Annotated in this window: 203 protein-coding genes, 2 tRNA genes, 3 pseudogenes and 1 riboswitch; of the genes and pseudogenes, 87 read left to right on the forward strand and 121 right to left on the reverse strand. The window is 70.3% G+C overall.

Translation table 11 applies throughout. The features are described 5' to 3' along the window. The 3 genes from AB0B29_RS32205 to glgB form a co-directional block, all read left to right on the forward strand. A partial coding sequence (locus AB0B29_RS32205) for an alpha-glucosidase C-terminal domain-containing protein (RefSeq protein WP_362245344.1) occupies positions 1 to 335 on the forward strand: 335 nt, incomplete at its 5' end. A 192-nt stretch (positions 336 to 527) separates the two neighbouring features. Further along, positions 528 to 1,970 (forward strand): maltokinase N-terminal cap-like domain-containing protein, encoded by a 1,443-nt coding sequence (locus AB0B29_RS32210; protein ID WP_362245346.1) that lies wholly within the window; start codon positions 528 to 530, stop codon positions 1,968 to 1,970. Between the two features lie 28 nt (positions 1,971 to 1,998). Further along, positions 1,999 to 4,863, forward strand: coding sequence for a 1,4-alpha-glucan branching enzyme (gene glgB, locus AB0B29_RS32215; protein ID WP_362245348.1), 2,865 nt, complete (start codon positions 1,999 to 2,001; stop codon positions 4,861 to 4,863). 49 nt (positions 4,864 to 4,912) lie between these two features. Here the strand turns inward: glgB and AB0B29_RS32220 are convergent, their stop codons facing one another. Further along, positions 4,913 to 5,905: an alpha/beta fold hydrolase gene (locus AB0B29_RS32220; RefSeq protein ID WP_362245350.1), complete on the reverse strand. Its 993-nt coding sequence runs from the start codon at positions 5,903 to 5,905 to the stop codon at positions 4,913 to 4,915. A 173-nt stretch (positions 5,906 to 6,078) separates the two neighbouring features. Here AB0B29_RS32220 and AB0B29_RS32225 point away from each other — a divergent pair, with 173 nt between their 5' ends. Beyond that, positions 6,079 to 7,050 (forward strand): LysR family transcriptional regulator, encoded by a 972-nt coding sequence (locus AB0B29_RS32225; protein WP_362245352.1) that lies wholly within the window; start codon positions 6,079 to 6,081, stop codon positions 7,048 to 7,050. Positions 7,051 to 7,239: 189 nt separating this feature from the next. After that, positions 7,240 to 7,650 carry a hypothetical protein gene (locus AB0B29_RS32230; RefSeq protein ID WP_362245354.1) on the forward strand — a complete coding sequence of 137 codons (411 nt, stop codon included), beginning with the start codon at positions 7,240 to 7,242 and terminating at the stop codon, positions 7,648 to 7,650. 38 nt (positions 7,651 to 7,688) lie between these two features. Here the strand turns inward: AB0B29_RS32230 and AB0B29_RS32235 are convergent, their stop codons facing one another. From AB0B29_RS32235 to AB0B29_RS32250, 4 genes are all read right to left on the reverse strand, one after another. Beyond that, positions 7,689 to 9,920, reverse strand: coding sequence for a HelD family protein (locus tag AB0B29_RS32235; RefSeq protein WP_362245356.1), 2,232 nt, complete (start codon positions 9,918 to 9,920; stop codon positions 7,689 to 7,691). Positions 9,921 to 10,092: 172 nt separating this feature from the next. Next, positions 10,093 to 10,407: a thioredoxin family protein gene (locus AB0B29_RS32240; protein ID WP_362245358.1), complete on the reverse strand. Its 315-nt coding sequence runs from the start codon at positions 10,405 to 10,407 to the stop codon at positions 10,093 to 10,095. 23 nt (positions 10,408 to 10,430) lie between these two features. Beyond that, a complete protein-coding gene (locus AB0B29_RS32245; protein ID WP_362245360.1) occupies positions 10,431 to 10,859 on the reverse strand; it encodes a MerR family transcriptional regulator in 429 nt (142 codons plus the stop codon). A gap of 320 nt (positions 10,860 to 11,179) precedes the next feature. Further along, positions 11,180 to 12,862: a DHA2 family efflux MFS transporter permease subunit gene (locus tag AB0B29_RS32250; RefSeq protein ID WP_362245362.1), complete on the reverse strand. Its 1,683-nt coding sequence runs from the start codon at positions 12,860 to 12,862 to the stop codon at positions 11,180 to 11,182. A 111-nt stretch (positions 12,863 to 12,973) separates the two neighbouring features. Here AB0B29_RS32250 and AB0B29_RS32255 point away from each other — a divergent pair, with 111 nt between their 5' ends. Continuing rightward, positions 12,974 to 13,588: a TetR/AcrR family transcriptional regulator gene (locus tag AB0B29_RS32255; RefSeq protein WP_362245364.1), complete on the forward strand. Its 615-nt coding sequence runs from the start codon at positions 12,974 to 12,976 to the stop codon at positions 13,586 to 13,588. A gap of 120 nt (positions 13,589 to 13,708) precedes the next feature. Here AB0B29_RS32255 and AB0B29_RS32260 read toward each other — a convergent pair whose 3' ends face one another. Next, positions 13,709 to 15,115, reverse strand: coding sequence for a cation:dicarboxylate symporter family transporter (locus AB0B29_RS32260; RefSeq protein ID WP_362245366.1), 1,407 nt, complete (start codon positions 15,113 to 15,115; stop codon positions 13,709 to 13,711). Between the two features lie 198 nt (positions 15,116 to 15,313). Here AB0B29_RS32260 and AB0B29_RS32265 point away from each other — a divergent pair, with 198 nt between their 5' ends. After that, positions 15,314 to 16,987 (forward strand): sensor histidine kinase, encoded by a 1,674-nt coding sequence (locus AB0B29_RS32265; RefSeq protein ID WP_362245368.1) that lies wholly within the window; start codon positions 15,314 to 15,316, stop codon positions 16,985 to 16,987. Further along, positions 16,984 to 17,673: a response regulator gene (locus AB0B29_RS32270; RefSeq protein ID WP_362245370.1), complete on the forward strand. Its 690-nt coding sequence runs from the start codon at positions 16,984 to 16,986 to the stop codon at positions 17,671 to 17,673. Before AB0B29_RS32265 ends, AB0B29_RS32270 begins: the two co-directional genes overlap by 4 nt. A gap of 20 nt (positions 17,674 to 17,693) precedes the next feature. Here AB0B29_RS32270 and gudD read toward each other — a convergent pair. The 3 genes and pseudogenes from gudD to AB0B29_RS32285 form a co-directional block, all read right to left on the reverse strand. Further along, positions 17,694 to 17,843 (reverse strand): annotated as a pseudogene (gene gudD / locus AB0B29_RS32275) (glucarate dehydratase); the annotation flags it as partial. A 73-nt stretch (positions 17,844 to 17,916) separates the two neighbouring features. Next, entirely contained in the window at positions 17,917 to 19,254 is a 1,338-nt protein-coding gene (locus AB0B29_RS32280) for a gluconate:H+ symporter (protein WP_362245372.1), read from the reverse strand. 240 nt (positions 19,255 to 19,494) lie between these two features. Further along, positions 19,495 to 19,944, reverse strand: coding sequence for a PPOX class F420-dependent oxidoreductase (locus tag AB0B29_RS32285; RefSeq protein ID WP_362245374.1), 450 nt, complete (start codon positions 19,942 to 19,944; stop codon positions 19,495 to 19,497). A gap of 186 nt (positions 19,945 to 20,130) precedes the next feature. Between AB0B29_RS32285 and AB0B29_RS32290 the strand changes: the two genes are divergently transcribed. Then, complete coding sequence (locus tag AB0B29_RS32290) at positions 20,131 to 20,883, forward strand: helix-turn-helix domain-containing protein (protein ID WP_362245376.1); 753 nt, start codon at positions 20,131 to 20,133, stop codon at positions 20,881 to 20,883. Positions 20,884 to 20,923: 40 nt separating this feature from the next. On the opposite strand, the gene AB0B29_RS32295 is transcribed toward AB0B29_RS32290, so the two are convergent. Further along, positions 20,924 to 21,949, reverse strand: a complete 1,026-nt coding sequence (locus tag AB0B29_RS32295) for an ATP-dependent 6-phosphofructokinase (protein ID WP_053670536.1) — start codon at positions 21,947 to 21,949, stop codon at positions 20,924 to 20,926. A 221-nt stretch (positions 21,950 to 22,170) separates the two neighbouring features. Here AB0B29_RS32295 and pta point away from each other — a divergent pair, with 221 nt between their 5' ends. The 3 genes from pta to pyk all read left to right on the forward strand — a co-directional run bounded on the left by pta (position 22,171) and on the right by pyk (position 26,986). Next, on the forward strand, positions 22,171 to 24,273 hold the full coding sequence (gene pta / locus AB0B29_RS32300; protein ID WP_362245378.1) for a phosphate acetyltransferase: 2,103 nt from the start codon (positions 22,171 to 22,173) through the stop codon (positions 24,271 to 24,273). Next, positions 24,270 to 25,484 carry an acetate kinase gene (locus AB0B29_RS32305; protein WP_362245380.1) on the forward strand — a complete coding sequence of 405 codons (1,215 nt, stop codon included), beginning with the start codon at positions 24,270 to 24,272 and terminating at the stop codon, positions 25,482 to 25,484. The genes pta and AB0B29_RS32305 overlap by 4 nt, the downstream gene beginning before the upstream one ends. 74 nt (positions 25,485 to 25,558) lie before the next feature. After that, a complete protein-coding gene (pyk, locus tag AB0B29_RS32310; RefSeq protein WP_362245382.1) occupies positions 25,559 to 26,986 on the forward strand; it encodes a pyruvate kinase in 1,428 nt (475 codons plus the stop codon). A gap of 107 nt (positions 26,987 to 27,093) precedes the next feature. Here the strand turns inward: pyk and AB0B29_RS32315 are convergent, their stop codons facing one another. The 4 genes from AB0B29_RS32315 to AB0B29_RS32330 form a co-directional block, all read right to left on the reverse strand. After that, positions 27,094 to 28,485, reverse strand: coding sequence for a hypothetical protein (locus tag AB0B29_RS32315; protein ID WP_362245384.1), 1,392 nt, complete (start codon positions 28,483 to 28,485; stop codon positions 27,094 to 27,096). Next, positions 28,475 to 29,038, reverse strand: a complete 564-nt coding sequence (locus AB0B29_RS32320) for a DUF6114 domain-containing protein (protein WP_362245386.1) — start codon at positions 29,036 to 29,038, stop codon at positions 28,475 to 28,477. The genes AB0B29_RS32315 and AB0B29_RS32320 overlap by 11 nt, the downstream gene beginning before the upstream one ends. A gap of 118 nt (positions 29,039 to 29,156) precedes the next feature. Beyond that, positions 29,157 to 29,789, reverse strand: coding sequence for a DUF6230 family protein (locus tag AB0B29_RS32325; protein ID WP_362245388.1), 633 nt, complete (start codon positions 29,787 to 29,789; stop codon positions 29,157 to 29,159). Between the two features lie 621 nt (positions 29,790 to 30,410). Continuing rightward, positions 30,411 to 31,385 (reverse strand): tetratricopeptide repeat protein, encoded by a 975-nt coding sequence (locus tag AB0B29_RS32330; RefSeq protein ID WP_362245390.1) that lies wholly within the window; start codon positions 31,383 to 31,385, stop codon positions 30,411 to 30,413. 236 nt (positions 31,386 to 31,621) lie between these two features. On the opposite strand from AB0B29_RS32330, the gene AB0B29_RS32335 reads away from it, so the two are divergent. Further along, on the forward strand, positions 31,622 to 32,233 hold the full coding sequence (locus tag AB0B29_RS32335) for a TetR/AcrR family transcriptional regulator (RefSeq protein ID WP_362245392.1): 612 nt from the start codon (positions 31,622 to 31,624) through the stop codon (positions 32,231 to 32,233). Positions 32,234 to 32,261: 28 nt separating this feature from the next. On the opposite strand, the gene AB0B29_RS32340 is transcribed toward AB0B29_RS32335, so the two are convergent. The 5 genes from AB0B29_RS32340 to AB0B29_RS32360 form a co-directional block, all read right to left on the reverse strand. Continuing rightward, positions 32,262 to 33,962 (reverse strand): acyl-CoA mutase large subunit family protein, encoded by a 1,701-nt coding sequence (locus AB0B29_RS32340; RefSeq protein ID WP_362245394.1) that lies wholly within the window; start codon positions 33,960 to 33,962, stop codon positions 32,262 to 32,264. 115 nt (positions 33,963 to 34,077) lie between these two features. Beyond that, positions 34,078 to 34,416: a DUF3817 domain-containing protein gene (locus tag AB0B29_RS32345; RefSeq protein WP_362245396.1), complete on the reverse strand. Its 339-nt coding sequence runs from the start codon at positions 34,414 to 34,416 to the stop codon at positions 34,078 to 34,080. A gap of 43 nt (positions 34,417 to 34,459) precedes the next feature. Beyond that, complete coding sequence (locus AB0B29_RS32350; protein WP_362245398.1) at positions 34,460 to 34,969, reverse strand: MarR family winged helix-turn-helix transcriptional regulator; 510 nt, start codon at positions 34,967 to 34,969, stop codon at positions 34,460 to 34,462. A 152-nt stretch (positions 34,970 to 35,121) separates the two neighbouring features. Then, positions 35,122 to 35,415 carry an MTH1187 family thiamine-binding protein gene (locus AB0B29_RS32355; protein ID WP_030854324.1) on the reverse strand — a complete coding sequence of 98 codons (294 nt, stop codon included), beginning with the start codon at positions 35,413 to 35,415 and terminating at the stop codon, positions 35,122 to 35,124. After that, entirely contained in the window at positions 35,412 to 35,756 is a 345-nt protein-coding gene (locus AB0B29_RS32360) for a DUF3817 domain-containing protein (RefSeq protein ID WP_362245400.1), read from the reverse strand. Before AB0B29_RS32360 ends, AB0B29_RS32355 begins: the two co-directional genes overlap by 4 nt. A gap of 244 nt (positions 35,757 to 36,000) precedes the next feature. Between AB0B29_RS32360 and AB0B29_RS32365 the strand changes: the two genes are divergently transcribed. The 4 genes from AB0B29_RS32365 to AB0B29_RS32380 all read left to right on the forward strand — a co-directional run bounded on the left by AB0B29_RS32365 (position 36,001) and on the right by AB0B29_RS32380 (position 38,675). Then, positions 36,001 to 36,633 carry an AIM24 family protein gene (locus AB0B29_RS32365; RefSeq protein WP_102911820.1) on the forward strand — a complete coding sequence of 211 codons (633 nt, stop codon included), beginning with the start codon at positions 36,001 to 36,003 and terminating at the stop codon, positions 36,631 to 36,633. A gap of 1 nt (position 36,634) precedes the next feature. Further along, positions 36,635 to 37,285, forward strand: a complete 651-nt coding sequence (locus tag AB0B29_RS32370; protein WP_362245402.1) for an AIM24 family protein — start codon at positions 36,635 to 36,637, stop codon at positions 37,283 to 37,285. Next, positions 37,282 to 38,082, forward strand: a complete 801-nt coding sequence (locus AB0B29_RS32375) for an AIM24 family protein (RefSeq protein ID WP_362245404.1) — start codon at positions 37,282 to 37,284, stop codon at positions 38,080 to 38,082. Before AB0B29_RS32370 ends, AB0B29_RS32375 begins: the two co-directional genes overlap by 4 nt. Before the next feature lie 116 nt (positions 38,083 to 38,198). After that, positions 38,199 to 38,675, forward strand: a complete 477-nt coding sequence (locus tag AB0B29_RS32380) for a MarR family winged helix-turn-helix transcriptional regulator (protein WP_362245406.1) — start codon at positions 38,199 to 38,201, stop codon at positions 38,673 to 38,675. Positions 38,676 to 38,687: 12 nt separating this feature from the next. Here the strand turns inward: AB0B29_RS32380 and AB0B29_RS32385 are convergent, their stop codons facing one another. Both AB0B29_RS32385 and AB0B29_RS32390 read right to left on the reverse strand, forming a co-directional pair. Beyond that, positions 38,688 to 40,097, reverse strand: a complete 1,410-nt coding sequence (locus tag AB0B29_RS32385; protein ID WP_362245407.1) for a sensor histidine kinase — start codon at positions 40,095 to 40,097, stop codon at positions 38,688 to 38,690. Further along, positions 40,094 to 40,762: a response regulator transcription factor gene (locus AB0B29_RS32390; RefSeq protein WP_362245409.1), complete on the reverse strand. Its 669-nt coding sequence runs from the start codon at positions 40,760 to 40,762 to the stop codon at positions 40,094 to 40,096. The genes AB0B29_RS32385 and AB0B29_RS32390 overlap by 4 nt, the downstream gene beginning before the upstream one ends. 116 nt (positions 40,763 to 40,878) lie before the next feature. Here AB0B29_RS32390 and AB0B29_RS32395 point away from each other — a divergent pair, with 116 nt between their 5' ends. After that, positions 40,879 to 41,559, forward strand: coding sequence for a PepSY domain-containing protein (locus tag AB0B29_RS32395; RefSeq protein ID WP_362245411.1), 681 nt, complete (start codon positions 40,879 to 40,881; stop codon positions 41,557 to 41,559). Between the two features lie 151 nt (positions 41,560 to 41,710). Here AB0B29_RS32395 and AB0B29_RS32400 read toward each other — a convergent pair whose 3' ends face one another. After that, positions 41,711 to 42,868 carry an FAD-dependent monooxygenase gene (locus AB0B29_RS32400; RefSeq protein WP_362245413.1) on the reverse strand — a complete coding sequence of 386 codons (1,158 nt, stop codon included), beginning with the start codon at positions 42,866 to 42,868 and terminating at the stop codon, positions 41,711 to 41,713. A gap of 69 nt (positions 42,869 to 42,937) precedes the next feature. Between AB0B29_RS32400 and AB0B29_RS32405 the strand changes: the two genes are divergently transcribed. Further along, positions 42,938 to 43,495 carry a TetR/AcrR family transcriptional regulator gene (locus AB0B29_RS32405; RefSeq protein WP_362245415.1) on the forward strand — a complete coding sequence of 186 codons (558 nt, stop codon included), beginning with the start codon at positions 42,938 to 42,940 and terminating at the stop codon, positions 43,493 to 43,495. Positions 43,496 to 43,823: 328 nt separating this feature from the next. Here the strand turns inward: AB0B29_RS32405 and meaB are convergent, their stop codons facing one another. Together meaB and AB0B29_RS32415 are read right to left on the reverse strand one after the other, a co-directional pair. Next, the gene (meaB, locus tag AB0B29_RS32410) at positions 43,824 to 44,780 is read right to left on the reverse strand and encodes a methylmalonyl Co-A mutase-associated GTPase MeaB (protein WP_362245417.1); all 957 of its coding nucleotides are present in this window, start codon (positions 44,778 to 44,780) and stop codon (positions 43,824 to 43,826) included. Between the two features lie 105 nt (positions 44,781 to 44,885). After that, positions 44,886 to 46,094, reverse strand: a complete 1,209-nt coding sequence (locus AB0B29_RS32415; RefSeq protein ID WP_362245419.1) for an acetyl-CoA C-acetyltransferase — start codon at positions 46,092 to 46,094, stop codon at positions 44,886 to 44,888. Between the two features lie 148 nt (positions 46,095 to 46,242). On the opposite strand from AB0B29_RS32415, the gene mce reads away from it, so the two are divergent. The 7 genes from mce (at position 46,243) to AB0B29_RS32450 (ending at position 56,394) form a co-directional block, all read left to right on the forward strand. Beyond that, positions 46,243 to 46,683, forward strand: coding sequence for a methylmalonyl-CoA epimerase (gene mce, locus AB0B29_RS32420; protein WP_031107947.1), 441 nt, complete (start codon positions 46,243 to 46,245; stop codon positions 46,681 to 46,683). Between the two features lie 233 nt (positions 46,684 to 46,916). After that, entirely contained in the window at positions 46,917 to 50,897 is a 3,981-nt protein-coding gene (scy, locus tag AB0B29_RS32425) for a polarized growth protein Scy (protein WP_362245421.1), read from the forward strand. A 197-nt stretch (positions 50,898 to 51,094) separates the two neighbouring features. After that, a complete protein-coding gene (locus tag AB0B29_RS32430; RefSeq protein WP_184850054.1) occupies positions 51,095 to 52,030 on the forward strand; it encodes a cellulose-binding protein in 936 nt (311 codons plus the stop codon). 85 nt (positions 52,031 to 52,115) lie between these two features. Next, on the forward strand, positions 52,116 to 53,084 hold the full coding sequence (locus AB0B29_RS32435) for an ABC transporter ATP-binding protein (protein WP_362245423.1): 969 nt from the start codon (positions 52,116 to 52,118) through the stop codon (positions 53,082 to 53,084). Positions 53,085 to 53,087: 3 nt separating this feature from the next. Then, entirely contained in the window at positions 53,088 to 53,858 is a 771-nt protein-coding gene (locus AB0B29_RS32440; RefSeq protein WP_362245425.1) for an ABC transporter permease, read from the forward strand. 308 nt (positions 53,859 to 54,166) lie between these two features. Next, on the forward strand, positions 54,167 to 55,516 hold the full coding sequence (locus tag AB0B29_RS32445) for an ABC transporter ATP-binding protein (RefSeq protein WP_362245427.1): 1,350 nt from the start codon (positions 54,167 to 54,169) through the stop codon (positions 55,514 to 55,516). Further along, positions 55,513 to 56,394 carry an ABC transporter permease subunit gene (locus AB0B29_RS32450; protein WP_362245429.1) on the forward strand — a complete coding sequence of 294 codons (882 nt, stop codon included), beginning with the start codon at positions 55,513 to 55,515 and terminating at the stop codon, positions 56,392 to 56,394. Before AB0B29_RS32445 ends, AB0B29_RS32450 begins: the two co-directional genes overlap by 4 nt. 6 nt (positions 56,395 to 56,400) lie before the next feature. On the opposite strand, the gene AB0B29_RS32455 is transcribed toward AB0B29_RS32450, so the two are convergent. Continuing rightward, a complete protein-coding gene (locus tag AB0B29_RS32455) occupies positions 56,401 to 56,733 on the reverse strand; it encodes an ATP/GTP-binding protein (RefSeq protein WP_362245431.1) in 333 nt (110 codons plus the stop codon). A gap of 264 nt (positions 56,734 to 56,997) precedes the next feature. On the opposite strand from AB0B29_RS32455, the gene AB0B29_RS32460 reads away from it, so the two are divergent. Next, entirely contained in the window at positions 56,998 to 58,026 is a 1,029-nt protein-coding gene (locus AB0B29_RS32460) for an LLM class flavin-dependent oxidoreductase (protein ID WP_362245433.1), read from the forward strand. 84 nt (positions 58,027 to 58,110) lie between these two features. On the opposite strand, the gene AB0B29_RS32465 is transcribed toward AB0B29_RS32460, so the two are convergent. Next, on the reverse strand, positions 58,111 to 58,503 hold the full coding sequence (locus AB0B29_RS32465; protein ID WP_053670566.1) for an SCO5389 family protein: 393 nt from the start codon (positions 58,501 to 58,503) through the stop codon (positions 58,111 to 58,113). Between the two features lie 256 nt (positions 58,504 to 58,759). On the opposite strand from AB0B29_RS32465, the gene nucS reads away from it, so the two are divergent. After that, positions 58,760 to 59,431, forward strand: a complete 672-nt coding sequence (nucS, locus tag AB0B29_RS32470) for an endonuclease NucS (RefSeq protein WP_030854272.1) — start codon at positions 58,760 to 58,762, stop codon at positions 59,429 to 59,431. A gap of 69 nt (positions 59,432 to 59,500) precedes the next feature. On the opposite strand, the gene AB0B29_RS32475 is transcribed toward nucS, so the two are convergent. The 4 genes from AB0B29_RS32475 to AB0B29_RS32490 form a co-directional block, all read right to left on the reverse strand. After that, a complete protein-coding gene (locus tag AB0B29_RS32475) occupies positions 59,501 to 62,005 on the reverse strand; it encodes an ATP-binding protein (RefSeq protein WP_362245435.1) in 2,505 nt (834 codons plus the stop codon). Between the two features lie 263 nt (positions 62,006 to 62,268). Further along, complete coding sequence (locus AB0B29_RS32480) at positions 62,269 to 62,592, reverse strand: STAS domain-containing protein (protein ID WP_053670569.1); 324 nt, start codon at positions 62,590 to 62,592, stop codon at positions 62,269 to 62,271. Positions 62,593 to 62,742: 150 nt separating this feature from the next. Further along, complete coding sequence (locus AB0B29_RS32485; protein ID WP_053670570.1) at positions 62,743 to 63,591, reverse strand: 3-hydroxyacyl-CoA dehydrogenase family protein; 849 nt, start codon at positions 63,589 to 63,591, stop codon at positions 62,743 to 62,745. 126 nt (positions 63,592 to 63,717) lie between these two features. Further along, positions 63,718 to 64,359 carry a TetR/AcrR family transcriptional regulator gene (locus tag AB0B29_RS32490; protein WP_362245437.1) on the reverse strand — a complete coding sequence of 214 codons (642 nt, stop codon included), beginning with the start codon at positions 64,357 to 64,359 and terminating at the stop codon, positions 63,718 to 63,720. Between the two features lie 79 nt (positions 64,360 to 64,438). Between AB0B29_RS32490 and AB0B29_RS32495 the strand changes: the two genes are divergently transcribed. The 3 genes from AB0B29_RS32495 to AB0B29_RS32505 are packed head-to-tail and all read left to right on the forward strand — an operon-like array spanning position 64,439 to position 66,589. Next, positions 64,439 to 65,221: an ABC transporter ATP-binding protein gene (locus AB0B29_RS32495; RefSeq protein WP_362245439.1), complete on the forward strand. Its 783-nt coding sequence runs from the start codon at positions 64,439 to 64,441 to the stop codon at positions 65,219 to 65,221. A 32-nt stretch (positions 65,222 to 65,253) separates the two neighbouring features. Then, complete coding sequence (locus AB0B29_RS32500; RefSeq protein ID WP_362245658.1) at positions 65,254 to 65,997, forward strand: ABC transporter permease; 744 nt, start codon at positions 65,254 to 65,256, stop codon at positions 65,995 to 65,997. Between the two features lie 19 nt (positions 65,998 to 66,016). Further along, positions 66,017 to 66,589 (forward strand): cob(I)yrinic acid a,c-diamide adenosyltransferase, encoded by a 573-nt coding sequence (locus AB0B29_RS32505; RefSeq protein WP_362245441.1) that lies wholly within the window; start codon positions 66,017 to 66,019, stop codon positions 66,587 to 66,589. Between the two features lie 68 nt (positions 66,590 to 66,657). Here AB0B29_RS32505 and AB0B29_RS32510 read toward each other — a convergent pair whose 3' ends face one another. After that, positions 66,658 to 67,236, reverse strand: a complete 579-nt coding sequence (locus AB0B29_RS32510; protein WP_362245443.1) for a hypothetical protein — start codon at positions 67,234 to 67,236, stop codon at positions 66,658 to 66,660. 153 nt (positions 67,237 to 67,389) lie between these two features. On the opposite strand from AB0B29_RS32510, the gene AB0B29_RS32515 reads away from it, so the two are divergent. From AB0B29_RS32515 to AB0B29_RS32525, 3 genes are all read left to right on the forward strand, one after another. Continuing rightward, the gene (locus AB0B29_RS32515) at positions 67,390 to 68,583 is read left to right on the forward strand and encodes a sensor histidine kinase (protein ID WP_362245445.1); all 1,194 of its coding nucleotides are present in this window, start codon (positions 67,390 to 67,392) and stop codon (positions 68,581 to 68,583) included. After that, a complete protein-coding gene (locus tag AB0B29_RS32520; RefSeq protein ID WP_362245447.1) occupies positions 68,580 to 69,230 on the forward strand; it encodes a response regulator transcription factor in 651 nt (216 codons plus the stop codon). The genes AB0B29_RS32515 and AB0B29_RS32520 overlap by 4 nt, the downstream gene beginning before the upstream one ends. 143 nt (positions 69,231 to 69,373) lie before the next feature. Continuing rightward, positions 69,374 to 71,200 carry a glycoside hydrolase family 18 chitinase gene (locus tag AB0B29_RS32525; RefSeq protein ID WP_362245449.1) on the forward strand — a complete coding sequence of 609 codons (1,827 nt, stop codon included), beginning with the start codon at positions 69,374 to 69,376 and terminating at the stop codon, positions 71,198 to 71,200. 35 nt (positions 71,201 to 71,235) lie between these two features. On the opposite strand, the gene AB0B29_RS32530 is transcribed toward AB0B29_RS32525, so the two are convergent. The 26 genes from AB0B29_RS32530 to AB0B29_RS32655 all read right to left on the reverse strand — a co-directional run bounded on the left by AB0B29_RS32530 (position 71,236) and on the right by AB0B29_RS32655 (position 99,649). Continuing rightward, positions 71,236 to 71,682, reverse strand: coding sequence for a DUF2550 domain-containing protein (locus AB0B29_RS32530; protein ID WP_053670580.1), 447 nt, complete (start codon positions 71,680 to 71,682; stop codon positions 71,236 to 71,238). 131 nt (positions 71,683 to 71,813) lie between these two features. After that, positions 71,814 to 72,191 carry a F0F1 ATP synthase subunit epsilon gene (locus AB0B29_RS32535; RefSeq protein ID WP_033312984.1) on the reverse strand — a complete coding sequence of 126 codons (378 nt, stop codon included), beginning with the start codon at positions 72,189 to 72,191 and terminating at the stop codon, positions 71,814 to 71,816. A gap of 117 nt (positions 72,192 to 72,308) precedes the next feature. Then, on the reverse strand, positions 72,309 to 73,757 hold the full coding sequence (gene atpD, locus AB0B29_RS32540; RefSeq protein ID WP_362245451.1) for a F0F1 ATP synthase subunit beta: 1,449 nt from the start codon (positions 73,755 to 73,757) through the stop codon (positions 72,309 to 72,311). Beyond that, entirely contained in the window at positions 73,758 to 74,675 is a 918-nt protein-coding gene (locus AB0B29_RS32545; protein WP_344458800.1) for a F0F1 ATP synthase subunit gamma, read from the reverse strand. A gap of 20 nt (positions 74,676 to 74,695) precedes the next feature. Next, complete coding sequence (atpA, locus tag AB0B29_RS32550; RefSeq protein WP_362245453.1) at positions 74,696 to 76,285, reverse strand: F0F1 ATP synthase subunit alpha; 1,590 nt, start codon at positions 76,283 to 76,285, stop codon at positions 74,696 to 74,698. A 126-nt stretch (positions 76,286 to 76,411) separates the two neighbouring features. After that, on the reverse strand, positions 76,412 to 77,227 hold the full coding sequence (locus tag AB0B29_RS32555; protein ID WP_362245455.1) for a F0F1 ATP synthase subunit delta: 816 nt from the start codon (positions 77,225 to 77,227) through the stop codon (positions 76,412 to 76,414). Continuing rightward, positions 77,224 to 77,772, reverse strand: a complete 549-nt coding sequence (locus AB0B29_RS32560) for a F0F1 ATP synthase subunit B (protein ID WP_221756783.1) — start codon at positions 77,770 to 77,772, stop codon at positions 77,224 to 77,226. Before AB0B29_RS32560 ends, AB0B29_RS32555 begins: the two co-directional genes overlap by 4 nt. 39 nt (positions 77,773 to 77,811) lie before the next feature. Then, entirely contained in the window at positions 77,812 to 78,048 is a 237-nt protein-coding gene (locus AB0B29_RS32565; protein WP_351098992.1) for a F0F1 ATP synthase subunit C, read from the reverse strand. 78 nt (positions 78,049 to 78,126) lie between these two features. Continuing rightward, a complete protein-coding gene (gene atpB / locus AB0B29_RS32570; protein ID WP_362245660.1) occupies positions 78,127 to 78,894 on the reverse strand; it encodes a F0F1 ATP synthase subunit A in 768 nt (255 codons plus the stop codon). 273 nt (positions 78,895 to 79,167) lie between these two features. After that, positions 79,168 to 79,605, reverse strand: a complete 438-nt coding sequence (locus tag AB0B29_RS32575; RefSeq protein ID WP_362245457.1) for a hypothetical protein — start codon at positions 79,603 to 79,605, stop codon at positions 79,168 to 79,170. Positions 79,606 to 79,902: 297 nt separating this feature from the next. Next, positions 79,903 to 81,249 carry an MraY family glycosyltransferase gene (locus AB0B29_RS32580; RefSeq protein ID WP_362245459.1) on the reverse strand — a complete coding sequence of 449 codons (1,347 nt, stop codon included), beginning with the start codon at positions 81,247 to 81,249 and terminating at the stop codon, positions 79,903 to 79,905. A gap of 129 nt (positions 81,250 to 81,378) precedes the next feature. Further along, positions 81,379 to 82,617, reverse strand: a complete 1,239-nt coding sequence (gene glyA / locus AB0B29_RS32585; protein ID WP_362245461.1) for a serine hydroxymethyltransferase — start codon at positions 82,615 to 82,617, stop codon at positions 81,379 to 81,381. 120 nt (positions 82,618 to 82,737) lie between these two features. Continuing rightward, positions 82,738 to 83,418 (reverse strand): protein-tyrosine-phosphatase, encoded by a 681-nt coding sequence (locus AB0B29_RS32590; protein ID WP_362245463.1) that lies wholly within the window; start codon positions 83,416 to 83,418, stop codon positions 82,738 to 82,740. Then, positions 83,415 to 84,062, reverse strand: a complete 648-nt coding sequence (locus AB0B29_RS32595; protein ID WP_283972404.1) for an L-threonylcarbamoyladenylate synthase — start codon at positions 84,060 to 84,062, stop codon at positions 83,415 to 83,417. The genes AB0B29_RS32590 and AB0B29_RS32595 overlap by 4 nt, the downstream gene beginning before the upstream one ends. Positions 84,063 to 84,150: 88 nt before the next feature. Next, entirely contained in the window at positions 84,151 to 84,990 is an 840-nt protein-coding gene (gene prmC / locus AB0B29_RS32600; protein WP_362245465.1) for a peptide chain release factor N(5)-glutamine methyltransferase, read from the reverse strand. 95 nt (positions 84,991 to 85,085) lie between these two features. Further along, positions 85,086 to 86,162, reverse strand: coding sequence for a peptide chain release factor 1 (gene prfA / locus AB0B29_RS32605; RefSeq protein ID WP_362245467.1), 1,077 nt, complete (start codon positions 86,160 to 86,162; stop codon positions 85,086 to 85,088). A 291-nt stretch (positions 86,163 to 86,453) separates the two neighbouring features. Further along, on the reverse strand, positions 86,454 to 86,675 hold the full coding sequence (gene rpmE, locus AB0B29_RS32610) for a 50S ribosomal protein L31 (protein ID WP_003992975.1): 222 nt from the start codon (positions 86,673 to 86,675) through the stop codon (positions 86,454 to 86,456). Positions 86,676 to 86,846: 171 nt separating this feature from the next. Further along, positions 86,847 to 87,983 carry an LCP family protein gene (locus AB0B29_RS32615; RefSeq protein WP_362245469.1) on the reverse strand — a complete coding sequence of 379 codons (1,137 nt, stop codon included), beginning with the start codon at positions 87,981 to 87,983 and terminating at the stop codon, positions 86,847 to 86,849. Between the two features lie 208 nt (positions 87,984 to 88,191). Next, positions 88,192 to 89,979, reverse strand: a complete 1,788-nt coding sequence (locus AB0B29_RS32620) for a trypsin-like serine protease (protein WP_362245662.1) — start codon at positions 89,977 to 89,979, stop codon at positions 88,192 to 88,194. A 150-nt stretch (positions 89,980 to 90,129) separates the two neighbouring features. Then, positions 90,130 to 92,223 carry a transcription termination factor Rho gene (gene rho, locus AB0B29_RS32625; protein WP_362245471.1) on the reverse strand — a complete coding sequence of 698 codons (2,094 nt, stop codon included), beginning with the start codon at positions 92,221 to 92,223 and terminating at the stop codon, positions 90,130 to 90,132. 402 nt (positions 92,224 to 92,625) lie between these two features. Further along, positions 92,626 to 93,555 carry a homoserine kinase gene (gene thrB / locus AB0B29_RS32630; protein WP_362245473.1) on the reverse strand — a complete coding sequence of 310 codons (930 nt, stop codon included), beginning with the start codon at positions 93,553 to 93,555 and terminating at the stop codon, positions 92,626 to 92,628. 340 nt (positions 93,556 to 93,895) lie between these two features. Then, on the reverse strand, positions 93,896 to 94,954 hold the full coding sequence (gene thrC / locus AB0B29_RS32635) for a threonine synthase (protein ID WP_362245475.1): 1,059 nt from the start codon (positions 94,952 to 94,954) through the stop codon (positions 93,896 to 93,898). Between the two features lie 6 nt (positions 94,955 to 94,960). Then, positions 94,961 to 96,253 (reverse strand): homoserine dehydrogenase, encoded by a 1,293-nt coding sequence (locus AB0B29_RS32640; RefSeq protein ID WP_362245477.1) that lies wholly within the window; start codon positions 96,251 to 96,253, stop codon positions 94,961 to 94,963. A gap of 180 nt (positions 96,254 to 96,433) precedes the next feature. Then, positions 96,434 to 97,825 carry a diaminopimelate decarboxylase gene (gene lysA, locus AB0B29_RS32645; protein WP_362245479.1) on the reverse strand — a complete coding sequence of 464 codons (1,392 nt, stop codon included), beginning with the start codon at positions 97,823 to 97,825 and terminating at the stop codon, positions 96,434 to 96,436. A gap of 16 nt (positions 97,826 to 97,841) precedes the next feature. After that, the gene (gene nrtL / locus AB0B29_RS32650; protein ID WP_362245481.1) at positions 97,842 to 98,888 is read right to left on the reverse strand and encodes an ArgS-related anticodon-binding protein NrtL; all 1,047 of its coding nucleotides are present in this window, start codon (positions 98,886 to 98,888) and stop codon (positions 97,842 to 97,844) included. 224 nt (positions 98,889 to 99,112) lie between these two features. After that, positions 99,113 to 99,649: a response regulator gene (locus AB0B29_RS32655; RefSeq protein ID WP_362245483.1), complete on the reverse strand. Its 537-nt coding sequence runs from the start codon at positions 99,647 to 99,649 to the stop codon at positions 99,113 to 99,115. A gap of 115 nt (positions 99,650 to 99,764) precedes the next feature. On the opposite strand from AB0B29_RS32655, the gene AB0B29_RS32660 reads away from it, so the two are divergent. Beyond that, positions 99,765 to 99,836 (forward strand) — tRNA-Arg (locus AB0B29_RS32660). A gap of 233 nt (positions 99,837 to 100,069) precedes the next feature. On the opposite strand, the gene AB0B29_RS32665 is transcribed toward AB0B29_RS32660, so the two are convergent. From AB0B29_RS32665 to AB0B29_RS32710, 10 genes are all read right to left on the reverse strand, one after another. Continuing rightward, positions 100,070 to 101,476, reverse strand: a complete 1,407-nt coding sequence (locus tag AB0B29_RS32665; RefSeq protein ID WP_362245485.1) for a tyrosine-type recombinase/integrase — start codon at positions 101,474 to 101,476, stop codon at positions 100,070 to 100,072. Beyond that, on the reverse strand, positions 101,473 to 101,667 hold the full coding sequence (locus AB0B29_RS32670; protein WP_033314625.1) for a helix-turn-helix transcriptional regulator: 195 nt from the start codon (positions 101,665 to 101,667) through the stop codon (positions 101,473 to 101,475). The genes AB0B29_RS32665 and AB0B29_RS32670 overlap by 4 nt, the downstream gene beginning before the upstream one ends. Next, positions 101,643 to 102,959, reverse strand: coding sequence for a replication initiator (locus tag AB0B29_RS32675; protein ID WP_362245664.1), 1,317 nt, complete (start codon positions 102,957 to 102,959; stop codon positions 101,643 to 101,645). The genes AB0B29_RS32670 and AB0B29_RS32675 overlap by 25 nt, the downstream gene beginning before the upstream one ends. 139 nt (positions 102,960 to 103,098) lie before the next feature. After that, on the reverse strand, positions 103,099 to 103,338 hold the full coding sequence (locus AB0B29_RS32680) for a SpdD protein (RefSeq protein ID WP_362245487.1): 240 nt from the start codon (positions 103,336 to 103,338) through the stop codon (positions 103,099 to 103,101). A 25-nt stretch (positions 103,339 to 103,363) separates the two neighbouring features. Then, positions 103,364 to 103,558, reverse strand: coding sequence for a hypothetical protein (locus AB0B29_RS32685; RefSeq protein ID WP_102910781.1), 195 nt, complete (start codon positions 103,556 to 103,558; stop codon positions 103,364 to 103,366). Positions 103,559 to 103,572: 14 nt separating this feature from the next. After that, positions 103,573 to 103,764 carry a mobile element transfer protein gene (locus AB0B29_RS32690; RefSeq protein WP_362245489.1) on the reverse strand — a complete coding sequence of 64 codons (192 nt, stop codon included), beginning with the start codon at positions 103,762 to 103,764 and terminating at the stop codon, positions 103,573 to 103,575. Positions 103,765 to 103,774: 10 nt separating this feature from the next. Next, positions 103,775 to 104,443 carry a DUF2637 domain-containing protein gene (locus tag AB0B29_RS32695; protein ID WP_362245491.1) on the reverse strand — a complete coding sequence of 223 codons (669 nt, stop codon included), beginning with the start codon at positions 104,441 to 104,443 and terminating at the stop codon, positions 103,775 to 103,777. 83 nt (positions 104,444 to 104,526) lie between these two features. Continuing rightward, positions 104,527 to 105,903, reverse strand: coding sequence for an FtsK/SpoIIIE domain-containing protein (locus AB0B29_RS32700; protein WP_362245493.1), 1,377 nt, complete (start codon positions 105,901 to 105,903; stop codon positions 104,527 to 104,529). Next, positions 105,903 to 106,259, reverse strand: a complete 357-nt coding sequence (locus AB0B29_RS32705; RefSeq protein WP_362245495.1) for an SCO3933 family regulatory protein — start codon at positions 106,257 to 106,259, stop codon at positions 105,903 to 105,905. Before AB0B29_RS32705 ends, AB0B29_RS32700 begins: the two co-directional genes overlap by 1 nt. Positions 106,260 to 106,424: 165 nt before the next feature. After that, positions 106,425 to 107,213, reverse strand: a complete 789-nt coding sequence (locus AB0B29_RS32710) for a GntR family transcriptional regulator (protein WP_020274970.1) — start codon at positions 107,211 to 107,213, stop codon at positions 106,425 to 106,427. Between the two features lie 107 nt (positions 107,214 to 107,320). On the opposite strand from AB0B29_RS32710, the gene AB0B29_RS32715 reads away from it, so the two are divergent. From AB0B29_RS32715 to AB0B29_RS32725, 3 genes are read left to right on the forward strand one after another with little or no spacing between them, the layout of a single operon-like run. After that, positions 107,321 to 107,728, forward strand: coding sequence for an NUDIX hydrolase (locus tag AB0B29_RS32715; protein WP_362245666.1), 408 nt, complete (start codon positions 107,321 to 107,323; stop codon positions 107,726 to 107,728). A gap of 46 nt (positions 107,729 to 107,774) precedes the next feature. Further along, positions 107,775 to 108,200, forward strand: coding sequence for an ATP-binding protein (locus AB0B29_RS32720; protein ID WP_362245497.1), 426 nt, complete (start codon positions 107,775 to 107,777; stop codon positions 108,198 to 108,200). After that, the gene (locus tag AB0B29_RS32725) at positions 108,200 to 108,580 is read left to right on the forward strand and encodes a hypothetical protein (protein ID WP_362245668.1); all 381 of its coding nucleotides are present in this window, start codon (positions 108,200 to 108,202) and stop codon (positions 108,578 to 108,580) included. Before AB0B29_RS32720 ends, AB0B29_RS32725 begins: the two co-directional genes overlap by 1 nt. A 1,556-nt stretch (positions 108,581 to 110,136) precedes the next feature. On the opposite strand, the gene AB0B29_RS32730 is transcribed toward AB0B29_RS32725, so the two are convergent. From AB0B29_RS32730 to AB0B29_RS32745, 4 genes are all read right to left on the reverse strand, one after another. Next, complete coding sequence (locus AB0B29_RS32730) at positions 110,137 to 113,259, reverse strand: type I restriction endonuclease subunit R (protein ID WP_362245499.1); 3,123 nt, start codon at positions 113,257 to 113,259, stop codon at positions 110,137 to 110,139. Positions 113,260 to 113,406: 147 nt separating this feature from the next. Then, on the reverse strand, positions 113,407 to 114,729 hold the full coding sequence (locus AB0B29_RS32735; RefSeq protein WP_362245501.1) for a restriction endonuclease subunit S: 1,323 nt from the start codon (positions 114,727 to 114,729) through the stop codon (positions 113,407 to 113,409). Next, entirely contained in the window at positions 114,726 to 116,699 is a 1,974-nt protein-coding gene (locus tag AB0B29_RS32740) for a type I restriction-modification system subunit M (RefSeq protein ID WP_362245503.1), read from the reverse strand. Before AB0B29_RS32740 ends, AB0B29_RS32735 begins: the two co-directional genes overlap by 4 nt. Before the next feature lie 364 nt (positions 116,700 to 117,063). Then, positions 117,064 to 117,426: a hypothetical protein gene (locus tag AB0B29_RS32745; protein WP_362245505.1), complete on the reverse strand. Its 363-nt coding sequence runs from the start codon at positions 117,424 to 117,426 to the stop codon at positions 117,064 to 117,066. 197 nt (positions 117,427 to 117,623) lie between these two features. On the opposite strand from AB0B29_RS32745, the gene AB0B29_RS32750 reads away from it, so the two are divergent. Then, a tRNA-Ser gene (locus AB0B29_RS32750) sits at positions 117,624 to 117,701 on the forward strand. A 238-nt stretch (positions 117,702 to 117,939) separates the two neighbouring features. After that, positions 117,940 to 118,605, forward strand: a complete 666-nt coding sequence (locus AB0B29_RS32755; protein WP_362245670.1) for a hypothetical protein — start codon at positions 117,940 to 117,942, stop codon at positions 118,603 to 118,605. Between the two features lie 191 nt (positions 118,606 to 118,796). Here the strand turns inward: AB0B29_RS32755 and AB0B29_RS32760 are convergent, their stop codons facing one another. Next, on the reverse strand, positions 118,797 to 119,240 hold the full coding sequence (locus tag AB0B29_RS32760) for a DUF7144 family membrane protein (protein WP_362245507.1): 444 nt from the start codon (positions 119,238 to 119,240) through the stop codon (positions 118,797 to 118,799). A 4-nt stretch (positions 119,241 to 119,244) separates the two neighbouring features. Next, positions 119,245 to 119,700 carry an SHOCT domain-containing protein gene (locus AB0B29_RS32765; protein ID WP_362245509.1) on the reverse strand — a complete coding sequence of 152 codons (456 nt, stop codon included), beginning with the start codon at positions 119,698 to 119,700 and terminating at the stop codon, positions 119,245 to 119,247. 215 nt (positions 119,701 to 119,915) lie between these two features. On the opposite strand from AB0B29_RS32765, the gene AB0B29_RS32770 reads away from it, so the two are divergent. Then, complete coding sequence (locus AB0B29_RS32770; RefSeq protein WP_362245510.1) at positions 119,916 to 120,395, forward strand: Asp23/Gls24 family envelope stress response protein; 480 nt, start codon at positions 119,916 to 119,918, stop codon at positions 120,393 to 120,395. 117 nt (positions 120,396 to 120,512) lie between these two features. Here the strand turns inward: AB0B29_RS32770 and AB0B29_RS32775 are convergent, their stop codons facing one another. Together AB0B29_RS32775 and AB0B29_RS32780 are read right to left on the reverse strand one after the other, a co-directional pair. Then, complete coding sequence (locus AB0B29_RS32775; protein WP_362245512.1) at positions 120,513 to 121,373, reverse strand: MBL fold metallo-hydrolase; 861 nt, start codon at positions 121,371 to 121,373, stop codon at positions 120,513 to 120,515. Between the two features lie 163 nt (positions 121,374 to 121,536). Next, positions 121,537 to 122,577: a Ku protein gene (locus tag AB0B29_RS32780; protein ID WP_362245671.1), complete on the reverse strand. Its 1,041-nt coding sequence runs from the start codon at positions 122,575 to 122,577 to the stop codon at positions 121,537 to 121,539. A 54-nt stretch (positions 122,578 to 122,631) separates the two neighbouring features. Here AB0B29_RS32780 and ligD point away from each other — a divergent pair, with 54 nt between their 5' ends. Continuing rightward, positions 122,632 to 123,513: a non-homologous end-joining DNA ligase gene (gene ligD / locus AB0B29_RS32785; protein ID WP_362245514.1), complete on the forward strand. Its 882-nt coding sequence runs from the start codon at positions 122,632 to 122,634 to the stop codon at positions 123,511 to 123,513. A gap of 78 nt (positions 123,514 to 123,591) precedes the next feature. Here ligD and AB0B29_RS32790 read toward each other — a convergent pair whose 3' ends face one another. Beyond that, the gene (locus AB0B29_RS32790) at positions 123,592 to 124,395 is read right to left on the reverse strand and encodes a nuclease-related domain-containing protein (RefSeq protein ID WP_362245516.1); all 804 of its coding nucleotides are present in this window, start codon (positions 124,393 to 124,395) and stop codon (positions 123,592 to 123,594) included. Between the two features lie 120 nt (positions 124,396 to 124,515). Between AB0B29_RS32790 and AB0B29_RS32795 the strand changes: the two genes are divergently transcribed. The 11 genes from AB0B29_RS32795 (at position 124,516) to AB0B29_RS32845 (ending at position 135,196) form a co-directional block, all read left to right on the forward strand. After that, positions 124,516 to 125,019, forward strand: a complete 504-nt coding sequence (locus AB0B29_RS32795; protein WP_362245518.1) for a protein-tyrosine phosphatase family protein — start codon at positions 124,516 to 124,518, stop codon at positions 125,017 to 125,019. 254 nt (positions 125,020 to 125,273) lie between these two features. After that, positions 125,274 to 126,182, forward strand: coding sequence for a hypothetical protein (locus tag AB0B29_RS32800; RefSeq protein WP_362245520.1), 909 nt, complete (start codon positions 125,274 to 125,276; stop codon positions 126,180 to 126,182). Further along, positions 126,179 to 127,510 carry a HAMP domain-containing sensor histidine kinase gene (locus AB0B29_RS32805; protein ID WP_362245522.1) on the forward strand — a complete coding sequence of 444 codons (1,332 nt, stop codon included), beginning with the start codon at positions 126,179 to 126,181 and terminating at the stop codon, positions 127,508 to 127,510. The genes AB0B29_RS32800 and AB0B29_RS32805 overlap by 4 nt, the downstream gene beginning before the upstream one ends. Positions 127,511 to 127,624: 114 nt before the next feature. Beyond that, a complete protein-coding gene (locus AB0B29_RS32810) occupies positions 127,625 to 128,113 on the forward strand; it encodes an SH3 domain-containing protein (RefSeq protein WP_362245524.1) in 489 nt (162 codons plus the stop codon). 50 nt (positions 128,114 to 128,163) lie between these two features. Next, positions 128,164 to 129,528 (forward strand): FtsW/RodA/SpoVE family cell cycle protein, encoded by a 1,365-nt coding sequence (locus tag AB0B29_RS32815; protein WP_362245526.1) that lies wholly within the window; start codon positions 128,164 to 128,166, stop codon positions 129,526 to 129,528. Then, on the forward strand, positions 129,525 to 130,985 hold the full coding sequence (locus AB0B29_RS32820; protein ID WP_362245528.1) for a penicillin-binding transpeptidase domain-containing protein: 1,461 nt from the start codon (positions 129,525 to 129,527) through the stop codon (positions 130,983 to 130,985). The genes AB0B29_RS32815 and AB0B29_RS32820 overlap by 4 nt, the downstream gene beginning before the upstream one ends. Before the next feature lie 63 nt (positions 130,986 to 131,048). Continuing rightward, the gene (locus tag AB0B29_RS32825; protein WP_362245530.1) at positions 131,049 to 131,558 is read left to right on the forward strand and encodes a DUF3291 domain-containing protein; all 510 of its coding nucleotides are present in this window, start codon (positions 131,049 to 131,051) and stop codon (positions 131,556 to 131,558) included. A gap of 102 nt (positions 131,559 to 131,660) precedes the next feature. Beyond that, positions 131,661 to 132,599, forward strand: coding sequence for an AurF N-oxygenase family protein (locus AB0B29_RS32830; protein ID WP_362245532.1), 939 nt, complete (start codon positions 131,661 to 131,663; stop codon positions 132,597 to 132,599). 287 nt (positions 132,600 to 132,886) lie between these two features. Continuing rightward, positions 132,887 to 133,540, forward strand: a complete 654-nt coding sequence (locus tag AB0B29_RS32835; RefSeq protein WP_362245534.1) for a TetR/AcrR family transcriptional regulator — start codon at positions 132,887 to 132,889, stop codon at positions 133,538 to 133,540. 10 nt (positions 133,541 to 133,550) lie between these two features. Beyond that, positions 133,551 to 133,850, forward strand: a complete 300-nt coding sequence (locus AB0B29_RS32840; RefSeq protein WP_362245536.1) for a hypothetical protein — start codon at positions 133,551 to 133,553, stop codon at positions 133,848 to 133,850. 104 nt (positions 133,851 to 133,954) lie between these two features. Continuing rightward, complete coding sequence (locus AB0B29_RS32845; protein WP_362245538.1) at positions 133,955 to 135,196, forward strand: NlpC/P60 family protein; 1,242 nt, start codon at positions 133,955 to 133,957, stop codon at positions 135,194 to 135,196. Here the strand turns inward: AB0B29_RS32845 and AB0B29_RS32850 are convergent. The 5 genes from AB0B29_RS32850 to AB0B29_RS32870 are packed head-to-tail and all read right to left on the reverse strand — an operon-like array spanning position 135,160 to position 141,000. Then, entirely contained in the window at positions 135,160 to 136,422 is a 1,263-nt protein-coding gene (locus AB0B29_RS32850) for a styrene monooxygenase/indole monooxygenase family protein (RefSeq protein ID WP_362245540.1), read from the reverse strand. The two genes, AB0B29_RS32845 and AB0B29_RS32850, sit on opposite strands and share 37 nt — an antisense overlap. 13 nt (positions 136,423 to 136,435) lie before the next feature. Next, positions 136,436 to 137,083, reverse strand: coding sequence for a GTP-binding protein (locus AB0B29_RS32855; RefSeq protein WP_362245542.1), 648 nt, complete (start codon positions 137,081 to 137,083; stop codon positions 136,436 to 136,438). After that, a complete protein-coding gene (locus AB0B29_RS32860; RefSeq protein WP_086565350.1) occupies positions 137,064 to 137,486 on the reverse strand; it encodes a DUF742 domain-containing protein in 423 nt (140 codons plus the stop codon). The genes AB0B29_RS32855 and AB0B29_RS32860 overlap by 20 nt, the downstream gene beginning before the upstream one ends. Continuing rightward, positions 137,483 to 138,007, reverse strand: coding sequence for a roadblock/LC7 domain-containing protein (locus tag AB0B29_RS32865; protein WP_104784845.1), 525 nt, complete (start codon positions 138,005 to 138,007; stop codon positions 137,483 to 137,485). The genes AB0B29_RS32860 and AB0B29_RS32865 overlap by 4 nt, the downstream gene beginning before the upstream one ends. Then, on the reverse strand, positions 138,004 to 141,000 hold the full coding sequence (locus tag AB0B29_RS32870) for a nitrate- and nitrite sensing domain-containing protein (protein ID WP_362245544.1): 2,997 nt from the start codon (positions 140,998 to 141,000) through the stop codon (positions 138,004 to 138,006). Before AB0B29_RS32870 ends, AB0B29_RS32865 begins: the two co-directional genes overlap by 4 nt. Before the next feature lie 368 nt (positions 141,001 to 141,368). Between AB0B29_RS32870 and AB0B29_RS32875 the strand changes: the two genes are divergently transcribed. Beyond that, entirely contained in the window at positions 141,369 to 142,151 is a 783-nt protein-coding gene (locus AB0B29_RS32875) for a protein phosphatase 2C domain-containing protein (RefSeq protein WP_362245546.1), read from the forward strand. A gap of 37 nt (positions 142,152 to 142,188) precedes the next feature. Here the strand turns inward: AB0B29_RS32875 and AB0B29_RS32880 are convergent, their stop codons facing one another. Beyond that, a complete protein-coding gene (locus tag AB0B29_RS32880; protein WP_436845933.1) occupies positions 142,189 to 142,683 on the reverse strand; it encodes a MarR family winged helix-turn-helix transcriptional regulator in 495 nt (164 codons plus the stop codon). 269 nt (positions 142,684 to 142,952) lie between these two features. After that, positions 142,953 to 145,367, reverse strand: a complete 2,415-nt coding sequence (gene lon / locus AB0B29_RS32885) for an endopeptidase La (protein ID WP_362245548.1) — start codon at positions 145,365 to 145,367, stop codon at positions 142,953 to 142,955. A 174-nt stretch (positions 145,368 to 145,541) separates the two neighbouring features. Between lon and AB0B29_RS32890 the strand changes: the two genes are divergently transcribed. Beyond that, positions 145,542 to 146,201 (forward strand): GNAT family N-acetyltransferase, encoded by a 660-nt coding sequence (locus tag AB0B29_RS32890; RefSeq protein ID WP_362245550.1) that lies wholly within the window; start codon positions 145,542 to 145,544, stop codon positions 146,199 to 146,201. A 102-nt stretch (positions 146,202 to 146,303) separates the two neighbouring features. Here the strand turns inward: AB0B29_RS32890 and AB0B29_RS32895 are convergent, their stop codons facing one another. Then, positions 146,304 to 147,209, reverse strand: a complete 906-nt coding sequence (locus AB0B29_RS32895) for a rhomboid-like protein (protein WP_362245675.1) — start codon at positions 147,207 to 147,209, stop codon at positions 146,304 to 146,306. Positions 147,210 to 147,388: 179 nt separating this feature from the next. Here AB0B29_RS32895 and AB0B29_RS32900 point away from each other — a divergent pair, with 179 nt between their 5' ends. From AB0B29_RS32900 to AB0B29_RS32920, 5 genes are all read left to right on the forward strand, one after another. Beyond that, the gene (locus tag AB0B29_RS32900) at positions 147,389 to 148,066 is read left to right on the forward strand and encodes a spermidine synthase (protein WP_362245552.1); all 678 of its coding nucleotides are present in this window, start codon (positions 147,389 to 147,391) and stop codon (positions 148,064 to 148,066) included. A gap of 135 nt (positions 148,067 to 148,201) precedes the next feature. Continuing rightward, positions 148,202 to 148,942 carry a response regulator transcription factor gene (locus AB0B29_RS32905; protein WP_362245554.1) on the forward strand — a complete coding sequence of 247 codons (741 nt, stop codon included), beginning with the start codon at positions 148,202 to 148,204 and terminating at the stop codon, positions 148,940 to 148,942. Continuing rightward, positions 148,939 to 150,048, forward strand: coding sequence for a HAMP domain-containing sensor histidine kinase (locus AB0B29_RS32910; protein ID WP_352098397.1), 1,110 nt, complete (start codon positions 148,939 to 148,941; stop codon positions 150,046 to 150,048). The genes AB0B29_RS32905 and AB0B29_RS32910 overlap by 4 nt, the downstream gene beginning before the upstream one ends. Positions 150,049 to 150,329: 281 nt before the next feature. After that, on the forward strand, positions 150,330 to 154,229 hold the full coding sequence (locus AB0B29_RS32915) for a multifunctional oxoglutarate decarboxylase/oxoglutarate dehydrogenase thiamine pyrophosphate-binding subunit/dihydrolipoyllysine-residue succinyltransferase subunit (protein WP_362245556.1): 3,900 nt from the start codon (positions 150,330 to 150,332) through the stop codon (positions 154,227 to 154,229). An 84-nt stretch (positions 154,230 to 154,313) separates the two neighbouring features. Continuing rightward, complete coding sequence (locus tag AB0B29_RS32920) at positions 154,314 to 154,493, forward strand: DUF6104 family protein (RefSeq protein WP_023586593.1); 180 nt, start codon at positions 154,314 to 154,316, stop codon at positions 154,491 to 154,493. 164 nt (positions 154,494 to 154,657) lie between these two features. On the opposite strand, the gene AB0B29_RS32925 is transcribed toward AB0B29_RS32920, so the two are convergent. Continuing rightward, positions 154,658 to 155,494 carry a hypothetical protein gene (locus tag AB0B29_RS32925; protein WP_362245558.1) on the reverse strand — a complete coding sequence of 279 codons (837 nt, stop codon included), beginning with the start codon at positions 155,492 to 155,494 and terminating at the stop codon, positions 154,658 to 154,660. Between the two features lie 147 nt (positions 155,495 to 155,641). On the opposite strand from AB0B29_RS32925, the gene AB0B29_RS32930 reads away from it, so the two are divergent. Together AB0B29_RS32930 and AB0B29_RS32935 are read left to right on the forward strand one after the other, a co-directional pair. Then, positions 155,642 to 156,616, forward strand: a complete 975-nt coding sequence (locus tag AB0B29_RS32930; protein ID WP_362245560.1) for a DUF4097 family beta strand repeat-containing protein — start codon at positions 155,642 to 155,644, stop codon at positions 156,614 to 156,616. Between the two features lies 1 nt (position 156,617). After that, positions 156,618 to 157,685, forward strand: a complete 1,068-nt coding sequence (locus AB0B29_RS32935; RefSeq protein ID WP_362245562.1) for a PadR family transcriptional regulator — start codon at positions 156,618 to 156,620, stop codon at positions 157,683 to 157,685. Between the two features lie 19 nt (positions 157,686 to 157,704). Here the strand turns inward: AB0B29_RS32935 and AB0B29_RS32940 are convergent, their stop codons facing one another. From AB0B29_RS32940 to AB0B29_RS32955, 4 genes are all read right to left on the reverse strand, one after another. Then, positions 157,705 to 158,277, reverse strand: a complete 573-nt coding sequence (locus AB0B29_RS32940; protein WP_362245564.1) for a Clp protease N-terminal domain-containing protein — start codon at positions 158,275 to 158,277, stop codon at positions 157,705 to 157,707. Further along, complete coding sequence (locus tag AB0B29_RS32945; protein WP_024884443.1) at positions 158,277 to 158,486, reverse strand: HTH domain-containing protein; 210 nt, start codon at positions 158,484 to 158,486, stop codon at positions 158,277 to 158,279. The genes AB0B29_RS32940 and AB0B29_RS32945 overlap by 1 nt, the downstream gene beginning before the upstream one ends. Positions 158,487 to 158,586: 100 nt before the next feature. Then, the gene (locus AB0B29_RS32950) at positions 158,587 to 159,552 is read right to left on the reverse strand and encodes a zinc-binding dehydrogenase (RefSeq protein WP_362245566.1); all 966 of its coding nucleotides are present in this window, start codon (positions 159,550 to 159,552) and stop codon (positions 158,587 to 158,589) included. Between the two features lie 384 nt (positions 159,553 to 159,936). Next, entirely contained in the window at positions 159,937 to 161,169 is a 1,233-nt protein-coding gene (locus AB0B29_RS32955) for an NAD(P)-dependent malic enzyme (protein WP_362245568.1), read from the reverse strand. 625 nt (positions 161,170 to 161,794) lie between these two features. Between AB0B29_RS32955 and AB0B29_RS32960 the strand changes: the two genes are divergently transcribed. Genes AB0B29_RS32960 through AB0B29_RS32970 form a run of 3 tightly spaced genes read left to right on the forward strand, consistent with a single transcriptional unit; the run spans position 161,795 to position 164,477 of the window. Beyond that, the gene (locus AB0B29_RS32960) at positions 161,795 to 162,745 is read left to right on the forward strand and encodes an ABC transporter substrate-binding protein (RefSeq protein WP_362245570.1); all 951 of its coding nucleotides are present in this window, start codon (positions 161,795 to 161,797) and stop codon (positions 162,743 to 162,745) included. A 32-nt stretch (positions 162,746 to 162,777) separates the two neighbouring features. Continuing rightward, positions 162,778 to 163,719 carry an amino acid ABC transporter permease gene (locus tag AB0B29_RS32965; protein ID WP_362245572.1) on the forward strand — a complete coding sequence of 314 codons (942 nt, stop codon included), beginning with the start codon at positions 162,778 to 162,780 and terminating at the stop codon, positions 163,717 to 163,719. Continuing rightward, positions 163,716 to 164,477, forward strand: coding sequence for an amino acid ABC transporter ATP-binding protein (locus tag AB0B29_RS32970; RefSeq protein WP_031103312.1), 762 nt, complete (start codon positions 163,716 to 163,718; stop codon positions 164,475 to 164,477). Before AB0B29_RS32965 ends, AB0B29_RS32970 begins: the two co-directional genes overlap by 4 nt. Before the next feature lie 73 nt (positions 164,478 to 164,550). On the opposite strand, the pseudogene AB0B29_RS32975 reads toward AB0B29_RS32970, so the two are convergent. Beyond that, positions 164,551 to 164,909, reverse strand: a pseudogene (locus AB0B29_RS32975) (SAM-dependent methyltransferase); the annotation flags it as partial. Positions 164,910 to 165,100: 191 nt separating this feature from the next. Between AB0B29_RS32975 and AB0B29_RS32980 the strand changes: the two are divergent. Further along, positions 165,101 to 165,760, forward strand: coding sequence for a CGNR zinc finger domain-containing protein (locus tag AB0B29_RS32980; RefSeq protein ID WP_362245574.1), 660 nt, complete (start codon positions 165,101 to 165,103; stop codon positions 165,758 to 165,760). A gap of 65 nt (positions 165,761 to 165,825) precedes the next feature. Here the strand turns inward: AB0B29_RS32980 and sodX are convergent. Continuing rightward, positions 165,826 to 166,311, reverse strand: a pseudogene (gene sodX, locus AB0B29_RS32985) (nickel-type superoxide dismutase maturation protease); the annotation flags it as partial. Here sodX and sodN point away from each other — a divergent pair. Then, entirely contained in the window at positions 166,223 to 166,618 is a 396-nt protein-coding gene (gene sodN, locus AB0B29_RS32990) for a superoxide dismutase, Ni (protein ID WP_215207465.1), read from the forward strand. The pseudogene sodX and the gene sodN sit on opposite strands and share 89 nt — an antisense overlap. A 180-nt stretch (positions 166,619 to 166,798) precedes the next feature. On the opposite strand, the gene AB0B29_RS32995 is transcribed toward sodN, so the two are convergent. Beyond that, complete coding sequence (locus AB0B29_RS32995; RefSeq protein WP_362245576.1) at positions 166,799 to 167,953, reverse strand: inorganic phosphate transporter; 1,155 nt, start codon at positions 167,951 to 167,953, stop codon at positions 166,799 to 166,801. Between the two features lie 103 nt (positions 167,954 to 168,056). Here AB0B29_RS32995 and AB0B29_RS33000 point away from each other — a divergent pair, with 103 nt between their 5' ends. Further along, a complete protein-coding gene (locus AB0B29_RS33000) occupies positions 168,057 to 168,806 on the forward strand; it encodes a VOC family protein (protein WP_362245578.1) in 750 nt (249 codons plus the stop codon). Here the strand turns inward: AB0B29_RS33000 and AB0B29_RS33005 are convergent. The 7 genes from AB0B29_RS33005 to AB0B29_RS33035 all read right to left on the reverse strand — a co-directional run bounded on the left by AB0B29_RS33005 (position 168,788) and on the right by AB0B29_RS33035 (position 175,066). Further along, positions 168,788 to 169,018 carry a hypothetical protein gene (locus AB0B29_RS33005; protein ID WP_362245580.1) on the reverse strand — a complete coding sequence of 77 codons (231 nt, stop codon included), beginning with the start codon at positions 169,016 to 169,018 and terminating at the stop codon, positions 168,788 to 168,790. The two genes, AB0B29_RS33000 and AB0B29_RS33005, sit on opposite strands and share 19 nt — an antisense overlap. Positions 169,019 to 169,086: 68 nt before the next feature. Continuing rightward, entirely contained in the window at positions 169,087 to 170,307 is a 1,221-nt protein-coding gene (locus AB0B29_RS33010; RefSeq protein ID WP_362245582.1) for an RNA polymerase sigma factor, read from the reverse strand. Between the two features lie 28 nt (positions 170,308 to 170,335). Next, positions 170,336 to 170,749 (reverse strand): YciI family protein, encoded by a 414-nt coding sequence (locus AB0B29_RS33015; protein ID WP_362245584.1) that lies wholly within the window; start codon positions 170,747 to 170,749, stop codon positions 170,336 to 170,338. An 85-nt stretch (positions 170,750 to 170,834) separates the two neighbouring features. Continuing rightward, positions 170,835 to 171,197, reverse strand: a complete 363-nt coding sequence (locus tag AB0B29_RS33020; protein WP_362245681.1) for a hypothetical protein — start codon at positions 171,195 to 171,197, stop codon at positions 170,835 to 170,837. A gap of 201 nt (positions 171,198 to 171,398) precedes the next feature. Further along, entirely contained in the window at positions 171,399 to 172,034 is a 636-nt protein-coding gene (locus AB0B29_RS33025; protein ID WP_362245586.1) for a GNAT family N-acetyltransferase, read from the reverse strand. A gap of 344 nt (positions 172,035 to 172,378) precedes the next feature. Next, positions 172,379 to 173,548 carry a family 2 encapsulin nanocompartment cargo protein polyprenyl transferase gene (locus tag AB0B29_RS33030; protein WP_362245588.1) on the reverse strand — a complete coding sequence of 390 codons (1,170 nt, stop codon included), beginning with the start codon at positions 173,546 to 173,548 and terminating at the stop codon, positions 172,379 to 172,381. Between the two features lie 111 nt (positions 173,549 to 173,659). After that, a complete protein-coding gene (locus tag AB0B29_RS33035; protein ID WP_362245590.1) occupies positions 173,660 to 175,066 on the reverse strand; it encodes a family 2B encapsulin nanocompartment shell protein in 1,407 nt (468 codons plus the stop codon). Positions 175,067 to 175,320: 254 nt separating this feature from the next. On the opposite strand from AB0B29_RS33035, the gene AB0B29_RS33040 reads away from it, so the two are divergent. Further along, on the forward strand, positions 175,321 to 176,229 hold the full coding sequence (locus tag AB0B29_RS33040) for a 1-aminocyclopropane-1-carboxylate deaminase/D-cysteine desulfhydrase (RefSeq protein ID WP_362245592.1): 909 nt from the start codon (positions 175,321 to 175,323) through the stop codon (positions 176,227 to 176,229). A gap of 188 nt (positions 176,230 to 176,417) precedes the next feature. Here the strand turns inward: AB0B29_RS33040 and AB0B29_RS33045 are convergent, their stop codons facing one another. Then, complete coding sequence (locus AB0B29_RS33045) at positions 176,418 to 178,016, reverse strand: Na+/H+ antiporter (RefSeq protein WP_362245594.1); 1,599 nt, start codon at positions 178,014 to 178,016, stop codon at positions 176,418 to 176,420. Between the two features lie 62 nt (positions 178,017 to 178,078). Here AB0B29_RS33045 and AB0B29_RS33050 point away from each other — a divergent pair, with 62 nt between their 5' ends. From AB0B29_RS33050 to AB0B29_RS33060, 3 genes are all read left to right on the forward strand, one after another. Then, the gene (locus AB0B29_RS33050; RefSeq protein ID WP_053672413.1) at positions 178,079 to 178,339 is read left to right on the forward strand and encodes a UBP-type zinc finger domain-containing protein; all 261 of its coding nucleotides are present in this window, start codon (positions 178,079 to 178,081) and stop codon (positions 178,337 to 178,339) included. A 260-nt stretch (positions 178,340 to 178,599) separates the two neighbouring features. Beyond that, positions 178,600 to 179,013, forward strand: a complete 414-nt coding sequence (locus AB0B29_RS33055) for a hypothetical protein (protein WP_003992877.1) — start codon at positions 178,600 to 178,602, stop codon at positions 179,011 to 179,013. A gap of 17 nt (positions 179,014 to 179,030) precedes the next feature. Then, entirely contained in the window at positions 179,031 to 180,167 is a 1,137-nt protein-coding gene (locus AB0B29_RS33060) for an RNA polymerase sigma factor SigF (protein ID WP_362245596.1), read from the forward strand. Positions 180,168 to 180,170: 3 nt separating this feature from the next. On the opposite strand, the gene AB0B29_RS33065 is transcribed toward AB0B29_RS33060, so the two are convergent. Next, the gene (locus AB0B29_RS33065; RefSeq protein WP_362245598.1) at positions 180,171 to 180,620 is read right to left on the reverse strand and encodes a hypothetical protein; all 450 of its coding nucleotides are present in this window, start codon (positions 180,618 to 180,620) and stop codon (positions 180,171 to 180,173) included. A gap of 116 nt (positions 180,621 to 180,736) precedes the next feature. Between AB0B29_RS33065 and AB0B29_RS33070 the strand changes: the two genes are divergently transcribed. Continuing rightward, a complete protein-coding gene (locus tag AB0B29_RS33070; protein ID WP_362245600.1) occupies positions 180,737 to 181,705 on the forward strand; it encodes a diacylglycerol/lipid kinase family protein in 969 nt (322 codons plus the stop codon). Between the two features lie 319 nt (positions 181,706 to 182,024). Continuing rightward, positions 182,025 to 182,282: a WhiB family transcriptional regulator gene (locus AB0B29_RS33075; protein ID WP_016639615.1), complete on the forward strand. Its 258-nt coding sequence runs from the start codon at positions 182,025 to 182,027 to the stop codon at positions 182,280 to 182,282. A 317-nt stretch (positions 182,283 to 182,599) separates the two neighbouring features. On the opposite strand, the gene AB0B29_RS33080 is transcribed toward AB0B29_RS33075, so the two are convergent. After that, positions 182,600 to 184,066, reverse strand: a complete 1,467-nt coding sequence (locus tag AB0B29_RS33080; RefSeq protein WP_362245677.1) for a sensor histidine kinase — start codon at positions 184,064 to 184,066, stop codon at positions 182,600 to 182,602. A gap of 352 nt (positions 184,067 to 184,418) precedes the next feature. Further along, positions 184,419 to 185,108, reverse strand: a complete 690-nt coding sequence (locus AB0B29_RS33085) for a TetR/AcrR family transcriptional regulator (RefSeq protein ID WP_362245602.1) — start codon at positions 185,106 to 185,108, stop codon at positions 184,419 to 184,421. Positions 185,109 to 185,205: 97 nt separating this feature from the next. On the opposite strand from AB0B29_RS33085, the gene AB0B29_RS33090 reads away from it, so the two are divergent. Beyond that, positions 185,206 to 185,958 carry an SDR family oxidoreductase gene (locus tag AB0B29_RS33090; RefSeq protein WP_362245604.1) on the forward strand — a complete coding sequence of 251 codons (753 nt, stop codon included), beginning with the start codon at positions 185,206 to 185,208 and terminating at the stop codon, positions 185,956 to 185,958. A gap of 33 nt (positions 185,959 to 185,991) precedes the next feature. Here the strand turns inward: AB0B29_RS33090 and AB0B29_RS33095 are convergent, their stop codons facing one another. After that, the gene (locus AB0B29_RS33095; RefSeq protein WP_362245606.1) at positions 185,992 to 187,065 is read right to left on the reverse strand and encodes an SIS domain-containing protein; all 1,074 of its coding nucleotides are present in this window, start codon (positions 187,063 to 187,065) and stop codon (positions 185,992 to 185,994) included. A 275-nt stretch (positions 187,066 to 187,340) separates the two neighbouring features. Between AB0B29_RS33095 and nagB the strand changes: the two genes are divergently transcribed. Continuing rightward, a complete protein-coding gene (gene nagB / locus AB0B29_RS33100) occupies positions 187,341 to 188,126 on the forward strand; it encodes a glucosamine-6-phosphate deaminase (protein ID WP_362245608.1) in 786 nt (261 codons plus the stop codon). A gap of 96 nt (positions 188,127 to 188,222) precedes the next feature. On the opposite strand, the gene AB0B29_RS33105 is transcribed toward nagB, so the two are convergent. The 4 genes from AB0B29_RS33105 to AB0B29_RS33120 all read right to left on the reverse strand — a co-directional run bounded on the left by AB0B29_RS33105 (position 188,223) and on the right by AB0B29_RS33120 (position 192,953). After that, entirely contained in the window at positions 188,223 to 189,761 is a 1,539-nt protein-coding gene (locus tag AB0B29_RS33105) for a glycoside hydrolase family 3 protein (protein ID WP_362245610.1), read from the reverse strand. 9 nt (positions 189,762 to 189,770) lie between these two features. Further along, entirely contained in the window at positions 189,771 to 190,613 is an 843-nt protein-coding gene (locus AB0B29_RS33110) for a carbohydrate ABC transporter permease (protein WP_362245612.1), read from the reverse strand. Continuing rightward, positions 190,610 to 191,599, reverse strand: a complete 990-nt coding sequence (locus AB0B29_RS33115) for a carbohydrate ABC transporter permease (RefSeq protein ID WP_362245614.1) — start codon at positions 191,597 to 191,599, stop codon at positions 190,610 to 190,612. The genes AB0B29_RS33110 and AB0B29_RS33115 overlap by 4 nt, the downstream gene beginning before the upstream one ends. A 73-nt stretch (positions 191,600 to 191,672) precedes the next feature. Beyond that, positions 191,673 to 192,953, reverse strand: a complete 1,281-nt coding sequence (locus AB0B29_RS33120; RefSeq protein ID WP_362245616.1) for an extracellular solute-binding protein — start codon at positions 192,951 to 192,953, stop codon at positions 191,673 to 191,675. 313 nt (positions 192,954 to 193,266) lie between these two features. On the opposite strand from AB0B29_RS33120, the gene AB0B29_RS33125 reads away from it, so the two are divergent. The 6 genes from AB0B29_RS33125 to AB0B29_RS33150 all read left to right on the forward strand — a co-directional run bounded on the left by AB0B29_RS33125 (position 193,267) and on the right by AB0B29_RS33150 (position 200,374). Further along, complete coding sequence (locus tag AB0B29_RS33125; protein WP_362245618.1) at positions 193,267 to 194,031, forward strand: GntR family transcriptional regulator; 765 nt, start codon at positions 193,267 to 193,269, stop codon at positions 194,029 to 194,031. A 146-nt stretch (positions 194,032 to 194,177) separates the two neighbouring features. Next, positions 194,178 to 194,444, forward strand: a complete 267-nt coding sequence (locus tag AB0B29_RS33130) for a DUF3311 domain-containing protein (protein WP_362245620.1) — start codon at positions 194,178 to 194,180, stop codon at positions 194,442 to 194,444. Further along, complete coding sequence (gene mctP / locus AB0B29_RS33135; protein ID WP_362245622.1) at positions 194,441 to 196,069, forward strand: monocarboxylate uptake permease MctP; 1,629 nt, start codon at positions 194,441 to 194,443, stop codon at positions 196,067 to 196,069. The genes AB0B29_RS33130 and mctP overlap by 4 nt, the downstream gene beginning before the upstream one ends. Before the next feature lie 106 nt (positions 196,070 to 196,175). After that, positions 196,176 to 196,682, forward strand: coding sequence for a GNAT family N-acetyltransferase (locus AB0B29_RS33140; protein WP_362245624.1), 507 nt, complete (start codon positions 196,176 to 196,178; stop codon positions 196,680 to 196,682). A 52-nt stretch (positions 196,683 to 196,734) separates the two neighbouring features. Next, positions 196,735 to 196,890: riboswitch (cobalamin riboswitch) on the forward strand. A 125-nt stretch (positions 196,891 to 197,015) separates the two neighbouring features. Further along, positions 197,016 to 199,367, forward strand: a complete 2,352-nt coding sequence (locus AB0B29_RS33145) for a ribonucleoside-diphosphate reductase subunit alpha (protein ID WP_362245626.1) — start codon at positions 197,016 to 197,018, stop codon at positions 199,365 to 199,367. Further along, complete coding sequence (locus tag AB0B29_RS33150) at positions 199,367 to 200,374, forward strand: ribonucleotide-diphosphate reductase subunit beta (protein WP_361117981.1); 1,008 nt, start codon at positions 199,367 to 199,369, stop codon at positions 200,372 to 200,374. Before AB0B29_RS33145 ends, AB0B29_RS33150 begins: the two co-directional genes overlap by 1 nt. Here the strand turns inward: AB0B29_RS33150 and AB0B29_RS33155 are convergent. Then, positions 200,287 to 200,529, reverse strand: a complete 243-nt coding sequence (locus tag AB0B29_RS33155; protein WP_362245628.1) for a hypothetical protein — start codon at positions 200,527 to 200,529, stop codon at positions 200,287 to 200,289. The two genes, AB0B29_RS33150 and AB0B29_RS33155, sit on opposite strands and share 88 nt — an antisense overlap. A gap of 93 nt (positions 200,530 to 200,622) precedes the next feature. On the opposite strand from AB0B29_RS33155, the gene AB0B29_RS33160 reads away from it, so the two are divergent. After that, complete coding sequence (locus AB0B29_RS33160) at positions 200,623 to 201,585, forward strand: GlxA family transcriptional regulator (RefSeq protein WP_362245630.1); 963 nt, start codon at positions 200,623 to 200,625, stop codon at positions 201,583 to 201,585. Positions 201,586 to 201,597: 12 nt separating this feature from the next. On the opposite strand, the gene AB0B29_RS33165 is transcribed toward AB0B29_RS33160, so the two are convergent. From AB0B29_RS33165 to AB0B29_RS33210, 10 genes are all read right to left on the reverse strand, one after another. Then, positions 201,598 to 202,968, reverse strand: coding sequence for a bifunctional albaflavenone monooxygenase/terpene synthase (locus AB0B29_RS33165; RefSeq protein ID WP_362245632.1), 1,371 nt, complete (start codon positions 202,966 to 202,968; stop codon positions 201,598 to 201,600). Next, positions 202,965 to 204,050: an epi-isozizaene synthase gene (cyc1, locus tag AB0B29_RS33170; protein WP_362245634.1), complete on the reverse strand. Its 1,086-nt coding sequence runs from the start codon at positions 204,048 to 204,050 to the stop codon at positions 202,965 to 202,967. The genes AB0B29_RS33165 and cyc1 overlap by 4 nt, the downstream gene beginning before the upstream one ends. A 295-nt stretch (positions 204,051 to 204,345) precedes the next feature. Continuing rightward, positions 204,346 to 204,996: a peptide deformylase gene (gene def / locus AB0B29_RS33175; RefSeq protein ID WP_053672393.1), complete on the reverse strand. Its 651-nt coding sequence runs from the start codon at positions 204,994 to 204,996 to the stop codon at positions 204,346 to 204,348. Positions 204,997 to 205,122: 126 nt separating this feature from the next. Further along, the gene (locus AB0B29_RS33180; RefSeq protein ID WP_362245636.1) at positions 205,123 to 206,103 is read right to left on the reverse strand and encodes a tetratricopeptide repeat protein; all 981 of its coding nucleotides are present in this window, start codon (positions 206,101 to 206,103) and stop codon (positions 205,123 to 205,125) included. Positions 206,104 to 206,220: 117 nt separating this feature from the next. Continuing rightward, entirely contained in the window at positions 206,221 to 207,501 is a 1,281-nt protein-coding gene (locus AB0B29_RS33185; RefSeq protein WP_362245638.1) for an HD-GYP domain-containing protein, read from the reverse strand. Further along, positions 207,498 to 208,889 (reverse strand): HD-GYP domain-containing protein, encoded by a 1,392-nt coding sequence (locus AB0B29_RS33190; RefSeq protein ID WP_362245640.1) that lies wholly within the window; start codon positions 208,887 to 208,889, stop codon positions 207,498 to 207,500. Before AB0B29_RS33190 ends, AB0B29_RS33185 begins: the two co-directional genes overlap by 4 nt. Before the next feature lie 154 nt (positions 208,890 to 209,043). After that, complete coding sequence (rsrA, locus tag AB0B29_RS33195) at positions 209,044 to 209,355, reverse strand: mycothiol system anti-sigma-R factor (RefSeq protein ID WP_362245642.1); 312 nt, start codon at positions 209,353 to 209,355, stop codon at positions 209,044 to 209,046. Beyond that, complete coding sequence (gene sigR, locus AB0B29_RS33200) at positions 209,352 to 210,038, reverse strand: RNA polymerase sigma factor SigR (protein WP_189723136.1); 687 nt, start codon at positions 210,036 to 210,038, stop codon at positions 209,352 to 209,354. The genes rsrA and sigR overlap by 4 nt, the downstream gene beginning before the upstream one ends. A 310-nt stretch (positions 210,039 to 210,348) precedes the next feature. Further along, complete coding sequence (locus AB0B29_RS33205; RefSeq protein ID WP_362245644.1) at positions 210,349 to 211,023, reverse strand: alpha/beta hydrolase family protein; 675 nt, start codon at positions 211,021 to 211,023, stop codon at positions 210,349 to 210,351. A gap of 28 nt (positions 211,024 to 211,051) precedes the next feature. Further along, on the reverse strand, positions 211,052 to 211,867 hold the full coding sequence (locus tag AB0B29_RS33210; protein ID WP_362245646.1) for an SOS response-associated peptidase: 816 nt from the start codon (positions 211,865 to 211,867) through the stop codon (positions 211,052 to 211,054). 98 nt (positions 211,868 to 211,965) lie between these two features. Between AB0B29_RS33210 and AB0B29_RS33215 the strand changes: the two genes are divergently transcribed. The 4 genes from AB0B29_RS33215 (at position 211,966) to AB0B29_RS33230 (ending at position 215,602) form a co-directional block, all read left to right on the forward strand. Then, entirely contained in the window at positions 211,966 to 212,688 is a 723-nt protein-coding gene (locus AB0B29_RS33215) for a M50 family metallopeptidase (protein ID WP_362245648.1), read from the forward strand. A 107-nt stretch (positions 212,689 to 212,795) separates the two neighbouring features. Continuing rightward, positions 212,796 to 214,112 carry a 3-phosphoshikimate 1-carboxyvinyltransferase gene (gene aroA / locus AB0B29_RS33220; protein WP_362245650.1) on the forward strand — a complete coding sequence of 439 codons (1,317 nt, stop codon included), beginning with the start codon at positions 212,796 to 212,798 and terminating at the stop codon, positions 214,110 to 214,112. Between the two features lie 17 nt (positions 214,113 to 214,129). Beyond that, positions 214,130 to 215,140: a ribosome small subunit-dependent GTPase A gene (rsgA, locus tag AB0B29_RS33225; protein ID WP_362245652.1), complete on the forward strand. Its 1,011-nt coding sequence runs from the start codon at positions 214,130 to 214,132 to the stop codon at positions 215,138 to 215,140. A 138-nt stretch (positions 215,141 to 215,278) separates the two neighbouring features. Then, entirely contained in the window at positions 215,279 to 215,602 is a 324-nt protein-coding gene (locus AB0B29_RS33230) for a DMT family transporter (RefSeq protein WP_362245654.1), read from the forward strand. A 7-nt stretch (positions 215,603 to 215,609) separates the two neighbouring features. Here the strand turns inward: AB0B29_RS33230 and AB0B29_RS33235 are convergent, their stop codons facing one another. After that, complete coding sequence (locus AB0B29_RS33235) at positions 215,610 to 216,215, reverse strand: TetR/AcrR family transcriptional regulator (RefSeq protein ID WP_362245656.1); 606 nt, start codon at positions 216,213 to 216,215, stop codon at positions 215,610 to 215,612. Between the two features lie 236 nt (positions 216,216 to 216,451). Next, positions 216,452 to 217,243 (reverse strand): ABC transporter permease, encoded by a 792-nt coding sequence (locus AB0B29_RS33240; RefSeq protein WP_362245679.1) that lies wholly within the window; start codon positions 217,241 to 217,243, stop codon positions 216,452 to 216,454. Between the last annotated feature and the right edge of the window lie 8 nt (positions 217,244 to 217,251).

The following is a 217,251-nucleotide window of genomic DNA, read 5'->3' on the forward strand; positions in this document are numbered from 1 at the left end:
CGTCGCCGTCGTCGCTGCTGCACTGGACCCGCCGCATGATCGAGATCCGCAAGCAGAACCCGGCCTTCGGGCTCGGCTCCTACACCGAGCTGCCCAGCTCCAACCCCGCCGTGCTGGCGTTCCTGCGCGAGTACGAGGACGACCTGGTGCTGTGCGTGAACAACTTCTCCCGTTTCGCACAGCCCACCGAGCTTGACCTGAGCGCCTTCGAGGGGCGGCACCCGGTGGAGCTGTTCGGCGGGGTCCGCTTCCCGGCGATCGGCGAGCTGCCGTACCTGCTGACGCTCGGGGGCCACGGGTTCTACTGGTTCCGGCTCCGCAAGGAGACCATGTGAGGCCTGCAAAGGCCTGTTGAGGCCCGATCCGCGGGACGGGCCGCAAACCCCGGCGGCGGGGCGTTTCCTCCGCCCCGCCCGGGGCACGCATCAGTAACACCCCGCCCACCCGCGTGAGCCGGAGGGGCGCCGTCCGGGGCCGGCTGCAGGCACCCGGAGGCGCACCATGAATGGGTGAAAGGACGCGACGCCATGTCGGAAGCCGTCACACGCACCGTCACCACCCCGCCCGGCCTCCTTGCCTCCCTCGACCCGTTGCTGCGGGAGTGGCTGCCGCGGCAGCGCTGGTTCGCGGGCAAGGGACGGCCGGTCACCGGGTTCACGCTGGTCGAGGCCACCGAGCTGCTCCCGGCCACGTCCAAGCTGGGCCTGTTCCACCTGCTCGTCCGCGCCCATCAGCCCGTCGTGCCGTCCCACGGGGCGCCCGGGCACCCCGGTGACTGCTACCAGCTGCTGATAGGCGTGCGCGAGGCGCTGCCGCCTCGGCTGGCGCCCGCGCTCATCGGACATGTGCCGACGGGGCCGCTGGCCGGGCGGACCGTCTACGACGCCCTGCACGACACCCGGCCCGCCGAGCTGCTCCTGGAGGCGCTGCGCGCACAGGCCCGGGTCGGACGGCTCCGCTTCGAGCGGGACCCCGGCCAGGACATCCGCTCCGGGCTGGTGCCTCGCGTGGTGACCGCCGAGCAGTCCAACTCGTCGATCGTCTACGGAGATACGTTCATCCTCAAGCTGCTCCGCCGGATCGTGCCGGGGGTCAACCCCGATCTGGAGCTGCCGCTCGCGCTGGCCCGGGAGAACTGCCCCCGGGTGCCCGCGCCGACGGCCTGGATGGTCGCGGACATCGACCCCGCGGCGGACCCGGTCGTCGCGGCGGGCCCGGCGGACCCCGCCGGCCGGCCCTACGTCCTGGGCGTTCTCCAGCCGTTCCTGCAGGGCGCCTCCGACGGCTGGGAGCTGGCGCTGCGCGAGCTGGCCAAGGGCGAGGACTTCGGCGCCGAGGCGCGGGCACTGGGGCGGGCCACCGCCGAGGTGCACACCGCGCTGGCCCGGGCGTTGCCGACCGTCACGCTCGGTCACTCACAGCTCGAGCTCATGGTCGGCGGCATGGTCGAGCGGCTGGACGCGGCCGTCCAGGCGGTGCCCGCGCTGCGGCCCTACGCCCGCGGGCTGCGGTCGGCGTTCACGGCGCTGGGCGATCTGGCCGCCGAGGGCCGCACGTGGACCGCGCAGCGGGTGCACGGCGATCTGCATCTCGGGCAGTGCCTGCGCTCGCCGTCCGGCGAGTGGCGGCTGATCGACTTCGAGGGGGAGCCGGCCCGGCCGCTGGCCGAGCGCCGCATGCCGCAGCCCGCGGTGCGTGACGTCGCCGGCATGCTGCGGTCCTTCGACTACGCGGCGCGTTCGATCGACCCGCCCCAGCCGGACTGGGCCGAAACCTGCCGCTCCGCGTACTGCTCCGGCTACGCGGAGGCCTCCGGCCGCGATCCGCGCACCGACCCGGTGCTGCTGCGGGCCTACGAGACGGACAAGGCGATCTACGAGGTGGTGTACGAGGCCCGGCACCGCCCCGACTGGCTGCCGGTGCCCCTGGCCGCCATAGACCGGCTCGCCTCGACCGGCCACCTGACCTGACCGACCCCTCGCCCTGGAGGCTCCGCCCGTGACCCCCCGCCCTGAGTCCAGCGGTTCGCGTCCCAAGGGGACCGCCGGGGAGAAGATCCCCGAGCAGCCCACGGCCGCCCAGCAGAAGAGCGCCGCGAAGAAGACGGCGGTGCCCAAACAGGCAGCGGCGAAGAAGGCGACGGCGGCCGCGAAGAAGGCCGCCGCCAAGAAGACGCCCGCCGCACAGTCACCCGCGGCGAAGGCCACCGCCAAGAAGGCGGCCCCTGCGAAGACGACCGCTGCGAAGAAGGCGGTCGCGAAGAAGGCCGTCGCGAAGAAGTCGCCTCCCGCGAAGGCGCCCGTGGCGAAGTCCACCGCCAAGAAGGTGGCCGCGACCAAGGCGGCCGCCGAGCCGGCAACCGTCGAGAAGACGGCGGCGAGCAAGACGGCCGCCAAGAAGGCGACCACGAAGAAGACGGTCGCGAAGAAGACGGTCGCGAAGAAGACGGCGGTCACGAAGACCGCCGCCGAGAAGGCCGTCACGGCGAAGGCGGCGGCCACCAAGACCGCCGCGAAGGCCACTACGAGGGCCACCACGAAGGCCGCTGCAGCCAAGTCCGCCGCGAAGAAGGCTCCGTCGAAGAAGGCGACCGCCGAACAGGCCGCCCCCCGTGGGACCACCACCGAGAAGGCCACCGCTCCCGCCCAGGTCGTGCCCCCGGAGACGGAGGTCGCCGTCTCGCCCGCCGTCGCCGCGGCGGACCGGGAGCGGCTGCTCGGCGGCACGCACCACGACCCGCACTCCGTGCTCGGCGCCCACCCCGTGCCGGGCGGGGTCGCCTTCCGGGCATTCCGCCCGTACGCCCTGGCGGTGACCGTCGACGCCGGTGAGCTGCGAGCCGAACTGCACGACGACGGGGAGGGGTTCTTCTCGGGGCTGCTGCCGCTGCGGGAGGTCCCGGCCTACCGGCTGATCGTGGAGTACGAGGGCACGGTCCTTCAGACCGAGGACGCCTACCGCTTCCTGCCCACGCTGGGCGACCTCGACCTGCACCTGATCGGCGAGGGCCGGCACGAGGAGCTGTGGACGGCGCTCGGCGCGCACCCGATGACCCACCAGGGCGTGACCGGAACCCGGTTCGCGGTCTGGGCGCCGAACGCGCGCGGTGTGCGGGTGGCCGGCACCTTCAACTTCTGGGACGGCACCGGGCACGTCATGCGGTCGCTGGGCTCGTCCGGGGTGTGGGAGCTGTTCCTGCCGGACGTCGGCGAGGGCGAGCTGTACAAGTTCGAGATCACCCGCCCCGACGGTTCGAAGACGCTGCGCGCCGACCCGCTGGCCCGCCGCACGGAGGTACCGCCCGCCACCTCGTCGGTGATCACGTCCTCGGAGTACGAGTGGGGCGACGCGGACTGGGTGGCCCGGCGCGCCGAGGTTCCCGCGCACGAGGCGCCGTTCTCGGTGTACGAGGTCCATCTGCCGTCCTGGCGACCGGGCCTGACGTACCGCCAGCTCGCCGAGCAGCTGCCCGGGTACGTGAAGAACCTGGGCTTCACGCACGTCGAGTTGATGCCGGTCGCGGAGCATCCGTTCGGCGGGTCCTGGGGCTACCAGGTGACGGGCTTCTACGCGCCGACGGCCCGGCTGGGCACGCCGGACGACTTCCGGTACCTGGTCGACAAGCTGCACCAGGCCGGCATCGGCGTCCTCATGGACTGGGTGCCGGCGCACTTCCCGCGGGACGCCTGGGCGCTGGCCGAGTTCGACGGCAGGCCCCTGTACGAGCACGAGGATCCGCTGCGGGCCGCTCACCCCGACTGGGGCACGCTGGAGTTCGACTTCGGCCGCAACGAGGTGCGCAACTTCCTCGTGGCGAACGCCGTGTACTGGTGCGAGGAGTTCCACATCGACGGCCTGCGCGTGGACGCCGTCGCCTCGATGCTCTACCTGGACTACTCGCGCGAGCCGGGTCAGTGGACGCCCAACGAGCACGGCGGGCGGGAGAACCTGGACGCGGTGGCGTTCCTGCAGGAGATGAACGCGACGGTGTACCGCAGGGTGCCCGGCGTGGTCACGATCGCCGAGGAGTCCACCGCCTGGGACGGTGTCACCCGCGCCACCCACCACAAGGGCCCGAGCGGCTTCAGCGGGCTCGGTTTCGGGCTGAAGTGGAACATGGGCTGGATGCACGATTCGTTGCAGTACATGAGTCACGAGCCGGTGCACCGCAAGTACCACCACGGCGAGCTGACGTTCTCGATGGTGTACGCGTACAGCGAGAACTACGTGCTGCCGATCTCCCATGACGAGGTCGTGCACGGCAAGCGGTCCCTGGTGTCGAAGATGCCGGGCGACTGGTGGCAGCAGCGTGCCGGGGTGCGGTCCTACCTCGGCTACATGTGGGCCCATCCGGGCAAGCAACTGCTGTTCATGGGCCAGGAGTTCGCGCAGGGTGCCGAGTGGTCGGAGGCGCACGGACCGGACTGGTGGCTGCTGGACCCGGGGTACGGGGCGGAGCCCGACCACCGGGGTGTGCGGGACCTGGTCCGCGACCTGAACACCGTCTACCGGGCGACCCCGGCGCTGTGGCGGCTGGACACGGACCCGGCCGGTTTCGAGTGGATCGTCGGGGATGCCGCCGACGACAACGTCCTCGCGTTCCTGCGGCTTGACCCGGAGGGCGTCCCGGTGCTGGCGGTGTCCAACTTCGCGCCGGTCACCCGGCAGGACTACCGCCTGGGCGTCCCCGACGACATCCCCGCCTGGCACGAGGCCGTCAACACCGACGCGGCCCGCTACGGCGGCAGCGACGTCCACAACCCCGACCCGGTCAAACCCGAACCCCTGGCCTGGCACGGCCGCCCGGCCAGCATCCGCCTGACCCTGCCGCCCCTGGCGACGGTGTGGCTGCGGCCGGCTTAGGAGGCCGGGGAAGCGACGGGGAGGCCGGGGAGCGTCTTCGGGGGGCGGCTCATCCGGCCGCTCCCGTCAGCGCGTGTGCGATGTGGTCGGCGAGCGGGAACAGCCAGTCGCCTCGCGCGTTGCCGAGCAGGTGGTCGCCGTGCGGCACCGACACGTGGGTGCCGTGCGGTGCCAGGCGGGCGAGCGGCTCGCCGTTCGTCACGCCGGGGATGACGTCCCGGCCGCCGTCCACGACCAGCAGGGGTGCCGTGATGCGCGGTGCCAGGTCGGCGAGGTCCACCCGGCGGGCGAAGGCGCGGGCCGCGTCGGCCCCTCCGGCCCGCTCGGTCATGATGTCCCGTACGGGCCGGGGCAGTTCGCTCCAGTCGAGGCGGAAGGGACCGCTGACGGTGGCGACGGCCGCCACGCGTGGCTCCAGTGCCGCCGTCCGCGCCGCGTAGTAGCCGCCCAGGCTGAGGCCGACGAGCCCGGCGCGAGCGACGCCGAGGGCGTCGAGGACCCGGCCGACGACCTGCTCGTAGTCCGGCGTGAGGGTGGTCGTGGCCCTGAGCGCGCCCTGCCCGGGGCCGTCCATCGCGTACACCGCGAGGCCCCTGGCCAGCAGCGCGGAGGCCAGGCCGAGGAACTCCTCCTTGGCCGAGTCCAGGCCGGGCACGAGGACGACCGTGCCGCGGGCGTCCGCGGGGCCGCGCAACCAGCCGGTGAAGCCTTCACCGTCGACGCGCCGTGCATCGGGTTCCAGTTCGGTCAGCGCCCGGCTCAGGGCCCGGTCCGCGAGGGCGGCGGCACGGCCCGCCTCCCCGTACGGCGCGAGAGTGGCGAGGTGGTACCACCGGGCCGCCATCAGGAGGTGCTCACCCGTGGAGACGGACGACCCGGCCCGCTCGGCGCGCTCGACACAGGCGTCTCCGGCACGGGAGAGGGCCGGTCCCCAGTCGGCGACGGAGGTGAGGCCCGCGGTGACGCGCCGGTACTCGTGAGGGTCGACGCCCGCGCCGGTGGCGCGGGTCCACTGGGCGGCGGCGAACTCGGGGGCGTTCATCGGGTTCCTCCGGTCAGCAGGACGGCCGCGGCATCGGCGACCGGGCGGGCCGCCTCCCCCGCGGGAATCGGTCTTCGCATGACGGCCATGCAACCCCGACGGCCACCCGGTGATCCAACAACGAACCAGCTGGGCCGACAACTTCCGGTTGTCGTCCCCTAGGGTGGGGAGCCATGGATCTCGACATGGCGCAGGTACGGGCCTTCGTACGCGCCGCCGAGGAACTGCACTTCGGGCGGGCCGCCGGCACGCTCGGTCTGTCCCAGCAGGCGTTGTCGAAGCGCATCGCGCGGCTCGAATCGCTGCTCGGCACCGCGTTGTTGCAGCGCGGAGGCGGGACGGTCGCCCTCACGGAGGCGGGGCGGCGTTTCCTCGGTCCGGCCCGGCAGGCCCTGGCCTCGGCCGAGTCGGCGGTCGCGGCTGCCGCCGGATCCAACCGCCCCCTGCGGCTGGACGTCTGGGGGCACCTCTACGCGCCGATGCGGACCCTGGCCCACGTCGCCGGACAGGCCGGGGAGCTGACACTGGGGCACGGACGGGACCTGCCGTCGGTGACGGCGGCCCTGCTGCGCGGCGACATCGACGCGGCCTTCGGCCGGGTCCACCCCCCGCTGCACCCGGGGCTGGCCCACCGCCTGGTCCGGCTGGAGCCGGTGGACGCGGTGCTCGGCGCGGACCATCCCCTCGCATCCGAACCGGCGCTCCGGCCCGACCGGTTGGGCGGCAGCGTGCTGTGGGCGCCCGGTGCTCCGGACCGGCTCGACTTCCTGCACCGGTTCGCCCACCGCTTCGGCATCCCCACCACGGCCACGACCCTCAACCTGGGCCTCGCCCACTTCCTCGCCGAGGTGGTGGAGGACCCGCGACGGTTCTCGCTGTTGCCCGCCGACGTGCCCCTGCCGGACGTGCCGGGCCTGCGCAGCGTCCCGCTGGTCGACCCCACACCGCTGTACGCCTGGTCGTTGCTGTGGCGCACGGGCAGCGGGCACCCGGGTCTGAACACCCTCACCACCGCCTTCGCCGCGCAGGCAGGGTGGAGAAGATGGCTGGAGTACGACCCGGCGCGCGACTGGCTGCCCGCACCACCCGGTGACCCGACCGCGGACGAGCCGGATCGAGCCCTTCCTCCTGTGACACGGCTGTGACCGGAGGAGTGGCTTCCGCCACAGCCCGCGCGGTGGGGTCCTGGTGGGGTGGCGGCATGGATGCCCTGGTGCTCACCCCGCGGGTCCCGTCGTGCTGACGAGTCCGGTGTCGGTGGCCTGTGCCGTCGGCGCGCTCATCGGCGCGGGCTACGCGCCCGGACTGCGCGCCCGCAGGGGGGCCGTGGCGTCGTGACGCTGCTCCCCGTCTTCGCCGGGCTGGTCGTCGGCTGGGTCGCGCTGCGCGGCCTGCTGGCGCATCCGCTGCTGCCGCTGTGGGGGAAGATGTCGGTCTTCTGGGCGGTGCCGCTCGCCGCGGCCACCTGGTTGTTCATCATGGCGGCGGACGATCCCGTGCTGTTCCCGGAGACCGCCCCCTGCCCCGGGGAGCCGTACCAGGAGGGCGTCATCGGAAGCGGGAAGGTGACGGGGGTCTCCACCCCGTTTCCGCCGCGGGCCTACTGCCTGTGGGAGGACGGCACCGTCTACGAACTGGCGCCCGGGGCCGAGTTCCTGTTCTGGGTCTTCTTCGCCCTGACGGTCGTACCGCTCGGGGCCGGGCTGTGGCACGCGCTGCGGGATCCGAGGTCGCTCCTGATGTAGAGACGGGCCCCGTACCCGGGCGGTACGGGGCCGCTCCGCTACCCGAACGCCTCCGCCAGGGGCTTCGGCAGTTCCCCGGTGTGCAGCACGCCCAGCCGCTGGGTGGCCCGGGTCAGGGCCACGTACAGGTCGCTGGTGCCGTACCGGCCGGGCTCGACCACGAGGACCGAGTCGAACTCCAGGCCCTTGGCCTGGCGCGGGTCGAGCAGGACGACCGACCGGGTGAGATCGGGCTCGGCGCCGGCCGTGACGCCGTCCAGCCGGGCCGCGAGGGAGCGGTGGAGGTCGCGCGGCGCGATCACCGCGAGCCTGCCCTCGGCCGGGGTGAGCTCCCCGACCGCCTTGGCGACGGCGCCCGGAAGGTCGTCGGTGGCGCGCGCCCAGGGCCGCACGCCGGTCGAGCGGACCGAGCTGGGCGGCTCGAAGTCCGGGTGCTCGGCGCGCACGACGGCCGCGGCGACGTCCATGATCTCGGCCGGTGTGCGGTAGTTGACGCCCAGACGGGTGTGCTCCCAGCGGTCCTCGACGTACGGCGAGAGGATGCCCGACCAGGAGCCGACCCCGGCCGCCTCCGCCGTCTGGGCCGGGTCGCCGACCAGGGTCATCGAGCGGGTCGGGCTGCGCCGCATCAGCAGCCGCCACGCCATCGGCGACAGTTCCTGCGCCTCGTCGACGATGATGTGCCCGAACGCCCAGGTGCGGTCGGCCGCCGCGCGCTCGGCGGCGCTGCGGTGGTCGTCCTCCTCGTGCCGCTCGGCGAACCGCTCGGCGTCGATGATGTCGTGCGCGGACAGCACCTCGGAGCTCTCGGGGTCGTCCTCCTCCTTGTCCTCGAACTCGTAGGTCCGGGACGCGTAGGACACGTCGAGCACGCCCTGGGCGTAGGCGATCTGCCGCTGCCGCTCACGCTCGGCACGGTCGCGGGCGAGCCGGTCGTCGTCGCCGAGGAGTTCGGCGGCCTCGTCGAGCAGCGGCACGTCCGCGACCGTCCAGCGCCGGGTGACCGGACGGCGTACGGCGTCGGCGTCCTCGGCGGGCAGGAACTCCTCCGGCGCGGCGAGGAAGTCCGCGACGAGCCGCTGCGGGGTCAGCAGCGGCCACAGCTGGTCGACGGCGGCCCAGACCTCGGGGTTCTCGGCGAGGTCGTCGCGGATCTGGGTGACGTCGCTGGGGTCGAGCAGGCTGGACCCGTCGAAGGGGTCGGTGCCGATCCGCTCGGCGTACAGGTCGGTGAGGGCGTTGAGGATGTGGCCCTCGAAGTGCTCGCGGGCGGCGTTGTGCGGCAGCTTGGCGGCGCGGGTGCGCTCGCGGGCCATGTTGACCAGCCCGTCGTCGAGCATCAGGACCTCGCGGTCGTGCTCGATGGCGATCACCGGGTCGGGCAGCGCCTGCCGGCTGCGCACGACCTCGGCGAGGACGTCGGCCATGCCGGCGCTGCCCTTCACGGCGGCCGCCTCGGGCGTGTCGGTCGCGGTCGCCTTCACCCCGGGGAACAGCTCGCCCACGGTCGCGAGCAGCACCCCGGTCTCACCGAGGGAGGGCAGTACCTCGCCGATGTAGCCGAGGAACGCCGGGTTGGGCCCGACGATCAGCACGGCCCGCTTGGCGAGCAGCTCCCGGTGCTCGTACAGCAGGTAGGCGGCGCGGTGCAGGGCGACGGCCGTCTTGCCGGTGCCGGGGCCGCCCTCCACCACCATGACGCCGCGGTGCGGGGCACGGATGATGCGGTCCTGGTCGGCCTGGATGGTCTGCACGATGTCGCCCATGCGGCCGGTGCGCGCCGAGTCGAGGGCGGCGAGCAGCACGGCGTCGCCCGTCGGGTCCTCGTGGCCGGTGCGGGTCTCGTCGCCGAGGTCGAGGATCTCGTCGTGCAGGTGGGTGACCCGGCGGCCGTCGGTGGCGATGTGCCGGCGGCGCCTGAGGCCCATCGGGGTGTGCCCGGTGGCCAGGTAGAAGGGGCGGGCGACATCGGCTCGCCAGTCGATCAGGACCGGGGTGCGTTCGGCGTCGTCGGTGCGCAGGCCGATGCGGCCGATGTGGTGGGTAACGCCCGAGGTGAGGTCGATCCGGCCGAAGCACAGGGAGCCGTCCACCGCGTTCAGCGCGGCGAGCAGCCCGGAGCGCTCGGCGACCAGGATGTCCCGCTCGAGTCTGGCCTGCATGGGGGTGTTGCCCTGCGCGAGCGCGTCCGTGACGGAGGTCTCGGCGTCGCCGCGCAGCGCGTCCACGCGCGCGTACAACCCGTCGATGAATTCCTGTTCCTGTCGCAATTCATCGTCCGGAAATTCGGTGTTTGACAATTCCGCTCCCGCCCGGATATACTGTGCTCACTGAACTTCACTGTGACTGCAATCGAGTTGAAGTCACGAACAGACAAATATACGCAAGGAAATCCCCCGAGCGCAATTGCTCGGGGGATTTTCTGTTCGGCGGGCGGGTCGGCTAGACCACGTCGGCAAGCTCCTCCAGCAGCCTCCGCTTGGCTCGCGCCCCCACCATCGACTTCACGGGCTCGCCGCCGCGGAACACCATGAACGTCGGCATGGACAGCACCTTGTAGGCGTTGGTCGTCGCCGGGTTGGAGTCCACGTCGAGCTGCACCACCTTGAGCCGGTCGCCCTCCTCGGCGGCGAGGGCCTCGAGCACCGGACCCATCTGCCGGCAGGGCGGGCACCAGTCGGCGGTGAACTCCACCAGCACCGGCAGTTCCGCGCCGATCACCTCCGTCTCGAAGTTCGCGTCGGTCACATCGATCACTCCGGTAACGCCAGTCACTCCGGTCACCACGGGTCCCCTCCCAGTTCGCACACAGGCTCCGGACCGCCCGGAACCTCCGCCTCGGCGGCCAGCTCGGCCCGCGCCTGTTCGGCCCGCTGAAGCTGCCGCGCGACGGTGTCCCGCACGCCGGCCAGCTGTCCGATCAATGCGTCGAGTTCGCCCAGCTTGCGCCGGTAGACCGCGAGCGACGCCGGGCACGAGTCGCCCTCGGGATGCCCGGCGCGCAGGCACTCCACGAAGGGCCGCGTCTCCTCCAGGTCGAAGCCGAAGTCCTGGAGCGTCCTGATCTGCCGCAGCAGGCGCAGGTCGCTCTCGTCGTAGGTCCGGTATCCGTTGCCGGTGCGCCGCGCGGGCAGCAGCCCGCGCGACTCGTAGTACCGCAGCGTCCGCGTCGTGGTCCCGGCCCGCGCGGCCAGCTCGCCGATTCGCATGCGGTCGAACGTAATCCTTGACCCCGGCGTCAAGGCAACGGACGCCGGAGGAACGGACGCGGCTGGACGAGGCGGCCGGGCCGGCGTAGTGCCGGTCGCGAAGCCCCGACCGCCCCGGGACGGCGACGCCACACCCGCGAGGTGCTCACGTGCGTCCGCGGAGCCCGTCCCGCATCGCAACGCCTGGCACGCTCCCCCGGCGCTTCGAGCAGGGGGAGCGTGCCACTCGCCGCACCGGGCGAAGCCCCAGGGGACCCCATGACGCCGCGTCGCCCGCCCCCCTTCCGGGCGGGCGGGCGACGGGACTGTGCGGACAGGACCTAGCGGGCCCCTGCGGACTCCGGTTCCCTGCTCTCCTCGTTTCCTTCGGCAGGTTCGGCCACCGTCTTGTCCTTGCCGGGCAGCAGCAGCGCCACCACCACCGTGCCGACGCCCAGGATCACGGCACCGATCAGGCTGGTGTGGGCGACCGCGTCGGAGAAGGAGGAGCCGACCGCCTCGGCCATCTGCCTGGCCCCGCCGCCGAGTTGCTCGGCCTGCGCCCGGAGTCGCTCCGCCTGCTGGGGGTCGCTCGTGTGCGCGGCCTGCTCGGCGAGCTGCCGGGCCTTGTCACCGATGCCCTGGGCGACGGCGTACCCGGCCCCGACGGAGTCCTGGGCCGTGGAGAGGGAGGACGCGGGGAGCTTGCTGCCGGCCGTGGCATCCGAGAGGTGGCCGGAGTACGACGTCGCCAGCAGCGAGCCGAGGATGGCGATGCCCAGCGAACCGCCGAGCTCCAGCGACGTGTCGTTCACCGCGCCGCCGACGCCCAGCTTCGACTCCGGGAACGCCCCCATGATCGCGTCCGTGCAGGGCGAGAGCGCGAGCCCGATCGACAGACCGAGGACGATCAGCGGCGCGACGAAGTCGCCGTACGAGGCGCCGGCGTCGACCTGGGTGAGCAGGGCCAGGGCCGCCGTACCGCCGACCATGCCGGCCGTGACGGTCCACTTCATGCCGACCCGGGGCGTGAGGAGGCCGGTGAGGGCGGCGCCCACGAACACGGCGCCGGCCAGCGGCAGCATGCGCAGGCCCGTGTCCAGGGCGTCGTAGCCGAGGACGAACTGAAGGTGCTGCGTCAGGTAGTAGAAGGCGCCGAAGACCGCCAGGAAGAACAGGGCGACGGCGAGGTTGGAGCCGGCGAAACCGCGGTTCGTGAAGCGGCGGACGTCGAGCAGCGGACGCGGGTGGCGCAGCTCCCACAGGACGAAGGCGACGAGCCCGGCTCCGGCGACGACCGCCGCCGTGACGGCCTTGACGCCCCAGCCGAAGTGCGGGCCCTCGATGATCATGTAGACCAGCGAGGCGATCCACACCACCGACAGCAGCCCTCCGCCGTAGTCGATGCGCCCGCGGTCCGCGGCCCTGGACGGCGGCACGAGCACGAAGGCCCCGGCGAGGGCCAGGACGGCGACGGGGACGTTGATGAGGAACGTCGACGACCAGCCGTGGTCCTCCAGCAGGGCCCCGGCGACCAGCGGTCCGGCCGCGATGGCGAGTCCGGCCGTGGCGGTCCACAGGGTGATGGCCTTGGCGCGTTCACCCCTGGGGAAGGTCGCGGCGAGCAGGGACAGCGTGGCGGGCATGATCATCGCCGCGCCCGCGCCCATCACGGCCCGGGCGGCGATGACCGTCGTGGAGCTGTCGGCGAGGTAGCCGAAGACGGAGCCGCCCGCGAACACCACCAGGCCGAGGACGAGCGCGCCCCGGCGGCTGTACTTGTCGCCGATCGCGCCGAGCAGCAGCATCAGCGCGGCGTACGGGACGGTGTAGCCGTCGATCACCCACTGCAGGTCGGCGCTGGACAGGCCGAGGTCCTCGGTCATGGCGGGCGCGGCGACGGTGAGGGCGGTGTTGGCCATCACGATGATCAGCAGGCTGAGGCAGAGCACGAGGAGCGCCCACCAGCGGCGCGGGTAGGGGCGGTCCATCCTCTCGGCCGGTTCGTTCATGACGAGTCGCATGGCAGGGGTCGCCTTCCCAGCTCATAGTTGCACATGGATGTGCATTTACACAACGCTGTGCAATCTACGCCGTTGCACAGCACTGTGCAAGTCGGTGGGGGAAGAGGCACAATGACGTCCATGACCACGGGAACCAGCCGCGCCGACGCCAACCGCCGCCGCATCCTCGATGTCGCCCTCGCAGAGCTGCTGCGCGACCCCGACGCGTCCATGGACCAGATCGCGAAGGCCGCGGGCGTCGTACGGCGGACGGTGTACGGGCACTTCCCGAGCCGCGAGGCGCTGATCAGCACGCTGGTCGACGAGGCCGTGCAGGCACTGTCGGCCGCGCACGCGGCGGGCCGCGCGGACGTGCGGGAACCGGCGGAGGCGGTGGCGCGCTCGGTGCTGTCGGTGTGGGAGATCGCCGACCGCTACCGGCTGCTGGTCGCCCTCGCCCAGCGCACGGTCACCATGCAGGGCATCCGGGAGCGGCTCGCCCCGGTCCGGGACGCGAGCATCGGGCTGCTGCAGCAAGGGCTGGACGAGAACGTCTTCAGTTCGCCGCTGCCGGCTCCGGCCCTGGCGTATGTGCACGAGCAGATGCTGTTCGCCGTGATGGAGGCCGTGAACGACGGACTGCTGGCAGCGCGAGAGGCGGGCCGCTGCGCCGCGGTCACCGTACTGACCGCGGCGGGCGTGCCCGCCTCGAAGGCCACCGACCTGGTGGCGAAGCTGAACGCGTGAACTGCTCGGGGTATCGCTTGAGCTGCTCGATGCAGCTCTTCGACTTCTCGGTGTGTGGACCGGGCGGCTGAGCGACGGGGGGACACCCAGCCGCCCGGGTTATGGGGGGCGGCGCGGCCGTCAGGCCTTCGCCAGCTCCTTCTCGCCGCCCTGCTCGGGCACCTCGGTCTCGACGTGGTCGTCGGCCGGGCCGCCGTGGCCGCCGTGGCCGTCGTCCAGCAGCGTCTTCTCGTCGAAGGGCAGCTGACCGGCGAGGACCTGGTTCACACGGTCCCTGTCGATCTCCTTGGTCCAGGTGCCGATCAGCACCGTGGCCACGGCGTTGCCCGCGAAGTTCGTCAGGGCGCGGGCCTCGCTCATGAAGCGGTCGATGCCGACGATGAGGCCGATGCCGTCCACCAGGGCGGGCTTGTGCGACTGCAGACCGCCGGCCAGCGTGGCCAGGCCCGCGCCGGTGACACCGGCGGCGCCCTTGGAGGCGACCAGCAGGAAGAGCAGCAGCGGGATCTGCTCACCGAGCGACATCGGCGTGCCCATGGCGTCGGCGATGAACAGCGAGGCCATGGTCATGTAGATCATGGTGCCGTCGAGGTTGAACGAGTAGCCGGTCGGGACGGTGATGCCGACCACCGGCTTGCTGACGCCCAGGTGCTCCATCTTCGCGATGAGCCGCGGCAGCGCGGACTCGGACGAGGACGTGGACAGGATCAGCAGGAACTCCCGGCCCAGGTACTTGAACAGCGTGAAGACGTTCAGGCCTGCGACCACGCGCAGCAGGGTGCCGAGCACGATGAAGACGAACAGGAAACAGGTCACGTAGAAGCCGAGCATCAGCACGGCGAGGCTCTTGAGCGCTTCCACGCCCGCGGAGCCGGTGACTGCGGCGATGGCGCCGAAGGCACCGATCGGCGCGGCCCACATGACCATCGCCAGGATGCGGAAGACGAGCCGCTGGATGTGCTCGATGCCGCGCAGGATCGGCTGGCCGGCCGATCCCATGCCCTGCAGCGCGAAGCCCGCGAGGAGGGCGATCAGCAGGGTCTGGAGCACCGACTCGTTGGTGAACGCCGACACGATGGTGGTCGGGATGATGCCGAGCAGGAACTCCGTGGTGTTCTTGGCCTCGGCGTCGATCTGCGCGTGACCGGCGTCCTTGACCGCGTCGGTCACCGCGAGGCCCGTGCCCGGCTCCAGGATGTTGCCGACGACCAGGCCGATGCCCAGCGCGACGAGCGACATCACCATGAAGTAGCCCAGGGCGATACCGCCGACGGCACCGACCTTGGCGGCCTTCCGTACCGAGCCGATGCCCAGCACGATCGTGCAGAAGATGATCGGCGAGATCATCATCTTGATCAGGGCCACGAACCCCGTGCCGATCGGCTTCAGCTCTTGCGCGAAGTCCGGAGCGGCCAGACCCACCGCGATACCGGCGGCGACCGCGATGATCACCGCGATGTAGAGGTAGTGCGTGCGGTCCCGCTTGGGTTTGCGTGCGGCAGGTGCCGTATCGGCTGCGCTGGTCACGGCGGCCCTCCTTGACGACGTCGTCGGCATCACCGGCGTGCGGCTCACGTCCGGGGAGACTCCGGGAAACTCGGGAGAAGACCGAGCGGGGCTCCCGGAGATGCGTTATGGGGAATGCCGTGACTATGTCCTGCTCTGTGAGCGCGGTCACCCTTCCGTTCATTTAGTTCACAATCAGCCACGAGGCAGACTGACGACATGCGCTTCACCGTCCCCGGCCCCCGCAGTCTGGCGGGCCAGCTCTTCGCCATGCAGGCCGTGCTGATAGCGGTCGTCGTGGCCGGATACGCGCTGTTCTCCTACGTCAGCGACCGCGGCCAGGCGGAAGAGGCCGCGACCCGCCAGGCCACTGCGGTGGCGCGGTCCGTCGCGGACTCCCCGTCGGTGCTGGCGGCGACCCGCACCCCCGACCCGACGGCCGAGCTCCAGCCGTACGCGCTGAAGGTGATGCGGGACACCGAGGTCGACTTCATCACGATCATGGATCCGCGGGGCATCCGCTGGACGCACCCCGACCCGAAGCAGATCGGCCAGACCTTCCAGGGGCACACCGAGCGGGCCCTGAAGGGCGAGACCTTCACCGAGACCTACACGGGCACGCTCGGCCCGTCGGTGCGCGCGGTGACCCCGATCAAGGACGGCGGCAGGGTGGTCGGCCTGGTCAGCGCGGGGATCCGGGTCGAGCAGATCACCCAGCGGGTCCAGGACCAGCTGACGGCCCTGCTCGGCGTCGCGGCCGGCGCGCTGGTGCTGGGCGCGGTCGGCACCTACGTCGTCAACGCCCGGCTGCGCCGCCACACCCACGGTATGAACGCGACCGAGCTGAGCCGGATGCACGACTACCATCAGGCCGCCCTGCACGCCGTGCGGGAGGGGCTGCTGATGCTGGACGGGCAGTACCGTGTGGCGCTGATCAACGACGGAGGTCGGGAGTTGCTCGGCGTGGCCGGGGACGTGGTGGGCAGGTCGGTGGCGGAGCTGGGGCTGCCGGCCCCGCTGACGGGTGCCCTGCTGGCGTCGGAGCCGCGGGTGGACGAGGTGCATCTCACGGCCTCCCGGGTCCTGGTGATCAACACCTCGCCGGTGTCGGGCGGTGAGCGGCGCGGTACCGTCGTCACCCTGCGCGATGTCACCGAACTGCAGTCGTTGATGGGCGAGTTGGACTCCGAGCGGGGCTTCACACAGGCGCTGCGCTCACAGGCGCACGAGGCGGCGAACCGGCTGCACACGGTGGTCTCGCTGATCGAACTGGGCCGGGCGGAGGAAGCGGTGGAGTTCGCGACGGCCGAGCTGGAGCTGGCACAGGCACTGACCGACCAGGTCGTGGCGGCGGTGAGCGAGCCGGTGCTGGCGGCGCTCCTGCTGGGCAAGACGGCCCAGGCGAACGAGCGGGGCGTGGAGCTGATGGTCTCGGAGGACAGCAGCCTGGACGACGGCCTGCTGCCCGAGTCCCTGCCGGCGCGGGACCTGGTGACCATTCTCGGCAACCTCATCGACAACGCCGTGGACGCGGCGCAGGGCAGTGCGCGGGCCCGGGTGACGGTGGCGGCGTACACCCGCGGCTCCGGTGACGTCGAGGAGCTGGTGCTGCGGGTCTCGGACACGGGGCCGGGCGTGGACCCCGAGCACGCGGAGGCGGTCTTCCAGCGTGGCTTCTCGACGAAGCCGGCGGGCCCCGGCGGGCGGGGCCTCGGGCTGGCGCTCGTCCGTCAGGCGGCCCAGCGGCACGAGGGCTCCCTGACGGTCGCGGAGGCCGACGGGGGTGGCGCGGAGTTCGAGGTACGGCTGCCGCTGCGGGAGCCGGGGACCCCGGCGGACGCCGTGCCCTCCGGGGCCGCCCCGGTGACCAGAGGCGCTGGAGGCGACGCATGACGAGCAGCGAGAAGGCCATCCGCGTCCTCGTGGTGGAGGACGATCCGGTCGCCGCCGACGCGCACGTCCTGTACGTCGGGCGGGTGCCCGGGTTCGTGGCCGTGGGCAAGGCCCACTCGGGCGCGGAGGCCCGCCGGGCTCTGGAGCGCACCCCGGTGGACCTGCTCCTGCTCGACCTGCACCTGCCGGACGGGCACGGACTGCACCTGGCCCGGTCCCTCAGGGCGGCCGGTCATCACGCCGACGTGATAGCGGTGACGTCGGCCCGCGACCTGGCCGTCGTGCGTGAGGGCGTCTCGCTCGGGGTCGTGCAGTACGTCCTGAAGCCGTTCACGTTTGCGACCCTGCGCGACCGCCTCGTGCGCTACGCCGAGTTCCACGCGGCGGTCGGCGAGGCGAGCGGCCAGGACGAGGTGGACCGGGCGCTCGCGGCCCTGCGGGCGCCGGGCCCGGCCGCGCTGCCCAAGGGGCTGAGCGCGCCGACGCTGGAGCGGGTGACGGTGGCCCTGCGCGACAGCGCGGAGGGCCTGACGGCCGCCGGGGTCGCCGAAACCGTGGGCATCTCCCGCATCACGGCCCGCCGCTACCTGGAGCACCTGGTCGACGCGGGCCGCGCCGCGCGCCGCCCGCAGTACGGCACGGTGGGACGCCCGGAGCTGCAGTACCGCTGGGTCACGAACCAGTGACGGTTGTTCAGCCACCGATTCCCTGATCCTCCCTCGGAGTCGGTGAGCACGACGACGTTGCGGGTGAAGTACGGCCCGTGCGCGCCGGACAGGTTCAGCTCCATGCTGTCCCGTCCGGCGACGGGATGGACGGCGAACGACGTGACGACCGGCTGCCGGCCGATGCTCATGAATCGCCCTTTCACGAAGACCCGGTTCACGGACTCAGAAGTCACGAACTCAGAACGTCACGAACTCAGAACGTCACGGACTCAGCACGTCGAGCACCCACTCGACCGCCAGCACCCCGCCCAACCCGAGCACGGCGAGCACCGTCGTGTAGGACGTGCGGACCTTGATCGCCTCGACGACCGACAGGTTGAAGTACTCCTTGAACAGCCAGAACCCGGGGTCGTTCACGTGCGAGAACGCGATGGAGCCACAGGCGACGGCCAGCACCATCACCTCCGGGTGGACGCCGCTCCCCGCGAGCAGCGGCAGGGCCACCCCGGAGGCCGTGACGACGGCGACCGTGGCCGAGCCGAGCGCGATGCGCAGGATGACGGCGACGAGCCAGGCGAGGACGATCGGGGAGACGGACCAGCCGTGCGTGGTGTCCTTGATGTAGTCGGAGATCCCGCCCTCGACGAGGACGTTCTTGAACGCTCCGCCGGCGCCGATCACCAGCAGGATCATCGCCATCGCCTGGGCCGCCGACGCACAGGACGCCCCGACGTCGCTCAGGCTGCGCCCGATGCGCGGCCCGAACGCCCACACGGCCAGGCACAGCGTCAGCAGCAGCGCTATCGGCGCCGACCCGATGAACGCGACGACGTGCAGCAGGGGGCCCTCCCCCGACGTGGCCATCTCGGTCACCGCGGCGGCCACGATCAGCACCACCGGGAACAGCGCCACGAACAGCGACCAGCCGAGTCCGGGCATCTCCTCGTCGGTGAACTCGCGGTCGCTGACCAGGCCGTCGGGGATGGACGGCGTCAGCCGCGCGACGAACGGCAGCCGCGGCCAGGTGAGGGCGACGAGCGCGCCGGCGGGGACGGCGACGAACAGACCGTAGAACAGGGTCAGCCCGGCCGAGGCGTGGAAGGTCGCGGCGACCGCGGTGGGCCCGGGGTGCGGAGGCAGGAAGCTGTGCATGGTGGACAGCGCGATGGACATCGGCAGGCCCACCCACAGCAGCTTCGCCCCGGTGACCCTGACCAGGGTGAACGCGATGGGCACGATGATGATGAACGCGACCTCGTAGAACATGGTCACGCCGATGAGCATGGCCGTGACCACCATGGCCACCTGGACCCAGCGCGGCCCGAAGGCGTCGAGGAGACGGCCCGCGATGCGCTGGGCAGCGCCCGAGTCCCCCATCACACGCCCGACCATGGCGCCGAGCCCGATGGTGAGCATGGTGTCGCCGACCTGGTCACCGATGCCCTCGGAGAGCACGTCCGGGATGGTCGCCACGGGGATGCCCCGCACCAGCGCCACTCCCACCGCCACGAGCAGCAGGGCGGCGAAGCCGTTCAGTCTCAGCCTGGTCATGAGCAGGAGCAGGATCACGACGCTGAGCCCGACGACGAGCAGAGGCAAGGCAGTTCCCCTTTGAACCGGTGTCCCATCCCTGGTGAGGCATCCCTACGCGACGTCTCCGTATGCGGATGGCGTCCACGTATGAAGATGGAGGCTAAGTGGGTGAACGGGCGGGGTCAATGGGTCGGACGATCACCTCTCGACGGGTTTCGCCACACGCAGGAGCGCCCGGCGAGACCTGCCCGCCGGGCGCTCCGCTGACCATCCGCCCTCAGGGGCCGACCGTGCTCGGTGGACGGTTCAGCCCGCCGCCCCCTCCGGCAGCACGCCCGCCCGGAACGGCTCGACACCGTCCAGCCTCCGCACCCGTGTCGGTTCGATCAGCAGCATCACCCGGCGCTCGCCCGGCAGCAGCCACGGGTACCGGTCCTCCCCGAGATACTTCCGCGCCAGCCGGTCCATCGCCCGCTCCGCCTCCTCGCCCTCCACGAACCGGACGACCCTGCCCCGGATCTCCGCCCGGTCGTAGGGGTTGGCGGGGTCGTGGTGCGACAGCGAAACGTACGGATTGCGCCGCAGGTTCTCCTCCTTCACCCGCCCCACCGAGGTGTTGACCATGACGTACTCCCCTTCGATGTCCACCCACATGGGCGACACCTGGGGCGCACCGTCCGCCCCCACTGTTGCGAGGTGCCAGAAGTTCGGCGCGAGAAGACGCTCGCGAATATGCCCGTTGAGCTTGCCGTTCACGTGGGCCACCACCTTTCCGGGCCCGTGATCATCGGGCCCGGCGCCATCCTCGCCGCGTGCGTGCCCCCGCCGACAGGCGATCTTCAGCCCCGGTCGAACCGGCCGGTAGCCGTAGGTTCCTACAATCCGTGATCCTGGCCGAACAGACCGTAGTCAGCCCCCTCTTGCCGCCCTAGCTTGTGGGCCGTGCGCCGACCTTCAGCCCGACCGAACCGCCCGTCTCCCTCTCCCCCGACGCAGACCGCCCCCGCCACCCGGCCGTTCAACGCCCCCGCCGCCCGCCGGCTGCGCGCGGCCCTCGGCATGACACCCGAGCACGTCGCCCACGGCATGCGCGTCTCGTACGGACATCCCCACATCACCCCGGACCACGTGATGGCCTGGGAACGCGGGGCCGCCGCCCCGACCGACTCCGAACTCACCGCGCTCGCGGGCGTACTGTGGTGCTCGCCCGCCGAACTGATCGGCACCCCGCGCACCCTGCGCGAGCACCGCATCGCCCGCTGCCTCGCGCCGGAGGACGTGGCGCGGGCCGTGGGGCACGAGGTACACGCGTACCTGCGCATGGAGGAGACCGACGGCTGGCGCGGCACGGAACGCCAGGCCACCGCCCTCGCCGATCTGCTCGGGCTGGGGCTGCCCGACTTCGTGACCGTCACGGGCCGCGACGCCAGACTGGGCGACCTGCTGCGCAGCGCCGCGACGACGCGCTGGCAGGCCTACGTCCGGCCGGTGGCCAAACTCGTGCCCCTGGACCGGCGGTTCCTGGAGCGCGCTCTGCGCAGTCTGCACGAGGACTACCAGGGACACATGGCCACCACCCTGAGCTGGGGCGGCGGCAGCGGCGACGCGGGCGGCGCCGGCCAGGACTTCCTCGACCGGATCGTGGAGCACTTCTGGACGAAACTCCAGGAACACACCGACCCGGAGCCCGGCTAGGGGAAAAACAGCCGGAGGCCCCGCGCCCCGGACCCCGCTGCTAGAAGACCGACTCGGCCTCGTCCATCCGGTCCTTCGGTACCGTCTTCAGCTCGGTGACGGCCTCGGCGAGCGGGACCATCACGATGTCCGTCCCGCGCAGGGCGGTCATCCGGCCGAACCGGCCCTGGTGCGCCGCCTCCACCGCGTGCCAGCCGAAGCGCGTCGCGAGCACCCGGTCGTAGGCGGTCGGCACACCACCGCGCTGGACGTGGCCGAGGATGACCGGCTTGGCCTCCTTGCCCAGGCGCCGCTCCAGCTCGTGCGCGAGGGCGGTGCCGATGCCCTGGAAGCGCTCGTGGCCGAACTTGTCTATGGCGCCCTTGTTGTAGTCCATGGAGCCCTCGGCGGGGTGGGCGCCCTCGGCGACGCAGACCACCGCGAACTTCTTGCCGCGGGAGAAGCGCTCCTCGACCATCTTCACGAGGTCGGCCGGGTCGAACGGCCGCTCCGGCAGGCAGATCCCGTGCGCGCCGGCCGCCATGCCGGACTCCAGGGCGATCCAGCCGGCGTGCCGGCCCATGACCTCCACCACCATGACCCGCTGGTGGGACTCGGCGGTGGTCTTCAGCCGGTCCATCGCCTCGGTGGCGACGCCCACCGCGGTGTCGAAGCCGAAGGTGCGGTCCGTGGAGGAGATGTCGTTGTCGATCGTCTTCGGGACGCCCACGACGGGCAGGCCCGCGTCGCTCAGCATGCGGGCGGCCGTCAGCGTGCCCTCGCCGCCGATCGGGATCAGCGCGTCGATGCCGAACTGGTGGATCATGTCGGAGGCGTTCTCGCAGGCCTCGCGCAGCCGGTCGCGCTCCAGGCGGGAGGAGCCGAGGATGGTGCCGCCGCGGGCCAGGATGCCGCTGACGGACTCCAGGTCGAGGGAGCGGTAGCGGCCGTCGAGCAGGCCCGCGTACCCGTCCTCGAAGCCGATGACCTCGTCGCCGTAGTTGTCGACCGCCCGGTGCACGACCGACCGGATCACGGCGTTCAGGCCGGGGCAGTCGCCGCCTGCGGTGAGAACTCCGATACGCATCGTGCTGTGTCTCCTGCTCGCTGTTGACACCGGTGAGCCACTGCCGATTGTTTCACGCTCCACAGCCCCCTGTGGAACCCCTACGCTGACGGGCGCCTTATCCAGCGGCAGAGGTATTGTCAAGAGGGTTCTGCTCACCTCGGTGGGCGATTTTTGTGCCCGTGGCTGGATAGCAGTGGGGCGAGAGGCGTATCCCCATCCGAGACGAACGGAGAGCGCGCGTGACCCGCAGCGTGTACGTGACCGGCATCGACCGCGGCGACGGACGCCAGGTCGTCGAACTGGGGGTCATGGAGCTCCTCACCCGGCAGGTCGACCGGGTCGGCGTGTTCCGCCCCCTGGTCCACGACGGGCCCGACCGCCTCTTCGAGCTGCTGCGCGCCCGCTACCGGCTCACCCAGGACCCGGCGACCGTCTACGGCATGGACTACCACGAGGCGTCCGCCCTCCAGGCCGAGGCCGGCACCGACGAGCTGGTGTCCACCCTCGTCGACCGTTTCCACCTGGTCGCCCGGGACTACGACGTGGTCCTGGTCCTCGGCACCGACTACGCCGGCACCCAGCTGCCGGACGAGCTGTCGCTCAACGCCCGGCTGGCGAACGAGTTCGGTGCGTCCGTGATCCCGGTCGTCGGGGGCCGCAAGCAGACCGTCGAGGCCGTGCTCGCCGAGACGCGCAACGCCTACCGCGCCTACGACACCCTGGGCTGCGACGTGCTGGCCATGGTCACCAACCGGGTGGCCCGCGAGGACCGCGACGAGATCGCCGGCCAGCTCGACTCCCGGCTGCCCGTGCCCTGTTACGTGCTGCCCGACGAGCCCGCGCTGTCCGCGCCGACCGTCTCGCAGATCGGCCACGCCCTGGGCGCCAAGGTGGTGCTGGGCGACGACTCCGGGCTCGCCCGGGACGTGCTCGGCTTCGTCTTCGGCGGCGCGATGCTGCCGAACTTCCTGAGCGCCCTCACGCCGGGCTGCCTCGTCGTCACCCCGGGCGACCGCTCCGACCTGGTCGTCGGCTCGCTCGCCGCGCACAGCGCCGGCACCCCGCCGATAGCGGGCATGCTCCTCACCCTGGACGAGGTGCCCGGCGACCACATCCTCACCCTCGCCGACCGCCTCGCCCCCGGCACCCCGGTGCTGTCGGTGGCGGGCACCAGCTTCCCCACCGCCGAGCAGCTGTTCTCCCTGGAGGGCAAGCTGAACGCGGCCACGCCGCGCAAGGCGGAGCGGGCCCTCGGCCTGTTCGAGCGGTACGCCGACACCGCCGACCTCGCCCACCGGGTCTCCGCGCCGAGCAGCGACCGCGTCACGCCGATGATGTTCGAGCACAAGCTGCTGGAGCAGGCCCGCTCGGACCTGCGCCGGGTCGTGCTGCCCGAGGGCACCGAGGAGCGGGTGCTGCACGCCGCCGAAGTGCTGCTGCGCCGGGGCGTGTGCGAGCTGACGCTGCTCGGGCCGGTCGACCAGATCCGCAAGAAGGCCGCCGACCTCGGCATCGACCTCGGCGAGTCCCAGCTGATCGACCCGGCGACCTCCGAGCTGCGGGACACCTTCGCCGAGCAGTACGCGGCCCTGCGCGCGCACCGCGGCGTCACCGTGGAGCTGGCCTACGACGTCGTCTCCGACGTGAACTACTTCGGCACGCTGATGGTCCAGGAGGGCCTCGCCGACGGCATGGTGTCGGGCTCGGTGCACTCCACGGCCGCGACCATCCGCCCGGCGTTCGAGATCATCAAGACCAAGCCGGACGCCGACATCGTCTCGTCGGTGTTCTTCATGTGCCTGGCCGACAAGGTCCTCGTCTACGGCGACTGCGCGGTCAACCCGGACCCGAACGCCCAGCAGCTCGCCGACATCGCCATCCAGTCGGCGGCCACGGCCGAGCAGTTCGGCGTGGAGCCGCGCATCGCGATGCTGTCGTACTCCACCGGCACCTCGGGCTCCGGCGCCGACGTCGACAAGGTCCGCGAGGCCACCGAGCTGGTCCGCTCCCGCCGCCCCGACCTGAAGATCGAGGGCCCGATCCAGTACGACGCCGCAGTGGAGCCGTCGGTCGCGGCGACCAAGCTGCCCGGCTCCGAGGTCGCCGGGCAGGCGAGCGTGCTGATCTTCCCCGACCTGAACACCGGCAACAACACCTACAAGGCCGTGCAGCGCTCGGCCGGCGCGATCGCCGTCGGCCCGGTGCTCCAGGGTCTGCGCAAGCCGGTCAACGACCTGTCCCGGGGCGCCCTCGTCCAGGACATCGTCAACACGGTCGCCATCACGGCGATCCAGGCCCAGTCCCCCGCCCCGTCCCCGAGCGAGAAGGCAACCGCCCAGTGAGCCCCACCCGCGTCCTCGTCCTCAACTCCGGTTCCTCGTCGGTGAAGTACCAGCTGCTCGACATGCGCGACAGCAGCCGGCTGGCGGTGGGCCTGGTGGAGCGCATCGGCGAGCAGACCTCCCGGCTGAAACACACCCCGGCGGGCGGTGAGAGCCGGGAGCGCGGCGGGGCGATCGCCGACCACGACGCCGCCCTCAAGGCCGTGGCCGAGGAGCTGGCGAAGGACGGTCTCGGCCTGGACTCGCCCGAACTGGCCGCGATCGGGCACCGGGTGGTGCACGGCGGGAAGCACTTCACCGAGCCGACCGTCGTCGACGACGCCGTTCTCGCCGAGATCGAGCGGCTCATCCCGGTGGCGCCGCTGCACAACCCGGCCAACCTCACCGGCATCCGCACGGCCCAGGCGCTGCGCCCGGACCTGCCGCAGGTGGCCGTCTTCGACACCGCGTTCCACACCACGATGCCGGAGTCGGCCGCCCGCTACGCGATCGACGTGAAGACCGCCGACGAACACCGCATCCGCCGCTACGGCTTCCACGGCACCTCCCACGCCTACGTCTCCCGGGCCACCGCCGAGTTGCTGGGCCAGGACCCCGCCGAGACGAACGTGATCGTGCTGCACCTGGGCAACGGGGCGTCCGCCTCTGCCGTGCGGGGCGGCCGCTGCGTGGACACCTCCATGGGTCTTACGCCTTTGGAGGGGCTCGTGATGGGTACGCGTTCCGGAGACATGGACCCGGCCGTCATCTTCCATTTGATGCGTGTTGGCGGAATGTCCGCCGACGAGATCGACACTCTTCTCAACAAGAAGAGCGGTCTGATCGGTCTGTGCGGCGACAACGACATGCGGGAGATCCGCCGTCGCGTCGACGAGGGCGACGAGCAGGCGGAGCTGGCGTTCGACATCTACATTCACCGCCTGAAGAAGTACATCGGCGCCTATTACGCCGTCCTCGGACGGGTGGACGCGGTCGCCTTCACGGCCGGTGTGGGCGAGAACGCGGCTCCCGTACGGGCGGCCGCCCTGGCGGGTCTGGAGGAGCTGGGGCTGGCCGTGGACGGCGAACGCAACGCCGTGCGCGGCGACGAGGCGCGGCTGATCTCGCCCGAGGGGGCCCGGGTCGCGGTGGCGGTGGTACCTACTGACGAGGAATTGGAGATCGCGACACAGACCTACGCGCTGGTAATTGGTTCGGGGAATCACACCTGAGCGGCATCCCGCCCTTTTGTATTTTCCGCCAGACGGAATATTCCCTTGCGAAACAAACCGATAGGATCGCCCCCATGCGCCGTTCGAAAATCGTCTGTACTCTCGGCCCCGCGGTCGACTCCCACGATCAGCTTGTCGCGTTGATCGAAGCCGGCATGAACGTGGCCCGCTTCAACTTCAGCCACGGCTCGCACGCCGAGCACCAGGGCCGGTACGACCGGGTCCGTGCCGCCGCCAAGGAGACCGGCCGGGCCATCGGTGTCCTCGCCGACCTCCAGGGCCCGAAGATCCGTCTGGAGACCTTCGCCGAGGGTCCCGTGGAGCTGGTGCGCGGTGACGAGTTCACCATCACCACCGAGGACGTCCCGGGCGACAAGACGATCTGCGGGACGACCTACAAGGGTCTGCCCGGCGACGTCACCAAGGGAGACCAGGTCCTCATCAACGACGGCAACGTCGAGCTGAAGGTCACCGAGGTCGAGGGCCCCAAGGTCAAGACGATCGTCATCGAGGGCGGCGTCATCTCCGACCACAAGGGCATCAACCTGCCCGGCACGGCAGTCAATGTGCCCGCGCTGTCCGAGAAGGACGTCGAGGACCTCCGCTTCGCCCTTCGCATGGGCTGCGACCTGGTCGCGCTGTCGTTCGTCCGGGACGCCAAGGACGTCGCCGACGTGCACCGCGTCATGGACGAGGAGGGCCGCCGGGTCCCCGTCATCGCCAAGGTGGAGAAGCCGCAGGCGGTGCAGAACATGGAGGACGTCGTGATGGCGTTCGACGGTGTGATGGTCGCCCGCGGTGACCTGGCCGTCGAGTACCCGCTCGAGAAGGTCCCCATGGTGCAGAAGCGCCTGATCGAGCTGTGCCGGCGCAACGCCAAGCCGGTGATCGTGGCGACCCAGATGATGGAGTCGATGATCACCAACTCCCGTCCGACCCGCGCCGAGGCCTCCGACGTGGCCAACGCGATCCTGGACGGCGCCGACGCGGTCATGCTGTCCGCCGAGTCGAGCGTGGGCGCGTACCCGATCGAGACCGTGAAGACGATGTCGAAGATCGTCGCCGCGGCCGAGCAGGAGCTGCTCTCCAAGGGCCTGCAGCCGCTCGTCCCGGGCAAGAAGCCGCGCACGCAGGGCGGTTCGGTGGCCCGCGCCGCGTGCGAGATCGCCGACTTCCTCGGCGGCCGGGGCCTGGTGGCCTTCACCCAGTCCGGCGACACGGCCCGCCGCCTGTCCCGCTACCGGGCGCAGCAGCCGATCATCGCCTTCACCACCGACGAGGGCACCCGCAACCAGATGGCGCTGAGCTGGGGCGTGGAGCCGTACGTGGTGCCGTTCGTGAACAGCACCGACGAGATGGTCGACCTGGTGGAGCAGGAGCTGGTCAAGCTCAACCGCTTCAACGACGGCGACATCGTGGTCATCACGGCCGGTTCGCCCCCCGGCGTGCCCGGCACCACCAACATGGTGCGGGTCCACCACCTGGGCGAGGCCAAGGGCTGATCAGCGAAGGGCCGTGAAGGCCCGTACACGGCACCGAGGGCCGCCCCCTGGGATTCCAGGGGGCGGCCCTCGGTGTGTGCGGCTCCCGAAAGGGCTCTGAGGGACGCTCAGCCGGTGACGAAGTTGTGCAGCCCCGGCACGTGCAGGGTCCCGCCGAACTGGCCGGCCTGCTGCACCTTCACGTTGGTGAAGTAGATCAGCGGGATGTTCAGCGGCGGCGGGTGCTCCGGGTCGAACGTGATCGGTATCAGCCCGAGCAGGTTGCCCGAGATGCTCTCGGTGTACATCACGGTGTCGCCGTCGCGGATCGTGGACGTCGAGCCCTTGGCCGCCTGCACGTGGTAGGTCTTGCCGGACTGCTTGTCCTGGACGGTCTGGTGCAGGTCGCCGATGTCGGTGCCGCCGGAGATGACGTACTTCAGCACCTTCTTGACGGTGCCGTTGGCGGTCCGCACCTCGACGACGCCCTTGTAGTCGGCGCCCTTGAGCGTCAGCGAGCTGGCGTTGAGGAACCACGGGTCGTCGGGCAGCGGCACCTTGTTGTCGACGCCGCCCTCGGCGTCGGTGGCGGCCGGGCAGTCGTCGGCGTCCGTGCCGGCGCTCGGGGAGGGGCTGGGTGAGGCGGTGGCCTCCTTCGCCTTCTCCGCCGCGTCCTCGGCCGCCTTCTCGACGGCCTTGGTGGTGTCCTCGACCGTCTTGCCGGTGTCCTTCACCGTGTCGGACGCCTCGCCGGCGGTGTCCTTGACGGTGTCCTCGACCGTGCCCGTGGCCTTCTCGGCGGTGTCCTCGGCGCCGGAGGCTTCCTCGGACGGCTTCTCGGTGCTCTGCGACGCAGAGGCGGACGGGGCCGGGCTGGGGCTCGCCCCGTCCGTGCTGTCGTCCTTCCCGCCGTTGAAGATGCCGCCGATCGCGTCGCCGATGTCCTCCAGGATGTTGCCGCCGCTCTTCGACGGCGAGGGGGACGGGGTGGCCGCCGCGTCGTCGCCGCCCGTGGCGGGCGCGCTCGTGGACGGGCTCGGCTTCGGCTCGGCCTTGTCGTCGGAACCTGAATCCGACGAAGAGGAACCGCCGTTGTTCGCCTCCGTGCCGCCCGAGGGGGACGGCTTCGGGGCGGTGTCGCCCTGCTCGTCCTTCTGGTCCTTCTCGTCCGTCGCGCCGTCGCTCGCCGAGGGGGACGGCGTGGGCGAGGCGGACTCGCCGCCCTTGGAGTCCCCGGCCTTGTCGGCGTCCTCGAGGGCCGCCACGCAGTCCTTGTACTCGTCGGCCGTCAGGCTCTTGGAGGTCGGCGCCGCCGGGGTGTCGCTGTCGGCTATGGCGAGCGTCGACGTGAAGCCCATGCCCATGAGCACCGCCGTCGGCATCGCCGCCATGGCTATCGCCTTGCCGGCCGGCCTGTTGAACCTGGTGAACAGCGGCTTCTTGGGTGCCGCGTGGCGCGGCCCGGTTCTCACACGGGACGCCTCCACATCAGCCCCGTGGGTCACCTCGTCAGCCGGCACTGTGCCTCCCGTTCGCCCCGTTGGCCGGGTTCGTTCCTGAAAGATCGTTCGGCTCGTCCACCCCGCCCACGGGCCGCAGCACCGTGGTGTCGTCGTCCGTGGCCCCGGGAGCCCCGTCCACGCCCGTGCTGGCCATGGCGGCGGGTTGTCCCGCGGGCGGTGCGCCCGGCGCCCACGCCACGGCCATCGCCCCGCCCACGAGGGCGAGGAGGAAGCCGATGAGGAAGCCGCCGAGGTTGGACACGGGGATGGACACCAGCGCCAGCAGGATCGCCGCGACTCCCGCGAAGACGCGGACGTGCTTCTGGAACCAGAGGCTGACGCCCAGTACGACGAGCAGCACGCCGATGATCAGGGACCCGGCACCCGCGGTGGTCGCCATCGCCAGCGTCAGGTGACCGATCTGGAGGTTCGCGTACGGGAAGTAGGCGATGGGCAGTCCACTGAGGAGGACCAACAGCCCGGCCCAGAACGGCCGCTCACCCCGCCAGGCGCGGAACTGCTGCCTTCGGACGGTGAACTGGCCGGTGGCGGCAGGAGTCTCGGCGCTCATGGAAAAACAGCTCCCTGGTACAGCGTTGCTGTGGTGGTGATGTGGGCCCCGCGTGAAGGCGCGGCCGGAAGGTGGACGGGCGGGGGCGCCACCGGCTCCCCCGCCCGTCATCGAGTGCTTAGTAGCACTCCTTGACACCCGTCGACAGCGACATCTTCAGGCCGCTGAGCTTGAAGGTTCCGGCGGTGGTCGCCCACGCCGTCTGCTTCACGTCGGTCAGGGTCGCCCTGTCCGCCTGCTGGGCGAAGCCGTACGGGTTGGCGCTCTCGCCCTTCCGCATGGCCGGACCCTTGTTGGCGTCCTTGGCGGCCACACCGATGTCGATGTTCTCGAACGTCGCGTCGGCGCTCAGGTCGGCGACATCGATGTAGAGGTTCTGCGCCTCGACCGGCTTGGCACCCTGACCCGCACGCAGGATCAGGCTGACGTTCCCGAGCACCGGAATGTTCGGGGTGACGACCGACTGGCACAGGTTCTTGATCGTCGCCGACTTGAACGACGAGACCGCAACCGGGTGGACGGCCTTCTTGCCGTCCATCGTGTAACCCTCGTCGAGGGCGCCGTACTGCGAGAAGCCCTCCCCGACGAGCTGGTCGGTCGTGACCTTGAACGACTGGCCGGAGACGCTGAACGACGCGGCGAGAGCGCCCTGCGCGAGGGCGACACCTATCGCAGCCGTGGCGGCGACGCTGGGCACCATGACCACAGCGAACCGCTTCCATCTGGTCCCGCCACGCACCTGGGACTCCATATTTCCTCCTTCTCGGACGTACATCTCCTGCCCCGGCTCGCCCCGATTGGCGGCTCAGCCGGGCAGGGATGGGAGAAGTGCTACGTCCTCGGGAAGGAGAGCGCCTGCACTCGGCGGCGCAACTGCGCCCGAATCACCGGCGATCACCCCCGAGCGACAACCACTGGTCGCGCCTGACACGCATCACGCACAACCCTGCTGGACAGGCTTCGCCGGAAGGGCGAAGACCCCCCTGTCCAAGAGCCGGCGCCACTGCCGCCGGCTCTGCTCGGTGGGGACCCAGGTAGTCCCGCGACCCAACCGGCTGCCGGGGTACGGGAATGGACCGAGCGTGGCCGATCGTGGTGCATTCTCGCCGCCCGCACAAGGGGGATCGTTACTCGCTAGTAACGGCCGGATAACCGAACAACGACCCATCGGTCTCGGACGACGACTCAGGGTGGCGCCGGACGGCGGTACAAAGCTGTTGATCGATGGACAGAATCCGACAGATCAACGCCCGTGACTTACTCCTAGTAACAGCGGCCGCGATTACCAAGTTTTGGTAAAACGCGGCCGCAGTGGCCTGCCGACGGCAGATTTTTCACGCGGGCACCACATGCCCGCGCGTTTAACGACTGGTCAGAACAGGGCGCGCGCCAGCGCCCTGCGGGCCGCGATCACCCGTGGGTCGTCGGGCCCGACGACCTCGAACAGCTCCAGCAGCCGCATCCGCACGGTGTCCCGGTCGTCACCCACCGTGCGCTGCACGGTCTCGATGAGCCGGCCGAACGCGTCCTCGACATGACCGCCCACCAGGTCCAGATCGGCGGCGGCGATCTGGGCCTGCACGTCGGCCGGCTTGTCGGCCGCGTCCCGGCGCACCTGCTGCGGGTCGACGCCCTGCACCCGCTGGAGCAACTCGGCCTGCGCGAGACCCAGTTTGGCCTCCTGGTTGCCCGGGTCCTCGTTCAGCACGTTCTTGTACGCCTGGACGGCACCGGACAGATCGCCCGAGTCCAGCGCCTGCACGGCGGCTTCGAGGAGCCCGTCGTGCGGACCGGCCGGCTGCTCGGGAGCCGCCGGGGCACCGCCCGGCACGGCCTCCGGGTCGACGGTGAGACCGGTCAGGCCGAAGCGCTGCTCGCCGACCTGCACCAACTGGTCGAGGGTCTGCCGGATCTGGGCCTCGCCCGCCGCGCCCTGGAAGAGGGGCAGCGCCTGCCCCGCGACGACCGCGAACACCGCGGGGATTCCCTGGATGCCGAACTGCTGCATCAGCATCTGGTTGGCGTCGACGTCGACCTTGGCGAGCAGGAAGCGGCCGTTGTACTCGACGGCCAGCCGCTCCAGGACCGGGCTGAGCTGCTTGCAGGGCTCGCACCACTCGGCCCAGAAGTCGATGACGACGGGGACCTCGGCGGAACGCTGCAGGACGTCCCTCTCGAACCCCGCCTCGTCGACGTCGATGACGAGGTCGGCCGGGGAGATCGCCCCCGTCCCGCCCTCCCGGGCTGCTTGCGCGCGCGCCTGCTCCGCCTTCGCCTTGGCCTCCTGGGCCGCCTTCACCGCGGCGAGGTCGACGACTCCGCTCATGGACATGTTCCGTGGCTGCATGCGTCTATCCTCCCCCGTACTGCGCGCGTGTGTGAAAAACGGTGTGAGAGCAAGGCTGGTCCGTGCCGTTCGGCGCCGGGTCCCCACCCCACGCCGGGTGTACCGAGGCCCGTGTACGTCCCTCACGGGCTTTCGCTACGAGTCGTAGCGTAATGCCACACCGCGCCGCCGGGACACCACCCCCCGGTGATCTCCCTCACGAGGCCCCGCGGGAAGGGCCGGTTTATGGTCGGGAGATGCAGAGCCGCAGCCCAGCACCCCGCGCCGGGCGCCCGCGCAGCGCCACGGTGGACGCCGCGATCCTGGCCGCGACGCGCGAGGCGCTCGTGGAACTGGGCTGGTCCAAGCTCACCCTGGGAGACGTCGCGACGCGGGCCGGGGTTGCGAAAACCACGCTCTACCGTCGCTGGGCGGGCAAGAACGAACTGGTCGTCGACGCCGTCGCGGAACTCTTCGACCAGCTGGAACTCCCCGACCGCGGCTCCCTGGCCGCCGACATCGAGGGCGTGGTCCTGCAGTTCGCCACGATCCTGGCCCTTCCGGAGGCGAAGAGCGGCCTGATGGCGGTGGTGGCGGAAGCCACCCGCGACGAGGCACTGCGCGAACGCATCCGGGCCTCGGTGGTCGACCGCCAGAAGCGCCTGGTCGTGGAGGGCCGGGCCCGGGCCCAGGCCCGGGGCGAACTCCCGCTGGAAGCGGACCCCGGCTCGGCCGACCGCACGGTGGACCTGATCTTCGACATGGTGGCGGGAGCGGTGGTCCACCGCACCCTGGTGAGCGCGGAACCGGCGGACGAGGAATGGGTCCGCAGCTTCACCAGGGTGCTGCTGCACGGGCTGGGCAGCTAGTGCCGTTCGGACGGCACACCCCCAGGGGTCAGAACCCGGCCGGCTCGGTGTACACGCCCCACTCGTCGCGCAGCACGCCGCAGATCTCCCCGAGGGTGGCCTCCGCGCGTACCGCGTCCAGCATCGGCTCGATCATGTTGGCGCCGCTGCGGGCGGCGGCCAGCATCGCGTCGAGCGCGGTGCGTACCGCGGCGTCGTCACGGGCCGCCTTGCGCCCGCCCAGCGCCCGGACCTGCTCGCGCTCCACCTCGTGGCTGACCCGCAGGATCTCCAGGTCCCCGGTGACCGACCCGTCGTGACAGTTCACGCCGACGACCCTCTTGTCACCCTTCTCCAGCGCCTGCTGGTACCGGAACGCCGACTCGGCGATCTCCCCGGTGAACCAGCCGTCCTCGATGCCGCGCAGGATGCCGGAGGTGATCGGGCCGATGGGGTGCTGCCCGTCGGGGTGCGCCCGCAGACCGCGCTCCTTGATCTGGTCGAAGATCTTCTCCGCGTCCGCCTCGATGCGGTCGGTCAGCTGCTCGACGTACCAGGAACCGCCCAGTGGGTCGGCCACGTTGGCGACGCCGGTCTCCTCCATCAGCACCTGCTGCGTGCGCAGCGCGATCTCCGCTGCCTGCTCGCTCGGCAGGGCGAGGGTCTCGTCGAGCGCGTTGGTGTGCAGCGAGTTGGTCCCGCCGAGCACGGCCGCCAGCGCCTCCACGGCCGTGCGCACGACGTTGTTGTACGGCTGCTGCGCGGTGAGGGAGACGCCCGCGGTCTGGGTGTGGAACCGCAGCCACTGGGCCTTCTCGGACTTCGCGCCGTAGACGTCGCGCATCCAGCGGGCCCAGATCCGGCGCGCCGCGCGGAACTTGGCGATTTCTTCGAAGAAGTCGACGTGCGCGTCGAAGAAGAAGGACAGGCCGGGGGCGAAGACGTCCACGTCCAGCCCACGCGACAGGCCCAGCTCGACATACCCGAAACCGTCAGCCAGCGTGTACGCCAGCTCCTGCGCGGCCGTCGATCCGGCCTCGCGGATGTGGTAACCGGAGACGGACAGCGGCTTGTAGGCGGGGATGCCGGCCGCGCAGTGCTCCATGAGGTCGCCGATGAGCCGCAGATGCGGCTCGGGCTGGAAGAGCCACTCCTTCTGGGCGATGTACTCCTTGAAGATGTCCGTCTGCAGCGTGCCGTTGAGGACGGACGGGTCGACGCCCTGCCGTTCGGCGGCGACCAGGTACATGCAGAAGACGGGGACGGCCGGGCCGCTGATGGTCATCGACGTCGTGACGTCACCCAGCGGGATGTCCTTGAACAGGACCTCCATGTCGGCCGCCGAGTCGATGGCGACCCCGCAGTGCCCGACCTCGCCGAGCGAGCGCGGGTCGTCGGAGTCGCGGCCCATGAGCGTCGGCATGTCGAAGGCGACCGAGAGCCCGCCCCCGCCGTTGCGGAGGATCATCTTGTAGCGCTCGTTGGTCTGCTCGGCGTTGCCGAACCCGGCGAACTGCCGGATGGTCCACGTCCGCCCCCGGTAGCCGGTCGCGTACAGGCCGCGGGTGAAGGGGTACTCCCCCGGCCAGCCGATCCGGTCGAACCCGTCGTAGGTGTCACCGGGCCGGGGCCCGTACACCGGCTCCACGGGGTCGCCGGAGAGCGTGGTGAAGTCGGCCTCGCGCTTGCGCGCGGCGTCGTACCTGGCCTGCCAGCGGCGGCGGCCCTCGTCGATGGCGTCAGCGTCCATACCCTCGAATTTACTTGGACGTCCTAGTAAATGTCGATGGCTGACGGGAGTGACCTGGCGAACGGGTGAGAACGACCGCCGCACGCGCGCGTGCGGCGGTGGCGCCGACGCGCGGCTACGCCTTGGCGGGCGTGGGCGCGTCCTGCGCGATCCGGGCCTCCAGCTCGTGGCTGATCCGGCGCTCCACGAAGAACGCGGCCGTCGGAACGGTCCCGGCGAGCAGCACCCACAGCTGCTTGCCGACCGGCCACTTCGCCTTGGAGCCCAGGTCGAAGGCGAAGATCAGGTACAGGACGTACAGCCAGCCGTGCGCGATGCCGACGACGCGCGTGAAGTCATCGGCGCCGTCCATCTTCAGCAGGTACTTGGCGATGACGCCGATGGTCAGCAGGACCAGCAGGACGCCGGTGACGTAGGCCATCACGCGGTAGCGGGTCAGCACGCTCTTCTTCATGCCGTCGAGCGTAACGACCCGTTCCGGGAGATCTTGCCCCGGGTCACTCCTCCTCGAAGTCGCCCGCCGAGACGCGCAGCGGCCGCAGCATCGCGAAGATCTCCGCGCATTCCTCGGCGTCGTAGACCCCGAGCCCGAAGTCCATGGCCATCAGGTCGCGGGTGGCCGACTCGACGACCTCGCGGCCCTTGCCGGTGATGCTGGCGAGAGTGCCCCGCCCGTCGTTCGGGTTGGGCCGTTTGGCGACCAGACCCGACTTCACCAGCCGGTCCACGGTGTTCGTCACGGAGGTGGGGTGCACCATGAGCCGCTCGCCGATCTTGGACATCGGCAGCTCGCCGGACTTGGAGAAGGTGAGCAGCACCAGCGCCTCGTAGCGCGCGAACGTCAGCCCGTACGGCCTGACCACCGCGTCGACCTCGCCGAGGAGGATCTGCTGGGCGCGCATGATCGAGGTGATCGCGGCCATGGACGGCACGTTCCCCCAGCGCTGCTTCCAGCGTTCGTCGGCACGCGCGATCGGATCGAAGGAGAGACTGAGCGGCTTCGGCACGAACCCGACCTTACCGGCCGGTCACATGATGGTCAGCTCCGTCTCGCCCTTCGGGCGCGGGCATCGGTGCCGGTGCCCGCGCCCGAAGGGCGAGACGACGAGAACCCCGGCCCTGATGGGCCGGGGTTCTCGGGACAGATGGGGCGGAACCGCTACTCGGCGAGGTGCCGCTCCACCGTCTCCACCTTGGACGTGAGGCCGTCCGTCACACCGGGGCGGATGTCCGCCTTGAGGACGAGGGAGACCCGGGGCGCGCGGCGCTCGACCGCGGCGACCGCGCGCCGGACGACGTCCATGACCTCGTCCCACTCCCCTTCGACGGAGGTGAACATCGCATCGGTGCGGTTCGGCAGCCCCGACTCACGCACCACGCGCACGGCGTCGGCGACGTACTCCCCCACGTCCTCACCGACCCCGAGCGGCGTCACGGAGAAGGCGACGATCATGCGCCCACCACTCCCTGCTTGCGCGCGCGGGAGGCGATGACCGCGTCCTCGGTCTCACGCCGGAGCCTGCGCTCGGCGAAGAACCCGCCGGTGGGGAGGACCGAGAGGACGAAGTACAGCGCGGCGGTCTTCAGCGACCACTTCGCGCGGTTCCACGCGTCGGCCCAGAAGATCACGTACAGGACGAACAGCACGCCGTGCACCATGCCCATCACCGGCACGGCGTTGAAGTCCGTGGTCCGCTTCAGCACCGAGCAGACCAGCAGGAGGAGGAAGGAGATCGCCTCGGGGGCCGAGACCAGGCGGAGGCGGCGGATGGCGGTGGCGGTCTTGAGGTCCACGGGTCACCTTCGGTGGGAGTTACGCGTGGGAGTTACGCGACGGCGGTCTGGTCGATCGATATCGGCTGGCGCGGTCCCACGGTTTGTGAACGCGCGCACAAGCGTCCCGCCCATTGTGGCAAACCCCCGCGGGCCCTCCGGCCGGGGGTCCGCCCCCGACCCCCTAGGGGTGCGATCAGGGTCGTTCTCCACCCGCGGGCCCTGTCCGTGGGGCCCGGCCTGCCGATACCTTCCATTCGTGGCGATGTTCCGACTTCAGAGCAGCAAGGTGCTCGCCGTCGACATGACCGGAGACGCCGTCAAGGCGAAGAACGGCTCGATGGTCGCGTACGACGGGGAGATGGCCTTCAAGAAGCTCAGCGGCGGCGGCGAGGGGATCCGGGGAATGGTGACCCGGCGGCTGACCGGTGAGCAGATGACGTTGATGGAGGTGAAGGGGCGCGGGACCTGCTGGTTCGCGGACCGCGCCTCCGAGATCAACCTGGTCAGCGTCCAGGGCGACAAGCTCTACGTCGAGTCGAGCAACCTGCTCGCGACCGACGGCGGGCTGCGCACGGGCACGGAGTTCACCGGCCTGCGCGGCGCCTCGCAGGGCAACGGGCTGTTCACGACGACCGTCGAGGGCCACGGCCAGGCGGCGATCATGTCGGACGGCCCGGCGGTGGTGCTGCGGGTGAGCGCGCAGTACCCGCTGACCGTCGACCCGGGGGCGTACGTGGCGCATCAGGGGAATCTGCGGCAGTCCTTCCAGTCCGGTGTGACGTTCCGCACGCTGCTCGGGGAGGGCGGCGGCGAGGCGTTCCAGATGCGGTTCGAGGGGGACGGGCTGGTGTACGTGCAGCCGAGCGAGCGGAACACGATCGCGGGGGACGTGTGACATGGCCTTCCGGGAGATCAACGGAAAGATGGTCGAGGCGACGGTCGCTCCCGGGCAGCGGCTGTTCAGTCAGCGCGGGGCGATGCTCGCGTACAAGGGCGAGGTGTCGTTCACACCCAACATGGCCGGCGGCCAGGGCGGGATCATGTCGATGATCGGCCGCCGGGTGGCGAACGAGGACACCCCCCTGATGTCCGTCGAGGGCAGCGGCACGGTCCTGTTCGGGCACGGCGGGCACCACGTCCAGGTGATCCGGCTCTCGGGCGACACGCTGTACGTGGAGGCGGACCGCCTCCTGGCCTTCGAGGGCACGCTGCAGCAGGGCACGATGTTCCTGGGCTCGCAGGGCGGCGTCATGGGCATGGTGCGCGGCCAGGTCAGCGGCCAGGGCCTGTTCACGACGACGCTGAAGGGGCACGGGGCCGTCGCGGTCATGGCCCACGGCGGCGTCATCGAGATCCCGATCAGCCCCCAGCGGCCGGTCCATGTGGACCCGCAGGCCTACGTCGCCCACCACGGCGACGTGCGCAACAAGCTGTCCACGGCGCTGGGCTGGCGGGACATGGTGGGCCGCGGCTCGGGCGAGGCCTTCCAACTGGAGCTCAGCGGCAGCGGTGCGGTGTACGTCCAGGCGTCGGAGGAGAAGCTGTGAGCACGTACGGAACCCCGGGCGCCGGCCCCGTGGTCCTCGACCCGGCGACGCTGCCCGCGGACGACAACGTCAATCCCTACACCTTCTGCGTGGAGCTCAAGGGGAGCCAGTGGTTCCTGCAGAAGGGGAAGATGATCGCCTACTACGGCTCGATCGACTTCAACGGCGTGGGACACGGCCGGCTGGACCGTCTCGTGCGCACCTCGTTCCATTCGCCACTGCACGCGAGCGACTGGGTCGTGGCGGAGGGCTCGGGCAAGATGCTCCTCGCCGACCGGGCCTTCGACGTCAATTCGTACGACCTCGAGGACGGCAATCTGACCATTCGCTCGGGCAACCTGCTCGCTTTTCAGCCAACTCTGGCACTGAAGCAATCAATCGTGCCGGGTTTTCTGACCCTCATCGGAACCGGAAAGTTCGTGGCCGCGTCCAACGGACCGGTGGTGTTCATGGAACCCCCGATCCGGGTCGACCCACAGGCCCTGGTCGGCTGGGCCGACTGCCCCTCCCCGTGCCACCACTACGACCACGGGTACATGACCGGCGTCATGGGCGGTCTACGTGCGCTGACGGGCCTCGGAGGCGCCTCCGGCGAGGAGCACCAGTTCGAGTTCGTCGGCGCCGGGACGGTGCTGCTCCAGTCGTCCGAGACCCTGATGGCCGAGCAGGCCACGGGGGTCGTTCCGCACCAGGCCGGAGTCCCCGGCGGCGGGGCCCACAGCCCCCAGGCGGGGCAGTCGGGCGTACCGCGTCTTCCCGGACAGCTGGGTGACCTCCAGCGTCGCTTCGGGCTGTGAGCGGTAGTCTGCGGAGTGTGACATCGAACGCCTACGCACCCGTGTTCGGCAGGCGTGCGCTGTCACACGAAAACCCTCACTAGTTCGCCTTTCAACATTTTAGGTAGACTTCATTCATGGAGACCGAGACGGCCACCCGCTGGCTGACCGATGCGGAGCAGTGCGCCTGGCGCACCCACCTGGAGGTCAACAGGCTGTTGACGTACCAGCTCGAGAAGGACCTGCAGCCGTTCGGCCTGACAATGAACGACTACGAGATCCTGGTGAATCTCTCCGAGTCCCCGGACCAGAGGATGCGGATGAGCGACCTCGCGTCCGCCACGCTCCAGTCCAAGAGCCGCCTCTCGCACCAGATCACGCGCATGGAGAACGCGAACCTGGTCCGGCGGGAGAACTGCGAGTCGGACCGCCGGGGCCTCTACGCGGTCCTGACCGACCACGGCATGGCGACGATGCAGAAGGTCGCGCCCCACCACGTGGCGTCCGTGCGCAGGCACTTCATCGACCTGCTGGCCCCCGAGGCCCTGACCGAGCTCGACAAGGGCCTCAAGCCCATCGCGGAGCACCTGCGCGGCCAGCGAGGGCGCCCGTAACCGCCCTTCACGCTAGGCGAGCGGCAGGCGGAGTTCGAACAGGGCTCCGCCTGCGGGTCCCCGCCCGGCCGTGAGGGTGCCGCCGTGCCGGACGGCGACATCGCGGGCGATGGCGAGCCCCAGCCCGGCCCCGCCGTCGTCGCGGCTGCGGGCGGCGTCCAGCCGGACGAACCGTTCGAAGATCCGCTCCCGGTCGCCCTCGGGCACCCCGTCGCCGTCGTCCGCCACCCCGACCACGGCCCGGTCACCCTCGTGCCGCACGGTCACGGTGACCGCCGACCGGGCGTGCCGCTGGGCGTTGTCGAGCAGATTGGCCAGCACCCGCCCCAGCTGCCCCCGCGATCCGGCCACCTCCACCGGCTCCGCGTCCACGGTGACACCCGCCCGCGCATCGGCCTGCTCCCGGGCGAGTCCGGCGAGGTCGACCTTCGCGTCGCTGGGCCGCTCCCCCGCGTCCAGCCGGGCGAGCAGCAGCAGATCGGCCGCCAGCCGCTGCAGCCGGACGGTGTCCTCCACGGCCCCTTCGAGGTCCAGCAGTTCGGGGTGCGCGGCGGCCACCTCCAGCTGCGTCCGCAGCGAGGCGATCGGACTGCGCAGCTCGTGGGAGGCGTCGGCGACGAACCGCCGCTGCCGCTCCACGGACGTCTCCAGCGCCGCGAGGGTCTCGTTGGTGGTGCTGGCCAGCCGGGCGATCTCGTCGTGCGTGTCCGGCTCCGGAACGCGCCGTGCGAGGTCCTCGGAGTGGGTGATCGCGGCCATCTCGCGCCGGATCCCCTCGACGGGCCGCAGGGCCCGCCGGGTGACCAGCCAGGTCACGGCCGCGACGACACCGAGCAGCAGCGGGAAACCGATCAGCATCACCGTCAGCGCGGTCCGCACGGCCCCGTGTTCGGCGGCCAGCGGGGAACCGGCGTAGACCTTGAGGTGCCCGCGGTCGTGGGTCTCCACCTCGACGGCGGCGAAGCGGTAGTCCTCCGCGTCGCCGTCGATCGTCGCGGACCCGTTGATGAAGACGGTCTCCCCGGAGATCTCACCGGGTTCGAGGGCCTCGCCCGCGTCCTCGGCGTCGTCATCGTCGTCCCCGGTGGGCTTCACCGACGGCTGCGGCTTCACCTGCCCGCTGTCGGTCCCGCTGATCTTCTCGAGGTCCTCGCTGGCCGCGACCAGCCGCCCGTGCTCGTCCAGGACCTGCACGGGGCCGTCGTCGCCGTCCAGCCCCGAGAGCTTGCCGTACGGCGTCCCCGCCGCGAGCTCGGAGGCGACCGCCCGCGCGGAGCGCTCCGCCTGCGTACCGGCCTCGCCGATCAGGTTGGACCGCAGGGACAGCAGCACGGCGGCCCCGGCGGCGACGAGCGCCACCGCGACCACGAGGGTCGCTCCCAGCGTGGCCCGCGCCCGGACGGACCCGAACAACCGCCTCACGGGGACGTCTCCAGCCGGTAGCCGGCCCCGCGCACGGTCCGGATCAGCCCCGCCCGCAGCTTCCGCCGCAGCGTGCTGACGTACACCTCGACGATGTTCGGATCACCCTCGTACGCGAAGTCCCAGACGTGCTCCAGGATCTCGGACTTGGACACCACTTCGCCGGCCCGCAGCACGAGCTGCTCCAGCACGGAGAACTCCTTGGCGGTGAGGGCGATCTCGTCGTCACCGAGGAACACCCGGCGCGCCGCGGTGTCCACCTTCAGGTCCCCGTGCACATGCACGGGTGACGCCCCGGCCCCCTGCCCGCGCCGCCGCAGCAGCGCCTTGACCCGGGCGACGAGCACGACGTAGGAGAACGGCTTGGTCAGATAGTCGTCGGCACCGGTGTCGAGCCCCTCGGCCTCGTCGTACTCGCCGTCCTTGGCGGTCAGCATCAGGATCGGCACGTCGTGCCCGGCGGCGCGCAGGGCCGCGCAGACCCGGTAGCCGTTGAGGCCGGGCAGCATGATGTCGAGGATGACCAGGTCGTACGTCCCCTCCGAGGCCTGGTGAAGCCCCTCCTGCCCGTCGTGGACGACGTCCACGGCGTACCCCTCGGCCGTCAGGCCCCTGGCGAGCGACAGGGCCAGCCGCTTCTCGTCTTCCACGATCAACAGGCGCATGCGTAAAGAGTGGCAAAAGCAAGCTGAAGATCCCTTCAGGGGGCTTCAGGTTCCTCTCAGCCTCCGTCGGCCAGAGTCGAAGACGTCGAAAACGAAGCGACTCGGGAGGAACCCGCATGAAGCGCAACATCGTCATCGCGACCGTGACCGCCGCCGCGCTGATCGGAGGCGGGACGGCGACGGCCCTCGCGACCACGGGCGACGACGGGGGCTCGGCGCGGCAGGCGGCCAATACTCAGCTGTCCGACGACGACGCCCGGGACGACAAGGACGACAAGGACGGCCCCGACGCTCAGGACGACCGCGATGACCGCGACGACGACGCGGCCCGGGCCGCCTCCGCGGACGTCACGGCCTCCGAAGCCATCGCCTCGGCGCTGAAGCACACCTCGGGCACGGTGGTCTCCGCCGAGCTGGACGACGAGGACGACAGCGACAAGGTGATCTGGAAGGTCGACGTCCTGTCCGGCGACAACACCTGGCACAGCGTGAGCGTCGACCCGTCCAACGGCAGGGTCCTGGGCTCGCAGACCGACGACGAGGACGACACGGCGCAGGTGCGGGCGGCCCTGAAGGGCTCGTCGGTGACCGCCGGGCAGGCGGCGAAGGCTGCCGCCGGCAAGGGTGTCGTGACGTCGGTCGACCTCGACGAGGACGGCAAGAACAAGTCCTGGGAGGCCGAGACCCGCACGTCCGGCGGCGCCGAGCAGGACTGGAAGATCGACCTCGAGTCGGGCAAGGTCACGCCGGACCGCTCCGATGCCCAGGACGACGACGACACGGACGACCAGGACTGACAACCCCTGCCCGATCCCATCCCGCCCCGGCGTCCGTGCGGACGCCGGGGCGTCGCGGGGTGAGGCACAGGCCGGCTCGAGCAGGCCCTGGTGGAGGTCGGCGCGTCGCTCGCAGCGAAGGCCGGGCGCGAGTCGGGTCAGCTCACGTGTGTCACCTCAAGCTTGGTGGGACCCAGCCGTGGTGCCGGAGGATCATGCGCACGGCGGCGCGGGAGGGTGTCAGCCGCATCGCCGTGTTGCGCAGGGCGACGGCCAGCGGGTGGGAGAGCTGCTGTCCCATCCGCCCGGCCTGCCGGGCGGCCCGGGCGACAGCCTGACTGCGCGGGCGGCGCTCGGCGTCGTACCGGGCCAGCGCGGCCTCGACGGTGGGCTCGGCCGCGAGCGCCGCGGCCAGGGCGACCGCGTCCTCCAGCGCCTGGCAGGCGCCCTGTCCGAGGTTGGGGGTCATCGCGTGCGCCGCGTCACCGAGCAGCGCGATCCGGCCGACCGTGTACGAAGGGAGCGGCGCGCGGAGTTCGTTGACGTCGTGGTGCAGCACGTCGCCGGGCCGGGTCGCGTCGAGCAGCGCGGGGATCGGGTCGTGCCAGGTGCGGAATCGTCGGCTCAGTTCGGCGAGGGGGTCCTCGAACCGCGTCCCTGCGGGAAGGTTGAGGACGGCGTGCCACTCCGCCCGCCCGTCGTTGAAGGCGATGTGCCCGAACTCGGCCCCGTGCCCCCAGGTCAACTCGAAGTCGGTGCGCAGTTCGACCGGTTGCCCGGTGATGGCGCGCAGCACCGTCGAGCCGCTGTAGACCGGACCGGGGTGGACCGGGAAGAGACGGTCGCGAACCTTGCTGCCGATGCCGTCGGCTGCCACCACCAGATCGGCGTCCAGGACCGTGTCGCCGCAGCCGACTCGAACCGTTTTGGGGCTGATCTGCCGGACCGAGCCGGCCTCGGCGCCGACCAGCAGTGTCCCGGCGGGCAGGGACTCGCGCAGCAGCCGGTGCAAGGTGGCGCGTGGGATGCCCATGATCGGCGTGCCGACCGCCTTCTCCAGCACCGCGCCGTCCATCCTGGCCAGCCAACCGCCCTCCGGTGTGCGGGTGCCGCCGCTGTACTGACCCCGCGAGGCGGCCCGCACCGCCTCGCCGACGCCGAGTTCGTCCAGGGCCCGAAGGCCGTTGGCGGCCAGCGAGATGCCCGCCCCCGCGTCGTCGAGCACGGGCGCCCGCTCGACCACCGTCACCTGCCAGCCGACGCGACGGAGACCGATCGCGGCGGCCAGCCCACCGATGCCCCCTCCGACGACCACAGCCGTGTTGCCCATAGCCCCCACCTTCTACATCCGTAGAAGCACGACCTTACACCTGAGCCTCTACAGGTGTAGAAAGGAACCATGGCTTCGGATCGGCGCACCCTCCTCGCAGACGCAGCTCTGGCCGTACTCGCCGACGAGGGGATCCGCGGCCTGACCCACCGCGCAGTCGACCGTGAGGCGGCCATGCCGCCCGGCACCACGTCGGCGTACTTCCGCACCCGGGCCGCGCTGCTCACCGGGCTCGTCACCCGCCTGGTCCAACTCGACCAGGCGGAACTGCACAGGACGGCCGAGCAGCTTCCGCCCCTGCGCACCGCCGAGGAACTGGTGGACGGCATGGCGCTGCTCGTCCGACAGCGGCTCACCGGCGAGGGCCGCCGCCGTTCACTCGCCCGCTACGCCTGCGCCGTCGAGAGCGTGCGCGACCCGGAGCTGCGCGCGATTCTCGTCCCCCGCGAGAACGCCGGCCGCGAAGCCGTCCGCCTGTTCCTCGCCGAGCGCGGCGTGCCGGACGTCGAAAGCCGCGCCCACACCCTGCTGACCTGCATCGACGGCCTGGTGTTCGACCGACTGGTCAGCGGCGGCGAAGTCCCACGCGAAGCCCTCGAAGGCCTGGTCGCAGCGGCCCTGCGCTAGGGCCTGTCGTTTGGATCAGCCCGGACAAGCACCCCACCGGCCCGCACCCGCGCACATCGAGGCAGCCGAACAAAGCACCCCACCGACCCGCACCCGCGCACATCGAGGCAGCCGAACAAAGCACCCCACCGACCCGCACCCGCGCACGGCGCGAAGGGGACGCGTCGGGGGGGTGTCCGCCCGCAGCGGCTGGCGCGTCAACGAACAGTCAGTCGGCGTCCGAGCCCATCGCGCCGTTCCGAGGACGGACACCCACCGGCGCGGCCCCGACCCCCCACCAGCGGAGGACGGAAGCACGCGCACCCCCAGGCGAGAAGCCGAAGCCGTCTCAGCCCTCCGTCAACCCCGCGACCAGCTCATCAGCCGCCCGGTAAGGATCCAGCTCACCCGAGATGATCCGCTCCGCCAGCGCCCCGAGCCGCCGGTCACCGTGCAGGTCCCCGATCCGCTCTCGCAGCGCCGTCACCGCGATCGTCTCGACCTCCCGCGACGCCCGCGACAGCCGCCGCTCCGCGAGCACGCCCCGCTCCTCCATCCAGGCCCGGTGCTTCTCCAGGGCCTCGACGACCTCGTCGACGCCCTCCGCCCGCGCGGCGACGGTCTTCACGATCGGCGGCCGCCAGTCCCCCGGCCCCCGGGACTCCCCCAGCCCCAGCATGTGGTTCAGCTCGCGGGCCGTCGCGTCCGCCCCGTCCCGGTCGGCCTTGTTCACGACGTACACGTCACCGATCTCCAGGATCCCGGCCTTGGCCGCCTGGATGCCGTCCCCCATCCCCGGCGCGAGCAGCACCACGGACGTGTCCGCCTGGGAGGCGATCTCCACCTCCGACTGCCCGACCCCCACCGTCTCGACGAGGATCACGTCGCACCCCGCCGCGTCCAGCACCCGGATCGCCTGGGGCGCGGCCCACGCGAGCCCGCCCAGATGCCCCCGCGTCGCCATCGACCGGATGTACACGCCCGGGTCGGACGCGTGGTCGGACATCCGCACCCGGTCACCGAGCAGCGCACCCCCGGAGAACGGGGACGACGGGTCGACGGCCAGCACGCCGACCCGCTTGCCCTGCTTGCGGTAGGCCGTCACCAGCGCCGATGTCGACGTGGACTTGCCGACCCCGGGCGACCCGGTCAGACCCACCACGTACGCCCCGCCCGTCAGCGGCGCGAGCGCCGCCATGACCTCCCGCAGCTGCGGGGACGCCCCCTCCACCAGGGAGATCAGCCGGGCCACGGCCCGCGGCCGGCCCTCCCTGGCCTGGGCCACCAGCGTGGAGACGTCCTGCATCACAGCTCCGTTCAGATCAGGGACGTACCGCCAAGGAACGTACCGACGAGGAACGTGCCACCGACGGACGTCCCGACGAGGGACATACCGAACTCAGGCCCTGACTCAGGCCTTGGGCACGCGCACGATCAGCGCGTCGCCCTGCCCGCCGCCACCGCACAGCGCGGCCGCGCCCACGCCACCACCACGCCGCTTCAGCTCCAGCGCGAGATGCAGCACCAGACGCGCGCCGGACATCCCGATCGGGTGACCCAGGGCAATCGCGCCACCGTTGACATTCACCTTTTCGGTGGACACTCCGAGGTCCTTCATGGACTGCACGGCGACCGCAGCGAACGCCTCGTTGATCTCGATGAGGTCGAGGTCCTCGACGCCCAGTCCCTCCTTCTTCAGCGCGTGCTGGATCGCGTTGGACGGCTGGGACTGGAGCGAGTTGTCCGGCCCGGCCACGTTCCCGTGGGCCCCGATCTCGGCGATCCACTCCAGGCCGAGCTCCTGCGCCTTGGCCTTGCTCATCACCACGACGGCGGCGGCGCCGTCGGAGATCTGCGAGGACGAGCCGGCCGTGATCGTGCCGTCCTTGGCGAAGGCCGGACGCAGCTTGCCGAGCGACTCGGCGGTCGTGTCACCGCGAATGCCCTCGTCCTTGCTGAACAGCACCGGGTCGCCCTTGCGCTGCGGGATCTCGACGGGAGTGATCTCGGCCTCGAACAGGCCGTTCTTCTGCGCGGCGGCGGCCCGCTGGTGCGACAGCGCGGCGATCTCGTCCTGCTCGGGCCGCGCGATGCCCAGGCGGGTGTTGTGCCTCTCCGTCGACTCGCCCATGGCGACGCCCTCGAAGGAGTCGGTCAGACCGTCGTGGGCCATGGAGTCGAGCATCTGGACGGCGCCGTACTTGTAGCCCTCGCGGGTCTTCGGCAGCAGGTGCGGGGCGTTGGTCATGGACTCCTGGCCACCGGCGACGACCACGTCGAACTCACCCGCACGGATGAGCTGGTCGGCGAGCGCGATGGCGTCGAGGCCGGACAGACACACCTTGTTGATGGTCAGCGCGGGCACGTTCATCGGGATGCCGGCCTTGACCGCGGCCTGACGGGCCGGGATCTGCCCCGCACCGGCCTGGAGCACCTGCCCCATGATCACGTACTGCACCTGGTCGCCACCGATCCCCGCACGGTCGAGGGCGGCCTTGATCGCGAAGCCGCCGAGGTCGGCTCCGGAGAAGGACTTGAGCGAACCGAGCAACCGCCCCATGGGCGTACGCGCGCCCGCGACGATCACCGAGCTGTTCGCCTCAGAAGTTCCAGAAGACATGAGCTGCGATCCCCTTACCGGCTGCACAGCCGAGGAGTGAACGAGGGTTTACTTCGAATGTACTGAGTGGCACTCCGTGCCGTCATCGGGCCGTCGGTGTGATCGCGCGCACGTTGCGTAACCACCTCGGGGGCGCTGCACTGAATCCATGCTGACGCGAATCGACCACATCGGAATCGCCTGTTTCGACCTCGACAAGACCGTCGAGTTCTACCGTGCCACCTACGGCTTCGAGGTGTTCCACTCCGAGGTCAACGAGGAGCAGGGCGTGCGCGAGGCCATGCTCAAGATCAACGAGACGTCCGACGGCGGCGCCTCCTACCTGCAGCTCCTGGAGCCGACCCGCGAGGACTCCACCGTCGCGAAGTGGCTCGCCAAGAACGGGGAGGGCGTCCACCACATCGCTTTCGGTACGGCAGACGTCGACGGTGACGCCGAGGAGATCAAGGGCAAGGGCGTACGCGTGCTGTACGAAGAGCCGCGAGTCGGTTCCATGGGGTCACGGATCACCTTCCTGCACCCGAAGGACTGTCATGGCGTACTGACAGAACTGGTCACTTCGGCGCCTGTTGAGTCACCTGAGCACTGACCCTCGTACATAGGGGCCGGTAGGGTTGGGGGCGGTCGCCGCTCAGTCCAGGGTGACCGCGGTCCCGCCGTGCGACGGCAGGACCACCGGGGTCCGGGTTTCGGGGGACGAGCGTCGGGGCAGCAGCCTCTGCTCCGCCGATGATCTGACACCATTCCCCGGGGGCCCCGTTCGGCGTATGGACGGAGCTCGTTCGGTAAGAGTTGCGACCAGGGGACGGATGGGACCGCGCAGTGCGGGGCTACGAGAGCCAGGAGCGAGAGCCGGCGGCTGACGTCGACCACCTCTCTCGGTTCGAAGCCGAGATGAAGCGGCTGAAGACCGAGCGGGAAAAGGCGATCCAGCACGCCGAGGACCTCGGCTACCAGGTCGAGGTGCTGCGCGCCAAGCTGCACGAGGCGCGGCGCACCATCATGACCCGGCCCTCTTTCGACGGGGGCGACATCGGCTGGCAGGCCGAGCAGTTGCTCCGCAACGCGCAGATGCAGGCCGACCAGATCCGTGCGGACGCCGACCGCGAGCTGAGCGAGGCCCGGGCCCAGACCCAGCGGATCCTCCAGGAGCACGCCGAGCAGGCGGCCCGGCTCCAGGCGGAGCTGCACCAGGAGGCGGTGACCCGCCGCCAGCAACTGGACCAGGAGCTGTCCGAGCGCCGCCAGACGGTCGAGTCGCACGTCAACGAGAACGTGGCGTGGGCCGAGCAGCTGCGGGCGCGTACCGAGCAGCAGGCCCGCCGGCTGCTGGAGGAGTCCCGGGCCGAGGCCGAGCAGTCGCTGGCCACCGCCCGCGCCGAGGCCGAGCGGCTGGCGACGGAGGCCCGGCAGCGGCTGACGAGCGCGGCCGAGGAGGCCCGGGCCGAGGCCGAGCAGATCCTGCGCCGCGCCCGCACGGACGCCGAGCGCCTGCTCAACGCCGCCTCCACGCAGGCCCAGGAGGCCACGGACCACGCCGAGCAGCTGCGGACGTCGACCGTCACCGAGTCGGAGTCCGCGCGCCGCGAGGCCCAGGAGCTGAGCAAGGCCGCCGAACAGCGGATGGCCGAGGCCGAGGAGGCGCTGCGCAAGGCGCAGACCGAGTCGGAGAAGCTGGTCACGGAGGCCAAGGAGGCCGCCGCCAAGGCCCTGGCGAGCGCCGAGGCGGCGAACGAGACGCGCACGCGCACCGCCAAGGAGCAGGTCGCCCGGCTGGTCGAGGAGGCCACGAAGGAGGCCGAGAACACCAAGTCCGAGGCCGAGCAGATCGTCGCCGACGCCAAGGCCGAGGCAGAGAAGATCGTCGCGGAGGCCTCCGAGAAGGCCCGCACGCTCACCGCCGAGGAGACCGCGACCCAGCTGTCCAAGGCGGCCAGGACCGCCGAGGAGGTCCTCAACAAGGCGTCGGAGGACGCCAAGAAGACCACCAAGGCCGCGGCCGAGGAGGCCGAGCGGATCCGCTCCGAGGCCGAGGCCGAGGCGGACCGGCTGCGGGCCGAGGCGCACGACATCGCCGAGCAGCTCAAGGGCGCGGCGAAGGACGACACCAAGGAGTACCGCGCCAAGACGGTCGAGTTGCAGGAGGAGGCCCGCCGGCTGCGCGGCGAGGCCGAGCAGCTGCGGGCGGACGCGGTCGACGAGGGCGAGAAGATCCGCGCCGAGGCCCGCAAGGAGGCCGTGGCGCAGATCGAGGAGGCGGCGAAGTCCGCCGAGGAGCTGCTCGCCAAGGCCAAGGCGGACGCGGACGAGCTGCGCACGACGGCCCAGGCGGACAGCGAGAAGGTCCGCACCGAGGCCATCGAGCGGGCGACGACCCTGCGCCGGCAGGCCGAGGAGACCCTGCAGCGCACCCGGCAGGAGGCCGAGCGGCACCGTGAGGAGGTCCTCGAGCAGGCCGAGGCGCTCAAGGAGGACGCCGAGCGCGCGGCGCGGGAGCTGCACGAGGAGACCGAGCGGGCCATAGAGGCCCGTCGGGCGGAGGCCGCCGAGGAGCTGACCCGGCTCCAGACGGAGGCGGAGGAGCGGCTGACGGCCGCCGAGCAGGCGCTGTCGGACGCCCGCGAGGAGGCCGCGCGGATCCGCCGCGAGGCCTCCGAGGAGAACGAGCGGCTGCGTGCCGAGGCCGCCGAGCGGATCCGTGCGCTCCAGCAGCAGGCCGAGGCGGAGGCCGAGCGGCTGCGCGACGAGGCGGTGTCGGACGCGTCCGCGGCGCGTGCCGAGGGCGAGGCCGTCGCCGTACGGCTGCGCTCGGAGGCGGCGAACGAGGCCGAGCGGCTGAAGTCGGAGGCGCAGGAGAGCGCCGACCGGATGCGCGCGGAGGCGCAGGCCGCGGCCGAGCGGCTGGCCACGGAGGCGTCGGAGACGCTGGTCGCCGCCCAGGAGGAGGCCAACCGGCGTCGCCGCGAGGCCGAGGAAGTCCTCGGCAGCGCCCGGCAGGAGGCCGACCAGGAGCGCGAGCGGGCCCGCGAGCAGAGCGAGGAGCTGCTGGCCTCGGCGCGCAAGCGCGTGGAGGAGGCGCAGACCGAGGCCGTACGGCTGGTCGAGGAGGCCGACCGTCGTGCCACGGAGATGGTGTCGGCGGCCGAGCAGCACGCCCAGCAGGTCCGGGACTCCGTCGCGGGGCTGCACGAGCAGGCCCAGGAGGAGATCACCGGCCTGCGCTCCGCCGCCGAGCACGCGGCGGACCGTACCCGCCGGGAGGCCCAGGAGGAGGCGGACCGGGTCCGCTCCGACGCCTATGCCGAGCGGGAGCGGGCGAGCGAGGACGCGGGCCGGCTGCGGCGCGAGGCGCACGAGGAGTCCGAGGCCGCCAAGGCGCTCGCCGAGCGGACGATGACCGAGGCGATCGCGGAGGCGGAGCGGATCCGCGCGGAGGTCTCCGAGCACGCCCAGCGGGTGCGCACGGAGGCGTCGGACGCGATCGCCGAGGCGGAGCAGAGCGCCTCACGCACCCGGGCGGACGCCCGGGAGGACGCCAACCGCATCCGGTCGGACGCGGCGACGCAGGCGGACACCCTCATCACCGAGGCACGCACCGAGGCGGAGCGGCTCACCACCGAGACGGTCCAGGAGACCGACCGGCTGCGGATGGAGACGGTCAACGAGGCCGAGCGGGTCCGCACGGAGGCACTGTCCGAGGCCGAGCGGGTCCGCACGGAAGCGCAGTCCGAGGCCGAGCGTGTCCGGTCCGAAGCGGCCACGGCGGCGGACCGGGTGCGGGCCGAGTCCGTCGCCAAGGCCGACCAGCTGGTCGCGGAGGCCACCGGCGAGGCGGAGCGGCTGCGGGCCGAGGCCGCCGAGACGGTCGGCTCGGCTCAGCAGCACGCCGAGCGGATCCGCCGCGAGGCCGAGCGCGTCAAGACCGACGCCGAGGCGGAGGCGGAGCGGCTCGTCGGCAGCGCGCGCGAGGAGGCCGACCGCACGCTGGACGCGGCCCGCAAGGACGCCAACAAGCGGCGCTCCGAGGCGGCCGAGCAGGTCGACAAGCTCATCACGGAGACCACGGCCGAGGCGGACAAGCTGCTGACCGAGGCGCAGCAGCAGGCGCACAAGACCACCGCGGAGGCCGAGTCGCGGGCCGACACGATGGTGGGCGCGGCCCGCAAGGAGGCCGACCGGCTCGTCTCCGAGGCGACGGTCGAGGGCAACTCCCGGGTGGAGAAGGCCCGTACGGACGCCGACGAGCTGCTGGTCGGCGCGCGCCGGGACGCAACGCAGATAAGGGAGCGTGCCGAAGAGCTGCGCGACCGCATCACCTCCGAGATCGAGGAGCTGCACGAGCGGGCCCGTCGCGAGTCGGCCGAGACGATGAAGTCGGCGGGCGACCGCTGCGACGCGCTCGTCAAGGCGGCCGAGGAGCAGCTGGCGAAGGCGCAGGCGAAGGCCAAGGAGATCGTCTCGGAGGCCAACTCCGAGGCGGGCAAGGTGCGTATCGCCGCGGTGAAGAAGGCGGAGGGGCTTCTCAAGGAGGCCGAGCAGAAGAAGACCACGCTGGTCCGGGAGGCCGAGGAGCTCAAGGCCGAGGCGATCCGCGAGGCCAAGCGCACGGTCGAGGAGGGCAAGCGCGAGCTGGAGGTCCTGGTCCGCCGCCGGGAGGACATCAACGCCGAGATCTCCCGTGTCCAGGACGTCCTGGAGGCGTTGGAATCCTTCGAGGCACCCGCCGGCTCCAAGGACAACGGAGTCAAGGCGGGCGCGACGGTCGGCGCGCCCCGATCGGGTGGCAAGTCCTCGGACGGCTAGCGGTCCGAGGACGGCCGAGGGAGCCCGATTCCGGGGCCATCCGGGGGCTTTGACCAAGTTTTGGCAAGCGATCCGCCGCTTAGCCACTCAAAAGGGGTCTCATTTTCCAGATCAAACGCGCATCCGCTCGATGACACACCGTTTCGGCCCCTAGGATTCCACCTATCACCTCACCGGTCTCATTCGACAGGAACCCCATGAGCGACACTTCCCCCTACGGCTTCGAGCTTGTGCGGCGTGGGTACGACCGCGCTCAGGTGGACGAACGTATCTCCAAGCTCGTCTCCGACCGTGACAGCGCTCTCGCCCGCATCACCGCTCTGGAAAAGCGCATCGAAGAGCTCCACCTCGAGACGCAGAACGCCCAGGCCCAGATCACCGACGCCGAGCCGTCGTACGCGGGTCTCGGCGCGCGCGTGGAGAAGATCCTCCGCCTCGCCGAGGAAGAGGCGAAGGACCTGCGCGAGGAGGCCCGGCGCGCCGCCGAGCAGCACCGCGAGCTCGCCGAGTCGGCCGCCCAGCAGGTGCGCAACGACGCCGAGTCGTACTCCGCGGAGCGCAAGGCGAAGGCCGAGGACGAGGGCCTGCGGATCGTCGAGAAGGCCAAGAGTGACGCCGCTCAGCTGCGTTCCGAGGCGCAGAAGGACGCGCAGTCCAAGCGTGAGGAGGCGGACGCCCTCTTCGAGGAGACCCGCGCCAAGGCCGCTCAGGCCGCCGCCGACTTCGAGACGAACCTGGCCAAGCGCCGCGAGCAGTCCGAGCGCGACCTGGCCTCCCGTCAGGCCAAGGCCGAGAAGCGCCTCGCCGAGATCGAGCACCGCGCCGAGCAGCTGCGCCTGGAGGCCGAGAAGCTGCGCACGGACGCCGAGCGCCGCGCCCGCCAGACGGTCGAGACGGCCCAGCGGCAGGCCGAGGACATCGTGGCCGACGCCAACGCCAAGGCCGACCGCATCCGTTCGGAATCCGAGCGCGAGCTGGCCGCCCTCACCAACCGCCGCGACAGCATCAACGCCCAGCTGACGAACGTCCGCGAGATGCTCGCGACGCTCACGGGCGCCGCGGTGGCCGCCGCCGGCACGCCGGCCGAGGACGAGCCGATCTCCCGTGGGGTCCCGGCCCAGCAGTCCCGGTAACACCGGGGTATACGGAGTCTGAACCTCCGCAAAGCCCTCTGCCGCTCGGGTGGCAGAGGGCTTTGCCACGCTCTAGCGTGGCGGCATGATTGAGCTCGAGGGGCTGACGAAGCGGTACGGCGAGAAGGTGGCGGTCAACAACCTGTCCTTCACCGTCAGACCGGGCATCGTCACCGGCTTCCTCGGGCCGAACGGCGCGGGCAAGTCGACGACCATGCGGATGATCCTCGGTCTCGACCATCCGACCGCCGGTGACGTCCGTATCGACGGCAAGCACTACCAGCAGCTCAAGGACCCGCTGACGTACATCGGCGCCCTGCTGGAGGCCAAGGCCTGGCACGGCGGGCGCACCGCCTACAACCATCTGCTGTGCCTCGCCCAGAGCAACGGCATTCCGCGCAGCCGGGTGCGTGAGGTGCTGGAGACGGTCGGGCTGACGGCGGTCGCGAAGAAGAAGACCAAGGGCTTCTCGATGGGCATGGGGCAGCGGCTCGGCATCGCGGCCGCGCTGCTCGGCGATCCGCGGATCCTGATGTTCGACGAGCCGGTCAACGGCCTCGACCCCGAGGGCATCCACTGGATCCGCACCCTGATGAAGTCGCTCGCCGCGCAGGGCCGGACCGTGTTCGTCTCCTCCCACCTGATGAGCGAGATGGCCCTGACGGCCGAACACCTCGTCGTCATCGGACAGGGGCGGCTCCTCGCGGACACCTCCATGGCGGACTTCATCGACCGCAACTCACGTTCGTACGTCCGGGTCCGCAGCCCGCAGCGGGAGCGGCTCCTCGACGTGCTGCACCAGGCCGGGATCGTGGCCGTGGAGAGCGGTGACGGGGTGCTGGAGGTGGACGGCGGCAAGGCCGAGCACATCGGTGAGCTGGCGGCACAGCACCGGATCACGCTGCACGAGCTGAGCCCGCAACAGGCCTCGCTGGAGGAGGCTTTCATGCAGCTGACCGCGGGGGCGGTGGAGTACCACGCACACAGCGGGACGAGCGCGACGAGCCCCGAGCCACCGCGGCAGCAGTGGGGCGACGGCTGGAAGAGGGGCTGAGGCATGGCGGTGACACAGGTCGTACGGTCGGAGTGGACCAAGATCCGGTCGGTGGCATCCACGGTGTGGACACTCTCGCTGGTGGTGGTCGTGACGGTCGCCCTCGGCATGCTGATCTCGGCGCTGTCGAAGAACGAGTTCGACTCGATGAGCGCGCAGGACCGGGCGGAGTTCGACCCGACGTTCATCAGCTTCGCCGGGATGAGCCTCGGTCAGCTCGCGATGATCGTGTTCGGTGTGCTCGTCGTGTCGAACGAGTACAGCACCGGCATGATCCGCACCTCGCTGGCCGCGGTGCCGCAGCGCGGCTCCTTCCTGTTCAGCAAGATCGCCGTCGCCAGTGGGCTCGCCCTGCTCGTCGGCCTGGTCACCAGCTTCGCCGCCTTCTTCCTGGGACAGGCGATGCTGGGCTCGCACCGGGCGGAGATCGGCGACCCGGGTGTACTGCGGGCCGTGCTAGGCGGGGGCCTCTACATGGCGCTGATCGCGATGTTCTCCATGGGTGTCGCCGCGATGTTGCGCTCGCCGATGCTGTCGCTGGGCATCCTGATGCCGTTCTTCTTCCTGATCTCCAACATTCTGGGCAATGTCGACGCGACGAAGAAGGTCGGCCGTTTTCTTCCCGACCAGGCCGGCAGCAAGATCATGCAGGTGGTCACGCCGATCGACGACGACACCCCGTACGGACCGTGGGGCGGTCTGGGGATCATGGGGCTGTGGGTGCTGGCGGCGCTGATCGGCGGCTATGTGCTGCTGAAGAAGCGCGACGCCTAGGGCCTGTCGTTTGGATCAGGGTGCAGGACATCGGCGGTTCTTGTCAGTGCCGGTGAGCGGGGCCTGGTGCGTGCGGCTGCAAGGCAGAGGAGGGCGTCGACGCGGAGCGTCGGCAACCGACGACAACGCGGCAGATGCGCGTACCAGGCCCCGCGTCTGCGGGCTGATCCAAACGACAGGCCCTAGGGGACCACTGACGCGCCGGACCTTTACCTCCTCTTGGAAGGAACCGTCAGCGCCTCGATATCCTCCTAACCCTTACGGGGGCGTGTGCCCCGCTGTCCTGAACCTTGCGATGGGTGCGGAGCATGATCGAAGCAGTCGGCCTGACGAAGCGCTACGGCGACAAGACCGCTGTGTACAACCTTTCCTTCCAGGTGCGGCCCGGGGCCGTCACCGGCTTCCTCGGGCCGAACGGCTCGGGCAAGTCGACGACGATGCGCATGATCCTCGGCCTGGACAATCCGACGGCCGGGCAGGTGACGATCGGCGGCTATCCGTACCGCAGGCTGCCCAACGCCGCCCGCCAGGTCGGTGCCCTGCTGGACGCGAAGGCGGTGCACGGCGGCCGCTCCGCCCGCAACCATCTGCTGTCCCTGGCCCAGCTCTCGGGCATCCCGTCCCGGCGGGTGGACGAGGTGCTCGGGGTCGTCGGTCTGCAGGACGTGGCCAAGAAGCGGTCCAAGGGCTTCTCCCTCGGCATGGGGCAGCGGCTCGGCATCGCCGCCGCGCTGCTCGGCGACCCGCAGGTGCTGCTGTTCGACGAGCCGGTCAACGGCCTCGACCCCGAGGGCATCCTCTGGGTGCGCAACCTGATGAAGGCGCTGGCCGCCGAGGGCCGTACGGTCTTCGTCTCCTCCCATCTGATGAGCGAGATGGCGCTGACCGCCGACCACCTCATCGTCATCGGACGCGGGCAGCTGCTCGCGGACATGAGCGTCACCGACTTCATCTCGGCGAACTCGGCGGACTTCGCGCGCGTGCGCACGCCCGACACCGAGCCGCAGCAGCGCGAGAAGCTGTCGGCCGCGCTCACCGAGGCGGGCGGTCATGTACTGCCCGAGCAGGACGGCGCGCTGCGCGTGACCGGGCTGGCGCTGCCCCGCATCAGTGACATCGCGCACGGCACCGACGTACGGCTGTGGGAGCTGTCGCCGCACCAGGCCTCGCTGGAGGAGGCGTACATGCGGATGACGCAGGGCGCCGTCGACTACCGCTCGACCATCGACCAGAAGGAAGGGCTCCAGCAGCCGCTGCCGCCCGGGGCGCAGCCGCCGATGCCGGTGCCCGGGCAGGGCCAGCCGGGCTGGTACGCCCCGCCGCCGCCCCAGCAGGGCGGCGCACCGGGCCAGGTTCCTGCGGGCCCGTACGGCGCCCCGGGAGCTCACAGCGCCGCCCCGAGCGCCCCTGGCGCCCCCGTCCCGGGCGCGCCCAACCCGTACGCCCAGCCCACGCCCCAGGCGCCCCAGAACGCCCCTCAGCCGGCGTCGCAGGGCGAGGCGGGCGGTTCGGCCGACGCGTCCGCCACGCCGGCCCCCCAGAGCGCTCCCCAGCCCGCGCCCCAGCCGGCCGCCGCGCCCGCGCAGTCCGCCGCCGCGCCGGCCGCGCCCGCCGCCGCCCCGAACTCCGACCTGACCAAGCCCGAGGACGCCCGATGAGCAGCCCCCAGCCCCAGACGCCGCAGGCCGCGCCCGCCTGGCAGGCGGCTCCCGGTTCCGCCCCCTACCCCGGTGGTCCCGGCTACACCTCGCCGATCCCGGTCGTGCGCACGCATCTCGGGCACGCCATCGCGTCCGAGTGGACGAAGATCAGGTCGGTGCGCTCCACCCTGTGGACGCTCGGCGTGTTCGTCCTGCTCGTCATCGGCATCGGCACGCTCACCGGCGTGGTGGTGGCCGGGTCCGACCCGGCCCTGGACGGCGAAAGCCCCCTCGGCCTCGGCTTCTTCGGCCTGCTGCTGGGCAGCATGTGCATCATCACGCTGGGCGTGCTGACCACGGCCTCGGAGTACGGCACCGGCATGATCCGCACCACGATGGTCGCGTGCCCGAGCCGGGGCAGGGTGCTGGCGGCGAAGGCCGTGGTGTTCTTCCTGACCGCGTTCGTCGTGACGCTGGTGTCCGCGGCCCTCGTCGCCTTCCTGCACGTGGCGATGCTGGAGGGCGACGGCGCCAGGTCCCCCTCCGGCGGTGAGTGGCTGAAGGGCACGGTCGGCATCTCGCTCTACATCGCGCTGCTCGGCCTGCTCTCGCTCCTCGTCGGCTCGATCATCCGCCACTCGGCGGGCGCCATCACCATCATGATCGGCGCCGTGCTGGCCCCGCTGGTGATCGCGCTGTTCATGTTCTCGGAGTCCCTGCAGGGTGTGCGCGACGCACTGTTCGAGTACTCGATCCCCAACCAGCTCAGCGTCTTCTACGCCAACTCCCTCAGCCAGTCCGGCCCGTCCGGCTGGGACCCGCTGTGGATCATCCTCGGCGTCACGGCCGTGGCGTTCGCCGGCGCCTTCGTGCTCCAGGAGAAGCGGGACGTCTGAGCCCGGTCAGAACCTCGGCGCGTTACGGGACCGCTGCACCCCCGGGGTGCGGCGGTCCCGCGCGTTCCAGCAGGCCTTGTGCCAGTGTCTGCGGTCGTCGACGCCCGTGTGCTCCGCCCAGGCCACCACATGGGGCACCCCGTCCGGGATCATCTGGTCGCAGCCGGGGCAGCGGTACGACTTGCCCTGCGCGCTCGCGCCGGCCACGTGCCGTACGTTCCAGTTCTCGCCCTGCCAGTTCTCCGAGGACTGCCAGCCGCCGTAGCGGCCGGGGCGGTCGTCCTCGGCGCTCCGGCCGGAAGAACCGGCGTCCTTGGGTCGGTTGCGACGCGGGGACACGGGACACCTCTCGGGGCTATACAGGAAGCACGGGCCGTATTCAGCCTACGCGGCGCGCAGCCGGGTACGCGTACGGCACCAATCGCCACAAGTGCCTCGCGGGCCCGGCGGACTCACCCCGGGTGCCCTCCCCGGGCTCCCGGCGGAACCGCGCATTCTGCAGACAATCCGCAAAATACTCCGCCCGGCCGTGTCCTCGGCACGTGTCAGACGTTTATGCGCTGTGGGGGAGCTCCGTGTCGGAGCCAAGGAAGCAGGAAAGCGATGCGCGTTGGAAGTTTCGTGTTGGCGGCCCGGTTCCCCGGTCAGGGCGAGGGAGAGGCGCTGCACCGTGCGGTCCGCTCGGCCGAGGTGGCCGAGGAGGCCGGGCTCGACGCGGTCTGGCTGGCCGAGCACCACTTCGTGCCGTACGGCACGTGCCCGTCGGCCATCACCCTGGCCGCCCTGCTGCTGGGCCGCACCCGGCGCATCCGGGTCGGTACGGCGGTCAGCGTGCTGCCCACCGTGCACCCCGTGGCCCTCGGCGAGCAGGCGGCGCTGCTGCACCACACGAGCGACGGCCGTTTCACGCTCGGTGTCGGACGCGGCGGTCCCTGGGTCGACCTGGAGGTGTTCGGCGCGGGTCTGGAGGCGTACGAGCGAGGGTTCCCGGAGTCCCTGGAGCTTTTGGTGCGGTGGCTGCGCGAGTCGTCCGTGGCGGCCGACGGGGAGCGCTTCCGCTTCCGTGAAGTCCCGGTGGTGCCGCGGCCGTCGGAGGCCCTGACGGAGGGTTCGGGGCCCGAGCTGGTCGTCGCCTGCACCTCGCCGTCGAGTGTGCGGCTGGCAGCCGAGCGGGGCCTGTCGATGCTGCTCGGGATGCACGTGGGTGACGAGGAGAAAGCCGAGATGGTCGCGCTGTGGCGGCAGCACGCGCGGGCCTGCGGCCGGTCGCCCGAGGAGATCCTGGGCGCGTCACATGTGTCGGCCGGCGTCTGCCAGATCGCCGACCGGCGGGTCGACGCGGCGGAGACGCTGATGAAGGCGATGCCGGGCTGGCTGAAGCAGGGCCTGGAGGCGCATGTCACGGTCGACGGGCGCACGCGCCGGATGCGCGACCCGCTGGCCTACACCGAACTGCTCTGCGGGCTCCACCCGGTGGGCACCCCGCGACTGTGCGCGGACCGGCTGGCGGCGACCAGCGAGCGGACGGGCATCTCCCGCTTCGCGCTGCTCGTCGAGGGCTCCGGGGACCTGGCGGCGACCGAGGAGAACGTGCGGCGGCTGGGCGCCGAGGTGCTCCCCCAACTCGTCTGAGAGCACGGTGACGTCCTGGGGGCTTGCCGCTCCGGTACAGAACCGCACCTCCCGCGTACGGAGCGGCAAGCAAATGGCGCCGCGTCAGCAGTCCCGGAACTCGGGAGACTGGTTCAGCACCTGACTGCGGACCGAGGTGAAACGGTCCAGCTTCTCGTCGACCGAGGAGTCGAGCGGGAACACGGCCACCCGGTGGCAGTTCTGAAAGGCCAGGCGGACACCGAAGTGCCGTTGCAGCGCGCCGCGTATCGCGTCACTCGCAAGTGCACGCAGCAGCTGACCGCGTGCCTGCTCGTCCGGCGGGGGCGTCTGGTTGTCGGCGAACGCGCCGCCGTCCACCTTCAGCTGGGCCACCAGTGAGCTGATCATCTCCCACGCATAGGGCAGGGAGATCCGGACGCAGTCGACGAATTCCGCTTCGTCGACCTCGCCTCGCTCGGCCTGTTCGAGTAGGGCCGGTGAGACGTCGAGCGACATGAGTTCTCCTCTCGCACCCCCGCCCGGCGGGCAGGGGTTGCCGGACAGAAAAAGGAGTTCGCGACACCGGACACGCTGCGTACACGCACCGCGACCTCCCGTTCATACGGTAAGCAACGCGCGGTGACGGCACCAGGAAAATGCGCAGATGAGACACTCCCAATGCGCACACCATGCACACAATCGGCCATTACCGAACACGTGTTTTCCAGGGCGAATCGCGTCGACAGGTGCCCGTCGAGTAGCGTTGCCGACCATGCGTCTCGTCATTGCCCGCTGTTCCGTGGACTACGCCGGGCGGCTCACCGCCCACCTTCCCTCGGCCCCGCGCCTGATCCTGGTGAAGGCGGACGGCAGCGTCTCGATCCACGCCGACGACCGGGCCTACAAGCCCCTGAACTGGATGTCGCCGCCCTGCACCCTGAAGGAGGGCACCGGCGAGGAGGAAGGCGTCTGGACCGTCGTCAACAAGGCGGGCGAGAAGCTCATCATCACGATGGAGGAAGTCCTCCACGACTCCTCGCACGAACTGGGCGTCGATCCGGGCCTGATCAAGGACGGCGTGGAAGCGCACCTCCAGGAGCTGCTCGCCGACCGTATCGAGACACTCGGCGACGGCTACACGCTCATCCGCCGCGAGTACCCGACGGCCATCGGACCGGTCGACATCCTGTGCCGGGACGCCGACGGCAAGACCGTCGCGGTGGAGATCAAGCGGCGCGGTGAGATCGACGGCGTGGAACAGCTCACGCGTTACCTGGAGCTGCTCAACCGCGACCCCCATCTCGCCCCGGTGCGCGGCGTCTTCGCGGCCCAGGAGATCAAGCCCCAGGCCCGCGTCCTCGCGACCGACCGGGGCATCGGCTGCCAGGTGCTCGACTACGACGCGCTGCGGGGCATCGAGGACGACAAGCTGCGGCTGTTCTGACAGGCCGCACGACGACGAACAGGGCCGGGTCCGTGGAACGGACCCGGCCCTGCTGTCGGTGCGGTTGTGTCAGATCACCGTGTCCGGGCTGCTCGGCGCGCCCGTGGTGCTCTGCGGCGCACTCGCCGTGGTGCTCGTGGGAGCACTCGGGGCCGGTCCACTGGCCGAGTCGGAGGTGGACGGGCTGGTCGTCGGCGGCTGCGAGGTGGGCGGCTCTGACGTCGGCGGCTGCGAGGTCGGCGGCTCGGACGTGGGCGGCTTGGACGTCGGCGGCTTCGACGTCACGGGCGGCTTGGACGTCGCCGGCGGCTTGGACGTGGACGGCGGCTTCGAGGACGACGGCGGCTTCGACGGCGACGCTGAGTCGCTCGGGTCCTGCGAACCGCTCGGGGAGGCCGTCGGCGTCGGGTCGTCCGACGTGCCGAGCGTGCCGTCCGGGCCCGGGTCCGTCGGGCGGGCGGGCACTTCCCCGGTGTCGCCGCCGCCGTCGTTCTCCGGCCGGTCGGCGCCGAGGTCGTCGTCTTCGACCCCCTGGCTGGCGGACGGGTTGACGCCGACCTGGCCGGAGGGCGGGTTCTTGCCGTTGTCGGAGGTGGCGCCGAGCGTCACCACCGTGCCCAGGACGGCGACGAGCAGGGCCCCGGCTCCGGCGGCCACGAGGTTGCGCCGGGCCAAGCCCTTGAGGCCGCCCCGGGCCGCCCGTGAGGGCGCGGGCGAGCTGCGGTGGGTGACCAGGGCCGGGGAGGGCGGCTGCTGGAGGGTGGGGAAGGGCGCCGGAACACCGCCGGGCGGGGACGCCGACTCCTCGTCACGGGCGTCGGGCACCTCCTCCCCCGCGGTCGGCCCGAGCCCGATCGGTGTGCCCGAGCGGTCGGCGACCAGGGCGAGGGCACGGCGGCCGGCGACGGTGCCGCGCTTGTCGGCGAGGGCGCCGCGCAGGCCGATGGAGGCCTCCAGTTCGGCGCGGGCCCGGTCGAGCTGCCCCGCGCACAGGGCGAGGACGCCGAGCTCGTGGTGGAAGTAGGCCTCTTCGGCCACGTCCCCGGCGAGCCGGGCGGCCTCGGCGCCGGAGCGCAGGGCCCGCTCCCAGGCGCTCCAGTGCAGTCCGGCGGCGAACGCCGGGGCGGCGGTGCGGGCCAGGTGCACGGCCGCGCTCTCCTCGCCCTCGGCGGGCGGCCGGGTGGCGGGTCCGAGGAGGGCCAGGGCGGCGAGGAGCGCGTCGGCCTCGGCGCACACGCGCTCCGGGGTGACCGAGGGGTGCCCGGCCCACCAGGAGTAGTGCTGGGCGGCGCTGCGGGCCCGGGCCTCGGCCTCGTCGGCGTACCCGGCGGCCTCCAGCTGGGCCGGCACGCCGGCGGCGAGACGGTAGCGGGAGCCGACCGGGGAGACCAGACCGCAGGCGGCCAGCTCGCCGAGAGCGGCGTCCGCGTGGGTGTCGCCGACCAGGGCGGGCAGATGCGCCTGGTGCGGGACCTCGCCGCCGAGGGCGAGCGCGAACCGCAGGGTGGCGCGGGCGGAGGCGCTCAGCCGGGAGGCGAGCAGCGGCGCGGGCGCGGCGGCCTCGCCGAGCGCGGGCAGGGGCACGTCGTCGCCGAGGTCGTAGATCTCGGCACTGTCGGCCGGGGGCGCGTCCTCGAAGACGCCGAACTCGTCGACGGCGCTGGTGCCGGCGCGCAGCCGGTCGCGCTGCCGCAGCAGGGCGCCGGCCTGGACGAAGCGCAGCGGCAGCCCCTCGGACTCGAACCAGAGGTCGCCGGCCCAGGTGGACTCGTCCTCGGTGAGGGCCCGGCCGACGGCGTGTTCCAGCAGGTCGAGCCCGGCAGCGCGCTCCAGTCCGCCGAGGACGACCTCCTCGACGGCGGCGTCGGCGGAGGGGGCCGGCACGTCCGGGGTGGCGCCGAGCAGGAAGGCGCACTCGGGGGTCGCCTCCAGCAGCTCGTCCAGCGCGGCGCCGCCGAACTCCAGGTCGTCGAGGACGACGACCGCGCCGATCTCACGGACGTGACCGAGGAGTTCGTCCCGGTCAGGACGGTGCAGCGGGGCGCTGTACACCGCGTGGAACAGGTCGTACAGCAGGTCGTCGCAGGTGCGTCCGAAGCCGTTGAGACGGACGACGCCGTCCGGGGCGAGGTCGGAGCAGTCCTCGGCGACGAGGTCGAGGAGGCGGGTGCGGCCCGAGCCTGCCGGGCCGGTCAGGCGCGTGGAGCGGCCGCGGGCGAGCAGGCGCACCAGGCGCTCGCGTTCGTCCTGGCGGGCCAGCAGCGGCAGGGCGGGCTGCGGGGGGCCCGGCGGGACGGGCGGACGGGCCGCGCGCTCGGCCTCGGCGCGCTCGGCCGCGGTGAGCTTCACGGGCCGTGCGGGCCGTTCGGTGGGCGGGCAGGCCTCTATCTCGCTGCCGTCGACGGGGTTGACCGTCAGCAGGAAATCACCGGTGACCAGCTGGACCGTGCGGGCGAGTGCCGGCGCGTGCTGGGCGAAGTCCGGGGTGAGGGATTCCCGCGGAGGGCGCTGGCGCGGCGCGGGGCCGTCGCCGTCGTGGCCGTACTCCTCGGGTCCCTGGTTGTCAGGATCCATAGGTCAAGCCCCCAAAAGCGTGCGTGCTTGGAAAAGCCCCTCCCGGCCTTGCTGCACACCGCGCTGTCGCCTCTGGTCCGGTCCCGCCGAAGGGTGTCAAGGCAGCGGGCAGCCGAACCCTAAACCTTCGCACAGTATCTACGACAGTCCGGGGTACCGCTCCGTCCGTAACGTCACGGTCTCGTGAGGATTGTGCGCGTCACACGATGGGGCGACGCGCGTCCGGGTCTCCCCGGTCGCCCGGCTCACACCCGTACGAGCCGTCACACGCGGGGAAGCGTCTCCACCCCGATGCCTCCCTCGATCGCCAGGATCCGGTGCAGTCGGGTGGCCACCAGCAGGCGCTGCATCTGCGGCGGTACGTCGCGCAGCACCAGGCGCCGGCCGCAACGGCCGGCCCGTCGGTGGGCCCCCATGATCACACCCAGTCCGGTGGCGTCCCAGGAGTCCAGTTCGGACAGGTCCAGCACGAGGTCCCCGACTCCGTCGTCGACGGCCGAGTGCAGGACCGTACGGGCGTCCGCCGCGCTCCGGACGTCGAGGCGGCCCCCGACGACCAGCCCGGCGTGGTCGCCCCTGATGTACATATGCGCTCCCCGTGCGTGCGAATCGTGCTCCGCGTTCTGGATGTGGGTGATGCAACCTCTGACTGTGTGGAGGAGTCAGAGGTTGCTTCCTGTAAGCGAACCGATACCGAATTCACCCTGGGGTGTGATGGGCCCGGGGCATGTGCGGTTTCAGTGCTTGTAGAAGCCCTGCCCGCTCTTGCGTCCGATGTCACCGGCGTCAACCATCCGGCGCATCGACTCGGGAGCCGCGAACTTCTCGTCCTGGGACTCGGTGTAGATGTTGTTCGTGGCGTGCAGCAGGATGTCGACGCCGGTCAGGTCCGCCGTCGCCAGCGGGCCCATGGCGTGGCCGAAGCCCAGCTTGCAGGCCAAGTCGATGTCCTCGGCGCTCGCCACGCCCGACTCCTGCAGCTTCGCGGCCTCGACGACCAGGGCGCAGATGAGACGGGTCGTCACGAAGCCGGCGACGTCGCGGTTGACGACGATGCAGGTCTTGCCGACCGACTCGGCGAACTCCCGGGCAGTGGCGAGGGTTTCGTCACTGGTCTTGTAGCCGCGCACCAGTTCGCACAGCTGCATCATCGGCACCGGCGAGAAGAAGTGCGTGCCGACGACCCGTTCCGGGCGTTCCGTCGCCGCCGCGATCTTGGTGATCGGGATGGCGGAGGTGTTGGAGGCGAGGACCGCCTCGTCCTTCACGATCTTGTCGAGCGCGCGGAAGATCTCGTGCTTGATCTCGAGCTTCTCGAACACGGCCTCGACGACCACGTCCGCGTCCGCCACGGCGTCCAGGTCGGTGGTCGCGGTGATGCGGGCCAGGGCGGCGTCGGCGTCGTGCGCCTCCAGCTTGCCCTTGGCGACGAACTTGTCGTACGACGCCTTGATGCCGTCGGTGCCCCGCGTCAGTGCCTCGTCGGTGACGTCGCGCAGGACCACCTCCCAGCCCGCCTGTGCGGAGACCTGGGCGATGCCGGATCCCATGAGGCCGGCTCCGATGACGGCGAGCTTCCGTGCCACTGTGCGACTCCCCTGACGCGCTGCTTATGTCTGCCTCTCGGGCGGACACTAGCGCTCGTGAGTGGCTGTGTGACCAGTAAGTAATGCGCGTCACGTCTCACATGACGGACATCACACCGGCAGGGGTCACCGAGCGCCCCGGACGGCGTAGTTGAGCACCTTCTCGCTCAACAGCTCCTCGACGTCGTCGAGAACGACGAGCATCTCCCGTGACACTTCGTCCGGGTTGCGCCGCTTGACCATCTCGCGGCCGATCGCCACGAAAAGGGTGCCGTGGACCCAGCAGATCTGACCGGCGATCAGCCCGGGCAGCGGGTCGCCGACGGTGGCGCCGGTCTCCTCGCGGAGGGTCGCCTCCAGATTGTCCTGGAGTTCTTGCTGGATGCTCCACAGCCGGGAGCGCAGCGGTGGCGCCTCTTCGATGCAGCGCATGAAACGGTCGTAGCCCTCGATGAGGCCCACACGGGGCGAGACGGCCTCGATCTCGGCGCGCAGCTCGCGCAGTACCGCCCGGGCGGCCGACTCCCCCGCGTCCCGGCCGCGCACCCAGCGGGAGAGCCGGTCGACGACACCCTGGGAGCGGTCGAAGAAGAGGTCTTCCTTGGCCGGGAAGTAGTTGTAGACGGTGTTCACGGAGACGTCGGCGGCCTCCGCCACCTCCGCGATCGTCACCGTCACGAACCCGTGCTCCAGGAACAGCCCGGTGGCGATGTCCGAGATGCGCTGTCTGGTCTCGCGCTTCTTCCGTTCCCTGAGCCCCTCAGCCATGTCCGAATCCTAGCTTCCATGGAGACCCCCAAAACTTGGGGTCATTGCAAACTTTAAGAGACTCTGTTTTTCTGGGGCCATGGCAATCATCAGTACGGCCGGGCTGGCCCGTACCTTCCTGACCAAGAACGGCCCCGTGGAGGCCGTGCGCTCCATCGACCTGTCCGTCCGCGAGGGCGAGATCCTCGGCTTCCTCGGCCCGAACGGCGCCGGCAAGACGACGACCCTGCGGATGCTCACGACCCTGCTGGCACCGACCGGCGGCGCCGCCACCGTCGCGGGCCACGACCTGGCGACCGACCCGGCCGGGGTACGGCGGGTCAGCGGCTACGTGGCACAGTCCGGCGGCGTCGACCCGCAGATCAGCGTCCGCGAGGAGCTGGTCACCCAGGGGCGGCTGTACCGGCTGCCGAAGGTGCAGGCGGCCGAGCGCGCCGAGGAGCTGGCTCGCGACCTGGACCTCACCGAACTCCTCGACCGCACGTGCGGTGCGCTCTCCGGCGGTCAGCGGCGGCGGCTCGACATCGCGATGGCACTCACCCACCGCCCGAAGGTGCTGTTCCTGGACGAGCCGACGACCGGCCTCGACCCCGGCAGCCGCGCCGACCTGTGGGACCTGGTGCGCCGGCTGCGCGACGAGTACGGCACGACGGTGTTCCTGACCACGCACTACCTCGACGAGGCCGACGCCCTCTCCGACCGGCTGGTCGTCGTCGACCACGGCGTGGTCGTCGCCGAGGGCACCCCGAGCGCACTGAAACTGCGGTACGGCGGATCGCTCGACGCCTCGCTGCAGGACACGTTCCTGGCCATCACCGGCCGCAATGCCGCCCCGGCCGAGCAGACCCCCGTCGCCGTATGAGGAAACCCCTTATGAGAGGCAGAGGAACCCCGATGCTGCTGCACGACACCGCGCTCGTCTACGGGCGCTACCTCCGTCAGTCCCTGCGCTCCCGCTTCGCGCTGCTCTTCGGCGTGCTCATGCCGCTGCTGTACCTGCTGTTCTTCGGCCCCCTGCTCACGGACCTGCCGCTCGGCGCGGGAGGCAGCTCCTGGCAGGTGCTCGTCCCCGGGCTGCTCCTCCAACTCGGCCTGTTCGGGGCGTCCTTCGCGGGCTTCTCGATCATCATCGAAAAGGGCCACGGCGTGGTCGAGCGCATGCGCGTCACTCCCGTGAGCCGACTGGCCCTGCTGCTCGGCCGGGTGCTGCGGGACGCCACGGTCTTCGTCTTCCAGGCCGCGCTGCTGGTGCTCGCGGCGGTGGCGATGGGCCTGCGGGCGCCGCTGGCGGGTGTTCTGATCGGCTTCGCCTTCGTCGCCCTGCTCACGCTCTCGCTGGCCGCCCTGTCGTACGCGCTGGCGATGAGGGTGGACACCCCGCAGAGCTTCGGTCCGGCGATCAACGCGCTGACCATGCCGTCCATGCTGCTGTCCGGCCTGATGCTCCCGATGACCCTGGGCCCGGCCTGGCTGAACGCCCTGTCGCACCTCATGCCGTTCCGCTACCTGGTGGACGCGGTGCGCGACGCCTACGTCGGCAGCTACACGACACCCCACATGCTCTACGGCGCGCTGGTGGCCGTCGCCCTCACGGCGCTGTCCGTGACGGTGGGCACACGTGTGTTCCGAACCGCCTGAGCGTAACTACGCTGGCCACATGGTCAATCTGACGCGCATCTACACCAGGACCGGCGACCAGGGCACCACCGCCCTCGGCGACATGAGCAGGGTCGCCAAGACCGACCTGCGGATCTCCGCGTACGCCGATGCCAACGAGGCGAACGCGGCGATCGGCACGGCCATCGCCCTGGGCGGCCTGGACGAGGAGATCGTCACGGTCCTCACCCGCGTCCAGAACGACCTGTTCGACGTGGGGGCGGACCTGTCGACGCCGGTGGTGGAGAACCCGGAGTTCCCGCCCCTGCGGGTCGAGCAGTTCTACATCGACAAGCTGGAGGCGGACTGCGACCGCTTCAACGAGCAGCTCGAGAAACTCCGCTCCTTCATCCTCCCCGGCGGCACACCCGGCGCGGCCCTGCTCCACCAGGCCTGCACGGTGGTCCGCAGGGCGGAGCGTTCCACCTGGGCGGCGCTGGAGGCACACGGCGAGGTGATGAACCCCCTGACGGCGACCTACCTCAACCGCCTCTCCGACCTCCTGTTCATCCTCGCGAGGACGGCGAACAAGGAGGTCGGAGACGTGCTGTGGGTCCCGGGCGGGGAGCGCTGAAGCGCCCCTGAAAGGGGCGCGGGGAACTGCGCGGCAAGCCACGACGCACGGGCAGCCGAGGAACCGGGCTACCGTCGCACCCTCTCCTTGTCGATCTGCCTCTCGGCTTCCCCCGCGGGAGCCTTCCGCGGCCAGATCAGATAGCTCAGCGCGATCAGTCCGTGGATCCCAGCCGCACGCCAGGCCACATGGCGCCAGCTCTCCAGGGAGGTGACGCGGCTCGGGTCGTCGACGTACCAGATGGCCAGCTGGAGGAGCCCGGTCGCGACGACGGCGCCCACCAGGGTGCCCAGCCAGACCCTCCCCTCGTAGCGCGCCCGGGCCATGCCGTAGCGCGGTGGCCCGATCGGCTTCGGGGCGCCGCCCAGCCGGTGGGCGGCGTGGCCGTCGAGCCACTTCACCGTGCGGTGGCCGTGCCCGACCGTGTAGCCGATGTACAGCGCGGCCAGGCCGTGCGTCCAGTTCGGCTCGGCACCGTTCTTCAGGTCCACCGCGGTGGCGACCAGCAGGACGACCTCCAGCAGCGGCTCGCACAACAGCAGCGCCAGCCCCGTACGCGGCATGCGCAGCAGGTAACGGACGGACAGGCCGGCCGCCAGCAGCACCCAGAAGCCGATCTCGCAGGCGGCGATCAAGGCGACGATCACTTCTCGCTCCTCTCGGTCACCTCTCCAGGCTCCCGGGCAGGGCGGCGGGAATCGTCGTCGCGACTGACGAACCCCGGGTACATCGAAAGATGCAGCCGGAGCCCCTACGCGCGGATCATGCGCGGGGTGCGACCGGCCGTGTTGGATGGTGCCATGGCCGCCGGACTCCCCCGCCCCCGACGTTTCGACGTGTACGTCGCGCTCGGCAGCCTGCTCGGCGGGCTGCTGTTGTGGGGTGTCGGCCTGGCCACGAGACCGAGCACCGAGGTGCACGTGCTCCTGCCCGGGCGCTGGCCGGTCCTGCTGCCGCTGTTCGTGCTCGCCGGCTGCGAGTTGCTGCGCACAGCCGCCCCGCGCACCGGCCTGCTGATCGGTACGGCCGCGATCGTCCTGGACGTCGTCACCCAGGGCAACCTGGTCTCGATCCTGATGTACACCGACCTGATGTACGCGGCCGTCCTGTACGGCCCGCCCGCCTCGGCGCACCGCATTCCTCGGATCACCGGGCTGCTCACCGTGGCCGGAGCCGTCGTGCCGTTCGCGGTCTGGCGCGAGCCCGAGGCGCTGCTGATCGGCGTGGTCACCGGCCTGGTCACCTTCGGGCCCGCCTCGACCGGGCTGATCGTGCGCAACCACCGCGAGGCCGCCGACGCGGCCCGGCTGCGCGCCCAACAGACCGCACTGCTCGCCGAGATGGACCGCACCCAGGCCGTCACCGCCGAACGCGCACGGATGGCGCGCGAGCTGCACGACATGGTCGCCAACCACCTGTCCGCGATCGCCATCCACTCCACTGCCGCGCTGTCCCTCGACGATCCGAAGACCTCGCGGGAGGCGCTCGTGGTCATCCGCGAGAACAGCGTGGAGGGGCTCGCCGAGATGCGGAGGCTGATCGGCATCCTGCGCGACAGCAGCGGCGACGTGGAGCCGTCCGCCGCACCCACGCTCGACGGCCTGGGCTCGCTGGTGGACGGCGCACGTGCCAACGGCCTCGACGTCACCCTCGACGCCGAACGGAGTGAGGTGCCCGCCCCCGTCGAGCTCGCCGCCTACCGCATCGTGCAGGAGTCGCTGACCAACGCGCTCAAGCACGCGGCACCGGGCCGGGTCACCGTGTCCCTGACACAGCGGGACGGCTCACTCGTCGTCAGCGTGACCAGCCCCTACGGGGACCGGGACGCCCCGCGCGTCCCCGGATCGGGCGCGGGTCTGATCGGCATGAGAGAACGCGTGGCCCTGCTGGACGGCACGTTCGACGCCGCCCCCGAGGACTCGCCCGAGGGCAGGATCTGGGCCGTACACGCCACCATCCCCGTCAGCCACCGTGCCGAAGGAGACACCGCATGAGCTCGCCTGTCCGGGTCGTGGTCGCCGAGGACCAGTCCGCCGTCCGCGCGGGTCTGGTCCTCATCCTGCGCAGCGCGCCCGACATCGAGGTGGTCGGCGAGGCGGCGGACGGTGAGCAGGCGGTGGCGCTGGCCCGTGAGCTGCGGCCGGACCTGGTGCTGATGGACGTTCAGATGCCGCGTCTGGACGGGGTGTCGGCGACCCGGCAGGTCGTCGCGGAACGACTCGCCGACGTGCTGGTGCTGACCACCTTCGACCTCGACGAGTACGTCTTCGGGGCGCTGCGGGCGGGCGCCTCCGGGTTCCTGCTGAAGAACACCGAGGCGAGTGAACTGCTGGAGGCCGTGCGGACGGTGGCGCGCGGGGAGGGTCTGATCGCCCCGGCCGTGACGCGGCGGCTGATCGCGGAGTTCGCCGCGAAGCCCGCCCGGGAGACCACGGCCGATCCGGCGGTGCTCGAACAGCTGACCCGGCGGGAGCGCGAGGTGCTGTCCTGCCTCGGCCGGGGGTTGTCCAACGCGGACATCGCGGAGCGGCTCGACATGGCAGAGGCGACCGTGAAGACGCACGTCAGCAGGCTGCTCGGGAAGCTGGGGCTGCGGAGCCGGGTGCAAGCCGCCGTGCTGGCACAGGAGTTGGGCGTCTGAAGCGGGCCGGGGCCGACGCTGGTTGCACAAAGTGTGGTGGTCCAGACCTATTGACCGGTGGTCCAGACCTTTCTATTCTCGCCGCACCATGAGTGGGCGTGAGGCTCAGTCACGCCCCCACAACTCCATCAAGGAGGCGCACCATGCGCTTCAGACACAGAGCCGCAGCAGGGTTCGCGACGCTGTTGCTCCCGCTGGCCGGCCTCGTCGGCCTGGCGAGCCCGGCCCAGGCAGCCACGTCCGCCACCGCGACCTACGCCAAGACCCAGGACTGGGGCTCCGGCTTCGAGGGCAAGTGGACGGTGAAGAACACCGGCACCACGACCCTCAGCTCCTGGACCGTCGAGTGGGACTTCCCCTCCGGCACGTCCGTCACCTCCTCCTGGGACGCCGACGTCACCTCCTCCGGCACCCACTGGACCGCGAAGAACAAGTCCTGGAACGGCACCCTCGCCCCCGGCGCCTCCGTCTCGTTCGGCTTCAACGGCAGCGGCACCGGCTCCCCCGCGAACTGCAGGCTCAACGGCGGCAGTTGCGACGGCGGCACCACCGAGCCCGGCGACAACGCGCCCACCGCCCCCGGCACCCCCACCGCCTCCGGCATCACCGACACCTCGGTGAAGCTGTCCTGGTCCGCGGCCACCGACGACAAGGGCGTCAAGAACTACGACGTCCTGCGCGACGGCACGAAGGTCGCCACCGTGGCGACGACCTCGTACACGGACACCGGCCTGACCAAGGGCACGGACTACTCCTACTCGGTCCAGGCCCGTGACACCGCCGACCAGACCGGCCCGGTCAGCGGCGCCGTCCGGGTCCGCACCACCGGCGGCACCACCGAGCCGCCCCCCACCGGCGACAAGGTCAAGCTCGGCTACTTCACCGAGTGGGGCGTCTACGGCCGCAACTACCACGTCAAGAACCTGGTGACCTCGGGCACGGCCGCGAAGATCACGCACATCAACTACGCGTTCGGCAACGTCAAGAACGGCCAGTGCACCGTCGACGACACCTACGCCGCCTACGACAAGGCCTACACCGCCGACCAGTCCGTCAGCGGCACCGCCGACACCTGGGACCAGCCGCTGCGCGGCAACTTCAACCAGCTCCGGCAGCTGAAGGCCAAGTACCCGCACATCAAGGTGCTGTACTCCTTCGGCGGCTGGACCTACTCCGGCGGCTTCGGCCAGGCAGCGGCCAACGCCGCCGCGTTCGCCAAGTCCTGCAAGGCCGTCGTGGAGGACCCGCGCTGGGCCGACGTCTTCGACGGCATCGACATCGACTGGGAGTACCCGAACGCCTGCGGCCTGAGCTGTGACACGTCCGGTCCGGCGGCCTTCAAGAACCTCTCCCAGGCCCTGCGCAACGAGTTCGGCGCGAACTACCTGATCACCGCGGCCATCACCGCCGACGGCTCCTCCGGCGGCAAGATCGACGCGGCCGACTACGGCGGCGCCGCCCAGTACCTCGACTGGTACAACGTGATGACGTACGACTACTTCGGCGCCTGGGACAAGACCGGCCCGACGGCCCCGCACTCCCCGCTGACCTCGTACAACGGCATCCCGAAGGACGGCTTCAACTCCGCGGCCGCCATCGCCAAGCTCAAGGCCAAGGGCGTCCCGGCGAGCAAGCTCCTGCTCGGCATCGGCTTCTACGGCCGCGGCTGGACCGGTGTCACCCAGGCCACCCCCGGCGGCACCGCGACCGGGCCCGCGCCGGGCACCTACGAGGCGGGTATCGAGGACTACAAGATCCTCAAGAACTCCTGCCCCGCCACCGGCACCATCGGCGGCACCGCGTACGCCCACTGCGGCAGCAACTGGTGGTCGTACGACACCCCGGCGACCATCGCGGGCAAGATGAGCTGGGCCAAGAACCAGGGCCTGGGCGGCGCGTTCTTCTGGGAGTTCAGCGGAGACACGGCCAACGGCGAGCTGGCGGCGGCCATCGACAGCGGCCTGAAGTAGGCCGGACGGAAGAAAAGTTCGAAGGGTCTTGGGCCCTAGGCCACATTGACGCGCTGACCGGGCGGGGCTGCCTCCAGCCACGCGAGAAAGCCGGTCAGCGCGTCTTCGCTCATGGCGAGTTCGAGGCGTGTGCCCCGGTGCAGACAGGCGAGGATCACATGGTCGGAGAGCAGCGCCAGCTCCTCCTCGCCCTCCGGGACCCGGCGGCCGGCCACCTCGATCGCGGAACGCTCCAGGGTGCGGCGCGGACGCGGTGAGTAGGAGAAGACGCGGTACCACTCGACGCGGTCACCGTTGTACCGGGCCACCCCGTACGCCCAGCCCTTGCCGTTGGTGTCGCCCTCGGCCGGGGCGTCCCAGCGCATGCTGGCGTCGAAGGTGCCGCCCGACCGCTGGATCAGTCGGCGGCGCAGGCCGAAGACGAAAAGGCCCACCACCACGAGGGCCACCACGATTCCGCACACAGTCAGAGCGAGGACCATCGACACCGACCTCCTCGTCTCCTAGGTAACGGAACGTAAAAATCACCCACATCCGCCTCAGCCGCGGCCGGGCCCGGATCTCTCCGGTACCCAGCCGCGGCTGAGTGACGTCATCACACGGCGGACTTCGGTCAGCGTGCCGCCGTCGCAGCCCGCAGACGGACGTCCGCGCGGCGCTGGGCCTCCGCGTCGTCCTCCGCCTTCGCGCGCTCGAGCTCCTGCTCCGCGCGCTGGACATCGATCTCGTCCGACAGCTCGGCGACTTCGGCGAGCAGCGAGAGCTTGTCGTCCGCGAACGAGATGAATCCGCCGTGCACGGCGGCGACGACCGTCCCGCCCTCACTCGTACGGATGGTCACCGGGCCCGACTCCAGCACACCGAGCAGCGGCTGGTGACCGGGCATGACGCCGATGTCGCCGGACGTGGTGCGCGCGACGACCAGGGTGGCCTGGCCGGACCAGACCTCACGGTCGGCCGCGACCAGCGCGACGTGCAGCTCAGCAGCCAAGGGTGGCTCCTCGGGTCACCACCCGGCGGGAGTGCCGGGTGTTGGTTACAAGTCTAGTAGGCGTGAATGAGGGGGCGGGACGAACCCCGCCCCCTCATGACTCGAGCGCTGCCCGGGTCAGGAGACGCCCAGCTCCTTCGCGTTGTTCTTCAGGTCCTCGAGACCACCGCACATGAAGAACGCCTGCTCCGGGAAGTGGTCGTACTCGCCGTCGCAGATCGCGTTGAACGCGGCGATCGACTCGTCCAGCGGCACGTCCGAACCGTCCACACCGGTGAACTGCTTGGCGGCGTGGGTGTTCTGGGACAGGAAGCGCTCCACGCGACGGGCACGGTGGACGACGAGCTTGTCCTCCTCGCCGAGCTCGTCGATACCGAGGATCGCGATGATGTCCTGCAGGTCCTTGTACTTCTGCAGGATGTTCTTCACGCGCATCGCGGCGTTGTAGTGGTCCGCCGAGATGTACCGCGGGTCGAGGATGCGGGACGTCGAGTCCAGCGGGTCCACGGCCGGGTAGATGCCCTTCTCGGAGATCGGACGGGACAGCACCGTCGTCGCGTCGAGGTGGGCGAAGGTGGTGGCCGGGGCCGGGTCGGTCAGGTCGTCCGCGGGGACGTAGATCGCCTGCATCGAGGTGATCGAGTGACCACGGGTCGAGGTGATGCGCTCCTGGAGGGTGCCCATCTCGTCGGCCAGGTTCGGCTGGTAGCCCACCGCGGAGGGCATACGGCCGAGCAGGGTCGACACCTCGGAACCGGCCTGGGTGAAGCGGAAGATGTTGTCGATGAAGAACAGCACGTCCTGCTTCTGGACGTCACGGAAGTACTCCGCCATCGTCAGGCCGGCCAGGGCCACGCGCAGACGGGTGCCCGGGGGCTCGTCCATCTGGCCGAAGACCAGGGCGGTCTTGTCCAGAACGCCGGACTCTTCCATCTCCGCGATGAGGTCGTTGCCCTCACGGGTGCGCTCGCCGACGCCCGCGAAGACGGAGACGCCCTCGTGGAGGTTGGCGACACGCATGATCATTTCCTGGATCAGCACGGTCTTGCCGACACCGGCACCACCGAACAGACCGATCTTGCCGCCCTTGACGTACGGGGTAAGGAGGTCGACGACCTTCAGGCCCGTCTCGAACATCTCGGTCTTCGACTCGAGCTGGTCGAACGCGGGGGCCTTGCGGTGGATGGACCAGCGCTCGCCCGTGTGGACCTCGTCCGTGTTCAGCACCTCACCGAGGGTGTTGAACACCTTGCCCTTGGTGAAGTCGCCGACCGGGACGGTGATGCCCGCGCCCGTGTCGGTCACCGGGGCCTGGCGGACCAGGCCGTCGGTGGGCTGCATCGAGATGGCGCGGACCAGGCCGTCACCCAGGTGCTGGGCGACCTCCAGGGTCAGCGTCTTCTTCTGGCCCGCCAGCGCCGGGTCGGCGACCTCGACGTGAAGGGCGTTGTAGATCTCCGGCATCGCGTCGACGGGGAACTCCACGTCGACGACCGGGCCGATGACCCGCGCGACGCGGCCAGTGGCCACGCCAGCAGGAGCGGTCGGCTCAACAGTGGTGGTCATTTATCGGTCACTCCCCGCGGTCGCGTCGGCCAGGGCGCTCGCGCCACCGACGATCTCGCTGATTTCCTGGGTGATTTCGGCCTGGCGGGCCTGGTTGGCAAGCCGGGTGAGCGTCTCGATGAGCTCTCCGGCGTTGTCGGTGGCCGACTTCATCGCGCGCCGCGTGGCGGCGTGCTTGGAAGCGGCCGACTGGAGCAGCGCGTTGTAGATGCGGCTCTCGACGTAGCGCGGCAGCAGGGCGTCGAGGACGTCCTCCGCCGAGGGCTCGAAGTCGAACAGCGGAAGGATCTCGCCCTTGGGCGCGGCCTCCGCAGCCACCTCGTCGAGGCTGAGCGGCAGCAGCCGCGCCTCGATCGCCGTCTGCGTCATCATCGACACGAACTCGGTGTAGACGATGTGGAGCTCGTCCACGCCGCCCTCGGCCGTCTCCGTCTCGATGGCCTCGATCAGCGGGGCCGCGACCTTCTTGGCGTCCGCGTACGTCGGGTCGTCGGTGAAGCCCGTGAACGACTCCGCGATCTTGCGCTCGCGGAAGTTGTAGTGGGCGACACCACGGCGGCCGACGATGAAGTTGACGACCTCCTTGCCCTCGGCCTCGAGCTTCGCCGTGAGCTTCTCCGCGGCCTTGATGGCGTTGGAGTTGAAGGCGCCGGCCAGACCGCGGTCGCTCGTGAGGAGCAGGACCGCGGCGCGGGTCGGGTTCTCGGCCTCCGTCGTCAGCGGGTGCTTGGTGTTAGAGCCGGTGGCGACCGCCGTGACCGCGCGGGTGAGCTCGGTCGCGTACGGGGTGGAGGCCGCCACCTTGCGCTGCGCCTTGACGACGCGCGAGGCAGCGATCATCTCCATCGCCTTGGTGATCTTCTTGGTCGCGGAGACGGATCGGATGCGACGCTTGTAGACCCGGAGCTGGGCTCCCATGAGTCAGGTCCCTTCCGTCGTCACTTACCGGCAGCCGGGGTGTCCTCGCCGAGCAGCTTGCCGTCGGAGGTCTCGAACTGCTTCTTGAACTCCGCGATGGCCTCGGCGACGGCCTGCAGGGTGTCGTCGGACATCTTGCCGCCCTCGCGGATGGAGGTCATCAGACCCTGCTCCTTGCGGTGCAGGTAGTCCAGCAGCTCCTTCTCGAAGCGGCGGATGTCGGCGACGGGGACGTCGTCCATCTTGCCGGTGGTGCCGGCCCAGACGGAGACGACCTGGTCCTCGGTGGCCATCGGCTGGTACTGCGGCTGCTTCAGCAGCTCGACCATGCGCTGACCGCGCTCCAGCTGCGCCTTGGACGCGGCGTCCAGGTCCGAACCGAAGGCGGCGAACGCCTCCAGCTCACGGAACTGGGCGAGGTCCACACGCAGACGGCCGGAGACCTGCTTCATCGCCTTGTGCTGCGCGGAACCACCGACTCGGGAGACGGAGATACCGACGTTCAGCGCGGGGCGCTGACCGGCGTTGAACAGGTCCGACTCCAGGAAGCACTGGCCGTCGGTGATGGAGATGACGTTGGTCGGGATGAACGCCGAGACGTCGTTGGCCTTGGTCTCGACGATCGGCAGACCGGTCATCGAGCCGGCACCCATCTCGTCGGAGAGCTTCGCGCAGCGCTCCAGCAGACGGGAGTGCAGGTAGAAGACGTCACCCGGGTAGGCCTCACGGCCCGGCGGGCGGCGCAGCAGCAGCGACACGGCGCGGTAGGCGTCGGCCTGCTTCGACAGGTCGTCGAAGATGATCAGGACGTGCTTGCCCTGGTACATCCAGTGCTGACCGATGGCCGAACCGGTGTACGGCGCCAGGTACTTGAAGCCGGCCGGGTCGGACGCCGGGGCGGCGACGATGGTCGTGTACTCCAGCGCGCCGGCCTCCTCCAGAGCGCCGCGCACACCGGCGATCGTGGAGCCCTTCTGGCCGATGGCGACGTAGATGCAGCGGACCTGCTTCTTCGGGTCGCCCGAGCGCCAGTTGTCGCGCTGGTTGATGATCGTGTCGACGGCCAGGGCGGTCTTGCCGGTCTGGCGGTCACCGATGATCAGCTGACGCTGACCACGGCCGACGGGGGTCATCGCGTCGACGGCCTTGTAGCCCGTCTCCATCGGCTCGTGCACCGACTTGCGGACCATGACGCCCGGGGCCTGCAGCTCCAGGGCGCGACGGTCCTCGGTCTCGATCTCGCCGAGACCGTCGATCGGGTTGCCGAGGGGGTCCACCACGCGGCCGAGGTAGCCCTCGCCCACCGCAACGGAGAGAACCTCACCGGTACGGGAGACCGGCTGGCCCTCCTCGACGCCGCTGAACTCGCCGAGGACGATGGCACCGATCTCGCGCTCCTCGAGGTTGAGGGCGAGGCCGAGGGTGCCGTCCTCGAACTTCAGCAGCTCGTTGGCCATGGTCGAGGGCAGGCCCTCGACCTTCGCGATGCCGTCACCGGCGAAGGTGACCGTACCGACCTCCTCGCGCGAGGCCGCGTCCGGCTTGTACGCCTGGACGAAGTTCTCCAGCGCGTCCCGGATCTCCTCCGGCCGGATCGTGAGCTCCGCCATCTGGGTTCCCTGCTCTCCTTGTTGGGCCCGAAGTTTCACTTTGGGGGTCTGGGGGCGACCCCCAGGATTCTTCTGCACGGCCCAACCAGGGCCGTCGTAAGTACGTACTGCCTATTGAGTTGCTGCTCAGCCGGCGAGCCGGCGGCTGGCGTCCTCGATGCGGTCCGCGAGGGAGCCGTTGATGACCTCGTCGCCGACCTGCACCCGGATTCCGCCGAGGACCTCGGGGTCCACGTCCAGGTTGAGGTGCATCGTGCGGCCGTAGAGCTTCGCGAGGGCGGCGCCCAGGCGCTGCTTCTGCGGGTCGCTCAACGGCACCGCCGAGGTGACGATCGCCACCATGCGGTCCCGGCGTTCGGCGGCCAGCTTGGACAGGGACTCGAGTCCCGCCTCCAGGCTACGTCCCCGCGGCGCGGTCACAAGGCGCGTGACCAGACGCTCGGTGGCCGACTGGGCCCGGCCGCCGAGGAGGCTGCGCAGCAGCTCGCCCTTGGCCGAGGTGGTGGCCTTGCGGTCGGTCAGCGCGGCCCGCAGCTCGGTGCTGCCGGAGACGATCCGGCCGAACCGGAACAGCTCGTCCTCGACGTCGTCGAGCTTGCCGGCCTGCTGGGCGGCCGTGAGGTCGGCGGTGTCGGCCAGCTCCTCCAGGGCGTCCACCAGGTCGCGGGACTGCGACCAGCGGGAGCGCACCATACCGGCCACCAGGTCGGCGGCGGGGCCGCTGACCTGGGTGCCGAGCAGACGCTGGGCCAGCTCGGCCTTCGCCTCCGCGGCCTGCGCCGGGTCGGTGAGGACCCGACGCAGCGACACCTCACGGTCGAGCAGCGCGGTGACGGCGGCCAGCTCGTCGGCGAGCGAAGCCGCGTTCACGGACGTCGAGTCCGTCAGCGCGTCGAGACGCTCACGTGCGGCTGCCAGGGCCTCGCGGCTCGCTCCGTTCATCGCCCGGCCTCGGCCTTCTCCTCGAGCTCGTCGAGGAACCGGTCGATCACGCGGCTCTGGCGGGCGTGGTCCTCGAGGGACTCCCCGACGAGCTTGCCGGCCAGGTCGGTGGCGAGCTTGCCGACGTCCTGGCGCAGCGCGGAAGCGGCGGCCTTGCGGTCGGCCTCGATCTGGGCGTGGCCGGCGGCGACGATCTCCTCGCGCTGACGCTGGCCCTCGGCCCGCATCTCGGCGATGAGCGTGGCACCCTGCTCCTGCGCCTCCTGGCGCAGGCGCGCGGCCTCGTGCCGGGCCTCGGCGAGCTGTGCCTTGTACTGCTCAAGGACGCTCTGGGCCTCGACCTTCATGGTCTCGGCCTCTTCGATACCGCCTTCGATCGCCGCGCGGCGCTCCTCCAGAACCTTGTTGATGTTCGGAAGCAGCTTCTTCCAGAAGAAGAAGAACACGATGGCGAAGGCGATGGTGCCGATGAGCAGCTCGGGGCCCGGAGGAATAAGCGGGTTCTGCTTCTCCTCGGCCGCCAGCTGCACCAGGTTGGCGATCACATCAGTGCCTTTCGTCGAAACGTGTCGGTGAGCAGGTAATTACTGACCGAACACGAACGGCATAACGATGCCGATGAGGGCGAGCGCCTCACAGAAGGCGAAGCCCAGGATCTGGTTGGCACGGATCAGGCCGGCGGCCTCGGGCTGACGGGCCAGAGCCTGGGTGCCGTTGCCGAAGATGATGCCGACGCCGACGCCGGGGCCGATGGCGGAGAGGCCGTAGCCGATGGAGCCGAGCGAACCGGAGACAGCGGCGAGGGTCTCAGTGGCAGCCATGCTGTTTCTTCCTTCTCTTTCACGGACCGGCGGGGGTTGGCCACCGGACGTTCTTGGGATTTGCGGGGCGGGCGGGGCTCAGTGGTGCTCGGCCAGAGCGCCCTGGATGTACGTGCAGGCAAGGAGTACGAAGACGTACGCCTGGACGGCCTGCACGAAGAGTTCGAAGCCGATCATCACGACGGTCATGACGAAGGAGACACCGGCCGCCGGGATCATCCAGCTGTTCAGCAAGTACCAGGAGGCGACGGTGAACATGACCAGCATCAGGTGGCCGGCGAACATGTTCGCGAACAGTCGCACGGCGTGCGTGAACGGCCGGACGAGCAGGTTCGAGAAGAACTCGATGACCATGACGAGCGGCAGCACCGGACCGAGCGACTTGTCGTAGCCGGTGATGTTCTTGAAGAACCCGACGAAGCCGTGCCGCTTGAAGGTCAGTGAGACCCAGGTCACGTAGACGATCGCGGCGAGGACCGCCGGGAAGGCGATGACCGACGAGACCGGGAACTGCGCGAGCGGGATCACGGACCAGATGTTCATGATCCAGATGAAGAAGAAGAGCGAGACCATCAGGGGGACGTACTTCTCGCCCTCCTTCTTTCCGAGGGTCTCGTAGACGATGCCGCGGCGGACGAAGTCGTAACCGGCTTCACCGACCATCTGCAGCTTGCCCGGCACGACCTTGGCCTTGCCGAAGGCCGCGTAGAAGAAGCCGATGACGAGGACGGTGGTGATGAGGGCAAGCAGCATCACCTTGTTGAACTCGAACCCTCCAACCGTGGCAATCGGCTTGAAGAGGAACGAGTGCAGGCCCGGTGCCGGAAAACCACACCCGTCGGACATGATCCGACAGCTCCAGTCAAAGGCGAGCTGGGTCTGGTCAGCACTCACCGCGGGCTCCTTCGGCGTGACGCATAGGTACGGCAACCTCGTTGTGTCGGCGCGGCGCGCAGCCGCGGTTCGGCACGGGACTGGTGTTACGGATGTGAGGGCGGCTGGGGGGCATCGAGCCTCGCGTTCGAGCAGGCGTCAGCTCAGATGCCCGCGCCCGCGATGCCGCAGTTGGCACCGGACGATAGCAGGAGTTCCTACTGCCCTTTATCGCGCCCCTACTCGTCACGACGACGACCCGGTCTTCTCGGCCTTCTCGCTCTTCTCGGAGTCCGGGTCGATGTAGAAGATCTTGGCCTTCATATGCGCACGAGCCTGCGCGGCCATCCACACGACGGTCGCGATGACGAGCCCGAGGGCGAACGTCTTCGCGTTGAAGAGAGAGGTGTCCTTGAAGAGGGCGACGAAGATCAGGAGAAGCAGGAGTTGGGCGACATAGAGCATGAGCCCCATGGCCTGGAACAACTGCGGGAGCGTTTTTGCCGTCCACTGGAGAACGAACAGGCCGATTCCCATGAAGAGGATGGCCAGCACCGTGCCGACGGCCGCTCCGATCGCTCCCTTGCCTCCGGCCACCGCGCCACTGACGGCGACCACGACCACACCGGCAGCCGCTGTGGGCACAGCGCACTGCAAGAGGTTCCGGGCGTCATTGGACGGCATGGCGGCAACTCCGCTTTCGCAGGGGGCAGGGGTGTCGTCATGGACGAGCGTAGTCCCGGGCTGAGTGGAGACCTCACACCAATGGACCGTCGCACTACGGTCCTTCGGCTCTATCCGGGGGGTTCTCGTGAACCGTATCACAAACTATTTGATGCAGTCTTTACCTGAAGGTGTGCACACAGTCACACACGAGAGTGAACCTGCGCGTCTGAGCGAGAACAGTGCCGAGATGTCTGGTATTGGGCGCTTCGCACCCCCATCACCACCCCACGACTTGGCAATGCTCTAGTCAGATTCTTACCTTGTCCCCGCCTTGCGCCGGTCGGCCAGTTGAGAACGGGGTCCGAGGGCGGTCGCCCCGTTGACGCCGGAGACCCCGGAGACCACGGGCGTGCGGCTCTCGGTGCCGGCCGGGCCGGTCCGGTCCGCCGCCGACGCCGGCGTCGAGGCTTCGGGTGAGAGGGCTGCGACCGAGCCCCGCCGCCGGTAGCGCGGCGGCACGAACCGCTCCATCCAGCGCGGGGCACGGGGCGTGAAGCGCGGCAGCAGAAGCAGGATCAGACCGATCGCGCTCAGGGCCACCACACCGAGCACGATCCACATGGACGCCGAGTTGACCGAGTAGGCGAGAGCGCCGAAGGCGATCAGCGCCGACCAGAAGTACATGATCAGCACCGCGCGGCTGTGCGAGTGGCCGATCTCCAGCAGCCGGTGGTGCAGGTGGCCGCGGTCGGCGGCGAACGGGGACTGGCCACGCCAGGTGCGCCGCACGATCGCCAGGATCAGGTCGGCGGCCGGCACCGCGATGATCGTCAGCGGCAGCAGCAGCGGGATGTAGACGGGGACCGTCTGGTGCACGGCCTCCTTCTCCGAACCCACGTACAGGTTGAGCGCGTCCGGGTCGACCTGCCCGGTGATGGAGATCGCGCCGGCGGCCAGCACCAGGCCGATCAGCATCGAGCCCGAGTCGCCCATGAAGATCCGCGCCGGGTGCATGTTGTGCGGCAGGAAGCCCAGGCACATGCCCATCAGGATCGCCGAGAACAGCGTGGCGGGGGCGGCGGCCTCGATGCCGTACGAGTACCAGATGCGGTAGGCGTACAGGAAGAACGCCGTGGCCGCGATGCAGACCATGCCGGCCGCGAGGCCGTCCAGGCCGTCGACGAAGTTGACCGCGTTGATGGTGATGACGACCAGGGCGACCGTGAGCAGGGTGCCCTGCCACTGGGTGAGCGCGACCGAGCCGACACCCGGGATCGGCAGCCACAGGATCGTCAGACCCTGCACGACCATCACGCCCGCGGCGATCATCTGGCCGCCCAGCTTGATCAGGGCGTCGATCTCGAACTTGTCGTCCAGTACACCGATCAGCCAGATCAGGGCGGCCCCGGACAGCAGCGCCCGGGGTTCGTTCGACGTCTCGAAGACCTGGTTGAGGTTGGTCAGGTGGTCGGCGACCAGCAGGCCCGCGCACAGGCCGAAGAACATCGCGATACCGCCGAGGCGCGGAGTGGGCTCCCGGTGCACGTCACGTGCCCGGATCTCCGGCATCGCTCCGGCCACGATCGCGAACTTCCGTACCGGCCCTGTCAGCAGATACGTCACCGCGGCCGTGATGCAGAGCGTCAGGAGGTATTCACGCACGGGCTTCCCCACAGGTCTCGCTGGCCATCTCAGCCCCACACCCTAGCGAGGCGCGCATATGGGTGGGGACTTCCGGGTAGCGACGATGGTTGCACGAGTGGCTGTGCACCCTGATGCGCTTACCCCGGCTCACGCCGGATACGGCGGAAATCCACCGGCCAGCTCCCGCACTTCTTCACGCGCTCTTGAGGGATCCGTCACGCCCCGCAGCACCCCGGCGAACAGTCCGGCGATCCGGACCATCTCCGCCTCGCCCATGCCCTGCGTGGTGATCGCGGCCGTGCCGAGCCTGAGCCCCCGGGCGTCACCGTGGGGCAGCGCACAACAGTCCATGACCAGGCCCGCCGCGGCCAGACGGCCCCGGGCGGTGCGTCCGTCGACGCCGAGCGGGGCCGGGTCGGCGGTGATCAGGTGCGTGTCCGTGCCGCCGGTGGTGACGACCAGGCCCTCCGCCGCCAGCCGGGACGCCAGGACCCGCGCGTTCGCCACCACCTGATGGGCGTACGCGGCGAACTGCGGTGTTGCCGCCTCCCCGAACGCGACCGCCTTCGCGGCGATGGTGTGCATCTGCGCACCGCCCTGTGTGAAAGGGAACACGGCCCGGTCGACCCGCTCGGCCAGCTCCGCGCGGCACAGCAGCACACCACCGCGCGGCCCCCGCAGCACCTTGTGGGTGGTCCCGCAGACGATGTCCGCGTACGGCACCGGGTTCGGGGCCGCTCCCCCGGCGACCAGCCCGAGGGGGTGCGCGGCGTCCGCGATGAGGTACGCGCCCACCTCGTCGGCGACCTCGCGGAAGAACGCGTAGTCGAGATGGCGGGGATAGGAGATCGAGCCGCACACGATCGCCTTGGGCCGGCGGGTGCGGGCCAGGGTGCGCACCTGCTCGTGGTCGATGAACCCGGACTCGGCCTCGACGCCGTATCCGACGAAGTCGAACCAGCGGCCCGAGAAGTTCGCGGGCGAACCGTGCGTGAGGTGGCCGCCGTAGGGCAGGCCGAGCGCGAGGACGGTGTCGCCGGGGCGGAGCAGGGCGGCGTAGGCGGCGAGCACCGCCGATGAACCCGAGTGCGCCTGGACGTTGGCGTGGTCGGCGCCGAACAGCGCCCTGGCCCGCTCGACGGCGACGCGTTCGGCGACGTCGACGACCTCGCAGCCGCCGTGGTGCCGCGCGCCCGGGTAGCCCTCGGCGTACTTGTTCGCGAGCGGCGACCCGAGGGCGGCCAGCACGGCCGGGGAGCTGAAGTTCTCGGCGGCGATCAGCTGGAGCGTGGTCGACTGCCGCTCCCGCTCGCCGAGCAGGATGTCGGCGAGCTCGGGGTCCTGGCGGCGCAGGACGTCGGCCTGGATGGCAGGGGTGAGCGTCATGGTGGGCTCCGGGCGACGCATGGTCTGGGCGGTTCGCCTCCGGGCGCCTGAGTCCGTCGGCTCACTCGCCGTGGTGACGTAGGACCAATGTAGGCCCGGGCCCTGCGGAGCGCTCGGCTGTTACGTCTTTGCGGGGACGCCCGTGAGCGCCGTGACGACCGGATCGAGGGCCTGGTGTATCTCGTCCCCGATGGACCGGAAGAACGTCAGGGGGGCGCCGTAGGGGTCGTAGACCTCGTCCGCCTCGGCCGTCGGCGCCAGCAGCCACCCGCGTAGAGCGGCCGCGGCGCGGACCAGCGCACGCGCGCGGACGACCACGCCCTCCTCCAGGGACGGCAGGGTCGCCGGGTCGATGGCCTTGACCAGGCGGGTGAACTCCTTGAGCGTGAAGGTCCGCAGGCCCGCGGAGTGGCCCATGGAGATGACCTGCGCCCGGTGGTCCCTGGTCGCGGTCAGCACCAGGTCGGCGCGGATCACGTGCTCGTCGAGGAGCTCACGCCCGGTGAAGCCGGAGGCGTCCGCGCCGAAGTCGGCCAGGACGGTCTCCGCGTGGGACTCCATGGGCGCGCCCTCGTGGCCCCAGGTGCCCGCGCTCTCCACGATCAGCCCGCCGCCCAGGATGCCGAGCCGCTCCCGCACCGCATGGCGGGTCAGCCGCTCGGTGATGGGCGAGCGGCACACGTTGCCGGTGCTGACGTGGAGGATCCGGAAGCTGTCACGCGGAAGCCCCACGAACGTCGTCGTGATCTCCGCCGCGCTTTCCCCGTTGCCTATGCCACGCCCCGATCCAGGGGCCGTCAATTCGCCACCTCGAGGTCGGGTACGACCTTTCGCAGCTCGTCCGCCGAGAGGGCGCCCGCACGCAGCAGCAGCGGCACCTCACGGGTCACGTCGACGATCGACGAGGGCACGATGCCGGGGGTCGGGCCGCCGTCGAGGTAGACGGAGACGGAGTCGCCGAGCATCTCCTGCGCGGCGTCGCAGTTCTCCGGCGCCGGGTGGCCGGTCAGGTTGGCGGAGGAGACGGCCATGGGGCCGACCTCGGTCAGCAGTTCGATGGCGACCGGGTGCAGTGGCATGCGCACGGCGACCGTGCCGCGGGTGTCCCCGAGGTCCCACTGCAGGGACGGCTGGTGCCGCGCGACGAGCGTCAGCGCGCCCGGCCAGAAGGCGTCGACCAGCTCCCAGGCCAGCTCGGAGAAGTCCGTGACGAGGCCGTGCAGCGTGTTCGGGGACCCGATGAGCACGGGGGTGGGCATGTTGCGGCCCCGGCCCTTCGCGTCGAGCAGGTCGGCGACCGCCTCCGAGGAGAACGCGTCGGCGCCGATGCCGTACACCGTGTCCGTCGGCAGCACCACGAGCTCGCCACGGCGGACGGCGGACGCTGCCTCGCGCAGACCGGTCACACGGTCGGTGGCGTCGTTGGTGTCGTATCGCCGTGCCATCTTTAGCTGGCCTCCTCGTACACGTACTGCTGGGATGAAGTCCACGAAGTCCAAGAGGTCCGCGAAGACCGCGGAGTGCCCGGTGTGCTCACGGCAGCGCCTTGCGGGCCGTGGCGAAACGCGGACGATTGTTCAGGTCCGGGTGGTCGGCCGCATCGGTCCAGCCGCGGTCCTCGGCGAAGATCCACGGCACCTGGCCGCCCTGGGTGTCGGCGTGCTCGACCACGACCACGCCGCCCGGGCGCAGCAGCCGGTGCGCGGTGCGCTCCAGGCCGCGGATGAGGGCGAGGCCGTCCTCGCCGGAGAAGAGGGCCATGTCGGGGTCGTAGTCCCGCGCCTCGGGGGCGACGTACTCCCACTCGGTGAGCGGGATGTACGGCGGGTTGGTGATGACCAGGTCGACCTGACCGTCGAGGTCCGGGAAGGCGGTCAGCGCGTTGCCCTGCCGCAGGTCGACCCTGGACCCCTCGACGTTCTTGCGCGTCCACTTGAGGGCGTCCTCGGACAGCTCCACGGCGTGCACGCGCGAGCGCGGCACCTCCTGGGCGAGAGCGAGCGCGATGGCGCCGGAGCCGGTGCACAGGTCGACGATGCACGGTTCGACGACGTCCATGGCCCGTACGGCGTCTATGGCCCAGCCGACCACGGACTCCGTCTCGGGCCGCGGCACGAACACCCCGGGGCCGACCTGGAGTTCCAGGTAGCGGAAGTAGGCGCGCCCGGTGATGTGCTGGAGCGGTTCGCGGGCCTCGCGGCGGGCGATGACCTCCCAGTAGCGGGCGTCGAAGTCGGAGTCCTTGACGGAGTGCAGCTCGCCGCGCTTGACGCCGTGCACGAAGGCGGCGAGTTCCTCCGCGTCGGTACGCGGCGAGGGCACGCCGGCGTCGGCGAGCCGCTGGGTGGCCTGGGCCACCTCCGCGAGCAGCACGCTGCGGGGGCTTGGGGGTCGCCCCCCAAATGACTGCTGCACGCAAGTCCTCCGTATTACTCGTACGTGATCACGCGTACGTGCTCGTGCCTGCCTTACGCGGCCGCCAGCTTCGCCGCGGAGTCCGCGTCGACGCAGGCCTGGATCACCGCGTCGAGGTCGCCGTCCAGGACCTGGTCCAGGTTGTACGCCTTGAAGCCGACGCGGTGGTCCGAGAGGCGGTTCTCCGGGAAGTTGTAGGTGCGGATCTTCTCGGAGCGGTCGACCGTGCGGACCTGGCTGCGGCGGGCGTCGGCGGCCTCCCGCTCCGCCTCCTCCTGCGCCGCTGCGAGCAGCCTGGAGCGCAGGATACGCAGTGCCTGCTCCTTGTTCTGCAGCTGGCTCTTCTCGTTCTGGCAGGAGGCGACGACGCCGGTCGGAAGGTGCGTGATGCGCACGGCGGAGTCGGTGGTGTTGACGGACTGCCCGCCGGGCCCGGAGGAGCGGTAGACGTCGATGCGGAGGTCGTTCGGGTTGATCTCGACGTCGACCTCCTCGGCCTCGGGCGTGACGAGCACACCGGCCGCGGAGGTGTGGATGCGCCCCTGGGACTCCGTCGCGGGAACGCGCTGCACGCGGTGCACACCGCCCTCGTACTTCAGGCGCGCCCAGACACCCTGGCCGGGCTCGGTCGCGCCCTGGCCACCCTTGGTCTTCACGGCGACCTGGACGTCCTTGTAGCCGCCCAGCTCGGACTCGGTGGCGTCGATGATCTCGGTCTTCCAGCCGACGCGCTCGGCGTAGCGCAGGTACATGCGCAGCAGGTCGCCGGCGAACAGGGCCGACTCGTCGCCGCCCGCGCCCGCCTTGATCTCGAGGATGACGTCCTTGTCGTCGCTGGGGTCGCGCGGGACGAGCAGCAGGCGCAGCTTCTCCGTGAGCTCCTCGCGCGTCCGCTCCAGGTCCTTGACCTCGGCCGCGAAGTCGGGGTCGTCGGCGGCCAGTTCGCGCGCGGTCTCGATGTCGTCGCCCGTCTGCGTCCAGGAGCGGTACGTGGCGACGATGGGGGTGAGCTCGGCGTACCGCTTGTTCAGCTTGCGCGCGTTGGCCTGGTCGGCGTGGACCGACGGGTCGGCGAGCTTCTTCTCCAGGTCGGCGTGCTCGGCGACGAGTTCCTCGACGGCCTCGAACATCTTGGGCTCCTGTGTACGGACGGGGTGAAGGGCGGGCGACCAAAAACGCCGGTCCCGGAGCACCCGGCGAGGGGGCGCTTCCGTGGACCGGCGCTAGGGCCTGCCCGGCGGATCAGGTCGGAGGAAATCCGCCGTACCCGTCAGTGCCGGTGAGCGGGGCCTGGTGCGTGCAGCTGCAAGGCGGAGGAAAGAGTCGACGCGGAGCGTCGGCGACTGACGACAACGCCGCAGATGTGCGCGCCAGGCCCCGCGTCTCCGACAGGATCCGCCGGGCAGGCCCTAGGGAGCTCGCTACTTCTTGGAGCCGGCGGCCTTGCCGAAGCGGGCCTCGAAGCGGGCCACGCGGCCACCGGTGTCGAGGATCTTCTGCTTGCCCGTGTAGAACGGGTGGCACTCGGAGCAGACATCGGCGCGGATGGTGCCGGACTCGATGGTGCTGCGGGTGGTGAACGACGCGCCACAGGTGCAGCTGACCTGCGTCTCGACGTACTCGGGGTGGATGTCGCGCTTCAAGGTGTCTCCTAGTTTCGGGAGGGCGCCGGGTCGCCGCCGCGGGGTGCGGGAGCGTGAACCGGGGCCGACGTACCAGTCTGCCAGGACTGGGGCCTACTCCCAAAACCGGGGGTTGTCGTTGTTTGTTCCCCGCGGGCCGGTGGGGGCCTGTCGCGCAGTTTCCCCGCGCCCCTACGGGGCGCTGACGACGCCCTTGGCCTCGCCGGAGGCGCTGCCCTTCGTCGCACTCTTGGGGATCGGCTTGTCCTGCTCCAGGGCCTTCCAGATCTCGTCGGCCTTCTTCTTCTGGAGGAGGACGCGGTTGGGGTCGGCCGGGTCGTAGGCCACCGGCATCGTGACCATGTGCATCTGGGACGGGCTGATGCCCTTGAGGCCGTTCGCGAAGGACGCGAGCTTGTTGACCGAGCCCAGGTCGGAGTCGGCCGTCACCGTCTTGGTCGCGGTCTCCGCGAGGTCCAGCAGCTTCTTCGGGTTCGAGAAGACGCCGACGTCCTTGATCTGGTTGACCAGGGCCTTGATGAAGGCCTGCTGGAGCTGGATGCGGCCCAGGTCGGAGCCGTCGCCGACGCCGTGCCTCGTACGCACCAGCCCGAGGGCCTGCTTTCCGTCGAGCGTGTGGGTGCCCGCCTTCAGCTTCAGATGGCTGTCGGGGTCGTCGATGCTCTTGGTCGTGGTGATCTCGACGCCGCCGAGGTCGTCGATGAGCTTCTGGAAGCCGGCGAAGTCGACCTCCAGGTAGTGGTCCATGCGCAGGTCGGTGATCGACTCGACGGTCTTCACGGCGCAGGCGGCCCCGCCGGTGGAGTACGCGGAGTTGAACATCACGCTCCGGGCCGCGGGGTGGTCGTTGCCCTGGGTGTCCGTGCAGGACGGGCGGTCGATCAGGGTGTCGCGCGGGATGGAGACGACGCTGGCCTTCTTGTGACCCTTGTAGATGTGCACGATCATCGCCGTGTCGGAGCGGGCGCTGCCGTCGTCGGTGCCGCCGCCGAGCTTCTTGTTGCCTCCGGCGCGGGTGTCGGAGCCGAGGACGAGGATGTTCTCGGAGCCGTTGTCGGCCTTTTCGGGCCGGTCCGTGCCGAGAGCCTGGTCGATGTCGACGCTCTTGAGGTTGCCGTTGAGCTTGAAGTACAGGTAACCGGCTCCGGCACCACCCAGCACGACGATGCCTGCGGTGGTCCAGGCCGTGATCATCAAGCCCTTGCGGCGTCTCGGGGGCTTGCGTCGCCGGCCCTTGCCACGATGACGCGCTCCGTTGATGCCGTTACTTCCCGGTATGCCCGGGTCCGGCGTGCTCTCGGCAGACATGTACTCCTCAGCTCTTCTACGGTCGCTTACCCCCTGCGGGTCAGTGCCAGGCGTGGCCGGAAAAGAACCTTCCTCGCACTATCGTCGCTCCGCCTGGTCAGACGGAGAAACTCGGGAAAGGGTTGCACAACGGACTGTGCCCACCGCGTAGGACGGTGGGCACAGTGCGTGTTCGGCACAGCGGGACGTACCCCGCTCACCTGCGATGTCAGCCGAAGATGTCGTACTGCTTGAAATCGGTGCCGACGGACTTGCGTGTGGCGAAGATCTCGCTGGTCCCCTTGCCGGTGCCGGCGTACAGGTAGAGCGTGCCGCCGGGGGTGCGGGCCAGGAAGTCGGCCTTGCCGTCGCCGGTGACGTCACCGGGCGCGTCGAAGGCGTTGTAGCCGTCCCACGTGCGCACCTTCACCCGGGCCGAGAAGGCGCCCGAGCCGGCCTTGCCGGTGCCCTTGTAGAGGTAGAGGTAGCTGCCCGACTTGCTGCGGGCGATCAGGTCGGTCTTGCCGTCCCCGTTGAAGTCGCCCTTGCCGCGCACGGAGTTGTACTGGTTCCAGCCGGAGCCGACCTTCACGCGGGCCGCGAAGGTGCCGTTGCCCTTGCCCGGGTAGATCCACATCACGCCCGCGGAGTCGACCGAGAGCAGGTCCGGCAGGTAGTCGCCGGTGACGTCACCGGGGGTGATGATCCGGGTGCGGGTCTTCCAGTTGTCGGCGATCTGCTTCGTGGACCAGGTGCCGCTGGAGATGACGTAGTGCGTCCAGAAGACGTCGCCGGTGGAGCTGACCCGGTAGACCAGGTCCTGGTAGCCGTCCCGGTCCAGGTCGGTCTGCAGGACGACGTTGACGCCGTCCCAGTCGCCCCAGGACTCGCGGGCGGCGAACGACGTGCCGTTGGAGTTCTTGGAGTAGCCGGTCTTGGTGGAGGCGTTGCGCACCCACAGGTCGGCCTTGTGGTCACCGTTGATGTTGGTGTCGTCGAGGCGCGGGTAGGCGGCTCCGACGTAGGTGCTGACCTTGCTGAAGACGCTGTAGGCGCCCTTGGCGACGCAGTCGGTCACGCCCCAGGACACGACACCGACGATCCGGTTGTTGACGACCAGGGGGCCGCCGGAGTCGCCGTTGCAGGCGGAGGTGGTGCCGGTGTCGCTGCCGGTGGCGGGCTTGCCCGCGCAGACCATGTGGCCCTTGATGAAGTCCGCGCCGTACGTGCCGGAGCACGTCGTGTCGGACTGCATGGGCAGCGTGGCCGTCTTCAGCGTCTCGGAGATGTCGTCGCTGGTGGAGCTGGTGCGGCCCCAGCCGTAGACCTTGGCGCTGGTGCCGGCCTTGTACGAGGTGGTGTCGCCGGACGTCGTCATCCGGATCGGGGTGGCCTTGACCGGGACGGGCAGGGTCAGCACCGCGATGTCGTTGTCGATGGTGTTCGCGTTGTACGACGGGTGGTTCCACTGCCGCCAGACGCCGGTGACGGTGCCGCCGTGCAGGTCGGTGCCGTCGGCCGAGGGCAGCTGGGAGGTGCCGGTGACGACGGCGCCGTTGGCGTTCCAGTTGTAGCCCTTGACGCAGTGCGCGGCGGTGAGGATCTTCGTCGGCGCGACGACGGCGCCGCCGCAGAAGAAGCCGATGTCGTCGGCGGTGCTCGAGGTGCCCCGGTCGTCGTAGTAGTGGAGCTGCGCCATCCACGGGGCCGTGCTGATGGTGGTCTCGTTGCCACCGATGATCTTGGGGTCGATGCTGCCGGCCACGGTGCCCGCGCTGAGCGAGGCCTTGCTCGTCTTGCCGGCGACGTCGTCACCGGCCATGGCGCCCGCGACGCGCTTCTCCAGCTCGGCGAGCGACGGCGAGCTGACGGCGGGCTTGACCGTCGGCCGCGGCAGCGGCGTGGCCGCGTCGGCGGACGTCGTCAGCAGCGCGCCGGCCACGGCGGCGGCGACACCGGCCGCGGCGACGGGCAGGGCTATGCGTATCCGGCGTCTGTGCCGACCGCCCCCGGGCATGGGTGTACCCACGAATGTCCCCCCTCGGGATCACAAGTTCGAAGAGAGCGTGATCCTACCCGCACACGAACAGCACAGAGGGCCGCCCCCGTGCGGGGAGCGGCCCTCTTGTGCAGTCCTTACCGAGTCGGCCTGACCGGCCGACCGACCTCAGTCGCCGTTGCCGGGCGTCGGGGTGGTCTTCTGGATCTGCATCAGGAACTCGGCGTTCGACTTGGTCTGCTTCATCTTGTCGAGCAGCAGCTCGACCGCCTGCTGCTGGTCGAGGGCGTGCAGCACCCGGCGCAGCTTCCAGACGATGGCGAGCTCGTCGGGGGCGAGCAGGATCTCTTCCTTGCGGGTGCCGGACGCGTCGACGTCCACCGCCGGGAAGATGCGCTTGTCGGCGAGCTTCCGGTCGAGCTTCAGCTCGGCGTTGCCGGTGCCCTTGAACTCCTCGAAGATCACCTCGTCCATGCGGGACCCGGTGTCCACCAGGGCGGTGGCGAGGATGGTCAGCGAGCCGCCGTCCTCGATGTTGCGGGCCGCACCGAAGAAGCGCTTCGGCGGGTACAGGGCGGTCGAGTCGACACCACCGGACAGGATGCGGCCGGAGGCCGGGGCGGCGAGGTTGTACGCACGGCCCAGACGCGTGATCGAGTCGAGCAGCACGACCACGTCGTGGCCCAGCTCCACCAGGCGCTTGGCGCGCTCGATGGCGAGCTCGGCGACCGTGGTGTGGTCCTCGGCCGGGCGGTCGAAGGTCGAGGAGATGACCTCGCCCTTCACCGACCGCTGCATGTCGGTGACCTCTTCCGGACGCTCGTCGACGAGGACGACCATCAGGTGGCACTCGGGGTTGTTGTGGGTGATCGCGTTGGCGATCGCCTGCATGATCATGGTCTTGCCGGTCTTCGGCGGGGCCACGATCAGACCACGCTGGCCCTTACCGATGGGCGAGACGAGGTCGATGATGCGGGTGGTGAGGACGCCCGGGTCCGTCTCCAGACGGAGGCGGTCCTGCGGGTACAGCGGCGTCAGCTTGTTGAACTCCGGGCGGCCGCGGCCGTGTTCGGGCGCCATGCCGTTGACGGAGTCCAGGCGCACCAGCGCGTTGAACTTCTCGCGGCGCTCGCCTTCCTTGGGCTGGCGCACGGCACCGGTGATGTGGTCGCCCTTACGCAGGCCGTTCTTGCGGACCTGGGCGAGGGAGACGTACACGTCGTTCGGGCCGGGCAGGTAGCCGGACGTGCGGATGAACGCGTAGTTGTCGAGGATGTCCAGGATGCCCGCGACCGGGATCAGGACGTCGTCCTCGTTGATCTGCGGCTCGGAGGCGATGTCGTCGCGGCCGCGACGACCACGGCGGTCGCGGTAACGGCCGCGACGCCCACGCCGGCCGCCCTCGAAGTCATCGTCGTCCTGCTGCTGTCCCCGGTCCTGACGACCGCCGCCCTGCTGGCTCTGCTGCTGGCCGCGCTGGCCGCCGCCCTGCTGGTCGTCGCCCTTGCCGCCGCGGCGGTCACGGTCCCGGCCACCGCGGTCACCACGGTCGCCCCGGTCACCACGGTCGCCCCGGTCACGGCGGTCGCGGCGACGGCCCTCGCCGCCGTCACCGGCGTCGGACTTGGCCTCGTTGTTCTGGGACTGCTGCTGCGACTGGGCCGGCGTCTCGGCCTTGGTGTCGTTCTTCGCCTCGGCGACGATGGTCTCCGCGGCGGAAGCCGGGGCTCCGGCATCGGCGGTGGCGCGGCGGCGACGGCGCTCGGGCGCCTCGTCTCCCCCACGCTCGCCCGCGCTCGCACGGGACCCGTCGCGCGAGGGGCCGCCGGCCGGCTGGCCGGGGATCTCGATCTGCTGCTGGGCCACGGCCTTGTCGGCCTTGTCCGCGGGGGCCTGGGGGGCCTCCTGCGCGTCCGCCTTCTTGTCCGCCTTCTCGGCGTTGTCTCCCGTACGGGTCCGCGAGGTGGCGCGACGCTTGGGCTTGGTCTCGGCGGGGGCGTCGGCCTTCGCCGCCGGAGCGGCGCCGCCGGACGCCTGCGCCTCCTTGATGACCTCGATCAGCTGGCTCTTGCGCATCCGCGCCGTGCCCCTGATACCCAGGCCCGAGGCGACCTGCTGCAGCTCGGCCAGCACCATGCCCTCGAGGCCGGTACCGCGGCGCCGCCGGGAGCCGGCACCGCTGGCAGGCGCGGAGGCGTCCGTGGCGGGCGCGGCAGCGGTCTCCTCGACACGTGCGCCCATCAGATCGGTGGTGTCGCTCACGAAGGGTCCTTCCCTGGAGCGGACGTCGGCCTGTCTGGCTCGGCGACCGTTTGTGCTGTCCGACTTCGGTTCGTGTGGTGTGAACCGCGCCGGGGCGGTGGTCCGCCTGATCGGCGGAGGAATCTGGTGATGGCGCTTCCTTGAGTCGTGGCACCCAGTGTCAGTGTCACGCGGCGTGGTCGCACCGGTTCCGGAGCATGCCCTGCGACCCGCTCAGTGTCCTCGTACGGCGTACGGTCCGACGTACGGAACACGGTGCGGCTTGGGGGGCTCCCGGAAGAATGTCTGTCCCGGACGGGGACACGAGGCACCTCGCCGTGGTGGGGTCGGGTGCAGACTTGAGGTTAACACTACCGGATCCAACAAACATTCCCCCTCTCGAAATCCGGTAACCGAGGCATTTCAGATGTCACCGGAGGCCGCCAGCGGCAGCACGCTCGCGCCCTGCTGATCGAGGCGCAGCCGGTTCGCGGCCCACTCCGCGCCCGCCAGGGCCTCGACCTTGTCGGCGGTCTCCGCGTCGGCGAGCGCCATGACCGTGGGTCCGGCGCCGGAGATGACCGCGGGGATGCCGTCGCCCCGCAGCCGCTCCACCAGTGCCGCGCTCTCGGGCATGGCGGGGGCGCGGTACTCCTGGTGCAGGCGGTCCTCGGTGGCCGGCAGAAGCAGTTCGGGACGGCGCGTCAGGGCCTCGACGAGCAGGGCCGCCCGGCCCGCGTTGGCGGCAGCGTCGACGTGCGGGACGGTGCGCGGGAGCAGGCCGCGCGCCGTCTCCGTGAGTACCGGCTTTCCGGGGACGAAAACCACCGGAACGATGGAATCCGCGGGATCCATCCTGATCGCGCGCGCCGCGCCGCCCTCCATCCAGGACAGCGTGAAGCCGCCCAGCAGACACGCCGCGACGTTGTCGGGGTGGCCCTCGATCTCGGTGGCGAGTTCCAGCAGCGCGGTGTCGTCGAGCTTGGCGTCGGCCCCTATGGTCACGGCGCGGGCGGCGACGATGCCCGCGCAGATGGCCGCCGAGGAGGAGCCCAGGCCCCGGCCGTGCGGAATGCGGTTGGCGCAGACGATCTCCAGACCGCGCGGCTGTCCGCCGAGCAGGTCGAAGGCGGTGCGCAGGGAACGCACGAGCAGGTGCTTCTCGTCGCGCGGGAGCGTCTCGCTTCCCTCACCCGCGATGTCGATGTGCAGCCCGGAGTCGGCCACCCGGACGACCACGTCGTCGTACAAGCCCAGCGCGAGGCCGAGGGCGTCGAAGCCCGGGCCGAGATTGGCGCTGGTGGCGGGGACGCGCACCCGGACGGCGGCGGCGCGGAACGCTGGACCGGCCATCGCTCGATGACTCTCCTTGAGCTGCGGTGATCGTCGAATGACGTTCAGTTGACATTCGATGGCGTACGAGAACCCTGGGGGCCGCTGCCGACCGTGATGGCCGGCCGCTGCCCGGCCGCGGAGACGGCGCGGCGCCGTGCTCATGCGGAGGCATATGCGGCGGGCGGGTTCGGTACAGCCTATCGAAGGAAGGTTCTGTGGCGACATAGGGCGCACAGGAGGCGCACGATGCGTGTCGTAAGCCCCCTATGCACCCCCCGTGGGGAACTCCCCCGGGCAAGCGCCGTCTTACGCCGGACCGTGTCGGGCGGTGCACCGGCGCTCGGTGCGACGCCGCAGGTCAGGCCAGGCCGAGGCGCTCCGCCGCGGCCGCCGAGTCGACGGGTACGGTGACCGGCTGAGGGGCACCGGCGACGGCCCAGTCGGGGTCCTTCAGCCCGTTGCCGGTGACGGTGCACACGATCCGCTGACCCGGGTCGACCTTGCCCTGCTCGGCGGCCTTCAGCAGACCGGCGACGGACGCGGCGGACGCCGGCTCGACGAAGACGCCCTCCTGCGAGGCCAACAGCCGGTAGGCGCGCAGGATCTCACGGTCCGTCACCTCGTCGATGGAGCCGCCCGACTCGTCCCGCGCGGCAAGCGCGTACTGCCAGGACGCCGGGTTGCCGATGCGGATGGCCGTGGCGATGGTCGAGGGGTCCTTGACGACCTCACCGCGCACGATCGGGGCGCTGCCGGAGGCCTGGAAGCCCCACATCCGCGGGGTCCGGGTCGCCACCTTGTCGGCGGCGTACTCCGTGTAGCCCTTCCAATAGGCCGTGATGTTGCCCGCGTTGCCGACGGGCAGGACGTGGATGTCGGGCGCGTCGCCGAGCATGTCCACGATCTCGAAGGCGGCCGTCTTCTGACCCTCGATACGCACCGGGTTGACCGAATTGACCAGCGCCACGGGGTAGTTGTCACTCAGGCCGCGCGCGAGCGTGAGGCAGTCGTCGAAGTTGCCGTCGACCTGGAGGATCTTCGCGCCGTGCACGAGGGCCTGGCCCATTTTGCCCAGCGCGATCTTGCCCTGCGGGACGAGCACGGCGCAGACCATCCCGGCCCGCACGGCGTACGCGGCGGCGGAGGCCGACGTGTTGCCCGTGGAGGCGCAGATGACGGCCTTCGCGCCCTCCTCCTTGGCCCGGGTGATGGCCATGGTCATGCCACGGTCCTTGAAGGACCCGGTCGGGTTCGCGCCCTCGACCTTGAGGTGGACCTCGCAGCCCGTGCGCTCGGAGAGCACCTGCGCGGGCACGAGGGGCGTGCCGCCCTCGCGGAGCGTCACGACCGGTGTGCTGTCGGATACCGGCAGCCGGTCCCGGTACTCCTCGATGATTCCGCGCCACTGGTGGGTCATTGCTGGTTACTCTCCTTCAACCCGCATGATGCTGGCGACACCACGCACGGTGTCGAGCTTGCGCAACGCCTCGACGGTCCCGGTGAGGGCGGCGTCGGACGCACGGTGCGTGACGACGACGAGGGAGGCCTCGCCGTCCTTCCCCGACTGGCGAACCGTATCGATCGAGACTCCGTGCTCGGCGAAGACGGTCGCGACCTGGGCGAGAACACCCGGTTTGTCAGCTACGTCGAGGCTGATGTGGTACCGCGTGACGACGTCACCCATCGGTGACACCGGCAGCGCGGCATAGGCGGACTCGCCCGGTCCGGTCGCGCCGCCGATCCGGTTGCGGCAGACGGCGACGAGGTCGCCGAGCACGGCGGAGGCGGTCGGGGAACCGCCCGCTCCGGGGCCGTAGAACATGAGCTGCCCGGCGGCGTCGGACTCGACGAACACGGCGTTGTAGGCGCCGCGGACGGAGGCCAGCGGGTGGCTCAGGGGGATCATGGCCGGGTGCACGCGCGCGGTGACGGACGCCCCGTCGCCGGCCCGCTCGCAGATGGCGAGCAGCTTGATGGTGCAGCCCATCTGCTTCGCGGAGGCGAAATCGGCCGCGGTCACCTCGGTCATGCCCTCGCGGTAGACGTCGTCGAGACGCACCCGGGTGTGGAAGGCGATGCCGGCGAGGATCGCGGCCTTGGCGGCGGCGTCGAAGCCCTCGACGTCGGCGGTCGGGTCCGCCTCCGCGTACCCCAGGGCGGTGGCCTCGTCGAGGGCCTCCTGGTAGCCGGCGCCGGTGGAGTCCATCTTGTCGAGGATGAAGTTCGTCGTGCCGTTGACGATGCCCATCACCCGGTTGATCTTGTCGCCGGCGAGGGACTCGCGCAGCGGCCGGACCAGCGGAATGGCGCCGGCGACGGCGGCCTCGTAGTAGAGGTCCTTGCCGTGCTGCTCGGCGGCCGCGTGCAGGGCCGCGCCGTCCTGGGCGAGCAGCGCCTTGTTGGCGGAGACGACGGACGCGCCGTGCTCGAAGGCGGTGGTGATGAGGGTCCGGGCGGGCTCGATGCCGCCGATGACCTCGACCACCACGTCGATGTCGCCGCGTTTGACCAGGGCGGTGGCGTCGGTGGTGACGAGCTCGGGGGCGATGCCCTCGCGCACCCGGTCGGGTCGCCGTACGGCCACGCCCGCGAGCTCCACCGGGGCCCCGATGCGGGCCGTGAGGTCGTCGGCGTGCGTCGTCATGATGCGCGCCACCTCTGAGCCGACCACTCCACAGCCCAGTAGCGCCACCTTCAGCGGACGCGTACGCATCATCCGACCTCGTTTCCTCTTTACCGTCTACGGTGGAACCAGTCTCACTCACCGGACGGGAGTTTCTGCCCCCGGTCCGGATCGTGAGATGTCTATTTCATTTTCGCGGAGGCGAAAGACAGGAGATCTTCCCGCCGCCCGCTCGCTTCGGCTTTCGGCCTTTGCCAGTCAGACGACTGCCGTTCAGCCGACGTCGAGACGCAGCAGGTCCTCCTCCGTCTCGCGGCGGACGATCACCCGGGCCTCACCGTCCTGAACGGTGACGACCGGCGGCCTCAGCACATGGTTGTAGTTGCTGGCCATGGAACGGCAGTAGGCACCCGTCGCCGGTACGGCGATGAGGTCACCCGGTGCCAGATCGGACGGCAGGAACGCGTCCCTGACCACGATGTCCCCGCTCTCGCAGTGCTTGCCGACGACGCGGGCGAGCATCGGCTCGGCGTCGGAGGTGCGGGAGACCAGCGCGACGGTGTACTCGGCGTCGTACAGCGCCGTGCGGATGTTGTCCGACATGCCGCCGTCGACGGAGACGTAGGTCCGCAGTCCGTCGAGGGGCTTGACGGTGCCGACCTCGTAGAGCGTGAGTGCGGTCGGGCCGACGATGGCGCGCCCCGGTTCGACGGAGATCCGCGGCGTGCGCAGCTTCGCGGCCTCACACTCCCTGGTGACGATCTCGGTGAGCGCCTTGGCGATCTCGTGCGGCTCGCGCGGGTCGTCGTCACTCGTGTACGCGATGCCCAGCCCGCCGCCGAGGTCGATCTCGGGCAGCTCGACGCCGTGCTCGTCGCGGATGTCCTTCAGCAGCCCGACCACCCGGTGCGCGGCGACCTCGAACCCGGACATGTCGAAGATCTGCGACCCGATGTGGCTGTGGATGCCGACCAGCTCCAGGCCGTCGAGCTGCAGCGCGCGCCGTACGGCCTCGGCGGCCTGCCCGCCGGCCAGCGGGATGCCGAACTTCTGGTCCTCGTGGGCCGTGGCGATGAACTCGTGGGTGTGGGCCTCGACGCCGACGGTGATGCGGATGAGGACCTTCTGCCGCTTGCCGAGACCCTGCGCGATGTGGGCGACGCGGACGATCTCCTGGAAGGAGTCGAGGATGATGTGCCCGACGCCGGCCTCGACCGCCCGGGTGATCTCGTCGACGGACTTGTTGTTGCCGTGGAAGGCGATGCGCTCGGCGGGCATGCCGGCGGACAGCGCGGTGGTCAGCTCGCCGCCCGAGCAGACGTCGACGTTCAGCCCCTCCTCCTCGAGCCAGCGCACGACGGCACGGGAGAGGAACGCCTTGCCGGCGTAGAAGACGTCGGCGTCGGCCCCGAAGGCGGTGCGCCAGGCACGCGCGCGGGCCCGGAAGTCGGCCTCGTCCAGGACGTAGGCGGGGGTGCCGAACTCCTCGGCGAGCCGGGTGACGGGGATGCCGCCGACGGTCACGACTCCGTCGGCGTCACGGGTCACGGTCTGGGCCCACACCTTGGGGTCCAGCGCGTTGAGGTCGGCGGGCGGGGCGGAGTAGTGCCCGTCGGGGAGGACATCCGCGTGACGGGGCCCGGCGGGGTGTGCGGAACGGCTCATGATGTGTTCGTGTCTCTCAGAGATGGTCGGGTGCGTCGATGCCGAGCAGGGACAGGCCGCCGGCCAGCACCGTCCCGGCGGCTTCGGCGAGCGCGAGCCGGGCGCGATGGGCGGCCGAGGGTTTCTCCTCGCCACGGGGCAGCACGGCGGCGAACAGCGGCAGCGCGGCATCGGCGACGGTGACGAGGTGCCGGGCCAGGCGGTCGGGGGTGTACTGCGTGGCGCTGGTGGCGAGGACGCGGGGGTGGTCGCCGAGTACGGCGGTCAACGCTTCCGCTGCGCTCACGGGACCCGGCTCGGGGTGGAAGCCGAGGTCGGCCGCGTTGCGCAGGAGGGCCCGGGTGCGGGCGTGTGCGTACCGGACGCGGAAGAGCGGGTTGCTCTCCCGCTGGACGAGGTGGTCGCCGGGGATCTTGGGGCGGTCATGGGCGGCGGGGTGCAGCAGGGCCCAGCGGGCGGCGTCCCGGCCGAGGGGCAGCGGGTCCAGGCGGGCGGGGGCGGGGTCGACGGTGACGGACCGGGTGGTCAGGACCCGCGGCCCCCGGGTGGTGATGTCCGCCCCGAGGACGGACTTCCACTCCGGAGCGGTCCGGCCGGTGCACGAGACACGGACGACGTCCCCCTGGCTGCGCGCCAGACGGGCGACGACGTCCGCGACCACGACGGCACGCACTTCTGCCCGGCAGTAGATCTTGAGGGTGGTCCCGCTGAACCCGCTCGTCGTGTGCCCATAGCGCCGCCCGCGCCGCAGGATCTCCTCGACCAGGCCACCGGAGGCGGTGCTGTGCAGGCTGACGTTGAGGAAGCCGGGCCCGGTGACCACGACGTCGGCGAACCGCTGCTCGTCGAGGAGCCGCGCGCGCAGGACCTCGGCCACGTCCCGCGGCGGCCGCCCTGCCGCGCGGGCCAGCTGGAGGGCGATGTTGCTGGCGTAGTCGCCACAGCCCCCGGGCCCCGGCGGAGCGACCACGGCCCGCTCCGGCACGGCCACGCTGAGCTCACCCTCGTCGACGGCACGGCGCACGGCGTGCAGCACGGTGCGGGAGAGCTCGGCGGGGGTCACGGGACAAGCGTATGGGAGGGAGGGGGTGGGTATGCGAGCCGGTTTTCCGTCCGGTCCGGGATGTGGACGCGGGTTTGAGTGGAGGGGGGAGGCTGGGAGGCGTTCTGCGTTGGTGGAGGGGTGCTGTTGGTTCAGGAGCCGGTGGATGCTGCCCTGTGGGCAGGACGCGCGCCGGCAGCACCCCTCTAGGCACACTCGCCTGGGCATTGCTTGCCTGGGCACGCCTACGGCACGGCGGGGAGATCCACTTCCCGCTCCTGGCCCCTCACCGGTTCCTCCACTGGGGCACCACCGCCGTCGGCGTCGGGCCCACCGCCGCGCTGCCGACCCCCGCCCCGGGCTCGCTCCATCAACTGGCGCACCACGCGGACCAGTTCGGCGGGCTCAAAGGGTTTGGCGAGGAAGGCGTCGACGCCCACTTCGAGTCCGGCCTCGATCTCGTGATGGCCGCAGGCGCTGACGATGGCGAGGGGCGTGTCCCGGGTCCGCGGGTCGGCCCGGAGGCGAGCGGCGGTCCGCAACCCGTCGAGCCGGGGCATGACGACGTCGAGGGTCACGACATCGGGCCGCACCTGATGCACGATATCGAGACACTCGGCACCATCAGCCGCGGTCACGACCTCCAGCCCCTCAAGCTCGAGGTTGACCCTGATCAACTGCCGGATGACCTTGTTGTCGTCCACAACAAGCACCCGACCCGACGCGCCTGGCACAACTCGAGAGTAGGTCGGCCCCGGCCATCGCGTCCGGGTTTTCCCCACTTCCACCCCGCACGAGCGACCCGCACCCCCCGCCCCGACAGCGGAAACCCGTTCATGACCACCCCGAGGGAGCTGGTAGTGTTCTACCCGTCGCCGCGAGCAACGCGACGAACACGCCCCCGTAGCTCAGGGGATAGAGCAACGGCCTCCGGAGCCGTGTGCGCAGGTTCGAATCCTGCCGGGGGCACCCTGTATTAGGTGCCCAAAGACCCCGTCATCAGCGGAAACGCTGAGTGCGGGGTCTTCGCGTATGTGCAGGCGTGTGCCGCTCGGAGCGGCTGTATGTCGGGTGCCGTGGACTATCCGTGGACTGGCTACGGGGTAGGAATCCGCAGGTCAGGCCCGAAAAACGCTGAGGCCCCCGGACCATAGTCCAGGGGCCATCATGCCGCAGGTGCGCGCGTCGGAGGTGTGTCGGGATCAGGTCCCGTCGCCGGGCTCGTCCTCCTGGCCGTCGTCCTCACCGAGCAGCTCGGCGATTCGACGGTTGGCGATGTCCTGGCGACCATCGAGGCACTTTGCGTACCGGCTTAGCAGCACTTCGACGCTGTTGCCCGCACGCTCCGCAACCTCGGTTGGGTCGACGCCGGCATTGAGCCAGGAGGAGAGCGCGGCGTGCCTCAGGTCGTACGGCCGAGCGGCCAGCGGCGAAGCCACCTGTTCCGGCGTGAGCGCCAAGTGCCGAGCCTCGTCCCAGACGCGCCAGTACGTAGTGGAGGCGACCACTCCCCCACGTTCGTTGGCGAACAGCCGCCCGTCCTCGGCGGTGCCGAACTCCTCGATGTGGGCGAGGAGCATGCGGACGAGACGAGGCGGGATAGGGACGATGCGCGTTTCGCTCGCGGGGCGATTCTTGAGGCCGCGGTTGTCGTGAACCTCCCCGGTCCCGGTCCAGCGCTTCCCAACGGTCGGGCGGGTCTTCTCCAGGATCAGCGAACCCCATCCGGTCTCCGGCAACGTGCAGTCCGGACGGCGCAGCGCCACAGCTTCCGCCGGCCGAAGCCCACCGAAGTACATGCAGGCGAAGAGCGCGACCATGCGCCGCCCACGGGCTCTGCGGTAGCCGCCGACGTAAGAGACGGCGGCCAGGAGTTCGCGTGCCTGCCGAGGGTTCACCACGACCCGGCGGTCGACTTCCTTGGTCACCTTCGGCGGCTTCCACTTCACGAGCGTGACCGGGTTCTCCGGGAGCTCCCCCAGTTCGACCGCGTACGCTAGGGCGTTGAAGAGGACCGCGCGCTTGCGCCGTACCGTCTCGGCGGCTGCTGGAGCGCCGGACAGCTTGAGCTTGAGCGAGTCGAGGACGCGGCGGATGTCTGCCGGATTCTTGAGCGTCGCCAACGGCAGCGAGGCCTTGGCCACCCAGCGAAGAGCGTTCGCGATGTCGACCGGCGGAGCTTCCTCGTCCGAGGCTTGGACGACGAAGGCCCAGCCCCGCAACGCACGGCGCAAGACGTCGTCAGCCGGACGCCCAAGCCGATCACCCAGCAGCTGAGTCGTGACGAGCGTCATCGTCTCGTTCAAGCTGTCGCGGGAGTTCGGAGCCGCGTGCGGCCACTTCATAGCGACGTACGCCCGCGCAAAGTCGTACCAGGTGCGAGACGCTTTAGCGGGTGCCATGGAGTCCGGCAGACCGGTTTCCGTGTCGAATGCCTCGCCCTTCTGCGCAGCTCGAAGGAGCTTGGCCCGGAAGTTGTCGGCGAGTGCCTTCGTCCGAAAGGTCTCAGAGAACGGCGGGGCATCGCCGACCTTCCATCGCACGTCATACGACGGCGTCTTGTACGGCCGCTTGCGGATGCCCCACACCCGCACGTCATGCAACTTCACGCCGCCTCCGCGAGCCCGTGGAGCCACGCGTCGAAGTCGCTGCGCCAGACGCGGAGCTCACCATTCGGAAGCTTGATCGCTTCCGGAGCCTGCCCCAGCTCGCGCCAGCGGTAGAAGGTTCGCCGGGACACTCCGCCGAGCTCGGCGAGGATCTGCGGGACAGTCATCAGCTCGTCTCGCCGACGGTCCATGTCGGCTCTCCTTCCGTTCCGGGGGCGGGTTCGAGAGATGCGGCCAGCCAGGCTTCGGCGTCGGACAGACCGGTACCGGCGAAGACCCAGTGCGCGAGGACGTACGTCGTCTCGGGCTCGGGGCCGTTGGCTGCCGCGGCTTGGGCGCGGCGCCATTCGGCGCGGGCGTCGCGGAGGGCGCCGAGGGTGGTGGAGTAGCGGCGGGACTTGGTGGAGAAGTGGCCGCGGAAGCCGAGCATGTGAGCCCAGGCGCGCAGACGGAGGTGTTCGAGGTCCTTGCGGGCACCGAGGAACCAGGCGGTGCGGATCAGGCGGCGGGCGTGGTCGCTGATGTCGAGCTGGGCGAGTTCGGCGGCGAACTTGAGTGGGCGGTCGAGAGCTCCTGTCGCGGTCTCGGCGCCCTTGGTGGCGTACTTGGCGATGTAGGCGGCGACGGCTCGTTCGGTGAGCTCCTGGCCGTCGTTGAAGTCGGCGGAGCGGATTGTGCGGACGTCGAGTTGGCGGCCGAAGGTGAAGGTGTGGGTGCGGCCGTCGATGGTCGGGCCGTCCACTCGGACCTTGGCGGCCGCAGCACGGATGGCGTCCGTGAGCAGCTCGGCGGTTGCCCAGGCCGGAGGCGGAGTGTCGCCGCCGCTGGGGCCGTCGATGCGAATGACCGCGTGGAAGTGGACCGCGCCGCGCTTCTGGTACTCGGCGACCTTGGCGAAGCTCACCCGGGTGTGCTCGCGAAAGCGCCGCTGGGAGAGGCCGGCGCGCTTGGCCACCTCCCGGCGCACGTAGGTGGAGAAGCGCCGCCAGAGGGGACCGGCGTGGGCGTTCCAGAGCACGGCGGCTTCGTAGTCGTAGGTGTCCGGGTCGAGCGCGGTGCCGAGTACGTCGTCGTCCTGGTCGTGGTGGGTGCCGCAGCGGCAGGGTCGCCCGCTGGAAGGGCGGTTGTGGACCGGACCGAAGCTCGGCGCGGTAAAGGTGGCGAACACGCGCGGGTGGGCGGCTACGTGCTCGGGGGTGCCCTTACCGCCGCGCAGGCCGGAGGTGATCAGGTGGAAGGTGTCGCGACGGTAGACCTCGGCGCAGGCCGCGCAGCGGGTCGTGCGGCGGTTGTTGCAGCGGACGAGGAGCTGTCCGGCCGGGAGGCTGGACGAGTCGAGGCGGTGGAGAACGTTGCCGATCTCGCCGGTCGTGGTGTCGACGTCGTACTCGATGCGGTGGCCGTCGAGGCGGATCGGGTGAGTGCAGCCGCCGAGTCCGGAGAGTTGGCGGAGGATACCCGGCAGCGTGCCCTGCGCGGCCAGGTTCGCGAGTTCCGGGAGAGGTGCCGGAGTGGCGCGGGTGAAGATGGCGATTCCCCTTCTAACTGGCGCGGTCGGGAGGAAAGGCCCCGGGGCGGCGAAATGCTTGGTCGTGTGCCGCCGCCCCGGAGGCCAGCGCGGTTCAGCGGCGGTGGTGGTCGCGGAGCATGGAGCGCAGGACGACGGCGGCCACGGCAACGGAGATGGCCGTGACGGCGACGGCCGCCAAGAGCGCGGTGAGGACGACCCCGCCGACGACCAGGGCCACGACGGTCTTCTGATCGATGGAGACCGACGGGAGCGAACGCCGGACGGGTGACGGCTCGGTCGGGGTGTGCGCGGGCGGCGGGGTCGGGCTGTCGGGGTACTTCGGGAGGAACACGGGCCTGGTCTCCTTATCTACTCGTCTAGGCGTGTGAGCCGTTTATGACGGTCACGCCGGAGCGGGTGCCGGACTCGATGGCGGGTGCGAGGAAGGTGCGGGAGAGCCAGAAGCCGAACAGGGCGATCAGGACGACGATCCAGACGCGGACGCCGAGGAACCTCACTGCTCCCCAAGCGAAGAAGCCGAGGACGACGACAAGCGGCAGGCTGACGGTCACGGGCGAGGGTCCTTTCAGCGCACAGGGCAGCGGTGGGTGCGGGCGGCGAGCTCAGCGGCCGGGCGGCCGTCGTAGTCGGTGGAGAAGCCGCAGCGAGGCGCAGTGCAGGCGGCGGTGTGCTTCTCCTGGCCCCGGCCGTCGTAGTACGTGCCGACCCGGACGGGGCCGATGCGGACGACGTTGCGGAAGCGGCGGTTGGCGGTCACGAGGTCTCCTTCAGAGGTGGGGGGCGATTGCTTCGGCCATGGGTGCGGGGACTCCGAGGCGGGCTCGGAGGGTCGGGGTGTCGATGGGTGTTCCGGTGCGGGTGTGGTGCTCGGCGGCGACCTTGCGGGCGTGGGCGACCAGGGCGGCCGGTACGGGCAAGGCGGGACGCTCGGGCGGCTCCTGCTCGTCGGCCGAGTGGGGCGGGGCTTGTTCGGCCGCCGGGTGTGCAGGCGACTCGGGACGTGGTCCTGCTGCCTCCACGCGGTCGTGGACCTCGTTGTCCTCGTCGGGGTCGGCGGCCTGGTCGAAGGTTGTCGGTGCGGAATGCGCGAGGAGCGTGCCGCCGAGGAAGGCAACTGCGGGCCAGCCCGCGACGACGATGCGCAGCCAGGCCGGGACGTGGTTCATGTCGAGGAGGCCGGCGGTGGCGACGTTGGCTCCGAGTGAGGCGGCGAGCGCGATGACGAACCAGCACCACCCGGCCGCTTTGGCTTCCCCGGACCGCAGTCGGCGCCAGGCGGCGACGAGCAGCAGGTCGACGCTGATCGGGTAGGCCCAGGCTTTCCATCCGTCCTGCCCGGCCGCCGAGGCGATGTCGTGCAGGTGGGCGAAGGACAGCGCTGCGGCGATGACGGCTTGGATGAGCACCGCGTCAACGCGGGCCAGTTGGGCGCGCATGATGCGGCTCCTTCCGGATTCAGGCATGCGGGGGGTAGGGACTTGGCGTAAGACGGTCACGCCGACCGGGGTTGGTGAGGAGGTCAGCCGGTTGCCGGGCGAGGTTCGATGACCGGGGCCGGGGATTCAACCGGCCGTACCGTCACCTCGGGCTGGAAGGGCTTGAGTACGGGCAGGTCCGGCACTTGGTGCGCGTATTCGCGGCAGGTCTCGGCGGCGTCTCCGAGGGACAGGTACGGCGTCCGGATGCGTGACCAGCCGCCGGAGGTGTCACCTGCTACGGCGAGGCCGGGCCGTTCGGGGGCGATGGCGCATGCGGCCATGACCGCTTCGGGTGCGATGTCGCCGAGCGCCATCTTCGCGGAGGCTTCGTCGTTGACGCGGTGGCAGACGCGGCCGGTCAGCTGGGCTCGCAGCATGGTGGCGCCCTTGCCCAGCTCGGCGCCGAAGCGTTGCCCGCAGACCTCCAGGTAGATGCCGGCCGCGCGGCCGAGTTGGGCGAGTCGGATGAGCTGGGTGACCATCTCGTCGCGCCGTTCCTCGTCCTTCCTGGTGGCGACGAGGAAGAGTTCGGCGACCTCGTCCACGAACAGCACAAGCGGGACGGGGCGTTCGGACTCGGTCAGTCCCCAGATGTCGGAGGTGATTTCCTCGGCCGGGGTGTTCGGGGCGATGCCTTGCCAGGCCTTGATCAGGTCGTATCGGTCCTCCATTTCCTTCACGAGCACGGGCAGCAACTCGGCAGCCTGCTCGGGATCGGTCGCCAGCGCGGAGAGGCGGGAGGCGAACGGCGCCAGCTCCACACCGCGCTTGCAGTCGATCCCGACCAGGGCGACCGGCTGAGGGGCAAGTCCGGCGATCAGGTGTCGCAGGTACATGGACTTGCCTGACAGCGTTGCGCCGAGGGTGAGTTGGTGGGGCACGGTCCGGTAGTCGCGTATGAACGGCATGGCGTCCTCCCGCAGGGCCACGGGCACCTGAAGGAACTTGGCGTCCACCTTGCGGGGCATCCGCACTTGCCGCAGCACGTCGAAGCCGACCAGCCGCAGCTCAACCACGCCAGGCTTGACGGTGGTCACGTACACGGCGTGAACGCCCCAGGCGTGCCGCAGCCGTTCCGCCGAGGCGGCGACATCAGCCGGTTCCTGTCCCGGAGCGAGCCGGAGACGGAGCCGCAGCCCGGTCGAGGTGGGGCGGATGATGCCCCGACGAGGCGGTACGGGACGAACTTCACGGCGAGTGGTGGCCTTGACCGCCAACATCCGCAGCCGGGACGGAGCCACGGTCAGGCCGCAGGCCTCCATGACCGAGCCGTAGGAGCTGAGGAGCCGGGCCGTGGATATCGGCAGGCCGACCGTGGACCAGTACACCCCGGGATGCTTGGCCCGGGCGTAGGCGGCCCCGCCGCCGAGTGCGGCGACAGGACCACCCACCTCCAGGAGTGTCGTCAGGTCGGTCATCAGGCAGCGGCCCCGGTGGAGGCCGGGAACGCGGCCGGTGTCACGGCGGCGGCGCGGTAGGCGATGCCGTGGCGCTGCTGGCCGTTGAAGACGCTCTCCCACGGCCGGGCCACCAGACCCGGAAGCGAGACCGGAGCCCCGAGCGTGAGCCCATCTGACACTCCGCTTTCCGGAACGGTGACCTTGATCAGTGACGACTCGCCGTCTTCCAGGTAGACGACGCCGAGCGTCATCAGGGCCTCGCCGCTGGTGGCGTCCTTGGCGATCTCGCCGGTCTGCCGGTCGCGGACCTTGGGCTCGGGCGCCTCGGTCAGCAGGATCGTCGCGGCGGAGGTCTCTACACGGATGGTGCGCAAGACTTCTTCCCATCTACTCGTCTATACAAGATGCGGCGTTCGAACCCGATCTCCGGGAACGGCAACCACCTTGCCACACAACTTGCCCACTCGTCTATACGAGTAAGCGTGTTGGGGTGTACGAGTTCGGAGAAGCTTCCCCGCGCACCACCACCGGTCAGGCGCTCACGTCGCCGGGAGCTGGTACGACAGGACGTACGCGTCGGCCGCCATGACCGTGTCGCAGACCTCCACGGCCCGCCCCTCCTGGTCGAACGCGGTACGGATCAGGTGAATGACCGGCACACCGGAGGCCAGCCGCAGCGTGCGGACCTCATCGGGCGAGGGCATCCGGGCACGGATCTCTTCCTCGAAGTGGTCAAGGCGGTGCCCCAGCTCCTCAAGCCGGGCGTAGATGCCACCGGGCCCAGGGTTGGGCTCGGCGATCGGTGTGCCCCGTGCGATGTCGAGCGGCAGATACGAGGTGGCGAACTCCACCGGCCGCCCGTCCAGCAGATACCGGCGACGCCGGGCGAGCACTCGCCGCACGGACCCCAGCCGGGTGGAGACGTCCTGGCTGGCCTTCTCTTCCTTGACCTCCAGGCTGTCCACCTGCGGGTGACTGCCGGCGGCGTCGGCCTCGACGATGAACGCGGACTTCCCCTGCTCTCGGTGGCGCCGGGCGAACCGGTCGGAGGCGAGCCGCCGTACAGGCGGTCGTGGTCGTACGAAGACGCCCTTGCCGTGCTCGGCGTGCACCAGGCCCTCGCCCTGGAGAACAGAGAAGGAGTTTCGAACCGTCATACGGGAAACCCCGTAATGCTCGACTAGTTCGGCCTCGGAGGGCAGCTTTTCGCCCTCCTTGAATCGCCCACGGTCGATGGCCTCGCGCAGCTGGTCGGCGATCTGCCGGAAGACCGCACGATCGCTCGTGGGGTCGAGATCGCCGAGGAGGCCGGAGGAAAGAGAGGGCACGTGTACTCCTTTAGGTATCTAGACGAGTGGGCGAGCTTTGTTGCTACGGTGGAGAGCCTAGCCATCCGAGAGGGCAGAGGAACGTGAGCACCGAACGTCCGCACTCCGTGAGCGTCGCCGGAGTCATCGTCGACGACCAGGACCGCGCCCTCTTGATCAAACGCCGCGACAACGGCCACTGGGAACCCCCGGGCGGAGTCCTCGAACGCGACGAGACCATTCCCGAGGCCCTCCAGCGCGAAGTTCTCGAAGAGACCGGCATCAAGATCACGCTTCCCGCGACCCTGACCGGGATCTACAAGAACATGAAGGGCTTGATCGTCTCTATGGTCTTCCGCTGTGAGGCCGCCGACGGCACGCCCACCACCGGGGACGAGACCCGCGCACTGCGCTGGGCCACCCGTGAAGAGGTCATCGAACTCGCCGACGAGGCATACGCGATCCGCGTCCTGGACGCACTCGACGCGGTGTCCCCGCCGGCCGTCCGCGCCCACGACGGCGTGAAACTCGTCTAGCCCGAACCCGCTGCACATGGCGGCCTACCAGCACGAAGGAACTTGTATGCACGAGTATACGAGCACCGCCCGGGTCTGGGGACTCACTTGCCCAGGTTTTCCGGAAGAGGTCAGCCGTGCACGTCGCTGGACGCGGGACATCCTGCGGGGATCTCCCCTGGCCGACGACGCCGAACTGATCGTGAGCGAGCTGAGCGCGAACGCGATCCTCCACACGGCAAGCGGCGGGGAAGGCAGCTTCCACCTGACCCTCGCGGTCTCACCCAAGGTGGTCGCCCTGTCGGTCACCGACGAGGGAGGGATGGGCACGGCCCCGAAGGTCGAGCGGCCGAGTGAGGACGCGGTACACGGCCGCGGCTTGGGCATGGTCAGCGTCATCGCACACCGGGTCGTCGTCCACGGCAGCCACAGCGGCTACACCGTCACCGCGGAACTCTTCACGGACGCCCAGCCGGGAGGACACCCGTGCTGATGGACAAGCCCCAGCGCGGCTTCTGGTGCGAGTGCTGGACGCAAGACGTCAACGACGAGACGGGGTGGCCAGCACTCCGGGCATCATTCGACGCCTACTCGGCACCGCAGGCTGACAGATGGGTAGCGGTCGCCCTGCGCACCATCTCACCAGCACTCGACCCGGACGCCTCCGACGAGGCCTGGGCCTGGCTCTACGACGGCCGCATCGACACGCGACGAGCCCTCTTACGCATGGAGCCCAGCACGGTCTCTCTGACCCACGCCAACACCCGCATCACATGGACGATCCGACCAGTGGGTTTCCTACCGCTGCTCCACCGCCAAGGCATCGAACTTCCAGCCTGCGCATACGACTTCACGCCCCACACCAGAGACTGAGTTACAACTTTCTCTACTGGTTCAAGGCGGTTCGCTTCGCTCCCCGCGCGCGGCCCGGCCCCCGGCCGGGCCTGCGCTCCTGTCTCCGCCCCGCTCCAGCCCGGCCGGCGCCCGTGCCGCGCGCACAGCAATCAGCCGCCTGATGCCAGAGAAGGGATACGTCGTGGCTGGGGCGGTCGGCTCCACGGCTTTACGCAGCCACTTTGGCGCGAGCCTCGAAGATCATGGCCCCAACGTCGTGCTTTAACGGGCAGGTCCACAGACTGCCCGACTCGCCGGAAGCTTACGGGGCCATGATCACTCGCGCCAAAGCAGCTCCAGCCCAAAGCCGCTCCGCCGACCTTGTATTCCCGACATACCCGGTGAGCGAGCGGAGCTTCCACCATGATGAGGTGCATGGATCTTGGAGGGATAGCCGCCGCAGTCGCAGCCGGGGTCACGGCTGTGGGACTTCCAGCGACATATCTGCAGGCCAGAGCGGCCCGACGCGCTGCGGACAATGCAGTAGAAGCGGCGAAGATAGCCGCTCGTGCCCTACACGCCGAAGCACGTCGCACTGCTCAGAGACAGGCCTACGTGGATCTTCTCGCAGCAGCAGACGGGTTCGAGAAGGCCGCCGTGGGTATGTCGTGGTGTGCGTCGCTTCCGCCAGGGTCCCCAGCCCGTGAGGAGGCAGAGACCAGGCTGAACGACGCGCACACAGCTCTAGGCAAAGCCGCCAGCTTGGTCACATTAGACGCACCCGAGGCGGTCATCCCGCTGGTGGAGCGCCTTGCGCATTTTGCTGACGTGCATCTTCTCTGCTCTCAGAGCGAAGAAGACGTCGAGTGGCCAACCGACGACGGGATGGTACTTGGCAGCTATGTTCCCGCGCTGTACCGACGTGCTCGGCGAGTGTTCGTAGATCATGTGCGGCAGTCCCTCAACGCTGATGTGCGGCAAGCGAGCGACCCCGTTCACCAGTAGTGCAGGGCCTCGCGTTGCGCTGCTCGATGATCGGCGGGAGTGCCTTGCCCTTCTCGACTCGGGGCCGTGGCGGGGCCGTCGAAGGGTGCTCAACGACGACCAATGCCTACGACCACCGACAGCCAAGTCCCAGGTCGCAACGTCGATCGATTACACAGCCGCAGTTCAGAGACCCGCCCCTTCAATTCTTCGGCTACTGGTCGCACACCGCGGCGCTTGACTCGCCCATTGAAACTCCAGCCCAGAGCCGCTCCACCGCCCGCACTACATGCGCGCGATCACCTTCACGAAACGCGCTCAGCGAGGGCCGTCAATGGTAGTGATTAACCTGCAACCACACCCTAGCGTTGGACCTACCACAAAAAATACGCCTAGTGATCGGGGCTCGGAACCAGTAGCGCGCCTTTCAGAAGCCGAAATGGCACCCTCTGCGCAATCTCAAATAGGTGTTCCGAAGCGCTGGATATCCAAATTGTTCGGTCTTTGCCGAAGACTGCCATATCTGCAAAGCGGCGGACCGGCACATACTCCCATGTCTGGACCAGCACCCCGCCCCCGCCTACGCAATCTGATCTGGACTGGAACTCTCCTTATGCCTCCTCAGTACCCTCATTCTTAGCCTCGGCTTGAGTCTTAGCTGTCCGGTAGAACAGCGAGGCCAAGGCCTTTACCAGGGGATCAGTGTCACTGGAGGCACCATAAATATCCTCGTTCATCTTCTCAAATGCGGTGTCGTTATCTGACAGCGCGCTGACTAGGGCGAAGTAGAAGTCCGGGGATTCATCGAATTGAGCCTCGGTGTTGGCCAGGACTTGTCGCACGAGGGTCTCGTCCTCAAGCAGACTATGCAGCACCGCCTCCACGTAGGCAGTCTTCTTACCTGCGGAGATCGTGTCTCCGTAACGCTGGTTGAGCAGGTCTATCACCGCACTGAAGGCGACCTTCTCGTCCTTCTTGCGCAGGCCGGTGCCAGCGCCGGTGATGCCCCGCAGGTTGACGTCGCCGTCGAGTTTGATCGACGTGACGCCCTGATCCTTCTGCTCGATGTGGTCTAGGTGCAGGCTAGAAGTGTCGATCTCCGCGGTCAGGTTGTCCGGGCGGATCACACGGGCTAGCAGCGAGAGGTAAATGTGCTTCTTAGCGAGGTCAGGGTCGGCATAGTTCACGATCTGACTCATGAAGTCGTACAGGCGCACGAACGAGCCGACGTCCTTACGGAACAGATCCAGTAGATCGCGTTCGGCTTGCCCGTCGGGGCCGGCCAGAACGGCGGCCTCGTAGCGCTCCTTGAAGCGGCGCTTACCTGGGTCGATCCGGTGGGCCAAGGCCTCATGTCCCAGACCCTTAACATGAGCCTCGGCCACCGCATCGATCTCGGCAGTGGTGTAGATACCCGCTTGGTCGAGCTTAGTTTCGATGTCGTAGATCAGGTTGGGGTCCATCCGTGTTTCCAGACGCACACCCTTGTAGAAGGGCTCGAACGCCACACGAATTTCCTCAGGGGTGTTGACGAAGTCGACGACCTGCGTCATCGCAGAACTCTTAACGGTGCCCTTGGCCGTCACATGCGTGCGGTTCAGCCGCGAGAGGGTCTGCACGGCCGTAACTCCGGGCAACTTCTTGTCGACGTACATAGCGCACAGCAGAGGTTGGTCAAATCCAGTCTGAAACTTATTGGCGACGATCATGACCTGGTAATCGTCCGTGGCGAACTCGGTACGGAGGTCGTAAACTCCTGGGTTCATGTTCGCCTCAGAAAATTCCTGCCCGTCGGCCCCGTAATGGTCATCCTTAACGGTGCCGGAAAAGGCGATCAGGGTGCTATACCCGTAGCCCTTGCGCTGGATGTAGGCGTCGATCTCGTGCTTGTAGCGCACCGCGCCCCTGCGTGAGTCGGCCACGACCATGGCCTTTGCCTTGCCATCCAGCAGATGGGAGACGTTGTCACGGAAATGCTCCACGATGATGGCAGCCTTCTGCGCGATTGTCTGCGGGTTGAGCTTGACCCAGGTCATGACCTCCTTTCGCGCCTGAGCGGCATCGACTTGGGTGTTAGCAGCCTCAGCCTCCTGTGCGACCCTGAACGCAATCTTGTAGGAGTGGTATCCGTCGAGAACGTCGAGGATGAAGCCTTCGCCGATGGCTTGCTTCATTGTGTACTCGTGGAAAGGCACCGGCTCGCCGTCGGAGTCACCGGCCGGCGGGCGGCCGAACATCTCCAGCGTCTTGTCCTTCGGAGTAGCCGTGAACGCGAAGAACGAAATGTTCTTACTAGAGGCACGCTCAGCGGCCTCGGCCAACAAGACGGACTCGACGTCGATCTCCCCGCCGTCTTCGAGGTCGGCAACCTCCTGGGAGGTCAGGACGGCCTTCATCTTGGCCGCGACCTGCCCGGACTGCGAGGAGTGCGCCTCGTCGGCGATAACCGCGAACTTTTTGCCCGCCAATCCTTTGGACTGCCGGATCTCCTTCATCGCGAACGGGAACGTTTGTAGAGTGACGACCACGATCAGCTTCCCGTTGGAGAGCGATTGGGCCAGCAAGCCAGACTTAGCCTTGCCCGCCGCTGACGCAGACTTGCGGTCGATTGTGGTCACCACGCCCTGCACCCCGCCGTCCAGCTGTCGGATGGCCTCCTGCAGCTGGTCATCCAGCACCGTGCGGTCGGTGACCACGATCACGGAATCGAAGACCTTGGTGTCGTCCGCCTGGAGGCGGGCCAGACGGTGGGTCAACCATGCGATCGAGTCTGTCTTACCCGAGCCCGCCGAGTGCTGCACCAGGTAACGGTGACCCACGCCCTCGAACTTGACGGCATCGGTCAATTGGGTAACCGCTTCCCACTGGTGGAAGCGGGGGAAGCGCACCGTGCCGTCCTTGAGGTAGACGAAGCGGTGCAAAATGCCCAACCATGCGTCCTTCTGGAGTACACGGCGCCACAGGTAGTCCGTGCGCGAGCCGGTCTCCGAGGGCGGGTTGCCAATCCCACCGTCGTACCCGCGGTTGAACGGCAGGAACCTGGTCTTCCCCCCAGCAAGGGCGGTGGTCATCCACACCTCGTCATTAGAGACCGCGAAGTGCACCAACGCTCCCCGTCCTGGGGTAAGCAGCGGCTCGGAGTGCTTCGTCTTGGGGTCCTTGGGAAGGCGGGTGGTGCGGTACTGCCGCTTGGCCTCCTCAACCGATTGCGTCATGTCGGTCTTGAGCTCCGCCGTGGCCACCGGAATGCCATTAACGAAGAAGACCAGGTCGATCCGGTTACCGTTGACGGTGGAGTATCGCACCTCCTCCATCACCCGCAGACGCACCTCGGAGTAGTCCCGAACCGTGGTCGGGTTATGCGTCGTCTCAGGCTGCTCCTGCGACATGCGCAGCGTCCCAGCCGGGATCATCTTAAAGCCATTGCGCAGCACGTTCAGCGTCCCGCCTCCGGAGGAGGTCGGAGCCGCCAGAACCTTGACCAAACGGTTGAGCAGGTTCTCGGTCTGCTTGTCGGGGTCGCCATCAGTCCGGATGACCTTGGCCAGGGCCTCGGGCTGGGTGTCCTGCAGCCACCCAATCACGTCCTCGGGAAACAGAGCACGTTCAGCGTCATATCCCTCGTCGTTACGTGACCACTTCCACCCCTTCGAGTGCAGGTAGGACGCAATCTCGTCCTGGAACCGGAACTCCAAGTGGAGGTTTTGAATCAAGGCCTTACCCTTCTCGTCCATCCACAGTATTCCAAACTTCAGCAAGCCCCGCAGCATCTGCAATGCGGCGAAGAGCATTGTTCAAGAGACCGGCGACGATGCCGAAGGATCAGTGGGAGACCACCGGGGTGAGTGGCCCCGCCCAGCGAGGGGGCCACTAACAAGCAGTTAGTTACGCATGTCCTGGAGCGGGATCTGCCCGGTCACCGCAGCGGTGATCAGGGCAGACCGGCGCTCCAGAGACAGCTTGACCAGGCACTCCGACTCGGCAATCAGTTCATCGATACGCGCGGTGTGCTCGACGATGTAGTCAACGATCGCCTGCTGCTCGTCCCGCGGGGGAACAGGAATACGGATTGCCGCCGCGATGGGCTGGTAGATCGTCTTGTGCGTGGAGCCCATCATCAGCGCGTTGAATTCCTGACGCATAGCCCGGAACAGCCACACCAAGTACTCCGGCATCAGGTCAGGACCACACACCCAGTTCCAGTAATCCTGACTGGTCGCCATGGGCTCGGGCATGATCCCAGAGAAACCAACTGATGCTGTTCGCGAGAGCACCACGGTGCCCGCGGGTAGGAGCTCGGCGGCCGAGTTAGCGAGGCCTAGGGCACTAATCTTGCTCTCAGTGTCCTGGATGTACATATCCTTGCCCGGTCGTAGCTGCCATACGTCCGCGAGTGTCATCCAGGGGATCGTGCAGTTGTCCCAGAATTCCGGCTTGCTCCGACTCGGCGTGTGCCCGGTCTTCATCTGCGCGAAGCGCCGGATATTCGCTACACCCCAGTGGGCGGGAACCTTAGGAGCCCAAGACAACCCACTACTACGCAGTTCGAATGACGAGCTGAGCCCTCGGCTGACCGCACGCTCCACAAGAGCGGTTCGACGTGCACGCAGCATCGAGACCAAAGAATACTGCTCGTCGATCAATTCGTCGATCTGTGACGTCTCTCGGTCCAGGTACTGAGCAATGATGTGCTGTTCACACAGAGGAGGATAGGGAAAGTGTTCATCAAAGTAGGACTGCTGATCCAAGTTCTGGATTCCAGTCGTCTGATGCAGTGACCGTTCCGTCAGTCGCGTCGCATAGCTCGCGGTATGTGCATAGAGCCAGAATCTCGGATCATTCCCTGGGGCGACTCGAATCCGAGAGATGAAGTTGGAGCACACTGCAGGCCGATCAGCGCCTTCAAAGATGGCTACAAACCCAACGGGGTTCCGTGGCGTTCCACCAGACTTCTCCAACAGAAGGTCCCCGGGCTGGAGGCGACGGTTCGCGAGGTCGCGTTCGCTCACATGCCTCAGCGTCTGAATGTCATCGCTGACCCGCATGCGGGAGCGATCGAAATCGGCCACACGCACACACAAAACGTCGGTGTCGTCCCCCGTGGGTTCGTCACCCCAGACACCGTTGACTGCTGACTCCACGGAGTACTTAAGGCGCTTGATTTCCCAGTGCTCGGGGGCCTGATCAAACCAATGCTGAGTCACTTGTGGCCCTCCACCTTGTGCAGCAGGTCAAGGATCTTAGCGATCTGTTTCTCAAGGTCCGAGTCGATCTCAGCAAGAGAACGCGGGGGTTCGTACGTGTAGAAGATCCGGCCGAAGGGGATCTCGTAGCCAACCCTGGTTTCCTTGTGAAGCACCTCTGCCCCGGGCGAGTAGGGCAGGACCTCAGTCTCAAGGTATGCCTGGACGGTTTGCTCGTAGCCGTGCTCGCCATTCTGATTGCCTGCGTAGGTAAAGGGCACGTTTTCCTTGTCGGTCGAGCCGGCAACAGGCTTGCCCTTGGCATCTAGGACGACCTCGCCGTCCGGATCCTCAGCTTGCAGAGCGGCGGCGAGGTTGCGGTACTGGGCCGCAGTCAGACGTAGACCAGTCGAAGCGAACGCAGTCCGCACTGCGTCGAGGAACTTCTCTCGGGAGCGGTAGATCTCATTGCCCATTGTGGCCAGGACTTCGAGGAAGGGGGCCGGGTCGGTGGTCTTACCGAATGCCTTGGTCAGGGCCTTCTCGTCGAGGTCAACCGCTCGGGCAGCGGAGTAGTTGACGCGCAGCGGCATGGCCACGGTGATGGTCCAGTACCCAAACGCCTCGTTGGGCAGGATCTTGGAGTGCTCACCGTCCTCGTAGGCGTCGTAAAGGGCAACGATCTGCTCTCGGGCTGTGTCGCCGAGTTCCTTGCGCTTGTTTCCCAGGGACTTTGGCATCTTTGTGCCGAAGCTGGAGGCGTCGATTAGTTGGATCTTACCCTGGCGCCGGGGCTTCTTGGCGTTGTCCAGGATCCAAATATAGGTCGCGATGTTGGTGTTGTAGAACATGTCCGTTGGCAGGGCAACGATCGCATCGACCAGGTCGTTTTCTAGCAGCCACTGGCGGATCCTCGATGGCCCAGACTCGGCGCCCCCGTTAAACAGCGGGGAGGTGTTCATAACGATCCCTGCACGACCACCGCCATCTTGGACGGGACGCATCTTGTGAGCCAGGTGACTCAGAAACAGCATCTGCCCGTCGTTAATCGGGGGCAGGCCATGACCGAAGCGGCCCTTCCCATGGGAGGCCTTGAGTTCCTTGTCAACGGCCTCCTTAGAAACTTTCCAGTCCACGCCGTAGGGTGGGTTGGACATGCAGAAATCGAAGGTCTGGCCTGCGAACTTATCGTCAGCGAGGGTATCGCCCAGACGGATGTTGTCGACGTCTTGCCCTTTACCAATCATGTCGGCCTTGCAGATGGCGTAGGACTGGTCGTTGGCCTCCTGGCCGTACAGGCGCAGACGTGCGTGCGGATTCTTGCCCGGGCTAGTCAGGACGCTCTCGGCCATGGACAGCATGCCGCCGGTGCCCGCGGTCGGGTCGTAAATGGAGCGGACCACGCCTGGCTCCATGAGGGCCTCGGTGGCCTCAGCGAACAGCAGGTCGACCATCAGACGGATTGCATCGCGCGGGGTGAAGTGCTCGCCGGCAGTCTCGTTGGAGGCCTCCGCAAACTTACGGATGACGTACTCGTACAGGTCACCCATCTCGGCATTGGACACCAACGAGGGGTGCAAATTCATGTCGGCGAAGGCAGACACGACGTAGAATAGGCGACCCTTCTCAGCCAGTTTGTCGATGGTCTTCTCAAACTCGAACTTCTCGAAGATATCAATGTTCTCCGAAAAGGAGTTGATGTAGTCGACCATGTTGGCGCGCAGTCCGTCGGGGTCTTCCAACAAGCGCGGGAAGTCAAACTTGCTGATGTTGTAAAAGGGCAGGCCGGTGTGCTTCCGCACTTGGACGTCGAGAACCTTCCCCTCATACTTGCCAGCGAGCTCGCGCACCTGGTCGCGGGTGGACGCCAGAGTGCAGTCCAGGCGGCGCAGAACAGTGAAGGGCAGGATGACGTCGCCGTACTGGTTCGGCTTGAACGGGCCGCGCAGGCCATCTGCGATGTTCCAGGCCATCTGGCCGAGGTTGCTCATGGCGTCCTAGTTCCTATGTTCGTCGTTGAAGCGCGGGCGGGGTGTACAGAGCAGTAGTCGGCGGGCCGTACTGAGCTGGGCTGAAAGATAAGGGATGCCACTGACACCGTCTGGTGATCTACCCCTAGCGGCAAAGCAAGAGCGGACATAGCGAGCCTGTCCGCGCCGTAAGGTCAACTGGCGCGGCTCGCCACGGCTGCGGTGACTGCACGATTGACCAAGCGGAGCAGTACGGCCCGGAAGGGTATCGAGTCCAGCGAGCGTTTGGATCACCGAAGGTGACTGGCCGAGCGGACGACGCCCTGACCGTCCGGTGTCGATCAGCTGGTGGGACTTCCGAAGCCGGTACCGCGGGGTCAGCGTGTCACTCTTCGCGGTAGTCAGTGAATACCTTCTGCTGCTCGTCTCGCCAACTCCAGTTGACCGGCAGAGAGAAGGGGAGGTTACGGGCAAGGCTGGAAAATTGGTCCGAGGGCTCCCCGCTCGCCTTGTTAACCACGATCGCCGAGAGCATCGGTGCTCGCCCGTCCTTGTTTCCGTAGAAGCAGACATCTCTGAGTAGGTAGGTCATGACTCCACGGTGAGGCGGGATGGATTCGAAGCCTCGTGCTGCCAGCTCGGCGCTCAGGTCTCCGTACGTGATGGTCTGTCTTTGCCGAGCGCGCTCGCGCAGGATCTCCACGGCCGTTTCGACCGCTGCCGGGTACTCCGGGTCCTTGATCCTCACTGCCCCTCCCCCATCGCATGGCCCATGCCTAGCCTGTGCATCGGCATCGTATCGATCGGATGCCAGCCTGGGTGCTGTCCTGAGCGGTACAGCACGGATCCTCTCGGGACAGTCCGGATGGGCTCCCGGGATCCATCCAGGAAGCGCTGCCCCATGGACTATCCGTGGACGGGATCCTGCCACTTCGTGGGGACAAGGCCTGTGGCCAGCACGTTGTCTGCGACGTGAGACGGCCTCCGGAGCCGTGTGCGCAGGTTCGAATCCTGCCGGGGGCACCTTGTGTGAGGTGTCCGAGACCCCGCCTTCAGCGCTTTTGCTGGGACGGGGTCTACGTGTGTGCAGGCGTGTGCCGTTCGGAGCGGGCCTCTGTCGGGGGCTGTGGGCGAGGCGTGGACTGGGATCTTGTGGCGTTGTCCCAGGTGAGTTGTGCTGTCCGCAGCCTTCGGGTTCGGTGTGGCCGTGGCGCGCCGGGCAGGGGCCTGACGTGTCAGGTGCGTGCGCTTGGATGAGCGGGTGACCGTTCATGACGTTGCTCGACACCTGCCCGAGATAGCAGTTCTCCGTGAGCACTGCCGCTCCATGGCCGTCCTGGAGGCAGTCCTGAGCCCTGAGCGGGAGAGCCGCCGCCACTCCTTCGACGACCACTGGTCCGAGACGGAGTCGATGGCCTCGATGCGGAGCGGATCGGGTGACGAGTACGCGATCGTTTTCTCTGTCGCCGGCGCCTATGTGCGGGGATTCGATCACGAATCGTCCATGAGCCCCTATGCAGACGACGGGCCATGGCCCGGAGTGCTCGACGAGGTTCCTGAGGTGTTCCGGCCGTACGTCGAGGAGCCGGCGTTCTCCGACGAGGACGGAATGCCCCTCGTCACTGCCTGTACGTGGCGAGAGACAGCCGACGACCGCTGGAAGGCGGGAACGATCGACTTTCCTGATGCGACATCAGAGGATCCGGACGGTGCCGGGTACCTCTTCCAGCTGTTGGTGGATCGCACCCCGGAAGCGTTTCAACGATGGGCCGAGGACTACTACGAGGTCCCAGTCGACCTGAAGGCCGTTCATCACGTCTTTTGCTCCCGCCCGTTGACCGAGGAAGTGGTCCGCGCGTTGAGCCCGGAAATCGTCCTGGCGGATCTTTCGGAGGACATCGCGGAGATCGGCTATCCGGCGAGCTGAGACGCAGAGTGGCGGTGAGGCCCTGGGATGCGGTACCAGGGCCTCGGTGATGGGCAGGATGCGCCTACTCGTACTCACGCAGCACGTCTTCGATGTGCCGGTCGGTGACGTCCTGCCGTCCGTCGAGGCACTTCGCCCAGCGGGTCAGCAGGACCTCCTCACTGTCGCCGGCGCGCTCGGCCACCTCTGCTTCACGTGCCCGCAGAACCCCCGGACGGGGCCGCGGTGGCGTCCTTCTTCATCACGCACAGCGCCCAGACGATGAACCCCGACACCGCGATCATCACGATCGACCAGACCGGGTAGTACGGCAGGGAGAGGAAGTTGGCGATGATGACCAGGGCGGCGATGCACACGCCTGCCACGCGGGCCCAGGTCGCCGCCACGAACAGTCCGAAGCTGACGACGAAGGCGAGCACGCCCAGGGCCAGGTGGATCCAGCCCCAGGCGGTCAGGTCGAACGCGAAGACGTAGTTCCCGGTCGTGACGAAGACGTCGTCGTCGGCGATCTCCGCGATGCCACGCAGGATGTCGATGACACCGGCCAGGATGAGCATGACGGCCGCGAACACGGTCACGCCGGTGGCCCATTCGCGCAGGGACGCGCCGGAGCTCCCCGAGTGCGTGGCGGTCATGCCGCTACCTGGGGGCCGGGCCGCCGGGTGCGGGGTGGCCGCCCGCCAGGACCAGTTCCTTCGCCCTGCGGAACTCCTCGTCCGTGATGTCGCCGCGGGCGCGGATCTCGGACAGCCTGGCGAGTTCGTCGACGCTGCCGGACCGGGTGTCGCCGCCCTTCGCGGTCTCCCGGACGTAGCTCTCGAACGCCTCCTGCTGGGCGCGTGCCTGGGCGACTTCGCGGCGGCCCATGTTCTTGCCGCGGGCGATCACGTAGATGAACACCCCGAGGAACGGCAGGACGCAGACGAACACCAGCCAGCCCGCCTTGGCCCAGCCGCTCATGGAGTCGTCGCGGAAGATGTCGACGACGATCCGGAAGAGCAGGACGAACCACATGATCCACAGGAAGACCCAGAACACGGTCCAGAAGGCGCTCAGCAGCGGGAAGTCGTAGGCCAGGTACGTCTGCGCGGTCATGTCGCTCCTCCATCCCGGGGGCGTCGGCACGGGGTGGCCCGGGCCGGTGACGCATGCCGTTCTCAGCGTGCCCACGGCAAGGCAGGACGGGCTTCACCCGGGAAGGGTGAGGTTCAGATCAGCGAGTTCGCCCACTTTCGCCCCATGTGCACCATTGTTCTACGGTGGAGAGTAGGACGCTGCTCACCCCCTCACCGATCATCGAGGTGACGGTCATGACGGAGACCACTCAGCGCGCTGGCACAGCGGCCAGGCAGGACAGGGCGACATCGACGTCGCAGGGCGGCAAGGGTGCTCCCGGCGCCCGCGGGAGCACCGCCATCGCGGACACGGTCGTCGCGAAGATCGCGGGCATGGCGGCCCGGGAGATCCCCGAGGTGCACAACCTCGGCGCGGGCATGAGCCGGGCCTTCGGGGCTGTCCGCCAGCGGGTTCCGGGCGGGGGCAGCTCGGTCACCCAGGGGGTCAAGGTCGAGGTGGGCGAGCGCCAGGCCGCCGTCGATCTCGATCTGGTCGTCGAGTACGGCGCCGCCATCGCCGACACCGCCGCGGACGTACGGACCAACGTCGTCAACGCGGTGGAACGGATGACCGGCCTGGAGGTCGTGGAGGTCAACATCGCCGTCGGCGACGTCCATCTGCCGGACGAGGAGGAGGACGAGTCCGAGCAGCAGACGGGCAGGCGCGTGGCCTGACCGGCAGGATCCGCCTCGGCAGTTCTCAGGCAGGCGGGAGCCGTGCGGCCTGACCGCCTGGGTTCGCCAGGCGGGTCTCGGGCGGTCAGGCGCGTGGCCTGACCCGCTCGGTTCGCCTCAGTAGATCTGCGGGACCGCCCCTGGGCCGCAGGGCACACGGGCGTGCTCCCCGTGGCCGCAGTGGACGATACGGTCGCCGAGGCCGATGGCATCGGCCTCGGCGACGAACGCGGACAGCGGGGAGCGCATCACCGTGTAGTCGCCGTAGTGCACGGGCAGCACGAGCCGGGGGTCGAGGCGGCGGGCGAGTTCGGCGCCCTGGGCGCCGTCCATCGTGACCACGAAGCCGCCGGGCAGGCGGGTGCCTCCCAGGTGGAGGACTGCGAGGTCGGCGGCCGGGAAGCGGTCGGCGATCTCCTGCAGACCGTCGTACACGAGCGTGTCGCCCGAGATGTAGAGCCGCATGCGGACCGGTCCCCCGGCGGGGCCGAACTCCAGCATGCTTCCCATCACCGGCGGCAGCAGCCCGCGCAGTATCGCGTGGCCGGCGTGCCGGCCGGGCAGGGCGGTGACCGTGACCTGGACGCCGTCGCGCTGGAGGGTGAGCGCCTTCCAGGTGCGCAGCCCCGCCGTGCGGTGGAAGCCGTGGACGGCCCTGAGGCGGCGGGCGGCGTGCGGTGTGGTCAGGATCGGCACGGTGTGGTCCAGGTGCCGACGGGCTCGGCGGTCCCAGTGGTCGCCGTGCAGATGCGAGAGCACGACCGCGTCGAGGCGGGGCAGGTCGTGCACGTCCAGGGCCGGTTCCGTCAGGCGGCGGCTCAGCAGGCCGTAGCCGAGGTAGGCGTACTGCCCGCGGTGCAGGAAGTTCGGGTCGGTGAGCAGGGTCAGCGGGCCGTACGACAGCAGCACCGTCGCGTTGCCGACGAAGTGGATGTCGAGCGCGTCGCCGGTGGTGTGGTGATCCGTGGACTGCGGCATGCTTCCTCCGGTCTTCCCCTCGACGTGGGGTACCCAGGGAGGCCGGCCAGCCCCCATCGGACACCCAGGGAAATGGGCCAGGTCCCCGTCGGACACGCAGGGAAGCCGGTCGGTCCCATGTCGGGCGCCCACGGAAGCCGGTCGGCAGCGAGCGTGCCGTGCGTCAGGCCGTGCGCTTGCGGGACGCCGACTTCTTCGCCGTCGTCTTCTTCGCGGTGCTCTTCGACGCCGCCTTCTTCGTCGTCCCCTGACCCTGCCCCTGCCCCGACTTGGCCGTCGAGTTCTTTGCCGCCGTGGTCTTCTTCGCCGCCGTCTTCTTCGCGGTGGACGTCGACTTCTTGCCGCCGGTCTGCTTCGGGGCCGCCCGGGCCGTCTTGCGCTGCGGGAGCGACTTCACCTCGGCGTGCTCGGCCTCCTCGCCGCGCGACTCGCGGGCCGCGCGGACACTGCTCTCGAGAGCCGCCATGAGGTCCAGGACCTTGCCGCCCGTGGCCGGTTCCGGCGCCTGGGGCGGGGCCTCGCCGGCGGCCTTCGCGGCGATGACCTCCTCTACGGCCTCCCGGTACTCGTCGTGCAGGTCCTCCAGGTCGACCTCGCCCAAGGTGTCCATCAGCGCGTCCGCGAGGTCCAGCTCCTGGTCACGGACGGTGACATGGGAGTCGGGGGCCAGGCCCTCGGGGGCGCGGACCTCGTCCGGCCACAGCAGGCCGTGCATGGCGATGGCCTCGCCGACGACCCTGAGCATGCCCAGCCGCTCCCGTCCCCGCAGGGCGAACTTCGCGATGGCCACCTTGTTGCTGCGCTTCAGCGCCTCGCGCAGCAGGGTGTACGGCTTCGCCGCGGGGGCGCCGCCGGCCTGGAGGTAGTACGCGGCGTCCATCTGGAGCGGGTCGATCCGGTCGGCCGGGACGAAGGCGACGATCTCGATCGTCTTGGCCGTGGGGAGGGGCAGGCTCGACAGGTCCTCCTCGGTGATCGGGATGATCGTGCCGTCCGCGTCCTCGTAGCCCTTGCCGATCTCCCCCTGGGTGACCTCGCGGTCCTCCAGTTCGCAGAACTTGCGGTACCGGATGCGGCCGCCGTCCTCCGTGTGGATCTGGCGGAAGGAGATCGAGTGGCTCTCGGTGGCGTTCACCAGCTTGATCGGAATGCTGACCAGGCCGAACGAGATGGCGCCGTTCCAGATGGATCTCACGTGCAGCACCCTTCCGGTCACGCTGGGGAGTGTTCGTCATGGTTTGCGTGGGATTCTTATCGTATGGCGCCTATCACGCAGGTGGAGGGGCGACGGCTCGCTCTCAGCAATCTGGAGAAGGTGCTGTATCCCGCCACCGGCTTCACCAAGGGCGAGGTGCTGCACTACTACGCGACCGTCGCCGAGGTCCTGCTGCCCCACCTGCGGGACAGGGCGGTGTCCTTCCTGCGCTATCCGGACGGGCCGGACGGGCAGGTGTTCTTCACGAAGAACGTGCCGCCGGGTACGCCCGAGTGGGTCACCACCGCCGAGGTGCCCCGGGTCGAGGGACCCTCACGGATGGTGCTGGTGCAGGATCTGCCGAGCCTGATGTGGTCGGCGAACCTCGTGACCGAGTTCCACACCCATCAGTGGCTCGTCGACACGCCCGACGTTGCGGACCGGATCGTGTTCGACCTCGATCCGGGGGCGCCGGCGAGCATCGTCCAGTGCTGCGAGGTCGCGCTGTGGCTGCGGGAACGGCTCGCGCAGGACGGCTTCGAGGCCTACGCCAAGACCTCCGGCTCCAAGGGGCTGCATCTGCTCGCCGCCGTGCGCGGGGCGTCCTCCGAGCGGGTGTCCGAGTACGCCAAGTCGCTCGCCGTCGAGGCCGAGAAGACCATGCCGCGGCTCGCGCTGCACCGGATGACCAGGAGCCTGCGCCCCGGGAAGGTCTTCGTCGACTGGAGCCAGAACGCCGCCCGCAAGACGACGGCCACCCCGTACACCCTCCGGGCCCGCCCGGAGCCCACCGTCTCGGCGCCGGTGACCTGGGAGGAGGTCGAGGAGTGCCGCACACCGGGCCGGCTGGACTTCCAGGCGGGGGACATCGCCCCCAGGATCCAGGACTACGGCGACCTGCTCGCTCCCCTGCTGGACGCGGACGAGGCAGGGATCCTGCCGTAGCGACACGGCGGGCCGCTCACGCGCAGGGCGCGCCGCGGCCCGGCCGACCCGCGAACCCGTCGCCAGCCCCGCGCTCCCTCACACCCGCGCCCACGTGTTCCGGTCGCGGGCCGTCGCGTGCAGGGCCTCCACGTCCGCCGGTTTCAGGACGCCGCCCCGTCGCGTCAGGCCTTCCACCTCCGTCGCCGTCAGGACCTGGACCTCTCGGGGGGCGGTCGGGATCGACAGCGCCGCCGGGTCCACCAGGACGAGTACCGGGCGGACCTCCGCCGTCAGGGCGTAGGAGGCGCGGTCGGCGTCGGTGCGCAGGCGCTGGAGGAGAGGGTCGGGGTCGCGGCGGCCAAGGGTGATCATGGGGTCGGCGATCCGGACGCGCTGCCTGCGCGCGTGGACGGTGTGGACGGCGTAGAGGCCGCCGGGGCCGATCAGCAGGTGGTGGATGCGGTCGCCGCCGGGGAGCGGCACGGAGTGCAGGGTGTGCCAGCCCGCGCCGTCGAGACGGTCCAGGGCGTCGCCGACCGTCTGCTCGGCCGCCAGGGCCCTGCGGCGGGGGTCCGGGCGCAGCCGGTGCGTGGGGCCCGGGTCGCGGTCGAGGGCGACGACGAGGGCTTCGCCGGGGCGGTTGGGGGCCAGGTCGTCGTCGGGGTGGAGGCTGAGACGGGCCAGCTCGGCGGGGGTCGGCACCGGTGGGGGCCCCACCGTCACGGGGCCGGTGAGGTAGGGCCCGAGTGCTCTGAGGACCTCGTCCTCGCGGTCCTCGCCGAGCAGGTTCACCCGGGCGGCCTCACGGTCGTACCAGGCGATGTTCCTGCCGTCCGGGAGGCAGACGTAGAGCCGCTCGCGGCCGTGCCGCCAGGTCGGTATGACGCGCAGTCCGTTCATGCACCATCACCCCAGTCCATGGGAACAGGCGGGGTGCTGCGGGGGCAAGAACCCGGTTACCTTGGAGAGGAGTTGAGCCTGCCCGCGGTCCCCTCGGGCGGTCATGGTGGGGAGGCGCCGTTGCGTACCCGCAGTAAACCCGACGTGCCCGCTCCGGAGAGTCCGTGGAGCGAGGTCGTCCCCGGGCTCTGGATGGGCGGTCACGAGTACACGGGGACCTTGGGGCATCTGGAGTTCGCCGTCGTACGGGACGAGTTCGATCTCGTGCAGACGCTGCTGCGGCTGCCGGGGCACGGGCCCGATCCGGGCGTCCGGCACCATGTGTGGCCCATACCCGACGGGCCACTGGACGGAACGCAGCTCGCCGGGGTGATCCGGCTGGCCGAGGCCGCGTGCGAGGCGTTGGACGAGGGCCGCAGGGTCCTGGTCCGCTGCTATCACGGGTACAACCGCTCCGGTCTGGTCGTCGCGCACGCCCTGATGCGCCAGGGCAGGTCCGCGGAGGCGGCGATCCGGCTGATCCGGGCCCGCCGCTCGCCCTGGGCGCTGCACAACGACCTGTTCGTCGACTACCTGCGGGCCGGGCTGGCCACGGCCCGGCTGCTGGAGGAACTCACCGAGTAGCGGGACGCCCGTACCGCTGCACGTACAGGGCACCCTCGCGCGCAAATGGGACTTCCGCGCGAATAAGGTGTACGCGGCCGACGGTCGCGTCTGCCGTCCGTCCCCCTGCGTGCCCCCGTCCGTCCACCGTCTGCCCCTTTCCGTCCACCGTCTGCCCGTTTCCGTCCACCGTCTGTCCCTTTCCGTCCACCGTCTGTCCCCGCCCGTCCACCGTGTGCCCGCCGTGTGCTCACCCACGTACCGCCAGGAGTGCAGTGCCCCTCAGCCGCCCCGGGCAGGCCGCCCGCCGCCTCGCCGTCGTCGCCCTGCTGCTGGCCGCCGCCGTGGGCTGCGGGGACGCCGGCGAGCTGGAGGGCGCGGGGTCGACCCCCACCGCGCAGGAGCCGGCCCGCCTCTGGCCGGAGCTGACCCCTGCGTCCAGCCCGGCGTTCGAGATCGGCGAGGTGAACACCGAGGTGGTCAAAGGGGTGAAGGTGCCCGGCGACGACATCCGCCGGGTGAATCCGGTGGGGATCGTCCGGGCCGAGATCGCCGGAAACCCGGGCGACTACGCCGGTGCCAGGGCGCCCTACCGCGACACCGGGCGGGCGATGGCCGACTGCGCGAAGGGCCCGGGGCACGGAAAGTGCCCGGTGCTCCGGCCGTACTACCGGGATCTGACCGGCGACGGCCGCGACGACCTGACGCTCGGTTTCCCGCTGCTGCCCGGCAAGACGACCGCGGTCCGCGTCTACACCGTCGAAAAGCACCGGCTGGTGCAGGTGATGGCGTGGGAGGACGCGCTGAGCGGTGTGGAGCTGGCCGGGCGCTCCCTGGTGATCCGCTCGCCGTCGGAGGTCGCGGGCTACGAGTACCGTCTGCAGTGGACCTGGGACCGGGATCAGCGGGCCATGCTCCTCACCCACGACGAGATGCTGCGCACCGGCCCGCACCAGCGCTCCCGGCACCCGTCGGACTCCGGCACGGGCTCTGGGTCGGACTCCCGCACGGGCCCCTCGCCGACGTCCCGCACGGGTTCTCCCTCGCCGACGTCCCGCACCGGTTCTGCCTCGACGTCCCGCACCGGTTCTCCGCCGACCTCGCCGTCCGCCGCCCTGTCCCCCTCGCCGTCCGCTCCCCCGTCCGCCTCGCGGCCCGGCTCCCCCTCGGTGGGCGGCGGATGAGGCCGGTACTCCCCCCGTGGTCGGGGACGCTCGCCGCGAAGGCCGCCGCCTTCATCACGGTCATGTGCTGCGCGCTCGCGGCCCTGCTCGGCGTCCTGGTGCACGTGCAGGTGACGAACCAGACCGTCGGCCAGGCCCGGGACCAGGCGCTGCAGCGGCTGGCACAGGCGACGCAGCGCTACGAGGCCGGGGACGCCCTGCGCCGGGACGCCGGCGTGGACCCTCCGGAGCTGCCCGGGGAGCTGCGGGAGCTGGCGGTGTCCGGGGACCGCGGCACGATGGTCGCCGACAAGGAGGGACGTCCGACGATGTGGGCGGCAGGTCCCGTCGACGGCGAGCGGGCGCTGGCCGTGGCGGTCGACTACTCGCAGCAGGCCCGCACGATCGAGGGTCTGGACCGGGCGATCCTGTGGTCGTCGGGTCTGGCCATCGGCGCGACGCTGCTGGTCGGTGCGTTCGCGGTGACGCGGGTGACGCGGCGGCTGCACACCACGGCGCTGGTGGCGCGGCGGATCAGCGCGGGCGACCTCGACGCGCGCGTGAACGACCCCCGCACGACGCGCACACCCCGCACCACCGGCACACCCCGCACCACCCGAACCCCCCGGACGGGCCCACGCACCCCCCACACCCCCGGCGCGGGCCGGCGCACGCAGGCCGGCCCGCAGGACGAGGTGGCCGCGGTCGCCGCCGCGCTGGACTCCATGGCGGCGTCGCTGCAGGGGAAGCTGCTGGCCGAGCAGCGGTTCACGGCGGACGTCGCGCACGAGCTGCGCACGCCGCTGACCGGGCTGCACGCGGCGGCGGAACTGCTGCCGCCGGGACGTCCGACGGAGCTGGTGCGTGACCGGGTGGCGGCGCTGCGCACCCTCACCGAGGATCTGCTGGAGATCTCCCGGCTGGACACCGGCCGGGAGCGGGTGGAGCTGGACACCGAGCAGTTGGGGCCGCTCGCCGAGCGGGCGGTGCGGGCGGCGGGGAACGGCACGGAGGTCAGGGTCGTACGGGACGTGTCCGTGGAGACGGACCGGCGGCGGCTGGAGCGGGTGCTGGGCAATCTCGTGGCCAACGCGCACAAGCACGGGCGGGGGCCGGTGGTGCTGACCGTGGACGGGCCGGTGGTGACCGTTCGCGACCACGGGGACGGGTTTCCGGAGTACCTGGTCGCGCACGGCCCGCAGCGGTTCCGCACGGAGGGCGGCACGCGGGGGCACGGCCTGGGGCTGACCATCGCACGCGGGCAGGCCGAGGTGCTGGGGGCGCGGCTGGAGTTCGCGAACGCGCCGGAGGGCGGGGCGGTGGCCACCCTGAGGCTCGCGGCGGAGTGAGCACCGGGTTCGCGCCCTCCTATGGCCCAGCGTGAGGGGCGGCACCCCGGGGGCGCTCCTAATGTGTCGATTAGTCAGCTTCGGCACTCTCGCCCCCACATGGAGGTATTCCCCATGTCCCTGCGCACCCGCCTCTCCATAGCCATCGTCGCCGGGCTCCTCGCCGCAGCGGCCGCCGTCACGCCCGCCGCCGCGGACGGCGACTGGGACCCGAGTGGCGGGAACGGCAACAGCCAACACGACCCGGGCGGCGGCAACGGCAGTCGCCCGGGCGGCGGCAACAACCAGCAGGACCCCAGCGGCGGCAACGGCAACCACCAGCACGATCCCAGCGGCGGCAACGGCGACCACCAGGGCCGCCACGACCAGCGCCTGTACAGGGGCGTCGTCACGGCGGGCACGCTGGCGTTGCGCAGTGCCCCGAACCGCGGTTCGCAGATCATCCGGTTCGCCCATCGGGGCGACAAGGTCAAGATCTTCTGCAAGACCGGCGGCCAGACCGTGCAGGGCAACCCGCTCTGGTACCTGCTGACGGACGGCACCTGGGCCTGGGGCGCGGCCCGGTACATCGACAACCTCGGCCCCGCGCCACGCTGGTGCTGACACCCGGTCACCCGAAGGCGCGAAGATGCACTATTGGGTAAATTCCGGACATGAGTAAGGCCGGAATCTCCGTGGCGACGGCGGACCCGCCCGCACCCGCCGTCCGCCGCCTCCCCCGGCGCCGGGGCATCGAACTCGCCCTCATCGTGCTGGCCGTCCTGCTGTCGGTGTACGGCTACTGCGCCGTCGGCCTCGCCCGGCACGGAACGCTGCCGCCCGGTGCCGCCGGTTACGGCGCCGGTCTCGGCGTTCTGGCGCTGCTGGCCCATCTGACGGTACGGCTGCGGGCCCCCTACGCCGACCCCCTGTTCCTCCCGGTCGGGGTGCTGCTGAACGGGCTGGGCCTGGTGCTGATCTACCGGCTCGACCTGGAGACCCCGGGCGACCGCGCGGCACCGGCCCAGCTGGTGTGGTCGACGCTGGGCGTGACGCTGTTCATCCTGGTCGGCCTGCTGCTGCGCGACCACCGGGTGCTCCAGCGCTACACGTACGTCTGCGTGGTCGCGGCCCTGGTCCTGCTCACCCTGCCGATCCTGTTCCCGGCGGTGAACGGGGCCCGCATCTGGATCCGGATCGCCGGGTTCTCCATCCAACCGGGCGAGTTCGCGAAGGTGCTGCTGGCGGTGTTCTTCGCCGCGTACCTGGCGGCGAACCGCAGCGCGCTGGCCTTCACCGGCCGCCGCGTCTGGAAGCTCCAGCTCCCCACGGGCCGGGTGCTCGGTCCGATCGTCGCCGTCTGGCTGGTCAGCGTGGGGGTGCTGATCCTGGAACGCGACCTCGGCACCTCGCTGCTGTTCTTCGGCCTGTTCGTGGTGCTCCTCTACGTGGCCACCGGCCGCACCGGCTGGATCGCGGTCGGCCTGCTGCTGGCCGCGCTGGGGGCGGTCGCCGTGGGCCGGCTGGAACCGCACGTGCACGGCAGGATCGAGACCTGGCTGCACCCCTTCGCCTCCATCGAGGCCGGCGAAGGTGCCAACCAGCTCGCCCAGTCGCTGTTCGCCTTCGCGGAGGGCGGCATGCTCGGCACGGGCCTCGGACTCGGGCACTCCTTCCTCATCGGGTTCGCCGTGAAGTCGGACTTCATCCTGGCCACCGCGGGCGAGGAACTCGGCCTGGCCGGCATCGGCGCCGTCTTCCTCCTCTACGGCCTGCTGGTGGAGCGCGGCTTTCGCGCGGGCCTCGCGCAGCGCGAGCCCTTCGGCCGGCTGCTCGCGGTCGGCCTCGCCTCGCTGGTGGCACTCCAGGTGTTCGTGATCGCGGGCGGGGTGACCGGGCTGATCCCGCTGACCGGCATGGCGATGCCGTTCCTGGCGCAGGGCGGCTCGTCGGTGGTCACCAACTGGGCGATCGTGGCGCTGCTGGTCAGGGTGAGCGACTCGGCCCGGCGCAGTTGCGACGAGCGGGGCGCGCCGTGACCCGGCACATCCGGCACGCCCAGTACTTCTGCGCGCTGCTGCTGGTGGCCCTGCTGGTGAACGCCGCCCGCGTCCAGGTCGTCCAGGCACCGTCGTACGACCGCAACCCGGCCAACCGGCGCCCCGACATCGCCCGTTACGAGCAGCCGCGCGGGGACATCTTGGTCGGTGGGCGCCCCGTCACCGGTTCCCGGGACACCCGTGAGCACCTCCGCTACGAGCGGACCTACACGGACGGCCCGATGTACGCCCCGGTCACCGGCTTCGCCTCCCAGCTGTACGGGACGACGCTGCTGGAGAGCAGCGAGGACGGCGTGCTGTCCGGCGCGGATCCGATGCTCGCGCCGTTCCCGCTCTGGAACGACTTCACGCGAGCGCGCAACGCGGGCGGGGACGTCGTCACGACGCTCCACCCGGCCGCCCAGGAGGCCGCGTACCGGGGACTGGCGGGCCACAAGGGCGCGGTGGCGGCGCTGGAGCCGTCGACCGGCCGGATCCTGGCCCTGGTCTCCGCCCCGTCCTACGACCCCCAGCCGCTCTCCGGCAACGGCTCGGCGGCGGCCCGGGCCTGGCGGCGGCTCACCACGGACAAGGACAAGCCGATGCTCAACCGGGCGGTGCGGCAGACCTATCCGCCGGGCTCGACGTTCAAGGTCGTCACCGCGGCCGCCGCGCTGGACACCGGTGTGGTCACGGACCTCGAAGCGCCGACCGACTCCCCCGACCCCTACCGGCTGCCCGGAACGCGCACCCGCCTGACGAACGCCTCGAAAGGCTGCGCGGACGCCTCGGTCCGGGAGGCGTTCACCTTCTCCTGCAACACGGTGTTCGCCAAGCTGGGCGTGGAGGTGGGCGCGGCGGACATGACGGCCTCGGCGCAGGCCTTCGGCTTCAACAACGGGGAGCTGAGGATCCCCTTCCCGGTGGCCCGCTCCACCTTCGACACCACCCTCGACAGGGCCCAGCTCGCCCTGTCGTCGATCGGCCAGTACAACACCCGCGCCACACCGTTGCAGATGGCGATGGTCGCGGCGGCCGTGGCGAACGGCGGCCAGGTACGCGACCCCTACCTGGTGGAGCGCACGACCCGGCCGGGCGGCAGCACCCTCGCGGCGGCCGGTTCGCGGGCGATCCGCCAGGCGATGTACCCGTCCACCGCCGCCCGGTTGCGGGCGATGATGCGGGACGTGGTCGAGCACGGCGGCGGACACAAGGCCGCCATCCGCGGTGCCCAGGTCGGCGGCAAGACCGGCACCGCCCAGCACGGCCTCGGCAACTCCGGGACGCCGTACGCCTGGTTCATCTCCTGGGCGCAGGACGGCCGCGATCTGACGGCGCGGGTGGCGGTCGCGGTCGTCGTGGAGGACGCGGACGCGAGGCGCGGGGACATCAGCGGAGGCGGTGACGCGGCGCCGATCGCGCGGGCGGTGATGGAGGCGGTGCTCAAGTCGCCCTGATGGCGGCCCGGTTGATGAGACGGGGCTATCGGGTCCCGGCGCGCCCGACCTACCGTTCGGTCCATGACTGAACCCGCCGCGTACGAACTCGCCCAGGTCAACCTCGGCCGCCTCAAGGCCCCTCTGGACTCCCCGCAGCTGAAGGACTTCATCGACGGCCTCGACCCGGTGAACGCTGACGCGGACGACGCCGACGGTTTCGTCTGGCGCCTGCAGGGCGAGGCCGGCGACGACGCCACGGACGTGCCCGTCTTCGGTGACTCATGGCTGATCATCAACATGTCGGTGTGGCGCGACGCCGACGCGCTGACGGCGTACATGTACCAGGGCAGGCACCGGGAGATGCTCGCACGCCGCCGTGAGTGGTTCGAGAGAGTGCAGGAGGCCATGGTCGCCCTCTGGTGGGTCCCGTCGGGTCACCGCCCCACGGTGGCCGAGGCGGAGTCGCGCGTGCTGCACCTGCGCACGCACGGCCCGACACTGTACGCCTTCACCCTGCGGACGCAGTTCCCTCCACAGGGCGCCGAACCCCTGCTCGGCGAAGTGCCGGACGGGCTCGACTGCGCGCCCTAGGTAGACACCCGGTCAACAAGTCGCACGCGGGGGATTGACGGGCTTGCTGACAGGCAGTCTCATAAGTGCATCAGTGACGTGTGCACAACGAGGTGGGCAGCCATGACGACCCTGACGGAAGCCGACGCGCTCGACGGCCTGCGCGATGCCCTCGGCCTGCTCAAGGACCGGGAGCAGGTGGCCCAGCGGCTGCTCGACTCCTCCGCCAAGCACTCCTTCGACCCCGACAAGGAACTGGACTGGGACGCGCCCTTCGAGGAGGGCAAGTGGTTCTGGCCGCCGGAGCTGGTGTCGCTCTACGACACCCCGCTCTGGAAACGCATGGGCGAGGAGCAGCGCATCCTCCTCTCCCAGCACGAGGCGGCGGCCCTGGCCTCGCTGGGCATCTGGTTCGAGATCATCCTGATGCAGCTGCTGGTCCGGCACATCTACGACAAGGCGGCGACGAGCGCGCACGTACGCTACGCACTCACCGAGATCGAGGACGAGTGCCGCCACTCCAAGATGTTCGCCCGCCTGATCTCCCACGGCGACACGCCCTGGTACCCGGTCAGCCGCGCCCACCAGCAGCTGGGCCGCCTGTTCAAGACCATCTCCACCACCCCCGGTTCCTTCACCGCCACCCTCCTCGGGGAGGAGGTCCTCGACTGGATGCAGCGGCTGACGTTCCCCGACGAGCGGGTCCAGACCCTGGTCCGCGGCGTCACCCGCATCCACGTCGTCGAAGAGGCCCGCCACGTCCGCTACGCCCGCGAGGAACTCCGCCGCCAGATGGTGACGGCCCCCAAGTGGTCCCGGGAGTTCACCCGCGTCACCTCCGGCGAGTTCGCCCGCGTCTTCTCGGTGGCCTTCGTGAACCCCGACGTCTACACGAACGTGGGCCTGGACAAGCGGGAGGCCCTCGCCCAGGTCCGCGCGAGCGGCCACCGCCGCGAGGTCATGCAGAACGGCTCCAAGCGCCTGACCGACTTCCTCGACGACATCGGCGTACTGCGCGGGGTAGGCCGACGCCTGTGGAAGTCGTCGGGCCTGCTGGCGTAAAGGGCACGACTCCCGCACCCGCGCACGGCGAGAAGGGGCCGTGTCGGGGGGGTCCGCCCGCAGCGGTTGTCGCGTCAACGCACAGTCAGTCGGCGTGAGACCCCATCGCGACGTTCCGAGGACGGACACCCCCCGGCGCGGCCCCGACCCACCACCCGGCGCAAGGCGAAGACGCGCACCCCCACCCGCCACCATGCGAAGAAACACACCGGACGCCATGCGAGACCACCCGCACCCGCACGACCACCGCTACGCAGCCCCCCGGCGCCCCGATTACCCTGCGAGGCATGACACCAGCCGCCCCCACCCCCGCCTACCGGCGACTCAGCGTCGAGGAACGCCGTAGTCAGCTCCTCGCCTCGGCGCTGGACCTCTTCGCCCACCGCGCCCCGGAGGAGGTGTCCCTCGACGACGTGGCGGAGGCGGCCGGGGTCTCGCGGCCGCTGGTGTACCGGTACTTCCCGGGCGGCAAGCAGCAGCTCTACGAGGCCGCCCTGCGCTCTGCCGCCGACGAGCTCCAGCACTGCTTCGACGAACCCCGCGAGGGCCCGCTCCTGCCCCGTCTGTCCCGCGCCCTCGACCGCTACCTCACCTTCGTCGACCAGCACGACACCGGCTTCAGCGCCCTCCTCCAGGGCGGCAGCGTCGTGGAGACGTCCCGCACCACCGCCATCGTGGACGGAGTACGCCGTGTCGCCGCCGAGCACATCATCAGCCACCTGGGCGTCACCGGCCCCGGCCCCGGCCTGCGCATGACCATCCGCATGTGGATCACGGCCGTGGAGGCGTCGTCGCTGATCTGGCTCGACGAGGACAAGCAGCCCCCCGCCGGGGAACTGCGCGACTGGCTCGTGGAGCAGTTCGTGGCGATGCTGTCGGTGACCGCCCGCCGCGACCCGCAGACCGACGCCCTGGTCCGGGCGCTCGCCGAGAATCCCTGACACTGATCCCGTGAGAAGCGAAGAGACCCCCTTCGAGGGCGGCCCCATGGACGGCAGGGTCCTGCCCGTCCTCCTGGGCATCACCGGCCACCCGCCCAAGACGTACCGCATCCCCGTCCCGGACCCCGACGGCGGACCGGACACCGTGCTCGTCTACCGCCGCGTGCCCCGGGGACCGGGCAGGGTCGGCCTGTCCAACCGCTGGAAGTACACGTACGCCCCCGAGGGCGTCCCGCCCCGCCGGCTCAACTGGCCCTGGTCGAAGCCAGCCGCCACGCCGCCCGGCAAGCCGGACGACGCCGACGGGTGACCCGTTGCGCCGAACGCGCACGCTCACCGCGCGCGGCGCACGCACCCGCCTGATCCTCACGGTGTCCGGCGGCACCCCGCCGCCCCCGTAATGGAGGTGATGGCATGTCAGGAAAGCTGCTGCGTCTGGTCTGCATCGCGGCGACGGCGGCCGGAACCGCCCTGGCGCCCGTCCAGGCCGCGGCCGCACCCGAGCCGGACAAGGAACAGCCCGGAGTCGCCGACCTCCTGACAGGTCTTCAGGGGCTGTACCGGAAGGCCGAGGAGGCCACCGAGGCCTACAACGCCACCGAGGAGAAGCTGAAGAAGCAGCGTGCCGAGACCGACCGTGTGGAGCGCGCCCTCACTCGCGCCCGGCTCTCCCTGCACGACAGCCGGGGCGCGGCCGGCCGGCTGGCCCGGCAGCAGTACCAGAGCAGCACCGACCTTCCCCCGTACGTCCGCCTGCTCCTGGCCCGCGATCCGCAGCACGCGATCGAGCAGGGCCATGTGATCGGCCGGCTCGCGCAGGAACGAGCCGGCACCATCGCCCGGCTGTCCGGCCACGAGCACAAGGCCCACGAACTGGCCCGCAAGGCCCGCACGGCCCTCGACCGGCAGCTCGCCCTCACCGAGCGGCGCAAGAAGCAACGGGACGAGGTCCGCACCCGCCTCCACGACGTCGAGGAACTGCTCGCCTCCCTCAGCCGTGAACAGCTCGGGAAGCTCGCCGAGTTGGAACGGAAGGCCACTGCGAAGGCCCAGTCGGAGTTCATCGCGTCGGGCGCGCTGGGCAGCGAGGACAGCCCGGGCGACACGAAGGACGGTGGCAAGGACGACAGCCGCGAGAACGGCAAGAACAGAGACAGGCCCGGGGGCGTCAACACCGTCCGCACCCCGTCCGCCGAGGGCCTGCGGGCCGTGCGCTACGTCGTACGGCAGCTCGGCAAGCCGTACGAGTGGGGCGCACAGGGCCCGCGCACGTACGACTGCTCGGGGCTGACCTCACAGGCGTGGGCCGAGGCAGGGACGCCCGTGCCCCGAACCAGTCAGGAGCAGTGGAAGCAGCTGGAGCGGATCCCGCTGGACGAACTGCGCCCCGGGGACCTGGTCGTGTACTTCCCGAAGGCCACGCACGTGGCGCTGTACCTCGGCGACGGCATGGTCGTCCACGCACCCCGTCCGGGCGCGAAGGTGAAGGCGTCACCGATCGCGGCCAACCCGGTCCTGGGTGCCGTACGGCCGGACCCGGGCGGGGAGCCCCTGCGGCGCTACGAGCCGCCGGAGCTCCCCGAGGGTGCCACGGACGGGTCCGACGAGGGCTACGACGGTTACGCGGCGCCCGCGCCGGACACCTCGGCCAGGTAGCCCTGCGTCTTGTCCGGGTCGTAGAAGAAGTTCTCGAAGTCGGCCGGGTTGTCGAACCCGTTGGCGAAGCGGTCGGCGACCGGCTGGAGCTCACCGGCGGCGCCGATGAGGTTCAGGATGTGCTCCGGCGGCGGCGCGAGCATCGCGTTGGTCCACTTGGTGACGTGCTGGGCGGTGTCCCAGTAGCGGTCGAAGGTCGCCCGCATCCACTCCTCGTCGAACGGCTTGTCGCCGTGCTCGGTGATCGAGGAGAGGTAGGCGGCGGCGCACTTGGACGCGGAGTTGGAGCCCTGCCCGGTGATCGGGTCGTTCGCCACGACCACGTCGGCGACGCCGAGCACCAGACCGCCGCTGGGCAGGCGCCCGATGGGGTTGCGGACGGTGGGGGCGTAGCGCCCGGCCAGCGTGCCGCCGGCGTCCGTCAGTTCGACCTTGGTGGCCCGCGCGTACTCCCAGGGGACGTACCGCTCCATGAGCTCCAGGGTCAGGGAGAGGTGCTCCGCGGGGTCCTTCACGCCGTTGAAGGCGTCGAGCGGGCCGCCGGGTATGCCCTCCCAGAACAGGATGTCGGCGCGGCCGGAGGTGGTCAGGGTCGGCATGACGAACAGTTCGCCGACGCCCGGCACGAGGTTGCAGCGGACCGCCTCGGTGCCCGGGTGCTCGGGGCGCGGGCCCAGGCCGTGGACGTACGACACGGCCAGCGCGCGCTGCGGCTCGCTGTAGGGGGAGCGCTCGGCGTCGCGGCCGAACATCTGGACCAGCTCGCCCTTGCCGGCGGCGACGAGCACCAGGTCGTAGGTGCGGGAGAAGTAGTCGAGGTCGCCGACGGCCGCGCCGTGGATGACGAGCTGGCCGCCGCGCTGGGCGAACGTCTCCATCCAGCCGGCCATCTTCACGCGCTGGTCGACGGACTGGGCGTATCCGTCGAGCCTGCCCAGCCAGTCGATGGCACGGGCGGCGGGGCCCTCGGCCCAGGAGCCGGGTGCGGCGACCGAGACGCCGAGTCCTTCGATCTTCGGGGCCTGGGACTCCCAGAAGTTCAGCTGGAGATCGCGCTCGTGCTGCAGGGCCGTGTGAAACATGCACTGCGTGGACATGACCCGGCCGGTGCGGATCTCGTCCGCCGTCCGGTTGGACATCAGGGTGACCTCGTACCCCTGTGTCTGGAGGCCGAGAGCGATCTGGAGCCCGGACTGACCGGCTCCGACGACGAGTATCTTCCGCATGCGGGGCTGTCCTCTACTCGGGGGTTTCGTCGAGCGCGTGGCCCACGAGGGCCAGGAGGGTCTCGATCACGGAGATCCGGCGACGCGCGTCCATGATCATGACAGGTATGTGTCGTGGGATGGTCAGGGCCTCCCGCACATCCTCCGGCTCGAACAACTCACTGCCGTCGAAGTGGTTGACCGCGACCACGTACGGCAGCCCGGAGCTCTCGAAGTAGTCCAGGACCGGGAAGCAGTCCTTCAGGCGACGGGTGTCGGCCAGGACGACCGCGCCGATCGCGCCGCGCACGATGTCGTCCCACATGAACCAGAACCGCTGCTGGCCCGGCGTGCCGAACAGGTAGAGCACCAGGTCGTCGTCGAGCGTGATGCGCCCGAAGTCCATGGCCACCGTGGTGGTGGACTTGCCCGGCGTGGCGGTGAGGTCGTCGGTCGCCTCGCTCGCCTCGGTCATCAGCGCCTCGGTCTGCAGGGGCGTGATCTCCGAGACGGCGGTGACCAGCGTGGTCTTGCCCACGCCGAAGCCGCCCGCCACCACGATCTTCGTGGCGATCGGGGCACGGGTGCGGTCCGTCTCCCAGGCGTGCATGCTCTCGCCGGGCTCGAGAGACGGGGAGGAACCAGTGACGCCGTGAGCGGCGTCAGAGACGACGGAGTCCACTCAGCACCCTTTCCAGCAGAGCCCGGTCCGGGCGGCCCGTGCCATGGCCGGTGCCCGTTCCGTACACACGGATCTTTCCCTGGTCCGCGAGGTCGCTCAGGAGCACGCGGACCACGCCGAGCGGCATCTTCAGCAGCGCGGCGATCTCGGCCACCGTACGCATCCGGCGGCACAGTTCGACGATGGCCCTCAGCTCCGGCATCACGCGGGTGGAGAGGTGGCCGTTCGTCAGCTCCTTGCGCTCCTCGGGGGCGTCCAGCGCGGCCGTGCTCGCCACGAACGTCTCCACGAGGAGGACGTGGCCGAACCGGGTGCGGCCGCCGGTGAGCGAGTAGGGGCGGACCCGGGCGGGTTTGCGGTCACCGCCGCGGACCGGGAGGTGCTGCTTGGGCGTACTGCTCATCGGGCACTCCCCGTCGTCTGGGAATCCTCCAGGGATTTCCGGAGCTCGCTGCGGAGTTCCGGGGTCAGGACGTGACCGGCGCGGCCGACGAACAGGGCCATGTGGTACGCCACGACGCTCATGTCGCAGTCCGCGGAGCCGTGGACGCCGAGCAGCGAGCCGTCGCTGATGGACATCACGAACAGGCTGCCCTCGTCCATGGCGATCATCGTGTGCCGGACGCCGCCGAAGTCCATCAGCCGGGCGGCGCCGATGGTGAGGCTGCCGATGCCGGAGACGATGGTGGCCAGGTCGGCGGCGGAGCCGCGCGGGCCGGTGCGCTTGGTGCCGCGGGCCTGCAGGGCGTCCCGCGCCTCCTTGTTGCGGTGGTCGTCGGAGGAGAGCAGGAGCAGTCCGTCGGACGAGACGACCGCGACCGAGAGGATGCCGGGTACCTCCTCGACGAGGTTGGTCAGCAGCCAGTGCAGGTTGCGGGCCTCACTGCTCAGTCCGATCAGTCCGAAGGTACTGGGAGCGGTCAACTGCTTGCCTCCTCGACTGTGCCCCCCGTGGATTCTTCGGATCCAGCTGGTCGTGCTGTGCCGGTGGCCGGCCGCTGGTGCGAGGCCGTCCTCTCGGCGATCTCCGCCTCCACCTCGCGGTACCCCGCCTGGGCGCCCTGGCGGAAGCCGCCGAGGCGGCGACGCAGGGCGTCGGCGTCGACGGAGCCGCTGCGCTGGCGCGGGGCGGTGGTCTGTGCGGTGATCTTCGGAGTGCGCTTGGGGAGGCCCTTGTCGGTGACGCGGTCCTCCTCCTCGTCGGGCGCGCGCTCGTGCTCCGGGCTCTCGCCCCGGTCCTCGGCGCCCGGGTGGGCCCCGCCCTCGGGCGCGGGCTGACCGTACGGGCCGGTCTCGCCCGTACGGAAGGCGGTGTCGGGGGCGGGCCCTTCGTGCGGGCCGGTCTCGGCGCTGTCGACCGCGGGTGCGTGCCCCGTCGGCTCCGGCTCCTCTGCCTGCGCCGGGATCAGCAGTTCCATCGTGGTCTCCGCGGGGGATTCCACGGGTGCGGCGGTCTCGTCCGGGTCGGCGTGTGCGTCCGACCCGGCGTGCGCCTCCGCCTGGGCGTGTGCCTCCGACGCGGCGTGTGTCGTCGGCTCACCGGGCGCCGGTGGCTCGGCGGATGCCGCCTCGTCCGCCGCCTCCGGCGTCTCCAGCGCCTTGGGCACCTCTGCCGGTTCCGGCTCCCCTGCCGGTTCCGGGTGGTGGGCGGGCGTCGTGGTGTCCGCGGCTTCGTCCTCGCGTACCGCCTTCTCCGCCAGGGCGACCAGCGGGTCGTCGCCCGAGGCGCGCCCGTGCAGGACGTTGGAGTTGGCCTCGGCGTCGGCGCCCGGGAAGGAGTAGGAGTGCGCCGTGCCGGTGAGGGGGCCGGAGGTCGGTACGGCCACGGGCGGGGCGGCGGCGAGGAGTGTGCGCGGCAGGACGACGACCGCCGCGACACCGCCCTGCTTCTGCTCGCGCAACTGGACGCGCACGCCGTGGCGGTGGGCGAGCCGGGCCACGACGTAGAGGCCCAGGCCGAGACCGTCCTCGCCCTCCTGGTCGTAGGGCGCCTCGGGGTCGAAGTCGGTGAGGCGGGAGTTGAGGCGCTCCAGCCGCTCCTCGGTCATGCCGATGCCCTCGTCCTGGACGGACAGCATGACCTCGCCGTTCTCCAGCAGCCAGCCGGAGATCTCGACGGGCAGGTCGGGCGGCGAGAACGAGGTGGCGTTCTCCAAGAGTTCCGCCAGCAGGTGGGACAGGTCGTCCGCGGCGAACCCGGCGATGTGCGCGTGCGGGGGCAGGGCGGCGATCCGGACCCGCTCGTAGCGCTCGATCTCGCTGACGGCGGCCCGGACGACGTCCACCAGCGGCACGGGCCCGGCGGCGTGCTGTACGTGCTCGGTGCCGGCCAGGACCAGCAGGTTCTCGCTGTGCCGGCGCATGACCGTGGCGAAGTGGTCGAGCTTGAACAGCGTGGCGAGCCGGTCCGGGTCCTGCTCGCGCTCCTCCAGGTTCTCGATGACGGCCAGTTGCCGTTCGACCAGGCCGAGGGTGCGCAGGGCGAGGTTGACGAACGTCCCGCCGATGGCGGTGCGCAGCCGCTCCAGCTGGGCGGCGGACTCGGCGAGTTCGCCGCGCAGTTCCTCGCGCGCGTCGGCCATCTTCTGGCGCTGCCCCACGAGGTGCTTGCGGTCGGACTCCAGCGTGGTGATCCGCTCGGTGAGGGCGGCCGCGTGCGCGTGCAGGGCGTTGACGGAGCGGACGGCTTGGGCGAACTCGTCGTTGCGGCCCGTGAACTTCACCGGTTCCTCGGCCGCCGGGTCGTCGGCCTCGGCGAGGCGCTTGGAGCCCAGGCGCAGGACCGCGAGCGGGCGGGTGAGGCTGCGGGCCATGCCCGTGGCGACACCGACGGCGAGCAGCATGAGGGCGCCGAGGACGGCGATGCGGATCTCCAGCGCGGTGACGTCGTCGTCGCGCAGCGCCTCGAGGTCCTTGGTGCGGCGGTCGTAGAGGGCCGACTCCACCCCGCGCATCAGGTCGACGCGGGCGGACAGGGCCGCGTCCAGCTTCTTGGTGCTGGTGGCGAGGTCGGTACGGGAGAGCGTCGGCTGGTCGGTCAGGGTGGCGAGGTACTTGTCGGCGGAGTTGACCTCGGTGCCGGTGACCGTGGAGTCGAAGGAGGCGCGGGCCGGCTTGGGCGCGGCGTCCCGGAAGTCGGCCAGGGCCGCGTCGGAGCGCAGCCGGGCCTGCTGGGCGGCGGCGCTGAGGGCGTCACGCTGCCGGGTGTCGGCGTCCGAGGAGGTGGAGGTCTCGGTCGGCAGGCCGGTGACGGGATCGATGACCGCGCTCGTGCTGCGCGGCACGCTGAGCGCGGCGAGCAGCAGCCCGCGGGCCGCGGCGGCCTGCTGGACGGCGGAGTCCAGCTCGGCCAGCGCGTAACCGCCGGCACCCGCGCGCGGTGGGGTCCGCTGCGCCAGCTGCTCGGCGAGGTCGTGGAGTTCGGTGATGGCGCGGGAGTACGCCTGGTGGGCTTCGAGGGCGCTGCTCTGGCCGGTGAGCGCCGCCCTGCGCACGGCCGCTATGCCGTCGAGGTCCGAGCGGAGCGCGGCGGGCGTGTCGGTGTCGGAGCGCAGCTCCTCGACCTGCCGGTCCACCCGGGCGCTGCGCTGCTCGGAGGGCGCCTTGGACTTGGGACGCCCGGCCGCGATGTAGGAGGTGACGTCGTCCCGTTCGTCGGCGAGGGAGTGCGCGAGGGCGAGCGCGTCCTGCGTCTGCTCCGCGAGCGTCACCAGTTCCTGGGTGTCGTGGAGCTGCTCGGAGGCGGCCAGGACGGACGGGGCGCCGGCACCCGCGATGGTCGCGGCGACCACGGCCACGGCCACGATCAGCCGGTTGCGTACGTGCGTGGGGCGGCCCGAGCCGGTGGGGGGCGTCGGCTCAGCGCCCTGAACGGGGGCCTTCTGCTTGCCTGTGCGACGAGGCCGCGTCTTCTGCACCGGTGCTCGCATTCCTGACTCGTGAACCCTTGGGCCCGGATGACGCTCCGTCAACTGGTGCGTACTCCCGGTACACTTACCGACCCTCCCAGCGCCGGTGGGCAGCGCACGCGCATCACCTGACCCGCCACCCGAAGGAGTGAACCCCGGAGGAGAGTTGAGGGGCAAGTTCCGCGGGCCTTTGCAGTGACCTTGCGCGGCACGCCGGTTGGACGACTGCGACGGCCGGTGGCAGTATTCGCCACCACGCCTTCCCGGAACAAATCATTCCCTCCCAAACCAGGCGTCTGACCTGCGCGACTGCGCCGATCCGGCAACCGTTGCCGGTCTCTTGCGGACCTTGTGAAGGGCTCGTGCAGACTGGCTGGATGCGTACTGAACTCGCCTCGGAGCCGGGAGACGCCGACCGCCCCAACGAGGACTTCGCCGCTGTCGGGCTACCGGCCTCGGGACAGGGCGGTTCGGTCGTCGTCCTGGACGGGGTCACGCCACCGAGGACCGGGACGGGCTGTCTGCATTCCGTTCCCTGGTTCACCGCACGCCTCGGTGGAGCACTGACCGAACTGACCGTTTCACTCCCGGATATCCCTCTGGTCGACGCCTTGTCCCGCGCCATCGCGCGTACCTCCGAGGCACACGCCGCAACCTGTGACCTTTCTCACCCCCGGACTCCTCAGGCCACGGTGGTCGCGGCCCGATGGAATCCGGACACGGTCGAGTACCTGGTCCTGTCCGACTCGGCTCTGCTCCTCGAGTCCCCGGACGGCGTGGTGACACCCCTCCTCGACGACCGGCTGGCCCTGCTCCCCCGCTCGGCGCTCGCCACGGACGCGCTGGTGGACTCCACGTTCCGCAACATGGACGGCGGCTTCTTCACGGCTGCCGCCGACCCGTCGGTGGCGGCCCGGGCGGTGACCGGAACCGTGCCCCGTCGCGAGGTCCGCGCCCTGGCCGCGCTGACGGACGGCGCGACGCGCTGGGTGGAGCGGTTCGAGGAGGGCGACTGGGCGGACTGCTTCCACCTGATCCGCAAGGAGGGGCCGCAGGCCCTGGTGGACCGCGTTCGAACGCTGGAACGGTCGGACGCCACGACGTTCCTGGGCAGGGGCAAGAGGCACGACGACGCGACGGTGGCGTTCGTCGAGTTCTAGGCGGCTGCCCGCGCTGCGAGCGGCCCGCGGCCGGGGGCTACTTCTCCATGCCGCGGTTGAGCTGGTGCAGCAGCCGGGCCAGTTCCGTGACCTCGCGGGAGTCCCAGTCGGCCAGGCGGCCGGCGTAGCGGGCGCGGCGGGCCTCCCGGACCCGGCGGACGCGGTCGTGGCCCTCCTGGGTGAGGGCGACGAGCCAGGCACGTCCGTCGGCGGGGTCGGGCTCGCGCGCGACCAGCCCGAGTTCCTCCAGGGCACGCAGCTGGCGGGACATCGTCGCCTTGCCGACCCCGATGTAGGCGGCGAGCTCGGTCGCCCGCTGCTTCCCGTGCTCGTCCAGCCGCACGAGCAGGCCGTACGCGGACGACTCCAGGTCGGGGTGGACCTCGCGGGCCATCTCGCCCTGGCTGGCCCGGGCGCGCCGCAGCAGCACGGTCAGTTCGCGCTCGAGCGCCAGGAAGGCGGGCTGATCCACGCCGGTTCCGGCCACACCGGGTCCGGGCAGACCGGCTCCGGCCACGCCGGGTCCGGGCAGACCGGTTCCGGCCACACCGGGTCCGGTTCCGGCCACACCGGCGTCGCGGTCTCCGTCGTCGTTGCCGCCCTCGTGCACGTCAGCCCCTGCCTCGGTCGTCACCCGGTCGTGAGCACGCCGGTACCTGAATTTTCCGCCACCTGCCGTCATCACCGCAGTTCGGCAAGTATTCCGCAGGTCAGGGCGTCCGTGTCCACAGGGCCACCACACGGTGAAGGCCCGGGTCTCCCTCACGGGAACCCGGGCCTCCACTCATCCGGCCACGTCCGTCACGCCGCGACCGGAACCTCCGGCGCGGCATCCGCGGTGGCGGGCGCGAGCGCCAGTTCCAGGACCTGGCGTACGTCGGTGACGGCGTGGACGTCGAGCTTGTCCAGCACCTCCGCCGGGACGTCGTCCAGGTCGGGCTCGTTGCGCTTGGGGATGATCACCGTGGTGACCCCCGCCCGGTGCGCGGCGAGCAGCTTCTGCTTCACGCCGCCGATCGGCAGGACCCGCCCGGTCAGCGAGACCTCACCGGTCATCGCCACGTCCGTGCGGACCAGCCTGCCGGACAGCAGGGACGCGAGGGCCGTCGTCATCGTGATGCCGGCGCTCGGGCCGTCCTTGGGGACCGCGCCCGCCGGGAAGTGGATGTGCACGCCCCGGTCCTTCAGGTCGCCCACCGGCAGTTCCAGCTCGGCACCGTGGGAGCGCAGGAAGCTCAGCGCGATCTGCGCGGACTCCTTCATCACGTCGCCCAGCTGACCGGTCAGGGTCAGCCCGGCCGCACCCGTCTCCGGGTCGGCCAGGGACGCCTCGACGTAGAGCACGTCACCGCCCGCTCCGGTCACCGCCAGGCCGGTCGCCACCCCGGGGACGGACGTCCGCCGCTCGGCCGGGTCCTGGGCGGACTCGGGCACGTGGTGCGGCCGACCGATCAGGTCGCGCAGGTCCTCGTCCCGGACAGTGAAGGGCAGCTTCCGCTCGCCCAGTTCGTGCTGGGCGGCGACCTTGCGCAGCAGCCGCGCGACGGACCGCTCCAGGGTGCGCACGCCCGCCTCGCGGGTGTACTCGCCGGCGAGCTTGCGCAGCGCGCCCTCGTCGATGGTCACCTCGTCCTCGCCGAGCCCGGCCCGCTCCAGCTGACGCGGGAGCAGGTGGTCACGGGCGATGACGACCTTCTCGTCCTCGGTGTAGCCGTCCAGGCGGACGATCTCCATCCGGTCGGCGAGGGCCTCCGGGATCGCCTCCAGGACGTTGGCGGTGGCGAGGAAGACGACGTCGGACAGGTCCAGCTCGACCTCCAGGTAGTGGTCCCGGAAGGTGTGGTTCTGCGCCGGGTCGAGCACCTCCAGCAGAGCCGCGGCCGGGTCGCCCCGGAAGTCCGAGCCCACCTTGTCGATCTCGTCGAGCAGCACGACCGGGTTCATCGAGCCGGCCTCCTTGATGGCCCGGACGATCCGGCCCGGCAGCGCGCCGACGTAGGTACGCCGGTGGCCGCGGATCTCGGCCTCGTCGCGGACGCCGCCGAGGGCGACACGGACGAACTTGCGGCCCATGGCGTGCGCGACGGACTCCCCCAGACTGGTCTTGCCGACGCCGGGCGGCCCGACGAGCGCGAGGACGGCACCGCCGCGCCGCCCGCCGACCACGCCCAGCCCCCGGGCGGTACGCCGCTTGCGCACCGCCAGGTACTCGGTGATCCGCTCCTTGACGTCCTCCAGGCCGGAGTGCTCGGCGTCGAGGACGGCCTGGGCGCCCTGGATGTCGTAGGCGTCCTCGGTGCGTTCGGTCCACGGCATCTCGAGGACCGTGTCGAGCCAGGTGCGGATCCAGGAGCCCTCGGGCGACTGGTCGGAGGACCGCTCCAGCTTGTCGACCTCCTTGAGCGCGGCCTCACGGACCTTCTCGGGCAGGTCGGCGGCCTCCACCCGGGCGCGGTAGTCGTCGGACTCCTCGCCCTCCTGCTCGCCGTTCAGCTCGCGCAGCTCCTTGCGGACGGCCTCCAGCTGGCGTCGCAGCAGGAACTCGCGCTGCTGCTTGTCGACGCCTTCCTGGACGTCCTTGGCGATCGACTCGGCCACGTCCTGTTCGGCGAGGTGGTCGCGCAACTGCTGGGTGGCGAGCTTGAGCCGGGCCACCGGGTCGGCGGTCTCCAGCAGTTCGACCTTCTGGTCGGTGGTCAGGAACGGCGAGTAGCCGGAGTTGTCGGCGAGCGCCGAGACGTCGTCGATGGCCTGGACCCGGTCGACGACCTGCCAGGCGCCGCGCTTGCGCAGCCAGGCGGTGGCGAGTGCCTTGTATTCCTTGACCAGTTCGGCGAGATGGCCGGGCAGCGGCTCCGGAACGGTCTCGTCGACGCGGGTCCCCTCGACCCACAGGGCGGCACCGGGACCGGTGGTTCCCGCGCCGATGCGCACCCGCCCTCGGCCGCGGATCAGCGCGCCCGGGTCGCCGTCGGCCAGTCGGCCGACCTGTTCGACGGTGCCGAGCACACCGGTGTTCGCGTAGGTCCCGTCGATGCGTGGCACCAGGAGTACCCGGGGCTTTCCGGGCGTTGACCGGGCAGCGGCCTGGGCGGCCTCCACCGCGGCACGGACCTCGGAATCGCTCAGGTCCAGCGGGACCACCATCCCGGGCAGCACGACCTCTCCGTCGAGCGGCAGCACGGGCAGGGTGAGCGGTGTGGACGTCGAAGCCATGATCTCCCCTTCGGCAGTCAAGTTGAGCTATGCCGACTCAATGCTTGGGCGCGCTCAGATGTTCCCCACGAACTGTTCGCTGTCAGCGATCACCGATGACGCGGGAGGCGGGAGGGCGCGTAAGGTCACCTGAGTAATAGACAATCAGGTATTGCACTTATTACAGGGGGATGCGTGAACGGCACCGTGCAGGCATGGGTGGACGGATGGGTCGTGTCGCGCGGGGCCTCCCCGCCCCTGGCCGAGCCGTGGGGCTGGACGATCGACGTGGGCACGTACGGGCACGTCACACGGCACGTCTTCGGTGCCACGGGCGAGGACCTCGACGAGACGACCGTCCGCAAGGTGGCCGCCGCGGTGACCGGACACGGCGTGTGGCTGAAGGCGTTCCGGGACCCGGAGGTGGTCTCCGGCTGGCTGGACGACAGCTGGTGGATCGACCCCGAGCCGGGTTATCTGATGACCGTGCCGCTGGAGGCGGACGGCGCTCCGGACGCCCCCGACGGCTACCGGCTGCGCGCGTGGTCCCGGGGCGGGGTGACGCGCCTGATGGTGGCCGCGCCGGACGGGTCGCTGGCGGCGCGCGGTCAGATCGCCGCGCGGGGCGAGATCGCCGTCGTCGACCAGATCGAGACGGCCCCCGAGCACCGCCGCAGGGGGCTGGGCAGCCTCGTCATGCGGACGCTGCAGCACACAGCCGCCCAGCAGGGCGCGCGGACCGGCGTCCTGGCCGGGACACCGGCGGGGCGGGGGCTCTACGAGGCGCTGGGCTGGGACGTCGTGGCCACACTGACCAGCGCGAGGCACGACCCGCCGGCCTCCGCCCGGCCCTGAGGCGCCGCGCGGCCCGGCCGCCCAGGGCCCGAAGGCCGCACGGGCGGGGACCGGCCGCCGCCTTCCACCCGCCCTACGGTCGGGCCCCGGGCTCGAAAGGCCTCACGGTCGGGCACCGGCCGCACCGAGGCGTGCCGCGTACCACCGCCGGACCAGCGGCCAGGTCGCGATCCCGATGCCCAGGGCGATGAGGTGCCCCCAGTTCGTCATCGGATCGGCGTAGGCGAGCAGGTCCTGGAGCAGCATCCAGCCGAACCCGGCCAGCAGCGGCAGACGCTGCCACAGCGGCAGCAGGCCGACCAGGGCGCCGATCCCGGCTGCGACGCCGAAACTGACGCCGTAGTCGAGGCGGTGCAGGGAGCTGTCGGGGAGGTGCCCGGCCAGGACCGCCAGGCCCACCGGGACCTCCGTCGCGAGCGTGGCGAGGACGTGCCCGAGCAGGAAGACGCCGGCGGTGCGCACGCCTCCGATCCGCCGTTCCAGCGCGGTCAGCACCAGCACGAAGGCGACGGCGAACGGCGAGGTCACCCCGCCCGCCACCCACAGCGCGCTGCCGACCAGCACCAGCTCCGGCGTGCGCACCAGGTGCGTGACATCCGTGCTGGAGCCCTGGAGCAGGGCGTGCACGAGGGCGGGATCCGCGTGCGCGGAGACCAGCGAGGTGAGGCAGAGGAGGAGCGCGTATCCGAAGGTGAACGGCGTGCCGGTGGGGGTGGGCAGCAACCGCCAGGGGCGCACACCGGACAGCAGCAGCCACGGGCGCAGCCGGCGCCGGGGCCCCGCCACCGGTCCGGACCACCGACCCGGCCGCCGTGCTCCCGCGACCGCCCGCTCGCCTTCCGCGACCGCCCGCTCGCCCTGACCCCGCTGCCGCGGCACCCCGTCCAGCAGCCGCGGCGCATCGGCGTCAGGCGCGCCGGTCGGCGTCGGTGCGGCCGTATCGCGGGGCGGTGCGGCCGTATCGCGGGGCGGTGCGGCCGTGTCGCCGGGCGGCGCGGTGCGTTCCACCACCGGCACTCCTTCCGTCGGGTCCCAGCCTTCGCTCCGGACACTCCACTGTCTGTGACCCTCGCCACGCGAGAGCCGATTCACAGCAACCCGAAAGCCCCGCTCCGCGTCCCCGCGTCGCCCGCGAGGCCCGGCGAAATGCGAGGCGCCACTCCGTCCACTCCTGTCAGGATGCCCCCATGCCTTCCTCGTACGACATTCCCGATGTCCTGGACCGTCGCGAGGGCCCCCACGGCGAGGTGGTGCTGCGGCGGCACGGTGACCGGCTGGAGATCATCGCCAACGGCTGTTTCCTGATGGACACCTCCGACGGCCGCTCGGAGCGGCGGCTGGTCGACGCGGCACTGGACGCCCTGGCCGGCCGGGATCGCCCCGACGTCCTGATCGGCGGACTCGGCGTCGGCTTCTCCCTCGCCCACGCCGCGGCGGACCCGCGCTGGGGGCGGATCACGGTGGTGGAACGCGAGCACGCGATCGTCGAATGGCACCGCGACGGCCCGCTCTCCACACTCTCGGCCCGGGCCTTGGCCGACCCCCGCACACACATCGTCGAGGCCGATCTCGTCGCACACGTCAATGAGACATCCGACACGTACGACGCCCTGTGCCTCGACATCGACAACGGACCCGACTGGACCGTTACGGAGGGCAACGGAAATCTCTACCGGGAAGCCGGACTGACAAGCTGCGCAAGGGTGTTGAGACCCGGTGGGGTTCTGGCCGTCTGGTCCGCCCAGCCGTCACCGGAATTCGAGGGAACCTTGCGGAATGCCGGGTTCCAACAGGTGCGTACCGAAGAGATCCCGGTTGCCCGGGGCGTTCCCGACGTCGTACACCTCGCCATCCGCCCTGGATAGCAAAGGCGTACTGACTCCCCGTACGCTGCTCCCCTGACGCCGATCATTCAAGCGTCAATCGCAACCATGCGCAGGCATAGCCAGTCAGAAGGAATCACCCCACTGATTCCGGAAAGCACACCCCAGGGGCGGGCGATGGAGCAGACACAGACCTCCCACAACGGTTCGGCGACGGCTTCTCCGGGCGCGCAGCGCCGGGTCCTGGTGGTCGAGGACGACGCGACGATCGTGGACGCCATCGCGACCCGCCTGCGGGCCGAGGGATTCCTCGTGCAAACAGCGGGCGACGGCCCGGCCGCGGTCGACACGGCCGAGGCGTGGCAGCCCGACCTGCTGATCCTCGACATCATGCTGCCCGGCTTCGACGGGCTGGAGGTCTGCCGGCGCGTGCAGGCCGCCCGCCCGGTGCCGGTGATGATGCTCACCGCGCGCGACGACGAGACCGACATGCTGGTCGGCCTCGGTGTCGGCGCCGACGACTACATGACCAAGCCGTTCTCGATGCGGGAGCTGGCGGCGCGCGTGCACGTCCTGCTGCGCCGGGTGGAGCGGGCCGCCATCGCGGCGGCCACCCCCCGCTCGGGCATCCTGCGCCTGGGCGAGCTGGAGATCGACCACGCCCAGCGCCGGGTCCGGGTGCGCAGCGAGGACGTCCACCTCACGCCCACCGAGTTCGACCTGCTGGTGTGCCTGGCCAACACGCCGCGCGCGGTGCTCTCCCGTGAGCAGCTCCTCGCCGAGGTCTGGGACTGGGCTGACGCCTCCGGCACCCGCACGGTCGACAGCCACATCAAGGCCCTGCGCCGGAAGATCGGCGCCGAGCGGATCCGCACGGTGCACGGCGTGGGTTACGCCCTGGAGACCCCGACGCCATGAGCGGCGGGCCGGCCGCACGGAGAAACCCCGGGGAGAACCCCTGGGGCGGGGTGAGCCCGTTCTCGATCAAGACCAAGCTGGGCGCGCTGGTCGTCATCTCGGTGCTGATCACCACAGGCCTGTCGGTGATCGCGGTGCACACCAAGACGGAGCTGCGCTTCATCACGGTCTTCTCGATGATCGCCACGCTTCTCATTACGCAGTTCGTGGCCCATTCACTCACCGCACCGCTGGACGAGATGACCGCGGTGGCCCGTTCCATCTCGCAGGGCGACTACACCCGCCGCACGCGGGAGAACCGCCGTGACGAGCTGGGCGACCTGGCCGTGACGATCAACGCCATGGCCGACGAGCTGGAGGCCCAGGACAGCCAGCGCAAGGAACTCGTGGCGAATGTCTCGCACGAGCTGCGCACGCCCATCGCGGGCCTGCGCGCGGTGCTGGAGAACATCGTCGACGGCGTCACGCAGGCCGACCCGGAGACCATGCGCACCGCCCTGAAGCAGACCGAGCGCCTCGGGCGGCTGGTGGAGACGCTGCTGGACCTGTCCCGCCTCGACAACGGCGTCGTACCGCTGAAACAGCGGCGGTTCGAGGTGTGGCCGTACCTGTCGGGCGTCCTGAAGGAGGCCAACATGGTCGCCTCCGTACGCGCGGGCATCGCCACCGGTTCGGGCAGTCACACCCGTACGGACGTCCATCTGCACCTCGACGTCCATCCACCGGAGTTGACCGCGCACGCCGACCCGGAGCGCATCCACCAGGTCGTCGCCAATCTCATCGACAACGCGGTCAAGCACAGCCCGCCGCACGGCCGGGTGACGGTCAAGGCGCGGCGCGGTGCCCTGCCGGAGTCGCTGGAGCTGGAGGTCCTGGACGAGGGCCCCGGCATTCCGAAGTCCGAGTGGCACCGGGTCTTCGAGCGGTTCAACCGCGGCAGCGCCAAGCGGCCGCAGGGGCCGGGCAGCGACGGCGGCACGGGTCTCGGCCTGGCCATCGCCCGCTGGGCCGTGGACCTGCACGGGGGCCGTATCGGAGTGGCCGAATCCGAGCGGGGTTGTCGGATTCTTGTCACTCTTCCGGGACTGTCATCTGTGCCAAGTTGACGTAAAGTTCGAAGCGGAGTCACAAGATCCACGGGCGTCCGCGCTGACGGACACGTGTGATCAGGCACGGGCCCGCGCCATCGGCGCCCTGGGCCCTGCCCCGCTCTTGCCTCATTAAGCGGAACCACGCTTGTTTCCCGCCATTTCAAGCCCCGAAACACGGTTCCAGATGTGATGTGCACGACGTTGAACGGGCCCGGCCTGACCTTCCCCCTCCAGGGGGCGTAGCCTTGATTCCCGCTGTCCATCATCTTGTGAAGCGGAAGAGGGCGGTTGCCGCCGTGTCGCCACAGTCCCCCAGTAACTCGAGCATCTCGACCGACACCGACCAAGCAGGGAAGAACCCTGCCGCGTCGTTCGGTGCCAACGAGTGGCTCGTCGACGAGATCTATCAGCAGTACCTCCAGGACCCGAATTCGGTAGACCGAGCCTGGTGGGACTTCTTCGCCGACTACAAGCCAGGGGCGGCCGCCGCCTCGGCTCCGGCGGGTACCGCGGCCGCGGGGGCCGCCGGGACCTCCCCCACGCTCGAATCCACTCGCGCGGGGGGACCCCCATCCGCTCAGCAGGCGGCTCCGGCCGCCCCCGCCCAGGCGCCCGCGCCTGCGGCCGAGAAGGCCGACAAGCCCGCCGCCGCTCCGGCCCCCGCCCAGGCGCAGGCCCCGGCCCAGCCGAAGCCCGCCGCGCAGGCCCCGGCCCCCGCTCCGGCCCAGGCCGCCGCTCCCGCGAAGGCCGCCCCGGCCCCCGTGAAGCCGGCCGCCGCCAAGCAGGCCGCCCCGGCGAAGAAGGCGGAGCCCGCCACCGAGGCCCCCTCGGGCCCCGAGCAGGTCGTGCTGCGCGGCCCCGCCGCCGCGGTCGCCAAGAACATGAACGCCTCCCTGGAGGTGCCCACGGCCACGTCCGTGCGCGCGGTCCCGGTGAAGCTGCTGTTCGACAACCGCATCGTCATCAACAACCACCTGAAGCGCGCCCGGGGCGGGAAGATCTCCTTCACGCACCTGATCGGCTACGCGATGGTGCAGGCCATCAAGGCCATGCCGTCGATGAACTACTCCTTCGCGGAGAAGGACGGCAAGCCGACCCTGGTCAAGCCGGAGCACGTCAACTTCGGCCTCGCTATCGACCTGGTCAAGCCCAACGGCGACCGCCAGCTCGTGGTCGCGGGCATCAAGAAGGCCGAGACGCTGAACTTCTTCGAGTTCTGGCAGGCCTACGAGGACATCGTCCGCCGCGCCCGCGACGGCAAGCTGGGCATGGACGACTTCACCGGCGTGACGGTCTCCCTGACCAACCCCGGCGGCCTCGGCACCGTCCACTCCGTGCCGCGCCTGATGCCCGGCCAGTCGGTGATCATGGGCGTCGGCTCCATGGACTACCCGGCCGAGTTCCAGGGCACGTCCCAGGACACGCTGAACAAGCTCGGCATCTCGAAGGTCATGACGCTCACGTCGACCTACGACCACCGGGTCATCCAGGGCGCCGCCTCCGGCGAGTTCCTGCGGATCGTCGCGAACCTCCTCCTCGGTGAGAACGGCTTCTACGACGACATCTTCGAGGCGCTGCGCATCCCCTACGAGCCGGTCCGCTGGCTCAAGGACATCGACGCGTCCCACGACGACGACGTCACCAAGGCCGCCCGCGTCTTCGAGCTGATCCACTCCTACCGGGTCCGCGGCCACGTCATGGCCGACACCGACCCGCTGGAGTACCAGCAGCGCAAGCACCCCGACCTGGACATCACCGAGCACGGGCTCACGCTGTGGGACCTGGAGCGCGAGTTCGCCGTCGGCGGCTTCTCGGGCAAGTCGATGATGAAGCTGCGCGACATCCTCGGCGTCCTGCGCGACTCGTACTGCCGCACCACCGGCATCGAGTTCATGCACATCCAGGACCCCAAGCAGCGCAAGTGGATCCAGGACCGCGTGGAGCGGCCGCACTCCAAGCCGGAGCGCGAGGAGCAACTGCGCATCCTGCGCCGGCTGAACGCGGCCGAGGCGTTCGAGACCTTCCTGCAGACGAAGTACGTCGGCCAGAAGCGCTTCTCCCTGGAGGGCGGCGAGTCCGTCATCCCGCTGCTGGACGCCGTGCTGGACTCGGCCGCCGAGTCCCGCCTGGACGAGGTCGTCATCGGCATGGCCCACCGCGGCCGGCTGAACGTCCTCGCCAACATCGTCGGCAAGTCGTACGCGCAGATCTTCCGTGAGTTCGAGGGCAACCTCGACCCGAAGTCGATGCACGGCTCCGGTGACGTGAAGTACCACCTGGGCGCCGAGGGCACCTTCACCGGTCTCGACGGCGAGCAGATCAAGGTCTCCCTGGTCGCGAACCCCTCGCACCTGGAGGCGGTGGACCCGGTCCTGGAGGGCGTCTCGCGCGCCAAGCAGGACATCATCAACAAGGGCGGCACGGACTTCACCGTCCTGCCGGTGGCGATCCACGGCGACGCGGCCTTCGCGGGCCAGGGCGTGGTGGCCGAGACCCTGAACATGTCGCAGCTGCGCGGCTACCGCACCGGCGGCACGGTCCACATCGTCATCAACAACCAGGTCGGCTTCACCGCGGCCCCCGAGTCCTCGCGTTCCTCCATGTACGCGACGGACGTGGCCCGCATGATCGAGGCCCCGATCTTCCACGTGAACGGCGACGACCCGGAGGCCGTGGTCCGTGTCGCGCGGCTCGCCTTCGAGTTCCGCCAGGCGTTCAACAAGGACGTGGTGATCGACCTCATCTGCTACCGCCGCCGCGGTCACAACGAGTCGGACAACCCGGCCTTCACCCAGCCGCTGATGTACGACCTGATCGACAAGAAGCGCTCGGTGCGCAAGCTCTACACCGAGTCCCTCATCGGTCGCGGCGACATCACCCTGGAAGAGGCCGAGCAGGCCCTGCAGGACTACCAGGGTCAGCTGGAGAAGGTCTTCACGGAGGTCCGTGAGGCCACCTCCCAGCCGGGCACGGTCGAGTCCTCGGACCCGCAGGCCGAGTTCCCGGTCGCCGTGAACACCGCGGTGACCACGGAGGTCGTCAAGCGGATCGCCGAGTCCCAGGTCAACATCCCCGACAACATCACCGTGCACCCGCGTCTGCTGCCGCAGCTGCAGCGCCGGGCGTCGATGGTCGAGGACGGCACGATCGACTGGGGCATGGGCGAGACCCTCGCGATCGGTTCCCTCCTGCTGGAGGGCGTCCCGGTCCGTCTGGCGGGCCAGGACTCGCAGCGCGGTACGTTCGGCCAGCGCCACGCGGTCATCATCGACCGCAGCACGGGCGACGAGTACACGCCGCTGCAGTACCTCTCCGAGGACCAGGCGCGGCTCAACGTCTACAACTCCCTCCTCTCCGAGTACGCGGCAATGGGCTTCGAGTACGGCTACTCGCTGGCCCGCCCCGAGGCGCTCGTGATGTGGGAGGCGCAGTTCGGCGACTTCGTCAACGGCGCCCAGACGGTCGTGGACGAGTTCATCTCGTCGGCCGAGCAGAAGTGGGCCCAGACGTCCGGCGTCGTCCTGCTGCTGCCGCACGGCTACGAGGGTCAGGGCCCGGACCACTCCTCGGCCCGCCCTGAGCGCTTCCTGCAGATGTGCGCGCAGAACAACATGACGGTCGCCATGCCGACGTCGCCGTCGAACTACTTCCACCTCCTGCGGTGGCAGGTGCACAACCCGCACCACAAGCCGCTGGTGGTCTTCACGCCGAAGTCGATGCTGCGTCTGAAGGCGGCGGCGGCGAAGGCGGAGGAGTTCACGACCGGGCAGTTCCAGCCGGTCATCGGCGACTCCTCGGTCGACGCGGCCGCGGTCAAGAAGGTCGTCTTCTGCGCCGGCAAGGTCTACTACGACCTCGAGGCCGAGCGTCAGAAGCGTGGCGTGACGGACACGGCGATCATCCGCATCGAGCGCCTGTACCCGCTGCCGGGTGCCGAGCTCCAGGCGGAGATCAAGAAGTACCCGAACGCCGAGAAGTACCTGTGGGCGCAGGAGGAGCCGGCGAACCAGGGTGCCTGGCCGTTCATCGCGCTCAACCTGATCGACCACCTGGACCTGGCGGTCGGCGCGGACGTCCCGCACGGCGAGCGGCTGCGGCGCATCTCGCGCCCGCACGGCTCGTCCCCGGCGGTGGGTTCCGCGAAGCGCCACCAGGCCGAGCAGGAGCAGCTGGTGCGTGAGGTGTTCGAGGCGTAATCGCCTCCCGCGTTGCGCGTGGCCGGGCCGCATCCCCACTCCGGGGGTGCGGCCCGGCCGTTTTCGCGCACCTATCCTTGAGGCATGTACTTCACGGACCGTGGCATCGAGGAACTGGAGAAGCGGCGCGGCGAGGAGGAAGTCACCTTCGAGTGGCTCGCCGAGCAACTGCGGACGTTCGTCGATCTCAATCCCGACTTCGAGGTGCCGGTGGAGCGGTTGGCCACGTGGCTGGCGCGACTGGACGACGAGGACGAGGAGTAGGACCGGTTCCGGCCGCGGCGGGCAGGGTCCGAGGGACCGGCTCCGGCAGCTTCGGGGACGGTGCGCAGGGACCGGCTCCGGCAGCTTCGGGGACGGTGCGCAGGGACCGGCAGCCACCCGAGCGACGAGCACGGGCCGGATTCGGCCCGGCCGCTCCCAGGGCGTCAGTCGCGCGGTTGCGTGAAGGCGTGGGCCAGGCCCAGTGCGCCGTGCGCGAGAAGCAGGGCGCCTGCCGTGACCCAGCCCCAGCCGCCGCTGCGCCTGCGCAGGCCCCAGGACAGTAGCGGCGCGCCCGCCGCCAGCTGCGCCAGAGCCAGTGCGCGCGCCCCGGGGCCGCCGGTCCAGGGCATCCAGGGCCCGAGGCGGCTGTGGCCGAGGGTGTCGCGTTCCGCCACCGCGTCACTCCGACCCGGCCATTCGAAGGGCAGGCTGTCCGGCATGCGGGCGGTGGCCTCCAGCAGGCGGCCGGCGGGTTCGCCGGGGGCAAGTCCGGCGGGCAGTACGACACCCACACGCGCGAGGACCGCGAGCAGCCCGCGCAGACGGGTACCGGCGTCGGCCTCTGAGTCGGTTTCGGCCAGCGCATCGAGGGCCTGGACGTCCAGAACGGGGTCGAGACCCATGCGTGCGGCGAAGGTGTGCAGGGCCTCGCCCTCCCCCACCGGCACACCGCTCGCGAGCCACACGAAGCCGACCGGGCGGCGGAAGCCGGACGCGAGGGTGAACCCCGCGTGGTCGGCGTCCCACCACAGGGCGAGGACGGGCCAGGGCGCGCCGACGGCGAGTGCCGTGGCCCAGCCGGTGGCCACGCGGTCGACGGGTTCGGTGCCGTCCCGCCAGGGCCCGCCGCCGGGGACGAGGACGCTCCATGCGTCGCCCGCGCGCGTGAGGCGCATCGGCGCCCGCAGCATACGGGCGACAGGCGCGACGGACGCGGGTGCCGCCTTGCACAGCAGGAGAGCCCCGATGGGGGGTTCGGTGCGGGCGGCTTCCGTCGACATGGTCACACGCTAGGCCGATTCATCCCATTTTGAGCAGTTCTGACCGCCCCACCCTCCCCGAAACGGGTGTCTTGACTTTCCGTGACCGCGATATATCGTGAAACGAGATGACGCGATATGGCGCGTTGAGTCGGGGAGGTCTCCACCATGTCCGAGTGGTCCGTCACAGAACCGCGGAAGCTCACGTTCGACGAGCCCGTGAGCGACCTGAAGGTGCGTCTCGTCAACGGAACGGTGAACGTGGTGGGCACGGACGAAGGTTCCGCCCGCCTGGAGATCTCCGAGATCGAGGGACCACCCCTGGTGGTGACCCGGCAGGACGGCGTCCTCACCGTGGCCTACGAGGACCTGCCCTGGAAGGGCTTCCTGAAGTGGCTGGACCCCAAGGGCTGGCGCCGCAGCGCGGTGGTCTCCCTGGCCGTCCCGTCCGGCACCCGCGTGGAGGTGGGCGTGGTCGGCGCGGCCGCCGTGGTCTCCGGGATCCACGGCCCGTCGGTGGTGAAGGGCGTCACCGGCGACACGACACTGCTGGGCCTGTCCGGCCCGGTGCGCGCCGAGACGGTCTCCGGCAGCCTGGAGGCCCAGGGCGTGACCGGCGACCTGCGGTTCAACTCCGTCTCCGGCGACCTCACGGTACTCGAGGGCTCCGGCGCCTCCGTGCGGGCGGAATCGGTCAGCGGCTCGATGATCGTCGACCTCGACCCGAACGGCCCGACGGACGTCCGGCTGACCAGCGTCTCGGGCGAGATCGCGATCCGGCTCCCGTACCCGGCGGACGCGGAGGTCGAGGCGAACACGGCGAGCGGCTCCCTCTCCAACGCCTTCGACGGGCTTCGGGTGCACGGCCAGTGGGGCGCCCACAAGATCACGGGCCGCCTCGGCGCGGGCACCGGCAAGCTGCGGGCCACCACCGTCTCCGGCTCGATCGCCCTGCTCCGTCGCCCCTCCGGAGAGGGCGATCACGACGACGAGCCACGGGGCACCCGCCCCGGCAGCGGCGACGCGACGGCAGCCCCGGCGAGCGGCCCCCAGGACGGCTCGGGAGACAATTCCGCCTCCGGCCCGGGCGACGACCCCACCACCGTCCCGGTCGACGGCACAACCGACAAGAAGGTGCTCTGACATGCCCCCCGTCTTCGCCCACGGCCGCCTCCGCCTCTACCTGCTGAAGCTGCTGGACGAGGCGCCCCGTCACGGTTACGAGGTGATCCGCCTCCTCGAGGAGCGCTTCCAGGGGCTGTACGCGCCATCGGCGGGCACCGTCTACCCGCGGCTGGCCAAGCTGGAGGCCGAGGGCCTGGTCACCCACACCACCGAGGGCGGCCGCAAGGTCTACTCGATCACGGACGCGGGCCGCGCCGAACTGGCCGACCGCAGCGGCGAGCTGGCCGACCTGGAACTGGAGATCCGGGAGTCGGTCGCCGAACTGGCCGCGGAGATCCAGGCCGACGTGCGCGGAGCCGCCGGAGACCTGCGCCGCGAGATGCGCGCGGCGGCGACGGAGGCCCGCCGGGGCAACGGCACCACGACTGACGGCCCGACGGGCACCCCCCACGGCGACTTCTCGCAGTACGGCGACAACGAGGCCTGGCGCATCGCCAAGGAGGAGATGCGCCGCGCCCGGCTGGAGTGGAAGGAGCAGGCCCGGCGCGCCAAGGACGAGAGCCGCCGCGCCCGCGAGGACGCCCAGCGCGCGCGCCGCCAGGCGAAGGAGGCCCAGGAGCAGGCCCGGGTCCAGGCCCAGGAGCAGGTGCAGCGCATCACCCGCCGCGTCCAGGAGCAGGTCCAGGACCACTTCGCCCGCGGCGACTGGCCGACAGGTCTGCGCGAGGGCCTGAGCGAACTGGTCAAGGAGGTGGGAGAGTTCGGAAAGGACTACGGCAAGGACTTCGGCAAGGACCTGGGCTTCGACTGGCCCGGTACCGGCAAGCCCACCACGGAGCCGACCCACGCCCATCCCCCGGAGGACTTCCCGGCCGCCTATGAACCGGCCTGGGCCCACGAGGACACCGCGGACTCCACCGGCGACCCGGCCCGCGACCTGGACCGCCTGCTCGACCGTTTCCGGGACGACATCCGTGACGCGGCCCGCGACCACGGCGTCACCCCCGGCCAACTGCGTGACGCCCGCCGCCATCTGTCGACGGCGGCGACCCACATAGGGGCCCTCCTGCGCACGCAGCAGAAGTAGGCGCCCGGGATACAGCCCTTCAGCCGGCCTTGGCCTCGCCGCCACTCCCGTACAGCACCCGCACCAGGGACGCGTACGTCACCCCGTGGTCGGCGAGGACCTCGGCCGGCACTCCGGGACCGGCGGTCAGGGCCAGCAGAATGTGCTCGTCCCCGATGTGCCGGTCCCGCTGGGCGAGAGCGACCCGCAAGGAGCGCTCCAGCACGCCCTTGGAGCCCCGTCCGAAGGAGGTGCGCCCCGACCACCACCGCTTGTCCGTCCGGTCCCCGGCCAGGGCACCGACCCCGTGCGTCTCCTCCACCCGGGCGACGATCTCCGCCACGTCGATCCCCAGCCCCGCGAGCGCATCGGTCTCGGCCTGCGTCAGCCCGGCCCGCCGCCGCGCCTCACGCAGCGCCTCGCGCACGGATTCCCGCCGCTCACCGAGCCCGAGAGCGGCGAGCGCGAAGGACCCACGACTGCCCTCCCGGTCGAGCAGAGCGAGCAGCAGGTGCTCAGGCTCCACACACCCACCGCCCCCAACGCCCCCCTCCACATACGCGTAAGCGCCCTTGACCACATCCCTGGCGTCTTTCGTGAACCGCTCGAACATCAATGCCTCCCGTACTTCTTGTGCACGGCCTGCCTGCTCACACCGAGTTCGGTGGCGATCTCCTGCCAGGACCAGCCGTGGTTGCGCGCATTGCGCACCTGTACGGCTTCCAGCTGCTCCAGCAGCCGACGCAGCGCGGCGACGGCCCGCAGGCCGACCCGTGGATCACGGTCACCCGCACGCTCGGCCAGATCCGTTGCTTCGGTCATGCAGTCAACCTACGTTGACACCGCGCCCACGTCAACCACAGTTGACAAACGAAAACGGCCGGCCCACCCGGGACCGACCGTCGACGCACCTGAAGGACACTCAGGAATTGGTGAGCACGACCTTTCCGAACTGCTCACCCGATGCCAGCCGCTCAAAGCCCTCCCGCGCCCGGTCCATCGGCATGACCTCGTCGATGACCGGCCGGACACCGGTGGCTGCACAGAACGACAGCAGATCCTCCAGCTCGTCCTTGGTGCCCATCGTGGATCCGACGACCTTGAGTTCCAGGAAGAAGATCCGGGTCAGTTCGGCGCGCGAAGGCCGGTCGCCGCTGGTGGCGCCGGAGATGACCAGCGTGCCGCCGGGCTTCAGCGACTTCACCGAATGCGACCAGGTGGCGGCCCCGACGGTCTCGATGACGGCGTCCACCCGCTGCGGCAGCCGCGCCCCGGACTCCAGCGCCTCGACGGCACCGAGCTCCAGGGCCCGCTTCCGCTTGGCCTCGTCCCGGCTGGTGGCGAAGACCCGCAGCCCCGCGGCCTTGCCCAGCACGATGGCGGCCGTGGCGACACCACCACCGGCACCCTGCACCAGCACGGAGTCCCCGGGCCGTACCCCCGCGTTGGTGAACAGCATCCGATACGCGGTCAGCCACGCGGTCGGCAGGCACGCCGCTTCCGCGAAGGAGAGCTCCTTGGGCTTGGGCAGGATGTTCCAGGTCGGCACGGAGACCTGCTCGGCGAAGGTGCCCTGATAGCGCTCGGTGAGGATGGAACGGGGTTCCTTCGGGCCGACTCCGTGCCCGCTCTGTCCGATCACGGAGTGCAGGACGACCTCGTTGCCCTCCTCGTCGACACCGGCGGCGTCACAGCCGAGGATCATCGGCAGCTTGTCCTCTGCGAGGCCCACGCCGCGCAGGGACCAGAGGTCGTGGTGGTTGAGGGAGGCGGCCTTGACCGTGACGGTGCTCCAGCCGGGACGGGCCTCGGGAGCCGGACGCTCCCCCAACTCCAGGCCGGACAGCGGCTGGTCGCGGTCGATTCGGGCGGCATAGACAGCGAACATGACTGTGACGATAGGTTCCGCGAGGGACCGAAGGAACCACCCACCCCTGTGAGACACACCCTCTTGCCAGGCAAGCGACGATGCTGTGCGCCTGCGACACGAGCCACGCCGCACCCGCACCCGCACCCACGGACGGCGAGAAGGGGACGTGTCGGGGGCCGCCCGCAGCGGTTGGCGCGTCAACGCCGGTCAGTCGGTCATGAGGTCCATCGCGCCGTTCCGAGGACGGACACTCCCCCGGCGCGGCCCCGACCCCCACTCGGCGCAAGGCTAAAACGCGCACTCCCACACGGCGGTCACCACCCGAACAGCTGCACCCGGATGCAAAGAAATGACCCCGCCCGATCCCGGGCGGGGCCACATCGCACCAACGTCAGGTCGGCGTCAGCGCCGCGCCACACCCTCGGCCCGGGCAGCCGCCGCCACCGCGGCGGTGACCGCCGGAGCGACCCGCTCGTCGAACGGCGACGGGATGACGTAGTCGGCGGCGAGATCGTCCCCGACCACGGCCGCCAGCGCCTCGGCGGCGGCCAGCTTCATCCCCTCGGTGATCCGCGAGGCCCGCACCTGCAGAGCCCCGGCGAAGATCCCCGGGAAGGCCAGCACGTTGTTGATCTGGTTCGGGAAGTCCGACCGACCGGTCGCGACGACCGCCGCGTACTTGTGCGCCACCTCGGGGTGCACCTCGGGGTTCGGGTTCGCCATGGCGAAGACGAACGCCCCCTTGGCCATCGTCGCCACCGCGGACTCCGCGACCGTGCCACCGGAGACCCCGATGAACACATCGGCCCCGTCCAGCGCCGCTTCCAGCGACCCGCTGATTCCGGCCTTGTTCGTGAACCCGGCCAGCTCCTGCTTCACCGCCGTGAGATCGTCCCGGTCCGCCGACACGACACCCTTGCGGTCGGCCACCGCGACATCCCCGATACCGGCCTCGACGAGCATCTTGGCGATGGCGACACCGGCCGCGCCGGCGCCCGAGATGACGGCCCGCAGCTCCCCGAGGGCCCGCCCGCTCAGCCGCGCGGCGTTCCGCAGGGCCGCCAGCGTCACCACGGCCGTACCGTGCTGGTCGTCGTGGAAGACCGGGATGTCCAGCCGCTCCTGGAGCTTGCGCTCGACCTCGAAGCACCGGGGTGCCGAGATGTCCTCCAGGTTGACGCCGCCGAAGGACGGCGCGAGCCGCACCACGGTCTCGACGATCTCGTCGACGTCCGTGCAGGCCAGGGCGATCGGAACCGCGTCCACGCCACCGAACTGCTTGAAAAGAATCGCCTTGCCCTCCATCACCGGGAGGGAGGCCTCGGGCCCGATGTCACCGAGGCCCAGCACGGCCGTACCGTCCGTCACGACGGCCACGACCGACGACTTCCACGTGTAGTCGTGCACGAGCTCCGGCTGCTCCGCGATCGCGCTGCACACCTTCGCGACGCCGGGCGTGTACGCCAGGGACAGGTCGTCCTTGTCACGGACCGGCACGGTGGCCTGCACAGCCATCTTGCCGCCGCGGTGCAACGCGAACGCCGGGTCGAAGGAGTCGAGGGGCTCCGCACTGCCCTCGTGCTCCGTGTCGCCGGTCTTGCTCTCGCTGCGAGGATTGACGATCTCCGCTGCCACTTCGTTTAACCCCTTAAATCTTCATTGTTTTGAGGGTGGCCACTCCTGGTGAGGGGTGGGCGGGCACCGCGCAGGCCCATGTCGTGCTTGTACGTGTATCCGTACGGGCGCGTACGCGACGGGCGCGCCGCACACGCGCCCTGAGCCCCGGATGAGGGGTGTAAAGACCCTTCTTACCGGACGGACGGCATCGACGACGAGTCCATAACGCGAAGGTCACATGACAGGGCACTGACTCTTCGTCCAAAATCAGGACAAGACCTGGACAAACCAGCTACACCCACTCAACCAGCCGTGAAGCCTGCGGCCCCCGTGTCGAAATCTCGGGATTTACCGAAGATCTTCCGGCCGGAACGGGTGATTCCTGCAGAAGGTCCGGCCGTGATGTACCGGAGTGATGCGGTTCGGGGGTCGCCCGTTATCCGATTTTGACATGGCTGGCCCCCAGAATCGCGCAGTCCGAATGGCAAGATGCCGTAATCACACGAGGTCGCGACACTCGAAGAGGTGTGCTCTCGTCGACCCACGGCACTGCCGAAACCTTCGGCGTGCCACGGCCGTGCCGACCCCATCGGCGGCGGCCCGCCCCATCGGCAACTCCACCCATCCGCCGGAGGAACCCACCATGACCGCAAGCTCCACCCGTCGTACGACCGCCGCGCACTCCCGGCTAGCAGCGGTCGGTGCGATCGCGGTCGCAGGCGCGCTGATGCTCACCGGATGCGGTGACCAGACCAAGGACACCGGCTCCAGCGACACCGCGGCCTCCGCCCCGCTCGCGGACAAGCTGCCGCAGGCCATCCGCGACAAGGGCGTCATCAAGGTCGGTTCCGACATCGCCTATGCCCCGGTCGAGTTCAAGGACAACTCGGGCAAGACGGTCGGCATCGACCCGGACCTCGCCGCTGCCATGGGCAAGCAGCTCGGGGTCGACTTCCAGTTCGAGAACGGCACCTTCGACACCCTGATCACGGGTCTGCGCTCCAAGCGGTACGACATCGCCATGTCCGCGATGACCGACACCAAGGACCGCCAGGAGGGCATCGACTCCGACACCGGAAAGAAGGTCGGCGAGGGCGTCGACTTCGTGGACTACTTCACGGCCGGTGTCTCGATCTACACCAAGAAGGGTGACGACCAGGGCATCAAGACCTGGTCCGACCTGTGCGGCAAGAAGATCGTGCTGCAGCGCGGCACGGTCTCCGAGGACCTCGCCAAGGCCGAGTCGAAGAAGTGCCCGGCGGGCAAGAAGATCGCCATCGAGCCCTACGACAACGACCAGCAGGCCCAGACCCGTCTGCGCGCGGGCGGCGCCGCCGCCGGCTCGTCCGACTTCCCGGTCGCCGCGTACGCGGTGAAGACCTCCGGCGGCGGCAAGGACTTCCAGATCGTCGGCGAGCAGGTCGAGGCCGCTCCGTACGGCATCGCGGTCGCCAAGAACCAGACGCAGCTGCGGGACGCCCTCAAGGCCGCTCTCGACGCCGTCATCAAGAACGGCGAGTACGAGAAGATCATGAAGAAGTGGGGCGTCACGGACGGCTCCGTGCAGGAAGCCACCATCAACGGCGGCAAGTGACCGCGCCCTAGCGGCACTGAAAGGCAACACCCGTGACTGTTGACATCGACAAGACGCCGGCCGACACGCCCCCGGCCGGACCGGAGGCCATCAAGGCCATTCCGGTCCGGCACTACGGGCGGTACATCTCCGCCGTCGTCGCGCTCGCCCTGCTGGGCGGCATCGTGTACGCGTTCTCCCAGGGCAAGATCAACTGGGGCGCGATCCCGGACTACTTCTTCGACGACCGCATCCTGAACGGCGTCGGCAAGACCCTGCTGCTGACCGTCCTGTCCATGGCGATCGGCGTCATCGGCGGCGTCGTGCTCGCCGTGATGCGGCTGTCGAAGAACCCGGTGACCTCGTCGATCGCGTGGTTCTACATCTGGTTCTTCCGCGGCACCCCGGTCCTGGTCCAGCTGATCGTCTGGTTCAACCTGGGCCTGGTCTTCGAGTACATCAACCTCGGGCCGTTCTACAAGGACGAGTGGTCGGACTTCATGACCCCGTTCCTGACGGCGCTGCTGGGCCTCGGCCTGAACGAGGCCGCATACATGGCGGAGATCTGCCGTGCCGGTCTGCTCTCGGTCGACGAGGGCCAGACCGAGGCGTCGCACGCGCTGGGCATGAGCCACGCCAGGACGCTGCGCCGGATCGTCATCCCGCAGGCGATGCGCGTGATCGTGCCGCCCACGGGCAACGAGGTCATCAACATGCTGAAGACGACCTCGCTGGTCTCGGTCGTCCAGTATCCGGAGCTGCTGCGCGCGGCCCAGGACATCGGCCAGACCTCCGGCGCCCCCGCCGAGATGCTGTTCCTGGCCGCGGCCTGGTACCTGCTGCTGACCTCGGTCTTCAGCGTCGGCCAGTACTACCTGGAGCGGTACTACGCGCGTGGTTCGAGCCGGTCGCTGCCGGCCACCCCGTTCCAGAAGATCAAGGCGAACGTGCTGTCCCTGTCCAACCGCTCGGCGTCGACGGGAGGCACCGCATGACCGCCATGGTCAAGGCCGAGGGCGTCCACAAGTCCTTCGGCCCCGTAGAAGTCCTCAAGGGCATCGACCTGGAGGTGAAGTCCGGCGAGGTGTTCTGCCTCATCGGCCCCTCCGGCTCCGGCAAGTCGACCTTCCTGAGGTGCATCAACCACCTGGAGAAGATCAACGCCGGCCGTCTGTACGTCGACGGCGATCTGGTCGGCTACCGGCAGAAGGGCGACAAGCTCTACGAGCTGAAGGACAGCGAGGTCGCGGTCAAGCGCCGGGACATCGGCATGGTCTTCCAGCGTTTCAACCTGTTCCCGCACATGACGTCCGTGGAGAACGTCATGGAGGCGCCGGTCCAGGTCAAGGGCGTGAGCAGGGGCAAGGCCCGCGAGCGCGCCCTGGAGCTGCTGGACCGGGTGGGCCTGGCCGACAAGGCGGGCAACTACCCCTCCCAGCTCTCCGGCGGCCAGCAGCAGCGCGTCGCCATCGCCCGGGCCCTCGCCATGGACCCGAAGCTGATGCTGTTCGACGAGCCGACCTCGGCACTGGACCCGGAGCTGGTGGGTGACGTCCTGGACGTCATGCGCGACCTGGCCGAGTCCGGCATGACGATGATCGTCGTCACCCACGAGATGGGCTTCGCCCGCGAGGTGGGCGACAGCCTGGTCTTCATGGACGGCGGCGTGGTGGTCGAATCCGGTCACCCGCGCGAGGTGCTGACCAACCCGCAGCACGAGCGGACGAAGTCGTTCCTGTCCAAGGTGCTCTGACGGTACGCACGGCGAGGGGGCGGTACGGAGTTTCCGTACCGCCCCCTTCGTGTGCGCTGCTCGAGGCCGGCGTCAGGGTGTCCGAGGGCGAGCACCACGCCGGTCCGGCCTCGCCGAAGCCCTTCTCGCGCGGCACGCGCGCGTGCCGCCGGGCCGAGGGGATGGCGCCGCGTGCGCGCCGTGGAACTCGTAGCGCCGGGCGGTGGGCGCCGCGAGGGCCGGGTTCTTCGCCGCGAGCTGCCACCGCTCGGTCCGGTCGAGCAGGTCCTCCTGTTTGGCCTGATCCGTACGGGTGTGCCGTGGCGCGCGCTCCGCCGCGTTGATCCGGGGCGGCGGCTCGTCGATCATGTGGTCCGCGTTCATCAGGACACCGTCGGCGCGGACGACCACCGCGATCCGGCCGCAGAGGTCGGCGAGGGGTTCCCGGTGCAGTCAGCCCTCGCGGTCGGGCGGGTACCACTCCCGCTGCCGGTCTCAGCTCTCCTGCCGGGCGTGCCAGTCGGCCGTGGCCGTGGTGGTGTCGGCGTTCGTCATCGAGCCCCTCCCTCGTAATACCCTGGATGCACCATCAGCTCTTACATGTGCACACGCTCGACCTCAGAGCCCCTCCGTAAGGACTACAAGTGGAATTGGCCTATTACTCGGACTATGCCGTACGCCTCGTCAACACCGAGGAACCGGCCCGGGGCAAGGACGCCCTGACGTCGGTGGAGGCCGTCCGCGACCTGTTCGGGCCCAGCCAGTCGGCGGCCCGCCGCGCTACCGACGCGGACGTGACCCGCTTCCGCTCGGTCCGGGCCCGGCTGCGTGCCGTCTTCGAGGCGGCCGACACCGGCGACGAGAGGCTCGCCGTCGACCTGCTGAACTCACTGCTGCTGGAGTTCCCGGTGAGCCCGCAGATCTCCGGGCACGACTTCCGCGACGACGACGGCCGCCCCCTGTGGCACATGCACCTGGCGGACCACCCGTCGAACGCGACGGCGGGCTACGCGGCGATCGCGGCGATGGGCCTGGCCTTCCACCTGACCGAGTACGGCGTGGACCGCCTCGGCCTGTGCGAGGCCGCCCCCTGCCGCAACGCCTACCTCGACACCTCCACCAACCGCTCCCGGCGCTACTGCTCCGACCGCTGCGCGACCCGCGCCAACGTGGCGGCCTACCGCGCCCGCAAACGCCTGGAGGCCACCCGGCCCGACCTGCCCGAGAGCACGGGCCTGGCCGCCGACAGCGCCCAGCCCAGCAGCGCCCAGGGCGACCGCCGGCCGGACCTGCGCGGCCGGTAGCGGAACCGGACCCGTCCCAGCACCAGGTCGTCGGGGACGACGCCGTAGTCGGTGCTGTCGCCGCCGGCGTACGCGTTGTCCCCGAGCACCCACCAGCCGCCGTCACGGCGCTGGGCGACCCGCTTGACGACCAGCAGGTCCTGCTGGAAGGGATGCCGCAGCACGACGACGTCGCCGGGCCTGACCCGGGCCCCGTAGTGCACCAGGAGCCGGTCGCCGTGGTACAGCGTGGGCACCATGGACGGCCCGGTGACCTCGGCCACACCGAAGGGCGGGGCCGGCCTCCCCCGCTCGAACTCCTGCGACAGCTCCGGCATCACCCGGCACCTCCCCGGTTCTTCCTCCACCAGTCTCAGTCTCACCCCGGACTTTTGTCCTAAGCCCATGGGGGCACCCGCGAAAAGCCGTCCCTCACGGAGTAATGTCCCCTGTGAGAAGACGATCACGAGGAAGGAATGCTCCATGCTTTCCCGCCTGTTTGCCCCCAAGGTCAAGGTCAGTGCCCACTGCGACCTTCCCTGCGGTGTGTACGACCCCGCCCAGGCCCGCATCGAGGCGGAGTCGGTGAAGGCCGTGCAGGAGAAGATGGCCGCCAACGACGACCCGCACTTCCAGACGCGCGCCACCGTCATCAAGGAGCAGCGCGCCGAGCTCGCGAAGCACCACGTCTCGGTGCTCTGGAGCGACTACTTCAAGCCCCCGCACTTCGAGAAGTACCCGGAGCTGCACCAGCTGGTCAACGACACCCTGAAGGCCCTCTCGGCCGCCAAGGGCTCGACCGACCCGGCCACCGGCCAGAAGGCGCTGGACTACATCGCCCAGATCGACAAGATCTTCTGGGAGACCAAGAAGGCTTGATCTCTCTCCAGGTCACCCGGCTCGCGACGCAGGCCGGGTGACAGGGGGCGGTGGGCCCCGTACCCGGTGACCGGGTACGGGGCCCACCGTCGTCCGCAGGGCAGGCCCCCTTGCGGCGGCCCGGGGCTCTCGCTCCGGCTGTTCCTTCTTGGCGGTGATGACGACGTCCGCTCTCGTCAGTCAGGCGGCAGCTCCGACCTTGGTGGGCTGCTCGGTGTGGGGGGTGGCTTCGCCGGGTTCGTTGATATTGCGCGCGTGCACCGGGTTGCGGCGCGAGACGAGGACGATGCCGGCGGCGAGGGCCGCGCCGGCCACGGCGACGGCGGCCGTCCCGAGGTCACCGCCGCGGTGCACGACCGCGGCGGCCAGTGCGCCGACCAGCGCGGCGGCGGGCAGGGTGACCGCCCAGGCGACCGCCATCCGGCCGGCGACACTCCAGCGGACCTCCGCGAGCCTGCGGCCGAGACCCGCGCCCAGGATGCTGCCCGAGGCCACCTGGGTGGTGGACAGCGCGAAGCCGAGGTGCGTGGACATCAGGATGACGGTCGCGGAGGCGGTCTCGGCGGCGAAGCCCTGCGGTGACCGGATCTCGGTGAGGCCCTTGCCCAGCGTGCGGATGATCCGCCAGCCGCCGAGGTAGGTACCCAGGCCGATGGCCAGGCCGGCGGACGCGACGACCCACAGGGGCGGGCCGGCGTGGTGGCCGAGGGCACCGGCCGAGATCAGCGTGAGGGTGATGACGCCCATGGTCTTCTGCGCGTCATTGGTGCCGTGGGCGAGAGAGACCAACGAGGCGGAGGCGATCTGGCCGATGCGGAAGCCCCGGGTGACGCAGTCCCCGCCGGCCCGGTCGGTGAGCCGGTAGGCGAGGTGGGTGGCGAGCAGCGCGGCGGCACCGGCCACGACGGGCGAGGCGACCGCCGGCACCAGCACCTTCTCGACGACCTTGCCGAAGTCGACGCCATGGCTGCCCGCCCCGACCCACACGGCCCCGATCAGCCCGCCGAACAGGGCGTGCGAGGAGCTCGAGGGCAGACCGATCAGCCAGGTCAGCAGGTTCCACAGGATCGCGCCGACCAGCCCCGCGAAGATCATGCCCGGGGAGACGAGGGCGTCGTCGACGATGCCGTCCGAGATGGTCCTGGCGACCTCGGTGGACAGGAAGGCGCCGACGACGTTGAGGACACCGCTGATCAGGACCGCCGTACGGGGTGCGAGCGCACCGGTGGCGATGGATGTGGCCATCGCGTTCGCCGTGTCGTGGAAACCGTTGGTGAAGTCGAAGGCGAGTGCCGTGATGATGACGGCCGCCACGAGGAACGTGATGTGGTCCATTGCTGAATGCAAACAGCGCAGGTCGCCGGATGGGGATCGGTGCGGCGGGGGCCGGTCGAGGTTCACGCAGGTGGCGGGGGCGCATGCCTCTACGATCGCGCCCATGAGGATCAGATGGACGTACGCCTTCATCGACCGCCCGCGCGCGGAGTTCGGCGCCGCCTGCGACTTCTGGACGGCGGTCACGGACACCCGCCTGTCCGAACTGCGCGGGGAGCACGGCGAGTTCGTCACCCTGCTCCCCGAGGGCGCCGACGCGTGCGTGAAGGTGCAGGCGGTCGGCCCGGGTTCCGGCGGTGCGCACCTCGACTTCTGCGTGGACGACGTGGTGGAGTTCGCCGCCGCGGCGGTACGGCTCGGCGCGGGTGTGGTGGCCGACCTCGGGTCGCTCGTCGTGCTGCGTTCGCCCGGCGGGCAGTTGTTCTGCGCGGATCCCTGGCGCGGTCAGTCGGCACGGCCGGCTGTGGTGCGGGGCAGCCGCCTCGACCAGGTGTGCGTGGACGTCCCGTGCTCGGCCTTCGAGGGCGAGGTCGCCTTCTGGAGCGCGCTGCTCGACGGCTGGGAGTCGGTACCGGGCGCCCTTCCGGAGTTCCACGTGGTCGAGCCGCCGCCCGGCCTGCCGCTCCGTCTGCTCCTGCAACGCCTCGGCGACGAGGGGCCGGCCTCGGCCCACCTCGACCTCGCCTGCGCGGACGTCACGGCTACCAGGGCCCGCCACGAGCGCCTCGGAGCCGCCTTCGTGGCCGGTTTCTCCGGCTGGACGGTGATGCGCGACCCGTCGGGCGGCACGTACTGCCTGACGAGCCGGGATCCGGCGACGGGCGGGTCGCGCGGTCAGGGGAGGTCGGCGTAGGCGCAGGAGACGGTCCCGGCCTCCCCTGTCGTGGGGCAGGGCGGCAGGTCCGGTGGCTCGTCGGGATCCGTCCGCTGCCAGACGTACGGCCCCCGCGGCTCCGTGGTGTCCTGCATCCACAGCGTCAGACCGCCCGCGACGGCCACGAGCAGCGCCCACCCGATCACCACCCGGCGCCACATCGTGCGGCGCCGATCCCCCGGTACACCCATGCCCCACACGTTAGTGCGGTGGCGGACGAGGTTTGCGTGACGGGACGAACCCCCGCCTGCCGCAGTAACTACTCACCCAACCGCGCCGCCCTGGCCCGGAGGTAACGCTGCTCGGGCAGGCTGAGGGTCTGGGCCGCCGCCGACTCGTAGGCGGCCCGGGCGGCTTGGGGCTCGCCGGCGCGTTCCAGGAGGTGGCCTCGTACGGCGTCCAGGCGGTGGCCCCTCAACTCGTTTGCCAGCGCCTCGACTTCGGTCAGGCCTGCGTGCGGGCCGTGGACCATGGCGACGGCGACCGCGCGATTGAGACGTTCGACCGGGCCGGGGACCATGCCGACCAGGACGTCGTACAGACCCAGGATCTCGGCCCAGTCCGTCGCCTCGGGCGAGGCCGCCTCGTCGTGCACGGCGGCGATCGCGGCCCGCAGCTGGAACGGCCCAGGGCGGCCCCGGGACAGGGCCCGGGTGACCAGTACGACGCCCTCCTCGATCGCCGCCCGGTCCCAGCGCTCGCGGTCCTGCTCGTCGAGGGGGATCAGCTCACCGTGCGGACCGCTGCGCGCGTCACGCCGGGCGTCGGTGAGCAGCATCAGCGCGAGCAGACCGGCCACCTCGCAGTCGCCGGGCAGCAGCCGGTGGACCGTGCGGGTCAGCCGCACGGCCTCGCCCGCGAGGTCGCGGCGTTGCAACGTGGTGCCCGAGGTGGCCGTGTAGCCCTCGTTGAAGATCAGGTAGAGCGTCTGCAGGACGGACGGCAGCCGCCGCTTCCAGTGGTCCGGGCGGCCGAAGCGCACACCCCGCACCTTCTGCTTGGCCCGGCTGACCCGCTGCGCCATCGTCGCTTCCGGTACCAGAAACGCCCGCGCGATCTCCGCGGTGGACAGACCGCCCACGGCACGCAGGGTGAGCGCGATCTGCGCGGGCGGCGACAGGTCCGGGTGGCAGCACAGGAACAGCAGCGACAGGGTGTCGTCCTCGCGCGGCGCCCGCTCCCCGGGCGGCGGGGCCGTGAAGGCGTCCCGGGGTGTGAGCGCGGCGGCCCGCTCCTCGCGCTGCCGCCGGGCCTGGTCGCTGCGCAGGGCATCGGTGAGCCGCCGCGAGGCCACCTTGATCAGCCAGCCGCGCGGATTGTCGGGTACGCCCGCGTCGGGCCACTGCCCGGCCGCCGCGAGCAGCGCCTCCTGCACGGCGTCCTCAGCGGCGTCGAAGTGCCCGTACCGTCTGACCAGCGCGCCGAGGACCTGCGGCGCGTTGCCGCGCAGCAGGTCCTCGATCTCGGGCGGGTTCCTCACGGACGTGTCCGTCGGTGCCGGCCGTCCGTCAGAGGTCCCCGGAGCCGTCCGGGATCGGGCGGATCACGACCGGGTGGTTGGGGGCACCGGCCGGCTGGGGGCAGCGGGAGACGCGGTCGGCGATCTCCGTGACCCGCTCCAGGCTCTCGCACTCCAGGACCCAGTAACCGGCCAGCAGCTCCTTGGTCTCGCTGTACGGCCCGTCGGTGATCACGGCCTTGCCGTCGTCGCCGAGGGTGACGTGCCGGGTCTGTGCCGGCTCGGCGAGGCCCTGCGCGTCGACGAGCTCACCGCTCTCGGAGAGGTCGTCGTTGATGGCGCCCATGTAGGCGAACATGGTCTGCACGTCCTCCTCGCTCCAAGCCGGGGAGCCCGCCGACGCCTTGCCCCGCATGGCCTCGTAGTCCGTCTGCGTGCCCTGCACCATGACCAGGTACTTCATCAGTCCGCTCCTTCGGCTCTCACCGCCCCGGTGGGCGGCTCTTCACAGGGGACGTCGGAGCCGGACGGCTCATCTCGACACGGGCTCAGGAATTTCTCGCGACGGTTCCCCCGGGGGCCGTTCCGGGTCCGTCCGGGGTCGCGCCGGGCCGGCCGGGGACCGCTTCACGCGGGTACGGGGCCGGGCCTGCGGGGCGGGAGGCGGCTTCGCTCCTGGGCACCGGCGTGGGCGGGTCGGTCTCCTCGGGGGCCGCGGGGTCCTGCCCGGGGTGGGCGCCCTCGACGGTGTGGCCGCTTTCGGCGGCTTCCGCGTCGTAGGACCCGCACTCCGGGTTTCGGCACGGGCCCGCCACCCATCGGGGGACCCAGGTGCCCAGCGTCTTGTGACGCCGGACGACCGTGTCCACTGGCTGTCCGCAGCTGGGACAGACGTGTTCTTCGCTGCCCATGTCCTCAGCGTAGGCCGGTCGCGGGCTCAGCGCTTCCTGCTGCACGTCCACCAGCGCGCCGTTCCTGAACGCGCGCACCGACTCCGGGGTGAACTGCGAGGTCACGACGGACGGGGCGGCTGTGGCCGGAGGGGCCGCGGGGAGAAAGCCAGGGCCGATGGCGCAGGTGGCTGCGGCAGGCCGCGTCTGCGCCGGTCGGGCCTAGGCGGGCTGCCGGTGCGCTCTGGGCTCGCGCCACATGGGCCACATCGCCGGGCCGTCCGGGAGGTCGAGGGCCGGGCCGACGGGCTCGAAGCCCAAGCGCTCGTACAGCTTGCGACTGCGGGCGCTGCTGGCCTCCAGGTAGGCGGGCAGGGCCGCACGGTCGCAGCGGTCGAGAACGGCCTCGATGAGCGCCGTACCGAGGCCCTCGCCCTGGCGGTCGGGTGCCACCCCGATCATCCAGAGGTACTCGTGGGCCCGCCCGGTGGGATGAATGGCGGCCGTCAGCCGGCCGATCATCTCGATGCGCTCGTTGTCGGGATCGACGGCCTCCCGTACCTGGGCCGGACCTTCGTCCTCGGTGGCACCGTCGTGGCCGGCGGGGTCGTCGTGGTCCCCGTCGGCGGGCATGGGGAGCCACAGGGCACAGGCCGAGCCGTCCTCGGTGACATCGATGCGGCCGGCCGCGAGCACGATGTCGGTGAAGGCGGCCATGAGCCCGGGATGCTTGGCACGGCGCTCCTCCGCTCCGGGGAAGACCCAGCCGCTCACGGGGTCGTCCTGGAACGCTTCGTCCAGCAGCCGGACGATCAGCTCCCTGTCCCCTGTGCCCGCCGTCCGGATGGCCACGCCCATGCCCCGCCCCTTCGCTCGTCCCGACGGGCGCTGATGGTAGGGGGGTTGGCCCGCGCGCGGTGATGCGAGCAGGATCTTGGCGGGATTCAGTCGAACGTTTGCCCAAACTCGATCGATTCGGCGGCCGTAAGGGAGTCGGTCCACGGGTCCGGAGGTCCGGATGCGGCGGGCGGGCCAGGGGCGTTCGGGGAGCCGCTCCCGGAACCAGGAGCGGGCCCCGCACACCGTGGGGCAGTGCGGGACCCGCCTACCGGAGGCCGGTGACCGTGCGGGGTCAGGAGCCGCACGGCCCCGGGCGCCCCGGGGTCTTGACCGTCGGTGGCCCGAGGGGCCGCCGCTGCCCGTCAACCGGCCCGCCGGGTCACGAATTCGGCGAGGGCCAGCAGGCCGCCCGCCTCCTCCGGGTCCGGAACCGCCCGGGCCAGTTGCTGCATCGCCCGGGCCATCCGGTCGGCGGCCTGGCTCTGGGCCCAGTCACGGCCGCCCGCGCGCTCCACTGCCAGCGCGATGTGCTCCGGGTCCCCCCTCTCGCCGGGTCGTGCGTACAGCTCGGTGAGTTCGGCCGCCGCCGGGTGGCCGGAGGCTAAGGCCGCTACCACCGGCAACGACTTCTTGCGGGCGGCCAGATCGGCACCGTCGGGCTTGCCGGCGGGGTGCGGGTCGCCCCACATGCCGATGACGTCGTCGATGAGCTGGAAGGCGAGCCCGGCCTCTCGTCCGAACGCGTCCAGTGCCGCGACTTCCGCCTCCGAGGCACCCGCGTACAACCCGCCGATCGCGCAGGCAGTTCCCAGCAGGGCGCCCGTCTTGGCCTCCGCCATGGCGAGCACCTCCTCGAGCGTGACCTCACCGGGGGCGCGACGCCGCAGCGCCAGGTCCGCGTGCTGCCCCGCGCACAGTTGGATCACGCAGTCGGCCAGCCGGGCTGCGGCTGCCACGGCCGCCGGGTGCGGGTCCTGGGCGAGCAGCCGCAGGGCCAGTGCCTGAAGGGCGTCCCCGGCCAGGACCGCGTCCGTGTCGCCGAACACGGTCCACGCCGTGGGGCGACGGCGGCGGGTGGTGTCCCGGTCCACCACGTCGTCGTGCAGCAGTGTGAAGTTGTGGACGAGCTCCACCGCGGCCGCTGCCCGAGCCGCCCCCGCCCGCGCCTCGGACCCGCCGCCGGCGGCCGCGGCGGCGAGGACCAGCGCGGGCCGGACGGCCTTGCCGGAACTCCCCTCCGCCGCGGTGCCGTCGGCCTGTTCCCAGCCGAAGTGGTAGAGCGCGATCCGGCGCATCGGCCCGGGCAGCGAGCCGAGCGCGGTGCGCAGCACCGGATCGACCTCCGCCCGGGCCCGCTCCAGCAGCATGGCCGCCTCGTGCCCCTCGGTCGGCCCCGGCCGGCCGTCCCGCTGTGTCCCGATGGTTCCTCGTCCTCCCGGTGCCCCGGCGGCCTGCAGCGGCTCGCCGTACGGCTGCCCGCCCGGGGCGGGCAGCGTCGTCTCCGCCCTGGACTCCATGAGGGACTCACCCATGGGACCGCCTCGGAGGATGAGCGGAGGGTGGCCCTTCCGCTGTCGCTGGGCACGTGCTCCGAGGATGTACCCGCCCTGACGGGCGGAGACACGGCAGGCCTGCCGGCAGCGTCACCGCCAGCGGCCGATCTCGACGTTCTCCAGGACCCCGAGCGCGTCCGGTACCAGGACCGCGGCCGAGTAGTAGGCCGTGACCAGGTACTTGATGATGGCCTGTTCGTTGATGCCCATGAAGCGCACCGACAGACTCGGTTCGATCTCGTCCGGGATGCCGGAGGCGCGCAGCCCGATGACGCCCTGGTCTGACTCGCCGGTACGCAGGGCGATGATGGAGGTCGTACGGGCGTCCGAGACCGGGATCTTGTTGCACGGGAAGATCGGCACACCGCGCCAGGTCGGGATGCGGTTGCCGGCCATGTCGATGGTCTCGGGCACCAGCCCGCGCTTGTTCAGCTCGCGGCCGAACGCGGAGATGGCACGCGGGTGGGCGAGGAGCATCTTGGTGCCCCGGCGCCTGCTGAGCAGCTCGTCGAGGTCGTCCGGGCTGGGTACGCCGTCGTGCGGCTGGATCCGCTGGTCGTACTCGCAGTTGTGCAGGAGTCCGAAGTCGCGGTTGTTGATGAGCTCGTGCTCCTGGCGCTCCTTCAGGGCCTCGACCGTCAGCCGGATCTGCTGCTCGGTCTGGTTCATGGGCTGGTTGTAGAGGTCGGCCACGCGTGTGTGGATGCGCAGCACGGTCTGGGCGACGCTCAGTTCGTACTCACGGGGCCGGGCCTCGTAGTCGACGAACGTGTGCGGGATGTCCGGCTCCCCGGAGTGCCCGGAGGAGAGGTCGATCTCCTTCTCGCCGTACCTGTTGGAGCGCTGCGAGGGGATCGAGCGGCGCTGCTGGAGGTGTTCGCGCAGGGTGTCCGAGCGCTCCGCGATCTGCTCGAACTCCTGGCGGGGCAGCACGAGCACGGTGCACGCGGTCAGGGCGCGGGCCGTGAACTCCCAGATCGCGTCCTCGTCGAGCAGCGCCTGGTCGCCGAAGTAGGCGCCGTCGGCGAGGACTCCGAGGGACTCGTCGTCCCCGTAGGGGCCGGTGCCGACCTTCTCCACCCTGCCGTGCGCCAGCAGGTACACCTCGTCGGCCGGGCTGCCGAAGGAGGCGATCACCTCTCCCGCCGGGATCTCCCGCTGTTCGCAGCGGCGGGAGATCTCGAAGAGCACCTCCTCGTCCTCGTACGACCGCAGCGCCGGCAGCTCCCCCAGCTCCGCGGGGATGACCTCCACGCGATCGCCGGTCTTGACGAACGTCACCCGGCCGTCGCCCACGGCGAACGTGAGCCGACGGTTCACCCGGTACGTGCCGCCCTGGATGTCGACCCAGGGAAGCATCCGCAGCAGCCAGCGCGAGCTGATCTCCTGCATCTGCGGCACGGACTTGGTCGTGGTGGCCAGGTTCCGCGCGGCCGCCGTGCCGAGACTCTGCTGCGGCTTGGTCTGCTCCGTGCGGACCTCTTCGCCTACCGACATAGAGAACTGCCCTCCCGGTTGTGACCGACGCCCCCATCCCTCGGGCATCGATGTGCACCCGCAAGCCTTCCGCACTCGACGCGCTGGTGCTATTACCCGAAAGAGCGGGAATGGATCTTCGCCCTAGTGGGCAGAGGGGGCCCGTCACGGTGTTCGAAAGCGCCCGCGTCCGGGACGCGGACCGGGTGCCCGGCCACACCGACGACGTCAGCCCTGAACTCACTCCGCCTCCACGTACGGGTGACAATGGCTCGATGACCAGCCCCGACCCGCCCGGACTCGCCGCGCTGCGTCCCCGGTTGCCGTCACCGGTGCAGGAAGTCGTGGACGACCGGTTCGAGCACCGGGGCGTCCGGCTGCTGCTGAAGCGGGACGATCTGATCCACCCGGAGCTGATCGGCAACAAGTGGCGCAAGCTCGCGCCGAACCTGACCGCGGCGGCCGGCCGTACCGTCGTCACCTTCGGCGGTGCCTGGTCCAACCATCTGCGCGCCACGGCCGCGGCCGGCCGGCTGCTCGGCATCCCCACGGTCGGTGTCGTACGCGGCGACGAGCTGGCCGGCCGGTCCCTCAACCCCTCACTCACGCGCTGCGCGTCCGACGGCATGCGGCTGCACTTCGTCGACAGGGCGACCTACCGCCGCAAGTCCTCGCCGCCCGACCTGGCCGGCATCCTGCGCGCGGTGGACGCCGAGGACGCGTACGTCGTCCCCGAGGGCGGCAGCAACGCCGAGGCCGTACGCGGTTGCCGGGCGCTCGGCACCGAGCTGCGGGGCCGGGCCGAGGTCGTCGCCGTGGCCTGCGGCACCGGTGGCACGCTCGCGGGACTGGCCGCCGGTATCGGCCCCGGCATGCGCGCCCTGGGCGTGCCGGTGCTCAGGGGCGGCTTCCTGACCGCCGAGACGGAGGCCCTGCAGGCAGCGGCGTTCGGCGGCCGGCGTGGCACCTGGAGCCTGGATGAGCGCTTTCATTTCGGTGGCTACGCGCGCGTGCCCGCCGAGCTCGACGCCTTCGCGGAGGACTTCGAGCAACGGCACGGCCTGCCCGTGGAGCGTCTGTATGTCGCCAAGCTGCTGTACGGACTCGTCACGCTGACCGGTGAGGGTGCCTTCCCGCGCGGGTCAGCGGTCGCGGCCGTGATCACCGGCCGCCCGTTCCCCTGAGGCAGCCTTCTCCTGCGCACCCCTTCTCCTGGTGCCGGCCCTCCTCTGAGGCACCCCGTTTCCTTGAGGCGCCGCTCCCCTCGAAATGCCGTTCTTGAGGCGCCGCTCCCCCTGAAGTGCCGCTCCCCTCGAGATGCCGCTCCCCTTGAGGCGCCGCTCCGTATTTCACCCCTGGCGGCGCCCCGTCGTCACGCCGCCTCGCGGAACGCCGCCGCCTCCTCCAGGTCCAGCCTGCGCAGCAAGGTCCGCAGCATCTCGTCGTCGATGTAGCGACCGTCCCGCAGTCTGACGAACACCTCGCGCTCGGTGCTGATCATCTCGCGCGACAGCCGCCGGTAGGTGTCGTCGACGGACTCGCCGGTGATCGGGTTGGCCTGGCCGAGCCGTTCCCAGACCGCGTCGCGGCGACGCTCCAGGACGATGCGCAGCCGGTCGGCGAGCGGGGCGGGCAGGGTGTTGCGCTCGTCGGTGAGGAGTTCGTCCAGGCGTCGTTCGGCGGCCCGGGAGGCCTGCGCCTGGGCGTTGGCCTCGGCCAGCGTCTCGGTCTGGGCGTCCCGCCCGGGGAACTTCAGCAGCCGGATCAGCGGGGGCAGGGTCAGACCCTGCACGACGAGGGTCCCGATGACCGTGGTGAAGGTCAGGAAGAGGATGAGGTTGCGCTGCGGGAAGGGCTCCTCTCCGTCGTGCATGGTGAGCGGGATGGAGAAGGCGATGGCCAGCGAGACGACCCCCCGCATGCCGGCCCACGCGATCACGAACGGTCCCTTCCAGGTCGGGTTCTGCTCCCGTTCCCGCACGCGGGCCGACAGCAGCCGCGGCACGAAGGTGGCGGGATACACCCAGACGAACCGGGTGGCGACGACGACCAGGAACACGGCGATCGCGTACCAGGCGGCCTCGACGCCCTCGTACTCACCGAGCCCTCTCAGGACCACCGGCAGTTGCAGGCCGATCAGCGCGAACACCGCCGACTCCAGGACGAAGGCGACCATCTTCCAGACCGCCTCCTCCTGCAGGCGCGTCGCGAAATCGACCTCCCACGCGCGGTGCCCCAGGTAGAGCGCGACGACCACGACCGCGAGGACACCGGAGGCGTGCACCTGTTCGGCGACCGCGTACGCGACGAAGGGGATCAGCAGGGACAGCGTGTTCTGCAGCAGCGCTTCCTTCACGTGCGTGCGCAGCCAGTGGATCGGCGCCATGAGCAGCAGGCCCACCACGACGCCGCCGACCGCCGCGAGCAGGAACTCGCCGATGCCCCCGGCCCAGGTCGCGCCCTCGCCGACGGCGGCGGCCAGGGCGACCCGGTAGGCGGTGATCGCGGTGGCGTCGTTCAGCAGGGACTCGCCCTGGAGGATCGTGGTGATCCGCGACGGCAGCCCCACCCGGCGGGCGACGGCCGTGGCCGCGACGGCGTCCGGGGGCGCCACCACCGCGCCGAAGACCAGGGCCGCGGTCAGCGGCATCTCCGGCACGATCACGTACAGCGCCCAGCCGACGACGAAGGTCGCGAACAGGACGTACCCGACGGACAGCATCGCGACCGGCCGCAGCTGTGCCCGCAGGTCGAGGTAGGAGCTGTCGGTCGCGGCCGTGTGCAGCAGCGGGGGCAGGATGAGCGGCAGGACGACGTGCGGGTCGAGCGTGTACTCCGGTACCCCCGGGACGTAGCTGACCGCCAGCGCCACGGCCACCAGCAGCAGCGGCGCCGGCACCGGGGTCCGCCGCGCCGCCGCGGCGATCGCGGCACTGCCCGCCACGAGCAGCAGCAGTGGCATCACGTCCATCGTTCTCGCCCGCCCTCGTTTTTCGACGCGGTCTTCCGCCCGACCGTCGTAACCTGGCAATCATGAAACAGTGCACGCACGCCGACGCGCTGCCGCACCCCGAACCCGGCCCGCTCAGCGAGACGTGTCCGGAGTGCTTGGCCGAGGGCATGGACCCGGTGCAACTACGGCTGTGCCTCAGCTGCGGTCACGTCGGCTGCTGCGACTCCTCGCCGGGACGGCACGCGGCGGAGCATCACAAGGAGTCCGGTCACCCCGTGATGCGGACCCACGAGCCCGGAGAGACCTGGCGCTGGTGCTTCGTCGACCACGTCCTGGTGTGACGCGACAGGACCCCGGCGGCGGACGGTTCGACCGTCTGACGTCTGGGTACGTCAACCCGGCGCGCGCTCTTCCCATTTGGGCCCGCCCAACCCCTAGACACGGAGCGTATCCACAGGTTTACTGTGAGTGACGACAAGGGGTTGGGGTCCCGGGGACAGGACCGTCGAGAGCGCGGTAGCGTCACCGCTGAACCACGTATCGCGTTACCCCGAGGGGCGACCCTCGGCCCTGAAACGCTTGTACCACCATGGAGGTGAGGGTGTCCCAGATCGCAGGCGAGCCCGCGACCCAGGACTTCGTGGAAGTCCGGCTGCCGGCCGCGGGGGCCTACCTGTCGGTGCTGCGTACGGCCACGGCCGGTCTCGCGGCCCGTTTGGACTTCACCCTCGACGAGATCGAGGACCTGCGCATCGCGGTGGACGAGGCCTGCGCGATCCTGCTCCAGCAGGCCGTGCCCGGCTCGGTGCTCAGTTGCGTCTTCCGCCTCGTCGACGACTCACTCGAGGTCACCGTCTCGGCGCCGACCACGGATGGTCATGCCCCTTCGCGGGACACCTTCGCCTGGACCGTCCTGTCCGCTCTGGCGGGCAAGGTCTCCTCCGCCGTGGACAAGGACAAAACCGTTTCGATCAGCCTCTACAAACAGCGCGGCGCGGGACCCGGGCCGGCGTGAGGAGCGAGGACGGGCCGGTGCGGGACGAAGAGCGCGGCACACGAGAGCTGCCGGCCGAGGGCACGGGCACGAGCGGCCCGACCGGTGCCCGACGCATGGCGGACGGCATCGACGGCATTCCCGAGCAGGCCCGCCCGCATCCCGAGGACGACTCCGCGGGGGCCGTCCTCCCGGGCGGCGGGCGGCTGGACCGGGACGGTGCCGTGCGAAGCGCGCCTCCGGGCGAGGGGATCGCCGTACCCCCGGGCCAGGGGGGTCCTCCCACTCCCGCGAAGTCGAGAGTGGCGGAGGAGGCGAGGGCTCGGGGAAGGGTGACGGGCGGGACGATGAGCGAGCACGAGCGACACTCCGAGGATCAGACGCCGCGCGCACGCCACGCACAGGGGGCGCAGCACGGCTCTCCGGACCGCAGTGGGGCGCGCGAGCTGTTCCTCAAGCTGCGCACCCTGAGCAGCGGCAGTCCCGAGTACGCGGAGCTGCGCAACCAGCTGGTCCGGATGCATCTGCCGCTCGTGGAGCATCTCGCGCGCCGCTTCCGTAACCGGGGCGAGCCGCTGGACGACCTCACCCAGGTGGCCACGATCGGATTGATCAAGTCGGTCGACCGTTTCGACCCGGACCGCGGCGTGGAGTTCTCGACGTACGCGACCCCGACGGTCGTCGGCGAGATCAAGCGGCACTTCCGCGACAAGGGCTGGGCGGTGCGCGTCCCACGCCGGCTGCAGGAGCTGCGTCTGGCGCTGACCACGGCGACGGCCGAGCTGTCGCAGCTGCACGGCCGCTCCCCCACGGTCCACGAGCTCGCCGAGAAGCTGGCGATCTCCGAGGAGGAGGTCCTGGAGGGCCTGGAGTCCGCCAACGCGTACTCCACCCTGTCCCTGGACGTCCCCGACACCGACGACGAGTCCCCGGCGGTCGCGGACACCCTCGGCGCCGAGGACGAGGCGCTGGAGGGCGTGGAGTACCGGGAGTCCCTCAAGCCACTGCTGGAGGATCTCCCGCCGCGCGAGAAGCGGATCCTGCTGCTGCGGTTCTTCGGCAACATGACCCAGTCGCAGATCGCGCAGGAGGTCGGCATCTCCCAGATGCACGTCTCCCGGCTGCTGGCGCGCACACTGGCGCAGCTGCGGGAGAGGCTCCTCGTCGAGGAGTGACGGCTACTTCTCCAGGTCGCCGGAGTTGCCGGGCCCGCGGATCCCGAGGGCCCGGGTCGTCTCGGGGTTCACCAGCAGCACCAGCGACGCGACGGCCACGACCGCGAGGGCGATCCCGCCCGGGATGGCCATGCTGTCGGCCTGCAGCAGGTTGTAGGCCACCGGCAGCGCCATCAGCTGGGTGATCACGGCCGGGCCGCGGCTCCAGCTGCGCAGGGCCAGCAGCCCCCGGGCCGCGAACAGCGGCAGCAGTGCGAGCACGACCAGCGTGATGCCGCCGGTCACGGCCTGCTGCCGGTCGTCGGGATGCCCCGTGAGGCCGAGGACGAGGATCCAGACGCCGCCGACGACCAGCGCGAGGCCTTCCAGCGCGGCCAGCAGCGCGGCGTACGTCAGACGCCGGGGGCGGGGACCGGTGGTTTCCTCGGTGGTGCGGGTCTGCTCACTGCTCACCCCTGAAGAGTAGCCCTCGCCGTACGCGCCCCTCGTGGCGAGGTTCACCCCCCGCCTCTTACCCGATCCCTACCTCGGTATGGGCCCGGTACCCCCCAGTAGGTACGCTGCCAGTCATGCGTGCACTCCTCGTGGTCAATCCGGCGGCAACCACCACAAGTGCGCGCACACGCGACGTACTCATCCATGCGCTCGCCAGTGAGATGAAGCTGGAGGCGGTCACCACCGAGTACCGAGGGCACGCGCGCGACCTCGGCCGGCAGGCGGCGGACAGCGACGACATCGACCTGGTGGTGGCCCTCGGCGGCGACGGCACGGTCAACGAAGTGGTCAACGGCCTCCTGCACGCCGGCCCCGCGCCGGGCCATCTGCCCGGTCTCGCCGTGGTCCCCGGCGGTTCCACCAATGTCTTCGCCCGCGCCCTGGGCCTGCCCAACGACGCGGTGGAGGCCACCGGCGCCCTGCTGGACGCCCTGCGCGACGGCAGCGAGCGAACCGTCGGCCTCGGCCTGACCTCGGGCACGCCGGACACGGAGGACGAGTCGGTGCCCGCCCGCTGGTTCACCTTCAACGCGGGGCTCGGCTTCGACGCCGGTGTGGTGGGTCGTGTGGAGCAGCATCGGGAGCGCGGCCGGAAATCCACACACGCTCTCTACGTGCGCCAGGTGATGCGTCAGCTCCTGGGCGAGCCGAACCGCCGCAACGGGACGATCACACTGGAACGAGCCGGCGAGGACCCGGTCACCGATCTGGTCCTGTCCATAGTCTCGAACACCTCGCCCTGGACATTTCTGGGGAATCGCCCGATCTATGCGGCGCCTAAAGCCTCGTTCGATACCGGTCTCGATCTCTTCGGTCTCAGCCGCCTCTCCACTGCGGCGGTTGCCCGGTATGGCACCCAGTTGCTCACTTCGTCCCCCGAGCGTGGCCCCCACGGCAAGCACGCCACCTCTCTGCATGACTTGACAGAGTTCACCTTGCATTCGAAGGTCCCGCTCCCCCTCCAGATGGACGGTGACCACCTGGGGCTACGGACCAGCGTGACGTTCACAGGCGTACGCCGTGCACTGCGTGTGATTGTGTGAGCAGAACTGGCTAAAGTCCTTTCACTCGAACGTTTAGGCCAGGATCCACCCCATGGAAGTACGGCTGTGACCTAGTCGACACCGAAGAATCAAAAAAAACTTTCCAGAAGGGGTTGTATCCGCCGCTGAGGTTTGCGAGTCTCTACGTGGCGATCGGGACGGCCCGCAAGACCGGCCTCCACTGATCACCAGAACCCCTCTCCAACTCACAGGACCTTCGTCAGGGAACCCTGATGGTCGGCCCTTCACTTGTTGAGGGATTCGTGAAAGCGTTCACATTCACAAGCACTTGCACGTATACCAAGGAGAGGTAGCAGCCATGGACTGGCGTCACAACGCCGTTTGCCGCGAGGAAGACCCCGAGCTCTTCTTCCCCATCGGCAACACCGGTCCTGCGCTGCTGCAGATCGAGGAAGCCAAGGCCGTCTGCCGTCGCTGCCCGGTTATGGAGCAGTGTCTGCAGTGGGCGCTCGAGTCCGGCCAGGACTCCGGCGTCTGGGGTGGTCTCAGCGAGGACGAGCGTCGCGCCATGAAGCGCCGCGCCGCCCGCAACCGGGCCCGTCAGGCCTCCGCCTGACAACCCACCCCTGCTGACAGCCTGAGCTTGGCGGCGCGTGCAGCGAGCACGCATCTCCCGCCCCCGAGCCGCAGCGCGCAGTTCCCCCGATGCGCTTAGACAAGCAGCAACGAGCTTTAGCCCCGGGCCACTTGATGGCCCGGGGCTCATTGCTTTTCCGGGCCCATTCCAACGTTCTCGGCTTCCGCTGCTTCTGGGACCGCACCGCGAAGTCGTGCCACCTCTGCTCTGCGATCACGCGGCGTAGTCGTGCCACCTCTGCTCTGCGATCACGCCGCGTAGTCGTGCCACCTCTGCGATCGCGCCGGGATGTCGCGTTACTTCTGGGACCGCACCGGGATGTCGAGGATCACACGGGTGCCGTGCTCCGGCGCCGGGACCATGTCGAAGGTGCCGCCCAACTCACCCTCCACCAGGGTCCGCACGATCTGCAGGCCGAGATTGCCGGCCGTATGCGGATCGAAGCCTTCCGGCAGGCCGACGCCGTCGTCCTGGACCGTGACCAGCAACCGGGCCTCCTTGGCCGTGCCGCCGCGGACCGCCGACACCTCGACCGTGCCGGTGTCGCCCTCGCGGAACCCGTGCTCCAGCGCGTTCTGCAGCACCTCGGTCAGCACCATCGACAGCGGCGTGGCGACCTCGGCATCGAGAATGCCGAAGCGGCCCGTGCGCCGGCCCGCCACCTTGCCCGGGGAGATCTCCGCGACCATCGCCAGGACGCGGTCGGCGATGTCGTCGAACTCCACACGCTCGTCCAGGTTCTGGGAGAGCGTCTCGTGCACGATCGCAATCGATCCGACGCGCCGCACCGCCTCTTCGAGGGCCTCGCGCCCGCGGTCGGACTCGATGCGCCGGGCCTGAAGGCGCAGCAGGGCCGCCACCGTCTGGAGGTTGTTCTTGACGCGGTGGTGGATCTCCCGGATCGTCGCGTCCTTGGTGATCAACTCGCGCTCGCGCCGACGCAGTTCGGTGACGTCCCGGAGCAGGACGAGGGAACCGATGCGGGTGCCCTTCGGCTTGAGCGGGATCGCGCGGAACTGGATGACCCCGTCACTGGCCTCGATCTCGAACTCGCGCGGCGCCCAGCCGCTGGCGACCTTGGCGAGCGCCTCGTCCACCGGGCCCCGGGTCGGGGCGAGGTCGGCGGTGGTCCTGCCCAGGTGCTGGCCGACGAGGTCGGAGGCGAGGCCGAGCCGGTGGTAGGCGGACAGGGCGTTCGGGGAGGCGTACTGGACGATGGCGTCGGCGTCCAGCCGGATCAGCCCGTCGCCCACGCGGGGCGAGGCGTCCATGTCGAGCTGCTGGTTGGCGAACGGGAAGGACCCGGCCGCGATCATCTGCGCCAGGTCGGAAGCGCTCTGCAGGTAGGTGAGTTCCAGGCGGCTCGGGGTGCGCACGGTGAGGAGGTTGGTGTTGCGCGCGATGACTCCGAGGACACGTCCCTCCCGCCGTACGGGGATCGACTCGACCCGGACGGGCACCTCCTCGCGCCACTCGGGGTCGCCTTCGCGCACGATGCGACCCTCGTCGAGGGCGGCGTCCAGCATCGGGCGGCGGCCGCGCGGGACGAGGTGGCCCACCATGTCGTCCTGGTACGAGGTCGGACCGGTGTTGGGCCTCATCTGGGCGACCGAGACGTACCGGGTGCCGTCACTGGTGGGGACCCACAGGACCAGGTCGGCGAAGGAGAGGTCGGAGAGCAGTTGCCACTCCGATACCAGCAGGTGCAGCCACTCGAGATCGGTGTCGTCGAGGGCGGTGTGCTGGCGTACGAGTTCGTTCATGGAGGGCACGTGTGCGAGCGTACCCGGGGGTTCGTACAGCCCTGAAACACCCGCGGGCCGCGGCGCCTGAGAGGGACCCTCAACCCTCCCGGCACCGCAGCCCGGAGCAGCATCGGCCGTGGGGTGTGCGGTCCCGGTCGGCCGAAGGATGAGGAGCCGGGGCAGTCAGGGCAGAGAGCCTCGGTTCCTCGGTCCGCCTTCCTGTGCGGGGAAGGCGGAGGCTGGTTGCGCGTTGCACACGCGCTCTCGTTACGCATTGTGGACTAGACCACTTGTGGTGTCCATGCGTTGGAGGCTGTTCGTTGTTGTCATTTTCACGATGCGTCGGACGCACCGGCGCCCAGCAGGCAGCCTAACCCGTGTGGGTTCCTGTGCGGGGCCAGATGGAGAGGGCAATTTCCGCGACCGCCTCCAGTTCCTCCCTGCTCGCCCCGTCACGCGCCTGTTGTGACATGCCCTGGATCATCGCTCCGGTGTGACGGGCCAGGGCGGCGGCGTCGATGGAGGGCGGCAGCACGCCGGCGGCGACATCGGTCCTTATCCGGCTTTCGAACGCGGCGATGTTGGCGTTGCGACGGTCCCGCAGCGACTGCTCCACCTCCGCGTTCGAGCAGTTGGCGGCGGCGTGGACGACGAGGCAGCCGTGCGGGTGGCCGGGTTCGGTGTAAGCGGTGGCGGCTTCGCGCAGGGTGCGCTCCACGGCGGCCCGTGCGGTGGGCTCTTCGGCGAGGGCCCGGTCGGCGAAGGATCCGTATCGCGTGCCGTACACGCGGACGACCTCCTCGAAGAGGGACCGCTTGTCGCCGAAGGCGGAGTAGAGGCTGGGGGCCCCGATGTCCATGACGCGGGTGAGGTCGGACACGGACGTGGCCTCGTAGCCGTGCTCCCAGAAGGCCAGGAGGGCCTTCTCCAGCGCGGTTTCGCGATCGAAGGAGCGGGGGCGGCCGCGGGGCCTGGTCCTGGCCTTGCCCGCCCCGGCGGTCGTCGCACTCGTGGCGTCAGGCCCCTGCGCGGCCTTCGCGGTTTCGTCCTCGTTCACCATGGGATGCATTTTATAGCGGGCACTAGAGAAATGGAGGCGGCCTGTTGTACGGTCATTTCTGTAGCGACCGCTAGAAAAATGAGAAGGGGGCGCCGCCATGGGCGTGCTCACGGGCAGGACCGCACTCGTCACGGGGGCGAGCAGGGGCATCGGGCGAGGCATCGCCGAGCGACTCGGCCGCGACGGAGCTCGGGTCGCGGTGCACTACGGCAGGAACGAGACGGCGGCGAAGGAAACGGTCGCAGCGATCGAGGAGGCCGGCGGTTCGGCGTTCGCGGTGGGCGTGGAGCTGGGGACACCAGGGGACGCCGAGGCGCTGTGGGAGGAGTTCGACCGGCACGCGGACGGGCTGGACATCCTGGTGAACAACGCGGCGATCGGCAGCACACGGCCGATCGGGCAGCTGGAGGAGCGGGAGTACGACGAGGTCTTCGCGGTGAACGTGAAGGCACCGTTCTTCATCCTCAAGCACGGCATGGCCCGCCTGCGGGACGGCGGCCGAGTCGTCAACATCTCGTCGGGGCTGGCCCGGACGGCGGCGATGCCCGACAACATGGCCTACGCGATGACGAAGGGCGCGCTGGACGTCCTCTCACGGGACCTGTCCAAGGTGCTGGGGCATCGGGGCATCACGGTGAACTCGGTGGCCCCGGGGATCATAGACACGGACAACACGGCGGCACTGCTGTACGGCAGCCCCGACAGCCTGGCGAAGGCCGCGGCGCTGTCCGCGCTGGGCGGGGTGGGCCGGCCTGCCGAGGTCGCCGACGTGGTGGCGTTCCTGGTGTCGGACGGCGGACGGTGGGTGACGGGCAGTTGGGTGGATGTGACGGGGGGTTCGCTCACCTAGCCGCCGGCGAGCCGGCCGCGTGCGCCCCGGCCCTCAGCGTGTCTCCGTCACCTTCGCCAGTGCCCGGGGCGCGTCCGGATCCTGACCCCGGGCGATGGTGACCTCGTAGGCCAGGAGCTGGAGGGGGATGATCTCCAGCACGGGTTGGACCTCCTCCGCCACGTCGTCCGTGGGCAGCACGAAGCCGGCCGAGGCCTGCTCCACCTGGTGCCCGGGTCCGATGACGACGAGGTCGGCGCCGCGGCCGCGCAGCCGGTCCAGGACGGGCTGGAGGGCTTCACCGCCTTTGCCGTCGGTCACCACGGCGATGACCGGGGAGACGTTGTCGACCATGGCGAGCGGTCCGTGCAGCAGGTCCGCGCCGGAATAGGAGAGGGCGGGGATGTAGCTGGTCTCCATCAGCTTGAGAGCGGCTTCCTTGGCCGTGGGGTAGCCGTAACCGCGGGAGGTGATCACCATGCGCTCGGCGAAGCGGTAGCGAGCGGCGAGCGTGCGCACCTCCCCCTGGCGGGCGAGCAGTTGCTCGGCGAGGTCCGGCAGCACCCGCGCAGGCGCGCCGTCGCCGCCCCGCAGGCCCTCGACGAAGAGGTAGAGCGCGAGAAGGGAGGCCGTGTAGGTCTTGGTCGCGGGAAGGGCCTTCTCGGGCCCGGCCATGATGTCGATGTGGTACTCGGAGACACCGGCGAGCGGTGAGTCCGGGTTGTTGGTGACGGCCAGCGTGATGGCGCCTGCCTCACGGGCGGCCCGGGTCGAGGCGACCAGGTCGGGGGAGCCGCCGGACTGGCTGACGGTGACGACCAGGACGTCGGTGAGGTCGGGCCGGGCGCCGTAGGCCGTGGTGGTGGACATCGAGGTGAGTCCGCAGGGCAGGCCGAGCCGGATCTCCAGGAGGTACTTGGCGTACAGGGCGGCGTTGTCGGAGGTGCCGCGGGCGGTCAGCAGGACGAAGCGGGGCGTGCGGGCGGCGATCCGCCGGGCGACGTCCTGGATGGCGGGGGCGCCGTCGGTCAGGATCCGGCGCAGGACGGCGGGCTGCTCCGCCATCTCGCGGGCCATGGTCCGGCCCGGGAGTTCGCTGAGGGGGCCCGGTGCGGCTGCGGCGGTCATGGCGGGTTCCTTCCGGGGGCGGGGCGGGTGCAGACCCCATTCCACTCCCCCGGGCCGGACACCGCCCACCCGGGAGGCCTTGAACGCACTCAGGTGCCCCGTGGGAGCCCCGCTGTTCACCCCCTGCTGCCCTGTTCGGCACCGCGGCGCCACCCGCGTGGGAACGGCGGTACGCACCCTGGGGGTGGCAGAACCGCTCTGTTAGATTGGTCTAAACCACACGACCCTTCGGGTCGGTCCCAGTTGAGCAGTCCCTTCAGATCGGCAGGCCCAGCGTGGAAGTTGTCATCGTTCCGGACGCAAAGGCGGGCGGCGAGCTGATCGCCGAGGCCATGGCACAGCTGCTCCGGCGCAAGCCCGCCGCCCTGCTCGGCGTGGCCACGGGCTCGACGCCGCTGCCTGTGTACGAAGCGCTGGCCGCGAAGGTGCGCTCCGGCGCGGTGGACGTCGGGCGGGCGCGGATCGCGCAGCTCGACGAGTACGTGGGGCTGCCGGCCGATCATCCGGAGTCGTACCGCTCGGTGCTGCGGCGTGAGGTGCTGGAGCCGCTCGGGATCGGGATGGACCGGTTCACAGGCCCGGACGGCACGGCGGCGGACGTGCAGGGGGCGTGCGAGGCCTACGACAAGGCACTGTCGGACGCGGGGGGTGTGGACCTTCAGCTGCTCGGCATCGGGACCGACGGGCACATAGGTTTCAACGAGCCGTGCTCGTCGCTGGCGTCACGGACGCGGATCAAGACACTCACCGAGCAGACCCGGATCGACAACGCGCGCTTCTTCGACGGTGACATCGACCAGGTGCCGCACCACGTGATCACGCAAGGCATCGGCACCATCCTGGAGGCCCGGCATCTGGTGCTGCTCGCCATCGGCGAGGGCAAGGCGGACGCGGTCGCGGCGACGGTGGAAGGGCCGATCGCCGCGGTGTGCCCCGCGTCCGCGCTCCAGCTCCACCCGCACGCGACCGTCGTCGTCGACGAGGCCGCCGCGTCGAAGCTGAAGCTGGCGGACTACTTCCGCCACACCTACGCCAACAAGCCGGACTGGCAGGGAATCTAGGGTCGCGCCCCGGCCGCAGCTCATCGCTGTGGCAAGGGCGTCCCCTGGCCGTGCCGGCACGGGTCGGGCCGGCACGGCCGGTTCACCCCCGCGCCCTCACAGCCCCGTGACCCCGGCGATCACCTCGGCCGCCGCCCGGCCGCAGACGCGGGCCGCGCCGTGGGTGGCGATGTGCAGGGCGCCACGCGGGGCGGCCTGGGGGACGCCCATCTCCACGACGACGGTGTCGGGGCGGGCGGCCAGCAGGGTGTCGAGGGCCGAGGCCATCCAGGGGTGGCGGTGTTCGTCGCGGACGACCGCCACGATCCGGCGCCGGCCGGCCGCCTCCAGTGCCGCCCGTCCGGCGCTCTCACCGGCCGCGCTCTGCGGGCCGTCCCCGGCGGAGAAGCTGCCCGTCACCGTGCCCGGCAGGAGGTGGACGAGCTCCGCGGCGACGCCCCACGGGGTCTCGTCGCCCACGGCGATGTTGGCGACGGGGGTGAGGGCGGCGACGTAGGGCGGTTCCGTGAGGGGCTCGAAGGTGTCGGGGCTGCCGAGGCCGGGCGCGGCGGTCACGGTGAGGGCGCGGCGGGCGGCGTGCAGGCCGATCTCGGTGCCGTGGGCGCTCTCAGCCGGGCGGCCCGACGTGGCCGCCCAGCGGGCCAGTGCACGTACCCGGTCGGCGGCCTCGGCGAGGCGTTCCTCGGGGAGTTCACGCGACCGTACGGCCGCGACCAGGGCGTCCCGCAGGCGCAGCACGGTCGCGTCGTCGGCGAGGCCGCCGCCCACGCAGATGGCGTCGGCGCCCGCGGCGATGGCGAGGACGCTGCCGCGTTCGATGCCGTAGGTGTCGGCGATGGCGCGCATCTCCATGCCGTCGGTGGTGATGAGGCCGTCGTAGCCCAGTTCGTCGCGCAGCAGGCCGGTGAGGATGCGGCGGGAGAGGGTGGCCGGGCGGTCGGGGTCCAGCGCGGGGACCAGGATGTGGGCGCTCATGACGGCCCGGGTGCCGGCGGCGATGGCGGCGCGGAACGGGGTCAGTTCGCGCTCGGTCAGCACCTCGGCGTGGACGTCGATGCGCGGCAGGGCGTGGTGGGAGTCGACGGCGGTGTCGCCGTGACCGGGGAAGTGCTTGGTGCAGGCGGCGACACCGGCGGACTGCAGGCCGGTGACGTAGGCGGCGGTGTGGCGGGCGGCCAGGTCGGTGTCGGCGCCGAAGGAGCGGACGCCGATGACCGGATTGCGCGGGTCGGAGTTGACGTCGGCGGACGGGGCCCAGTTGAGGTTGACGCCACAGGCGGCGAGACGTCGGCCCAGTTCGTGGGCGACCTGCTGGGTCAGCTCCACGTCGTCGACCGCGCCGAGGGCGTGGTTGCCCGGGAAGGAGGAGCCGCTGCGCACCTCCAGGCGGGTCACGTCGCCGCCCTCCTCGTCGATCGCGACGAGGACGTCGTCGCGCTCGGCACGCAGCTGGGCGGTCAGGGCGGCCAGTTGGTCCGGCGAGGCGATGTTGCGGCCGAACAGCCCGACGGAGGCGAGGCCCTCACCGAGCCGCCGGAGCAGCCAGTCGGGGGCGGTGGTGCCGGTGAAGCCGGGCTGGAGGACCGTCAGGGCGTCGCGGATGAGCGTGTCGGTGCCGCTGGCGAGTGTCGTCATCGGGTGAGGTCATCCCTTCACGGCGCCCGCGGTCAGGCCCGCGGCCATCTTGCGCTGGACGAGGAGGAAGAGGGCGACGATCGGCACGGCCATCATCGTGGCGCCGGCCATCATCGGGGCGTATTCGGTGCCGTGTTTGGTGGTGAAGTTGCCGAGCCAGACGGTCGCGGTCTGGTTCTTCTGGCTGAGGAGCATCAGGGCGTACAGGTACTCGTTCCAGGCCTGGATGAAACCGTAGACCGAGGTGGCGACCATGCCGGGGGCCAGGAGGGGGAAGACGACCCGGAGGAAGGCGCCGGTGCGGGAGCAGCCGTCGACCATGGCCGCCTCCTCCAGTTCCCTCGGGATGTTGACGATGAAGCCCCGCAGCGTCCACACCGTGAACGGGAGGATGAAGGTCAGGTACGTGATGATGAGGCCGGTCAGCCGGTCGTACTGGCCCAGGTCGTTGAGCAGCAGGAACACCGGGATGATCATGGCGACCAGCGGGACCATCTGCACGGCGAGGATGCCCACGATCACGATCTTGCGGCCGCGGAAGGCGAAGCGCGAGATGGCGAGCGCGGCCAGCAGCCCGACGGCCATGCCGATGACGACCACGGCCAGCGACACGACCAGGCTGCGGCCCACGGGCCCCCAGAAGTCGGCGATGTCCAGGGCCCGGCTGAAGTTGTCGAGGGTGAGGCCGGTCGGCAGCAGGCTCGGGTCAGGGTCGATGGCGTCCTTGGCGGGCTTGAACGCCGTGTTGAGCATCCAGTAGAGCGGGAAGCCGGCGACGACGAAGACGAGGAGGCCGAGGAGGTTCCAGCCCAGCCGCGACTTACGGCGTCGGGCTCCGGCGAGTGTGCTCATTCGACCTCTCCGATCTTCAGCATCTGCCGCATGTAGACGGCGACCACGCCGAGCAGCAGCAGGACGGTGATCAGCGCGATGGCCGAGCCCTGGCCGTAGTCGTTGACCACGAACGCCCGGTCGTAGGAGTAGGTGTTGAGGACCTGGAACTCCGGCTCGGGGTGGCCGCCCCGCATGACGAACACCTGGGGGAAGACGCCCATGTCCCAGATGACCGACAGGGTCGTGAGCATCACGATGATCGGCTTGAGGACGGGCAGGGTGACGAAGCGGAAGACGCCCCAGGAGCCGGCGCCGTCCAGACGGGCGGCCTCCTCCAGCTCCTTGGGGACCTGGGTGAGGCCGGCGCTGAGGGTGATGACCACGAACGGCACGGCTCCCCAGATCACCAACAGCATGATCACGGCCAGGCCCTCGGGGCCGCTGGCGAACCAGTTGTGCCCGATCATCTCGACACCGGGCAGTTTGCTGAGCAGTGCGTTGAAGACGCCGTAGTCGGAGTCGAAGAGCCACTTGAAGACGGTGGTCGCCACGATCACCGGCATGCCCCAGCTGGCCACCAGCACGATGTTGATGAGCATCTTCAGCCAGCCGGAGACCCGCTGGAGCAGCAGGGCGAGCGCCATGCCGATCACCATGGTGAAGACGACGGCGCCGGCGGCGAAGACGATCGTGCGCAGGACGACGGCCCAGAACTCGCCGTCGCCCAGCACCTTGGCGAAGTTGTCGAACCCGACCGACTCGGCCGGCTGGAAGCCCCACAGCTGGGACTGGCCGAACTTCTGGAAGGACAGGGTGACCAGGCGGGCCAGCGGATAGCCCATGACCAGGGCGAGGATCAGCAGGCAGGGCGCGAGCAGCAGCCAGGGGGCCAGTGCCCCGCCCGACGTGCGCTGTCCGCGGGGCCGCCGGTCCTTCGGGGGCGGTGGTGGTGCCTGCCGCGGTGGCGGCACCTTGGCAGTGGTGGTGGTGTCTGCGGCACTCATCGCGTGCTCCTCGGCGGTCCCTCAGGTCTTGACGACGGCGGGGCTCCGCATGCCGGGGAGCCCCGCGCTCAGGTCACTTGGTGTTGATGACCTTGTCGATCGCGGCGTCCGCCTCCTTGGCGGCGGCCTCCACGGACTTCTTGCCGGTGCCGATGCTCTGCAGCATGGTCTGCAGGATCTGCGCCTTCTCGACCTGGCCCCAGCCGGGTGCCATGGGGACGAACCAGCTGGACTCGGCCGCGGTGGCGGGGACGGCCGTCTTCGGGTCGTTCTTGAGCGTCGCGAGGTCGGTCTTGTTGTTCGGCAGGTTGCCCTTGGCCATCAGGCCCTTCTGCCCGGAGGAGCCGGTGAACGCGTTGATCCACTCGGCGGCCAGGGCCTGGGCGTCGGACTTCACCGGCACGGCGAGGTCGGAGCCGCCCAGGAAGACGGGCATGTTCTTGCCGGACGGGCCGGGCATCACGAAGTTCTCGAGGTTGCCCTTGAGCTTGCCGGTCTTGTCGTTCTTCGGATCCTCGGCGGTGGCGCCCTCCCAGGCGGCGGCGAAGATCATGGCGGACTTGCCCTGGCCGTAGACGATGTAGCGGTCGGACTCGTCCTTGGTCTTGTCGCCGTGCATGTAGGAGTCGACGACGTTCTTGAACTCCTTCAGGCCCTTGAGGGACTCGGGCGAGGACAGGGATGCCTTCCACTGCCCGCCCGACTCGGTGGCGATGGCGCCGCCCGCGTCGTAGACGAAGGACATGGCCGCGTACCAGTCGCGGGTGGGCTGGTACCAGGCGCTGAACTTGCCGCCCTGCTTCTTCTGGATCTTGTCCAGGGCGGCGGTCAGCTCCTCGTACGTCTTCGGCGTCGACTTCACCCCGACCGATGCCGCCACGTCCTTGCGCCAGTTGGCGACGCGGCCGCCGGCGTAGTACGGGACGCCGTAGGTCTTGCCGTCGTAGGTGACCGAGGCCTTGAGGCCGTCCAGCCAGGCGTCCGAGTTGTCGAACTCGGCGGCGTCGAGGGGGGCGAAGGCGCCCTTGACCATGTAGCCGAGCATCTCGGTGTTGCCCATCTCGACCACGTCGGGAGCCTTGTCCGTGGCGAGGACGGCGTCGAGCTTGGCGTTCTTGTCGGGCCAGCCGTAGTACTCGTGGTTGATCTTGAGGCCGGGGTGCTTCTTCTGCACGGCGGCGTCGGCGGCCTTCACCAGTCCCGGCCAGTTGTTCTGGGCGTCGACGGTGAGCCAGACGGTCAGCTCCTTGGCGTCCGCGCCCTTGTCGGAGCCCCCGCCGCCCTCGCCCCCGCATGCCGCGATGGAGACCATCATGCCCGCGATACCGATCGCGGCTGTCAGCTTGCGCTTCACGCCACCCTCCTCAGGGATCCCACAACCCCCCTGGCTCCCCGCAGTGAACGTGGGGCCGGGCCTGGACCAATGGTGTAGACCAGTACCGGGGAGCTTGGACCAGACCAGAAGGCCTGTCAAGGGTCGCGATACGGCTCTGACCAGCCGTTATGCGACCTACATATGCAGGAACCTTTAAGTAAGAAGCCAGCGAAAACCCGGGCGGGACACGGCATACTGCGGGTAGACCACAGGGAATGGTGGACTAGACCAAAAGACGCGCCGACGGTATACAAGTGGGATCGTGTCGGCAGACGGGCCGGGAAGGCGGAGCATGAGCACCGACGTCAGCAGTGCGGAGAACGAGAACGGGGTGCCCGTCCGTACCGCGCGCGTGCCCAAGTACTACCGCCTGAAGAAGCACCTGCTCGACATGACGGAGACCCAGGCGCCGGGCACGCCGGTCCCGCCCGAGCGCACGCTGGCGGCGGAGTTCGACACCTCGCGCACCACCGTGCGCCAGGCGCTGCAGGAACTGGTCGTCGAGGGCCGGCTGGAGCGCATCCAGGGCAAGGGCACCTTCGTCGCCAAGCCGAAGGTCTCGCAGGCGCTGCAACTGACCTCCTACACCGAGGACATGCGCGCCCAGGGCCTCGAACCCACCTCGCAGCTGCTGGACATCGGCTACATCACCGCCGACGACCGCCTGGCCGGGCTGCTCGACATCACGCCCGGCGGACGCGTGCTGCGCATCGAGCGGCTGCGCATGGCCAACGGGGAGCCGATGGCCATCGAGACCACCCACCTCAGCGCGAAGCGCTTCCCGGCGCTGCGGCGCTCGCTGGTGAAGTACACATCCCTCTACACGGCGCTCGCCGAGGTCTACGACGTCCGTCTCGCGGAGGCCGAGGAGACCATCGAGACATCGCTGGCGACACCCCGCGAAGCCGGTCTGCTGGGCACCGACGTCGGCCTGCCGATGCTGATGCTCTCCCGGCACTCGCTGGACCGGGACGGGCAGCCGGTGGAGTGGGTGCGGTCGGTCTACCGGGGGGACCGGTACAAGTTCGTGGCGCGGCTGAAGCGGCCCGCCGACTAGATGCACCCCGCGCGCGCTTCCGTCACTGCTGAGGCCTGGTTTCGGTTGGGTACCGCATTGCGGACGAGGGGTTCCGCCATGGGCACACCCTGACCTAGATTGCCTGCGCATTGCACAGGTGATCACCAAGGGGACGGAGCCGCCTGATGTCGCAAGCCCCAGAAGCCAGTGGAGGGCCGGTGGTGACGCCCGTGCGCGTCGTCATCGCCGTCTGCCTCATAGCGCCGTTCGTGGCCATGCTGTGGGTCGGCTCGTACGCCAAGACCGACCCGGCCTTCATCGGGATCCCGTTCTTCTACTGGTACCAGATGGCCTGGGTGCTGATCTCCACCGCTCTCACGATGATCGCCTATAAGCTGTGGCAGCGTGACCAGCGCGCCCGCTCGGCCGCGAAGGGCGGTGCGTCGCAGTGAAGGACGGCGTGAACGGCGTCGCGCTCGGCGTCTTCATCTTCTTCTTCCTGGCCGTGACGGTCATGGGCTTCCTGGCCGCGCGCTGGCGCAAGGCCGAGAACGAGCACAGCCTGGACGAATGGGGCCTGGGCGGCCGCTCGTTCGGCACCTGGATCACCTGGTTCCTGCTCGGTGGCGACCTGTACACGGCGTACACGTTCGTCGCCGTGCCGGCGGCGATCTACGCGGCGGGAGCGGCCGGCTTCTTCGCCGTGCCCTACACGATCCTGGTGTACCCGCTGATCTTCACCTTCCTCCCGCGCCTGTGGTCGGTCTCCCACAAGCACGGGTACGTCACGACGTCCGACTTCGTGCGCGGCCGCTTCGGCTCGAAGGGCCTGTCGCTGGCGGTGGCGGTGACGGGCATCCTGGCGACGATGCCGTACATCGCGCTCCAACTCGTCGGCATCCAGGCCGTGCTGGACGTGATGGGCGTCGGCGGCGGCGAGAACACCAACTGGTTCATCAAGGACCTGCCGCTGCTGATCGCGTTCGGTGTGCTGGCGGCGTACACGTACTCCTCGGGTCTGCGGGCCCCCGCGCTGATCGCGTTCGTGAAGGACACGCTGATCTACATCGTCATCGCGGTGGCGATCATCTACATCCCGATCAAGCTGGGCGGCTTCGACGAGATCTTCGCCAAGGCCGGTGAGGCGTACAGCCAGACCAACCCGGCGACGGGAGCGCCGCGCGGTGCGCTGGCACCGGCCGAGCCGGGCCAGTGGACGTACGCCACGCTGGCGCTTGGCTCCGCCCTCGCGCTGTTCATGTACCCGCACTCGATCACGGCGACACTGTCCTCGAAGAGCCGTGAGGTGATCCGCCGCAACACCACGATCCTGCCGCTGTACTCGCTGATGCTGGGCCTGCTGGCGCTGCTCGGGTTCATGGCGATCGCGGCCGGCATCAAGGTACAGAACGGCCAGCTGGCGATCCCGCAGCTGTTCGAGACGATGTTCCCGGACTGGTTCGCCGGTGTGGCGTTCGCGGCGATCGGCATCGGCGCGCTGGTGCCGGCGGCCATCATGTCCATCGCCGCCGCGAACCTCTTCACCCGCAACATCTACAAGGACTTCATCAAGCCGGACGCCACCCCGGCGCAGGAGACCAAGGTCTCCAAGCTGGTCTCCCTGCTGGTGAAGGTCGGCGCGCTGGTCTTCGTCCTCACCATGGACAAGACCGTCGCCATCAACTTCCAGCTCCTGGGCGGCATCTGGATTCTGCAGACCTTCCCGGCCCTGGTCGGCGGCCTGTTCACCCGCTGGTTCCACCGCTGGGCCCTGCTCGCGGGCTGGGCGGTCGGCATGATCTACGGCACGGTCGCCGCGTACGGCGTGGCCTCCCCGACCCAGAAGCACTTCGGTGGCTCGGCGAAGGAGATCCCGGGCATCGGGGAGATCGGCTACATCGGCCTCACGGCGTTCGTCCTGAACGTGGTGGTGACGGTGGTCCTGACCTTCGTCCTGAAGGCCCTGAAGGCCCCCGACGGCATCGACGAGACCAAGCCGGAGGACTACACGGCGGACGCGGGCGACCCGGGGGTTCAGGTGGAACTCCCGCCCGCGACAGCAGGCACCTCGCACTAAGGGCCTTCAGGGCGCGGGGAACTGCGCGAGCAACCACAGGCAACCCGGCAGCGGGCCGCCGAGGAGCAAGCACCCTCGGCGGCCCGCTTTCGTGCACACTCACGTCATGGACCTCCTGATCCGCCCCGTGGAACCCACCGAATACGACGAACTCGGCGCCCTCACCGCCCAGGCCTACCTTCAGGACGGCCTCCTCGACTTCGGCCACAGCGACCCGTACCGGCACGTGCTGCGGGACGTCGCCGCACGGGCGGCCTCCGCGGAGGTCCTGGCCGCACTCAGGGACGGTCGCGTGCTCGGCGGCGTCACCTTCGTCCCGTCCGGCGGCCCCATGGCCGACATAGCCGGCCCCGGAGAGGCCGAGATCCGCATGCTCGCCGTGGCGCACGCGGCCCGCGGACAGGGAGTCGGCGAGGCCCTCGTGCGCTCCTGCGTCGAGCGGGCGCGGGCCACCCAGGGCTGCCGGAGCGTCGTGCTGTCGACCCAGCCCACCATGCACGCGGCCCACCGCATCTACGAACGGCTGGGCTTCACTCGCACACCCGAGCGTGACTGGAACCCCCTCCCGGAGCTGACGGACATCACTCTCCTCACCTATGAGTTGACGCTCTGAAACCAGCGCGACACAACATCTGGGGGTGCCGTTCGAACCCGGCACAAGATGTATGCTCATGCTCGCTGTCGCCGCAGGGGAATCCGGTGCGAATCCGGAACTGTCCCGCAACGGTGTACTTGTGCATGTCTGTTCCCGGAACCCTCCGTTCCCGGTACCGCCCCGCACAGGAGTCAGTCCGAGGACCTGCCGACAGCGCGCCCCGGCCACCCGGCCGGTGTGCCCTGACGTCCGGGCCTCGTGGAATGGGCCGGTGGACGCGACGCCGCGTGCGCTCGTGTGCTGCCCCCTGCCCTCGACGAGGCCCCCGTGCCGAGCGAGGGAGAGCCCCACGTGACCATCGCGCCAGCCGAACCGGTCTCAGCCGCCGAAGAAGAGCACGACGCCCCCGGCGCCGCGCTGCTGCGGACCCTGACCGAGCTGACCGCCGACCTCCCCGACGCCGACCCCGGCCGGGTCGCCGCCGCCGCGTTGCGCGGCCGGTCCGCGCGGGCGGACGAGCGGGAGTTGCGGGAGCTGGCGACGGAGGCCGCGGCCGGTCTGATCTCCGAGGACCCCGCCTACTCCCGGCTGGCCGCCCGGCTGCTGACCATCGGCATCCGCGAGGAGGCCGCCTCGCAGGGCGTCACGTCCTTCACCGAGTCCGTCGCGGTCGGCCACCGCGAGGGCCTCATCGCCGACCGCACCGCCGAGTTCGTGCGCGTCCACGCCGCCCGCCTCGACGCGCTGATCGACCGGGCGGCCGACGACCGCTTCGGCTACTTCGGCCTGCGCACGCTGCACAGCCGTTACCTGCTGCGCCACCCGCACACCCGCAAGGTCGTCGAGACACCCCAGCACTTCCTGCTGCGGGTGGCCAGCGGCCTCGCCGAGGACGACACCACGCGCGCACTGGACGAGGTCGCGGCGCTCTACGGGCTCATGAGCCGCCTCGACTACCTGCCCTCCTCCCCCACCCTGTTCAACTCCGGCACCCGGCACCCCCAGATGTCGTCCTGCTACCTCCTGGACTCCCCCAAGGACGAGCTGGACTCGATCTACGACCGGTACCACCAGGTGGCCCGGCTGTCGAAGCACGCCGGCGGCATCGGACTCGCGTACTCCCGCATCCGGGCCCGCGGTTCGCTGATCCGCGGCACCAACGGCCACTCCAACGGCATCGTCCCGTTCCTGAAGACCCTGGACGCCTCGGTCGCCGCCGTGAACCAGGGCGGTCGGCGCAAGGGCGCGGCCGCGGTCTACCTGGAGACCTGGCACTCCGACATCGAGGAGTTCCTGGAGCTGCGGGACAACACCGGCGAGGACGCGCGCCGTACGCACAACCTGAACCTGGCGCACTGGGTGCCGGACGAGTTCATGCGGCGCGTGAACGCCGACGCCGAATGGTCACTGTTCTCCCCCTCGGACGTGCCCGAGCTGGTCGACCTGTGGGGCGAGGAGTTCGACACCGCGTACCGGGCCGCCGAGGCGAAGGGCCTGGCGAAGAAGGCCCTGCCCGCCCGTGAGCTGTACGGCCGCATGATGCGCACCCTGGCGCAGACCGGCAACGGCTGGATGACGTTCAAGGACGCCGCCAACCGCACCGCCAACCAGACGGCCGAGCCCGGCCACGTCGTGCACTCCTCCAACCTCTGCACGGAGATCCTGGAGGTCACCGACGACGGCGAGACTGCGGTCTGCAACCTGGGCTCGGTGAACCTCGGCGCGTTCGTGACCGGTGGGGACATCGACTGGGAGCGGCTGGACGAGACGGTCCGCACGGCCGTCACGTTCCTGGACCGGGTCGTGGACATCAACTTCTACCCGACCGAGCAGGCGGGCCGCTCCAACGCCCGCTGGCGCCCGGTCGGCCTCGGCGCGATGGGCCTGCAGGACGTCTTCTTCCAGCTGCGCCTGCCCTTCGACTCGCCCGAGGCCAAGGCCCTGTCCACCCGCATCGCCGAGCGGATCATGCTCGCCGCGTACGAGGCCTCCGCCGACCTGGCCGAGCGGAGCGGCCCGCTTCCGGCCTGGGAGAAGACCCGTACGGCCCGGGGTGTGCTGCACCCCGACCACTACGGCGTGGAGCCGGCCTGGCCGGAGCGCTGGGCGGCGCTGCGGGAGCGCATCGCCACGACCGGTCTGCGCAACTCGCTGCTCCTGGCCATCGCCCCCACGGCGACGATCGCGTCCATCGCGGGCGTGTACGAGTGCATCGAGCCGCAGGTGTCCAACCTGTTCAAGCGCGAGACCCTGTCGGGCGAGTTCCTCCAGGTCAACTCCTACCTGGTGGACGAGCTGAAGCGGCTCGGCGTGTGGGACGCCCGCAGTCGTGAGGCCCTGCGCGAGGCCAACGGATCGGTGCAGGGCTTCGCCTGGATCCCCGAGGACGTGCGCGCCCTCTACCGCACGGCGTGGGAGATCCCGCAGCGCGGTCTGATCGACATGGCGGCGGCCAGGACCCCGTTCCTGGACCAGTCCCAGTCCCTGAACCTGTTCCTGGAGACGCCGACCATCGGCAAGCTCTCCTCGATGTACGCCTACGCCTGGAAGTCCGGGCTGAAGACGACGTACTACCTGCGCTCGCGCCCGGCGACCCGCATCGCCCGCGCCGCACAGGCCACCGTCCCCGCGCAGGCCACCCCGGACCCCGAAGCGGTCGCCTGCTCCCTGGAAAACCCCGAGTCCTGCGAGGCCTGCCAGTAATGAGCACCCAGAACCTTCTCGACCCCGGCTTCGAACTCACCCTGCGCCCCATGCGCTACCCCGACTTCTACGAGCGCTACCGGGACGCCATCAAGAACACCTGGACCGTGGAGGAGGTCGACCTCCACTCGGACGTCGCCGACCTCGCCAAGCTCTCCCCCGCGGAGCAGCACCTCATCGGCCGGCTGGTCGCCTTCTTCGCGACGGGCGACTCGATCGTCGCGAACAACCTGGTGCTGACGCTGTACAAGCACATCAACTCCCCCGAGGCGCGGCTGTACCTGAGCCGCCAGCTCTTCGAGGAGGCCGTGCACGTCCAGTTCTATCTGACGCTGCTCGACACGTATCTCCCCGACCCGGAGGACCGCGCGGCGGCCTTCGCGGCCGTGGAGAACATCCCGTCCATCCGCGAGAAGGCCGGGTTCTGCTTCAAGTGGATCAACGAGGTCGAGAAGCTGGAGCGCCTGGAGTCACAGGCGGACCGCCGCCGCTTCCTGCTCAACCTCATCTGCTTCGCCGCGTGCATCGAGGGCCTGTTCTTCTACGGGGCCTTCGCGTACGTCTACTGGTTCCGCAGCCGGGGCCTGCTGCACGGCCTCGCCACCGGCACCAACTGGGTGTTCCGCGACGAGACGATGCACATGTCCTTCGCCTTCGACGTGGTAGACACCGTCCGCAAGGAGGAGCCGGAGCTCTTCGACGACCGGCTCCAGCAGGAGGTGACGGACATGCTCCGGGAGGCCGTCGAGGCCGAGCTGCAGTTCGCGCGCGACCTGTGCGGTGACGGCCTGCCGGGCATGAACACCGAGTCGATGCGGCAGTACCTGGAGTGCGTGGCGGACCAGCGGCTGACCCGCCTCGGCTTCGCTCCGGTGTACGGCTCCGAGAACCCCTTCTCCTTCATGGAGCTCCAGGGGGTTCAGGAGCTGACCAACTTCTTCGAGCGGCGGCCCTCGGCGTACCAGGTGGCGGTGGAGGGCACCGTCGACCTGGACGAGGACTTCTGAGCCGGCACCTCCTCACGGGCCTCCTGGGCCTCCCTGATCTGACGGTCGATGCGCCTCTCGCGCACCAGGCCGATCACGGACGGGAGGATCAGGAGGACCAGGATCCCGAGGGTGGCGGTCAGTCCGATCAGTGCTTCTACCTGGTTGCTGTTCATGGACACCACTGTCGCGCCGATGACTCCTTACCGTCAGTGGCAGTACTGCCGTAGACCCTCGAATTACTGCCAAGGGCGAGGCACACTGGACGCATGCTGCAGAACGTGGCCGTCGCCCTGCTCGACGGCGTGAACCCCTTCGAACTGGGTGTGGTGTGCGAGGTCTTCGGCACCGACCGGAGCGACGAGGGCCTGCCGGTGTACGACTTCGCCGTCGCCTCGGCCGAGGGCCCGGTGCTGCGGATGAACTCTGGCTTCTCGCTCCAGGCCGAGCACGGCCTGGAGCGGCTGGAGACGGCCGACCTGATCGCCGTGCCGGCCGGGCAGAGCTACGCGCACCGGGACTTCCCGCCGGAACTGCTGGACGCCCTGCGCCGCGCGGTCGACCGCGGCGCCCGGGTGCTGAGCGTCTGTTCCGGAGTCTTCGTGCTGGCCGCGGCCGGACTGCTGGACGGCCGCCGCTGCGCCACGCACTGGAAACACGCCCAGGACCTCGCCCGGCAGTACCCGCGCGTGGTCGTGGAGCAGGACGTGCTGTACGTCGACGAGGACCCCGTGATCACCTCCGCCGGGACGGCCGCCGGGATCGACGCCTGCCTCCACCTGGTGCGCAAGGAGCAGGGCACCGAGGTCGCCAACAAGATCGCCCGGCGGATGGTGGTGCCGCCGCACCGCGACGGCGGCCAGGCCCAGTACATCGAGCGACCGCTGCCGCTCCCCGAGGCCGACACGATCGGCGAGGTGCTGGCGTGGATGGAGCGGCACCTGGACGAGGAGGTCACCGTCGAGCAGCTGGCCGCCCGCGCCCACATGTCCCCGCGGACCTTCGCCCGCCGCTTCCAGCAGGAGACGGGCACTACTCCCTACCGCTGGATCCTGCGCCAGCGCGTGCTGCTGGCCCAGCGGCTGCTGGAGGCGACGGACGAGACCATGGACGCGATCGCCGGCCGGACGGGGTTCGGCAACGCGGCCACCCTGCGCCACCACTTCGTCCGGGTGATCGGGACCACCCCGAACGCCTACCGGCGCACGTTCAGAGGCCCCGAAGCGGCCTGAGGCGCGGCTCGGTCACCGCGCGACCGGCCGCACCAGCAGGTCGTGCGGCCGGAGCGTGATCCCCACCCGTGCGTCGTCCTTCGACCCCGGCACCTGCTCGAAGCGGAACTTGGTGGCCAGTGCCGCCGTGATCAGCGTCAGCATGGCCATCGAGAAGTGGTCGCTCGGGCACTTGCGGTTGCCCACGCTGAACGGGCTCATGGCGTGCTTCGGGATGTCCTTGACCCGGTCCGGAAGCCAGCGGTCCGGGTCGAACTCCAGGTTTCGCTCGTACGACCTCGGGTCGCGCTGGATCGCGAACGGGCTGTAGATGATGTCCGCCCCGGACGGAATACGGTATCCACCTAGTTCCGTGTCCCGCACCGCCCGGCGCGTCAGAATCCACACGGCGGGCCTCAAACGTATGCACTCGATCACGACATTGTTGGTGTGCCTGAGTCCGCGGACGTCTGCGAATGCCACCGGCCTCCCACCGGTGACGGCTTGCACTTCGTCGCGCACCCGGTCGGCGTGTTCCGGGTGCTCCGCGAGCATATGCAACAGCCACATGATCGTGGAGGCGATGGTTTCGCTGCCGGGGGTCAGGATCGCGACGACCTGATCGTGGATCTCCTGTTCCCCGATCGGGTCGCCATTGTCGTCCTTCGCCTCCAGCAATGCCGTCAGCAAATCGTCCGGCTTTTGACCGGATGCCCGGCGCTCGGCGACGATCTCGTCGACCAGGAGATGCAAATCGGCCAATGCGCGGTTGAATTCGCGGTTGGCCGGGAGCGGCAGGTTGTAGAGCGGCCCGAGCGGGACCACCATCCGCCGGTACATGCCCCGGAAGACGGTGGCGAGGGCGACGCACAGCCGCTCGGCCCGCTCGTCCATGTACTCGCCGCGCAGCAGGCAGCGGGCCGCGACGCGCACGGCCACCCGGAAGGACTCGGAGGTGCAGTCGATCGTCTCGCCGGTCTTCCAGCGCTCGGTGAGCGCGTGGGCCTCCTCCTCCATGATCGGGCCGTAGGCGGGGATGGCGTCGAGCCGGAAGGCGGGCTGGATGGTGCGCCGCTGGCGCCGGTGCCGCGGGCCGTTCGCCGTGGCCACGCCCTCCTTGCCGAGCAGGCCCTCCAGGGACTCCCACAGCGGCCCGGCGATGATGAAGTCGTTGCTCAGCGCCAGGGCGCCGGTCAGGTCCGGGGTGGTGACCGCGTACACCGTCTTCGGTCCGAGCTTCAGCCGCACCACCTCGCCGTGCTCACGCAGCCGGGACATGAACGCCAGCGGGTCGCGCGCCAGCTTCCAGCCGTGCCCGAGGACCGGGATGCCACCGCCCGCCCGGGGCGGCTCCCGCAGCCCCACGGTCGGCGGGGTTTCGGGCTTCACAGACTCGACGGTCATTTCTCACCTGCCGCTTCGTTGTTGACGTACGGGGGCGTGGACCGGTCGTCCCAGCTGTCGACCATGTACCGGCCGGACTCGTGGTGGAACCAGTAGACGGAACTGAACCAGTTCCGCATATTGCTCAGACAGGCCCGCACGGCGGCGCTCAGTTCCTTTCCCCGCACAGTGCCGTCGGCGAGGTCGTCGGCGAACCGTAAGGCTTCCTGCTCGGCGTCGAGGAAATCGCTGATGCTTTTCTCGACACGGCACCGGACTTCCATGACCGCCTGTTCCAGAGTCAGTCCCTCATGGGTGATGAGGCTGATTCCGAGATTGTGCACCTCGTCGCCCGCTATCTCTTTCGGGAGCGAGCACAGATCGTTGTACCAGGCGGCGAACTCCTGGCTCAGCAGCGCCGCCCGCCGAAACGCCGGGTGTGTGCGGACGGCGTCGGGGAGTTCACATCCGGCGGCCGACTCCAGCAGGTCCGTCCATATCCAGTGCGCGAAGGTGAGCCGTCGCAGCCGAAGGTATTCCTCGACCGTCGGGACGATGCCCTGCGTGCGGTTGTGGAACTCCCGGTCGTACGCGTCGATCACCGCGTGGAAGTGCCGGGCGAACCGGAGGTTCCACGTCTGGGTCAGGAACGCGTACAGCCGCAGCACGCTGTCCGCGAACCCGGCGACCAGTGGGTCCTCGTGGTGCAGGTGTTCCCCGGGGGAATCGAGGGCCGAGTGCAGCCGGTCCCGCAGCAGCCGCCAGGAAGCGGGACGGCCGAGCACGATGTCGCGGTCGTGACGGTCGTCCCAGACGAAGAACCACGCGCTGTAGTCGGCGATCGCCTGCATGACCTCGTCCGGGGAGCCGATGTAGTACCCGGCCATGAGGTCGGTGTAGCAAAGGCCGTCGGCATATTCCTCCACCTTGTCCGCAGGCATGAGCCGTTTTTCGAGCAGCCAGGCCCGGGTCTTCTCCTGGCACTTCGGCCAATACGGGTGGAGTTGCCGGGGGAACTCCGCCTCGATCACCGGGAGAGAGAGCGATGGTGGAACTGCGATCGTGGCCGGTGTCGATGTGGTGCCGTGTGACAAAGCATGCACGAACTAACCCCTCTCAGCCGCCAGTTGGCGCGGGCGCCCCTCCCTTCGTGCCGGGCGTGCGCCGTTGCATATCCCGCTCATCCCATTCAGCACTACAACTGACCGTTCTGGGAACGTATTTGCTTCATTCACCACCCCACAGCGTCGGGTATCTCCCGTTGTGTGACTTCCGGCGGATCACCGGGAGAGCAGCAGCGGTCGAACGTGCGACGGACAGGCGAACGGCACAGAGGAACGGCGCCTGTCCCGGGTGGGAAACCCGGACAGACGCCGTGCGGCTGGTGAAGCCGAGGTCTCAGTCGTTGGCCACCACGGGGTAGCGGGGCTCGTTCTCGGCCATCTGCCGCAGGGCGTCCTTGCGCTCGCGCTTGGAGAGCCGGTCGATGTACAGGTAGCCGTACAGGTGGTCCGTCTCGTGCTGCAAACACCGAGCGAAGTATCCGGTGCCGCGCACCCGGATCGGGTTGCCCTTCTCGTCCTGCCCGGTCACCTCGGCGTAGTCGGGGCGGGCGAGCGGGGCGTACGCGGTGGGCACCGACAGACAGCCCTCGTTGCTGTCGTCCAGGCGGCGCTTGTCGGCGGGCAGTTCGACGAGCTTGGGGTTGCAGACGACACCGGTGTGCCGCACGCCCTCGTCGTCCGGGCAGTCGTAGACGAAGACCTTCGCGTCGACGCCGATCTGGTTGGCGGCCAGGCCCACGCCCTCGGCGGTGCGCTGGCTGGCGAACATGTCCGCGACGAGCTGCTGGAACTCCTCGCCGAAGTCGGTGACGTCCTTGCACTCCTTGTGCAGCACCGGGTTCCCGACCACCGTGATCGGCCGCGAGGTCCCCCGCTCCCGCCAGGCCGCCTCGCGCTCCTCGCAGTCCTCCGTGTCGATCACGTACCCCTCGTCATCGACGGGAAGCACGCCCGCACGCTGCTGATCGGTGTCCTGCTGAGCCATGACGTCTTGTACGCCTTCCTGAACAAATCCAAGCCGGGATGCAGATACAGGGTACGGGGAAGGCGCCCCGTCAGGGGCGCGGGGAACTGCGCGCCAGCCCTCACGGCGCCGCACCCGTCGGGCGACCTAGCAGACCTCTTCCAGATCCCGCCAGTCCCGGGAATCCGGGCTGTCGGCCACCCACCCGTCCAGCAACCCCCGAACCAGCGAGGCCGGCGCAGCCAACCCGCACTCCCGCTCCGGCACCCACAGCTGCCCGTCCGTGCGATGCCCCAGCGGCCCGGGGTGCCCCGGCTCACTGTGATCGTGCGGGTCGAGGTGCTCCCCGTCACCCTCGTCCGACGGCATGCGCGACTCGGAACACATCCGGCACAGCAACCGCACTGAGGAGGACCAGTCCTCCGCGGCGAACCCGGCGTCCGCCGCGAGCTGCTCCAGCGCGTCCCGGTCCGACTCGGTCGCCGCCTCCAGCAGCACCACCCACGTCGGCACCGGCGAGGGCGCCCACAGCTCGATCTCGTCGAACACCGGATACGTGTCCCCGGCGGCGGTCGTGCGCTCCCCGTGCGGCACACCGTCGTGCAGGACGACCTCGCCCCAGCGCCGCCCCGACGACGGCAGCGGAATGGACAGCACCTCGATCCGCGCGGGATCCAGCCGCCGTCCCCACACGACCTCGGCCTCCCCCTCCGGGGACAGCCGTACGGCCGCGCTGCCGAGCTCCATGCCGAGGGGCTCACCGGAGCCGTTGGCCGCTCCCGGCACCCGCAGCCCGTAGGCCTGCCAGGCGCGCCGGGCCAGCGGCCAGTCCTGCAGCCCGGTCGCCGCGATGCCCACGTTCCACCAGTCGGGCGCGCCGGTGTCCCGGTCGAGCAGGGCCACGGCGCGCAGTCCGGCCGTCCTCGCCTGCTCCCAGTCGTGCCGGAACTTGTGCAGCAGTGCGAGATTGAACCAGGACTCGGAAAGCCAGGGCTCCAGATCGGCGGCACGTGTCAACAGTGCGCCTGCGTCCTCGTACCGGCCGTCGCCGATGAGGGTGAACGCCCGGTCCGTGGCCTGCCGCCAGGAGGCGGAGGGCCGGTGCCGTCCCTTACCGAAGATCCTCACGATTCCCGCCTGCCAGTTCCGTGCGGTGGGCTGGCCGTAGCTGTGTTTCGAGCCCCCGGACACCTTCTCCTTCGCATCCAACCACGTACGGCCTCGAGGGCGCTCATTACCCATGGGTTACCCAGCCACGGGCAGGGTCAGACTGCTCCTTGCCAGTACGCGGGCCAGTGATTCCACCACCTCCGGGGCGTACGTCCCGGAGGTGGCGAGCCGGAGTTCCTCCAGCGCCTTCAGCGGCCCGCCCGGCCCTCCTTCCCGGGACTTCTCCTCGTACGCGTTCACGGCCCGGACGATTCGCGCGGCGAGCGGCTGCTCGGCGTAGGGGTCGGCCTGCCGCTCCACGACCACGGCCACCGCCTCGTCGACGCCCGTCTGCCGCACGACGGCCCCGCCGAGCAGGGCGATCCGCCGCTGCTCGGAGGCGGGCAGCGCGGCGGTGGCGCCCGCCGGCACCGGGTCGACGAGGCTCAGCTGGCCGATGTCGTGCATGAGCGCGGCGTACTCCAGTACGGCGAGCTCGGGCTCGGTCAGCCCCAGGTCACGCCCCACCGCCTTGCTGACCACGGCGACGCGCCGGGCGTGCCCGGCCGGGGTGTATCCGGCGACCTCGGTGGCCCGGGCGAGGGAGGCGATGGTCTGCCGGTAGGTCGCCCGGACGGCGGCGTAGCGGCGGAACGACATCTGGGCGAGCAGCAGGGGTACGGAGAAGACGGGCAGGGCCCACAGCCCCACGACGGCGACCGCGAGCGCCATCACCGCCCCGGTGGCGATGACGGCGGACCCGATGCCCAGCACGGCGCGCAGTTCGTCCCGCAACGCCGGTCCGAAGGGCCGGCCGGTGCGGGTGTGGGCCAGGGCGGCGGCGAGCACCGCGTCGCACAACGCGGTCAGGGACAGCAGGGCGAGCAGCAGCAGGGCGTAGGCGGGGCCGCCCCAGTCGTCGAACATGCCCCGGTTGTACGGGGGCTGGAAGCACACGGCGACGAAGCCGACGGTGAGCACCCGGCGCGCCACGTGGTCGAGCGTGGGCCCCTGGCCGCGGGCGACGTGCGGGACGCTGCCGAGCAGCGAGGCGGCGAGCACGACGGCGACGACCTGGGCGGGGCCGTGATGGGTGGCCCGTCCGCCGGCCTCGCCGAGCAGGGCGTAGGACAGGGCCGCGGCGGCTCCGAGCGGTGCCGGCTCCCGGACCCGCGCGCCGTTGCGCCGGGTGAGCTCGCCGACGGTGACGAGGACGCCGAAGGCGAGGGCGACCCGGCGTTCCTCCAGGCCGTCGTAGAGGGTGACGGCGAGGGAGCCGGCGGCGAAGACGCCGGCGCAGGCGTGGACGAGGGTGAAGAGCGGGGGCGGCCGGTACGCGCGCCTCGGTGGGCTCCCGGACGGCCGGTACGCGCTCATCGGTGGGCTCCCGGACGGCCGGTACGCGCTTGTCGGTGGGCTCCCGGGTGGCCGGACACGTGTGCTCCGGGCGGGGGCACCCGTGGTGGGCGGGTCTCCTCGCCTGGTGGGCGGGTCTCCTCGTCGTCGGCGGTCACCGCGGGGTGCCACCCCGTCCGCCCGACGGCTTCGACGAGAGCGGCGACCATCACCGGGTCGAACTGGCTGCCCGCGCACCGCTCCAGCTCGGCCAGGGCCACGGCGACGGGCCGGGCCCTGCTGTAGCTGCGGGTGGAGGTCATGGCGTCGAAGGCGTCGGCGACGGCCACGACCCGTGCGGACTCCGGGATCTGACGGCCCACCAGGCCGTAGGGGTAACCACTGCCGTCGAGCCGCTCGTGGTGGTGCAGCACGGCGGCGCGGGCCTCGCCGAGGAAGCCGATGCCGCGCACCATCTCGTGCCCGTACTCGGGGTGCAGCTCGATCACCCGCCGCTCCTCGGGCGTCAGCGGCCCGTCCTTCCTGAGCAGCCGGGTGGGCACGCCCAGCTTGCCGACGTCGTGCAGGATCCCCGCGAAGCGGAGCACCTCGACGCGCTCGTCGGCCATGCCCAGCTCGCGGGCGATCATCATGGAGGCCTGCCCGACCCGCTCGCTGTGCCCGCGGGTGTACCCGTCCTTGATGTCGACGGCCTGCACCAGCGCCCGGATGGTCGCCTGATGGGCGGCGCGTTCCCGGTGGTACTGCGCGAACGCCCACCACGAGACGCACATGGGCAGCAGCACGAGCAGCGCGGCCACGGGCCCGTAGGGGCTGCGCCACAGGACGGCCATCATCAGCCCGGCGAGGCCGTGCACGGCGATCGGAGCGAGCGAGCGTGCCACCAGCCCCCGCCAGGCCCGCCGCACCGGCACCCGTTCCGCCACGGCCAGGATCCCGCCGTCGAGCAGCGCGAGCACCAGGCAGAACGCCAGCACGGCCGCCCCGGCCGGCCCGAGGGCGTACGGGACGTCGCCCGTGACGACCGCCTCCGGCCCGCCGAGCAGCCGGTGCGTCCTGGCCGCGGCCCACACCCCGAGGACGAGCTGGGCGGCCCGCCAGACGCGTCGCAGCGCCACGGGCCGCTGACCGACCTGCGAGAGCAGCGCGCCGGGTACGGCCACCAGCGCCGCCGCGGGCGCCGGCAACAGGAAGGCACCGGCGAGCAGCACGGGGTAGAAGGTCCCGGCCGGGTGGGAGATCCCGACGAACCGGGACCGGGCGACGCGCTCGCATCCGGCGTACAGGCCGGCGAGCAGTACGACCGCCCACCAGGCGGTATGGGTGCCCGGCTGCGGCAGCAGACAGAGCAGGGCGGCCGTGACGACACAGGCGATGTAGACCCGTGCCCGTGCCGGTACCGCTTCCATGTGCCCCTCCCCCCGGCCAGGTCCGTCAGGCCGGGAGCCTAGGACGGCGGCAGGGGGCTCCGCGGGCCGATAACCCGCGGGTTAGCACGTTCGAGTGACGTGTTCGAGGGTGACTACCCGCGCAGAGGTGGGGTAGTTGAAAAGTGCAGGAGTGTCAGGACTCCCGCGGCGTGGCGGGCGAGGCCGTGACGTCCTGCTCGGGGACGGCCTGGCCGGAGCGGATCAGATCGATCCGCCCCATGACCTTGTCCCGCAGGTCGCCCGGCACGTCGTCGTGCCCGCAGCAGCGCTTGACGAGCTTCTTCACGGCCTGCTCGAGCCCGTACTTCTCGAGGCAGGGCGAGCACTCCTCGAAGTGGTGCTCGAACTTCACGCAGTCCGAGTCCGGCATCTCACGGTCGAGGAACTCGTAGAGATGATCGAGGATTTCGCTGCAATCCGTCTCGTGCGGCTCTCCGCAGCTCATGACCCCGAGCCTTTCGCTTCGTTCGACTCTCCGGCACCGGCCGGCACCATCCCGCGGTCACGGGCGTAGTCCTCCAGCATGCCGCGCAGCTGACGGCGACCCCGGTGCAGCCGGGACATCACCGTACCGATGGGTGTCCCCATGATGTCGGCGATCTCCTTGTAGGCAAACCCCTCGACGTCCGCGAGATAGACGGCGATGCGGAACTCCTCGGGGATCGCCTGGAGCGCCTCCTTCACGTCCGAGTCGGGCAGGTGGTCGAGCGCCTGCGACTCCGCGGAGCGCAAGCCCGTCGACATGTGCGACTCGGCGCGGGCGAGCTGCCAGTCCTCGATCTCCTCGGCCGCGGAGCGCTGAGGTTCGCGCTGCTTCTTGCGGTACGAGTTGATGAACGTGTTGGTGAGGATCCGGTACAGCCACGCCTTGAGGTTGGTGCCCTCGCGGAACTGGTGGAAGGACGCGTACGCCTTGGCATACGTCTCCTGCACCAGGTCCTCGGCGTCGGCCGGGTTGCGCGTCATGCGCAGCGCGGCCGAGTACATCTGGTCGAGGAATTCGAGCGCGTCCCGCTCGAAGCGCGCACTGCGCTCCGCGGCCGTCTCCGCGCCCGTGCCGCCCTGGCCCTCGGGCTGCTCCGCCTGGCCGTGTTCGGTCCCTGCGTCGGTCCCAGTGACCGGACCCACCTCCTCGAGTGTTCTCGTGAGACCGAGACCGGTCTCACCCGAATCGGAGGATAGACGACGATCCGGTCCGCCCGCCGCCCGAACAGGGGCGGTCTTGGCCGCGTGCAGCACCGTCCAGTCCAGGTCGGCCCGGCTGCTGCGGGTCGAATCGGATTCTGCCGGACGCAGCCCGTCCACGGGGTGGTGGCGGGTGACGGGCGGGCAGATGGTCGAACCCATGCGGCGGACTCCCTCTCCTACGACGTCGGTGCTGGTCTCCAGCACGTACGTCCCGCACAACAGTGACCGCCGCCCCGGCATTCCCGAAGCTTTACCCGAGTGACCCGGCCCACTCCACGACCGCCCCCGTGATGACCGCCACGGCCTCTTCCTGCGAGACATCAGCACGCTTCGGCACAGCGAAACCGTGATCCCCGTACGGGACCTCCACGAGCTCGTACTCCCCTTCGGGGAACTCCTCCGGCTTCCCGAACGGGTCGTTGCCGCCCTGCACGACCAGCGTGGGCACCCCGGCGCCCAGCAGCTCCGCCGCGCGGGACTTCTCCGGCTTGCCCGGCGGGTGGAGCGGGAAGCTGAGCGCGAGCACGGCGTGGGCGCCCAGCTCGGCGGCGGTACGGCAGGCGACCCGGGCTCCGGCGCTGCGCCCGCCGGAGACGACCGGCAGTCCGGACTTCGCCAGCGCGGGCCAGATGCCCCGCCAGCCGGTGTCCAGCGTCTTCGGTGCGGGTGCCAGCTTCTTCCCCGCCACCCGCCAGGGCTGCTCCACCCGGGCCACGGTCACGCCGTGGGCGGGCAGGACCTCGGCCAGGGCGGTCAGGTCACGGGCCTCGATGCCGCCGCCCGCTCCATGACTGACGGCGAGGACGAGCCGGGGCTTCTTCGCCCGGTGCCAGGTGATGCGGGCGGTTCCCGCGTCGGTCTCGACGGTCTCGGTCGTCACACCGGCCGCGTTCGTCGCATCGGCCGCCTTCGTCACGTTCGTCACGTCCCTCACGCTCGTTACGTTCGCCACGTCAGAAGAGTGTGCCCTCCTCGGGCCCCTCCAGCTCCTTCAGCAGCTCCGGCCCGTTGTTGCGGACGTTGCTGACGGCGGTGGCGACCGGATAGGCACGCATCAGCCCGGCGGGCGGCGGGGCGAGCAGCTCGCGCAGGTCGTCGGTGTCCGTGCGGGACGGGTCCAGCCAGGCGTCCCAGCGGTCGGGCGTCAGCATCAGCGGCATCCGGGGGTGGATCTCGGCGAGCGCCCGGGGCCCGTCGGCCGGGGAGACCGCGAGGGGGCTCTGCTCGGCCTCCGTGGTGATGACCGAGCACGTCACCCACCAGGCCTGCGGGTGGTCGTCCGGCAGCGTCTTGTCCCGCCAGAACTCGTACAGCCCGGCCATCGCGAAGACCGACCCGTCCGCCGGTGTCACGAAGTACGGCTGCTTGCGCGGCCGCTTCTTCTTGCCCTCGACCTCCAGCTCGCGCTCCTGGGTGCCGGTGACCCACTCGTAGTAGCCGTCGGCCGGCAGGATGCAGCGCCGCGAGGTGAAGGCACGGCGGTAGGACGGCTTCTCGTGGACGGTCTCCGCGCGGGCGTTGATCATCCGGGCGCCGCCCTCGGGGGTCTTCGACCAGGACGGGACGAGCCCCCACTTCAGCGTGCGCAGCTGGCGAACCGGCCGCGGGTCGTCCGCGTCTTTCAGGGGGCGGTCCAGGACGGCGTAGACCTCTTTGGTGGGCGCCACGTTGTAGTCCGGCTCGAAGGTCTCCTCGGGCTCCCACTTCTCGATCTCGAAGATGCCTGCGAGATCCTCTGGCCTACGACTCGCTGAATACCGTCCGCACATACGTGCCACACTGCCAGGCCCACCCGTCGCCCGGCCACCACCCCGCGACGACGGCGCTGCACGCCGCCCCGATCGACCACAGGGAGCCAACGCCACACATGGACGTCACCGCAACCGCCTCGCTCGCCTCCCTCTGGGACGAGGTCTCCGGTACGCAGCCCGACCCCGATCTGTGGGTGGTGATCGCGACCCTGGGCGCCGCGCTCGCCGTGGTGATCCCGCACGGCCTGTGGCGCATCTCCCGCAACGCCATCACCATCGCCCACGAGGGCGGTCACGGGCTCGTGGCCCTGCTCACCGGCCGCACCCTCACCGGAATACGCCTGCACTCGGACACCAGCGGCCTGACCGTCAGCCGGGGCAAGCCGCACGGCATCGGCATGATCCTCACCGCGGCCGCCGGCTACACCGCCCCACCCCTGCTGGGCCTCGGCGGCGCGGCCCTGCTCGGCGCCGGCCGCATCACGCTCCTGCTGTGGCTGGCGACGGCCCTGCTGCTCGCCATGCTCGTGATGATCCGCAACGCCTACGGCGCCCTGACCATGCTCGTCACCGGCGGCCTGTTCGTGCTGGTGTCGTGGCTGGCCGGCCCCCAGGTCCAGGCGGCGTTCGCGTACGCGGTGGTGTGGTTCCTGCTGATCGGCGGAGTCCGCCCGGCCTTCGAGCTCCAGGCGAAGCGGGCCCGGGGCGGTGCCGGCGACTCGGACGCGGACCAGCTGTCGCGGCTGACGCACGTACCGGCGGGGCTGTGGTTTTTCCTGTTCCACGCGGTGTCGCTGTGCTCGCTGATCGGCGGGGGCCGCTGGCTGCTGGAGATGTGACAGCCGGCCCGAGGGGCACGTGCCCCCGGGTGTGCGCCTCGACCACGCGGGCGCGACCGCGCCGACGGCGCCGCACTCGGAAGTCGCCCGGCTTATAAAGTGGGGCCATGGCCCCGAACACCGCAGACACCGCCCTCTGGCCCGCCCCGCACGCGAGCGGAGCCGTCGACGCGACGGTCCACGTGCCGGGGTCCAAGTCGGTCACCAACCGTGCCCTGGTCCTCGCCTCCCTCGCCTCCGAGCCCGGCTGGCTCCGCCGCCCCCTGCGCTCCCGCGACACCCTGCTGATGGCCGGCGCGCTGCGTGCGATGGGCATCGAGATCGAGGAGGGCGTCGGCCCCGAGGGCACCGGCGAGGCCTGGCGGGTGCTCCCCACGGGCCTGCGCGGCCCGGCCACGGTCGACGTCGGCAACGCCGGCACGGTGATGCGGTTCCTGCCGCCGGTGGCCGCGCTCGCCGACGGCGCCGTCCGCTTCGACGGCGACCCCCGTTCCTACGAGCGTCCGCTGACCGGCGTCATCGACGCGCTGCGTCAGCTCGGCGCCCGGATCGACGACGACGGCCGCGGCGCGCTGCCGTTGACCGTGCACGGCAGCGGCGCCCTGGACGGCGGCACGGTCGCCATCGACGCCTCCTCCTCGTCGCAGTTCGTGAGCGCCCTGCTGCTGTCCGGCCCCCGGTTCAACCAGGGCGTCGAGGTCCGCCACACGGGCTCCACGCTCCCTTCCATGCCGCACATCCGCATGACGGTCGACATGCTGCGCGCGGTCGGCGCCCAGGTGGACACGCCCGAGTCGGGCGGCGAGCCGAACGTCTGGCGGGTCTCGCCGGGTGCCCTGCTGGGCCGGGACCTGGTCATCGAGCCGGACCTGTCGAACGCCCAGCCGTTCCTGGCGGCGGCGCTGGTGACCGGCGGCAAGGTCGTCGTCCCGGACTGGCCCTCCCGCACCACGCAGCCCGGTGACCGGCTGCGCGAGATCTTCACCGAGATGGGCGGCTCCTGCGAACTGACCGAGTACGGCCTGGTGTTCACCGGGTCCGGCTCGATCCACGGCATCGACGTCGACCTCGGTGAGGTCGGCGAGCTGACGCCGGGCATCGCGGCGGTCGCGGCCCTCGCGGACTCCCCGTCGACCCTGCGCGGCGTGGCCCATCTGCGGCTGCACGAGACGGACCGGCTGGCCGCGCTGACCAAGGAGATCAACGAGCTCGGCGGCGACGTCACGGAGACCGCCGACGGTCTGCACATCCGCCCGCGCCGGCTGCACGGCGGGATCTTCCACACCTACGACGACCACCGCATGGCCACGGCCGGCGCGGTCATCGGACTGGCGGTGGACGGCGTGCAGATCGAGAACGTGGCGACGACGGCCAAGACCCTGCCCGATTTCCCCGACCTGTGGACCGGGATGCTCGGGGCGTAGGACGCAGGGATCACGTCATGCGCCGCTACGGCAAGCACACCGACGAGGACGACATCCGCACCCGTCCGGGCCGCCGCAACACCCGGCCCCGGACGAACATCCGCCCCAAGCACGAGGACGCCGCCGAGGGACTCGTCCTCACCGTCGACCGGGGCCGCCTGACCTGCCTCGTCGAGGACCGTGTGGTCATGGCGATGAAGGCCCGCGAGCTGGGCCGCAAGGCGGCCGTGGTCGGCGACCGCGTGGCCATCGTGGGCGACCTGACGGGCAAGAAGGACTCACTCGCGAGGATCGTGCGCATCGAGGAGCGCACCTCCGTCCTGCGCCGCACGGCGGACGACGACGATCCCTACGAGCGCGTGGTCGTGGCCAACGCCGACCAGCTGGCGGTCGTCACCGCCCTGGCCGATCCGGAGCCCCGCCCCCGGCTGATCGACCGCTGCCTGGTCGCGGCCTACGCCGGCGGCCTGGAGCCGCTGCTGGTCCTGACCAAGTCGGACCTCGCGCCGCCCGACAAGCTGCTGGAGCTGTACGGCCACCTCGACATCCCCTACGTCGTCACCAGCCGCGAGGAGCTGCAGAACGGCACCGCCCTCGCCCGCGTGCGCGAGCAGCTCCACGGCAAGATCACCGCGTTCGTCGGCCACTCCGGCGTCGGCAAGACGACTCTGGTGAACTCGCTCGTGCCGGAGGAGCAGCGGCGTACGACCGGGCATGTGAACGCGGTGACGGGCCGCGGGCGCCACACCACCACCTCGGCGCTGGCGCTTCCGCTGTCGGGCGGCGACGGCTGGGTCATCGACACACCGGGCCTGCGGTCCTTCGGACTGCACCACGTGGACCCGTCCCAGGTCATCCACGCCTTCCCCGACCTGGAGCCGGGCACCGAGGGCTGCCCGCGCGCGTGCAGTCACGACGAGCCGGACTGCGCGCTCGACGCGTGGGTGGCCGAGGGGCACGCGGATCCGGCGCGGCTGTATTCGCTGCGGCGGCTGCTGGCCACGCGTGAGCGCAAGGAAGGCGACTGACCTCCGCGTTGTTTGTCCTGGCGTGCGGACGGTAAGTGCATAATCGCACCCAAGCCGGACGCGAGCCCGGCCAAGGCCTGACGAGCGCGCTGAGATCGATGAAGCGGTCACTGAACGTGGGATACGGGAGGACGACTCATGGCGTGGCTGCTGGTCATCGTGGCCGGGTTGCTCGAGACCGGCTTCGCCGTGTGTCTGAAGCTGTCGCACGGCTTCACCAGGCTCTGGCCGACGGTCGCGTTCTGCATCTTCGCGCTCGGCAGCTTCGGACTGCTGACCCTCGCATTGAGACGACTCGATGTGGGTCCCGCGTACGCGGTGTGGACCGGTATCGGGGCGGCGGGGACGGCCATCTACGGCATGGTGTTCCTGGGTGACCTGGTGTCGGTACTGAAGATCGTGTCGATCAGTCTCGTCATCGCCGGTGTGATCGGGCTGCAGTTGTCGGGTTCCGCGCACTGACGCCCTGTCAGCCGGCCTTCCGGGGAAGGGCGCTGCGGACTAGACCGGCGACGCCTCCTTCGCCGGGCGGTGCGGCCACGCACGACAGGGCCAGCCGGACGGCGAGTTCGCAGGAGCGGGCCAGCTCGGCGGTGTCGGACTTGGGAGTGGCGGGTCCGGCCAGGATCGTGACGGCCCGGTCGCGGACGAGGGCGACGAAGTCGCCGGGTGAGGGCAGCGGTCCGTCGGCGCGGCGTTGAGCCGGTACGGCGGAGCTGGACCGCACGGCCGTCAGGGCCGGGGCGGGCAGTCGCTCGCTCCAGCAGCCGGTGAGCATGGCGCGGACGAGGACGTTGCCCCGGGCCGCCGAGGCGGTCCACTCGGCGGTGGCGGTGAGCCGGTCGCACGGGTCGCTGTGCGCGGCGAGGGCACGGTCCACCCCTGCGAGGTATCCGTCGGCCTCTCTCCTCACGAGTGCCCGGGCGAGGCCGTCCTTGCTGCCGAACTCGTTGTAGAGCGTCTGCCGGGACACTCCGGCCGCCGCGGCCACGTCCACCATCCGTACGGCGGACCACGGCCGGCGCACCAGCGCCGTGTAAGCGGCGTCCAGTAGGGATTCCCGTGCTGCAGGCATCTTCGCCTCCCCTTGGGGCGAGCGGCTCTGCGCCCAGATTTGACGCGCGTGGAACCACTGTCAAGGGTTCGCGGGCGCGCACGGGGGCGCGTTTCGGCCTTGCAGCGCGGGGCGTTGACCTGTGTGCCGGGCCTTCGCCGCGTGCGTGCGAACCGGCGGCGCACTCCGACCGGTTGTCGGTGTACGCCGCCCTGGGGTGGGACGTCCGCGGGAGCGGGCCCGCGAGGTCACGGCGGTTACCTCGGGTCGCCGTCGAACTTCGAGGTCGACCAGAAGTAGCCGAGCGCCGCGAGGCCCAGGCACCAGGCGAGGGCGAGCCATCCGTTGTGGCCGATCCCGGTGCCGAGCAGCAGGCCGCGCAGGGTCTCGACGGCCGGGGTGAACGGCTGGTACCGGGCGATCGGCTGGAACCAGCCCGGCATCGCGTCGAGCGGGACGAAGGTGCTGGACAGCAGCGGCAGCAGGATCAGGGGCATCGCGTTGTTGCTCGCCGCCTCGGCGTTCGGGCTGACCAGGCCCATACCGACGGCGATCCAGGTGAGCGCCGTGGCGAAGAGCACGAGCAGGCCGAAGGCGGCCAGCCACTCCAGGACCGTGGCGTCGGTGGACCGGAAGCCGATGGCCACACCGACGGCGCCCACGAGCACCACACTGACGACCGCCTGCAGCACGCTGCCGAGCACGTGCCCGACGAGCACCGACCCGCGGTGGATCGCCATGGTGCGGAAGCGGGCGATGACGCCCTCGGTCATGTCGTTGGAGACGGAGACCGCGGTGCCGATCGTGGTGCTGCCGATGGTCATCAGCAGCAGTCCGGGGACGACGAAGGCGATGTACGCGGAACGGTCCGGACCGCCACCGCCGATGCCGGCGCTCATGGTGTCGCCGAAGATGTACACGAAGAGCAGCAACAGCATGATCGGGGTGAGCAGGAGGTTCAGGGTGAGGGAGGGGTAGCGCCGGGCGTGCAGGAGGTTGCGGCGCAGCATGGTGGAGGAGTCGCGCAGCGCGAGGCCGAGGGAACTCATCGGGCGTT

Origin of the sequence: Streptomyces tibetensis (assembly GCF_040647715.1) — a bacterium.
In the GTDB taxonomy this organism is placed as follows: domain Bacteria; phylum Actinomycetota; class Actinomycetes; order Streptomycetales; family Streptomycetaceae; genus Streptomyces; species Streptomyces tibetensis_A.

What these genes read in the sequence shown, in the direction of transcription:
- AB0B29_RS33075 (WP_016639615.1), top strand. Translation starts at nt 182,025, where the DNA reads ATGGACTGGCGTCACAACGCCGTTTGCCGCGAGGAAGACCCCGAGCTC.
- AB0B29_RS32850 (WP_362245540.1), bottom strand. Translation starts at nt 136,422, where the DNA reads ATGCGGAAGATACTCGTCGTCGGAGCCGGTCAGTCCGGGCTCCAGATC.
- AB0B29_RS32400 (WP_362245413.1), bottom strand. Translation starts at nt 42,868, where the DNA reads ATGGGCAACACGGCTGTGGTCGTCGGAGGGGGCATCGGTGGGCTGGCC.
- AB0B29_RS32805 (WP_362245522.1), top strand. Translation starts at nt 126,179, where the DNA reads ATGAGGCCGGTACTCCCCCCGTGGTCGGGGACGCTCGCCGCGAAGGCC.
- AB0B29_RS32340 (WP_362245394.1), bottom strand. Translation starts at nt 33,962, where the DNA reads ATGGACGCTGACGCCATCGACGAGGGCCGCCGCCGCTGGCAGGCCAGG.
- AB0B29_RS33155 (WP_362245628.1), bottom strand. Translation starts at nt 200,529, where the DNA reads ATGAACAGCAACCAGGTAGAAGCACTGATCGGACTGACCGCCACCCTC.
- AB0B29_RS32465 (WP_053670566.1), bottom strand. Translation starts at nt 58,503, where the DNA reads ATGTCGCTCGACGTCTCACCGGCCCTACTCGAACAGGCCGAGCGAGGC.
- AB0B29_RS32775 (WP_362245512.1), bottom strand. Translation starts at nt 121,373, where the DNA reads ATGCCGCAGTCCACGGATCACCACACCACCGGCGACGCGCTCGACATC.
- AB0B29_RS33190 (WP_362245640.1), bottom strand. Translation starts at nt 208,889, where the DNA reads ATGGAAGCGGTACCGGCACGGGCACGGGTCTACATCGCCTGTGTCGTC.
- AB0B29_RS32935 (WP_362245562.1), top strand. Translation starts at nt 156,618, where the DNA reads ATGCCCCCCGTCTTCGCCCACGGCCGCCTCCGCCTCTACCTGCTGAAG.
- AB0B29_RS33125 (WP_362245618.1), top strand. Translation starts at nt 193,267, where the DNA reads ATGAGCACCGACGTCAGCAGTGCGGAGAACGAGAACGGGGTGCCCGTC.
- AB0B29_RS33050 (WP_053672413.1), top strand. Translation starts at nt 178,079, where the DNA reads ATGAAACAGTGCACGCACGCCGACGCGCTGCCGCACCCCGAACCCGGC.
- AB0B29_RS32740 (WP_362245503.1), bottom strand. Translation starts at nt 116,699, where the DNA reads ATGAGCAACCTCGGCCAGATGGCCTGGAACATCGCAGATGGCCTGCGC.
- mce (WP_031107947.1), top strand. Translation starts at nt 46,243, where the DNA reads ATGCTGACGCGAATCGACCACATCGGAATCGCCTGTTTCGACCTCGAC.
- AB0B29_RS32845 (WP_362245538.1), top strand. Translation starts at nt 133,955, where the DNA reads ATGTCAGGAAAGCTGCTGCGTCTGGTCTGCATCGCGGCGACGGCGGCC.
- AB0B29_RS32405 (WP_362245415.1), top strand. Translation starts at nt 42,938, where the DNA reads ATGGCTTCGGATCGGCGCACCCTCCTCGCAGACGCAGCTCTGGCCGTA.
- AB0B29_RS32365 (WP_102911820.1), top strand. Translation starts at nt 36,001, where the DNA reads ATGTTCCGACTTCAGAGCAGCAAGGTGCTCGCCGTCGACATGACCGGA.
- atpA (WP_362245453.1), bottom strand. Translation starts at nt 76,285, where the DNA reads ATGGCGGAGCTCACGATCCGGCCGGAGGAGATCCGGGACGCGCTGGAG.
- AB0B29_RS32920 (WP_023586593.1), top strand. Translation starts at nt 154,314, where the DNA reads ATGTACTTCACGGACCGTGGCATCGAGGAACTGGAGAAGCGGCGCGGC.
- AB0B29_RS32435 (WP_362245423.1), top strand. Translation starts at nt 52,116, where the DNA reads ATGATTGAGCTCGAGGGGCTGACGAAGCGGTACGGCGAGAAGGTGGCG.
- AB0B29_RS32415 (WP_362245419.1), bottom strand. Translation starts at nt 46,094, where the DNA reads ATGTCTTCTGGAACTTCTGAGGCGAACAGCTCGGTGATCGTCGCGGGC.
- AB0B29_RS32505 (WP_362245441.1), top strand. Translation starts at nt 66,017, where the DNA reads ATGGTCAATCTGACGCGCATCTACACCAGGACCGGCGACCAGGGCACC.
- AB0B29_RS33030 (WP_362245588.1), bottom strand. Translation starts at nt 173,548, where the DNA reads ATGGGTGAGTCCCTCATGGAGTCCAGGGCGGAGACGACGCTGCCCGCC.
- AB0B29_RS32210 (WP_362245346.1), top strand. Translation starts at nt 528, where the DNA reads ATGTCGGAAGCCGTCACACGCACCGTCACCACCCCGCCCGGCCTCCTT.
- AB0B29_RS33045 (WP_362245594.1), bottom strand. Translation starts at nt 178,016, where the DNA reads ATGGACGTGATGCCACTGCTGCTGCTCGTGGCGGGCAGTGCCGCGATC.
- AB0B29_RS32765 (WP_362245509.1), bottom strand. Translation starts at nt 119,700, where the DNA reads ATGACCGCGCAGACGTACCTGGCCTACGACTTCCCGCTGCTGAGCGCC.
- AB0B29_RS32900 (WP_362245552.1), top strand. Translation starts at nt 147,389, where the DNA reads ATGCCTTCCTCGTACGACATTCCCGATGTCCTGGACCGTCGCGAGGGC.
- aroA (WP_362245650.1), top strand. Translation starts at nt 212,796, where the DNA reads ATGGCCCCGAACACCGCAGACACCGCCCTCTGGCCCGCCCCGCACGCG.
- pyk (WP_362245382.1), top strand. Translation starts at nt 25,559, where the DNA reads ATGCGCCGTTCGAAAATCGTCTGTACTCTCGGCCCCGCGGTCGACTCC.
- AB0B29_RS32325 (WP_362245388.1), bottom strand. Translation starts at nt 29,789, where the DNA reads ATGGAGTCCCAGGTGCGTGGCGGGACCAGATGGAAGCGGTTCGCTGTG.
- meaB (WP_362245417.1), bottom strand. Translation starts at nt 44,780, where the DNA reads ATGCAGGACGTCTCCACGCTGGTGGCCCAGGCCAGGGAGGGCCGGCCG.
- ligD (WP_362245514.1), top strand. Translation starts at nt 122,632, where the DNA reads ATGGCGCCTATCACGCAGGTGGAGGGGCGACGGCTCGCTCTCAGCAAT.
- AB0B29_RS33160 (WP_362245630.1), top strand. Translation starts at nt 200,623, where the DNA reads ATGCTGCAGAACGTGGCCGTCGCCCTGCTCGACGGCGTGAACCCCTTC.
- AB0B29_RS33215 (WP_362245648.1), top strand. Translation starts at nt 211,966, where the DNA reads ATGGACGTCACCGCAACCGCCTCGCTCGCCTCCCTCTGGGACGAGGTC.
- AB0B29_RS33230 (WP_362245654.1), top strand. Translation starts at nt 215,279, where the DNA reads ATGGCGTGGCTGCTGGTCATCGTGGCCGGGTTGCTCGAGACCGGCTTC.
- AB0B29_RS33005 (WP_362245580.1), bottom strand. Translation starts at nt 169,018, where the DNA reads ATGGGTGTACCGGGGGATCGGCGCCGCACGATGTGGCGCCGGGTGGTG.
- AB0B29_RS32815 (WP_362245526.1), top strand. Translation starts at nt 128,164, where the DNA reads ATGAGTAAGGCCGGAATCTCCGTGGCGACGGCGGACCCGCCCGCACCC.
- nucS (WP_030854272.1), top strand. Translation starts at nt 58,760, where the DNA reads ATGCGTCTCGTCATTGCCCGCTGTTCCGTGGACTACGCCGGGCGGCTC.
- AB0B29_RS32490 (WP_362245437.1), bottom strand. Translation starts at nt 64,359, where the DNA reads ATGGCTGAGGGGCTCAGGGAACGGAAGAAGCGCGAGACCAGACAGCGC.
- AB0B29_RS32335 (WP_362245392.1), top strand. Translation starts at nt 31,622, where the DNA reads ATGCAGAGCCGCAGCCCAGCACCCCGCGCCGGGCGCCCGCGCAGCGCC.
- AB0B29_RS32875 (WP_362245546.1), top strand. Translation starts at nt 141,369, where the DNA reads ATGCGTACTGAACTCGCCTCGGAGCCGGGAGACGCCGACCGCCCCAAC.
- AB0B29_RS32860 (WP_086565350.1), bottom strand. Translation starts at nt 137,486, where the DNA reads ATGAGCAGTACGCCCAAGCAGCACCTCCCGGTCCGCGGCGGTGACCGC.
- AB0B29_RS33110 (WP_362245612.1), bottom strand. Translation starts at nt 190,613, where the DNA reads ATGAGCACACTCGCCGGAGCCCGACGCCGTAAGTCGCGGCTGGGCTGG.
- atpB (WP_362245660.1), bottom strand. Translation starts at nt 78,894, where the DNA reads ATGTCCGACGGGTGTGGTTTTCCGGCACCGGGCCTGCACTCGTTCCTC.
- lon (WP_362245548.1), bottom strand. Translation starts at nt 145,367, where the DNA reads ATGGCTTCGACGTCCACACCGCTCACCCTGCCCGTGCTGCCGCTCGAC.
- AB0B29_RS33240 (WP_362245679.1), bottom strand. Translation starts at nt 217,243, where the DNA reads ATGAGTTCCCTCGGCCTCGCGCTGCGCGACTCCTCCACCATGCTGCGC.
- AB0B29_RS32515 (WP_362245445.1), top strand. Translation starts at nt 67,390, where the DNA reads ATGGCCGCCGGACTCCCCCGCCCCCGACGTTTCGACGTGTACGTCGCG.
- AB0B29_RS32255 (WP_362245364.1), top strand. Translation starts at nt 12,974, where the DNA reads ATGACGTCCATGACCACGGGAACCAGCCGCGCCGACGCCAACCGCCGC.
- AB0B29_RS32545 (WP_344458800.1), bottom strand. Translation starts at nt 74,675, where the DNA reads ATGGGAGCCCAGCTCCGGGTCTACAAGCGTCGCATCCGATCCGTCTCC.
- AB0B29_RS32760 (WP_362245507.1), bottom strand. Translation starts at nt 119,240, where the DNA reads ATGACCGCCACGCACTCGGGGAGCTCCGGCGCGTCCCTGCGCGAATGG.
- AB0B29_RS32770 (WP_362245510.1), top strand. Translation starts at nt 119,916, where the DNA reads ATGACGGAGACCACTCAGCGCGCTGGCACAGCGGCCAGGCAGGACAGG.
- AB0B29_RS32520 (WP_362245447.1), top strand. Translation starts at nt 68,580, where the DNA reads ATGAGCTCGCCTGTCCGGGTCGTGGTCGCCGAGGACCAGTCCGCCGTC.
- AB0B29_RS33165 (WP_362245632.1), bottom strand. Translation starts at nt 202,968, where the DNA reads ATGACCGTCGAGTCTGTGAAGCCCGAAACCCCGCCGACCGTGGGGCTG.
- rsrA (WP_362245642.1), bottom strand. Translation starts at nt 209,355, where the DNA reads ATGAGCTGCGGAGAGCCGCACGAGACGGATTGCAGCGAAATCCTCGAT.
- def (WP_053672393.1), bottom strand. Translation starts at nt 204,996, where the DNA reads ATGGCTCAGCAGGACACCGATCAGCAGCGTGCGGGCGTGCTTCCCGTC.
- AB0B29_RS33150 (WP_361117981.1), top strand. Translation starts at nt 199,367, where the DNA reads ATGAGCACCCAGAACCTTCTCGACCCCGGCTTCGAACTCACCCTGCGC.
- AB0B29_RS32445 (WP_362245427.1), top strand. Translation starts at nt 54,167, where the DNA reads ATGATCGAAGCAGTCGGCCTGACGAAGCGCTACGGCGACAAGACCGCT.
- AB0B29_RS32725 (WP_362245668.1), top strand. Translation starts at nt 108,200, where the DNA reads ATGGACAAGCCCCAGCGCGGCTTCTGGTGCGAGTGCTGGACGCAAGAC.
- AB0B29_RS32380 (WP_362245406.1), top strand. Translation starts at nt 38,199, where the DNA reads ATGGAGACCGAGACGGCCACCCGCTGGCTGACCGATGCGGAGCAGTGC.
- AB0B29_RS32640 (WP_362245477.1), bottom strand. Translation starts at nt 96,253, where the DNA reads ATGATGCGTACGCGTCCGCTGAAGGTGGCGCTACTGGGCTGTGGAGTG.
- AB0B29_RS33185 (WP_362245638.1), bottom strand. Translation starts at nt 207,501, where the DNA reads ATGAGCGCGTACCGGCCGTCCGGGAGCCCACCGAGGCGCGCGTACCGG.
- AB0B29_RS32270 (WP_362245370.1), top strand. Translation starts at nt 16,984, where the DNA reads ATGACGAGCAGCGAGAAGGCCATCCGCGTCCTCGTGGTGGAGGACGAT.
- AB0B29_RS32330 (WP_362245390.1), bottom strand. Translation starts at nt 31,385, where the DNA reads ATGCAGCCACGGAACATGTCCATGAGCGGAGTCGTCGACCTCGCCGCG.
- AB0B29_RS32615 (WP_362245469.1), bottom strand. Translation starts at nt 87,983, where the DNA reads ATGTCTGCCGAGAGCACGCCGGACCCGGGCATACCGGGAAGTAACGGC.
- AB0B29_RS32730 (WP_362245499.1), bottom strand. Translation starts at nt 113,259, where the DNA reads ATGGACGAGAAGGGTAAGGCCTTGATTCAAAACCTCCACTTGGAGTTC.
- AB0B29_RS32910 (WP_352098397.1), top strand. Translation starts at nt 148,939, where the DNA reads ATGAGCGGCGGGCCGGCCGCACGGAGAAACCCCGGGGAGAACCCCTGG.
- AB0B29_RS32475 (WP_362245435.1), bottom strand. Translation starts at nt 62,005, where the DNA reads ATGGATCCTGACAACCAGGGACCCGAGGAGTACGGCCACGACGGCGAC.
- AB0B29_RS32295 (WP_053670536.1), bottom strand. Translation starts at nt 21,949, where the DNA reads ATGCGTATCGGAGTTCTCACCGCAGGCGGCGACTGCCCCGGCCTGAAC.
- AB0B29_RS32670 (WP_033314625.1), bottom strand. Translation starts at nt 101,667, where the DNA reads ATGGACCGTCGGCGAGACGAGCTGATGACTGTCCCGCAGATCCTCGCC.
- glyA (WP_362245461.1), bottom strand. Translation starts at nt 82,617, where the DNA reads ATGACGCTCACCCCTGCCATCCAGGCCGACGTCCTGCGCCGCCAGGAC.
- AB0B29_RS33080 (WP_362245677.1), bottom strand. Translation starts at nt 184,066, where the DNA reads ATGAACGAACTCGTACGCCAGCACACCGCCCTCGACGACACCGATCTC.
- AB0B29_RS32700 (WP_362245493.1), bottom strand. Translation starts at nt 105,903, where the DNA reads ATGACCGACCTGACGACACTCCTGGAGGTGGGTGGTCCTGTCGCCGCA.
- AB0B29_RS33095 (WP_362245606.1), bottom strand. Translation starts at nt 187,065, where the DNA reads ATGACCGCCGCAGCCGCACCGGGCCCCCTCAGCGAACTCCCGGGCCGG.
- AB0B29_RS32825 (WP_362245530.1), top strand. Translation starts at nt 131,049, where the DNA reads ATGACTGAACCCGCCGCGTACGAACTCGCCCAGGTCAACCTCGGCCGC.
- AB0B29_RS32790 (WP_362245516.1), bottom strand. Translation starts at nt 124,395, where the DNA reads ATGAACGGACTGCGCGTCATACCGACCTGGCGGCACGGCCGCGAGCGG.
- lysA (WP_362245479.1), bottom strand. Translation starts at nt 97,825, where the DNA reads ATGAGCCGTTCCGCACACCCCGCCGGGCCCCGTCACGCGGATGTCCTC.
- AB0B29_RS32345 (WP_362245396.1), bottom strand. Translation starts at nt 34,416, where the DNA reads ATGAAGAAGAGCGTGCTGACCCGCTACCGCGTGATGGCCTACGTCACC.
- AB0B29_RS32450 (WP_362245429.1), top strand. Translation starts at nt 55,513, where the DNA reads ATGAGCAGCCCCCAGCCCCAGACGCCGCAGGCCGCGCCCGCCTGGCAG.
- AB0B29_RS33040 (WP_362245592.1), top strand. Translation starts at nt 175,321, where the DNA reads ATGACCAGCCCCGACCCGCCCGGACTCGCCGCGCTGCGTCCCCGGTTG.
- AB0B29_RS33130 (WP_362245620.1), top strand. Translation starts at nt 194,178, where the DNA reads ATGTCGCAAGCCCCAGAAGCCAGTGGAGGGCCGGTGGTGACGCCCGTG.
- AB0B29_RS32265 (WP_362245368.1), top strand. Translation starts at nt 15,314, where the DNA reads ATGCGCTTCACCGTCCCCGGCCCCCGCAGTCTGGCGGGCCAGCTCTTC.
- AB0B29_RS32220 (WP_362245350.1), bottom strand. Translation starts at nt 5,905, where the DNA reads ATGAACGCCCCCGAGTTCGCCGCCGCCCAGTGGACCCGCGCCACCGGC.
- AB0B29_RS33000 (WP_362245578.1), top strand. Translation starts at nt 168,057, where the DNA reads ATGAGGATCAGATGGACGTACGCCTTCATCGACCGCCCGCGCGCGGAG.
- sodN (WP_215207465.1), top strand. Translation starts at nt 166,223, where the DNA reads ATGCTTTCCCGCCTGTTTGCCCCCAAGGTCAAGGTCAGTGCCCACTGC.
- AB0B29_RS32565 (WP_351098992.1), bottom strand. Translation starts at nt 78,048, where the DNA reads ATGGCTGCCACTGAGACCCTCGCCGCTGTCTCCGGTTCGCTCGGCTCC.
- AB0B29_RS32525 (WP_362245449.1), top strand. Translation starts at nt 69,374, where the DNA reads ATGCGCTTCAGACACAGAGCCGCAGCAGGGTTCGCGACGCTGTTGCTC.
- AB0B29_RS32370 (WP_362245402.1), top strand. Translation starts at nt 36,635, where the DNA reads ATGGCCTTCCGGGAGATCAACGGAAAGATGGTCGAGGCGACGGTCGCT.
- AB0B29_RS32440 (WP_362245425.1), top strand. Translation starts at nt 53,088, where the DNA reads ATGGCGGTGACACAGGTCGTACGGTCGGAGTGGACCAAGATCCGGTCG.
- AB0B29_RS32575 (WP_362245457.1), bottom strand. Translation starts at nt 79,605, where the DNA reads ATGCCGTCCAATGACGCCCGGAACCTCTTGCAGTGCGCTGTGCCCACA.
- AB0B29_RS32250 (WP_362245362.1), bottom strand. Translation starts at nt 12,862, where the DNA reads ATGCGACTCGTCATGAACGAACCGGCCGAGAGGATGGACCGCCCCTAC.
- AB0B29_RS32555 (WP_362245455.1), bottom strand. Translation starts at nt 77,227, where the DNA reads ATGAACGGAGCGAGCCGCGAGGCCCTGGCAGCCGCACGTGAGCGTCTC.
- thrC (WP_362245475.1), bottom strand. Translation starts at nt 94,954, where the DNA reads ATGACCCACCAGTGGCGCGGAATCATCGAGGAGTACCGGGACCGGCTG.
- AB0B29_RS32925 (WP_362245558.1), bottom strand. Translation starts at nt 155,494, where the DNA reads ATGTCGACGGAAGCCGCCCGCACCGAACCCCCCATCGGGGCTCTCCTG.
- atpD (WP_362245451.1), bottom strand. Translation starts at nt 73,757, where the DNA reads ATGACCACCACTGTTGAGCCGACCGCTCCTGCTGGCGTGGCCACTGGC.
- AB0B29_RS33015 (WP_362245584.1), bottom strand. Translation starts at nt 170,749, where the DNA reads ATGAAGTACCTGGTCATGGTGCAGGGCACGCAGACGGACTACGAGGCC.
- AB0B29_RS32395 (WP_362245411.1), top strand. Translation starts at nt 40,879, where the DNA reads ATGAAGCGCAACATCGTCATCGCGACCGTGACCGCCGCCGCGCTGATC.
- AB0B29_RS32940 (WP_362245564.1), bottom strand. Translation starts at nt 158,277, where the DNA reads ATGTTCGAGCGGTTCACGAAAGACGCCAGGGATGTGGTCAAGGGCGCT.
- AB0B29_RS33105 (WP_362245610.1), bottom strand. Translation starts at nt 189,761, where the DNA reads ATGACGACACTCGCCAGCGGCACCGACACGCTCATCCGCGACGCCCTG.
- AB0B29_RS33035 (WP_362245590.1), bottom strand. Translation starts at nt 175,066, where the DNA reads ATGTCGGTAGGCGAAGAGGTCCGCACGGAGCAGACCAAGCCGCAGCAG.
- AB0B29_RS32530 (WP_053670580.1), bottom strand. Translation starts at nt 71,682, where the DNA reads ATGGTCCTCGCTCTGACTGTGTGCGGAATCGTGGTGGCCCTCGTGGTG.
- AB0B29_RS33210 (WP_362245646.1), bottom strand. Translation starts at nt 211,867, where the DNA reads ATGTGCGGACGGTATTCAGCGAGTCGTAGGCCAGAGGATCTCGCAGGC.
- AB0B29_RS32390 (WP_362245409.1), bottom strand. Translation starts at nt 40,762, where the DNA reads ATGCGCCTGTTGATCGTGGAAGACGAGAAGCGGCTGGCCCTGTCGCTC.
- AB0B29_RS33025 (WP_362245586.1), bottom strand. Translation starts at nt 172,034, where the DNA reads ATGGGCGTGGCCATCCGGACGGCGGGCACAGGGGACAGGGAGCTGATC.
- prfA (WP_362245467.1), bottom strand. Translation starts at nt 86,162, where the DNA reads ATGTTCGAGGCCGTCGAGGAACTCGTCGCCGAGCACGCCGACCTGGAG.
- rsgA (WP_362245652.1), top strand. Translation starts at nt 214,130, where the DNA reads ATGCGCCGCTACGGCAAGCACACCGACGAGGACGACATCCGCACCCGT.
- AB0B29_RS33140 (WP_362245624.1), top strand. Translation starts at nt 196,176, where the DNA reads ATGGACCTCCTGATCCGCCCCGTGGAACCCACCGAATACGACGAACTC.
- AB0B29_RS33085 (WP_362245602.1), bottom strand. Translation starts at nt 185,108, where the DNA reads ATGGTGAACGAGGACGAAACCGCGAAGGCCGCGCAGGGGCCTGACGCC.
- AB0B29_RS32620 (WP_362245662.1), bottom strand. Translation starts at nt 89,979, where the DNA reads ATGCCCGGGGGCGGTCGGCACAGACGCCGGATACGCATAGCCCTGCCC.
- AB0B29_RS33070 (WP_362245600.1), top strand. Translation starts at nt 180,737, where the DNA reads ATGCGTGCACTCCTCGTGGTCAATCCGGCGGCAACCACCACAAGTGCG.
- AB0B29_RS32460 (WP_362245433.1), top strand. Translation starts at nt 56,998, where the DNA reads ATGCGCGTTGGAAGTTTCGTGTTGGCGGCCCGGTTCCCCGGTCAGGGC.
- AB0B29_RS32930 (WP_362245560.1), top strand. Translation starts at nt 155,642, where the DNA reads ATGTCCGAGTGGTCCGTCACAGAACCGCGGAAGCTCACGTTCGACGAG.
- AB0B29_RS32495 (WP_362245439.1), top strand. Translation starts at nt 64,439, where the DNA reads ATGGCAATCATCAGTACGGCCGGGCTGGCCCGTACCTTCCTGACCAAG.
- AB0B29_RS33115 (WP_362245614.1), bottom strand. Translation starts at nt 191,599, where the DNA reads ATGAGTGCCGCAGACACCACCACCACTGCCAAGGTGCCGCCACCGCGG.
- AB0B29_RS32320 (WP_362245386.1), bottom strand. Translation starts at nt 29,038, where the DNA reads ATGAGCGCCGAGACTCCTGCCGCCACCGGCCAGTTCACCGTCCGAAGG.
- AB0B29_RS32970 (WP_031103312.1), top strand. Translation starts at nt 163,716, where the DNA reads ATGACCGCCATGGTCAAGGCCGAGGGCGTCCACAAGTCCTTCGGCCCC.
- AB0B29_RS32225 (WP_362245352.1), top strand. Translation starts at nt 6,079, where the DNA reads ATGGATCTCGACATGGCGCAGGTACGGGCCTTCGTACGCGCCGCCGAG.
- AB0B29_RS32245 (WP_362245360.1), bottom strand. Translation starts at nt 10,859, where the DNA reads ATGCGAATCGGCGAGCTGGCCGCGCGGGCCGGGACCACGACGCGGACG.
- AB0B29_RS32500 (WP_362245658.1), top strand. Translation starts at nt 65,254, where the DNA reads ATGCTGCTGCACGACACCGCGCTCGTCTACGGGCGCTACCTCCGTCAG.
- AB0B29_RS32950 (WP_362245566.1), bottom strand. Translation starts at nt 159,552, where the DNA reads ATGTTCGCTGTCTATGCCGCCCGAATCGACCGCGACCAGCCGCTGTCC.
- AB0B29_RS32480 (WP_053670569.1), bottom strand. Translation starts at nt 62,592, where the DNA reads ATGTACATCAGGGGCGACCACGCCGGGCTGGTCGTCGGGGGCCGCCTC.
- AB0B29_RS33020 (WP_362245681.1), bottom strand. Translation starts at nt 171,197, where the DNA reads ATGGGCAGCGAAGAACACGTCTGTCCCAGCTGCGGACAGCCAGTGGAC.
- AB0B29_RS33090 (WP_362245604.1), top strand. Translation starts at nt 185,206, where the DNA reads ATGGGCGTGCTCACGGGCAGGACCGCACTCGTCACGGGGGCGAGCAGG.
- AB0B29_RS32355 (WP_030854324.1), bottom strand. Translation starts at nt 35,415, where the DNA reads ATGATCGTCGCCTTCTCCGTGACGCCGCTCGGGGTCGGTGAGGACGTG.
- AB0B29_RS32945 (WP_024884443.1), bottom strand. Translation starts at nt 158,486, where the DNA reads ATGACCGAAGCAACGGATCTGGCCGAGCGTGCGGGTGACCGTGATCCA.
- AB0B29_RS32810 (WP_362245524.1), top strand. Translation starts at nt 127,625, where the DNA reads ATGTCCCTGCGCACCCGCCTCTCCATAGCCATCGTCGCCGGGCTCCTC.
- AB0B29_RS32595 (WP_283972404.1), bottom strand. Translation starts at nt 84,062, where the DNA reads ATGGCACGGCGATACGACACCAACGACGCCACCGACCGTGTGACCGGT.
- AB0B29_RS32720 (WP_362245497.1), top strand. Translation starts at nt 107,775, where the DNA reads ATGCACGAGTATACGAGCACCGCCCGGGTCTGGGGACTCACTTGCCCA.
- AB0B29_RS32835 (WP_362245534.1), top strand. Translation starts at nt 132,887, where the DNA reads ATGACACCAGCCGCCCCCACCCCCGCCTACCGGCGACTCAGCGTCGAG.
- AB0B29_RS33235 (WP_362245656.1), bottom strand. Translation starts at nt 216,215, where the DNA reads ATGCCTGCAGCACGGGAATCCCTACTGGACGCCGCTTACACGGCGCTG.
- AB0B29_RS32695 (WP_362245491.1), bottom strand. Translation starts at nt 104,443, where the DNA reads ATGCGCGCCCAACTGGCCCGCGTTGACGCGGTGCTCATCCAAGCCGTC.
- AB0B29_RS32430 (WP_184850054.1), top strand. Translation starts at nt 51,095, where the DNA reads ATGAGCGACACTTCCCCCTACGGCTTCGAGCTTGTGCGGCGTGGGTAC.
- AB0B29_RS32960 (WP_362245570.1), top strand. Translation starts at nt 161,795, where the DNA reads ATGACCGCAAGCTCCACCCGTCGTACGACCGCCGCGCACTCCCGGCTA.
- AB0B29_RS32995 (WP_362245576.1), bottom strand. Translation starts at nt 167,953, where the DNA reads ATGGACCACATCACGTTCCTCGTGGCGGCCGTCATCATCACGGCACTC.
- AB0B29_RS32830 (WP_362245532.1), top strand. Translation starts at nt 131,661, where the DNA reads ATGACGACCCTGACGGAAGCCGACGCGCTCGACGGCCTGCGCGATGCC.
- AB0B29_RS32905 (WP_362245554.1), top strand. Translation starts at nt 148,202, where the DNA reads ATGGAGCAGACACAGACCTCCCACAACGGTTCGGCGACGGCTTCTCCG.
- thrB (WP_362245473.1), bottom strand. Translation starts at nt 93,555, where the DNA reads ATGGCCGGTCCAGCGTTCCGCGCCGCCGCCGTCCGGGTGCGCGTCCCC.